This window comes from Staphylococcus pseudintermedius, from assembly GCF_034042775.1.
Taxonomy (GTDB): Bacteria; Bacillota; Bacilli; order Staphylococcales; family Staphylococcaceae; genus Staphylococcus; species Staphylococcus pseudintermedius.
Map to the genome: position 1 here is coordinate 1785050 of NZ_CP120150.1, position 230686 is coordinate 2015735.

Annotated in this window: 213 protein-coding genes, 3 tRNA genes, 1 other RNA gene, 3 pseudogenes and 1 riboswitch (2 of these 221 cut by a window edge); of the genes and pseudogenes, 66 read left to right on the forward strand and 154 right to left on the reverse strand. The window is 37.0% G+C overall.

The genetic code is table 11. The annotated features are described in order from the left end of the window. Window positions 1-151, forward strand: partial view of a GNAT family N-acetyltransferase gene (locus P3U61_RS08450; protein WP_037543413.1) — the 3' portion only. Its footprint begins 344 nt before the window's first position; the window shows 151 of its 495 coding nt (coding positions 345-495); its start codon lies off the left edge, out of view; the stop codon is at window positions 149-151. Here the strand turns inward: P3U61_RS08450 and P3U61_RS08455 are convergent. Both P3U61_RS08455 and P3U61_RS08460 read right to left on the reverse strand, forming a co-directional pair. Next, a complete protein-coding gene (locus P3U61_RS08455) occupies window positions 135-959 on the reverse strand; it encodes a serine/threonine-protein kinase (RefSeq protein ID WP_037543415.1) in 825 nt (274 codons plus the stop codon). The genes P3U61_RS08450 and P3U61_RS08455 overlap by 17 nt on opposite strands. Then, a complete protein-coding gene (locus P3U61_RS08460; RefSeq protein ID WP_014614295.1) occupies window positions 926-1294 on the reverse strand; it encodes a glycine-rich domain-containing protein in 369 nt (122 codons plus the stop codon). Before P3U61_RS08460 ends, P3U61_RS08455 begins: the two co-directional genes overlap by 34 nt. Before the next feature lie 455 nt (window positions 1295-1749). On the opposite strand from P3U61_RS08460, the gene P3U61_RS08465 reads away from it, so the two are divergent. Next, window positions 1750-2043, forward strand: coding sequence for an ATP-binding protein (locus P3U61_RS08465; RefSeq protein ID WP_014614296.1), 294 nt, complete (start codon window positions 1750-1752; stop codon window positions 2041-2043). A gap of 390 nt (window positions 2044-2433) precedes the next feature. On the opposite strand, the gene P3U61_RS08470 is transcribed toward P3U61_RS08465, so the two are convergent. The 11 genes from P3U61_RS08470 to P3U61_RS08520 form a co-directional block, all read right to left on the reverse strand. After that, window positions 2434-3069, reverse strand: coding sequence for a PepSY domain-containing protein (locus P3U61_RS08470; RefSeq protein WP_014614297.1), 636 nt, complete (start codon window positions 3067-3069; stop codon window positions 2434-2436). Between the two features lie 109 nt (window positions 3070-3178). Continuing rightward, window positions 3179-4510, reverse strand: coding sequence for a glycosyltransferase (locus P3U61_RS08475; RefSeq protein ID WP_096536161.1), 1332 nt, complete (start codon window positions 4508-4510; stop codon window positions 3179-3181). A 47-nt stretch (window positions 4511-4557) separates the two neighbouring features. Then, window positions 4558-5373: a hypothetical protein gene (locus tag P3U61_RS08480; protein WP_014614299.1), complete on the reverse strand. Its 816-nt coding sequence runs from the start codon at window positions 5371-5373 to the stop codon at window positions 4558-4560. A gap of 19 nt (window positions 5374-5392) precedes the next feature. Next, window positions 5393-6313: an ABC transporter ATP-binding protein gene (locus P3U61_RS08485; RefSeq protein ID WP_014614300.1), complete on the reverse strand. Its 921-nt coding sequence runs from the start codon at window positions 6311-6313 to the stop codon at window positions 5393-5395. Window positions 6314-6318: 5 nt separating this feature from the next. Next, window positions 6319-7509 carry a glycosyltransferase family 4 protein gene (locus P3U61_RS08490; protein ID WP_014614301.1) on the reverse strand — a complete coding sequence of 397 codons (1191 nt, stop codon included), beginning with the start codon at window positions 7507-7509 and terminating at the stop codon, window positions 6319-6321. 11 nt (window positions 7510-7520) lie between these two features. Next, the gene (locus P3U61_RS08495) at window positions 7521-8330 is read right to left on the reverse strand and encodes an ABC transporter permease (protein WP_014614302.1); all 810 of its coding nucleotides are present in this window, start codon (window positions 8328-8330) and stop codon (window positions 7521-7523) included. Further along, window positions 8327-10195 carry a hypothetical protein gene (locus tag P3U61_RS08500; protein ID WP_230314568.1) on the reverse strand — a complete coding sequence of 623 codons (1869 nt, stop codon included), beginning with the start codon at window positions 10193-10195 and terminating at the stop codon, window positions 8327-8329. Before P3U61_RS08500 ends, P3U61_RS08495 begins: the two co-directional genes overlap by 4 nt. Before the next feature lie 12 nt (window positions 10196-10207). Next, window positions 10208-12769, reverse strand: coding sequence for a glycosyltransferase (locus P3U61_RS08505; RefSeq protein WP_063278793.1), 2562 nt, complete (start codon window positions 12767-12769; stop codon window positions 10208-10210). A gap of 1 nt (window position 12770) precedes the next feature. Beyond that, complete coding sequence (locus P3U61_RS08510) at window positions 12771-13703, reverse strand: hypothetical protein (protein WP_014614305.1); 933 nt, start codon at window positions 13701-13703, stop codon at window positions 12771-12773. A gap of 130 nt (window positions 13704-13833) precedes the next feature. Then, window positions 13834-15108, reverse strand: a complete 1275-nt coding sequence (locus P3U61_RS08515) for a nucleotide sugar dehydrogenase (RefSeq protein ID WP_014614306.1) — start codon at window positions 15106-15108, stop codon at window positions 13834-13836. Window positions 15109-15767: 659 nt separating this feature from the next. After that, window positions 15768-17411: a phospho-sugar mutase gene (locus P3U61_RS08520; RefSeq protein WP_180291792.1), complete on the reverse strand. Its 1644-nt coding sequence runs from the start codon at window positions 17409-17411 to the stop codon at window positions 15768-15770. A gap of 231 nt (window positions 17412-17642) precedes the next feature. Between P3U61_RS08520 and P3U61_RS08525 the strand changes: the two genes are divergently transcribed. The 4 genes from P3U61_RS08525 to P3U61_RS08540 all read left to right on the forward strand — a co-directional run bounded on the left by P3U61_RS08525 (window position 17643) and on the right by P3U61_RS08540 (window position 24421). Next, the gene (locus P3U61_RS08525) at window positions 17643-18821 is read left to right on the forward strand and encodes an LCP family protein (protein WP_014614309.1); all 1179 of its coding nucleotides are present in this window, start codon (window positions 17643-17645) and stop codon (window positions 18819-18821) included. A 14-nt stretch (window positions 18822-18835) separates the two neighbouring features. Next, a complete protein-coding gene (locus P3U61_RS08530) occupies window positions 18836-19306 on the forward strand; it encodes a DUF2538 family protein (RefSeq protein WP_014614310.1) in 471 nt (156 codons plus the stop codon). A 194-nt stretch (window positions 19307-19500) separates the two neighbouring features. Beyond that, on the forward strand, window positions 19501-19929 hold the full coding sequence (locus P3U61_RS08535) for a GNAT family N-acetyltransferase (RefSeq protein WP_199613489.1): 429 nt from the start codon (window positions 19501-19503) through the stop codon (window positions 19927-19929). Window positions 19930-20254: 325 nt separating this feature from the next. Beyond that, a complete protein-coding gene (locus P3U61_RS08540) occupies window positions 20255-24421 on the forward strand; it encodes a GW dipeptide domain-containing protein (RefSeq protein WP_199613490.1) in 4167 nt (1388 codons plus the stop codon). 448 nt (window positions 24422-24869) lie between these two features. Here P3U61_RS08540 and P3U61_RS08545 read toward each other — a convergent pair whose 3' ends face one another. Beyond that, complete coding sequence (locus P3U61_RS08545) at window positions 24870-26675, reverse strand: acyltransferase family protein (RefSeq protein WP_114281569.1); 1806 nt, start codon at window positions 26673-26675, stop codon at window positions 24870-24872. Window positions 26676-27033: 358 nt separating this feature from the next. Between P3U61_RS08545 and P3U61_RS08550 the strand changes: the two genes are divergently transcribed. Beyond that, on the forward strand, window positions 27034-28044 hold the full coding sequence (locus P3U61_RS08550; protein WP_014614314.1) for an acyltransferase family protein: 1011 nt from the start codon (window positions 27034-27036) through the stop codon (window positions 28042-28044). Between the two features lie 114 nt (window positions 28045-28158). Then, window positions 28159-29319, forward strand: a complete 1161-nt coding sequence (locus tag P3U61_RS08555) for an aminotransferase class I/II-fold pyridoxal phosphate-dependent enzyme (RefSeq protein WP_063278799.1) — start codon at window positions 28159-28161, stop codon at window positions 29317-29319. A gap of 189 nt (window positions 29320-29508) precedes the next feature. On the opposite strand, the gene menB is transcribed toward P3U61_RS08555, so the two are convergent. From menB to P3U61_RS08575, 4 genes are read right to left on the reverse strand one after another with little or no spacing between them, the layout of a single operon-like run. Further along, window positions 29509-30327, reverse strand: a complete 819-nt coding sequence (gene menB / locus P3U61_RS08560) for a 1,4-dihydroxy-2-naphthoyl-CoA synthase (protein WP_014614316.1) — start codon at window positions 30325-30327, stop codon at window positions 29509-29511. Window positions 30328-30343: 16 nt separating this feature from the next. Beyond that, window positions 30344-31135 carry a 2-succinyl-6-hydroxy-2,4-cyclohexadiene-1-carboxylate synthase gene (menH, locus tag P3U61_RS08565; protein ID WP_063284629.1) on the reverse strand — a complete coding sequence of 264 codons (792 nt, stop codon included), beginning with the start codon at window positions 31133-31135 and terminating at the stop codon, window positions 30344-30346. Then, entirely contained in the window at window positions 31122-32792 is a 1671-nt protein-coding gene (gene menD, locus P3U61_RS08570) for a 2-succinyl-5-enolpyruvyl-6-hydroxy-3-cyclohexene-1-carboxylic-acid synthase (protein WP_014614318.1), read from the reverse strand. Before menD ends, menH begins: the two co-directional genes overlap by 14 nt. After that, window positions 32785-34143 carry an isochorismate synthase gene (locus tag P3U61_RS08575; protein ID WP_014614319.1) on the reverse strand — a complete coding sequence of 453 codons (1359 nt, stop codon included), beginning with the start codon at window positions 34141-34143 and terminating at the stop codon, window positions 32785-32787. Before P3U61_RS08575 ends, menD begins: the two co-directional genes overlap by 8 nt. Before the next feature lie 173 nt (window positions 34144-34316). On the opposite strand from P3U61_RS08575, the gene P3U61_RS08580 reads away from it, so the two are divergent. Then, window positions 34317-35255, forward strand: coding sequence for a 1,4-dihydroxy-2-naphthoate polyprenyltransferase (locus P3U61_RS08580; protein WP_014614320.1), 939 nt, complete (start codon window positions 34317-34319; stop codon window positions 35253-35255). A gap of 315 nt (window positions 35256-35570) precedes the next feature. On the opposite strand, the gene P3U61_RS08585 is transcribed toward P3U61_RS08580, so the two are convergent. Genes P3U61_RS08585 through P3U61_RS08595 form a run of 3 tightly spaced genes read right to left on the reverse strand, consistent with a single transcriptional unit; the run spans window position 35571 to window position 37550 of the window. After that, complete coding sequence (locus P3U61_RS08585) at window positions 35571-36335, reverse strand: ABC transporter permease (RefSeq protein ID WP_081248062.1); 765 nt, start codon at window positions 36333-36335, stop codon at window positions 35571-35573. Further along, complete coding sequence (locus P3U61_RS08590) at window positions 36332-36982, reverse strand: ABC transporter ATP-binding protein (RefSeq protein ID WP_014614322.1); 651 nt, start codon at window positions 36980-36982, stop codon at window positions 36332-36334. The genes P3U61_RS08585 and P3U61_RS08590 overlap by 4 nt, the downstream gene beginning before the upstream one ends. After that, on the reverse strand, window positions 36975-37550 hold the full coding sequence (locus tag P3U61_RS08595) for a GNAT family N-acetyltransferase (RefSeq protein WP_020220256.1): 576 nt from the start codon (window positions 37548-37550) through the stop codon (window positions 36975-36977). The genes P3U61_RS08590 and P3U61_RS08595 overlap by 8 nt, the downstream gene beginning before the upstream one ends. Before the next feature lie 138 nt (window positions 37551-37688). Between P3U61_RS08595 and P3U61_RS08600 the strand changes: the two genes are divergently transcribed. Beyond that, a complete protein-coding gene (locus P3U61_RS08600) occupies window positions 37689-38099 on the forward strand; it encodes a YolD-like family protein (protein WP_070407591.1) in 411 nt (136 codons plus the stop codon). A gap of 146 nt (window positions 38100-38245) precedes the next feature. On the opposite strand, the gene P3U61_RS08605 is transcribed toward P3U61_RS08600, so the two are convergent. Continuing rightward, window positions 38246-38848 (reverse strand): CPBP family glutamic-type intramembrane protease, encoded by a 603-nt coding sequence (locus P3U61_RS08605; protein ID WP_014614327.1) that lies wholly within the window; start codon window positions 38846-38848, stop codon window positions 38246-38248. A 6-nt stretch (window positions 38849-38854) separates the two neighbouring features. After that, a complete protein-coding gene (locus P3U61_RS08610) occupies window positions 38855-39040 on the reverse strand; it encodes a YkvS family protein (protein ID WP_014614328.1) in 186 nt (61 codons plus the stop codon). A gap of 187 nt (window positions 39041-39227) precedes the next feature. Here P3U61_RS08610 and P3U61_RS08615 point away from each other — a divergent pair, with 187 nt between their 5' ends. Further along, on the forward strand, window positions 39228-40220 hold the full coding sequence (locus P3U61_RS08615) for a lipoate--protein ligase (protein WP_063284628.1): 993 nt from the start codon (window positions 39228-39230) through the stop codon (window positions 40218-40220). 221 nt (window positions 40221-40441) lie between these two features. Here P3U61_RS08615 and P3U61_RS08620 read toward each other — a convergent pair whose 3' ends face one another. Beyond that, window positions 40442-40660 (reverse strand): IDEAL domain-containing protein, encoded by a 219-nt coding sequence (locus tag P3U61_RS08620; RefSeq protein WP_014614330.1) that lies wholly within the window; start codon window positions 40658-40660, stop codon window positions 40442-40444. 236 nt (window positions 40661-40896) lie between these two features. Here P3U61_RS08620 and P3U61_RS08625 point away from each other — a divergent pair, with 236 nt between their 5' ends. The 3 genes from P3U61_RS08625 (at window position 40897) to P3U61_RS08635 (ending at window position 41891) form a co-directional block, all read left to right on the forward strand. Further along, window positions 40897-41514, forward strand: coding sequence for a competence protein ComK (locus tag P3U61_RS08625; RefSeq protein WP_015728925.1), 618 nt, complete (start codon window positions 40897-40899; stop codon window positions 41512-41514). 212 nt (window positions 41515-41726) lie between these two features. Continuing rightward, window positions 41727-41801 (forward strand) — tRNA-Asn (locus P3U61_RS08630). A gap of 1 nt (window position 41802) precedes the next feature. After that, window positions 41803-41891, forward strand: a tRNA-Ser gene (locus P3U61_RS08635). A gap of 545 nt (window positions 41892-42436) precedes the next feature. Here P3U61_RS08635 and P3U61_RS12300 read toward each other — a convergent pair. Further along, window positions 42437-42544, reverse strand: a pseudogene (locus tag P3U61_RS12300) (hypothetical protein); the annotation flags it as partial. A gap of 748 nt (window positions 42545-43292) precedes the next feature. Here P3U61_RS12300 and P3U61_RS08640 point away from each other — a divergent pair. Further along, a complete protein-coding gene (locus P3U61_RS08640) occupies window positions 43293-47219 on the forward strand; it encodes an SdrD B-like domain-containing protein (RefSeq protein WP_323695687.1) in 3927 nt (1308 codons plus the stop codon). Window positions 47220-47314: 95 nt separating this feature from the next. On the opposite strand, the gene P3U61_RS08645 is transcribed toward P3U61_RS08640, so the two are convergent. Continuing rightward, window positions 47315-48829 (reverse strand): bifunctional metallophosphatase/5'-nucleotidase, encoded by a 1515-nt coding sequence (locus tag P3U61_RS08645; RefSeq protein WP_014614334.1) that lies wholly within the window; start codon window positions 48827-48829, stop codon window positions 47315-47317. Between the two features lie 413 nt (window positions 48830-49242). On the opposite strand from P3U61_RS08645, the gene dltX reads away from it, so the two are divergent. The 5 genes from dltX to dltD are packed head-to-tail and all read left to right on the forward strand — an operon-like array spanning window position 49243 to window position 53387. After that, a complete protein-coding gene (gene dltX, locus P3U61_RS12305; protein WP_394356362.1) occupies window positions 49243-49311 on the forward strand; it encodes a teichoic acid D-Ala incorporation-associated protein DltX in 69 nt (22 codons plus the stop codon). A 19-nt stretch (window positions 49312-49330) separates the two neighbouring features. After that, window positions 49331-50785 (forward strand): D-alanine--poly(phosphoribitol) ligase subunit DltA, encoded by a 1455-nt coding sequence (gene dltA / locus P3U61_RS08655; RefSeq protein ID WP_014614336.1) that lies wholly within the window; start codon window positions 49331-49333, stop codon window positions 50783-50785. Further along, entirely contained in the window at window positions 50782-51999 is a 1218-nt protein-coding gene (dltB, locus tag P3U61_RS08660; RefSeq protein ID WP_037543462.1) for a D-alanyl-lipoteichoic acid biosynthesis protein DltB, read from the forward strand. Before dltA ends, dltB begins: the two co-directional genes overlap by 4 nt. A gap of 12 nt (window positions 52000-52011) precedes the next feature. Continuing rightward, window positions 52012-52248, forward strand: a complete 237-nt coding sequence (gene dltC, locus P3U61_RS08665) for a D-alanine--poly(phosphoribitol) ligase subunit DltC (RefSeq protein ID WP_014614338.1) — start codon at window positions 52012-52014, stop codon at window positions 52246-52248. Further along, a complete protein-coding gene (gene dltD, locus P3U61_RS08670) occupies window positions 52245-53387 on the forward strand; it encodes a D-alanyl-lipoteichoic acid biosynthesis protein DltD (RefSeq protein WP_014614339.1) in 1143 nt (380 codons plus the stop codon). The genes dltC and dltD overlap by 4 nt, the downstream gene beginning before the upstream one ends. Window positions 53388-53959: 572 nt before the next feature. On the opposite strand, the gene P3U61_RS08675 is transcribed toward dltD, so the two are convergent. The 6 genes from P3U61_RS08675 to P3U61_RS08700 form a co-directional block, all read right to left on the reverse strand. Beyond that, window positions 53960-55318 (reverse strand): TrkH family potassium uptake protein, encoded by a 1359-nt coding sequence (locus tag P3U61_RS08675; RefSeq protein ID WP_037543467.1) that lies wholly within the window; start codon window positions 55316-55318, stop codon window positions 53960-53962. A 16-nt stretch (window positions 55319-55334) separates the two neighbouring features. Then, window positions 55335-56987 (reverse strand): S1C family serine protease, encoded by a 1653-nt coding sequence (locus tag P3U61_RS08680; protein ID WP_199613530.1) that lies wholly within the window; start codon window positions 56985-56987, stop codon window positions 55335-55337. Window positions 56988-57297: 310 nt separating this feature from the next. Beyond that, window positions 57298-58107, reverse strand: coding sequence for a TerC family protein (locus P3U61_RS08685; protein WP_172425808.1), 810 nt, complete (start codon window positions 58105-58107; stop codon window positions 57298-57300). Window positions 58108-58569: 462 nt separating this feature from the next. Beyond that, window positions 58570-60132, reverse strand: a complete 1563-nt coding sequence (locus tag P3U61_RS08690; protein ID WP_014614343.1) for a peptide chain release factor 3 — start codon at window positions 60130-60132, stop codon at window positions 58570-58572. A gap of 20 nt (window positions 60133-60152) precedes the next feature. Beyond that, window positions 60153-60392: a YueH family protein gene (locus P3U61_RS08695; protein ID WP_014614344.1), complete on the reverse strand. Its 240-nt coding sequence runs from the start codon at window positions 60390-60392 to the stop codon at window positions 60153-60155. After that, on the reverse strand, window positions 60382-61866 hold the full coding sequence (locus tag P3U61_RS08700) for a UDP-N-acetylmuramoyl-L-alanyl-D-glutamate--L-lysine ligase (RefSeq protein ID WP_100007300.1): 1485 nt from the start codon (window positions 61864-61866) through the stop codon (window positions 60382-60384). Before P3U61_RS08700 ends, P3U61_RS08695 begins: the two co-directional genes overlap by 11 nt. 669 nt (window positions 61867-62535) lie before the next feature. On the opposite strand from P3U61_RS08700, the gene P3U61_RS08705 reads away from it, so the two are divergent. From P3U61_RS08705 to P3U61_RS08725, 5 genes are all read left to right on the forward strand, one after another. Continuing rightward, window positions 62536-63711, forward strand: coding sequence for a diglucosyl diacylglycerol synthase (locus P3U61_RS08705; RefSeq protein ID WP_014614346.1), 1176 nt, complete (start codon window positions 62536-62538; stop codon window positions 63709-63711). Next, window positions 63689-64873: a lipoteichoic acid biosynthesis MFS flippase LtaA gene (gene ltaA, locus P3U61_RS08710; protein WP_180293572.1), complete on the forward strand. Its 1185-nt coding sequence runs from the start codon at window positions 63689-63691 to the stop codon at window positions 64871-64873. The genes P3U61_RS08705 and ltaA overlap by 23 nt, the downstream gene beginning before the upstream one ends. Before the next feature lie 405 nt (window positions 64874-65278). Further along, window positions 65279-66766, forward strand: a complete 1488-nt coding sequence (locus tag P3U61_RS08715) for an arylsulfatase (RefSeq protein WP_096536459.1) — start codon at window positions 65279-65281, stop codon at window positions 66764-66766. Window positions 66767-66870: 104 nt separating this feature from the next. Beyond that, window positions 66871-67767, forward strand: coding sequence for a PTS mannose/fructose/sorbose/N-acetylgalactosamine transporter subunit IIC (locus P3U61_RS08720; RefSeq protein ID WP_015728906.1), 897 nt, complete (start codon window positions 66871-66873; stop codon window positions 67765-67767). Beyond that, window positions 67754-68647: a PTS system mannose/fructose/sorbose family transporter subunit IID gene (locus tag P3U61_RS08725; protein WP_037543485.1), complete on the forward strand. Its 894-nt coding sequence runs from the start codon at window positions 67754-67756 to the stop codon at window positions 68645-68647. Before P3U61_RS08720 ends, P3U61_RS08725 begins: the two co-directional genes overlap by 14 nt. Window positions 68648-69218: 571 nt before the next feature. Here the strand turns inward: P3U61_RS08725 and P3U61_RS08730 are convergent. From P3U61_RS08730 to P3U61_RS08740, 3 genes are all read right to left on the reverse strand, one after another. Further along, entirely contained in the window at window positions 69219-69725 is a 507-nt protein-coding gene (locus P3U61_RS08730; RefSeq protein ID WP_014614351.1) for a 2'-5' RNA ligase family protein, read from the reverse strand. A gap of 53 nt (window positions 69726-69778) precedes the next feature. Beyond that, complete coding sequence (locus P3U61_RS08735) at window positions 69779-70513, reverse strand: esterase family protein (protein ID WP_014614352.1); 735 nt, start codon at window positions 70511-70513, stop codon at window positions 69779-69781. Window positions 70514-70615: 102 nt separating this feature from the next. Further along, window positions 70616-72187, reverse strand: a complete 1572-nt coding sequence (locus P3U61_RS08740; RefSeq protein WP_099986683.1) for an alanine/glycine:cation symporter family protein — start codon at window positions 72185-72187, stop codon at window positions 70616-70618. 218 nt (window positions 72188-72405) lie between these two features. On the opposite strand from P3U61_RS08740, the gene cozEa reads away from it, so the two are divergent. After that, window positions 72406-73503 (forward strand): lipoteichoic acid biosynthesis protein CozEa, encoded by a 1098-nt coding sequence (gene cozEa / locus P3U61_RS08745; protein WP_014614354.1) that lies wholly within the window; start codon window positions 72406-72408, stop codon window positions 73501-73503. Window positions 73504-73794: 291 nt separating this feature from the next. Here cozEa and fabI read toward each other — a convergent pair whose 3' ends face one another. From fabI to P3U61_RS08780, 7 genes are all read right to left on the reverse strand, one after another. Then, window positions 73795-74565 (reverse strand): enoyl-ACP reductase FabI, encoded by a 771-nt coding sequence (gene fabI / locus P3U61_RS08750; RefSeq protein WP_037543489.1) that lies wholly within the window; start codon window positions 74563-74565, stop codon window positions 73795-73797. 146 nt (window positions 74566-74711) lie between these two features. After that, window positions 74712-76547 (reverse strand): monovalent cation:proton antiporter family protein, encoded by a 1836-nt coding sequence (locus tag P3U61_RS08755; protein ID WP_014614359.1) that lies wholly within the window; start codon window positions 76545-76547, stop codon window positions 74712-74714. Between the two features lie 10 nt (window positions 76548-76557). Beyond that, on the reverse strand, window positions 76558-77901 hold the full coding sequence (mgtE, locus tag P3U61_RS08760; protein ID WP_233509812.1) for a magnesium transporter: 1344 nt from the start codon (window positions 77899-77901) through the stop codon (window positions 76558-76560). 70 nt (window positions 77902-77971) lie between these two features. Further along, on the reverse strand, window positions 77972-78826 hold the full coding sequence (locus P3U61_RS08765) for an RluA family pseudouridine synthase (RefSeq protein WP_063284621.1): 855 nt from the start codon (window positions 78824-78826) through the stop codon (window positions 77972-77974). Next, window positions 78823-79632: an NAD kinase gene (locus P3U61_RS08770; RefSeq protein ID WP_014614362.1), complete on the reverse strand. Its 810-nt coding sequence runs from the start codon at window positions 79630-79632 to the stop codon at window positions 78823-78825. Before P3U61_RS08770 ends, P3U61_RS08765 begins: the two co-directional genes overlap by 4 nt. 11 nt (window positions 79633-79643) lie before the next feature. Then, window positions 79644-80282, reverse strand: coding sequence for a GTP diphosphokinase (locus P3U61_RS08775; RefSeq protein ID WP_014614363.1), 639 nt, complete (start codon window positions 80280-80282; stop codon window positions 79644-79646). A 16-nt stretch (window positions 80283-80298) separates the two neighbouring features. Continuing rightward, window positions 80299-80646, reverse strand: coding sequence for a UPF0738 family protein (locus P3U61_RS08780; protein WP_014614364.1), 348 nt, complete (start codon window positions 80644-80646; stop codon window positions 80299-80301). A gap of 130 nt (window positions 80647-80776) precedes the next feature. Here P3U61_RS08780 and P3U61_RS08785 point away from each other — a divergent pair, with 130 nt between their 5' ends. The 3 genes from P3U61_RS08785 (at window position 80777) to yjbH (ending at window position 82882) form a co-directional block, all read left to right on the forward strand. After that, window positions 80777-81358 carry a CYTH domain-containing protein gene (locus P3U61_RS08785; protein WP_015728889.1) on the forward strand — a complete coding sequence of 194 codons (582 nt, stop codon included), beginning with the start codon at window positions 80777-80779 and terminating at the stop codon, window positions 81356-81358. 347 nt (window positions 81359-81705) lie between these two features. Then, complete coding sequence (locus P3U61_RS08790; protein WP_015728888.1) at window positions 81706-82077, forward strand: truncated hemoglobin YjbI; 372 nt, start codon at window positions 81706-81708, stop codon at window positions 82075-82077. Between the two features lie 16 nt (window positions 82078-82093). After that, window positions 82094-82882: a protease adaptor protein YjbH gene (yjbH, locus tag P3U61_RS08795; protein WP_014614367.1), complete on the forward strand. Its 789-nt coding sequence runs from the start codon at window positions 82094-82096 to the stop codon at window positions 82880-82882. A 247-nt stretch (window positions 82883-83129) separates the two neighbouring features. On the opposite strand, the gene P3U61_RS08800 is transcribed toward yjbH, so the two are convergent. The 7 genes from P3U61_RS08800 to spxA all read right to left on the reverse strand — a co-directional run bounded on the left by P3U61_RS08800 (window position 83130) and on the right by spxA (window position 91465). Then, entirely contained in the window at window positions 83130-83858 is a 729-nt protein-coding gene (locus tag P3U61_RS08800) for a M48 family metallopeptidase (protein ID WP_014614368.1), read from the reverse strand. Between the two features lie 696 nt (window positions 83859-84554). Continuing rightward, window positions 84555-86363 (reverse strand): oligoendopeptidase F, encoded by a 1809-nt coding sequence (pepF, locus tag P3U61_RS08805; protein WP_099986681.1) that lies wholly within the window; start codon window positions 86361-86363, stop codon window positions 84555-84557. Between the two features lie 73 nt (window positions 86364-86436). After that, the gene (locus P3U61_RS08810) at window positions 86437-87402 is read right to left on the reverse strand and encodes a competence protein CoiA (RefSeq protein ID WP_100040303.1); all 966 of its coding nucleotides are present in this window, start codon (window positions 87400-87402) and stop codon (window positions 86437-86439) included. A gap of 273 nt (window positions 87403-87675) precedes the next feature. Further along, window positions 87676-88335 carry an LPXTG-anchored surface protein SpsR gene (gene spsR, locus P3U61_RS08815; protein WP_014614371.1) on the reverse strand — a complete coding sequence of 220 codons (660 nt, stop codon included), beginning with the start codon at window positions 88333-88335 and terminating at the stop codon, window positions 87676-87678. Window positions 88336-88353: 18 nt separating this feature from the next. Next, window positions 88354-89340: a trypsin-like serine peptidase gene (locus tag P3U61_RS08820; RefSeq protein ID WP_140223664.1), complete on the reverse strand. Its 987-nt coding sequence runs from the start codon at window positions 89338-89340 to the stop codon at window positions 88354-88356. Window positions 89341-90037: 697 nt separating this feature from the next. After that, window positions 90038-90736, reverse strand: coding sequence for an adaptor protein MecA (gene mecA / locus P3U61_RS08825; protein WP_014614373.1), 699 nt, complete (start codon window positions 90734-90736; stop codon window positions 90038-90040). A 333-nt stretch (window positions 90737-91069) separates the two neighbouring features. Continuing rightward, window positions 91070-91465, reverse strand: coding sequence for a transcriptional regulator SpxA (gene spxA, locus P3U61_RS08830; protein ID WP_014614374.1), 396 nt, complete (start codon window positions 91463-91465; stop codon window positions 91070-91072). Window positions 91466-91776: 311 nt separating this feature from the next. Between spxA and trpS the strand changes: the two genes are divergently transcribed. Further along, window positions 91777-92766, forward strand: a complete 990-nt coding sequence (gene trpS / locus P3U61_RS08835; RefSeq protein WP_014614375.1) for a tryptophan--tRNA ligase — start codon at window positions 91777-91779, stop codon at window positions 92764-92766. Between the two features lie 612 nt (window positions 92767-93378). Here the strand turns inward: trpS and P3U61_RS08840 are convergent. From P3U61_RS08840 to opp3b, 5 genes are read right to left on the reverse strand one after another with little or no spacing between them, the layout of a single operon-like run. Next, the gene (locus tag P3U61_RS08840; protein WP_020220047.1) at window positions 93379-95043 is read right to left on the reverse strand and encodes a peptide ABC transporter substrate-binding protein; all 1665 of its coding nucleotides are present in this window, start codon (window positions 95041-95043) and stop codon (window positions 93379-93381) included. Between the two features lie 22 nt (window positions 95044-95065). Continuing rightward, window positions 95066-96007 (reverse strand): ABC transporter ATP-binding protein, encoded by a 942-nt coding sequence (locus P3U61_RS08845; protein WP_140223621.1) that lies wholly within the window; start codon window positions 96005-96007, stop codon window positions 95066-95068. Then, window positions 96000-97079 carry an ABC transporter ATP-binding protein gene (locus P3U61_RS08850; RefSeq protein ID WP_014614378.1) on the reverse strand — a complete coding sequence of 360 codons (1080 nt, stop codon included), beginning with the start codon at window positions 97077-97079 and terminating at the stop codon, window positions 96000-96002. Before P3U61_RS08850 ends, P3U61_RS08845 begins: the two co-directional genes overlap by 8 nt. 14 nt (window positions 97080-97093) lie before the next feature. Continuing rightward, window positions 97094-98155 carry an oligopeptide ABC transporter permease gene (gene opp3C, locus P3U61_RS08855; RefSeq protein WP_020220060.1) on the reverse strand — a complete coding sequence of 354 codons (1062 nt, stop codon included), beginning with the start codon at window positions 98153-98155 and terminating at the stop codon, window positions 97094-97096. Next, window positions 98155-99081, reverse strand: coding sequence for an oligopeptide ABC transporter permease (gene opp3b, locus P3U61_RS08860; RefSeq protein WP_014614380.1), 927 nt, complete (start codon window positions 99079-99081; stop codon window positions 98155-98157). Before opp3b ends, opp3C begins: the two co-directional genes overlap by 1 nt. A gap of 245 nt (window positions 99082-99326) precedes the next feature. Here opp3b and P3U61_RS08865 point away from each other — a divergent pair, with 245 nt between their 5' ends. Beyond that, the gene (locus P3U61_RS08865; protein WP_014614381.1) at window positions 99327-99704 is read left to right on the forward strand and encodes a DUF3899 domain-containing protein; all 378 of its coding nucleotides are present in this window, start codon (window positions 99327-99329) and stop codon (window positions 99702-99704) included. 478 nt (window positions 99705-100182) lie between these two features. On the opposite strand, the gene fabF is transcribed toward P3U61_RS08865, so the two are convergent. Together fabF and P3U61_RS08875 are read right to left on the reverse strand one after the other, a co-directional pair. Beyond that, window positions 100183-101427, reverse strand: coding sequence for a beta-ketoacyl-ACP synthase II (gene fabF, locus P3U61_RS08870; protein ID WP_014614382.1), 1245 nt, complete (start codon window positions 101425-101427; stop codon window positions 100183-100185). An 18-nt stretch (window positions 101428-101445) separates the two neighbouring features. Continuing rightward, entirely contained in the window at window positions 101446-102387 is a 942-nt protein-coding gene (locus tag P3U61_RS08875) for a beta-ketoacyl-ACP synthase III (protein WP_014614383.1), read from the reverse strand. A gap of 149 nt (window positions 102388-102536) precedes the next feature. Between P3U61_RS08875 and P3U61_RS08880 the strand changes: the two genes are divergently transcribed. Continuing rightward, on the forward strand, window positions 102537-102734 hold the full coding sequence (locus P3U61_RS08880; RefSeq protein ID WP_014614384.1) for a DUF2929 family protein: 198 nt from the start codon (window positions 102537-102539) through the stop codon (window positions 102732-102734). Window positions 102735-102884: 150 nt separating this feature from the next. Here P3U61_RS08880 and P3U61_RS08885 read toward each other — a convergent pair whose 3' ends face one another. Both P3U61_RS08885 and clpB read right to left on the reverse strand, forming a co-directional pair. After that, window positions 102885-103790, reverse strand: a complete 906-nt coding sequence (locus P3U61_RS08885; RefSeq protein WP_014614385.1) for a 5'-nucleotidase, lipoprotein e(P4) family — start codon at window positions 103788-103790, stop codon at window positions 102885-102887. Window positions 103791-104157: 367 nt separating this feature from the next. Further along, the gene (gene clpB / locus P3U61_RS08890) at window positions 104158-106779 is read right to left on the reverse strand and encodes an ATP-dependent chaperone ClpB (RefSeq protein WP_014614386.1); all 2622 of its coding nucleotides are present in this window, start codon (window positions 106777-106779) and stop codon (window positions 104158-104160) included. Between the two features lie 277 nt (window positions 106780-107056). Between clpB and P3U61_RS08895 the strand changes: the two are divergent. After that, a pseudogene (locus tag P3U61_RS08895) lies at window positions 107057-107203 on the forward strand (IS110 family transposase); the annotation flags it as partial. A 181-nt stretch (window positions 107204-107384) separates the two neighbouring features. Here P3U61_RS08895 and P3U61_RS08900 read toward each other — a convergent pair. Together P3U61_RS08900 and P3U61_RS08905 are read right to left on the reverse strand one after the other, a co-directional pair. Next, window positions 107385-109229 (reverse strand): acyltransferase family protein, encoded by a 1845-nt coding sequence (locus P3U61_RS08900; RefSeq protein WP_096533212.1) that lies wholly within the window; start codon window positions 109227-109229, stop codon window positions 107385-107387. 269 nt (window positions 109230-109498) lie between these two features. Then, a complete protein-coding gene (locus P3U61_RS08905) occupies window positions 109499-109807 on the reverse strand; it encodes a metal-sulfur cluster assembly factor (protein WP_014614389.1) in 309 nt (102 codons plus the stop codon). A gap of 113 nt (window positions 109808-109920) precedes the next feature. On the opposite strand from P3U61_RS08905, the gene P3U61_RS08910 reads away from it, so the two are divergent. Both P3U61_RS08910 and P3U61_RS08915 read left to right on the forward strand, forming a co-directional pair. Beyond that, complete coding sequence (locus tag P3U61_RS08910; protein ID WP_014614390.1) at window positions 109921-110745, forward strand: Cof-type HAD-IIB family hydrolase; 825 nt, start codon at window positions 109921-109923, stop codon at window positions 110743-110745. Between the two features lie 30 nt (window positions 110746-110775). Beyond that, complete coding sequence (locus P3U61_RS08915; protein ID WP_014614391.1) at window positions 110776-112101, forward strand: CoA-disulfide reductase; 1326 nt, start codon at window positions 110776-110778, stop codon at window positions 112099-112101. Between the two features lie 103 nt (window positions 112102-112204). Here P3U61_RS08915 and P3U61_RS08920 read toward each other — a convergent pair whose 3' ends face one another. The 7 genes from P3U61_RS08920 to P3U61_RS08950 form a co-directional block, all read right to left on the reverse strand. Beyond that, on the reverse strand, window positions 112205-112594 hold the full coding sequence (locus P3U61_RS08920; protein WP_014614393.1) for a YisL family protein: 390 nt from the start codon (window positions 112592-112594) through the stop codon (window positions 112205-112207). A gap of 335 nt (window positions 112595-112929) precedes the next feature. After that, window positions 112930-113835 carry a fumarylacetoacetate hydrolase family protein gene (locus P3U61_RS08925; RefSeq protein ID WP_014614394.1) on the reverse strand — a complete coding sequence of 302 codons (906 nt, stop codon included), beginning with the start codon at window positions 113833-113835 and terminating at the stop codon, window positions 112930-112932. Between the two features lie 82 nt (window positions 113836-113917). Then, a complete protein-coding gene (gene addA, locus P3U61_RS08930) occupies window positions 113918-117562 on the reverse strand; it encodes a helicase-exonuclease AddAB subunit AddA (RefSeq protein ID WP_323695688.1) in 3645 nt (1214 codons plus the stop codon). After that, window positions 117559-121023: a helicase-exonuclease AddAB subunit AddB gene (gene addB, locus P3U61_RS08935; RefSeq protein WP_323695689.1), complete on the reverse strand. Its 3465-nt coding sequence runs from the start codon at window positions 121021-121023 to the stop codon at window positions 117559-117561. The genes addA and addB overlap by 4 nt, the downstream gene beginning before the upstream one ends. A gap of 218 nt (window positions 121024-121241) precedes the next feature. Further along, the gene (gene lepB, locus P3U61_RS08940; protein WP_014614397.1) at window positions 121242-121820 is read right to left on the reverse strand and encodes a signal peptidase I; all 579 of its coding nucleotides are present in this window, start codon (window positions 121818-121820) and stop codon (window positions 121242-121244) included. 18 nt (window positions 121821-121838) lie between these two features. Continuing rightward, on the reverse strand, window positions 121839-122357 hold the full coding sequence (lepB, locus tag P3U61_RS08945; RefSeq protein ID WP_172425806.1) for a signal peptidase I: 519 nt from the start codon (window positions 122355-122357) through the stop codon (window positions 121839-121841). Between the two features lie 243 nt (window positions 122358-122600). Further along, window positions 122601-123932, reverse strand: coding sequence for a glucose-6-phosphate isomerase (locus P3U61_RS08950; RefSeq protein ID WP_014614399.1), 1332 nt, complete (start codon window positions 123930-123932; stop codon window positions 122601-122603). A 192-nt stretch (window positions 123933-124124) separates the two neighbouring features. On the opposite strand from P3U61_RS08950, the gene P3U61_RS08955 reads away from it, so the two are divergent. The 3 genes from P3U61_RS08955 to P3U61_RS08965 all read left to right on the forward strand — a co-directional run bounded on the left by P3U61_RS08955 (window position 124125) and on the right by P3U61_RS08965 (window position 127884). Further along, on the forward strand, window positions 124125-125327 hold the full coding sequence (locus tag P3U61_RS08955) for an argininosuccinate synthase (RefSeq protein WP_014614400.1): 1203 nt from the start codon (window positions 124125-124127) through the stop codon (window positions 125325-125327). Further along, window positions 125320-126711 (forward strand): argininosuccinate lyase, encoded by a 1392-nt coding sequence (gene argH, locus P3U61_RS08960; protein ID WP_096533209.1) that lies wholly within the window; start codon window positions 125320-125322, stop codon window positions 126709-126711. The genes P3U61_RS08955 and argH overlap by 8 nt, the downstream gene beginning before the upstream one ends. A 237-nt stretch (window positions 126712-126948) precedes the next feature. Then, complete coding sequence (locus P3U61_RS08965; protein ID WP_096533208.1) at window positions 126949-127884, forward strand: glycerophosphodiester phosphodiesterase; 936 nt, start codon at window positions 126949-126951, stop codon at window positions 127882-127884. Window positions 127885-128196: 312 nt separating this feature from the next. Here the strand turns inward: P3U61_RS08965 and P3U61_RS08970 are convergent, their stop codons facing one another. The 3 genes from P3U61_RS08970 to pruA all read right to left on the reverse strand — a co-directional run bounded on the left by P3U61_RS08970 (window position 128197) and on the right by pruA (window position 132468). Next, window positions 128197-129441, reverse strand: a complete 1245-nt coding sequence (locus tag P3U61_RS08970; protein ID WP_014614403.1) for a Glu/Leu/Phe/Val family dehydrogenase — start codon at window positions 129439-129441, stop codon at window positions 128197-128199. Between the two features lie 107 nt (window positions 129442-129548). After that, window positions 129549-130748, reverse strand: a complete 1200-nt coding sequence (locus P3U61_RS08975; RefSeq protein ID WP_096533207.1) for an ornithine--oxo-acid transaminase — start codon at window positions 130746-130748, stop codon at window positions 129549-129551. 175 nt (window positions 130749-130923) lie between these two features. Beyond that, a complete protein-coding gene (gene pruA, locus P3U61_RS08980) occupies window positions 130924-132468 on the reverse strand; it encodes an L-glutamate gamma-semialdehyde dehydrogenase (protein ID WP_014614405.1) in 1545 nt (514 codons plus the stop codon). A 409-nt stretch (window positions 132469-132877) separates the two neighbouring features. On the opposite strand from pruA, the gene ygs reads away from it, so the two are divergent. Beyond that, window positions 132878-133267, forward strand: coding sequence for a S1 domain-containing post-transcriptional regulator Ygs (ygs, locus tag P3U61_RS08985; protein ID WP_014614406.1), 390 nt, complete (start codon window positions 132878-132880; stop codon window positions 133265-133267). A gap of 432 nt (window positions 133268-133699) precedes the next feature. On the opposite strand, the gene P3U61_RS08990 is transcribed toward ygs, so the two are convergent. After that, window positions 133700-133945 carry a hypothetical protein gene (locus P3U61_RS08990; RefSeq protein ID WP_014614407.1) on the reverse strand — a complete coding sequence of 82 codons (246 nt, stop codon included), beginning with the start codon at window positions 133943-133945 and terminating at the stop codon, window positions 133700-133702. Between the two features lie 633 nt (window positions 133946-134578). Between P3U61_RS08990 and P3U61_RS08995 the strand changes: the two genes are divergently transcribed. Then, the gene (locus P3U61_RS08995) at window positions 134579-134779 is read left to right on the forward strand and encodes a cold-shock protein (protein WP_014614408.1); all 201 of its coding nucleotides are present in this window, start codon (window positions 134579-134581) and stop codon (window positions 134777-134779) included. A gap of 61 nt (window positions 134780-134840) precedes the next feature. Here P3U61_RS08995 and P3U61_RS09000 read toward each other — a convergent pair whose 3' ends face one another. The 4 genes from P3U61_RS09000 to P3U61_RS09015 form a co-directional block, all read right to left on the reverse strand. Continuing rightward, entirely contained in the window at window positions 134841-135107 is a 267-nt protein-coding gene (locus P3U61_RS09000) for an FmdB family zinc ribbon protein (protein ID WP_014614409.1), read from the reverse strand. After that, window positions 135107-136297 carry a formamidase gene (gene fmdA / locus P3U61_RS09005; protein ID WP_037543542.1) on the reverse strand — a complete coding sequence of 397 codons (1191 nt, stop codon included), beginning with the start codon at window positions 136295-136297 and terminating at the stop codon, window positions 135107-135109. Before fmdA ends, P3U61_RS09000 begins: the two co-directional genes overlap by 1 nt. Before the next feature lie 183 nt (window positions 136298-136480). Further along, window positions 136481-136741 (reverse strand): DUF1871 family protein, encoded by a 261-nt coding sequence (locus P3U61_RS09010; protein WP_014614411.1) that lies wholly within the window; start codon window positions 136739-136741, stop codon window positions 136481-136483. 21 nt (window positions 136742-136762) lie between these two features. Then, window positions 136763-137356 carry a peptidylprolyl isomerase gene (locus P3U61_RS09015; RefSeq protein WP_014614412.1) on the reverse strand — a complete coding sequence of 198 codons (594 nt, stop codon included), beginning with the start codon at window positions 137354-137356 and terminating at the stop codon, window positions 136763-136765. 73 nt (window positions 137357-137429) lie between these two features. Here P3U61_RS09015 and kapB point away from each other — a divergent pair, with 73 nt between their 5' ends. The 8 genes from kapB (at window position 137430) to P3U61_RS09055 (ending at window position 143707) form a co-directional block, all read left to right on the forward strand. Next, window positions 137430-137810, forward strand: coding sequence for a sporulation phosphorelay system protein KapB (gene kapB, locus P3U61_RS09020; RefSeq protein ID WP_014614413.1), 381 nt, complete (start codon window positions 137430-137432; stop codon window positions 137808-137810). 126 nt (window positions 137811-137936) lie between these two features. After that, window positions 137937-140354, forward strand: coding sequence for a Na+/H+ antiporter subunit A (locus P3U61_RS09025; RefSeq protein ID WP_014614414.1), 2418 nt, complete (start codon window positions 137937-137939; stop codon window positions 140352-140354). Beyond that, a complete protein-coding gene (locus tag P3U61_RS09030) occupies window positions 140317-140763 on the forward strand; it encodes a Na(+)/H(+) antiporter subunit B (RefSeq protein WP_014614415.1) in 447 nt (148 codons plus the stop codon). Before P3U61_RS09025 ends, P3U61_RS09030 begins: the two co-directional genes overlap by 38 nt. Further along, the gene (mnhC1, locus tag P3U61_RS09035) at window positions 140763-141110 is read left to right on the forward strand and encodes a Na+/H+ antiporter Mnh1 subunit C (protein WP_014614416.1); all 348 of its coding nucleotides are present in this window, start codon (window positions 140763-140765) and stop codon (window positions 141108-141110) included. Before P3U61_RS09030 ends, mnhC1 begins: the two co-directional genes overlap by 1 nt. After that, on the forward strand, window positions 141100-142599 hold the full coding sequence (locus tag P3U61_RS09040; RefSeq protein ID WP_014614417.1) for a Na+/H+ antiporter subunit D: 1500 nt from the start codon (window positions 141100-141102) through the stop codon (window positions 142597-142599). Before mnhC1 ends, P3U61_RS09040 begins: the two co-directional genes overlap by 11 nt. A gap of 1 nt (window position 142600) precedes the next feature. Beyond that, window positions 142601-143080, forward strand: coding sequence for a Na+/H+ antiporter subunit E (locus tag P3U61_RS09045; protein ID WP_014614418.1), 480 nt, complete (start codon window positions 142601-142603; stop codon window positions 143078-143080). Beyond that, a complete protein-coding gene (locus tag P3U61_RS09050; protein WP_014614419.1) occupies window positions 143080-143373 on the forward strand; it encodes a Na(+)/H(+) antiporter subunit F1 in 294 nt (97 codons plus the stop codon). Before P3U61_RS09045 ends, P3U61_RS09050 begins: the two co-directional genes overlap by 1 nt. Continuing rightward, entirely contained in the window at window positions 143351-143707 is a 357-nt protein-coding gene (locus P3U61_RS09055) for a Na+/H+ antiporter subunit G1 (protein WP_014614420.1), read from the forward strand. Before P3U61_RS09050 ends, P3U61_RS09055 begins: the two co-directional genes overlap by 23 nt. Window positions 143708-144643: 936 nt before the next feature. On the opposite strand, the gene P3U61_RS09060 is transcribed toward P3U61_RS09055, so the two are convergent. The 6 genes from P3U61_RS09060 to P3U61_RS09085 form a co-directional block, all read right to left on the reverse strand. Next, the gene (locus P3U61_RS09060; protein WP_037543544.1) at window positions 144644-145021 is read right to left on the reverse strand and encodes a PaaI family thioesterase; all 378 of its coding nucleotides are present in this window, start codon (window positions 145019-145021) and stop codon (window positions 144644-144646) included. Between the two features lie 23 nt (window positions 145022-145044). After that, window positions 145045-146361 (reverse strand): Na+/H+ antiporter family protein, encoded by a 1317-nt coding sequence (locus tag P3U61_RS09065; protein ID WP_063284811.1) that lies wholly within the window; start codon window positions 146359-146361, stop codon window positions 145045-145047. 134 nt (window positions 146362-146495) lie between these two features. Beyond that, on the reverse strand, window positions 146496-147983 hold the full coding sequence (locus tag P3U61_RS09070) for a leucyl aminopeptidase family protein (RefSeq protein WP_096538061.1): 1488 nt from the start codon (window positions 147981-147983) through the stop codon (window positions 146496-146498). A gap of 264 nt (window positions 147984-148247) precedes the next feature. Then, window positions 148248-149450, reverse strand: a complete 1203-nt coding sequence (locus P3U61_RS09075; RefSeq protein ID WP_014614424.1) for an NAD(P)/FAD-dependent oxidoreductase — start codon at window positions 149448-149450, stop codon at window positions 148248-148250. Window positions 149451-149870: 420 nt separating this feature from the next. After that, the gene (locus P3U61_RS09080) at window positions 149871-150230 is read right to left on the reverse strand and encodes a HesB/IscA family protein (RefSeq protein ID WP_014614425.1); all 360 of its coding nucleotides are present in this window, start codon (window positions 150228-150230) and stop codon (window positions 149871-149873) included. Between the two features lie 12 nt (window positions 150231-150242). Beyond that, window positions 150243-150479 (reverse strand): YuzB family protein, encoded by a 237-nt coding sequence (locus P3U61_RS09085; protein ID WP_014614426.1) that lies wholly within the window; start codon window positions 150477-150479, stop codon window positions 150243-150245. 290 nt (window positions 150480-150769) lie between these two features. On the opposite strand from P3U61_RS09085, the gene P3U61_RS09090 reads away from it, so the two are divergent. After that, window positions 150770-151834, forward strand: a complete 1065-nt coding sequence (locus P3U61_RS09090) for an NAD(P)/FAD-dependent oxidoreductase (RefSeq protein WP_014614427.1) — start codon at window positions 150770-150772, stop codon at window positions 151832-151834. Between the two features lie 359 nt (window positions 151835-152193). Here P3U61_RS09090 and P3U61_RS09095 read toward each other — a convergent pair whose 3' ends face one another. Next, window positions 152194-152523 carry a YuzD family protein gene (locus P3U61_RS09095; protein ID WP_101458262.1) on the reverse strand — a complete coding sequence of 110 codons (330 nt, stop codon included), beginning with the start codon at window positions 152521-152523 and terminating at the stop codon, window positions 152194-152196. Between the two features lie 104 nt (window positions 152524-152627). On the opposite strand from P3U61_RS09095, the gene P3U61_RS09100 reads away from it, so the two are divergent. Then, a complete protein-coding gene (locus P3U61_RS09100; RefSeq protein WP_014614429.1) occupies window positions 152628-152870 on the forward strand; it encodes a NifU family protein in 243 nt (80 codons plus the stop codon). Window positions 152871-153454: 584 nt separating this feature from the next. Here P3U61_RS09100 and P3U61_RS09105 read toward each other — a convergent pair. From P3U61_RS09105 to P3U61_RS09115, 3 genes are read right to left on the reverse strand one after another with little or no spacing between them, the layout of a single operon-like run. Next, the gene (locus P3U61_RS09105; protein ID WP_130921606.1) at window positions 153455-154420 is read right to left on the reverse strand and encodes a 2-hydroxyacid dehydrogenase; all 966 of its coding nucleotides are present in this window, start codon (window positions 154418-154420) and stop codon (window positions 153455-153457) included. A 6-nt stretch (window positions 154421-154426) separates the two neighbouring features. Beyond that, window positions 154427-155212 (reverse strand): TIGR01457 family HAD-type hydrolase, encoded by a 786-nt coding sequence (locus tag P3U61_RS09110; protein ID WP_014614431.1) that lies wholly within the window; start codon window positions 155210-155212, stop codon window positions 154427-154429. A gap of 3 nt (window positions 155213-155215) precedes the next feature. Continuing rightward, a complete protein-coding gene (locus tag P3U61_RS09115; RefSeq protein ID WP_031253621.1) occupies window positions 155216-155647 on the reverse strand; it encodes a DUF86 domain-containing protein in 432 nt (143 codons plus the stop codon). A gap of 100 nt (window positions 155648-155747) precedes the next feature. Here P3U61_RS09115 and P3U61_RS09120 point away from each other — a divergent pair, with 100 nt between their 5' ends. Further along, window positions 155748-156014 (forward strand): DUF3055 domain-containing protein, encoded by a 267-nt coding sequence (locus P3U61_RS09120; RefSeq protein ID WP_020219501.1) that lies wholly within the window; start codon window positions 155748-155750, stop codon window positions 156012-156014. A 627-nt stretch (window positions 156015-156641) separates the two neighbouring features. Here the strand turns inward: P3U61_RS09120 and P3U61_RS09125 are convergent. From P3U61_RS09125 to P3U61_RS09145, 5 genes are all read right to left on the reverse strand, one after another. Continuing rightward, on the reverse strand, window positions 156642-157007 hold the full coding sequence (locus P3U61_RS09125; protein WP_014614434.1) for a YutD family protein: 366 nt from the start codon (window positions 157005-157007) through the stop codon (window positions 156642-156644). Between the two features lie 18 nt (window positions 157008-157025). Further along, complete coding sequence (gene lipA, locus P3U61_RS09130) at window positions 157026-157943, reverse strand: lipoyl synthase (protein ID WP_014614435.1); 918 nt, start codon at window positions 157941-157943, stop codon at window positions 157026-157028. A gap of 85 nt (window positions 157944-158028) precedes the next feature. Further along, window positions 158029-159348 (reverse strand): bifunctional metallophosphatase/5'-nucleotidase, encoded by a 1320-nt coding sequence (locus P3U61_RS09135; RefSeq protein WP_130921608.1) that lies wholly within the window; start codon window positions 159346-159348, stop codon window positions 158029-158031. 16 nt (window positions 159349-159364) lie between these two features. Continuing rightward, entirely contained in the window at window positions 159365-160195 is an 831-nt protein-coding gene (locus P3U61_RS09140; RefSeq protein WP_041613273.1) for a sulfite exporter TauE/SafE family protein, read from the reverse strand. An 8-nt stretch (window positions 160196-160203) separates the two neighbouring features. Beyond that, window positions 160204-161052 (reverse strand): DUF72 domain-containing protein, encoded by an 849-nt coding sequence (locus tag P3U61_RS09145; protein WP_014614438.1) that lies wholly within the window; start codon window positions 161050-161052, stop codon window positions 160204-160206. Window positions 161053-161175: 123 nt separating this feature from the next. On the opposite strand from P3U61_RS09145, the gene P3U61_RS09150 reads away from it, so the two are divergent. Continuing rightward, entirely contained in the window at window positions 161176-161883 is a 708-nt protein-coding gene (locus tag P3U61_RS09150; RefSeq protein ID WP_110148606.1) for an alpha/beta hydrolase family protein, read from the forward strand. 32 nt (window positions 161884-161915) lie between these two features. Here the strand turns inward: P3U61_RS09150 and P3U61_RS09155 are convergent, their stop codons facing one another. The 9 genes from P3U61_RS09155 to sufC all read right to left on the reverse strand — a co-directional run bounded on the left by P3U61_RS09155 (window position 161916) and on the right by sufC (window position 169968). After that, window positions 161916-162038, reverse strand: coding sequence for a hypothetical protein (locus P3U61_RS09155; RefSeq protein WP_014614440.1), 123 nt, complete (start codon window positions 162036-162038; stop codon window positions 161916-161918). A 395-nt stretch (window positions 162039-162433) separates the two neighbouring features. Further along, the gene (locus P3U61_RS09160) at window positions 162434-162688 is read right to left on the reverse strand and encodes a hypothetical protein (protein ID WP_049770162.1); all 255 of its coding nucleotides are present in this window, start codon (window positions 162686-162688) and stop codon (window positions 162434-162436) included. A gap of 258 nt (window positions 162689-162946) precedes the next feature. Beyond that, the gene (locus P3U61_RS09165; protein ID WP_014614441.1) at window positions 162947-163945 is read right to left on the reverse strand and encodes a hemolysin family protein; all 999 of its coding nucleotides are present in this window, start codon (window positions 163943-163945) and stop codon (window positions 162947-162949) included. Between the two features lie 289 nt (window positions 163946-164234). Continuing rightward, on the reverse strand, window positions 164235-164519 hold the full coding sequence (locus P3U61_RS09170; RefSeq protein WP_070407539.1) for a type 1 glutamine amidotransferase family protein: 285 nt from the start codon (window positions 164517-164519) through the stop codon (window positions 164235-164237). Between the two features lie 145 nt (window positions 164520-164664). Then, window positions 164665-166062 carry a Fe-S cluster assembly protein SufB gene (gene sufB, locus P3U61_RS09175; protein ID WP_014614443.1) on the reverse strand — a complete coding sequence of 466 codons (1398 nt, stop codon included), beginning with the start codon at window positions 166060-166062 and terminating at the stop codon, window positions 164665-164667. Window positions 166063-166159: 97 nt separating this feature from the next. Beyond that, window positions 166160-166609 (reverse strand): Fe-S cluster assembly sulfur transfer protein SufU, encoded by a 450-nt coding sequence (gene sufU, locus P3U61_RS09180; RefSeq protein WP_014614444.1) that lies wholly within the window; start codon window positions 166607-166609, stop codon window positions 166160-166162. After that, a complete protein-coding gene (locus P3U61_RS09185) occupies window positions 166599-167840 on the reverse strand; it encodes a cysteine desulfurase (RefSeq protein ID WP_014614445.1) in 1242 nt (413 codons plus the stop codon). Before P3U61_RS09185 ends, sufU begins: the two co-directional genes overlap by 11 nt. A gap of 28 nt (window positions 167841-167868) precedes the next feature. Next, window positions 167869-169176: a Fe-S cluster assembly protein SufD gene (gene sufD / locus P3U61_RS09190; RefSeq protein ID WP_014614446.1), complete on the reverse strand. Its 1308-nt coding sequence runs from the start codon at window positions 169174-169176 to the stop codon at window positions 167869-167871. Window positions 169177-169197: 21 nt separating this feature from the next. Further along, window positions 169198-169968: a Fe-S cluster assembly ATPase SufC gene (sufC, locus tag P3U61_RS09195; RefSeq protein WP_014614447.1), complete on the reverse strand. Its 771-nt coding sequence runs from the start codon at window positions 169966-169968 to the stop codon at window positions 169198-169200. A 297-nt stretch (window positions 169969-170265) separates the two neighbouring features. Between sufC and P3U61_RS09200 the strand changes: the two genes are divergently transcribed. Beyond that, window positions 170266-171126 carry a polyprenyl-phosphate transporter PopT gene (locus P3U61_RS09200; RefSeq protein ID WP_063278559.1) on the forward strand — a complete coding sequence of 287 codons (861 nt, stop codon included), beginning with the start codon at window positions 170266-170268 and terminating at the stop codon, window positions 171124-171126. Window positions 171127-171422: 296 nt separating this feature from the next. On the opposite strand, the gene P3U61_RS09205 is transcribed toward P3U61_RS09200, so the two are convergent. The 8 genes from P3U61_RS09205 to P3U61_RS09240 form a co-directional block, all read right to left on the reverse strand. Beyond that, window positions 171423-172241, reverse strand: a complete 819-nt coding sequence (locus P3U61_RS09205; RefSeq protein WP_096533198.1) for a MetQ/NlpA family ABC transporter substrate-binding protein — start codon at window positions 172239-172241, stop codon at window positions 171423-171425. A 128-nt stretch (window positions 172242-172369) separates the two neighbouring features. Then, the gene (locus P3U61_RS09210; RefSeq protein WP_014614450.1) at window positions 172370-173191 is read right to left on the reverse strand and encodes a MetQ/NlpA family ABC transporter substrate-binding protein; all 822 of its coding nucleotides are present in this window, start codon (window positions 173189-173191) and stop codon (window positions 172370-172372) included. A gap of 19 nt (window positions 173192-173210) precedes the next feature. After that, complete coding sequence (locus P3U61_RS09215; protein ID WP_014614451.1) at window positions 173211-173906, reverse strand: methionine ABC transporter permease; 696 nt, start codon at window positions 173904-173906, stop codon at window positions 173211-173213. Continuing rightward, window positions 173899-174927 (reverse strand): methionine ABC transporter ATP-binding protein, encoded by a 1029-nt coding sequence (locus P3U61_RS09220; protein ID WP_014614452.1) that lies wholly within the window; start codon window positions 174925-174927, stop codon window positions 173899-173901. Before P3U61_RS09220 ends, P3U61_RS09215 begins: the two co-directional genes overlap by 8 nt. Window positions 174928-175022: 95 nt before the next feature. Continuing rightward, a riboswitch (SAM riboswitch) is annotated at window positions 175023-175132 on the reverse strand. A 37-nt stretch (window positions 175133-175169) separates the two neighbouring features. Then, the gene (locus P3U61_RS09225; protein ID WP_065354455.1) at window positions 175170-175487 is read right to left on the reverse strand and encodes a thioredoxin family protein; all 318 of its coding nucleotides are present in this window, start codon (window positions 175485-175487) and stop codon (window positions 175170-175172) included. Further along, entirely contained in the window at window positions 175453-175848 is a 396-nt protein-coding gene (locus tag P3U61_RS09230) for a toprim domain-containing protein (RefSeq protein ID WP_096533196.1), read from the reverse strand. Before P3U61_RS09230 ends, P3U61_RS09225 begins: the two co-directional genes overlap by 35 nt. Window positions 175849-175926: 78 nt before the next feature. Then, complete coding sequence (gcvH, locus tag P3U61_RS09235; RefSeq protein ID WP_014614456.1) at window positions 175927-176307, reverse strand: glycine cleavage system protein GcvH; 381 nt, start codon at window positions 176305-176307, stop codon at window positions 175927-175929. A gap of 73 nt (window positions 176308-176380) precedes the next feature. Further along, a complete protein-coding gene (locus P3U61_RS09240; RefSeq protein WP_031253623.1) occupies window positions 176381-176737 on the reverse strand; it encodes an arsenate reductase family protein in 357 nt (118 codons plus the stop codon). 283 nt (window positions 176738-177020) lie between these two features. Between P3U61_RS09240 and P3U61_RS09245 the strand changes: the two genes are divergently transcribed. Then, window positions 177021-177341, forward strand: a complete 321-nt coding sequence (locus P3U61_RS09245; protein WP_014614458.1) for a thioredoxin family protein — start codon at window positions 177021-177023, stop codon at window positions 177339-177341. A gap of 129 nt (window positions 177342-177470) precedes the next feature. Here the strand turns inward: P3U61_RS09245 and P3U61_RS09250 are convergent, their stop codons facing one another. From P3U61_RS09250 to P3U61_RS09260, 3 genes are read right to left on the reverse strand one after another with little or no spacing between them, the layout of a single operon-like run. After that, window positions 177471-178016, reverse strand: coding sequence for a nitroreductase family protein (locus P3U61_RS09250; protein WP_014614459.1), 546 nt, complete (start codon window positions 178014-178016; stop codon window positions 177471-177473). 54 nt (window positions 178017-178070) lie between these two features. Continuing rightward, window positions 178071-178796: a type I 3-dehydroquinate dehydratase gene (gene aroD / locus P3U61_RS09255; RefSeq protein WP_014614460.1), complete on the reverse strand. Its 726-nt coding sequence runs from the start codon at window positions 178794-178796 to the stop codon at window positions 178071-178073. Window positions 178797-178816: 20 nt separating this feature from the next. After that, the gene (locus P3U61_RS09260; RefSeq protein ID WP_065520636.1) at window positions 178817-179821 is read right to left on the reverse strand and encodes a D-2-hydroxyacid dehydrogenase; all 1005 of its coding nucleotides are present in this window, start codon (window positions 179819-179821) and stop codon (window positions 178817-178819) included. Between the two features lie 148 nt (window positions 179822-179969). Between P3U61_RS09260 and P3U61_RS09265 the strand changes: the two genes are divergently transcribed. The 3 genes from P3U61_RS09265 to P3U61_RS09275 all read left to right on the forward strand — a co-directional run bounded on the left by P3U61_RS09265 (window position 179970) and on the right by P3U61_RS09275 (window position 181682). Further along, window positions 179970-180389 carry an Ohr family peroxiredoxin gene (locus P3U61_RS09265; RefSeq protein ID WP_031253630.1) on the forward strand — a complete coding sequence of 140 codons (420 nt, stop codon included), beginning with the start codon at window positions 179970-179972 and terminating at the stop codon, window positions 180387-180389. 422 nt (window positions 180390-180811) lie between these two features. Continuing rightward, entirely contained in the window at window positions 180812-181300 is a 489-nt protein-coding gene (locus tag P3U61_RS09270; RefSeq protein ID WP_014614463.1) for a GNAT family N-acetyltransferase, read from the forward strand. Between the two features lie 10 nt (window positions 181301-181310). Continuing rightward, window positions 181311-181682: a DUF1722 domain-containing protein gene (locus P3U61_RS09275; RefSeq protein ID WP_096533195.1), complete on the forward strand. Its 372-nt coding sequence runs from the start codon at window positions 181311-181313 to the stop codon at window positions 181680-181682. A gap of 56 nt (window positions 181683-181738) precedes the next feature. On the opposite strand, the gene P3U61_RS09280 is transcribed toward P3U61_RS09275, so the two are convergent. Continuing rightward, on the reverse strand, window positions 181739-182962 hold the full coding sequence (locus P3U61_RS09280; protein ID WP_014614465.1) for a serine hydrolase domain-containing protein: 1224 nt from the start codon (window positions 182960-182962) through the stop codon (window positions 181739-181741). 577 nt (window positions 182963-183539) lie between these two features. Here P3U61_RS09280 and P3U61_RS12310 point away from each other — a divergent pair. Both P3U61_RS12310 and P3U61_RS09290 read left to right on the forward strand, forming a co-directional pair. Continuing rightward, a complete protein-coding gene (locus P3U61_RS12310) occupies window positions 183540-183980 on the forward strand; it encodes a DUF6978 family protein (protein ID WP_014614466.1) in 441 nt (146 codons plus the stop codon). A 31-nt stretch (window positions 183981-184011) separates the two neighbouring features. After that, on the forward strand, window positions 184012-184788 hold the full coding sequence (locus P3U61_RS09290) for a DUF1828 domain-containing protein (protein WP_014614467.1): 777 nt from the start codon (window positions 184012-184014) through the stop codon (window positions 184786-184788). Window positions 184789-184892: 104 nt separating this feature from the next. Here P3U61_RS09290 and P3U61_RS09295 read toward each other — a convergent pair whose 3' ends face one another. Together P3U61_RS09295 and fosB are read right to left on the reverse strand one after the other, a co-directional pair. Further along, window positions 184893-185198 carry a nuclear transport factor 2 family protein gene (locus tag P3U61_RS09295; protein WP_014614468.1) on the reverse strand — a complete coding sequence of 102 codons (306 nt, stop codon included), beginning with the start codon at window positions 185196-185198 and terminating at the stop codon, window positions 184893-184895. 91 nt (window positions 185199-185289) lie between these two features. Next, window positions 185290-185712, reverse strand: a complete 423-nt coding sequence (gene fosB, locus P3U61_RS09300; protein ID WP_014614469.1) for a FosB/FosD family fosfomycin resistance bacillithiol transferase — start codon at window positions 185710-185712, stop codon at window positions 185290-185292. A gap of 569 nt (window positions 185713-186281) precedes the next feature. On the opposite strand from fosB, the gene P3U61_RS09305 reads away from it, so the two are divergent. After that, window positions 186282-186749: a DUF6978 family protein gene (locus tag P3U61_RS09305; RefSeq protein ID WP_037543699.1), complete on the forward strand. Its 468-nt coding sequence runs from the start codon at window positions 186282-186284 to the stop codon at window positions 186747-186749. 12 nt (window positions 186750-186761) lie between these two features. After that, window positions 186762-187553, forward strand: coding sequence for a DUF1828 domain-containing protein (locus tag P3U61_RS09310; protein WP_014614471.1), 792 nt, complete (start codon window positions 186762-186764; stop codon window positions 187551-187553). A 193-nt stretch (window positions 187554-187746) separates the two neighbouring features. Here P3U61_RS09310 and P3U61_RS09315 read toward each other — a convergent pair whose 3' ends face one another. The 16 genes from P3U61_RS09315 to P3U61_RS09390 form a co-directional block, all read right to left on the reverse strand. After that, on the reverse strand, window positions 187747-188541 hold the full coding sequence (locus P3U61_RS09315) for an exotoxin OB-fold domain-containing protein (protein ID WP_014614473.1): 795 nt from the start codon (window positions 188539-188541) through the stop codon (window positions 187747-187749). A gap of 612 nt (window positions 188542-189153) precedes the next feature. Next, the gene (locus P3U61_RS09320) at window positions 189154-189522 is read right to left on the reverse strand and encodes a hypothetical protein (protein ID WP_015728782.1); all 369 of its coding nucleotides are present in this window, start codon (window positions 189520-189522) and stop codon (window positions 189154-189156) included. A 106-nt stretch (window positions 189523-189628) separates the two neighbouring features. Beyond that, complete coding sequence (locus P3U61_RS09325) at window positions 189629-189937, reverse strand: phage head closure protein (RefSeq protein WP_096636618.1); 309 nt, start codon at window positions 189935-189937, stop codon at window positions 189629-189631. A 156-nt stretch (window positions 189938-190093) separates the two neighbouring features. Continuing rightward, window positions 190094-191737, reverse strand: coding sequence for a terminase large subunit (locus P3U61_RS09330; protein WP_099987249.1), 1644 nt, complete (start codon window positions 191735-191737; stop codon window positions 190094-190096). Next, on the reverse strand, window positions 191730-192050 hold the full coding sequence (locus P3U61_RS09335; protein ID WP_015728780.1) for a hypothetical protein: 321 nt from the start codon (window positions 192048-192050) through the stop codon (window positions 191730-191732). The genes P3U61_RS09330 and P3U61_RS09335 overlap by 8 nt, the downstream gene beginning before the upstream one ends. 420 nt (window positions 192051-192470) lie before the next feature. Then, window positions 192471-192752: a head-tail connector protein gene (locus P3U61_RS09340; RefSeq protein WP_099987253.1), complete on the reverse strand. Its 282-nt coding sequence runs from the start codon at window positions 192750-192752 to the stop codon at window positions 192471-192473. Window positions 192753-192810: 58 nt separating this feature from the next. Next, window positions 192811-194040, reverse strand: a complete 1230-nt coding sequence (locus tag P3U61_RS09345) for a phage major capsid protein (protein ID WP_099987255.1) — start codon at window positions 194038-194040, stop codon at window positions 192811-192813. 1 nt (window position 194041) lies between these two features. Further along, window positions 194042-194608, reverse strand: coding sequence for an HK97 family phage prohead protease (locus tag P3U61_RS09350; protein ID WP_015728776.1), 567 nt, complete (start codon window positions 194606-194608; stop codon window positions 194042-194044). Continuing rightward, complete coding sequence (locus tag P3U61_RS09355) at window positions 194595-195794, reverse strand: phage portal protein (protein WP_234985115.1); 1200 nt, start codon at window positions 195792-195794, stop codon at window positions 194595-194597. The genes P3U61_RS09350 and P3U61_RS09355 overlap by 14 nt, the downstream gene beginning before the upstream one ends. Window positions 195795-195907: 113 nt before the next feature. Next, window positions 195908-196249 (reverse strand): pathogenicity island protein, encoded by a 342-nt coding sequence (locus P3U61_RS09360; protein WP_099987259.1) that lies wholly within the window; start codon window positions 196247-196249, stop codon window positions 195908-195910. Window positions 196250-196522: 273 nt separating this feature from the next. Then, window positions 196523-197983, reverse strand: a complete 1461-nt coding sequence (locus P3U61_RS09365) for a virulence-associated E family protein (RefSeq protein WP_099987261.1) — start codon at window positions 197981-197983, stop codon at window positions 196523-196525. A 15-nt stretch (window positions 197984-197998) separates the two neighbouring features. Then, a complete protein-coding gene (locus tag P3U61_RS09370) occupies window positions 197999-198886 on the reverse strand; it encodes a primase alpha helix C-terminal domain-containing protein (RefSeq protein WP_099987263.1) in 888 nt (295 codons plus the stop codon). A 29-nt stretch (window positions 198887-198915) separates the two neighbouring features. Then, window positions 198916-199218 carry a type II toxin-antitoxin system toxin TscT gene (gene tscT, locus P3U61_RS09375; RefSeq protein ID WP_099987265.1) on the reverse strand — a complete coding sequence of 101 codons (303 nt, stop codon included), beginning with the start codon at window positions 199216-199218 and terminating at the stop codon, window positions 198916-198918. Window positions 199219-199352: 134 nt separating this feature from the next. Continuing rightward, window positions 199353-199562 (reverse strand): type II toxin-antitoxin system antitoxin TscA, encoded by a 210-nt coding sequence (gene tscA / locus P3U61_RS09380; protein ID WP_099987267.1) that lies wholly within the window; start codon window positions 199560-199562, stop codon window positions 199353-199355. A gap of 1 nt (window position 199563) precedes the next feature. After that, entirely contained in the window at window positions 199564-199767 is a 204-nt protein-coding gene (locus P3U61_RS09385; RefSeq protein WP_085237787.1) for a pathogenicity island protein, read from the reverse strand. 12 nt (window positions 199768-199779) lie between these two features. Beyond that, the gene (locus P3U61_RS09390; RefSeq protein ID WP_100006792.1) at window positions 199780-199998 is read right to left on the reverse strand and encodes a helix-turn-helix transcriptional regulator; all 219 of its coding nucleotides are present in this window, start codon (window positions 199996-199998) and stop codon (window positions 199780-199782) included. A gap of 179 nt (window positions 199999-200177) precedes the next feature. Here P3U61_RS09390 and P3U61_RS09395 point away from each other — a divergent pair, with 179 nt between their 5' ends. Further along, window positions 200178-201011 carry a helix-turn-helix domain-containing protein gene (locus tag P3U61_RS09395; protein ID WP_099987271.1) on the forward strand — a complete coding sequence of 278 codons (834 nt, stop codon included), beginning with the start codon at window positions 200178-200180 and terminating at the stop codon, window positions 201009-201011. Continuing rightward, window positions 201001-202107 (forward strand): site-specific integrase, encoded by a 1107-nt coding sequence (locus P3U61_RS09400; protein ID WP_099987273.1) that lies wholly within the window; start codon window positions 201001-201003, stop codon window positions 202105-202107. Before P3U61_RS09395 ends, P3U61_RS09400 begins: the two co-directional genes overlap by 11 nt. 109 nt (window positions 202108-202216) lie before the next feature. Here P3U61_RS09400 and ssrA read toward each other — a convergent pair. The 12 genes from ssrA to P3U61_RS09460 all read right to left on the reverse strand — a co-directional run bounded on the left by ssrA (window position 202217) and on the right by P3U61_RS09460 (window position 214475). Next, window positions 202217-202576, reverse strand: a transfer-messenger RNA (tmRNA) gene (gene ssrA, locus P3U61_RS09405). 73 nt (window positions 202577-202649) lie between these two features. After that, complete coding sequence (gene smpB / locus P3U61_RS09410; protein WP_014614474.1) at window positions 202650-203114, reverse strand: SsrA-binding protein SmpB; 465 nt, start codon at window positions 203112-203114, stop codon at window positions 202650-202652. 15 nt (window positions 203115-203129) lie between these two features. After that, window positions 203130-205487, reverse strand: a complete 2358-nt coding sequence (gene rnr, locus P3U61_RS09415) for a ribonuclease R (RefSeq protein WP_063284482.1) — start codon at window positions 205485-205487, stop codon at window positions 203130-203132. Window positions 205488-205541: 54 nt separating this feature from the next. Continuing rightward, window positions 205542-206282 (reverse strand): alpha/beta hydrolase, encoded by a 741-nt coding sequence (locus P3U61_RS09420; protein ID WP_014614476.1) that lies wholly within the window; start codon window positions 206280-206282, stop codon window positions 205542-205544. Window positions 206283-206380: 98 nt separating this feature from the next. Beyond that, on the reverse strand, window positions 206381-206614 hold the full coding sequence (secG, locus tag P3U61_RS09425; RefSeq protein WP_014614477.1) for a preprotein translocase subunit SecG: 234 nt from the start codon (window positions 206612-206614) through the stop codon (window positions 206381-206383). Window positions 206615-206682: 68 nt separating this feature from the next. Then, window positions 206683-207150: a hypothetical protein gene (locus P3U61_RS09430; RefSeq protein ID WP_014614478.1), complete on the reverse strand. Its 468-nt coding sequence runs from the start codon at window positions 207148-207150 to the stop codon at window positions 206683-206685. A gap of 136 nt (window positions 207151-207286) precedes the next feature. Next, window positions 207287-208591: a surface-displayed alpha-enolase gene (eno, locus tag P3U61_RS09435; RefSeq protein WP_063284481.1), complete on the reverse strand. Its 1305-nt coding sequence runs from the start codon at window positions 208589-208591 to the stop codon at window positions 207287-207289. 127 nt (window positions 208592-208718) lie between these two features. Then, entirely contained in the window at window positions 208719-210236 is a 1518-nt protein-coding gene (gene gpmI, locus P3U61_RS09440; RefSeq protein WP_096636602.1) for a 2,3-bisphosphoglycerate-independent phosphoglycerate mutase, read from the reverse strand. A gap of 2 nt (window positions 210237-210238) precedes the next feature. After that, the gene (gene tpiA, locus P3U61_RS09445) at window positions 210239-211000 is read right to left on the reverse strand and encodes a triose-phosphate isomerase (protein WP_323695690.1); all 762 of its coding nucleotides are present in this window, start codon (window positions 210998-211000) and stop codon (window positions 210239-210241) included. A 45-nt stretch (window positions 211001-211045) separates the two neighbouring features. Then, window positions 211046-212236 carry a phosphoglycerate kinase gene (locus tag P3U61_RS09450; RefSeq protein WP_014614482.1) on the reverse strand — a complete coding sequence of 397 codons (1191 nt, stop codon included), beginning with the start codon at window positions 212234-212236 and terminating at the stop codon, window positions 211046-211048. A 131-nt stretch (window positions 212237-212367) separates the two neighbouring features. Next, entirely contained in the window at window positions 212368-213375 is a 1008-nt protein-coding gene (gene gap / locus P3U61_RS09455) for a type I glyceraldehyde-3-phosphate dehydrogenase (protein ID WP_014614483.1), read from the reverse strand. A gap of 62 nt (window positions 213376-213437) precedes the next feature. Then, window positions 213438-214475 carry a sugar-binding transcriptional regulator gene (locus P3U61_RS09460; protein WP_063284479.1) on the reverse strand — a complete coding sequence of 346 codons (1038 nt, stop codon included), beginning with the start codon at window positions 214473-214475 and terminating at the stop codon, window positions 213438-213440. Between the two features lie 301 nt (window positions 214476-214776). Between P3U61_RS09460 and P3U61_RS09465 the strand changes: the two genes are divergently transcribed. After that, a complete protein-coding gene (locus tag P3U61_RS09465; protein WP_081247719.1) occupies window positions 214777-215007 on the forward strand; it encodes a hypothetical protein in 231 nt (76 codons plus the stop codon). A gap of 98 nt (window positions 215008-215105) precedes the next feature. Here the strand turns inward: P3U61_RS09465 and P3U61_RS09470 are convergent, their stop codons facing one another. Beyond that, window positions 215106-215774 carry a DUF4887 domain-containing protein gene (locus tag P3U61_RS09470; protein WP_214528183.1) on the reverse strand — a complete coding sequence of 223 codons (669 nt, stop codon included), beginning with the start codon at window positions 215772-215774 and terminating at the stop codon, window positions 215106-215108. Between the two features lie 810 nt (window positions 215775-216584). Here P3U61_RS09470 and P3U61_RS09475 point away from each other — a divergent pair. Next, on the forward strand, window positions 216585-217487 hold the full coding sequence (locus P3U61_RS09475) for a TIGR01777 family oxidoreductase (RefSeq protein ID WP_096536134.1): 903 nt from the start codon (window positions 216585-216587) through the stop codon (window positions 217485-217487). Between the two features lie 603 nt (window positions 217488-218090). Here P3U61_RS09475 and P3U61_RS09480 read toward each other — a convergent pair. Both P3U61_RS09480 and clpP read right to left on the reverse strand, forming a co-directional pair. Then, window positions 218091-218588, reverse strand: coding sequence for a GNAT family N-acetyltransferase (locus P3U61_RS09480; protein WP_014614488.1), 498 nt, complete (start codon window positions 218586-218588; stop codon window positions 218091-218093). Window positions 218589-218684: 96 nt separating this feature from the next. Next, on the reverse strand, window positions 218685-219272 hold the full coding sequence (clpP, locus tag P3U61_RS09485) for an ATP-dependent Clp endopeptidase proteolytic subunit ClpP (protein ID WP_014614489.1): 588 nt from the start codon (window positions 219270-219272) through the stop codon (window positions 218685-218687). 151 nt (window positions 219273-219423) lie between these two features. Between clpP and P3U61_RS09490 the strand changes: the two genes are divergently transcribed. Next, a tRNA-Arg gene (locus P3U61_RS09490) sits at window positions 219424-219495 on the forward strand. A 908-nt stretch (window positions 219496-220403) separates the two neighbouring features. On the opposite strand, the gene whiA is transcribed toward P3U61_RS09490, so the two are convergent. From whiA to uvrA, 10 genes and pseudogenes are all read right to left on the reverse strand, one after another. Then, window positions 220404-221348 (reverse strand): DNA-binding protein WhiA, encoded by a 945-nt coding sequence (whiA, locus tag P3U61_RS09495; protein ID WP_014614491.1) that lies wholly within the window; start codon window positions 221346-221348, stop codon window positions 220404-220406. Between the two features lie 46 nt (window positions 221349-221394). Continuing rightward, the gene (locus P3U61_RS09500; protein WP_015728762.1) at window positions 221395-222390 is read right to left on the reverse strand and encodes a gluconeogenesis factor YvcK family protein; all 996 of its coding nucleotides are present in this window, start codon (window positions 222388-222390) and stop codon (window positions 221395-221397) included. Window position 222391: 1 nt separating this feature from the next. Then, window positions 222392-223300 carry an RNase adapter RapZ gene (gene rapZ / locus P3U61_RS09505; protein WP_014614493.1) on the reverse strand — a complete coding sequence of 303 codons (909 nt, stop codon included), beginning with the start codon at window positions 223298-223300 and terminating at the stop codon, window positions 222392-222394. Window positions 223301-223905: 605 nt separating this feature from the next. Continuing rightward, window positions 223906-224838: a thioredoxin-disulfide reductase gene (trxB, locus tag P3U61_RS09510; protein WP_014614494.1), complete on the reverse strand. Its 933-nt coding sequence runs from the start codon at window positions 224836-224838 to the stop codon at window positions 223906-223908. 62 nt (window positions 224839-224900) lie between these two features. Continuing rightward, the gene (locus P3U61_RS09515) at window positions 224901-226340 is read right to left on the reverse strand and encodes a tetratricopeptide repeat protein (protein WP_015728761.1); all 1440 of its coding nucleotides are present in this window, start codon (window positions 226338-226340) and stop codon (window positions 224901-224903) included. Window positions 226341-226374: 34 nt separating this feature from the next. Beyond that, window positions 226375-226497, reverse strand: a pseudogene (locus P3U61_RS12315) (acetyltransferase); the annotation flags it as partial. 349 nt (window positions 226498-226846) lie between these two features. Then, window positions 226847-227683, reverse strand: coding sequence for a prolipoprotein diacylglyceryl transferase (gene lgt, locus P3U61_RS09525; protein WP_014614497.1), 837 nt, complete (start codon window positions 227681-227683; stop codon window positions 226847-226849). After that, on the reverse strand, window positions 227683-228624 hold the full coding sequence (gene hprK, locus P3U61_RS09530) for an HPr(Ser) kinase/phosphatase (RefSeq protein ID WP_063278549.1): 942 nt from the start codon (window positions 228622-228624) through the stop codon (window positions 227683-227685). Before hprK ends, lgt begins: the two co-directional genes overlap by 1 nt. A gap of 509 nt (window positions 228625-229133) precedes the next feature. Then, window positions 229134-229484, reverse strand: a complete 351-nt coding sequence (locus P3U61_RS09535; RefSeq protein ID WP_014614499.1) for an SHOCT-like domain-containing protein — start codon at window positions 229482-229484, stop codon at window positions 229134-229136. 3 nt (window positions 229485-229487) lie between these two features. After that, window positions 229488-230686 carry the final stretch of an excinuclease ABC subunit UvrA gene (gene uvrA, locus P3U61_RS09540; protein WP_014614500.1) on the reverse strand. 1645 nt of this gene lie beyond the right edge of the window, so the window shows 1199 of its 2844 coding nt (coding positions 1646-2844); its start codon lies off the right edge, out of view; it ends in the stop codon at window positions 229488-229490.

Sequence of the window (230686 nt, forward strand, 5' to 3'; positions counted from 1 at the left end):
TAATGCTTTAGATGTTGAGAGGATAAAAATAGATAAAATCATTGCAAATACTTTTTCTTATAATTTAAAGTCTATGAAAACTCTTAAACGTCTAGGTTTTCATGTAATAAAGACGAAGGAAAATATAAACCAATTTATAAAATTAATTTAATTTTTTCTAAAATTTCAATACTCTCTTTGATACTCGGTCTCTTAACGCTATCACGTTCTAACATAGATATTATTAGATGTTTAAGTTGAATAGGTACTTTAGTTTTTATCACTGGTTTTATTTCTAATTGTTCTTTATTACCTTTGAAAGGTCTGTGTCCTTCAATCAGATAGTATAGTATGCAACCAACTCCCCAGATATCAGTTTTAATTGTAGATTCTTTCTTTAATAATTGTTCTGGCGAAGAAAATTGCTCGGCACCTAGTCTCGTTTCGTTAGAGTTTATATAAGTAGCTATCCCTAAGTCTATGATCTTTATTTTGTTGTCTTTAGAATAAATTATATTACTAGGGTTTAAATCATTGTGTATTATATGGTTTTTATGCAAATACTGAACACCTTCTAAAATTCTATGAACGATTTCGCATGATTTATTTATATTCACTCTGAATTTTTTTAAAATATATTCTAAAGTGTATCCCTCTAAATATTCTAATATTATATACGCACTATTATTGTCATTTATAAACAAACACTTCACTATTTTATCATTATCTAATTCTCTTAATAATTTTCCCTCCCTAATCAATTTTTTATCGTCATATTTTCTATAGTTACTATTTATAGCTCTTTTCAATATATATCCTTTGTCATATATATTAAATAGAAAAATTTCATTGTGCTTGCTTGTTTGAATTTTCTTTATAGAATATTGGTTTTTGAAACTTTTAAAGTCTCCAGGACAAGAACCAAAAAGTTCTTGTTCTGGATTATTTAATCTGTAGTTGCTATTGGTACACAATCCCATTCTAATTGTATATCCCCCTCTTCTATATACTTTCCATATAAATCTTTTAAAACTTTTCCACTAGAATCTGTAAACCATTCTTGAGTCATTTTTCCATATTCTTCTTCGTATTTTTCCATCCAAGGAAGAAATCCCTTACCTTTATTTTCCATATGTTCGATATAATTACCATTGTATTCCATACAGAACTCGTTATAGTTTTCGGCATCTTTTAATTTTTCGTGCCATACAGTGTCAACAATACATCTAGGCATAAAATAAGGCATTTCATTGTCAATTAGAGAAAAAAACTTTTTTAATTCTAACTCTGCAGCTTGCTTTTGAATATCATTCATAATAAACGCCTCCTTAAGTTAATTATAATCAGAAAACTCTTTATTTCAAGAATTTTCTATCAAATAATGATAAATTAATATTATGTAAATGACGATTATAAAATGTAGAAAAATGGCGAAGTGAAAATGCTGTTTTTTCTAGTTTCTTTCTAAATTATATAATCAGGTCTTAACTCAATTTTTGATTGGAGATTGTTTGATTGAGACATGATATATACGAATGAGTGTTATTTTAGATTATAACAGGAATAAAAACAAATTATGCTGAACTGGGTAGACAGTATCATTGCGACCTAAGGACAGTTAAAAATATTACGAAGCTGGGAAAGAAAATGAGTTAGAAAAATAAAGGTAAGAAAAATGAGGAAGAGAGTATCAAAATACATGACTATTAGCCGAAGTATTTAGAATCACTATCCAAGAATCAAAAATCTTTAATTGAGATTTTACTTAAGTTGAGGGAAAAGGAAGTAGAATATAAAGCTGAACAAATATTTAAACGTGCTATTAAGTTAGCAAGTTTCCCTAAGATTAAACATTTGATTGAGTTTGATTTCACGTTTCAACCAAGCATTAATAAACAAGAAGTACTCACATTAAAATCCATGTATTTTCTAGAGAAGCGTATCAATATATACTTCTTAGGTAATAATGGTGTCGGTAAGAGACATCAAGCAATATCGTTAGGTGTAGAAGCTTGCAAACAAAATATCAAAACTCGACTCTATACTTTTAAAGAATTAATGTAAACGCCTCATAAAAAGAGGTACTACATAAATTCGAACAAGAAGCTTTTGACTTTAATTCTGGCCAAAGTTTGACGGAGTAGCTATCTAGATGATGTCAATTAAGTCGATAGAATGGGAATGCCCTCTTTCCTTACGCCTGTTCATGCAAGATTGCCGGGCGGACGAGACTCCCGAGGGATCAGCTGAACCGGAAAATCCACCAACGCTTCAACAAATGTAACAGTATAATCAAAGCGTTGGTTAGTTGTAGGTTCAGCCCCTGGGAAACGCGAGTCCAAGACGGCAATCGTATGCAAGCGACATGTTCAAAAAGGAAAGACGGCAATCGCATACAAGTGACATGTTCTTAAAGGAAAGAGCGTAAGTTCAGCAAAATATTAAGACGTCACATTAATCATTTTCTTGTTGTAACACTTTACCAGATTTGGCATCGAGTACTAATTCTTGTTCACCATTATCTGTCATCAATTCAATGTTGTAAACAAATTGACCGTCATCGTTATCTAATGACCATTTTTTCAAGTCACCTTTTTGTTGTTCTTGTGCTTTTTTCACTGCTTCTTTAAAATCAATGGCATCTCCGTAATTAATCGTTTTGTCGTTATCGTTGTCCATTTCTTTTTCTTTGTTTGTATTTAGCACTTTATTATCTTTGTCAGATACTTTGACTTCTGCTTCTTCATTATTGCTTCTTAAATCAATGTCATAAACCCATTGACCATTTTCTTTTTTATATTCCACTTGTTTCACGTCACCATCAAATGAAGATTTTGCTGTTTTAATGGCATCTTCAGGTGTTGTTTTTACGTCTTTAACATCAATCGTCTGTGTTTTAGTGTGTTGATTTGTGTTTTGATCATCATTGTCATCACGATCATTGTCGTGGCTATTTTGATTGTTATCAGTAGTCTGTTCCGTTTTTGTGTCGTTATCTGCGTTGTTCGTATTTTTTTGATCATCATCGTTACCACAAGCTGCTAGGACGATTCCTGATGCTAATAATAAAGATATGATTTTAAACTTCATATTTAAAAACCTCCAATATTAGTATTTATAATTGATATACCCAATTGAATGGATTTTAAGACATATTCATATCACATAAATCTCAATATCGGATAAAAGTTTGAGCTGTTTATTTCATTTGAGGCTGTATTTTCCCTATAAATGAAACGTTATCATCAAGTGTATTGTACACATTTAATAATTTTTGTTTTTCATTTTGCCAATTATAAATCATTTTCGCACGTCTCGTATTCGCACGGTAACGGTCATACAATTCAGGATGTTGTAATAAATGATTCACAGCAGCCGCAATATTTTGACTACTATGCGTATCTGTAGCGATTCCAACTTCATTTTCTTCTACGACACTTTTGATTTCAGGGAAGTCACAAGCAATGACCGGAACATGTGCCATGATATATTCAAACAATTTATTAGAACTCGCAGAATAATGATTAAAGCACACATTTTGCAGAACTTGGAAACCAACAAATGCTTCTCTAGTAATTTGCGGTAGCTTTTCAAATGGTACTTTATCTAAAAAGAAAATTCGATCTCGCGCTTCAGACTGTTGGGCCTGTGCTTTAAGTGTTTCTGTTAATTTGCCACCGCCCACAAACACGAGAACCCCTTCTTGAATCATCGGCATGGCTTCAATAAGTTTCTCCAGACCACGACCTTGTTGTAAGCCACCTTGATAGAGCAATATTTTTTCATTTTGATTGAGACCCAATTTTTCGTGCAAGTTGTAATAAGGTTGTTGTTCAATATCGTATAAAACAGAATAATTATATAATGGTTGCGGATAAAAGCCATAAAGACACTCGTTATGTTGGGCGCGTGTATGATTTTCCACCATCATCGTATCAACAAATTGCAGTAAAAAACGTTCTATTTTCTTAATACGTTCAGGATTATACCCTGTCCGATCAGTTTGTACCTCGTGACTATCATACACTAATGGCTTAGGGTGGAGGCGCAATTTTGAACATACAATGCCTTGAGGTAAAGTGTTTAAATCATTCGAATGATAGATATCTGCTTTTTGCTGATACCCTTTAATAATCATACGTGCAATAATCGCACCATTCACGACCCATTTTCGTAATTTTTTTACTTTGAGTATCACCATTCCAGCAAGCAACATCGCTAAGTAACCGAGCATCAACTTTAAATTAATAAAAAATAATCCCGCTGCTATCGTAAATGAGACACCCCCGATTATAATTAAAAATCGCTTTCCATAATCAGCGTAGACTTGGATTAACATAGGATAGCGTTTGACACGATGCACTCGAAAATGAGGTTCTCGTTGTTCAAATGCTTCAATGTCGGTGTTTTTCGGATCATTGATAGCAATTAAATCTACATCATATCCATCTTCGGCCAATGCCGTACACTCTCGATTGACCCGCGCATCATTGGTGAAATGGTTCCACACGAACATCGCTACTTTTTTCACTTCAGTATCTCCTCTTTATTATGGTTTTCCAGTCAAAAATATACTTACTAATAAATATTCAATTGTCTTTTCATAAATAAATTGACTAATTCCAAAGTTTTATCTTTAGGTAATGGATTATGTCCGGATTTCTTGTCATTATATAAAAGAAAGTTAATTTTAGAACTATCCAGTTGATATTTATCTAACATTCGGATAAAAGGAATTACATGATTTTCCATATCTTCATCACTTAAACGGTTTTGAACATAGAGTATTTCAGGTACACGATTACATTTTTTCATAAGGCTTGTGGAAGAGACGCGATTTGCATACATTTTATTAACCGCTTCAAATTCCATATCTTCAAAAACAACTTGATATGCATCCACTACATTCTTTTTCCTATATCGATGTACATAGGTTTGTGGATTGTTTACTATAGCACGTGAATGATTGTGAAGCGTGGCTAACAAAATAGATACAAATCCACCGCCTGAGCTCCCATAATACGTCACTTGATTATCCTCGACATTTAAAAGTTGACTCACTTTTTGACTAATTCGTGCGTAATCATTAACGTAGTGCCGCTCTTTGGTTCCTAACCCCCATCCTAAATTGACTTCACTGTCATGTATTGTGCGATCATCAATAAACAGACAATTTGCATCAAAATCATCTCTCCAACTGTTTCTTAAAAATACAGGCGGTTGAGATTTTTTGATATTAATCGCACCATTTGTATGAACAAGAAGACGCTGATTATTCGGTTTTATATTTATGAAAATGTAAAAGTCTATTTCGTCTACGATGAGTTTAACTTTTTGATTATTTGCTTTTAACAAATCCTCTTTAGTCATTGTGTCAAAATCTAATTTAATCATTGAGAATACCTACCATTTTCTATCCAAATAATTGAAAATACATTGCTACGAACCAACCTATCAAAGTGACACCAATCAATCCATGTGTCATTAGCGATACATCATTTTTTTGAGAAATAGTCACTTCGTCAAGATGACCCACTTGCTGTTGCTGTAATTTCTTTTTCTTGTATTCGACTTGTTCTGACTTAGGCATATGTTTAATTTTTTGAACTAATGCATTATAACGTTTGATCACAACATTGACATCATCATATACGACCATTTGACCGTAATGAATCCAAAGCGCTTTATCACACATCTTTCTAATTTGACTTGCAGAATGAGAAACAAAAAAGATTGTTTTTCCTTGCTTTTGAAATGCTTTCATTCTATCAATACACTTATTCGAAAACGTTTCATCACCGACAGATAATGCCTCATCGACAATTAAAATATCAGGATCCGTATGAATTGCAATAGAAAAACCTAATCTCGACTTCATCCCACTTGAATATGATTTAAGCGGTTGGTAAATGAATTCATCCAGTTCACTAAATTTAACTATTTCATCAAATTTGTCATTGATTTCTTTAGTAGACATCCCATGCATCAGACATTTGTAGCGAATATTTTCTTCACCCGTAAAAGAGGGGTTGAGTCCCGCACCAATTGCAATTAATGACGGTTTTCCATCTGTGTTTACTTTTCCATATGTTGGCATCACCACTTGTCCTAATATATTTGAGAGTGTCGACTTCCCAGAACCATTTAATCCAATAATCCCAACTGACGTACCTCGTTCCACTTTGAAGCTCACATCTTTCAATGCATAATAAGGTTTAAATTGATATGATTTTCCAAAAGTGAATAAAGAGAGTAATTTGTCTTTACGACTACGATTCAGATCATAAATTTTAGTGACATTTTCACATATCACATTATATTGTACTTCTGGCATACTATTCACTCCTTAAGGAACCTGATTAATGCTTTAATATTCGTTTCCCAGTTTAAAAATTGATTACGATAGCGTCTGACATTAACTAACTGAGATTCAAAGTGTGAAGGGTTGTCTCGATAGGCTATAATTTTTTCTAATAATATTTGGGGTGTCGCTTTCTTTTCTGCAAAACCAATTCGGAAAGCATTAATATCTTCTGCCATTTTGCCACCTATGTTCGTGACAGGGAGCGTATTGACTCCTATCGCATCTACAATTTTTCCAGGTAAAACATTTAAAAACGTATCATTTTCATTTAAAATCGACAAAGCAACATGGTGTCTAGATATTTCTTGAAGACATCGTTCTCGACTCATCGCATGTTTAAGCGTAACAAATTCTAAATGTTGAACCGCTTCTCTGAACTTCGGTGCTTTCACACCATAAACAATAGCGGTAACGTTAATTTTATAATCATTAAGTAAACTGAACAATTCAATTAAATGATCAACATCTTGCGCATAACCGATATTACCAGTATATATCACCCGAAAGTCTTCATATTTCTCCTCTGTGAAACGTTCTTCTTGACTGACTGAGTTAGGTATAAATTCTATGGGAACCGCCTTATCCAACATTTGCTGGATATGCTCACGAAAGCCCTTATTATTTATGACAATTTTATCTGCACGGTTATACATAATCTTTTCTAATCGTTTGAGCAATGGCCAAGTTAATTTGAGATTAATCCCTTTTATACTATTCACACTATCTGGCCATAAATCTCTGACTTCCAGAATATAATCCGGTCTCTTTGCTTTTTTCATAAACAAAGTTGCCCACGCAATAAAAATATTAGGACTTGTTACATAAATATAGTCAAAATCATTTTTGTGCTTAAAAATAAAATATCTAACCCTCAAATATTGCTCTATATAATAAAATAGCCTTGCAATGAGATTTTTATTTTGCTTTTCACACAACATCTTCATGCGAATAATTCTCTTATTTTCATAACGATTAATGACGTCATCATCGAAATAACTGTCATCTTGAAACAATTCATGATTGGGATATGAAGGTTGCGTTGTTAATACATGTGTCATCACACTTTCTTTTGTGAAATGCTTAAATAACATTTTCATACGATTTGCTGCTGAACCTAATTCGGGATAAAAATTTTGTGTGATGATTAAGAGTTTTTTAGATTTCATATTTTAAACCCCTATATATAATCTAGAATTCTCTTTCTAAATTTCATGTGAATCACTGAGCCAATTATAATAAGTAATAGCGTTGTGACCCAAAAATAGATATGATCAGACCAAGTGCCATAAACGGCTGTTTGAGAGTGAACTAATGCTGTACGATACACACCAATAAGATATGCAAAAGGATTCAAACTTGCTAACTTTGCTAAAATACCATGTTGTTCCTCAAGCACCCAAAAAATAGGTGTGAGAAAGAAAAGCATTCGAATAATATTTTGCAATAAATTTTTAGTATCTCTTACAATAACAGTAAGCGTACTCATTATTAAAGAAATGCCAAAGATAATTGAAAAGGCTCCTATCATAAAATAAACGAACCAAAAATAATGCCACCATGGTACATAATGGTTAATCACAGAAATTACAAAAACGATGGTTGTTGTAATCAGTAAATTAATCATATTGTTCGTCAGTGCAATAGATATAAAAATAGAAGACGGGAATTTCATCTTAGCTAACAAACCAATATTTTTTTGAATCGCTGAAGCACCAGAATTGATACCTTGGGAAATGAAAAGCCAAGGAAATAGACCTGAAATCAAGTGAACAATAAATGGCACACCCATCACTAATCCGGAACTTCCTCTTAATCCAAGACCAAAAACAATATAGTAGATAATCACTTGGAGAACGGGTTGCAAAATATTCCAAAAGATACCTAAATAATGATTGGCATATTGACTTTTCATGTTATAGATAGCCAATTTAGAAATTTTAGGTAAATTGACAATTTGTTCTTTAAATATTTCTATGATTGCTCTCATTCTATGACCTTCTTATTTGCGTAAATTTCTTTGATTTCAAATTTAGCTGCTTCTATCCAAGACTTCTTATCGATATCCTTAGTCGACTGGATTGCAATGCACATTTTCGAACCCGGTGCTATTGATTTTTCAACGCTTTCATACGCTAAGTCAACGATATCGTATTTCATGTTATCAATAGTGATAAATATACGTGCTCTGCCTTTATTATTTTTATAAAAAGTACGCATCGAAATTTGAACTGACTCACCACTTTGATTCTCAATATTTAAATGATATCGTTCGCTCTCAACAAACTTTCTACGCTTCAATTTAAAATGCACCCTTTGCTGTTGAAATACACGATTAAAATCTTGTGTTTCATAACTGAGTTTCATGTTTTGTGCATTTATTTTATTTGTTTGACATTCTTCCAGCTGTTTTTCAATCATTTGATACTTTTCATATAAATTGACTTTTGTATTTACACCAAAAAAATGAAGTAACGGCCAGCGTTGTTCAATCACTGACTTGTGAAATGCAAGATTCTTTCTATCTTCGTAATTCATACATATCAATTGAAATAAAATAAACCTACAATTAATTAAGTTATACACATCCATGTAAGGATCACTTTCTTGAATAATGGCACTATGCCAACCATTCATTTTAGACTCTAGGTATAATACATCACATGGATGATACCCTTTATCCAAAAATGAGAAGAGTGCGTTTCTATTGATAAATTGGGTTAATGCTTGTTGAATCCACGCCTTCTCTTTGATAGGCGACCATTTTTTCAGCTCGTCTACAAAGTCATAGATGTCATGATGTTGCGCTTCAAGTTTCAAAGGTCTTATCCCTTTTGCAAGCTCAAAAATTGTCGACTTGACATGGGCTACACCTTGAAACTGAGCATCTTGGCTATAGTGATTAATCATATTTTTAGAATGACTCGATTCATAATGTGCGTATAATTCAGCGACTTCTTTTTTTCCTTGATTGTTATCAATATTAAAAAAGTGATGGTTTAAATTAAGTTGATCAACGAGAAATTGTACAGCTTTTTGATCAGTATCATAAATATTCTTTTGTGCACGAGTAATTTTTTGTTCATCAGTTCTTAAATAAGTGAAAAATAAAGTATGTGATAGCTTGTTTTTCAGCAATGCAAGTGACACCCGTGAATCATAACCGCCCGTAAGTGACATCACAACAGGACGGTCAAGACGATAAACAAACGCAACCATCTCTGTCATCAAAGGAATGACTTGCTCTACAACATGTGCTATTTCTTGTGTCTGATAATCATCAATAGGATATACCCTTTTCAATTCATGATGATTAAGTTCAAAACGCATATTAGAATTAAATTTATAAATGTTCTCAAATTTACTAAAATCTAAGAAGCCGCGCATTTTATCCTTAATAAGTCTCTCTTCTACACCAAAGATTTGTTGAATCAATTGATGTAACAATTTCGAATGAGAGGCATAAACCGGCTTTTCATTGTGGTAATACAGCGAAAGAAAAGAAGTTGCATCATTATAAAAATACAAGTTCTCTTCATGAGCGATAAATAATCCGTAACTACCATTGAAAAAAGACATCTCATTTAGAAAAGAATCAGAATCAATGGGGTATTGTAGCAAATCACTTACAATCGCATTAACCGGTTTCTTGCTGTCTCTCACATCTACGAGCTCCCCAAGAATAAATATATGATAATCTTGAAATGACAATGAATAATACCGAAAATCTTTAGTAAAATAAATTGTTTTGTGATTGATATTGAAACGATTGTACCCATCAAGATCATAGTTTTTTTCGTCTTGAAGAATAAAGTAACTTTTAGAAAAATTGATTAAATGTAAGTGATTGTGCATCATCTAACCCCCTTATAGATGTTTCACTTCTTTTTTTAACGTTTTAATATAATCATCTAATTCAACATCGTGCGGTCTCTCATACTTTTCATACAGATGATAAATATCTAAAAAACGTTTTACAGCTTCTTCTCGTTCCTCACTTTTCACTATATCTAGTCTTGGTTTATACCAGCCCTTCACATACAAATTAAAGCGCTGTTCCATATACGCATCCATGAGATGATGTTGTTCTAAAAAAGGAATACGTTCAAGCTCTAGTTTGTAATACTTATCAAACAATTTTTTTGAGATTGAATTCGTAACCGACCCACTTACCGCAGCATAATACATGTGTATAGGAACTTTGATGCCCAATACTTTTTTAGAATATAACATCAACTCTTGAAAGAATACGGTGTCTTGCCCTGCTGCACCTTCAACCATTTTAATGTTATTATTTTTGATGACATTCGCTTTGACCATTAAGGCCTGAATACTTTGAGCCCGTAACCCTGCATTTTTCAAAAACTTTTTCGTATTTGTGATTAATGCATTGTCGTTATTATACTTTTTTATCGTACCGTGATAATTAAAGACGGATCTTTTACGATTGTCCTCTTTAATAATATTACCTATGACCATATCAAGAGATGAATCTTCTTTTAATTTTTCATACAGTTGTGCGTATCCATCACCTATCGCTTCATTATCAGGATCTAAATACGTAATGTATGGTGTAGAGGCGAGTTCCACACCTTTATTTCTTGGTCTCGAAGCACTACCTGAGCCAGATTCAAATCGATAATAAACGATATTAGGATATTTTCGTCTTAATCTTTGAATAACATGACGCGTTTCTTCGTCAGTTGAACCATCATCGACAAAAATAATTTCAAATCTGTTGAACAAAGAAGATCGTCTCAAACTACGCATACACTTATCTTCTAAGTAGCGCCCATTATTATGAATTGGTACGATTACACTGACTAAATCATTTTTACTTAAAATTTGCTTTTCATTGTAAAATAATTCGGCATCATCTAATGTATAACCGATTTGATAGTCCCCTGATTGATAAGCTTGAGCATCAAATAAAGTTAAATATTTGTCATGATACGTATCGGTATAGTCATGCACTTGATAGTCGGTGGTTAACACCTTTTGAACAAAATCGACATCTGTGTAATAAAACGCACTGATTAAATCAGCTAAGTAATATTCTTCATAAATGTAGTTCTCATCAAAAAATGTAATAAAATCCAACTCATGTATACGATCATTCAGTTCTTGTTCGGTCAGCAATATTTTCTTCACATTCATTTGACGCTTAAACATTTCAATTAAAGCTTCTGTCCTTTCTTTCACTACAACACCGATTACGGGTTGCATAGAAGCGCTTGTTAAACCGATGAAGTTAGCAATTTCGTCAATTCGGTGATATGTCGTATTTTCCAACATCACATTGCGAATATTCTTTGCTTGAAACTCCCTTAATTCACTGTCCGAATGTCGGTTTAAAATAGGTCCTACATCAGATTTATCATTCACCATAAATATATTAGGAAATTGATTGTTCACACCTACTGAATAATTAGAAATAATCAAATTTCCGAATGCTTGTAATTCAAAGACACGATTCGCAAACATCGTCTCGGAATACTTCACAGAATTGACGTTCAGTGCCCATCTAAAAATCTTATGTACTTTCATTAGTTCATCATGACTCAATGGACCGGTAATATATGGAATGTATTTACTAGGAAATAAGTATCTTTCCCTTTCAAGATGTAAATTTCGATCAAAGATTGTTAAATCGTTACCACTTAAACTCAATCCATCAAAAATACGTGCTAAGTCTTTATTTCTTTGAGGATATTTTTTTGTCCAACTACCAGCGAATATCACTCCATCTTTATGTTTTATCGCTTCTTCAGTTCTTGTTCCAATTGGATTATGATAATGTGGGTTTACACCAAATTGTAAAACTTTAACTTTTGTATTATGGGTATATTCAATATAATCTTGAACCATTTCTTGTGCTGTAGTAAAAATATAATCACATTTACTCGCTATATCTTTAAACAAATGAAAATTAACAGGATCTTCTTTTGAATAGAATACTAATGGAATTTGACGTTCGATTAATTCATCTAATAACAGCATAAGATGTGCACGCATTCTACTTTTAGGGCTTGCTACACCTTGCCAAGTTTCATCAATCCCTCGCCATGTCGTTGCCACGATAACAAAATCAAAGCTCAGTTTTTCAATCTCTGCGTCACTCGAAATAAAAGTAATATCCGCTGTATCTTTAAATGAATTGAATAAGAACTCATCGGCAATGATTCCAATTTTATACTTGGCTTTTTTCAAAATTCGCGAACCGTTACTAGATTTTTCTTTTTCTAATTCATTTTTAAACTGATTGATAAAATTCAACTTGCCATTTTTTTCTAATGATTTTAAATACGTATAAACATCACTTGCATTGATTGTTTCTTCTAATCGACTTAAACCTTGTAAATAGTCAGTTTGCAGTAAACTGACCGCTTCAATCAGTTGGTCGTTCTTCGTTTGAGGTTTTTTTGACATGTTACTTCCCCCATTTTTTTCTCATATTCCAATATTTAATCTGCAGTTTACCTAGTTTTGAGTTTTTTAAATTTTGATATCGTGTATAGATATTACTTTTACCCTCAATTTGATCAGGGTTAGTGTTCGATTCATTATTAATCTTGTCATTGACTAATGCAGTTAATATATTTTTAGCCTTTTTTCTTTCCGCTAAAAAATTATGAATAATATCGTTTATCTCCACATTTTCTGTTGAACTATAATCTTGCAATGAATGAAATACACGTTCAAGTTGATGCTCTACTACATGATTTAATTCAATCCAATACACTTGATTTTTTCTCTCTACCTTACCAATTCCTCTTTCTGGAAACACTAATTTCAATGTAAAGTCATCTTTCTCGCTGATGTTTTCGGCTTTTGTTTTAAGACGACTTTCTAAATACAATTCTGCACCTTGTAATAAGTGCACATCCTCGTCCACATGATATCCTACATCTATGTCAGATGGTTTCATAAAGCCGATTAATTTATGTTTCTCAAATAAGAGCTCATAAAATTCCCCTTTATATTTTATAAAACCTTTAGACGTTAAGAATTTGTTCTGAACTTCCTTAGTAAAACCATCTACGAACTGATATGTAATATTTAACTCGTTTTGAATCCCTTCTTTATTCTTCACGAAAACGATTTCGTCTTGTTTATTAAAGACGTAATGAGAATTTTTTAACTTGGTCCATCCAATCTCTCTTTGCCCTTTTAAGTAGCCATAAAGTTCGCCCTCAATCATTCTCGTACTTAAAACCTTATAAACTTTATTATTAAACACTTCTATTGCGCCTATTTCCTCATTTAAATAATCATCTCTATACACAAATTGATGTTGTGGTTCATCTAAAAATACGCTAAAAAGAATTTGGTTTTCAATGATATACGCTTTTAAATCATGCATAAGCTAACCTCTTAAAAAATATTTTTAAAGAAAAATGAGCTTGTAGAAATCTAAAGTAATCGTACTTTCAACAATGATAAAGATGATATTTTATAAAGATTTCGCAATACAAACTCATTTTTTCTTCAAATTAAATTAATTGTTTTTGATTATCAAATTCATATAAATTGCCGTAATTGTAATATTGAACTGATTCAAATTGATTTCGAATCACATTTTTTGTGTCAAAAATCACTTTATCTTTCATATTTACAAAATCGCTGTCAGTCAGTTGTTTAAACTCTGAATGATCACTTAAAATTAAAACTAACGAAGCATCAGCCACTGCTTTTTGAATATCTTTCTCTACAAAATCTAATTCAACATGAGGGTCATATGTTACCACCTCAAGATTCGATTCTTGACGAAGTAATTCATAAATATCAAAAGCAGGTGATTCTCGGATATCATCCACATCTCCTTTGTACGTTAAACCAAAAACCACAATCTTATTGCCAGTTAATTCGCGCAACATATTTTTGGTTGTCTCAACGACATAAGCTGGCATGGAACGATTAATTCGACGCCCTGTTTGTATCAACGGAGAATTTTCAGGATCCTTCGCAATGATGAAATACGGATCAACAGCTAAACAATGTCCTCCTACGCCTGGTCCTGGCAAATGAATGTTCACACGTGGATGTTTATTTGCCATTTCGATGACATCTAATACATTAATATTTAAATGAATACTGATTTTAGCTAATTCATTCGCTAGAGCAATATTTAAATCACGGTAGGTATTTTCCATCAATTTACTCATTTCAGCAGTACGCGCGTTTGTTTCAATCATTTCGCCTTTGACAAATGTACTATAAACACGCTTCCCTGCTTCGATACACGCTGGTGTGATTCCACCAATAATTCGATTATTATGAATTAATTCTTCTAATATTTTCCCCGGTAGTACGCGTTCGGGACAATGAACAAGGTATAAATCTTCTCCAATTGTAAATCCGTGTTCTTCTAATAACGGTTTAACATGGTCATCCATCGTTCTCGGTGCTATTGTTGATTCAACAATCACAGTATTTCCTTTTTTCAAATAAGGAATGATGCTTTTTGTTGCACTCATGACAATTGAAATATCACAAGACTCATATTGGTCATCATTATTCGGTGTTGGCACTGCGATAATAAACGCGTCTGCCTCTTCTGGTGTTTGTGATGCTTTAAATTTCCCCGTAGCTAATACTTCTTCATAAGCTTCTTGTAAACCTGGTTCTTCGATGTGAATATGTCCATCATTTAAACTTTTAACAGCTTCTTCGTTAATATCTACACCAATCACATCTACACCATGTTTCGCAAACATAATTGATGTGGGTAAACCAATGTATCCTAATCCTACAGTTGTAAGTTTCACTTTCATACACCTTTCTTCCATAGAAATTGTTTTGAGTGTTTCATTTATCAACTTATTCACAATGACATCTCAGTCAATTGAACGTTATTTCTATTTTAATTTTTAAGTATATGAAGATTAATTTCAATTAAAAATACAAAATAATTCATTGTTTTACTATATTTTATAATTGAATAAACAATAAATAAACATTCTTTACCTAGTGTTTACATTGCGCTTAAAAAATATGAATTGTAATAGCTACTCTAAGGAACAACGAATGATTTTAAAATAAACTGTATAGAAATGACAAATTAAATGAAAAACACTCTTATTGCATTCAGCCGAATTACAAAAGAGTGCTTTTAGTAGTCAATGCTCATTTCAACTAAACCGTTTTTATAAAATGAGTCATTTCCCTATTCACAATGATTCAATTGTTAGAAATCTTTATCTGCCATGATGCATATGTTATTTAAAAGAAAACGCCAAATATTTCAGTGCCTGGTTTATAATTGTTTTGATCGTCACTATAAGCATTAAAAAAGAGCGATATGGAAGTCAATACACTTCTTTAGACTTCCGTATCGCTCTTTCAATAATTTAACGTTCCCAAAAACAATTAAAAATAGTTCATTCAACAGCATTCTATTGCGTCAAAGATACGTTCGATGCTCGAGTTATAAATATTTTTGTTTAAATTGTTCTACTACTTCGTTAAAATCAGGTACATTTAATGAGAAATACACTTTAATTTTCGGTTCAGTTCCAGAAGGTCTTAACGCAATAAAACCTTCTTCAAATGTATATCGGATGACATCAGCTTTCGGTAATGAGATGGCTGTAGTCTTACCTGTTTTTAAATTTGTTGTTTGTTGCGTGAGATAATCTTCTTTTGTTACTACATTTAAGCCGAGCAATTGATCACTCGTATCACCTCTAAATTGTGCCATGAGTGCTTCGATTTTTTGTCTTCCCGCATGACCTGCATAAGTTGGAGATAACGTGAGATTATCATATCGGCCAATTTGTTGGTATATGTCGTTCAACACTTCTTTAAACGTCAAACCATTTTGAGCCAACATTTGCTTATATTTCACTAATAATGGAATAAATTGAATGGCGTCTTTATCGCGTGACAAGTCTTTTGCTAAATAACCATGGCTTTCTTCAAATGCGAGTACCAACTGGGCATCATCTGTTTGACGTTGTTGTAATTGTTCGGAAATGTATTTGAAGCCGGTCAACACATTAACTACCTCAATATTTAACGCTTTGGCTAATGCTTCACTTAAAGCACCTGTCACAATTGATTTAATGATATAAAACGCATCACCAGTCGGTTGGAGTTCTTGATAGCGCAGTTTCATTAAAATTAAGCCGATTTCATTCCCATCAAAATAACGTGTCGTACCGTCTTGATATCTTTCTACAAAACCAAATCGATCTGCATCTGGATCAGTCGCAATGATTAATGATGCGTCTTCTTGTTCAGCAAGACGAATACCATATTCAAATGCCGCTTCCTCTTCTGGATTCGCACTTTTAACTGTCGGGAATCGTCCGTCTGGTTGTGATTGTATTGTTTCAATGACAAAATCTTCAAAGCCGAGCTCTGTTAATAATGTCGCACCTAATGGTAGGCTTGTGCCATGAAGACTTGTTAAAACGACTTTTTCGCCTTGTGATTCGATTGCCCCTACTAATGCTTTAACGCCCGCTTTATACGCTTCAGTGACTTCATCCGCTAATGGTAAAATCATGCCGGCATCACGTAAAGCTTCAAAATCATTCGCTTCAATTTCTAATGGTGATTCAATCGCATTAATATATTGGCTTAAATCTTCTGAAGCATCTGGCAACAATTGCCCCCCATCTGGACCATAAATTTTAATGCCATTGTAATTACTTGGGTTATGGCTCGCTGTAATCATCACACCTGCTGTCGCTTGTAAATGACGCACCGCAAAAGACAGCTCCGGTGTTGATTTATAACTGTCAGCCAGTACTACTTTAACACCTTTAGTCGCTAATACACGCGCAATTTCGTCGCCAAAGTCTTCCGATAAAAAGCGTGTATCAAAATGAATGACCACCGTCGCATCTGATTGTTTCGCGTTTAAATATTGTGCGAGACCGAGCGCAACTTTACGCACTGTAAATTTATTTAAACGTCCAGGTCCAATGCCAAAAGTGCTTCGAATTCCTGCAGTCCCAAACGTAAGTACATCTTCAAAGCCTGCTTGTCGTTCTTCTTCGGTTTGGCCTTCATAAAATTCGCGTACTAAACTTTCATCTAGTTTTGACATCCATTGTGCTTTCAAAACATCCACCATCCTCATATGATTCATTGATAAAAATTAACGGGACGCCAACGTGATTGATATCCCTCATTCATAATAATAACTTCATTATACATGAACGACACGCTTCCAACATAGAATTCGACTAACCAATACAAAATAGATGAAAATGTATGAAATGATTGAAAAGTCATCAACACTTCATTACAATATATAATCATATGTAAAAATACCTGTTAGGAGCAATTCACTATGAATAAAGGACTTAAATTTTTACTCTATTTATTAGCTTTAATGCTTATAATTGTTCCTACAATTTTCGCATTCACTCTTTTTAATTCATCAAAGAATGCTTTTGACGACTCGTTCTCACAATCGGATCAACGACAATCCCAATTAAGAGATTCAAAAGTCAATGCTGCCAAACAACCTATCTCTATTTTATTTCTAGGCATAGATGATAGCAGTACAAGAAGACAAAACGGACAAAGCGCTGAAAATGCACGTACCGATGCGATGATTTTATCAACGATGAATCCTGACAAACATCAAATTCGTTTGGTCAGTATTCCTCGTGACACGTTAAGTTACATTCCAGAGGTCGGTTACTACGATAAGATTACGCACGCGCATGCATACGGTGGACCAGAAGCTTCAATGCGTACCGTAGAAGCAAATTTAAATGTCCCTGTTGATTACTATGTTCGCATTAATATGGAAGCTTTTGCCAAAACTGTAGACGAACTTGGCGGTATTGAATATGATGTTCCATACGATCTGAACGAACCGAATACAATGGACAAAGGTCGTATCAAACTAAAAAAAGGAAAGCAACAACTTAATGGTGATGAAGTGCTTGCTGTGACACGTACGCGTAAGCAAGACTCTGATTTAAAACGCGGGCAACGACAAATGGAAGTATTAAAAATATTGTTCAAAAAAGCCCAAGACACTAAATCTTTACACAAATTAGATGATATCATTGAAATTGTAGGGAAAAATTCAAAACACAACTTAAGTTACTCAGAAATCAAAGCACTCGCGACAAATTACTTAGCAAATGATGTAGACATTCAATCACAACAACTTAAAGGTGAAAATGAATTACTGAATGGTATTTATTACATTAATCCTGACGTTGATAATTTAATTGAAACGTCTAACACTTTACGTAAAGACTTAGGTTTAGCACCTTTTAAAGACAGAAACCAATTTTTAGTGGAGCGAGTGAAAGCATACTATGGAGAAATTCCACCACTCACATATTTAGAAGAATCATTGTTACAGAACGTTAAAAAGCTCTTGCCAAAAGATGAGAACAATGATCAAAACAATAAAGGTGAATCAGCTGATAACACAAATGGCGCAATGCATAATCAGCAACAAGGAGTACCGTATCAAAACCAAAATCCTGATGGTTCATACTACTAATAGGAGGTTCACACATGGCACGTCATACACAAGAAAAAATTAGACATATCAATGGCATTTTTAATATGCTCGAGCAACAAATTATTCACAGTAAAGACATGGCGCATTTTCGTCAAGAATTGTTCTATGTAAATCATACACATCGTGAAAATTATGAAGCGCTATTGCTTTATTATCAGGAAAGTGAAACGAACCCTGTCATCAATGCCGCATGTTATATCGTCGCCCTTCCTGAAATTTTTGATGCGATTGATGTCTTTGAATCGCCATTACCGTTTTCTTGGGTTTATGATGAGAATGGTTTAACACCCGCAATGCAAAATTTAAGCGTGCCGATTCAATATCTTGTCGCTGCGGCATTAGAAGTGACAGATGTGAATATTTTCAAACCTTCTGGCTATACTATGGGTATGAACAACTGGAATCTCGTACAAATGCGTCTCTTCTGGCAATATACTGCCCTTGTACGCCAACAAGCGATGTAACACCGTCAAATACGAATTAATGATAAGTATCCGTCATTTTTACAATGAGGGTACTTTTTTATATCATTACAAATAGTCCTCAACGCGTATCATCTGTCGCGCTGTTATTTCAATTTTAAAAATACTTTTATTCTACAGCTCAATCGATTATGATAAACATTAAATTCACGCTCTTTATGAAAGGAATGTGGCCTATGATTAAAACAGTAGAAACGGAACAAGAATATCACGATGTCCTGGTCGTTCGTGAAACAGTATTTATCGACGAACAAGGTGTCTCTCGTGATGAAGAAATTGATGAACATGAACATACCGCACAATATATCATCGCCTATAACGACGACCAACAGCCTATCGCAACAGCGCGTTTTCGTCATGTGGAAGGCAGTGCTAAAGTTGAACGTGTCGCCGTGTTGAAAAGTGCTCGTGGCTTAGGTATTGGCAAACAACTCATGCAATATCTTGAGCAAGTCGCATATGAACAAGGCCACCGTCATTTTAAGTTAGGCGCCCAAACGCACGCGATCCCTTTTTATGAATCATTAGGCTATCATACATACGGCGAAGAATTTTTAGATGCAGGTATCCCTCACTATCATATGGAAAAGCACCTCACTTCTTAGACTTTTCCCACTTCATTCATAATTAATGATTCGAATTGAGATATGTCCTAACTTAGGCGATTTCAATTCGATCATTTAATATCATTATTAAATCAATTCATGTACACTTTAATACTCTTCTTTTTCTTTCCTCCAAAATATTCACTTTTAAATTATTAAATGTTAACTTTAACAATTTCTCCTAATTAAAAACAACGCAAAAATATAAATACGGAGAACGATTATTAAAATTAAATTACAATCCAGTTAAAATACACAAATCGTCTCCCAATAACTCTATAATGTGAATAATCAACTTTTTATTTTATCTAAAAGGAGCAATAAAATGGTCAAAAAATTTGGTTATAAAACACCTACAATCGTTGCACTTACTTTGGCTGGAACTGCATTTTCTGCACACCAAGCCAATGCCGCTGAACAAGTTGCACCTGAAAAAACACCTACGAATGTACTTGATGATCAATACGCATTAAAACAAGCTGATGATGCGAAACAAACGACACAAGGAACAACACTTGCAGGTTCAAAAGAATACAAGGATCCTTCACAAATTGATACGACTCAAGTCGATACAGCAGCACAAACTGAAACGCCCGTAGAAGGAGGGCAACAAGACGCACAACAACCTGCTACAACTGATGAAGCGACATCAACAGATCATACTGTATCAAAAGGTACAAACGAAAGTGCATCACCTGCAACAGCTTCTATAGATGAAGGAACATTAAACGCACAAGCCAATTCAGATGAAACGGTTACTAACCGTACACAAGACGCCACTGAAAATGTGACAAAATATCCTTATCATTCAAGTGAAATCGATACACATGAAGACGCAACTGTGTCACCAGATACATATCATGCACTGGACACGCATGCGCAACAACCTTCAGCAATGGATGTAAGCGATTCAACATCAGCACAAACTGAAGCGACGCAAGTAAATACGTCAACAAATGTAAATGACAAAGAGGCCGTTTCGACAACAGAAGATGCACCTACTACACAACATCAAGCAGCTGTACAATCTGAAGCCAACAAAGAAGCGAAGGCAACTACTGAAACAGCTCAAAATAAAACACCTCAAGTTGAAAAGAAAGCAACAGCAACTCAAAATACAGCACAGTTAGCAACGGGGCATCAGGATATTACTGACAAAGTCTCAAAACGCGTAGCAGTGACAAATGAAACGAAAGCGGATGCCACAACAGCGAAAACACAAGCACCTACTTCAGTGACACATCAAGCTGATACACAAGCAAAAACGATAACAGACAAGAAGGCAACAACTTACAGTGCACAAACCGCAACTGACCAAGACATAAATGCGAATCCGGACGGTCCAACACCTCCACGCGTTGGCGGTAAAGGGGGTCCCCCTGCTTCACTTTCACTCCAATCGACTGGTCAAACAGCATTCCGTTCAGCTGTCGCTAGTAAACCGAGTGCATATCAACCTAAAGTGAAATCGTCTATTAATGACTATATTCGTAAGCAAAACTACAAAGTGCCTGTATATGAAGAAGATTATTCAAGTTACTTCCCTAAATACGGTTATCGTAATGGTGTCGGTAAACCTGAGGGCATCATCGTGCATGATACAGCAAATGACAACTCTACAATTGATGGCGAAATCAGTTACATGAAAAGAAATTATCAAAATGCTTTCGTACATGGCTTTATTAATGGTCAACGTATTGTTGAAACGCAACCTACAGATTATTTAGCATGGGGTGCAGGTGCGATTGCGAATGAACGCTTTATTCATATCGAACTCGTTCATGTTCACAGTAAAGAAGATTTCGCACGTCAAATGAACAATATGGCAGATTATGCGGCGACGAACTTACAATATTATGGCCTTTCTCCAGATAGTGCGGAATATGATGGTCGTGGGACAGTTTGGACACATGATGCTGTTTCTAGATTTTTAGGTGGTACAGACCATACCGATCCGCACGGCTATTTAAAACAACATGGTTATTCCTTTGATGCGTTGTATGATTTAATCAATGAAAAATATCAAGTGAAAATGGGTTATGCCTCACCTGCTAACTCGTCTTCAAAACCATCAACAAATACTGGCTTAACAGTTAAAAACACAACAGGTTTCGGCCGTATTAACACAACAAATAGCGGTTTATATACGACCGTTTATGATCAAAAAGGTAAAGCGACGAATCAAACGAATCAAACGTTAAAAGTTACAAAAGAAGCGACGTTAAATGGCAACAAATTCTATTTAATGAGTGATGCAAAATCTAATCAAACACTCGGTTGGGTCAAATCAAACGACGCAACATATCAAGCTGCCCAAGCTGAGAAAAAAGTAACGAAAACGTATACTGTCAAACCAGGAACAACAGTATATCAAGTGCCTTGGGGTGCCTCATCTCAAACAGTAGGCAAAGCTCCAGGTACGTCAAACCAATCATTCAAATCAACGAAAGAACAAACTGTTGCGAAAACGAAATGGCTTTATGGGACAGTTGGCAAAGTGACAGGCTGGATTAATGCAAGTAGTGTTGTAGCAAATGACCAAAAACCATCGACGAATACCGCACTAAAAGTAACAACTGACACTGGTCTCGGTCGCATTAAAGACAAAAATAGTGGTTTATATGCAACGGTATATGATAAAACTGGTAAAAGCACTTCAGCCACTAACCAAACATTAAAAGTAACGAAAAAAGCAAGTGTCAATGGCCAATCATTCTATTTAGTATCAGATTATGCTAAAGGTACAAACGTTGGTTGGGTGAAACAGTCAGATGTCGAATATCAAACAAGTAAAGCCCCTTCTAAAGTGAATCAAAATTATACGATTAAATCGGGTGCGAAATTGTATCAAGTGCCTTGGGGTACAAGTAAACAAGTTGCCGGTACAGTGACAGGTGCTGCGACACAAACATTTAAGGCAACACAATCTCAAACTGTAGGTAAAGCAACATACTTGTATGGGACAGTTGGCAAATTATCTGGTTGGATTAATTCAACAGCATTAGCAGCTCAAAAAACAACAACGAATGTTACTAAAACAATTTCTCAAATCGGTCAACTGAACACGAAAAATAGCGGTGTCAAAGCTTCTATTTATGACAAAACAGCAAAAGATGCATCCAAATGGGCAGGTCAAACTTATAAAATTACTAAAACAGCTTCTGCCAATAACGAAGACTATGTATTACTGCAAAATAGTACAGGAGGCACGCCACTCGGTTGGTTCAATGTTAAAGACGTCACAACACGCAACTTAGGTGCTGAAACAGCTGTTAAAGGTCGGTACACTGTTAATAGTAAAACATCTGGCCTCTACGCTATGCCTTGGGGTACAACGAAGCAACGTGTCGATACATTAAAAAATGCCACAAGTCGTTTATTTACAGCTTCAAAATCAGTTAAAGTCGGTAATGATACATTCTTATTCGGTACAGTGAATCAAAAATTAGGCTGGATTAATCAAAAAGACTTAACAGCCGTAGCAGCAAAAGTTGCAAACATGAAAACTGCATCGAATAGCGCAGTCAAAGGTGCCGCAATCACAACTTTGAAAAAAGTAGAAGATTATGTGATTACGAATAAAAATGGTTATTATTACACTAAAGTTGGAGATTCAAAAACAGCTGGTGCTTTAAAAGGTTTTTATCAACAAATTTTTAAAGTCGAAAAAACATCTTTACTGAACGGCATTACTTGGTACTATGGCGCATTCCAAAACGGGACGAAAGGATGGATTAAAGCAGCTGACATACGTTCATCATTCATTCAACATACTGCGGTCAGTAGCACATTGAAAACAGCACTCGATAAACAAATGGCGCTGACTTACCCGCCTCAAGTTCAACGTGTAGCCGGTAAATGGGTCAATGCGAATCGTGCAGAAACTGAAAAAGCAATGAATACCGCAGCACTTGAAAAAGATCCGACTCTCATTTACCAATTTTTAAAACTTGATAAATACCAAGGTCTTGGCGTAGAAGAACTTAATAAATTGTTAAGAGGCAAAGGCATTTTAGAAGGTCAAGGTGCCGCATTTAAAGAAGCCGCACAAAAACACAATATTAATGAGGTTTACTTAATGTCTCACGCATTTTTAGAAACAGGTAACGGAACTTCTCAATTAGCCAATGGCGGTCACGTAGATAAAAATAATAAAGTCGTAACAAACGGTAAACCGAAGTATTACAACATGTTCGGTATCGGGGCAATTGATACAGACGCTTTACGCAATGGCTTTAAAACTGCTGAAAAATATGGTTGGAATACGGTCAGCAAAGCGATTATCGGTGGCGCACAATTCATCCGTGATCAGTACATCGGTTCAGGACAAAACACATTGTATCGTATGCGTTGGAATCCAGAACACCCTGCCACACATCAGTATGCGACTGATATTAATTGGGCAAATGTAAACGCACAACGCATGAAATATTTCTATGATCAAATCGGTGAAACAGGTAAATATTTCGACGTCGATGTATATAAGAAGTAGATACATTAGAAAGCAGCTCTAGTCATCTTTATGGTGATTAGAGCTTTTTTATTGATATCTTAAGGTAGTTTGCAATTGGCTTGATGTTAAAACATGTCACTAGGACTCACTACAGCGCACCTGATCACCCGCGCTTTACTGATGTGCCCAACTGATAACACTCATCCTTAAATGCCTATTTCACATCACATGATCACACCTCCCTACAAAATCAGAGTCACTCACAAAATAAAAACTTTACATAAAATTGCGTTGAGACAAGTCCCATGGGAACGCGAGTCCTTAACTATCAATCATCCAGACAAATAATACAAATAGAAATCATTTTATAATCTTGTTGTACAACTATACTTAAATCAAAGAAATGTTATATAAACATGCAAAAAGCGGTCAATAGCATTCACCATCAACCGCTTCTTCTCTATTTTGCTTCTGCTTTATTTTTAGACTAACTCTGATTCGCCTTCATCTCTTTATCCAACTCTGACACGAGCTTTTGAATTCCTGGATGTTCTAAATGTATGCCATCATACGCAAAATATTCCGTATGACCGACACCGACTTTATTCCAATCTACTAACGTCACATGCTTATATTTATCTGCCGCCTTTTTAAGCAATTGGTTCACGTGATCTTTATAGTCACGTGGCACTGTCGTATTGATTAAATAAACATCGGCTTTATCAAAATCTTTGATGAGTGTTTCTAATTGGTCTTGGTCAAAATCACCATTCGTACCAATTTGAATGACGACCGGCTGCCCTTTTTGATTAAATGACGTATAGTTTCTCGCAACCTGTATCGCTGCGCCCATTGAACGACCGACTTGTGCATCAATAGTAGGCTTTTGGTAATGCTCATCCAGATAATACCCCATCCCTACTGTTAAAGAGTCACCAATAAAGAGCGGTGATTGCTTTTTAGGATCGAACTTTTCTGCTTTTTGTTCCTTTTCAGCTGGATTTTCTATTGGTTTTTCATTGTCTTTACCATTATTTTTGTGATTCGTTTGATAACTGCTCGCCTTTTTCTCTTGTTTAGCAAGGTAATCAAATTGACCACTGAGCACTAATGCTGCTATGACGATAATAGCCACAACAACGGGTGTACGAATCACCGTTAACCAAACCTTATCTTTTGAATAGAATGTTTTGAAACCATAGCGTCTAAATGGCGTTTCAATGAATTGATATGATATTTCGGCCATTAAAAATGTTAACGCAATATCAATGATATAAATATAATATGGATATTGACCTGCCACAAAGTATTGATGTACAAAAGTCACAATGACGTAATGCCATAAATATAAACTGTATGACCTTTTACCGATATACAAAAATACAGGGTTACTCATCACTTTAGCTAATCGCCCATTCGGAAGTACAAGGCTTGCAATGAGTATCAATGTGAGTAATGAAATACAGTAAAATCCACCGCTATAAAGGATGATTTGCTGTTCGTTTACAAAAAAGAATAATGTAAGTAAAGCGAATAATGCGATAAGACCTAGACTATCGATGATGTTAGCCGCAAATTTAGGCGGATGTTCTTTCAATCGAAAAGCTGGCCATATAAATGCAAAAATGACACCTAATAATAATGTTTGTAAACGGGTGTCTGTCCCAAAATATGTACGTGCATGGTTCGTGTCGGGTGTTGTCATATAAAACATTAATACTGCCGACGCAATAGAAATAATGAAAAATGCGAGTACAATCCATCTTTTTCTTTTAAATATTTTAAAAAATAACGTTAAAACAATTGGGAAAAAGATATAGAATTGTTCCTCAACAGCCAATGACCATAAGTGTTTCAATGGCATCGGTTTGAACTGGTCAAAATAGTCTACATCTTGGAAAATGTACCACCAATTCGATACATATAACAACGCTGCAATCGCATCCCCTTTAATCGAAGGTAATATTTGAGGGGCAAATAAAGCGACGTACAAGACTGATACTAAAGTCACGAATAACATCGCTGGGATTAACCTTTTAAAACGCTTAATCCAAAAGTTTGCTAAATCGATTGTTTGGTAGTTTTCATATTCAAATAATAATAGTGATGTAATTAAATAACCAGAGATCACAAAAAATGTATCTACACCTAAAAATCCTCCAGCTAGCCACTGTGCATTAAGATGATAAATAATAATCGCGATCACTGAAATTGCACGCAACCCATCTAATCCCGGCAAATACCGTGGTGGATGTTGCAATCGTTTCATTCCAGTAAAATTATGATGTAACATAACAACATTCTCCTAATTGATGATTTAATAAGAAACGATTTGTGGATATATGCTATTCAATTTACCACAAAATTATCCCAAATTAAACAGATAATACATAACGTATCGTAAAAGTTTTATTGTATATCCTCATTATTTTTTCTTATGATGATGACGCGAAATATTATAAGAACGTTTGTGCTACTTTTAACGATGATTTTGAGTCCCCTCAATTATTATAAGCGAAATTTCATCTTTCTCAACACTATGCCTTTAATATTCTTGCAAATCATTGCGTTTAATATTCATTTTCGTTGCATTATGAAAAGGATTTATAATAATCTAATGTTGATATTTAAAAAAGGAGACACACCGTATTATGGCACAAACTAAAAAGAGAGATGCATTTTTTGATAATGCGCGTGCAATCTTAATATTTCTTGTTGTGTTTGGACATTTAATACAACCTTATACTGATGCACATCCCACAGTATATGCACTTTATTTACTCATTTATAGCTTTCACATGCCAGCTTTTCTATTTATTTCGGGTTACTTTGCTAAAAATGTCGGACGTGCGGGTTATATCGAAAAAGTCGGTAAAAAGTTGTTAGGCCCCTACTTAATCTTTTTCGCATTTTTCTCGATTTATTACTTTATTACTGGTAAAAATAGTTCACTAGACTTAGATCCATTTGACCCAGTATTTGCACTTTGGTTTTTATTAACACTCTTTTTCTTCAATGTCATTATTGTCATTGTGCGTCAATTCAAACCGATTTACGTGCTTCCGATTGCGATCTTAATTGCAGTATTGGCGGGTTATTCCACTGATGTCAACGGGTATCTGAGCTGGTCACGAACACTGGTCTTTTTCCCTATTTTCTACATCGGTTACATTATGGATGGTGGATTTAGCCGTTATATCCGATTAAGACGTTTTATGCCAGTATCGGTGATGGTGTTAGTGAGCTTCTTTATTTTTTATACGGTACACCCTATCGATTCGGACTGGTTACTCGCAAGCTCACCTTATAAAAATATTGAAGGCACTGAATTTTTATTTAGCCCATTAAAAAGATTGAGCTTGTACATCATTATTTTAGGGACGATGTGTGCCTTTCTTAATTTAGTACCTAGAACGCATCATGCATTTACGTATATTGGCTCACGCACAATGTATGTATACTTACTTCACGGTATTTTTATCGGCTTCATTCGTGGCCATCAAATCTATCCATTTATTGAACAGCCTTGGTTAGGATTGTTTTATAACTTCTTACTCGCATGTTTTATCGTTTGGATATGGTCGAGTAGCTTTGTGGCGAAATGGACGAATCCTGTCGTTCATTTACAACGACCTTCCGCATTTAAACCTTATGACCAATAAACAATGAAGTTAACATGAGAATACATCGCCTATAGTCATCACTTTACATTAGATTTTGGCTATACGGTCGTGTTATTCTAAATGTTAACTTCTCTTTTTTTAGGACGTGATAGGATGAAATTACAACTCAATACATACGCACAATTTTTAAAAGCACCTAGTATCCGCCAGTTTTCAAGTAAAATCAATGAAATGGACGATGTGATCAATCTGACAATTGGACAACCTGATTTTCAGATGCCTGATGTCGTTAAACAAGCGTATCAAGATGCAATTGCGAATGATTATACAACTTATTCTCACAACAAAGGTCGTCGTGACACACGTGAAGCTGTTGCACATTATTATCAATCTCGCTTCAATGTGCATTTTGATCCGGAAGAAATCATTATTACGAATGGTGCTTCTGAAGCATTGGACACGGCACTCCGTTGTATTATTAATCCAGGAGACGAAATTTTATTACCTGGACCTGTTTATGCGGGCTATATTCCATTAATTCAAACGTTAGGTGGCGTACCTGTATTTATTGATACACGGGAGACAGGTTTTAAAGTGACCCCTGAAGCGATTCAACAACATATGACACCGCGTTCACGTGCGATATTACTGAACTACCCTTCCAATCCAACTGGAGCGATATTGACGGCTGAAGAAGTGGCAGCTATTGTCGACGTATTAAAGACACATCCTCTATTTGTGATAAGCGATGAAATTTATGCCGAGAACACTTTCGGTCATACGCATACATCTTTCGCGCAATTTAATGAAATTCGTGATCAATTATTGTTAATCAATGGTTTAAGTAAATCTCATTCAGCTACAGGGATTCGTATTGGTTTTCTATCAGGTCCACAATACTTAATCGACAAGCTGACATTTATGCATGCGTACAACTGCATTTGTGCCAACGTACCCGCACAAATGGCAACCATAGCTGCATTACGTGAAGCCGTTGATGCACCTCAAGTGATGAATCAAGCTTATGTCGAACGTCGAGATTACCTCGTCAACGCATTACAATCGATGGGCTTTCGATTAGACGGCGTACCACAGGGGGCATTTTACATTTTTCCAAATATCGAAGCCTTTGCCGAAGATGACTTTGCGTTCTGTGTCGATGTATTAGAAAATGCAGGCGTTGCGATGGTACCGGGTTCCGCATTTACTGATTTCGGTAAAGGCTACGTCCGCATCTCCTACGCTTATGAAATGACGCAATTGCAAGAAGGTATGGCACGTTTACGACAGTATTTGGAAGCGCGTTATAATTAACTTAATACACGATAAGGGTAGCGGATGTTGTAAGATCACTCAACAACAATATCTGCTACTTTTTTAGTGATCATTTTTTAATATCAGTTTTTATGTTCAAAAAGATATTCAATGTCAAAACAAAAAAGCCCATTCTACTCACTCAATGAATAAAACGGACTTTTCATCTTACATCTTTAATTTAAAGACTTATGGGAATTTAGGGAACTGATCAAAGTCAGGTTCACGTTTTTCTTTAAACGCGTCACGGCCTTCTTTCGCTTCATCAGTTGTGTAGTATAACAATGTCGCATCGCCAGCGAATTGTTGTAAACCAGCTAAGCCATCTGTATCTGCGTTCATCGCTGCTTTTAAGAAACGTAACGCTGTTGGGGAATGACGCATGATTTCTTTACACCATTGTACTGTTTCATCTTCAATGTCAGCAAGTGGTACAACTGTGTTCGCCATACCCATATCCAACGCTTGTTGTGCATCGTATTGACGGCATAAATACCATATTTCACGTGCTTTTTTATGGCCGACAATGCGCGCTAAATAACCTGAACCGTAACCTGCATCAAATGAACCTACTTTAGGACCTGTCTGACCAAATTTGGCGTTATCAGCCGCAATTGTTAAGTCACATACGACTTGAAGGACGTTACCGCCACCAATCGCATACCCTTTTACCATTGCGATAACTGGTTTTGGAATAATACGAATTAAACGTTGTAAATCTAACACATTTAAACGTGGAATTTGGTCATCACCGACATAACCGCCATGGCCACGTACTTTTTGATCTCCACCAGAACAGAACGCTTTGTCGCCTTCACCCGTTAATACGATGACACCTACACGCTCGTCATCTCTTGCACGTGTAAATGCATCAATCATTTCTTGTACTGTATTCGGTGTGAACGCATTATGTACTTCGGGACGATTAATTGTTACTTTCGCAATCCCTTCAAAAAATTCATATTTGATTTCTTTATATTCTTTTAATGTTTCCCATTGTCTTTCCATGGTGGACCTCCTCAAGTTAACCTTTTATAAACTCTAATAGTATTGTATCAAATTTATCGCCATCTTCCACATTTACTGTATGGCCGACTTGCGATACGACTGTCAATTGTGCCTCTGAAAGCCCGTCAGACATACGTTCAGCAATATGCATAAACTTTTCATCCCATTCCCCTACGATGAGTTGCACAGGCAATTTCAAACTTGCTAATTGTGGCCATAAGTTCGGCATATGTCCTGTACCATAATCACGCAATGCTTTCGCTAATCGCTTCGGTTGTTGTGCAAGTCTCAGCTCGCGAATATGTTGGCGTGTTGTCTCCGTTAAAAAGCGTTGTGTCTGGAATAATGGCAATTTTTCCCAATCATTCACAAACACTTCAATGCTCGCAATTTCAAGGACGCGCGCCCGGGCTACATCCACTTGTTGACGTTCAAGACGTGCTTCATCATCTTCAATTCCAGGTGAGCCACTTTCTAACACGACACCTGCCAATGCATCTTGATATTGCAATGCATAAGCTAGCGCAACACGTGCCCCCATTGAATAGCCATGAAGGTATAGCGTGTAGCCTTTGAACTGTGCCAACACAGCATGTAATTGCGTACATATCCACTCAAAATCCCACACAACCTCCTCTGGTGATTGATCTTGACCGTGGCCAGGCAAATCCACACATAAGACATGCGCCGCTTGGGTCAATGGCTCAATATGAGATGAAAATGTGCGTTGATCACTGATAAAGCCGTGTAAGAGGACAATCATTTTGTTCGTTTCTGACTGTGCTGTATACCAGTTATAATGTAACATTCACAACTTCACTCAATTTCTGATATAAATTTTGATGTGCTTCGTAATTGGCTTCACGCTGCGTCACGACTTCAAATAATGTCGGTGTCATCGTCGTCAAATGACTATATTCGAACGATTGTAAGTCTTGGAAGCGTTTATAGTTAAAGTCATACAACAATGCTGCATGTTCGAAGTTCAAACCAGTCGGCGTACCAAATAACCGTTCAAAATGTTCCGGTGCCCCTTCTTTTTGTGGTAAATAAGAAAAAATACCCCCACCGTCATTGTTCAATAAGACGATGTTCATATGGATATCGTTCAGTTTCGACATTAATAGCCCGTTCATGTCATGATAAAATGCAATATCACCTATAAGTAATGTCACTTTTTGATGTACAGCCATACCGAGTGCTGTAGAAACAACACCATCAATGCCGTTCGCCCCTCTATTGGCATAAATGCGTGCTTGATGGTCAATATATAAATTATCGATATCACGAATCGGCATACTATTGCTGACAAACAACACGTCGTCAGCGCCTAATTTATCGAGTACACGACTGACATACGCCGCTTCATCATTCGCCGTTTTTTGATGTGCTTTAATCGTATGACGCGCTTGTTCTTCCATACTTTGCCATTGTCGCAGCCACATTTTTCGATAAGCAGCAGGGATATCTCCTAATGCTCTGAAAAAGTCATTGGCCGACATTTCAAAAAAGTAATCTGGATTTTTCGGGAACGCATCAATATCTGCATTGTTTTGAACTAAAATTTGTGTCGCATCTGTCGTTTTCAACCATTGATTTAACTTTTTAGAGACGACTGGTTTACCGACACGAATGACAAAATCAGCCGACAAGTTGAGTCCTGAGCGCAACAATAAATCATACGTCGTGACGACATTCGGATGTTGTGTCGCGCGAATACCATTGAGTGGGTCAGCCAATATCGGCAAGTCATATATCGTCGCGAAAGTTAAAATTTGTGAAATATCTTGATGCTGCATGTCCCCTACAACAATCAGTCCTTTAGATTGCTTCAACACTGGAAGAATCGCACTGAAGTCCATCGTTTTTTGATAGTGTGGACGTTCATAATGCAATGACGTCAACAAATCTTGACGTGACAAATCCGGTGTTAACGGTTCACGGAAAGGTAAATTGAAATGCACTGGACCTTGGTGAGGGCCATCGAAAAACTGACTCGCCTTTTGTAATTGGTATTTGTTCACAGCCAATGTATTCGGCGTGCCATCTGCAATCGGTAAATCAAATTGGAAACGCACATAGTTTTGAAACATATTGACTTGATTGATTGCTTGTGGCGCACCTACACCTCTTAATTCATGCGGTCGATCGCTTGTCAGTACAATAAGGGGCAAACGACTAATATGACTTTCAGCAATAGCAGGCACATAATTTGCAGCAGCTGTGCCAGATGTACAAAGAATTGCAACCGGACGTTGACTTCCTTTGATTAAACCTAACGCAAAAAAAGCCGCACTTCTTTCATCAGGATGGATCCACGTTTGAATATACGGATGACATTCAAACGCGAGTGCTAAAGGCGTGGAGCGTGACCCCGGACTGATCACGACTTCACGTAATCCATATGCATATAATTCTGATACAAAATGAAACACTTGCTCCGTCAAAAAACGTTGATTAGTCATGTTCACTCACCCCTAAAGCTACCATCATCGGTTTGAATTTTAATGCTGTTTCAGCGACTTCTTCTGCTGCATCCGAATCTTTTACAATGCCCGCACCTGCAAACAGTAACGCTTGCTGATGATTCATTAACATCGAGCGAATGGCCACGATAAATTCACAATCATCATACATATCGATCATACCGACTGGCGCACCATAAAGGCCACGTGCACCAAATTCATGCGCTTCAATATATTCTAATGCACGTGCTTTCGGATACCCGCCTAAAGCAGGTGTTGGATGTAAATCATCTATCAGCTCAATATATGATTTATGCGCTAATGGGCCTCCAATCTCAGTATATAAATGATATAAATGGTCATTTTTCAATACTTGTGGCTCACGATTGTAATCGGCATACTGAATAAACGGACGAATATCTTCAAGAATACTTTCAACAACGATACCATGTTCAATTAAGTTCTTTTCATTTTTTAACAACGCATTGATACGCGCCTGATCTTGGGCTTCGTTGTGTGTTCTTGGAATTGTTCCCGCAACAGCTTTCGTTGATAACATGCCATTTGTAACCTTAAATAATTGCTCGGGCGTTTGAGAAATAAAAATATCATCTTCTGACTCTAACACGAATAAATAACTATTTTTTTCATTTTTAAGTGCACGATATAACACGGCTCCGATTTCAATATCCGCATCAAATTGCACCATGCGACGACGAGAGAGCACAACCTTTTCATCATGCGCTAATTTTGCTGTCGTTTCCTCGACTAATGCTTCCCACTCATCTTTATATATATCTTCAATCCGCTTAATCTGTGGCGGTGTTGTATTTTGCACGACCACACGCGGTAAATGATTTAACTTTTCAACTAATTCATAAAATTGCTCAATCGAAAACGCTTCTTTTTGCACAGTATATGTTAAGAACGTTTCTTGATTGACTTGCGATATTAAGACTTCAGGTAAAATAAAATGATTCACACCAAAGCGACGCCATTCATCCCCCATCCGCTTAGTAGAAAATTGAAATCCACCGCAAATACGTAAATGATGGCGTTCAGAATCGGGATGGATTAATGCGATATCATCTTTAAATTTTTCCCATTCTTTAAAAATAGAACGTTTATTTGTAAAATCATTTTTTATTTTTGCTGCAACACGGTATCCAAAAAAAGAAGTTTCGTTATCATTTAACCGAAAATAAAAACGGTCCCCTGCATCTTCTTTCGACATATCGAACAACGTAATCGGATCTAATTGTTGTTCTAATTTGACTTCAACTGAGACCCATCGTTGTTTTGTTTGTTGTACCGCGTCGATGATTGCCTGTTCGCAGACATCAACACTCATCCCATACTCACTTCTTTCATCATAATCAAGTTTTATCCATTATTACATTTTAACATTTTTAAAGGCGATTGTGTGCACAAGTGTCTTTTCCATAATATTGTTATTGATTTCATTGACGAACTTTTTTATAATATCAATGTAATATAAATATTATAAAAAAGAGGTTGACTAACATGACGTCTCAATTTGAAAAACATTCAACGTTTCACAAATATTGGCAACTCATGCGTCCTCATACATTAACAGCATCTGTTGTTCCTGTTTTAGTCGGAACAGCGACTGCAAAACTTTTTTTATTAGGTAGCGAGGACCATCTCCATTTCGGTTTATTCTTAGCAATGTTGTTCGCTTGTTTGTTAATTCAAGCCGCAACGAATATGTTCAATGAATACTACGACTTCAAAAAAGGGTTAGATGACCATGAATCAGTAGGTATTGGTGGCGCCATCGTACGTAACGGGATGACACCCCAACATGTATTAAAACTTGCAATTATTTTTTATATCATTGCAGCAATACTTGGGCTTTACTTAGCGATTCAAAGTTCATTTTGGCTTATTCCTGTTGGTTTATTATGTATGGCTATTGGTTACCTCTATACAGGCGGTCCATTCCCAATCTCATGGACACCATTTGGCGAATTATTCTCAGGTGTTTTCATGGGTATGATTATTATCGTGATTGCTTTTTACATCCAAACAGGTCACCTTCAAAATTATGCATTTTGGATTAGTATTCCTATTGTGATTACAATTGGGCTCATCAACATGTCAAACAACATTCGTGACCGAGTTAAAGACAGTCAAAGTGGTAGACGTACTTTACCTATTTTATTAGGAAAACGTGGCTCACTTATCTTTTTAGCAACATTTTACGCGATTGCCTACCTTTTTGTCATTTACACTGCACTTTTCAAAGATGGTGGTTCACTGTTCTATTTACTTGTACTACTGAGTTTCCCATTACCAGTGAAAGTGTATCGTCGTTTCCAAAAGAATGATACACCGCAATCAATGATGCCGGCAATGGCTGCTTCAGGTAAAACGAATACATTATTCGGTCTACTATACGCATTAGGTATTTACATTAGTGCATTGCTTGGTGGCGTATAAGTTAAAACACTCGATAGAATCGAAGTCTTAGAATAACAAAGGCTTCGATTCTTTTTTATAGTTTTATATATATCGTACCACACTATTCGCTTACAAATGAAAATGTATTTACGAAATTTTAATATATCTCTACTTTACCATTTTTATCATTCATGTCATCCTCTATTTGCATACGTAAGATTAAAGAAACACCACGCTTTTGATATCTTCACGCACTTTGTAAAAATCGGAAAGCTCTTCTGAATGTCACGCATACTGTACCATAACAGTATGCATTTATCTCTTAAACGTCATGCCTCAAAAACGGTATATTAGCTAATTCTGAGACGCTTGTACTAATTGATGGCGCGCATTAAAAAATTGTCGATAGGTCAAATACGTCGCAACCAATGCTGAAATAATCGTCGCTGTAGTATGAATAAATACGACCATTAACTGAAACTTAATCGCTTGTATCGGTGGCACACCTGCAATAATCATGCCCGTCATCATACCTGGAATCGATACCAGGCCATACGTCTTCACAGAATCAATCGTCGGCACAATCGCGACTTTGACACTTTCTCTTATCGCTTCTTTTGCCGCCATAGCTGGACTTGCACCTAAAGAAAGTTTGGCTTCAATGATCGCTGTCTCTTTCGTAAAGATACGATTTAAATTTTGATAACTTAAATTGATCGCAATCATGCCATTACTACCGACCATCCCCGCAACAGGAATAATTTCATTCGGCTTAAAATCAATAGCACCCGTTAAAAGCACGCCACCTAAAGATAAAATTGAGCCTGTGAGTATCCCTGCTAAGGATATCCAAAACGCATGCTGCACCACTTCTGGTTTTCGCTTTTGTGTATTGGCAGCCGCGTTAACCATAATGACTAAAATGAGTAACAGTACAATCCATGTCGTTTCTAATTTAAAAACAAATTCTAGTAAATAACCAATAATCACTAATTGAATCACTGCACGTATCGCCGCAATGATTAAATCTTTAGCAATATGTAATCGCTCTTTAAACGAAACTAAAATGGGAATGAGTAGCAATAATGATGTCAATAATAGCGAAGTCGTACTCATCATGACAAACGCGCCTCCCTCGTTAACATACCATTACGAATTTCCATTTTGCGGTGAAATTGGCGTTGACTTTGTGCATCATTGTGCGTAATCCACAAAACGGACATGCCCTCTTGAACTAAATCAAACACCAATTCTTCAATTTGACGACTGCTCTTATCATCTAACGCACTCGTCGCTTCATCAAGCATCAGTATATCTGGCGTAAACATGAGCTGACGTGCAATCGTGATTCGTTGTTTTTCACCCCCGGACATATGTTGCACCTTGTCCGAAAGTTTGTATTTTTTTAAACCTACTTTTTCCAATAGCTTCTTTGCTTTAGACTTATTAAACGAAACTTGACGCACCTTTGCCGGAAAAGCTAAATTATCTTGAATCGTCTCACCAAACAATTCCACACTTTGCGGCAAATAACTAATATGCTGTCTTAATATTTCGGGTGAATAGTGTGCATAAGGTTGTCCTTTAAATTCAATATTTCCACTAGTTGGGCTCATTAAATCTGCAATCAACCTCAACAGCGTACTTTTACCACTTCCAGACGGCCCGACAATAGCCACCGCTTCACCTTTGTCGATATGACAACTGATATTGTATAAAATTTTGCGTTCACCGCTTTCGTAGCTGACATTTGTTAACTCAAGCATAAGCGTTACCCTCATTTTGGTAGATCATATAGCGGTATTCATGCCCATAAAGCACTTTTTTCATTTTTTCTTGAAATCCCAACTTACAATACAACTGATAGGCACGTTCATTTTGCTCATCACAGTTCAAGCCCCATGTCACTTCTGGATTCGATTGGAGCCGTGCTTGAATCAATTTTGTTGCAATACCTCGACCACGAAACTCAGGGAAAGTAGCAATCGTTTCAATATAAACATCTCCTCGCTCTGCCTCTAATACAGGTAATGGCGTGTCTGTTTCTAATTGAATCTTTTCGGCTAATGTTAAATTTTGCCAAGCCTGTTCGTATGCCGCTTCGTACTGGCCTGGATACGCAATCAAGATACCTGCCACTTGTCCTGCGACTTCATAAATATCTACGTGTTCAATATGATTGCGATAATGAACTTCTGTGGCGCTTTTAACAAGTGCTGCTATCACGGTTTCTTTCTCATAACGACGCACAATTTCAAGTTCCATATCTTGCCAAACGAGGTATGTTAACTCTGCAATCGCACGCGCATCTTTGGGTGTTGCTTTTCTAATCATATTTGAGTCACCTCACTCTTTACATTTTAGCCTATTTATCTGATGTTTAAAAATACCCCAACATTTCTACAAACAAATGTTCTAAAAATACTTCACAAATAAGAACGGGTGTTCTATAATCAGGTTGAGGTGATTTCCATGCATGATCATACGCTCCCTACAGCATACCAATCTGAAACAGACTATCGAAAAATTCCAAGACAATATCTTAACACTCGAATTCCTAGAGGGCGCGGCATTGTGAAATGGGCCCCTTTCGCAACATTGCCCGAACAGTTTGAAGCAATTAAACAATTCGAAGCCAATCAACTTAAAATTGACCGTCCTGACTTAAGCGAAGATCAAATCAATGAACTGAACCAAATGCTGCATTTAAAAATAGCGCACAATGCTTTTAGTAAAATTCACTATTGGCGCGCTAGACACATCCATACTATTCAAGGCTATATCGCGAGTATCGATACATTGACAAACGAATTAGTGCTCACTAATGAACGACGCACAGATCGATTAGTCATCGGATTAAACGAATTGTATGCGATTGAATAGTATCGCGTGATTGACTTTATTTTATCTTATACCCTGATTTGAAAAAAGATGTCATCATTTGATTCAAAAAGATGTATTGGCTATGCTTTTTATCACAAAAAAACACAGCAAACATTGCACGAATAACAACATTTACTGTGTAAGGTTTAACCATGAAAAATCAATAAAATGACGACCGCTACAATTTGAGCGACTGTTGTGGTGATAATTCGGCGTGTGTACATATAACTAAAACCGAGTAACAATTGGCAAACAAAAATGAATGTCACAATCCACCATTGATCTAAATAGATAAAAAATGAACCTGAAGCTAAAGCACCGATTATTATAGCGAGCCACGGTTTTGAAGTCATACGCACGATGCCTTTTTGTAAAATGGTACGCATATATAATTCATGACATGGCATTACAAATAATAGCGTCACTAAAATTTGCCATTTAAAATAAACACCTGTTCGTGATAATTGTTTAATTAACGAAGCATACGTCAGTTCTGAAGTGATCCATGAGAAAATGACTTGTATCAGTACAAGCGCAACACCAGTCGCTAACCCTATGGCAATGGATGTTAATAATCGTTTGGAGGCAAAATCTCTTTGATAAAAGACATAACTAATGCCTGCGATTAACATAATTCCTGTATAGAGTTGCCAATATACACCATGCTCACCCCACAACAACATTAAAATAATGTGGAAAGCAATAAAGCTCAGTATAAACCAAAGTAGCGGTTTGTTGATCTTTTTCATATACGTTTATCCTTTTTGTTCAATAATTTTATATCTCTTATGATTAATCACTGTTTTTTCAGGCAAATCTAACTCGCTGAAATTTTCCATGATCGTTAAATCAACAATGACAGAGTTATCATTGATTTTTTCAACTTTTCCTCGTATCCCATCATAGAATTCTACGATATCTCCTACTTCTGCAATTGTCATCTTTCTGTCCCCCTTAGAAATTTACTAGCATATATTGTACTAAAATTTACATTTTAAATAAACAATTTACGTCAATTGTCAGAAATTATTTACATTCAGGGTCTTTTTAAGATAAATGATTGGAAAAATCGAATTAAATCATGCATAACATAAGTAAGGGCATATTGGGGGAAAGGAGTGTTTATGAGTGAAGTTTATTAATAATCAAAACCATACTGATCCAACATTAAACTTAGCAATGGAAGAGTACGTATTAAAAACCGTACCTATGGATGACGACGATAGTTATTTTCTATTTTACATTAACAGACCGTCCATCATTGTGGGAAAAAACCAAAATACGATTGAAGAAGTACATCAACCTTACATCGAAACACATGTGATTGATGTCGTACGCCGTATTTCTGGGGGTGGCGCAGTGTATCATGATTTCGGTAATTTAAATTTCAGCTTTATTACTAAAGATGATGGCGATAGTTTTCATAACTTCAAAAAATTCACACAGCCGATTGTTGAAGTGCTCAACGATTTAGGTGTAAAGGCTGAACTCACAGGCCGCAATGACATTCAAGTTGGTCAAGCTAAAATCTCTGGTAATGCGATGGTCAAAGTCAAAGACCGTATGTTTAGTCATGGGACACTTATGTTGAACAGTGATTTAGATGAAGTGCAAAATGCATTGCGTGTCAATCCTGCAAAAATTCAATCAAAAGGCGTCAAATCTGTCCGCAAACGTGTCGCTAACATTCAAGAATTTATAGATGAGCCGCTTGATATTGAAACATTCAAAGCCATTATACTCAAAAAATTGTTCGGTGAAGCAGAAGTCGAATCTTATACTTTGACAGAGGAAGATTGGAAAAATATTGAAAAGTTAAGCAACGAAAAATATCGCACGTGGGACTGGAATTACGGTAAAAATCCAAAATATAACTTTGAACGCGAGCATAAATTTGAAAAGGGTTTTGTTCAAATTAAACTTGATGTCAAAAAAGGTCGTATTGCGCATGCTAAAATTTTCGGGGACTTTTTCGGTGAAGGTGATGTAGCTGAACTTGAAAATGCACTGACAGACATTTTACACCAAAGAGCAGCCATTCAAGAAGCGCTCAAAGATTACGATCTTTATCATTATTTTGGCGACATTCCTCGTGATGACCTCATTGACATGATGGTTTAATACATGTAGATCACACTGTTATTAATCATATTGTATATTAACTTCATCTGATTCCGAGTCAAATGTGGCATATTTCACTTCCGTTAAAAGTGTAAATATTCTCTTATTGGTTGATTTCTGGATATAAGATGGTTAAAAATTGAACATATCGACGTAAAAACAGGACTACCTCATACATGACGGATAGTCCTGTTTAATTTGAAGATGTGGATGCACTTTGACTACTCACCGTTGACTGCCTCCAACTCTAAATATTCATCAGTATACTTTAGAAATGCTTGTTCATTTTTATTAACCAATGCTTCATCAATTAAATGCTGCAATTTTTGCTTCCTTTGATTCTTCAATGCATGTGCAATCACAAGTTCAACGCCCAGCTGATTAATCGTACGTACCGGGTCAGCAACCATTTGTTTCTTTACATCAGTTTGATTTTTCATGTTGAGTCACTCCTTTGTGTTAAATGCATAGTATTAAGTTATTTAATAGTATAACGAAACATGTCGCAAAACGCAACGAATTTTCTGAATTTTTAAAGTAATTAAGTCAAATTTTTATCTGCTTTTTGTAATATTATCCATATATTTACAAAACGGCATTGACTTAGTTCAGAATATTCATATAATAAGAATTAGACAGAGAGACCCGACACCTTAAGAGATAGGAGGGTTCTATTATGGACCAAAAATCCAACATCATGTATGCAATTAGTAAGGGAGATATGTTTTTGAGACCAGTAGATGGTCCTGATGGTGCACTCACGAGTACGGAAATCTATAGATATGATGGTGATCATTTTATTATTCACGATCGTGCCCAACGTATTATTGAGCGCAGTTGTAGACATTACGGTGAATCGTACTCAGGAAGAAAAGCACAAGCTAAACGTATCGCCAATATCTCTAACAAGACACCCATATTGCTCACTCCAATTTATCAAACCTACTTTTTCCCCACTCACTCGGATAGGGTTCCTGAAAATAGTTGGCTGAACATGCATTACGTAGTCAAACTTAAACCATTAAAAGGCGCCCGTTGTAAAGTCACTTTTGCCAATGATTTAACTGTCACACTGCCTATTTCGCATCATAGTGTTAAACATCAATTTTTGAATTGTGTTTATTTTGCTTATTTAGTAGGAAGGTCTAATCAAGTACAAACACATAATCCTGAAAAACCTATTGATTATGACCAACAACCTTTTAATATTTTTGAAGCACTATCGCAATATGCTTTATTAGAAAATGCAAAAAGAGAATTAGAAGAAAAGAAGAAAAAAACGACTTACCTGTAGCTATGTTATTTTGAATTTTGTATTGAATAAATTATGATTGTATGACTTGCGAGAAAACGCAACATGTTTCATCTAGACTATTTATTCAACAAAGTGTAAAGTTAGCGGAATTTATATACGCATAGTGTAAATGTTCCGTTAACTTTTTTGTTATTAACCCTTGATTTCTCCAATGATGTTGATATAATAATATTTGTGATTGAAAAAGTTATTCCACAGTAGCTCAGTGGTAGAGCTATCGGCTGTTAACCGATCGGTCGTAGGTTCGAGTCCTACCTGTGGAGCCATGGAAACGTACTCAAGTTGGCTGAAGAGGCGCCCCTGCTAAGGGTGTAGGTCGCGAAAGCGGCGCGAGGGTTCGAATCCCTCCGTTTCCGCTAGATAGAGAACAATAGTTAATATTTGTTTTCTTAAAACTGACAAGAACGCTGTTACGACGGCGTTCTTTTTATTTTTGTTTAGCATTCACTAATATCTGTTTTAAAATAAGCGGTCAAGTTGTGGTCAAATAAATCACATTTTTACTTTTTAGCTCTTTCATTGACCAAATTTTGACCAAATCAACTTTCGAACAGTCAATAAACACCCCACCTATTGCAGGCGGAGTTAGTTTATTCGTTTTCTTTTTCTAGTTGTGGTACCTGATAAATTATTTTTTGAAAGTGTTTTTTCTCTTTTTCAAATCTACATACAAAGAAACTGATCCACAGAATAATACAGCTAAAGGCATTAAGCATAAGTAAATATCAAACCCCTTATACATAAAAACAAAGAAAAAAATTATGCTTGCTATAACTATAAAAACATTAAACATTATTGAAAAGAAATTTTTATTCAAAATTACATCCCCTTCACCTTTTTTTCGAATTAATTAAATTATCCATTTCTTTAGGATTACTTTTTTCTTTCTCAATAAGTAATCCTATGATATCCATATCGTAATACTTAGAAAGCTTAAACAAATTATCCAAATCAGACAAAGTTTTTTGTTTTCCCAATTGTTGATGCTTTGTATCGAAACTTCTAACTCTTTTGAAACCTTCTCTTGAGTTAAACCTTTATCTTTTAGATGTACATCTTAAAAGGTGGACTAAAATCCGACTTTTATTATATGTTTTTATTAGGTAAATATTATAGATTGGACGTTACGTTAAAAATCGTTCAAGCATATTTGAATAATAACTTAAGTTCTAAAATCTCCCCCAAAATATAGCGTATCGGATAGTTCAATAATTAATAAATGACACAAACAATATTTGAAGTTCGAGTCAACTAGATGAGATGAAAAATTACAAAAAGGGGAGATACTAGATGTTTTTATAAAGTATCTTTTTAAAATTTAGATAAGAATATCTATTGTCTAATCATGAAAAAACCAGTCATTTTAAAATTTCTATCTTTTTTAAATTTTCGTAGCTAAAAACAATCCATAAAATCTTCTCCAAATATCTCAATATTTTAAAGTCAACTATCATTGGAGCTCGAATGTTAGAAAGTACTATAATGCCATGTTTACTTCTGTAATATATCATTAATCAAAAACGGTTAAATTCCAAACAACCTCTATGCTATTCAATCTTATTGATAGAAGTATTATATAATTATTTCCACTTATAAAAATAGAAATTTTATATAAGTGGAAAATTTTAGTTTTAGAATTCCATTATTAATTAAAATTTTTAATTGCTTTTGTTGTTTTAAACAATTGGTTATGATAGAATTCAAACACAATCGATTATAATTTAAATCGACAAAAGTTAAATGGAGATGATATTTAAATGAAACACATGAACTCGAAAAGTAACCGAACGCTCTCTCGCTTTTCAATTCGAAAATGCTCTGTGGGGACAGCATCGTTTTTAATTGGAACTGTTGCGTTTTTCGGAATACATCACGAGGCTTTCGCAGCTGAAAACTCAACAACTCCCGTCACTGTAGCGCAATTACAAGACCAAGGCGATACCAATGAAGTGTCGACAGAAAAACAAGATGATACACAAGCAAAAGCGAATGCACTTTCTACAGATAATTCAACACCTACAACAGAACAATCAAAAAGTGATACCGAACCAACGCAAAATCAAGAAGTGAATGAAAAAGAAGCAACACAAGTTGAGCAAACTCCAGATAATGCATCATCAGAATTTAAAGACAGTGCAGCACAAGATGAAACAACATCGAAAGACGCTGACATTGCTCAAACAAAAGAAGCAAAAAATGAAGCATTGCAAAGTGACTCATCAGCAAACCTATCAAATCAAGAAGCAGAAAAAGAAAACACAACTAACAGTGAATCTCAAGTAAATGAACAACCTAAAGCAGATACAACTTCTGATTCACAAGTTTCAAATACACCTCAACAAGATCCTACATCGACAGTACCTTCACCAGAAACATCAGAAGACAATCGACCTTCAACAGAATTAAAAAATAGTGAAACAACTGCTTCTCAAACAACTTTAAACGAACAACCTACTGAATCAACATCCAATCAAACTAAAACGACAAAAGCACCAACAAATACAACAGTCGCAAACAAAAAAGCACCTACACAATTAAAAGACATTAAAGGTACAACTCAACTTCGCGCAGTCAGTGCAAGTCAACCTACTGCTGTTGCAGCTGGTGGGACAAACGTAAATGACAAAGTAACAGCATCAAATATGAAAATAACTGAATCTTATATCGAGCCAAACAACTCAGGAAACTTTTATTTAAAAAGTAACTTTAACGTAAACGGGACTGTTAAAGAAGGTGACTACTTTACTGTAAAAATGCCTGACACTGTCAATACTTTTGGTGACACGCGCCATTCACCTGACTTTAGAGAAAAAATTACAAATCAAAAAGGTGAAGTTGTGGCTTTAGGTGAATATGATGTTGCCAACCATACTATGACATACACGTTCACTAATGTCGTTAATAATTTAGAAAATGTGTCCGGTTCGTTTAACTTGACTCAATTTATGGATCGTAAAGTGGCAACAGATTCTCAAAAATATCCATTAAAATACGACATTGCAGGCGAACCTTTAGAAACATCAATCACTGTAAACTACGGTCAATATTACAGTGAAGGTGATTCTAACTTAAAATCAATGATTACTTCAGAAGATCCTAAAACTGGGGACTATGACCAATACATTTATGTTAACCCTTTACGAAAAACGGCGAACGGTACAGTTGTAAGAGTTCAAGGGTTCCAAGTTGATCCAACTAAGAGTAATGGGCAAGTGAAACCAGATACAACGCAGATCAAGATTTTAAAAGTTGCTGATGGTCAACCACTTAATAGTAGTTTCGGTGTGAATGACAGTGAATATGAAGATGTCACAAAACAATTTAATATTGTTTATCGTGATAATAATTTGGCAGATATTTACTTTGGCAACTTAAATGGGCAACGCTATATCGTTAAAGTGACGAGCAAAGAAAATTTGGATTCTAAAGAGGATTTAAACTTGCGTGCTATTATGGCCACTCAAAACCGATATGGTCAATATAACTATATTACTTGGGATAACGATATTGTGAAAAGCTCTTCTGGTGGTACAGCCGACGGAAATGAAGCATCATATCAATTAGGCGACAAAGTTTGGAATGATGTGAATAAAAATGGTATCCAAGATCAAGGTGAAACTGGTATTGCTGATGTAAAGGTTACTTTAAAAGATCTTGATGGCAACATTTTGGATACAACTTATACAAACACGAATGGTAAATATATCTTTGATAATTTAAAAAATGGTAATTATCAAGTGGATTTTGAAACACCGGAAGGCTATGCTGCAAGTCCATCCAACCAAGGTAATGACGCCCTTGACTCTGATGGTCCTACAAATGCACAAGCTGTCATTAGTGATGGGAACAACTTAACTGTCGACCAAGGTTTTTACCAAACTGAAACACCAACACACAACGTCGGCGACAAAGTTTGGGAAGACTTAAATAAAGATGGCATCCAAGACCAAAACGAACCAGGTATCGCTAACGTTAAGGTCACTTTAAAAGACGCGGATGGTAACGTTGTGGATACACGTACAACTGATGATAAAGGGAATTACTTATTCGAAAAAGTTAAAGAAGGCGAATATACAATTGAATTTGAAACGCCTGAAGGTTATACACCGACACAAACAGGCCAAGGCAGAGTCAGCACTGACTCTAATGGGACATCTTCCCTTATTTTAGTCGAAGGTAACGATGACTTAACAATCGATAGCGGTTTCTACAAAGAACCTGTTACACACAAAGTTGGCGACAAGGTTTGGGATGACTTAAATAAAGACGGTATCCAAGATGACAATGAACCAGGCATCTCTAACGTTAAAGTCACTTTAAAAGATGCGGATGGTAACGTCGTAGATACACGTACAACTGATGCTAACGGTAACTATTTATTTGAAAACGTGAAAGAAGGCGACTATACGATTGAATTTGAAACGCCTGAAGGTTACACACCGACTGTTACAGGTCAAGGTACAGCTGATAATGACTCTAACGGTACATCTACAAAAGTTACAGTTAAAGATGGCGATGACTTAACAATTGACAGTGGTTTCACTCAAGTTACACCTGAGCCACCGACACATAATGTTGGCGACAAGGTTTGGGATGACTTAAATAAAGACGGTATCCAAGATGACAATGAACCAGGCATCTCTAACGTTAAAGTCACTTTAAAAGATGCGGATGGTAACGTCGTAGATACACGTACAACTGATGCTAACGGTAACTATTTATTTGAAAACGTGAAAGAAGGCGACTATACGATTGAATTTGAAACGCCTGAAGGTTACACACCGACTGTTACAGGTCAAGGTACATCTGATAATGACTCTAACGGTACATCTACAAAAGTTACAGTTAAAGATGGCGATGACTTAACAATTGACAGTGGTTTCACTCAAGTTACACCTGAGCCACCGACACATAATGTTGGCGACAAAGTTTGGGATGACTTAAATAAAGACGGTATCCAAGATGACAATGAACCAGGCATCTCTGACGTTAAAGTCACTTTAAAAGATGCGGATGGTAACGTCGTAGATACACGTACAACTGATGCTAACGGTAACTATTTATTTGAAAACGTGAAAGAAGGCGACTATACGATTGAATTTGAAACGCCTGAAGGTTACACACCGACTGTTACAGGTCAAGGTACAGCTGATAATGACTCTAACGGTACATCTACAAAAGTTACAGTTAAAGATGGCGATGACTTAACAATTGACAGTGGTTTCACTCAAGTTACACCTGAGCCACCGACTGAACCTGAAAACCCTAGTCCAGAGCAACCTTCTGAACCGGGTCAACCTGAAAATCCTAGTCCAGAGCAACCTTCTGAACCAGGTCAACCTGAAAATCCTAGTCCAGAGCAACCTTCTGAACCAGGTCAACCTGAAAATCCTAGTCCAGAACAACCTTCTGAGCCGGGTCAACCTGAAAATCCTAGTCCAGAACAGCCAAATAATCCAAGTGTGCCAGGTGTTCAAAATCCTGAGAAACCAAGCTTAACTCCAGTCACACAACCGGTTCATTCAAACGGCAATAAAGCAAAACCATCTCAACAACAAAAAGCTTTACCTGAAACAGGTGAAACTGAATCACATCAAGGTACATTATTCGGTGGTATTTTAGCTGCTTTAGGCGCATTACTCTTTGCACGTAAAAAACGCCACGATAAAAAACAATCACACTAAGCTCAACTTATGATTTAAATGTGATGCACACAAAGACCCATGTCGCATTTCTTTATGAAATGCTAGACATGGGTCTTTTTTAATCTCATATTCGATTACAATGATAGTCCACTTACGATATGCATATTTTGCGGTACTAGTTGTCTCTCTTGTTCTGCTTGAATTTCTCGAACGAGCAACTCTGGCATTGTGCTTGGAAATGTTTGATGTACGACCGCTTCACTTAACAGATGACGATAATGGCGATAAATATAATCCGTCGTCACGACACGGTAACAATAATCTTCTCGCAATTCAAAATCCGTAACACGCGCATTTAAAGGCTTCGACATATCTACAGTATATGTAAAACCTGACCAGAATAAAAAGTGTGTCGGGTCTGTATCTTTCAACGTCCACTGCCCTTTTTCTAATTCAAGATGACTTACACTTTCTTCAATTAAACGTTTAATTTCACTCCCTTTTAATGTAAGATCAATCGGTTTGTCGGGATGCGGATACGAATTATAAACATCTTCATTTTTCAAACGCCCTTTTAAGCCTTTCGTATTCGGTAAAGGCAGATGTACACATGTTAATGGGATTTCCGTTTCATGGTTCAAACTTTGATGTAACAATTGAATGTATGGATGGGGTTGGATTAACAACTCATGAAACGTATCAAATTGCATATCGACTTCATGCGCGATAATATATTCGTTTTTCCAATTCCGTATCGCTTTTCGATCGTAATACGTTAAGTTCAATAAACGTTCATCTTCCTCATAATCCGTCAATGTGACAATCTTTGGCTGCATCTCTAACAATTCAAAAGAGTTACGTCGTTTTTTAAATTTCGCATTAACATGAATGACATTTTCAGCATTTTGACCTGCTTGAACATACAGTGTCATACCATCATTTTCGATAATCGTTTCGTGTTGATGCCCAGTAATCATGAGATCAATTATCCCAGCCTGCCTCATAATTTCTTCCGCTCGATTTTCAAATTGCGACTTAGCATCATGACTCAACTTCGACAAACCCCCATGATACAACACAATAAGAAAATCAGGTTCAATCGTTTCATAAATATAGCGAATCCAACGTTGTGCCGCATAGGTCGCACTTTCGACAATCACTTCCGGTTCCATTTCTACATTTTCATTTTTCATTAGCCCTTCTGAAGAAACCCCCATCACGACTAATTTTAACCCATCAATATCTTTCACTGTATAAGGCGTAGAAAAATACGGTTCATGGGTGACAGCATATTCTACATTCGCCGATAGCCATGGGAAACGTGATAACGCAACAGAACGATTAAAAAAGTCTAAACCATATTTGAATTCATTTTCGCTCATGCCACTCGCATCATAGTTCATCGCATTCATTAACTTAATCATCGGATGTCTTTTGTATGGTGCAATAATGGCGTAATAAAAAGCTGTCACACTGCCTGCTAAATTACCACCGTTGTCCACTAATACGACATGCTGATGTTGCTGTCTTACTTCATTAATATATGTCCCTGCTCGATATATATTAGAACGTTCAGTTTCATTGAGTATATGGCTATGCATATCAGAAGTCGCTATAATTTGTATATTTATTTCATCATGCTCACTCATTGCTTTCACCCCAAATCTCAATATTCATCTCGTATTCTACCATATCTCGACATCCACCCACTATTATTACTCCTTTGCACAGACATTAATGGATATGAATTCAATTTAAAAAAATTAAGCATAACTAAGAATCTTTTGTTTCAAACACTATCCAATAACAATATTTAATTAAAATATAACATTGTACTTTTATTACTGAATCATACAACTCTAGACCTATTTTCTTGTAATTTTAACCTTTTTTTCAAGAAATGGATTGACTTTCATAAAGTATTAAATTACATTAACTTTATCTGGGTTAAATGAGATAGTTTAACCTTCATGTCATATTATGCAGAAGGTGAAAATTTATTATGAAATTAAATCAATTGCCTCTTAAAACAGTCGCATTAACATTGCTTTATTTTGCTATCATGCTGACTTTGTATTTTATTTACGGTAATGGTGATACACAAAATACTTTTATCTACAACGATTTTTAATCATTAAAGGAGCCGACACATGAAAGATGTTTTAACAATGATTTCACAGCACAGTCAAACCCAGCCGGACCGAGTTGCCGTACAACATCAGAGTGAATCATTAACTTATCTAGAGTTAGAAAGTTATTCCTCACGCTTAGCATCACAACTGCTTACAAGCGACAACCCTGTTATAGTTTATGGCCACATGTCTCCATTTATGGTAGTGGGTATGATTGGTGCTCTTAAAGCCGGATGCGGTTATGTTCCAATTGATCAATCTATACCTACAAACCGTATCCAACATATTATAGAAAAAGTTTCACCACAATTTTTAATTAACACGACAGATACACCGCTTAATTATGAAGGTGTGACAGAGATTACTATTCAAGGTATTCAATCATTCGAGACTGTATCATCATTGCCTTTAATGCAAAATGATGGTATTGCTTACACGATTTTTACATCGGGCTCAACAGGTCTTCCTAAAGGTGTGAAAATTTATTACGAGAGCTTAGTAGAGTTCGCAAATTGGGTGGACTTATTGAACCAATATCACACGAAAGATGTTTGGTTAAACCAAGCGCCATTCTCATTTGATTTATCAGTTATGGCGATTTATCCGTGTCTCATTTCAGGCGGTACACTATTGTTAGTCAACAAAGAAATGATTGCAGCACCTAAAAAATTGTATGAGCTGTTCCAAAACGAAAAAATTAATGTTTGGGTGTCTACCCCATCATTTATGGAAATTTGCTTAATGTTACCAAATGTCAATGAAGCAGGTATGCCACATTTACGTACGTTCTTATTCTGTGGTGAAGTGTTAGGTCACCATACAGCGCAAACATTGTTAAACAAGTTTCCACAATCTTATTTATACAATACGTACGGCCCTACAGAAGCGACTGTTGCGATTACAAGTATTCGAGTGACGCAATCAGTACTTGATAGCCATAAGTACGTTCCTGTGGGCTTACCAAGAAAAGGGACGACATTAAATGTGACTGAAGAAGGAGAGCTCATTATTACTGGAAATTCAGTAAGTGCAGGTTATTTAAAAGACCCTGAAAAAACAGAGAAAGCCTTTTTCAAAGATGGTGAACAACGCGCATACTATTCAGGTGACAAAGCAGTATTTGAAGATGGCTTGTGGTTTATTAAAGGCCGCATTGATAACCAAATCAAATACAACGGCTATCGTATGGAACTTGAAGAAATTGAAGCTAAAATGAACGCATTGCCATTTGTGAATACATCATTGGTTGTACCAATTTATAAAAAAGACAAAATCGCCTACTTGAAAGGTGTCGTAAAGTTAAATTCAGAAGACATCGATCCGGCAGACGTACCAAAAGAAATGAAGCAACGTCTTAAAGCTGAGTTACCTGATTATATGATTCCTAAAAAAATCGAAATTGCTGAAGAGATGCCATTGACTAACAATGGTAAACTCGACCGCAAACGAATTAACGAGGTATATCAATCATGATCCCATACAGTAGCTTTCACTTTTTTGCGATTGCGCTCATTGTGTTGTTACCTGTGATCATACTGGGGTTGTTAGGCAAAAGATCTAAAGCTTACAACTTAATCAGTACATTGATTATGATTGTCGTCATATTTGCAGACGATCAACACAACTTTTTCGGTATCAAGTATTTAAGTTATCATTTATTGAGCCTTGTTTTATACATTATTTGGCAAGCGCTCATTATTAAGGGGTTCGAGCGTCTTAGAGCAAACAAGCGCTCCACACCGCTTTACATTACGACGATGATTCTGTCTATCCTGCCACTCTTTATGGTCAAACTCCTACAAAGTTCATGGCTAGGTTCGGGACAACTTCATTTGCACAGCTCAAAAATCGTGGAACTGTTCGGTTTCCTCGGTATTTCGTACATTATGTTCAAAAGCGTTCAATTAATCATGGAAATTCATGACGGCACATTAAAGCAAACTGTAGATTTGAAGAAGCTCGTACAATTCATTACGTTCTTCCCTACGATCTCTTCAGGTCCAATTGATCGCTATCGTCGTTTTGTAAAAGATTACGATAAAGAAATCGCTATGGACAAATATTCACAACTCCTTGGTAAAGCGATTCATTACATTATGATAGGTTTACTTTACAAATATATTATTGCGCATTTCGTCCAACAGTATTTTGTGACACCTTATACAGGTCACCTCGAGTCGTTTGGCGATTACGTGATATACATGTATGGCTATAGTTTCTACCTGTTCTTTGACTTTGCAGGTTACAGCTTATTCGCCATTGCATTGAGTTACTTGTATGGTATTGAAACACCGATCAACTTTAACCAACCATTTAGAGCAAAAAATATTAAAGATTTCTGGAACAGATGGCACATGAGTCTATCGTTCTGGTTCCGTGATTGTATTTACATGCGTTTTATTTTCTTTATGACTAAGAAAAAATACATTAAATCAAATTTCCATGTGTCTAACCTTGCCTTCTTACTTAACTTCGGTATTATGGGACTTTGGCACGGTTTTGAATGGTTTTATGTGGCGTATGGTTTATATCACGCATTGTTATTCTTTTTGTATAATCACTATGAAAAATGGCGTAAAAAGCGTTTCGGTAAGTGGGATCATCCAGTGATTAACGCACTGAGCATCGTTATCACTTTCCACTGTGTCGCTTTTGGCTTTTTAATCTTTTCAGGACAATTAATTTAAGGAGAGAGTTTTATGGAATTTAATGAAAAAGTTTTAGATATAATTGCAGAAGTTGCCGACGATGATATTGTGAAATCAAATCCAGATATTCATATTTTTGATGAAGGGATTATGGATTCAATGCAATCTGTACAATTATTAGTAGCGTTTCAAGACGAACTTGATATAGAAGTACCAATTATGGACTTTAATAGAGAAGATTGGGGTACGCCAAATCAAATCATTAACGAATTGGCAAAATTACGATGAAGCTAAAACAACCTTACATCATTGCTTTTTTGGCGAGTATTCTATTATTCGGTATTTTTATCATATTGCCGGCTAAATGGTTTGTGCCACCACATATCGCAAACCAACTTCCTAAGTATCAAGTGTCAACAGATAGTGATATGTTAAAAGGCCAGTATGTACAAGAAGCTATGATTAAGGACCCTCATTACTACCCAGTTTATGGTTCAAGTGAGCTGAATAAAGAAGATCCATTTCAACCTGCCATCTTGTTAAAGGGGCACACGAAAAATCTCTTTTATGTGGGCACTGGGGGTTCCACGGATTTAATTCAGTTGATGACGTTAGGTGCACAGTATGACCATTTAAAAAATAAAAAAATGACGGTCATCATATCACCACAATGGTTTACGAGACATGGCTTAACTGAAGAGAATTACCAAGGTCGTGCTTCTCAGTTACAAATTAATAGTATATTCAATAACCCAAATATTTCTAACGATATTAAAACACGCTTAGCCAAACGTTTATTGCATTTTAAAGACAATAAGCAGAACGACTTTTTAAAACATTTTGCAAAGTCACATGAAGCAGATGGGCATTTCTTAAACCCCCTTTATGCGAATCATCTTGCGAAAATGGAAGCATTAAAGAGCTATTTACCGTTCCATCATCAAGGTAAATTGCCGAGACTGTTCGATAAAAGTCAAAAGCAACCATTGAATTGGAAAGCATTAGACAAAGAAGCACATCAATATGGGGCGCATCACAGTCAGTCTAACCCTTACCAAATCAAGGATGCGTATTGGAAAAAATTAAAGCATAAAAAGTCTGTGAGCCGTGACCACGAGTTCCGCTTAAAATCTGTTGAGTATGATGATTTATCACTTTTAGTTGATACACTCAATGCAGCAGGTGCGGATGTGCAGTACGTGTTAATCCCAGTTAATGGCAAGTGGTACGACCACATTGATCTTCCGCGTGACAGACGTACAGCGGTCAATGAGAAAATCGTCAAAACGATTGAAGATCACCACGGTCATGTTGTAGATTTATCACATCACGACTATGAACCTTATTACATGAGTGATGCTGTCCACATTGGATGGCGCGGTTGGGTTGAAGTGACGCAACATATTAAACAACACATCGACCAATAAATTGAATAACACATTAAAGAAAGCCATAACCTGTCAATTCTCAAAACAGGTTATGGCTTTCTTTACTTGGTTGATACACTTCTCTTTTCAGTTTATTGACTGTTGCATTGAGCATTGTGTCTTCGTAACTTTATCTTACAAAAAATTGATGCTATTGATTTCTTGATTTCATCAACTTGCCCTCAGTTCCCTGTATTTGATATAAGATTGCCTATACGGCTGAGACTCCTGAGAGGAGGCGTGCATACTGCTAGCAGTCACTTCTTTACTTTAAAAGTGGCTACCGTTTAACGCAGTAGCTGTCTGACTTCTCAATGCACATGCTTTTGAGAAGTCTAGTCAGCCTTGCGGGGGCAGTACAACGAAATCTTTGTTACACGTGAGATTTCTGTACTGCTCCCAAAATCCAATGCGGCTTCCATCTCTTGTATGCTCCAATCAAGCCGAATTGAGTTGAAGAAAGCGAAGCCATGAAGGCAATCAAAACTACAATTCATATGGAGGGCAAGATTAACAAGAACATTGCATCAATCGCATCAAAAATTTTCTATATCTCATCGCCCTTCCTATTATTACCCAATTTGAATGCGCTCTTTCGGAAAATGATACTTCGCTGGCTCACGATTACCACTCATCATAATAATAAAGGAAATCAAGCCTACACGTCCGATAAACATTAAAATCATCAAGACGACTTTTGAAACACTGCCGAGCTCTGAAGTTATCCCCGTCGATAAACCACACGTTCCGAATGCGGACATAATTTCAAAATAAATCTTAATGAAATCAATATGATGCCCTTCGTTTAACATGATGATAAATGTGCCTACAAATGTCATCACAATCGCAATACAAAATACCGCAAAGGAACGTTGAATATCTTGGTTATGAATTTCACGATTAAATACTTTAATGGATGACTTTTCAGCGTTCGGTTTGTAGTTAATGACAAACAGGATAATAATCGCGAAAGTCGTCGTTCGTATACCGCCACCTACAGAACTTGGTGAGGAACCAATAAACATGAGGCCGCCCATCAGAAGGTTTGTCGCATCTGAAAACTGTGACACATCAAAAGTTTGTAATCCTGCACTTCGCGTCGACACCGATTGAAACATCGCATAAAATAATGTCTTGTGCCATGACTCATTTGCGAACACACCATGCGCTTCGATTAATAAAATCCCGAGCATACCAACAATTAAAATCAATAAATACGTTACCGTTGTCACTTTAGTAAACAGTGAAAATCGAAAGTTTGGAATCCTATTTTTAATGTACGCTTTAATTTCTAATAATACTGGAAAGCCAATTGAGCCCAAAACGATAAGAAACATCACAATCGTTTGTACAAAGTAATCGTTCGCGTATGGAATTAAGGAGTCCCCTGTGATGTCTAATCCCCCATTTGTCGTCGCAGAGATGGAAACGAAGACACCCTGTAATATCGCCTCTTTTAAATCATGAATATCTTGATAAAAATAAAATGCGAGCAGTGTTGCACCTACTAATTCAATCACTAAAATCGTTCTCACAATATCTAAAATCAGTTTGACTGTCCCACTCATCGCCTCTCTATTGTTATCTAACATAATGAGTTGACGTTCACGTATGCCAATGTGCTTGCCTAATACAACCCATAACAGCGTACCGATGGCCATAACACCAATGCCACCAATATTGAGGATGACCAACAAGACAATGTATCCAAATGCTGAATATGTTTCGGAAATATTGACTGGTGTTAATCCTGTTACACTGACACCTGATACCGCTACAAACAACGTATCAATCGGTGCGACTTTTACGCCTGGTTTGTGGACACCTGGCAGATTAAGTAGCAAAAACGCACCGACAATTGCGACAAGGTAATACAAGACAATCCCTTGTTGTGGGCTGGATTTTTTTAGTAGTAATTTGACTATGGACAAGTCATTCACCCCAAAGTTATTTCAATTTGAATGAGATTTCTTTCACCTCATTTTCACGTAAGACCTTTAACTTCACTGGCTTTTGTTGATCAATGTGTTGCGTTAACTTTTGTTTATAAGCCAAATTATCTTTGATAGGTTTACTATCTAATTCTACTATGACATCGCCTTTTTTCAAACCAGAATTTTTGGCCGGACTGTTGTCGTTCACTTTTTGAACGACAACACCTGTTGATACATCTTGAGGAATTTTATAGTCATCACGTGTCGCTTTATCAACATCCACCACGTTATGTATATCAATATCCGTCTTCGGTTGTTGAATGTCGCCTTCTTTTTCGATTTTTTGCGCAATGGCTAACGCTGAGTTAACCGGAATGGCAAATCCCATATTTTGAACACTTGGCATGTTAATTTTTAATGATGCGATACCAATTAAATGGCCTTCTTGATCGACTACCGCGCCACCTGAGTCGCCTGGATTAATCGGTGCATCAACTTGGAACGTACTGAGTAATGTATCATATTTATCGTCTTGATTGAGGTCTACTGGAACATCACGATTTAATCCTGATACAATACCTTCACCGACTGTATTTTGGAAGTCAAGACTTAACGGATTGCCCACAACTAAAACCGGTTCTCCTAATACAACTGCACTAGAATCTCCGTGTTTAAGTGGTTTTAATGTATCGCCTTTAGGGGCTTTCATCGTCATCACAGCAATATCAGCCATTTTATACTTACCAATCACTTTAGCCTTAGCGGTTTGCTTATTACCAAAAGTGAGTTCATGTTCTTTACGATCTCCAACGACATGCGCATTTGTCAGTATGTAAAGAGTGTCGCCTACTTTTTTGTAGACGACACCCGATCCACTTTCTTTTTCAACTTGTGCCTGAGCATCTGAATCTTGAACTGCATCCGGTGTAGGCTGACTATTATTTTCAATCGAAACGACAGATTTTACAGCTGTATTCGCATTTGCCATCGTTTGTGTGACTTTTTTATTCGTTCCCTTCTCTTTCTGTTGCGTTTCAAGTGCTTGTTTCATATTCGCATTGTCGCTTTTATTGACGTTATTAAAAATAGCAAACAATAACAACAATACTAAAATGGCTGCGAGCACGATTAAAATTTTTGCCCATTCTCTAGAGATGAATTGTGTGACTTTTTCAGTCCAGTCACGTTTAGTTGTATATTGATGTTTCGACGCTTCTGTTTGGTGATTGTCTTCAGTATGGCCTTGTTCATCTTCAGTCTTTGCGGTTGCCTCTGATGTCTCATGTGGCGACTTGTTTGACTGATGCGTTGTTTCGGCTACTGCACCTGTACGCGCCGGTTCCTTCGCTTCACTGCCATTGATAGTCACTGATGATGTCTCTTCAAGTGGTCGTGCACTTTCGGATTTTTGTTCGGCTGTTATTTCAGATGGTTGTTGATTTTTATCCCCATCGTCATGCGTTAATTTTTCAATACGTGCTTTACGTAGATTATCTTTGACACGTTCTTCATTATTTTTCGCTTGCTTTTTTTCCTTTTCAGCTTTGAGCGCGTTTTCTTTTTCTTCAGCTTTGAGTCTTTCCTCACGCTCTTCATTATGGAAATATTCGCGACGTTTGCGCTTATAATGTTGCCTTGGAATCACATGTTTTTGATCTCGTTCCATTGCACGCCCTCCTTATGTATCTCTTTTATCTATTATGACATATCGCTACTTAAATTTCTGTAATCTTTACTTATATATCACAAACTTTTTGAATGGTTTTAAGTTGTATTTTCTACGATACATCGCATGCTGACAATATTTATTTTTATCGAATCTTAAATACATGTTTCACTTTACACCATTCAACAACAAAGCAGCTATCCCCTGTTTAACCACTGATATTGCTTTTGCTTTAATACATTAAAACATAAAGAAAGGCCAGGATAACGTAATATCCCAGCCTAAGTCAAACGCCCTTATTCAGCTTTCATTAAGATGCATCATGTTTTTTATTACGCACCACTGATGTAAACCAACCGATCAGTACAAGTCCAATCATGACTGTCCAGAAAATGATTTGCCACAATGTAGAATGTGGAAAATCATGTGGGATCATACCGATATCTTCATGTGCTAAGACGAGTACGACAAGTTTGATTCCGACCCATCCAACAATCGCAAAGGCAGCACCTTCAAGACCAGGATACTTGTTCAGTAGCCCTACAAAGAATGTTGCAGCAAAACGCATTAAAATGACACCGATAAGACCACCGATAAACATCACCGCGAATTGACCTGCATCCATACCACCGAAATGCACACCGATCGTCGGTAATGTTACAGCAATCGCTAATGCTGCTAACATAGAGTCAATCGCAAAAGCAATATCTGCAACTTCAACTTTGAGGACAGTGCCCCAAAATTCTTTCGCACTCACTTTTTTCTCAACACCTGACTCGTCATAATGATGATCATCGTTGTCAGGTTGTTCGTGTTCTCCACCTTTATGTTTGAAAAAGTCATATAAGTTTTTCGCTGACATATATATGAGATATGCCGCACCGATCGCTTGAATCCACCAGAAATTCGCTAAAATACTAATTAAGAATAATGCGATAAACCGGAAAACAAATGCGCCTAACAAACCATAAAATAGTGCTTTTTTACGTTGCTCTGGTGGTAAATGTTTCACCATCACAGCCATAACAATTGCATTATCTGCAGCCAATAGTCCTTCTAAAAATACAAGTACTAATATGACCCATCCATAAGATAATAACAAACTCGGATCCATTAACAGATCACTCCTTCAATTTTTTATATGGGCGCATGTGCTCGCCCGGTATCATTTCATTGTTTCGCGTGAACACCCACGCTCAGTGAAAGACATAATTAAAGAGACCCATGCTAAATCAATAGCAAAGGTCTCACTTAGCAATTTTATCATGCCCGCTTCACCGGAAGAAATTCAGTTTCTTCGTAATGACGACAAAGCGTTATTAACGTTTGTTACGCTAATCAAGTTACTCCCCTCTGACAATAGTCAGTCACAGGTATTTAATTATGATGTTAACATTATACCCAATTTTTTATGAAAATAACAGCCTATTATCTTGAAATTAAAAAATATTCATAACCAACGCATCTCGTCTTTTATTGTTTACAGGACATCTTCAACAATGAACAAAGCAGACTGTGCCTCTATACAACACATCGTCTGCTTTGTTCATTGTTTATTCACTATCATGTGTATATCAATACATTATAACAAGCTATACAGTTTAATTTCTGGGAATTTTTCTTCAAACCAACGTGTCGCAAAATCATTTTCAAATAAAAAGACTTTATTATCATAGCGGTCATTTACTAAAATTGAACGACTCGTACTCATCTTATCTTGCACGTCTTCTTCATTTTCAATCCAACGCGCGATTTTTTTGCCGACAGGTTCCATCACAACATCGACATTATATTCATTGTTCATGCGATGTTCGAACACTTCAAATTGGAGTTGTCCTACTGCACCTAAAATGATTTGGTTCGTATGTGGTGATTTATAATATTGAATCGCCCCTTCTTGCACGAGCTGTTCAATCCCTTTATGGAAGTGTTTCTGTTTCATGACGTTTTTCGGCGATACTTTCATGAAAATTTCAGGTGTAAACTGAGGCAATGCCTTGAAATGGAACTTCTGGTTACCTGCAACAAGTGTATCCCCAATTTGGTAATTTCCTGTATCATATAAACCGATAATGTCACCCGCTACAGCATGATTCACTGTCGATTTGTCATCGGCCATAAAACTTGTTGAACGTGTGATTTTCTGTTTTTTACCTGTTCGTTGTAATGTCACGTCCATACCACGCTCGAACGCACCGCTGACAACACGCATAAAGGCAATACGGTCGCGGTGTTTCGGGTCCATGTTCGCTTGGATTTTAAAGATAAACCCTGAAAAATCTGTATCGAACGGGCTCACCTCAACCTCTTCATCTGTTTGACGTGCATGTGGCATCGGTGCGTGGTCAACATAAGCATTCAAGAAGTTTTGTACTCCGAAATTCGCTAATGCTGAGCCGAAAAAGACTGGTGTTAAATCTCCACGCATTAAGGCATCATTATCGAATGACTCACCTGCTTCATCTACAAGCATTAACTCTTCAATCGCTTGCGTAAAAATACTATCATTCGCAATGTCATGCGCCTCTTCTAATTCATACTCTTCATTAATATGCAAAGTGTTTTCTTCATCACGGAACGGCTCAATCGTACGTTCTTTTCGGTCAATAATCCCGAAAAAGTTTTGTCCCATACCAATTGGCCAGTTCATCGGATACGTTTCGATACCAAGTGTTGATTCAATTTCATCTAACAAATCGAACGGTTCTTTTCCAACACGGTCAAGTTTATTAATAAATGTAAAAATAGGAATCCCTCGCATTTTACATACTTTGAATAACTTTAATGTTTGTGGCTCAATCCCTTTTGCACAGTCAATAACCATGACCGCACTATCGACCGCCATTAACGTTCGGTACGTATCTTCAGAGAAATCTTCATGCCCTGGCGTATCTAAAATGTTAATTTTAAAATCATCGTAATCAAACTGCATGACAGAACTTGTAACTGAAATCCCACGTTCTTGTTCAACTTTCATCCAGTCACTTGTCGCAAATTTACCTGTTTTCTTCCCTTTGACTGTCCCTGCTTCACGAATCGCACCACTAAAGTACAGCAATTTTTCAGTTAATGTCGTTTTCCCCGCATCAGGGTGAGAAATAATCGCAAACGTCTTGCGTGATTCTACTTCTTTTTTAATACTCATTGTACGTCTCCTTTAATTCATCAAACTTCTTGTAACCATCTTGTGATACGTAATGCTAAAATTTGCGCTTCTTCCTCATTTATCACATTAAATAAATGCACAAATAAATGTTCTGTTAGTTCTTCACCATATAGTGTATCTTCTATTTGAATCGACCAGTATAAATCTGGAATCGATACGACAATATAATGTTCTTTTTGATTGTGATATAACCAAACCTTAGCTGAATAATTTTCACTATGACTTTCCCTAATTTTCATTTGGACCTCCACCGAATTTTTGATACGCCGCTTCTAACCCGATTAAATCATCACGATGAGGCACTTTGACGTGACCTGGCATAATTTGATACGGTTCACGTCCTTTAGATGCAAGTACAACAGTATCCCCTGGTTCTGCCACTTCTATCGCATGGCGAATACCTTCTGCACGGTCTGTAAACTCCACATAACGATCATGTGTCGCGCCTTTCGCAAGTTCAGCCGTTAACATTTTCGGATCATCATTTGCTGGATTATCTGGTGTGAAAATGACATAATCTGCACGTGAAGCGACACGTCCCATTTCAGGCGTTTTCGTTAAATCGCGTTCTCCAGCCATGCCAACTAGGAAAATAAGTTTTTGCTTAACGAACGGTTCAACTGCATCAATCAATTTCGCCATACCATCTGCTGTATGCGCATAATCAATAATTAAATCGATTGGCAATGATGGATCGAGTACTTCTAAACGCCCTTCTACTGGTTCTAAATCAGCGACGACTTTTGTGACCGTTTCTAGTGGTGCACCTTTCACCCATACACCTAACATTGCTGCCATTAAGTTCGCAATGTTGAAACGACCGATGTACGGCGAACGCACTGGATATGTACCAAAAGGTGTTACAAAATCAAACGTCACGCCTTGTAAAGATTCATGAATATTGGTTGCCATAAACTGCGCCTCTTGTTCAATGCCATATGTTAAGCTTTCGTATGGCGTAACTGATTTTAAATAAGTAGAAAATGGGTCATCTGCGTTAATAATGACGTATTTATCACGACTCAAATCTTGACCGAGTTGACTAAATAGCAACGATTTCGCATGACCGTACGCCTCCATTGTGCCATGAAAATCGAGATGATCTTGTGTTAAATTTGAAAATATCGCAACATCAAATTCAACGCCACTCAAGCGACCTAAACTAAGTCCATGCGAGGACACTTCTAATGTCATCGTTTCAGCCCCTGCTTCTACCGCTTCATGAATCTTCTTCGTTAAGACAACGGTTTCTGGTGTTGTGTTCACACCTTTTGTCACTGTTTCGTTAATTTGAAAGCCATTCGTACCTAAATACGCACTACCTTTGCCTAACTTTCGATAAATGTGATGAATCATCGTCGCAATCGATGTCTTACCATTTGTCCCTGTGACACCAATCGTCGTCAGCTGCTTGCTTGGAAACCCATACAAATGATGCACTAAGTGACTCGCGACACGTAATGTATCTGGTACTATCACTTGTGTGACGTCACCTTGTAATTCAAGCGCACGATTCACAACAACAATCTGACATCCTTGTTCTACGACGTCTTGCGCAAAACGATGACTATCGACGGTATAGCCTTTTGATGCGACAAAGATACTGCCAGTCTTTGCTTGACGCGAATCTGTCGTAATATCATTCACTTCAATATCTAAACGTCCTATGACCTGTTTAATTAAAATATGATCAAATAATTGTTGTGCATTCACAGACATCTCTCCTTTATATATACACTCATTTATTATACACTTTTTTGCTTGAAATCCTATTAGGAATGGAGATGGAACATAGAAAATTTTTGATGCCATTGATGCAAATATTTTTGTCAAACTTGCCTTTCCTATAGCTTTGTGGTTTTTGATTATCTTCATGGCTTCGCGTTTTTACAGGAAACACCATGATAGGAAGTTTTATGAAATCAAAAAACAATAGCATCAATTTTTCATCTCCTCTTCATCCTCATTTTCCTAAATATTTAAAATCATTCATACATCACAAATCTATTAATGGATTGAGGTTAAAATTTTTCTATATCCCAACTCCAACTGCTTTTTATCAGTCAAATACGATTGAAATTTTAATATACGGGTATATTGATTTAAATATTATTTTATTCTTTCTTACATCTTAAGACTGAAATATGTAAATCACTATTGTGCCTATCTATGGAGTATATTAAGATAATATAATGAATTTACCGTAAAATATGGGTAGCATATACACATTTTCTCATCTTTTACAACGAGGTGTACAGTTAAAATGATTTTAACATTGTTATCGTTTTGTAAGAAATGCCATTAACTTTTCACAAGACGTACAAATTGCGGTACACTAGCATAGAACCAGTTAAAGTCTCAATATCTCGGAGGGTGGCTTTCATGATCACTGAAAAGAAAAAAATATTGATTATCACCGGTTCATTCGGCAATGGCCATATTCAAGTGACGAACAGTATTGTTGAACAGTTGAATCAAATGAATCTTGACAATCTGACAGTCATACAACGTGATTTGTTTTTAGAAGCACATCCGATTATGACAACGATTACTAAAAAGTGGTACATCAATAGCTTTAAGTATTTCCGCCGTATGTATAAAGCATTTTATTATAGTCGCCCTGACCAATTAGATAAGTGCTTCTATAAATATTACGGTTTAAATAAATTACTCAACTTACTATTAAAAGAAAAGCCAGATTTGATTTTGGTAACTTTCCCGACACCAGTCATGTCTGTATTAACCGAGCAGTTTAATATGAACATTCCGATTGCGACGGTCATGACAGATTATCGTATGCACAAAAACTGGATTACACCGAATTCTGAGCGCTATTATTTAGCCACTCATGATTTGAAGCAAGAATTTGAAGCGGTGGGCATTCCAAGTGATCGTATTAAAGTAACAGGTATCCCTATTTCTGAAAAATTTGAAGAACCGATTGATCGTGTAGCTTGGTTACGTCAACATCACCTTGACCCCGAAGCGCAAACCATTTTAATGTCGGCAGGTGCGTTTGGTGTGTCTAAAGGATTTGACGAAATGATTCAACGTATCCTTGATGAAAGTCAGAATGCCCAAGTCGTCATGATATGCGGTCATAGCAAAGAACTGAAACGTCAATTGTCTGCTTCGTTTAAAGACAATCCTAACGTGCTTATTTTAGGTTATACGACCCATATGAATGAATGGATGGCGGCAAGTCATTTAATGATTACGAAACCGGGTGGCATTACCATTTCAGAAGCATTAATCCGAAAAATACCAATGATTTTCTTGAATCCCGCGCCAGGTCAAGAACTAGAAAACGCGCTCTATTTTGAACAAAAAGGCTTCGGGAAAATTGCGAACACACCGACAGAGGCGATTGATATTGTAACGCATTTAACACGTCACTCAAACGAAATTGACCAAATGATACACAATATGAGTGAAGCCCGTCAACCACATGCGACGAAACGTTTATGCCAAGACTTGTTAGACTTACTTTACAATGCTTCAACATTCGAAACTGTATATGGAAAGGTGCCTTTATATGCAAAACTACTCGTCAAATAAGATAGCTATGCGGAATTTCTATATCCTATTAGTCATTTTATTTCTGATGGAATTTGCAAGAGGAATGTATGTATTAAGTTATTTACCTTTATTACCAACCGCAACAACCATTGCTGTTAGTGTTACTTCAATTGCAATTTCCATACATTTTATCGCTGACTCAATAACAAACTTTTTCGTTGGCTTTGTGTTGAAACGTTTTGGCGCTAAAGTTGTACTCACTTCAGGCTTTTTTCTCGCTTTAGTGAGTCTCTTTTTAATTATTTGGATGCCGACCTCGCCGATGACGCTTATTTTAAGTGCTGTCATGCTCGGTGTTGCCGTCTGTCCAATATGGGTTATCATGCTCGCTAGTGTAGATGAAAGAATACGTGGTACTCAGATGGGTTACGTTTATTTTGCATGGCTTGCAGGGATGTTAGCCGGTATGATTGGAATGAACTTAATTTTCAAAGCTCATCCGACACATTTTAACTTTTTGATGGCCCTTTGTGTAGCGATTGCTTTTGTGCTTTATTATTTTGTTAAAGTGAAGTTAACAGATTATAATACGAAAAATGTGAAACAACAGCTCAAACAAATTGTGAGTGTATCACAGCGTCACCTTGTGCTCTTTCCAGGAATTTTACTGCAAGGGATTGCGATTAGCGCACTCATTCCTGTCTTGCCTCAATATGCCGTGGATATCGTTGGTGTAAGTACCGTTGAATATACGGTAGCGATTGTCATTGGCGGTATCGGTTGTACGATTTCGATGCTGTTTTTATCTAAAATGATCGATGCCTATTCTACACGTTTTATGTATAGTGTAATTTTCGTGGGTTTTATCATTTATGGCTTGGCAATTTTCGCATTAACATTGATTCAGCAAATTGTCATTGTTTGGATTATCGCATTATTTATCGGCTTACTGTACGGTTTACTTTTACCGACATGGAATACATTTATGGCACAATTCATTCATCCGAGTGAACAAGAAGAAACTTGGGGTGTGATCAATAGTATCCAAGGTTTTGGTGCCATGCTTGGACCATTATTCGGGGGACCAATATCTCAATTTATGGGCAGCCCTATTTTTACATTTTATTTTGCGGCACTCCTTATCTTTTTCTTAGCTCTGTTTTATGGCGTTTATTTCGTCAAACAACGACGGACATATTAAAAATATTAACAACGACTTTGAAGCAAACACAAAACTTGTTTCAAAGTCGTTGTTGTTTTGTGTTTGATAATTGCTCTTTTCAATACTTTCTTAACTTCCCAAATTTAAGTCCGCGCTAATCCACCTTTCTTTCGTCTACTACGCTGTGCAACTCAACAAAATCATTTAATAGCAATTGCGTTCAAACAGTTTACAAAATATATAAGAACTTAGAGAAATCAAGCAATATTGACAAAAATTTTCAAAACTTGTTATAACCACTCATGACAAGCTGAAATGCCCTAAAATTAAGTAAACGCTTACATCGATAGCCCTATAATTCACTTATTCTCCTTAAAATTGGTCATATTGTCAATACGTACCATTAGTGCTATTTTTAAATTAAATAGAGAAAGGAGAGATTGCATGGATACACAACAACCGAATATCATCCTCATTTGTGTGGATCAACTGCGCTTTGACACGTTAGGTCATCATCATCATCCTGTCGTTTCAACACCTCATTTGGATATGTTGGCATCTCAAGGTTATCATTTTAGTCAAATGTATACTGCCGTGCCAAGTTGTATCGCAAGTCGTGCAGCATTGATGACTGGTTTATCACAAGCCCATCACGGTCGAGTCGGTTATGAAGATAATGTCGATTGGGCCTATGATCAATTTATGGCTGACAGTTTTAGAAATGCAGGTTATCAAACAGAAGCAGTGGGCAAGTTGCACGTGACACCTGAACGAAAACGTATTGGCTTCGACCATGTCATGTTACATGATGGTTATCTTCATGAAGCACGTAAGTACACTGCACCATATGGTCAAAATTTTGAATATGCTGACGACTATTTAATGTGGTTGAAAGAGCAATTAGGTCATCACGCAGACTTAATGGATGATGGCATCGAACCAAATTCATGGGTTGCTCGTCCGTGGATGTATGGAGAACAGTTTCATCCTACAAACTGGGTTGTCCATGAAGGTATACGTTTTTTACAAAGAAGAGACCCCGAAAAACCTTTTTTCTTAAATCTTTCATTTACACGCCCTCACCCACCACTCAATCCGCCTCAATACTATTTTGATATGTATATGAATAAAATAGATGAATTTCCAGTGATTGAGATGGGTGCCTGGAAAGATATAGAGGAGCCGTTACCTTTTAGTATTACAGCTAAAAAAGGACATTATCATAAAGACGAATTGGATCGTATGCGTGCAGGTTATTACGGCAATATCACCCATATCGATCACCAAATCGGTCGTTTCCTTATCGCGCTAAATGAACAACGAATCGCGAAAAATACAATCATTTTATTTGTATCAGATCATGGCGATCAATTAGGCGAACACAATTTATTCAGAAAAGCATATCCGTACCAAGGGAGCATTCACATTCCGATGATGATTTATGATAAAGGCAACTTATTAAAAGGAAAGCATCGCGATTTACATCAAATTGGAGAATTAAGAGATATTTATCCAACTTTATTAGATTTGGCCAATATCGACATTCCCAAAAACATTGATGGTGTGAGCTTAAAACCTGCCCTTTATGATGATACTTTTGTGACACGTGAATATTTACATGGTGAACACAGTTTCGGTAAAGATTCGAACCAATTTATCATGAATGATGCTTGGAAGTACACTTGGTATCCAGTAAGAGGCATTGAACAATTGTTTCATTATCAAGGTGACCCACATGAAAAACATAACTTAATTCATGAAGCTGAATATCAAGCGATTAAAAATGAATTAAAACAACAATTGATTAAAGCATTGACGGATAGAGAAGAAGGCTTTGTGAAAAAGGGTGAGCTACAGATTTTGCCTGAAACAAAACCGACACTCGATCATTTACAAGCGCGAAACAAATCTGCACAGCGTCAACGTCAATAATTCAATCAAAATGACACTGTTTTGTTCTAAAGCTATATGTACTGCACATATAGCTTCAGTTTAAATAAAATATGTAAGCGTTAACATAAAGGGAGTTGAAAATTATGGATATGCTATGGTGGCAAATTTTGCTTTTAACAATCTATGCAGGTGTCCAAATCCTAGATAACTTATCATTTGGGTTTTTAGCACAACCTGTTATGGCCGGTCTTATCAGTGGTCTCGTTATGGGGGATGTCACTACAGGCCTTATCATCGGCGGCGGTATGCAGTTAACAATCCTCGGTGTTGGGACATTCGGTGGTGCGTCTCATATCGATGCCAACTCAGGTACAGTATTAGCGGTAGCCTTTTCAGTTGCGATTGGTATGAACCCAGAACAAGCGTTAGCAACTTTAGGGGTACCAGTAGCGAGTTTAATGATTCAAACAGATATTTTAGCACGTTTCACTAACACATTTTTTGCACATCGTATTGATAGCAAAATTGAAAAAATGGACTATCGCGGCATTGAGCGTAACTACTTATACGGTGCGATTCCGTGGTCATTATCACGCGCGGTTCCTGTGTTTTTAGCTTTGACTTTCGGTAGCAATATCGTTAAACCGGTCGTGAATTACTTGAACACAGACTTAAAATGGTTAGGTGATGGCTTAACATTAGCAGGTGCCCTTTTACCAGCTGTTGGTTTCGCAATCTTATTAAAATACTTACCATTAAAACGTCATTACCCATACTTTATTCTTGGTTTCATCATTACTGCATTATTCGTTACGATTTTTGGTGGTTTAACAACTTTAGGTACTTCAGTTGCTGGGTTAGACAAAAACTTCACAGCTGCAATGGGTCCCCTTCCAATGCTTGCAGTTGCTTTAATCGGTTTCAGTTTAGCAGCAATGGCTTACCAACGTAGCACGCAAACAGCACCAAGCTATGGGGGTCAACAACGTCAACAGTCAAATGTAGATGACGAGGGGGAAATAGAAGATGACGAACTCTAAAACGAAACATTCAAAAGAACCTTTAGCCTTAAACACTCCATTTGAAGATCCAACATTAACAGGAAGTCCCCCTAAAGAACCATATCAACTCACGAAGAAAGACTTTCGTCAAATCAACTTACGTAGCTTACTGTTCTTCCAATGGGGTTGGAACTACGAGCGTATGCAAGGCTCTGGTTACTTATTTACGATTTTACCGCAATTACGTAAAATTTATGGTGATAACTCACCTGAATTAAAAGAAATGATGCGTACACATGCGCAATTCTTCAATACAAGTAACTACTTTAATACTATTGTGACAGGTATCGATATCGCAATGGAAGAAAATGAAGGCCTTAAAGCAAAAGAGTCTGTAAAAGGGATTAAAGTTGGTTTAATGGGACCATTCGCGGCAGTTGGGGATGCCATTTTCGGTTCATTAATTCCAACGATTTTCGGTGCCATCGCAGCAAATATGGCAACAGACGGTAATCCATTCGGTATTTTACTTTGGTTCTTCGCAGTTTTATTCATCATTGGCTTCAGATGGAAACAATTGCCATTCGCTTATAAAGAAGGGATTTCACTCGTTACAACGATGCAACACCGTTTAGAATCATTAACAAATGCAGCAACATTAATGGGTGTCTTTATGGTCGGGGCCCTCGTGGCGACCATGATTCGTGTGAAATTTGCATTTGAGCCAACACTTGGTGATGTCACTATAAATTTCAGTGAAAATGCAGATATGATTTTACCGCGTCTTGTACCTTTAGCAGTCGTTTTCAGTGTTTATTGGTTATTAGGTCGTAAAAACATGAATTCAACGCGTGCGATTTTCATCGTTATTATCGTAGCTATTCTTTTCTCAAGCTTAGGCATTTTACAAAAGTTATAGGAATAATAAAATTCCCGCAACAACGGTCAATTTTAGCCGTTATTGTGGGAATTTTTTGGGTTATATATTTTTAACGGTTAGTGAGAGGTTCACTGACCGTTATTTTAATTATTGATATTAAAAAGTTCTCAATCGTTAGTGGTGTGTAATATAGAAAGATTCCTTTCGTCGTAACAGAAAAGCTCTGCGTTTTAACGATAGCAAGGATATTAGCAAAGACTGTCATAAAAAAGTATGTTGCTTTAATAAAACAGAGCTTAGCCTAATGATTATTGTGGTTATTCATATCATACTGTCTTACCTATATATTTTTAAACAAAATTTTGCACTACCACTTAACAAAATATATAGATGAAGTATGTTTTCTCAGAAATTGAAATAAACAGCCTAAAAACAACATCATTAACAGTTTTATTAATATCATTTTATTATATCATTAACTTTATGCACTCAATATTATATAGGTTTTCATATTTTGATAGACACAGATAATATGAATTTTCGAACTTAAAAAATGGACTGATATGCACGCCCCATGCCACATCAGCCCATTTTTTATTTTTCAATCATATTATAAAGAAAACGTAGCAATTTCTTCCCATTCTGCTACATCTTCTTTAAAATGCATCAATGATAATGTATCAATTATTTCTTTATGTTCAATGCCTGCTAAATGCACTTGACCATAGATATCTTCAAACTCTTGGCTTGTTAAACCTTGTGCAATCGTAAAGTGTGGTACGAATGCGTGTTCAGATTTACCATAAAAATCTTCGCCATCAAAGCGGTTGAATAAATCTTCTAGTGCTGCATTTTTCTCGACTTTAAAATAAATAACGTTTGTAATCGGTGCAAAGTTTGATGCTTTTGATACATAAACCTCTGCTTGTTGTGCCCCTTCTAAACGTTTTTCTATTTCAGCTTTAACTTGATCAAGATCTTTTTCATCAATTTCAAAATTACTTTTAATCGTAATATGAGGTTGAATCATTGTGTAGTGCTTATCATAACGTTTACGATAAGCGTTGACCTCGTTTTGGAAATCTTTTGACGGAATTAACGCTAATCCTAAAATCATTTGAATTCCTCCTTTGTATTCGCTTACTTTTATTATAGCAAATTTTCTTAAAACTAGTTACTTAAAAAGTAAGTTAACATTTTTGGCAATTCTTTCTGCCAAGTTTTCCAATTGTGCCCACCATCTAATTCTTCGTAGTAATATGTCATTTGTTGCGATTCAAATAAATCTTTTAATGTACGGTTAGGTGTTAAGAAGTCTGCTCGCTCACCACTTGTTGGCAATTTAAAATCAATCTCTTCTTTACCTACCGCATGCCAAATGTTTAATTCTGATTTAAACTGACAACGATTAAAAATGAGTTTCACAATATCATCATAATGCGGACTCAATAAACCGACTTGACTCATCACACGTGGGTACGAAAGTGCAGTTAACAATGCGATACTCCCTGCTAAACTATCACCTAATAAAATTCTCGCGTTCCCTACTTTATATGTTGCGAAATTCTCATCAATCCACGGTAAAATCTCATTTGCGACCGCTTGAACCGTTTGTGCAGCTTTTTCGCCTTCTGGATGGAATTCCATATGACGCATCTTCACATTTTGATAATGCAGTCCGACGATAATTGCACGCTCGACTTCCCCATTTTTTCTTAATTTCTCATATACACGATGAAGTTGACCATACCTTAGAAAGTCACGACCATCAAAACAAAAAATTACTTTCGATTTATATAAATCAGAATAATCTTTCGGCAAATAGACTGATAATGTAATTTCTCGCTCTAAGTAGTCGCTTTGTAGGTGTGTGACCGTTACTTCACCTGGATTAAATGTAGTCATAAAAAGCGCCTCCTCATACGAATTAATCTCATTGTATCAGGAGACGCATGCTGTGTTAATCTATAAAGCTTGATTTGACGCTATTTTGTCTAATTTGTGACGTTACGGTTGAATATCTTCTTCTTTCAAACGTTTCGGATAATCTTCTAACCAGAACGTAGCAGTTGGAATCTCTTTAGGATCTGGACGGTAAATCGCGGTTTTGCCTATCCCTTTTTCCTTCTTCTGACGTTCAAAGTCTTTTAATGCATGCATGGCTGGTCGATATAAAATCCAAATCGCAATGATGTTTAACCATGCCATCAATCCGACACCTAAGTCACCCATAGCCCATGCGATGTCAGCCGTTTTCACTGCACCGTATGCGGTCGCTGCGATTAAGACGAGACGTGTCACATTACGCCATAATTGGTTTTGATTTTTCGCAATACGATTCGTTAAGAAACTAACATTCGTTTCAGCGATGTAGTAATACGCTAAAATCGTTGTAAAGGCAAAGAAGAATAACGCAATCGCGATAAAGTACGAACCAAATCCTGAGAAATTCGGATCAAAGTGGTAACTCGAACCTTGTAACGCTTTATCAATCCCTGCTTGTGCATACATCGCAGTACCAGAGTAATCTTTCGTACCATCCGCGTTTTGCACAAAAATTTCACTATTTTTTAATAAACCAGGCATACCATCAGCCGCAACTGTTCCATCTGTTGTATTATATGTACCAGAAATTAAAATAATTAACGCTGTTGCTGTACAAACGAATAATGTATCCACGTAAACAGAAAATGCTTGAACGAGACCTTGCTTCGCTGGATGAGACACTTCTGCTGCTGCCGCTGCGTGAGGTCCTGTACCTTGACCTGCTTCATTTGAATACAGTCCACGTTTCACACCAATCTCAATCATTGCACCGATAATACCACCAAAAGCGGCTTCCATACCGAATGCTGATTTAAAGATAAGCGCAAACAATGCAGGTACTTCTTGAATATTAAGTATGATAATGACAATCGCCATTAAAATATAAATAATCGCCATAAATGGAACAACTGCCGTCGCTACTTTCGCAATCCATTTTACGCCACCAAAAATAATGAGTGCTAAAACGACTACAAGTACGACTGCAATCACCCACGCAGGAATACCGAACGCATTATGCATTGAACTTGCAATCGCATTTGACTGAACACCTGGCAACAATAGACCAACTGAAATAATCGTCACAATCGCGAAGACTAAACCGTAAACCTTCCCAAATTTACCTTTAATCCCTTTTTCAATATAATATGCCGGACCCCCGCGGTATTCGCCATCTTCTTCTTGTTTATAAATTTGACCTAGCGCTGACTCGATAAAGGCTGTTCCTGCGCCTAAAAATGCAGTAGCCCACATCCAAAAGACTGCACCAGGACCCCCGATGAAAATCGCAGTAGAAACACCAACGATATTCCCTGTCCCCACACGACCTGCTAATGATAACGCAATAGCCTGAAAACTAGAAATCCCCGTTGGTGACTTTTCACCTTGAAACATGAGACGAATCATTTCTTTAAAGTGACGGACTTGTAAAAAACGACTCATCAAACTAAATGCAACCCCTGTAAGTAAAAGACCATAAACTAATGGCTTACTCCAAACAACTTCATTAAGCCATCCCACAATCGTTTCTAACATAAACATTCCCCCTTTTTCTTCTGCACCCTTTTTTATAATTTTCTGATAAATATGATATCAGTATACACAGTTAAAAAATTCCGTGCAACTCTTTTTTTAGAACAACACACCATGCAAAAAATGCAAATGATTCAAGTATTGGTTAAATTTTTTCTTTTAACGTGATTCTGATTGGGATATACTGTAATCAGTGTTCTTATAGAAGGAGGAAACAATGTATGACAAATAAAGTGTGGTTCCGAACAGGTGTAGCACTACTACTTTTATTTTTAATCATCAAATTATTTTTAGATGTTAACCACATATTTATGCCAATCATTATTATCATTCAATCTATTATATTACCTTTATTGCTGAGTGGTTTTTTATTTTACATCTGTTTGCCATTCCAAAAAATGCTCGAGAAGCGTCATTTACCGAGATGGGCAAGTATTACGATTATCTTACTCGCATTAACAGCAATGATGGCGGCAGTGATTGGTGTGATTGGACCGGTTATTGCTACACAAATCGAGAATTTAATCCATCAAATTCCATTTATTCAACGTGAAGCTGAACGTTTAATTAATTTTGCACTCGACCAACGCGATCGCTTACCTGATCAAGTGACAGAAAAAATTAATGACATCGTGTCTTATTTTAGTCAGATGGCTTCGGATTTGTTGTCTAACTCGCTTAACATTATTTCAAGTATTGTGTCGACATTGTTCTTGTTGATTTTAGTACCATTCTTCTTGATTTATATGTTAAAAGACCACGAACGCTTTATTCCAGCCGTCGCAAATATTTTTAATGGCGAACGTAAAATTTTCATCGTAAACTTATTAAAAGATTTAAACCAAACGCTGATGTCTTACATTCAAGGTCAAGTGACAGTGAGTTTAATTCTAGGGGCTATTTTATATATTGGTTATTCGATTATCGGTTTAGAGTACACAATGCTCTTAGTAATGTTTGCGATTGTAGCAAATATGATTCCGTTTTTAGGTCCTTGGATGGCGTTCTTACCAGCTGGTATTTTAGGTTTAATTCAAAGTCCAACCACGTTCATTTGGGTCTGTGTTATTACTTTGATTGCACAACAGCTCGAAGGTAACGTCATTACACCTAACGTCATGGGTAAATCATTAAACATTCATCCACTTACGATTATCATCGTGATTTTAGCTTCAGGTAGTTTAGGTGGCTTTACACTGATTTTAGTCGCAGTACCACTTTATGCAGTACTTAAAACTATCGTACGTAACGTGTTCAAGTACCGTCATCAAATTATGCATAAAGCCCACAGTGACGTCGATGATAAAGGAATGCTTTAATTAATAAAGAGACATGCTAACTTCAACAATACGGTTAGCATGTTTTTTATTTAAAGTGATGGCATTTCAGCATCAACTCATCATCCAAAATTTTTTATTATTTTAAGGTTTGAAGCTTGTCTATCTTAGGTCTCACTCTTATTTGACGAAAAAAGTTGTAAAAAATACATTAGACAAAAGTTAGAGATGGATATTTTTTGAATGTTTGTAGTGACTAGGATCAATAGGTCTACTAGCCTAAGGATCAAAAAAGACACCGCTTTCCAAATAGGCGGGTGTCTTTTTTCCATTTTATCGAATCGCGTGGTAACCTGCGTCAACATGAATATTTTCCCCTGTAACGCCAGAAGAGAAATCACTTAATAAGTACGCTGCTGTTTTACCTACTTCTTCTTGATCGACATTACGTCTTAATGGCGCGCGTTCTTCAATTTCTTTTAAGATGCTCGTGAAGCCCCCAACGCCTCGTGCACTTAATGTACGGATGGGTCCTGCAGAAATCGAATTCACACGAATGTTATCTTGACCTAAGTCTGCTGCTAAATATTTCACAGATGCTTCAAGACTTGCTTTTGCTACACCCATCACATTGTAGTTCGGTACTGCAAATTCGCCACCAATGTATGATGATGTCACGATACTCCCCGCTTCATTCATAATTTTACGAGCTTCACGTGCAACAATCGTTAATGAATACGCACTGATGTCTTGCGCAAGTAAAAAACCGTCACGTGATGTATCTGAGAAACGACCTCTTAGTTCTTCAACACGTGCAAATGCAATAGAATGGAATACACCATCAATTTTGCCAACTGCTTGACCAATTTTTTCGAAGCCATTGACAACCTCTTCATCACTTTGTACATCGATTTGATATACATGCTTTTCAGATTGATTAAGTTGATCGATAAGCTTATCTAATTCATTAAAACTTCTTTCTTTTCTGTATGTAAACACTAATTTTGCGCCTAATTGGTCTAATACTTTTGCTACACCGAAACCAATACTACGCTTGTTTGCAATACCCATAATTACAAAAGTTTTACCTTCAAGATTCATCACTGTAGATTACTCCTTTACGTTTAATGACATGATTATATTAATATTAACATCTGGTACTAAATTTTGAAAAGTATTTCCCTTTTGAAGAAAGCAACACAGCCTTGAAATAGTTAACATCCATATTTCAAAACTGTGTCTGAGTTCAGTTAAAACATTTCTAATTCTATTTTCAATTGATCGACGTATTCTTTCGTTCCTGTCACAATCAAACGGTCACCATATTGGAGTTGTGTATCCCCGTGAGGCACGATTGATTCATTGTTTCGAATAATACGGACAAAGATAATATCGCCGCCAAATGGGAAATGACGGAGCTGCATATGGTCGAAAGCGTAATTGTACATCCCAATTTCGTACAATGATGTTTCGACGTTGCTTAATAAGTTCAGCATGTTTGGTGTCTCAATCATCCCTTTTAATAAAATTTGGTTACTTTGGAAATTACTGAACAATTCGATACCTTGGCTGCTCAGTTCCTGAGATTCGTCATTCGTTTCGAGACGGCAAATCACGCGTTCTACACCGTGTGCTTTAGCCATTAATGCAACACGACGATTAATTTCATCATCGTTAGTTGAACATACGACAATGTCACTATCATACAAACCTAACCGCTTCAATATATCTGAATGGTAGTCTGTAATTTCAATCATCGTAATATCATCTGACAGTACGCGATGATCTGATAAGTCCTTTCGATAGTACAATGAAATCTCGTATAACTGCGAACGCAATCCCTGTGCAATCGGAATCGACAATTGGTTTTTTCCAATCATAGCTACTTTAATGGAACGTTGCATTTCATCAGGAATCGGAATTAATTTCTTAAAGACAATCGGCACAAAGACACATGTAATGACCGCACTCAAAATTAAAATACCTGAGATTTCTTCACTGATCGTGCCAAGTTTTTCAGCGATTTTGGCCGCTGCAATGACCAGTGATAGTGTCGATGTTAATAAAAATGCAGACGCAATCGTTGTCTTCATATCAAACCATTTTTTCAGCAGCATGACAGGGATTAATTTAGAAATAATAAACGCAATGATGAGCACTGGAATAATGAGTAATACTTTAGGGTCGCTAATTAACGATGGAATGTCCAAATCTACACCGACCATAATAAAGAATATCGGGATGAAGAAGCCATATCCAAATGAGTCGAGTTTTTCAACTAAATCTTGCGTTGGTCCGAGTAATGACACGACCACACCGGCTAAAAAGGCACCTAAAATATGTTCCGCACCGACACCTTCAGCTAACGCAACAAGTAAAATAATAAGTGCGAATACAGCCCGAATCCCAATTTGTGTCGTTCCAGCCATTAACTTTTCTAAAAATGGTGCTTTTTTGAATAAGCCACCTAAGAAATAGAACACAATTGTAAAGACAACTAAAATACCGATCAGCCAAATCGTGCCACCCCCTGATGCATGTATCGCACCATAGACAGTGAGTAACAGCATCGTTGCAAGGTCGGCTAATACCGCGACTAACAAAATTAATTGGCCAATCGTCGTACTCATTAAGTTCATTTCTTTCAATGTCGGCACAACTACACCTAATGAAATCGTTGAAATGATAATCACCATTAACAGCACATCATCAATTAAGCCCATCCATTGAAATGCGTATGCAAGTATAATAGACAAAATCATAATCAGCATAAACACACTCAATGCGAGTTTAAAATGACTTGGACTTTGTTGTTCCTCATCTTTTTTCTCTTTACCTTTATCCTTTTTAAATGCTGAAAAGTCAATTTCCAAGCCACTTAAAAACATTAAAAAGATAAAGCCTAACGTCGACAGAATATTTAACATTTCGTCACGATGTACGAGGTTTAAAAACGAATTTCCGATGATGATCCCCATTAAAATTTCGGCGACCACAACAGGTAAAAACGATATTTTCAACCTATGAATCAAAATCGGCGTAATCATAGCAGCTACTATGACGACGACTAGCGATACAAATTCCATGGGTACCCCCTCAAGTTAAATATGACATAAAAGTCGTAGCTAATCCGAAATAAATCAACATACTGACAATATCATTAATCGTTGTAATAAACGGACCACTCGCAACAGCAGGGTCAATACCTAAACGATTAATCACAAGTGGAATCACAGAACCAATCGTTGTCCCTACTGTCATTGCGATGGTCAGACTTGTCCCTACAATCAATGCAAGGTAAGGCTGGCCGTACAACAACATAATAATCAAACTCAAACTTACCGCACATGTAATCCCTGTCAAAAAGCCACTGCCTGATTCACGTAATGCAAGTTTAATCTTACTTTTTTCTTTAATATCACCTGTTGAAATGTTGCGGACAGACACGGCAAGCGACTGGGTGCCTGAATTTCCGGACATCCCACTAATAATTGGAATAAATGCAGCTAATAGCGCCACTTTTTCTAACGTTTCTTCAAATGAGCCTAAAATGGATGCCGTAATCATACCTAATACAGTCAAAATGAGTAACCACGGCAAACGTTTTAAAGCGGTTTGAAATATCGTATCATCAGTTGAATCGATATCCGATACCCCGGCTAAACGTGAGTAGTCTTCGCTCGCCTCTTCATCCATAACGTCAACGATATCGTCAATCGTAATAATCCCTAACAGATGATTTTGGTAATCTACAACCGGCATCGCGATAAAGTCATAGTCTCTCATTGTTTGCGCAACATCTTCTTGGTCATCAGCGACATTGGCACTAATGACACGTTCACTCATAATATCTTCAATGTACGCATCATTTTCGGCAATAATTAAATCCCTTAATGAGATAACCCCAACTAGTTTTTTATCTTCATCCACGACGAAAATCACATAAATCGTTTCGGCGTCTGGCGCTTGATCTTTCACACGCATTAACGCTTCATGTACTGGTGTATTAATCGTGAGTGAAATATACTCCGTCGTCATGATACCGCCGGCTGTATCTTCGTCATAGTGGAGTAATGCTTTAATTTCTTTTGCTTCTTCGCGGTTCATCAACATTAATAAACTCGCGATTTTCTTTTTGGAAAGCTGGTTTAAAATATCGACCGCATTATCGTAAGACATCTGCTCGAGCACTTGACTCGCATAAGTCGCATTCATCGTTTCAAATAATGCTTCGTAATCTTCCTCATCAATCTCTAAATTCTCAAAGAACTCCGAAACTTCTTCTGGAGATAAAAATCGATACATTTTTTGACGGACATCATCGTCACTTATTTCGAAATATTCACTTTGTTCATATGAGTGCAATGCTAAAAACTCTTCACGAAAGCCGTCAATATCCCCTTTCGCGATGAAATCATCTAACAAAGCTTTGTTGAACATTTCTTCGCCATCTAACAATATTTGTTCATTGTCGTTCACCACGTTTGCCACCTCCATCGTTCCCGTAAATCTACAAAGTGGTTAATAATTGTTCGAAGTGAGGCTGTTCGCTCTTGATTGTCAGTTGTTCCTGAGTCAATGGATGGACAAACCTGACCTCCGCACATTTTAATAATTGGGTTTGATACGTATGATGTGCCTGTCCATATAATGTATCGCCCACTAATGGCGCCCCTAACCATTGAAAGTGCACACGAATCTGATGTGTTCTACCCGTTTCAAGTTTAACACGGCACCATGTATAAGTCTTGAAATTTTTAAGTGGCCAATAAATGGTTCGCGCTCGTTTCCCCTGTTCCGAGACAATTCGATTAATAATACTATCTGACGCTCTTGCAATCGGTTGATCAATCTCGCCTTTTGCTGTCAAAACGCGTTCACAAATACATTCATAATACTTCTCTATGTCGCATTGATTCATGAGATGATGCATATGACGTGATTTTGCGATAATGACGATGCCCATCGTATTGCGATCCAGCCGTGTGACAATATGCGGAATCCCGCGTTCACCACGCTTTTGCATATGAGCTAGTGCTTGCTCCACCAAACTTTCATGTGGATGCTCACGTGAAGGTGCTGTGTTTTGATGGCTCGGCTTGGCCACAATCAACAACCACGTATCCTCATATAAAATATTTAAAGGCGCATCGTAAGGTTCAAGATACGAACTCGGTAGTTCTGTCGGCAAATGGACTTCCAATATATCACCGACTTGCAAAGAATAGCGTACAGTACGTGCCGTGCCATTAACAAGGAGAGCGCCATCTTGTTTAATGGCGCTCAACGTCTTTTTTGAAAATTGTTGTTCATATAAAAATGTTTTTAACGTTGTCGATTCCGTCACATGATATTTAAAAATCACAATGATTCACCACTAGAAATGAACGAATCATGCACACGTTTCCAAAATGGGAAAGGTCTAAAACGTGCAAATCGTACTTTTTCATTGGCGACGCGGTATTGGACAGCGTTCACATTTTTATGTTTGACGCTAATATGATCGACAGTTGACAAAATCGTACCGTGATCAACCGGTTTGACATGACATGTATGGTGTTTAGGCAATACGAGTGGTGATCCGACTGTACGGAATACTCTATTATTAATCGACGCAATCTCAGTCAACTGAATCGCTTCTAATGACGGATGAATGAGCGCCCCACCTAACGCTTTGTTATAGGCCGTCGAACCTGATGGCGTAGAAACACACAACCCGTCGCCTCTAAAACGTTCAAAATGTTGACCACGAATATCAATATCTACGACTAGCGTACTGCCATTTTCAGTTTTCATAGTTGCTTCATTTAATGCAAGATAACGTGTTTCATACCCTTCATCATTATAACGGACAATCACCTCTAACAAAGGGTATTCAATCACTTGAAACTCAGCTTTATTAATCGCGATGACCAACTTTTCAACTTCATGAGGGAGCCAATCTGCATAAAAACCGAGATGCCCTGTATGTATCCCGACAAATGCGCAACGTGACAACATATGGCTATAATGGTGGAACGCTTGAAGTAAAGTGCCATCACCACCGACAGAAATAACAATTTCAGGGTTTTCAGCATCCTCTATCATATTAAAGTCTTGCATGTGACACATCATTTTATGCTTCAATGCTTCTGATTTAGGATCTCCCTTAGATAAAATAACGTAACGCATTTATACACACCTCAATCATCATGATCATGCTTGCTGGCACGCTTTTTAGAATAGTACTTTTGTGCCTCTTGAATTTCTTCTTTGATTTCAGACATTTCTTCATCTAAAAGAAAAGCGGCTTCAGCGGCACGTTCGAGTCTCGTTTGAATTTCTGGTGGATAGTCTCCATCATATTTATAACGCAATGTATGTTCAATCGTCGCCCAAAAGTTCATTGCGAGTGTCCGAATTTGAATTTCCGCGAGTATCGATTTCGTTCCATCTAATGTTTCAATAGGATAATCGATAATCACATGGTATGAACGGTAACCACTTTGTTTCGTATTGCTAATGTAGTCGCGCTCTTCAATCACTTTGAAATCTTTTCGTTGACGCAATAGCTCGACGACAATATCAATATCATCCACAAATTGACACATCATTCGAAGTCCCGCAATATCATACATCTCTTCACGCAGACAATCGAATGCAATACCCCTTTTATTCGCCTTATCAACAATACTCGAAATCGGTTTGACGCGACCCGTGACAAATTCAATCGGTGAATTATGTTCATTCACTTGATATTGTTTGCGCAAACCTTTTAATTTCACTTTTAATTCATCTATAGCTTGTTGATAGGGTGCTAGAAAAATTTCCCATTGGTTCATCTTACCTCACTCCGCTTCATTCGAGTTCAAATGTTTCTTCAACAGCAGACACAAATGCTTTCCCATAGTTTGAATTACCTTTAATATTATCGAGCAGGTAATCTAATTCCTCAGAAAACTTTGTGAGCGTTAAGGAATCATTAATGACTATCTCTTTATCTCGATGTTCGTGAAGCATTGACCAAGTTTCTTCTACAAACAATAAGTATGAGAATGAAGAGCCATCGTCTAATAAATAAACAAAAGCATGACGGTCACTATCGGCGAGCATTTGCCCGACTTCTGTTAGACCTTCTGTAGGTTGATCCGTATAGCATAAAATACGGTTATCTTGAATTTTTACTTCGTTGACATAAATACGCATATACTTTCCTCCTCATCACCTAACATTTTAACACAATTCACGCGCACTCTCATTGGTGAACTCTACCCTATTCTAAATACTTTTCAATCAAGTTTCAATTCGGCATAATATGGCATAAGGAGTGATTTCATTGGCAATCGAACGTGAAATAGAATTTAAACAATTATTGGACGCAGACAGTTATGTATCTATCAAAACACAACATTTCAAAGGTCAGACCCCTTTTAAACAAGTCAATTACTATATCGATACGGTTGATTTTCAAATACAATCTCAAAAAATGGCATTGCGTATTCGTGAAAAGGCTGACGGTACTTTTGAACTGACATTAAAAGTCCCTGACACAGTTGGTCTGTTAGAATATAATGCGCAATTCCACATGCAACCAGCAGAAAATATGACACTTAAACCTTCTGATATCGATGACGACATACGTGAAGTTCTTGAACAGCGCCACGTTCAATTAGATGCACTAAAAATTTTAGGTGCTTTAACGACGTATCGATTAGAAACACAGACAGACGAAGGGTTACTCGTACTTGACCATAGTCTTTACTTAGGCACTGAAGATTATGAACTTGAGTTTGAAGTACGTGATTTCGAAGCCGGTCAACAAGCTTTTAACAATTTATTGGCGCAGCTGAAATTATCACCCGTTGTCCCGAAAAATAAAGTGCAACGTTTTTTCGAATATCAACGCAAACTTCAATAAAAAACTTAAAAGCTTTATAGCAAATTATGCGTTTTTCTTTATCTCTTATTTCATAAACTGTAAAATAATAAAAATAACATTTGAAAGTGAACGATGAGGATAAAGTGATGTACGATGTTAAGCAATATGACTTAGCTTAATTTCAATCTATTGAATGACGTTGAGTTCAAAGTAGGTGGTAATTTTTGTACGTTTAAAAATTGTCATCTTGTACCTTCAATTTGTCCAAAAATCCTATTCAGTACAGCTACAAACACGAAACATCTTGTATGTAAGTGTTTTTGCTTTGAAATGTAAAAATTCATGTTATGATTTATATATAATAAGTCATATGAGCGGTGATATAAATGACACAAACGCCTTATGAAGTGATTGGACAAGAAAGGCTCTATCAGCTGATTGATCACTTCTATAGCCTTGTAGAACAGGATAATCGTATTAATCATTTGTTTCCAGGTGATTTTGCAGAAACAGCACGTAAACAAAAACAGTTTTTAACGCAATTTTTAGGGGGACCTGACTTATATACCCAAGAGCATGGCCACCCGATGTTAAGAATGCGCCATTTGCCTTTTCCTATCGATGACAAAGCGAAAGAGGCTTGGCTTGAAAATATGCATACTGCCATCACGCACGCCCAACTTCCTCATGGTGCGGGCGATTATTTGTACGAAAGATTACGTTTAACAGCAAATCACATGGTCAATATAGAAAATTAATTGTAGGTGAAATTACATGACGAAAGAATTGAGAGCTATTGTAAATACTTGTCGTGAAGATTCAAATCTTTCACCTGTCAGTAAGATCGAAATCTATTCTTTTTTTGATCCATTTGACAAAGACAGTTTTAAGCTATCGGCCGTTTTGTCAAAGTTAAGAATTGAATATCATCAATATATCCGTATTCGTCATATTTTAAACCCATCATTGCGGGTACTCACGAAATGTCAGGCACAAAGTACATCAGATCGAGACAATATTGCACTCGCCTTTAAAGCAGCAGAGCTCCAAGGTCGTGCACGTGCGCATCGTTTTATGCATCTCATTCAAAATGAAATTATACCGAAACGCGATATTGTAACAGAAGACATGATTGCAAAATGTATTATTAATGCTGGGCTGGATTATGATGTTTACCTTGACGATTTAAAAAATGGACAATTGCGTGAGAGTTTGAAAGTCGACCTCCATATCGCACGAGAAATGGAAGTCGAACAAGCCCCTTCTTTAGTTTTTTTTAATGAGGATATTCAAGCTGAAGGGCTAAAAGTGGAAGGGCTTTATCCGTACCATATTTATACGTATATCATTAACGAAATGATGGGATCACCTATAGAAAAAAGCTTACCACCAAAATTATGCGAGTATATTCAACAAAAGCAACTGGTGACTGAGGAAGAGTTACTCACTATTTATGAATGGCCGGAAAAAACGTTGCAAAAAGAGTTAAAGAAATTAATGTTGCAACAGAAAGTAAGAAAATTGAATTATCCAGACGGTGAATTCTGGAAGTCGATAATGTAAAGAGGTGTCTCGTTTGTGGGGAGCCTCTTTTTACTTTAGTGTCAATTAAAAATTATGAGCACTATGTTTTATTTTAAGCGCCCTCTCTTTTATATTTTCCGTATGTCATTCATTTTAAAATTATCCTTGGAACCACCTACAAGACAACATCAATAAAGCCTCGAATCTATGAAATGATAGTTGCTACACAGATCCGAGGCGTTTTTACATTTTATGAGCTATTGTTTTTTTGATTTCAATTCGTATTTCAGCTATTTTTAAGATTTTGTATTCTCTTATCTAAATTGGGGTGGCTCGCAAACAAAACTAATTTTGTATCCTTTAAAATCCCTAATCTTTTTAATGTCATCAATGCACGAATACCGGTTGCACTGCTTGTATGGATGCTTGCATAGCTGTCACACTTTAATTCTCTACGTCTGATGCGAAGAAAATATAAGAGCATACCACTCAAATAGATGATGACTGCCAATACAATATAAGCGATAAAGAGATTCATAGATTTAAATTCTATGAACCCAGAAATGAAAACAAGTAAAAAAGGTAAAACACCATAACTCAATGCACGAAATAATTGGTTTTTAGTGATGTCATTATTTTTAATATGGCACACCTCATGATATATAAGAAATCTCAATTCATCAATATCGACTTTTTCAATTAATTCAGGATTTAGCACAATACTACTTTTAGAACGGTCACCTTTAACATATACACTTTTAAGAAGTAGTGATGCTTTCGTATACATTTTCGTTCCTTGAGGTAATTCTACAGACGCTTCCAGTTCCTTATAGTCTAAAGGTATTAGGTTTTTAGTATTCTTATTAAAAAGCGGCCTAATAATAAACGTCGGCACTAACAACGTCATGAATATGAAAATAAGACTTTTTGTATTCTCATCTAGATAGGGCGTATTTACGATGTTCAACCTTATGAGTACCACTAAAAGATATATTAAAATTGCCAAAATCCGCATACCAACGACCTCCTCAAAGCAAAAGTGACGTTATGTCTGTTGCTATCATCGATGCTTTAATGACAAGCATTGTTCTAATGGTTTGATACAGTCTCTATAAATTCTCTATTAAAAAAACGGTTCTCCGTTAATTCATTAGTCAACTCTATTGTACAGTTTTATAGTAGGAATATGTACGTTTCACTAAATATTCTAGTTATTATTTGGATATATTTGTATGATGGGTAAATCAAAGTGAAGCTAAATCGTCTCTAATAAAAGGTTCACATATTTTTTATCGCTAACCAAAGAAGGATTAATAAATAACACTATATTGGACCTAACTTGATACTGTCTTTAAATGTCTCAATATCTCCCTCTCCCTTTTTATATAGCACACTACTCATAAGTTAGATAGATACAGCTATAAACGGAATATTTTGTTGTTTAAGTGGAATAACAATGATTTTGAACGTCGCATATATGGGAATTATTGTAAATAAACAGGAAATGAAAGCATTAAAAAACGCCGTGTTTTGACACGGCGCTAAACAAAGGGGATGGGAGAAATTTTTCACTTCAAACAAAGGGGTATGTTTGTAATGTGATTAATTTCATGTTCATAATATATCACGTGTGTGATGTTGTTTCAACCCATTTAAACCCAGAAATTAAAACTTTCACAAATCTGACATATTGTAAACGGATTCAGCATCCTCAAGCTTTCATTAATTTTTCAAAAGCGTCTAATTTTTGTTCAAACACTTTACATGCATCCTCAATTGGACCTGGTGTTGTCATATCGACACCGGCATTTTTCAAAATTTCGATTGGGTAATTTGAGCTTCCTTTTTTCAAGAATTCATTGATATAACGTTCAACAGCAGGTGCACCTTCAGTCAAAATTTGATGACTTAAACTTTGTGCTGCACTGTAACCTGTCGCATATTGATAGACGTAATAGTTCATATAGAAATGCGGAATACGCGACCATTCTTTACTAATATACTCATCTGTTTCAACAGTATCACCGAAATATTGACGGTTTAATGCAGCATATTCTTCGTTCATACGTGTTGCTGTTAATGGTTCCCCTGCTTCTTCAATTTGATGGATTTTATGTTCAAATTCTGCAAACATTGTTTGACGGAATAACGTTGCACGGAAACGTTCTAATTCTTGGTTGAGCAACAGTAAACGACGCTTGTCATCTAAATTTTGCTCCATGTAGTGGCTTAATAACGCTTCATTACATGTAGATGCCACTTCCGCTACAAAAATAGAATAACCGCTCATATTGGATGGTTGGTTTTTACGGCTGAAATAGCTGTGCGCTGAATGACCGAATTCATGTACTAACGTATATAAGTCAGAGACCGTGTCAGACCAGTTTAATAAAATGAATGGATTGGTTTTGTGTGAACCTGATGAATAGGCACCTGAACGTTTACCTTTGTTTTCATAAACGTCGACCCATCGGTTATTCAAACCTTCTTTAATGACATTTAAGTATTCTTCGCCCATCGGTTCAAGGCCTTTTAACATCCACTCAACCGCTTCGTCATAAGGCATTTCAAACTTGATGTCTTTCACCATTGGCGTATACATATCGTACATTTTCAAATCATCGACACCGAGTAATTCTTTTCTTAATTTTGTGTAACGATGTAAGAGTGGTAAGTATTCATGAACTGTTTTCACGAGATTGTCGTATACTGCTTCAGGAATATGATTGTTCCCCAATGCTTGTGCTCTTGCACTCTTATAGTTGTGAGAACGTGCATTAAACACATGTTTCTTTACTTCACCTGCTAATGTTGCCGCTAATGTATTGTTATAGCTACCATAGGCTTTATACATGTTTTCATAAGCTGATTGACGTAACAGACGATCATCTGACTCTAAATATTTAATGAATGAACCTTGCGTCAATGCATGCTTTTCACCGTCTTTGTCTGTTACATCATCAAAAGTTAAGTCGGCATTATCAAACATACTGAACACATTGCTCGGCGTAGACAACGCATCTTGTGCTTCAGTCAATAATTTTTCTTTTTCTGCATCTAAGACGTGCGGACGTTTTTGGTTAATTAAGTTCAAATCAAATTCGAAACGTTTTAATCCTTCATGTTCAGCAACGTAAGATTCGATTGTTTTTTCATCGATTTGAAGTAATTCCGGTACTAAGAAACTCCAAGCCGAACTTAATTTAATCGCTAATTGATGTGCACGCGCTTCAAAACCTGTGTAATTGTCATTCGCTGTATCTTGGTCTTGTTTTAAATGTGCATAAACATAAACTGATTCAAGTTCTGTTTCAATTTCATCTTCTAACGAAAGAGCTTGATACAGTGTTTCGGCGTCATCACCTAAATGACCTTTGAATTGCTCTTCTTTGCCAAGATAGCTTTCAACTGTTTTAAACGCTGCTTCCCAAGACTCATCACTTTCGAAAATCGTCGTGAGGTCCCATGAATATTTTGGATACTTTTGTTCTTGTTGTTCTCTTGTCAATTGTTGGCTCATTATAAATTCCTCCTCGTGATGTGTGTAACACTCCTATTTTCTCACTTTTCTCATAATAATGCACTCTATATACCTACAAATTGAGAAGTTTTAAATAGCGCTGTACGATCCGGTTGATAATCTGTTGACGGTCGCACTCCTCTACCGCAAAATGACGAAACTTCAACTGCTTTAACAACAGTGAATGACTCGGTATACCTGCTTGAAGACATTTCAATATGTACAGTTGCCATAGCACTGGATGCGTATGGATGTATATTTGTTCTGGAAATAAAAAGCCTGTAACTTTCACAACTTGTTCGTCTAACATGCGCATTTGGTACATCAATGACAGCGTAGGCTCTAGTACATTGTTTTGACGCCGACATTGTTGAATGTATTTCAAAATTTGAGATGTCGACAACTTTCTGATAATCACGTCATACTGAGGGTCCTGTTGTAACGCTTGGCTGAATGCTTGAATAGAAAGTGGTGTTAACTCTCCATGAAAGGTTTTTGCGGTAATCGGTATCATGTGAGATAATCTGAACAGCTCACATGAAGTCGTATCTATACAATACAACGTTTTTGTAGAAGGGATGATACATTGTTGTTGCAGTTGCGATAACACATAAAGCCCCTTTTTCATTTGAGGTTTTTTCGCTAACCATAAAACACGATACCCCTCACTTAGCAATCCTTCTGTCCGCTCTCTCATCGTGTTTATCGCAATGGAACTCAGTTGAACCTCAATAGCCCATGCTCTGAAAATCATATCTGGAATTTGTGTGATTTTTTTAATGTAAGGTTCCAATTGTGTTGCCGGATCAATCTTACAAAGTTGTTCATACAAAGCAGCTTTACATCGTGCGTGCTGAACAGATTCTCCTTTTAAATGTACATGCCCCATTGAATGCCGATAATGCGCAAAATGAGCACCTTTTCGCACCCCTTGCCTTAAAATCAATACCTCTTTACAAATTGGACAATGATACACTTCTTCCTTACGTGCGTGTGTTGCTAAAATTTGTTGTGATTGTACATTATAAGCTGTTAACATCTCTTTTCACCTCATCCTATTACACGTTTAAATTTGTAGAATTACTTTGGAATAAGGTGAATTTTTTTCGCAAATAAAAAAGACCAAGCGATACACACCACTTGACCTCATTTTTATCTATATGTTTTCCAGTTAACCTCGACTTACGCAGCAATATGCATAACATGATAATCTGACACGTCCAACCATGCCATATGAACAGTTAAAATAAGAAGAGAAAACCCTACGCAAACAGGGTCATCCCTTTCTTTCATGTAGACATCTATCTTTTATTTATTTTCTCAATTTTAATAAAACTAAAATCCCCACAGATAACAATGATAATACGATTGGTAATTGTGTTGTTTTATCAGATTCACCTGTGTTTGGCAATGCTTTTACAGTAGCGTTTGAAGTGACTGCTTTATCATGTTGTACAGCTGGCGTGACTGCTTTTGGATGACCCGGCTGATCATTATGCTTTTTGTCACTGTAATTTGCACGCTGCTTATCCTTGTTGTTTTTACTCTGTTGGTCATGATGATTTTGTTTGTCAGCATACATAAATTTAAACTCTGGTAAAGGCCCTTCATTTTCGACATAATCTTTGTGTGGATATACATTCGGTTCAACCAACGTGCCATCCGCTTTTCGAATATAATGATCTAACGGTGCTTGATTTGGATCAGATGAATCTTTCTTAGAGTCAACTTGAAATTTAAACTCTGGTAAAGGTCCTTCATTCTCTACATAATCTTTATGTGGGTACACGTTCGGTTCAACCAGTGTGCCATCTGCTTTTCTAATATAATGATCTAACGGCGTCTGATCTGAATTTTGATTCGTTTCACTTGATGACGTATTGTTTTGAATCGTTTCTGCGGCATATGATTCGTTACTTACAAAAAATGTTGCTAATAGCCCTAGACCAAGTACTGAAATTGTTTTCTTCATTAAAAAGACCTCCATTTTCTATTTTGTAGCATCAACATTAACATAGCCTAACCATTTATCACTTTTAATTGAGTATAAAGAATAATATTGTCTACCGTTTCCTAATGTGTAAATATATTTAGCAATAACCGGTTTGTTAACATATGCATCACTTTTCCCTTTTTTTGAATTGAAATAAAAATTATTCCATAAATCATATTTCTTCTTAGTAATTACTACTTTTTTGTTATAAGTATGAGCCACAGGTGTCCCAATCCAATATTTTATATAATCTAGATATTGTGGAGTAATCCTTGTTCCAAAATTAAATGTTTTACCTCCGTTTGTATGAATTGCCACAAGCTTGTTGCTTTTAACATCCCATACATCACTACCACTTTGTCCTCCAGATGTATCGGCATCATAATAAACTCTATATTTATCCAAATTCATTATTTTACCAGTAGATCGCCACATATAATATTTTAAATCACTACTGTTTGTTCGATCGGTCTTATCATCAGGATAACCTGCTGTTGCAATTTTATCCCCTAAAGCAATAGTAGATGTTATCCCCAACGAGCCTGTTAAACTACCTAAATTTGTATCTAGTTTTATAGCCGCTAAATCATATTTACTATCTAGTGTACTGGTATAACCTTTAAGTACATACGTTTTTATACCTTTTGCAGAACCTCGAATGATATTTCCATATAACCCACTGTATACAGTTATTCTTTCTGCAATCTTTTTTCTTCCCTCATCATATACAACATGAGCTGCAGTTAGCACAGTATCTTTACTAACCTTTACACCAGATGCAACATATCCTTCGTAATTTCCCTCTGAATTCTTCCATTCAACTTTTATAGCGACATTCTCTTTAATAGGAGACGAAGTAAATGAAGTGACTTTCTTCCTTTCGTCAGTACCGATAACACTTTCGACATGAGGAAAAAAATCTCCGTAGTTATCGGTATTATTAAAATTAACTTTACTTTGTGTTGATTCTTCTGTACTAGGCATTGGTAATATATCTCCTGGCATAGCAGAAATATCCGTAGCTTGTGACTCAATAATTCCATCATCAGCTATGAATTCTTCTGCATTTACATATGACGGAGTATACATACTAAGAAATAATACAATAAAAACAAGTTTTGTTACCTTTTTTATCTTATCTTCCTCACCCCTCCTTTATATAAATATATACATAAACTCAATAGCAACCAATAGTAATTTTGATGTTATTAAATTTTCTTGTATATTATAATGTCTTTTCTAGAAAACACTACAAAAGATATACACAATAGTATCTCAAAACAGCTATTTATCCTTCACTTACACGAAACCTATATCCCGATTGAGTCGACAAGAAAATTTAGACTTTGGCATATTTCACAAAGAAAATAAACAGGAATAATTTCACTACTTAATAGAAAAATAAAGATGATAAACATGAATAACAAAATAGGTGAATTATTTTATACTTGGGATAGATGACAACTTACCAAATAATATAATTAAATATCATTTGGTACCACGTCATTAATCGTGAACTAAGGCAAAGCAAGATAATTTCTGACTTCATTCTTATGTCATTGTAGAGAAACTGCCCCACCGCTCTCTTCTAATATGTATAAAAAGCATTGCGAAAGAACACATTAAAAAAGACCAAGCGCTAATGACACTTGATCTCTTTTGGATTTATTTGATATTCAATTTATTCTGCTTCAGGGAAATAACGCTTCACTTGTTCTACCACGTTATGACTCATCACAATTTTACCATAATCATTCAAATAAAATTCTGTTTTATCACTTGGTGCAGTAAACTCTAAAATTTGTCCATAATAGTCATGAATGTGCGTTTCTGCAACAGTCTCGTCAAAATGAACAACATAATAATACGTGTCATCTAGCATATAAAGCAAGTCTTCAAATTCTGTGAGACGTTGATCATTTCGATGTGCATAAGCAATCACATCTTCTAAATCTTCAAACTTAAAGATGGCAGTACGTGTCGTTGTACGGTTTTTGCTAGGACGTTTACGATATGACTGTTCTGAATCTTTATGGTTATCTGTTTCTTCATCTTTCAACGACTGCGACAACAATTCATTAAGTTGACTATCAAATTCATCAAAAGCGCTATCTTCTTCAGACATTTGCATTAAATCATCATTTTTAGATTTTGAAATGGTTACTTCGACACCTTTTTCGAAGGCATGTACTTGAATCCATAATGGCCCTTCAACTACAAAATCCTCTTCTTCGTTGACTTCTTCCATTACTGACCAGAAAAATTCTTCTCCGCGTTTACGATTCGTCCAAAGATCTTCACGTTTGAATCCACGTGCTTCTATATCTGTATACGTAATAAAAAGTTTTACTGTCATGTCATCAATTCGTTCTATTCTCATATCATCTCACTCCTTACAGTCGATGAATAGTAATCCTATTGTATTAAACAACTTCCAAAAACTCAATCTATTTGTCTGTCTCATACAATCTTTCACGAATGTCCTATATTAAGTATAACACAATCTATTTATCGCACCACTTTTGTAGCTTTCTCTAGGCTATGTCTATTTTATGCCTAGACTGCACAGTGACGATATTGATGGAACAGGTCGTTTTAATTATAAGTAGGATGGGGTGATTGTTACATGGATAAAAACAGAAAAAGGACTGGAACGTCAATAGTTCTAGTCCTTTGCTATATAACTCACCATTACAATGGGAAGTCAATATGCTTAATCTACCATACGTTGCGCTTCTTGTAATTGGAACGTACGTACTTTACGTGGTAAGAAACGACGAATTTCATCTTCGTTATAGCCCACTTGTAATCGTTTATCATCTAAAATAATAGGTCGACGTAAAATACCAGGATTATCTTGAATAATCGCATATAAATCTTGAAGAGGCAATGCGTCGATGTCCACGTTTAATTTTTGGTAAGTTTTAGAACGTGTTGAGATAATTTCGTCCGTTCCATCTTCAGTCATTTTTAAAATTTGTTTAATTTCATCTAAAGTTAAATGTTCAGAAAAAATATTTCGCTCCGTATACGGAATGTCATGTTCTTGTAACCATGCTTTCGCTTTACGGCAAGATGTGCAACTTGGTGAAGTAAATAATGTTACCATACATCTCACTCTCCTAATTTAATGAAAATGAATTCATTGTAATTTAACGTTTCAAGATTGACTGCTCAAAGTGTGTTAAAACAATTCTAATCTTTACGTTTTCACTTCTAACGCTATGATTCTATTATACACCTTAAACATTAAAATTAAATGAGAAAAATGCAAAATAATCCAATGATTTCAATAATCAGACTTTAGTAGTAGTTTCGTCAATCTAATCATTACGTTCATCATATCATAACTTACAAACGATGAAAATACTGTTACAATAAGAGTATCGATTAAACACGAAAGAAAGTAGGCTATCCATTATGCAAACGTTATTTTCAGGAATTCAACCGAGTGGTATCCCCACAATCGGAAATTACATCGGTGCATTAAAGCAGTTCGTCGATATTCAAGATGAGTACGATTGTTATTTTTGTATCGTGGACCAACATGCGATTACAGTACCTCAAGATCGTTTAAAGCTTAGAAAACAAATTCGCCAGCTGGCAGCAATTTATCTTGCGACAGGGCTGAACCCAGAAAAAATCACTTTATTTATCCAATCAGAAGTGCCAGCGCATGCTCAAGCAGGATGGATGTTAACAACAATCTCTTCTATCGGTGAGCTTGAGCGTATGACACAATTTAAAGACAAATCTCAAAAACAAAGTGAAGGCATTCCAGCTGGATTACTCACTTACCCCCCATTAATGGCAGCGGATATCGTCTTGTATAACACTGACATCGTACCTGTTGGTGATGATCAAAAACAACATATCGAATTGACACGTAATTTAGTAGACCGCTTCAACAGTCGCTATAATGACGTTTTAACAAAGCCAGAGATTAAAATGCCAGAAGTCGGCGGTCGTGTGATGAGTTTACAAGACCCTACTAAGAAAATGAGCAAAAGTGATGACAATCCTAAAAACTTCATTTCTTTATTAGATGAGCCTAAAGTTGCTGCGAAAAAGATTAAAAGTGCCGTGACAGATTCGGATGGGATTATCAAATTCGATAAAGAGAACAAGCCAGGCATTACGAATTTATTGACGATTTATTCTAGCTTAACGGGTGAATCTATTGCGTCATTGGAAGACCGTTATGCAAATGAAGGTTACGGTAAGTTCAAAGCAGATTTAGCAGAAGTGGTTGAAAACTTCTTGACGGATTTCCAAGAGAAGTTCAATAGTTTTTATGAATCAGAGGAATTAGATAAGATTTTAGATGAAGGCCGCGACAAAGCACATCGCGCATCATTTAAAACATTGAAAAAAATGGAGAAAGCAATGGGGTTAGGACGTAAGCGATAAAGTGCATCTCTTGAATCCATATTAGTATTCCCCTCTTTCTTAAAAAGTAAAGTTGCAAGTCTATAGATTACTTCCTAGGTCTCGCGTTCCCAAGGGACTTGCCTCAACTAAATTTGGGAGCAGTACAGAAATCGCATGTGTCGCAAAGATTTCGTCGTACTGCCCCCGCAAGGCTGACTAGACTTCTCAAAAGTATATGCATTGAGAAGTCAGACAGCTACTGCGTTAAACAGTAGCCACTATCAAAGTTAAATGACGTTATTTTGTTTTCAACTTCATCCCTCGGGAGCCTCGACCTAGTCGCTATCAGACTTACAACTGCTTTAATTTCAACATCTCTTTTTATTTCACATGCCTATTCCTTTGTTACTCTGCTTATTATCATAATGCCTTCACTTTTTTCTATCTTTAACAATTCATTTGATGTGCAGATAACTTTTTTAATTTATCTCAAGTTTATTGCTTTATCCTATGATTCATACTCGTTTATTCTCAAAGTTTTGTTCCTCTGTTTTTATAATTCTGACCATTTGCAACTTATTCCCACAAAAAAGCGTGTTACTGCATAGGATAAACCTAAACAATAACACACTTTTTAACTCATTCTTTCAATTACTTTTCTTTCTTCTTACCTGTTTCTCTGTCAATACTCTTATCGATATAAGCGTATTTTAACGAAGTATCTCCACCAATATTATGATATTGTAAGTTTTTCACTTGTGGGTTCGTTAAATGTGCTTCACCTTTTTGATAAATTGGTGCGATAGGTGCTTCAGCTAATAAAAGTTCCTCAGCCTCCACTAAAGTTTGGTTACGCTTTTTAACGTCACTTAACAACGGTCCATTCGCGTCTTTAATTTTTTGATCATATTCTTTATTACTCCAACCTGTGTTGTTTGATGAATTACCTGTAGTCATAATGTTGAGGAAAGTCATCGCATCTGGATAATCTGGCCCCCAACCTGAGATAGAAATTTCATATTTTCCACTTTGTTCACGAGCTATGCGTTGTTTAAATGGCAACTGTTGAATTTTGATTGTCACACCCGGTAAATTTTTCTCAATTTGCGCTTTAATAAACTCTGCTGAGATTTTGTTTGCTGGTGTATCATCTGTATTCATTTTAAACGTGAATTCACTTTGACCTAAAGCTTTCTTCGCTTTTTCATAGTTGGCTCTTGCTTCATCTGGATTGTACTTTAATGGTGACTTGATTTGTTCTGCATAATCTTTACCATCAGGAGCTTTTGCCGTTTCTTTTGATGTAAACCCATCGCTCGGTGCAGAACCATTGTTTAACACTGCATCAACATACGCTTGTTTATCAACCGCTTTTGCCAATGCCAGACGCATATCTTTATTTTTCAATGCAGGCACAGCATCTTGATTTAATTTCAAATAGAATGTCGCCGCAAGTAAACGTTTTTGTAATGCTGGTGTTCCTTTATATTTATCCACTTGTTCTGATGAAATTATCGTATCATCGACGGATTCTGTATCATAAAGTGACGCACCTGCTTGACCGTCTTTTAACACTTTATAGTTAATTTTGTCAAGTTTGACAACATCTTTATCCCAATATTTGTCGTTTTTAACTAATAAAATTTTATCTTCTACGGCCCATTGTTTCACTTTAAATGGTCCATTATACACGGCTTTTTCAGCAGTTGTACCGTAACGATCGCCGAATTTTTTCACGACTTTTTCATTTTGTGGTAAAAACGTACCGAACGCTAACATTTCTTTATAATATGGAATCGGTTTTTCCAATTCAAATTGTAAAGTGTAATCGTCTAGAGCCTTCACACCAAGTTCTGAAGGTTTCTTTTTACCCGTATTGATTTGTTCAGCATTTTTCAAATCATACATAATATATGCATATTCTGAAGCTGTATCTGGGTCTAATACACGACGCCATGCGAAGACGAAATCGTGTGCCGTTACAGGATCGCCGTTCGACCATTTCGCATTTTTACGGAGTTCGATTGTCCATGTTTTGCCATCATCAGAAATTTTTGGTTGGCCTTTCGCAACACCCGGCTGTGCATTATCGTGACCATCCAATGTATATAAACCTTCATATACTTGGTTAAATTTGTCAAAACTAACAGAATCGGTCACTTTGGCTGTATCGAGTGAGGACATATCTTGCGCAATCACTTTACGAAATACTTGTCCTTCATCACTATAAATCCCACCGTTGTTACCACAAGCTGCTAATATAAGTACTGATAAAATAGATGTAATCAATAATTTAAATCTATGCTGCTTTTTCAATTGTGATTCCCCCTTCCCGTCTTTATACACCGACTGATTGGTGTTCCGTTTGATATTGTTTCAATTCTTCATCTGTCGCAAACACATAATGATCTTTCGCACACGCCACTAATCGACGTTGATCATTTTTCGTTTGATCCTCTTCGTAAGCGACACGTGTTCTTGTACGCTCACTGTCTGGATCAGGTTGTGGGACGGCAGACAATAAAGACTTCGTATAAGGGTGAATCGGATTATGATAGATTTCATCAGCAGGTCCGAGTTCTACAATTCGTCCAAGATGCATCACGGCAATTCTGTCCGAGATGTACTTCACCATTGATAAATCATGTGCAATAAACAAAAATGTGATATTGCGTTCACGTTGTAATTTTTGCATTAAGTTGACGACTTGTGCTTGAATCGATACGTCTAATGCTGAAATTGGTTCGTCTGCAATAATGAATTCTGGTTCCACCGCTAATGCACGGGCAATCCCGATACGTTGACGTTGACCTCCTGAGAATTCGTGCGGATAACGATTGGCATGACTTTTTCTTAATCCTACAGTTTCCAACAAATCATAGACACGCTTTTTACGATCTTTACTGTCTTTCGCTAAACCGTGAATATCAATTCCTTCCGCAACAATATCCATAACTTTTAAACGTGGATTCAGTGATGCGTATGGATCTTGGAAAATCATTTGAATCTTTTTGTTAAACTTCAATAAATCTTTACGTTTTTTAATTTCTTGAATGTTAACCCCTTCGTAAAGCACCTGTCCATCTGTCACATCGTTCAACTTGATGATTGCTTTACCTGTTGTCGATTTACCAGAACCTGATTCGCCTACAAGTCCGAAAGTTTCCCCTTTAAAAATTTTAAAAGAAATATCTTCAATCGCACGAACTTCATTGCGTTTGCCTTGATTGAAATATTGCTTCAAATTTTTCACTTCAACTAATACTTCTTCTTCATTCATTAAACGACACCCTTTCTACGCGTTCTGGTTTGGCAAAGTTGTTCGGCATTGGACGCTGCTTACGCTTTACCATTTCTGGCGGTTCAACTTCAGGTGCACGCTCATCTAACAACCATGAACGAACAAAATGTGTTGGCGACACTTTAAACCATGGCGGTGCCTCTTTGAAATCAATTGCCAATGCATACTCACTACGCGCCGCAAAGGCATCTCCTTTAGGTGGACGTGTTAAGTCTGGTGGTGATCCCGGAATCGCCATTAACGCCGTATCATCTGCCATTCCTAAATCTGGCATAGATGAAAGCAAGCCCCATGTGTAAGGGTGTTTTGGATCATAGAAAATTTCATTGACATCCCCAGTTTCAATCATTTGCCCACCGTACATCACTGCAACGCGATCTGCCACGTTCGCCACGACACCTAAATCATGTGTAATAAAAATAATAGACGTATCAATTTTTTGTTGAAGTTCTTTCATCAAGTCTAAAATTTGTGCTTGCATCGTAACATCAAGTGCCGTTGTTGGTTCATCGGCAATTAAGATTTTCGGTTCACATGCCAATGCCAGCGCAATCACGATACGTTGACGTTGACCACCTGAAAATTGATGTGGATATGCATTAAAACGCTCTTCCACATGCTTTAAGCCAACCAATTTTAATAACTCTATGGCACGTTTTTTCGCTTCAGCTTTACTTAATCCAATATGACGCACAATCGGTTCCATCACTTGTTTCCCAATTTTCATCGTTGGGTTGAGTGACGTCATCGGATCTTGGAAAATCATTGAAATTTCTTTCCCACGTAATTTCATGAGTTCCTTTTCCGATTTTTGTGTTAAATCTTCTCCGTTAAAAATAATACTACCGTTTTTAATGCGACCTGTTTGTCCTTGGAATAATTTCGTTATCGCTTTCGTTGTAACAGATTTCCCTGAACCTGACTCTCCAACGATGGCCAACGTTTCACCTTTATCCAAGTACAAATCAACGCCTCTCACCGCTTGCACTTCCCCTGCTTCAATATCAAAGGAGACATGCAAGTCATTGATTTCTAATACACGTTCAGACATTGTACATTCCTCCTTTACTTACGCATCTTAGGGTCAAATGCATCGCGTAGCCCATCACTAAAGAGATAGAAAAATAGAATTAATAAACTCAGTACCACCGCTGGAATGAATAGCTCATGCGGATGGATTAATAGCATTGCACGTCCTTCATTTACAAGTGAACCCAATGACGTTCTTGGTGCAGGTACCCCGATTCCAATAAAACTTAAAAATGCTTCAAAGAAAATTGCGTTCGGTACAGTAAACATCGAAGTTACAATAATTGCACCTAGCGTATTCGGTAAAATATGTTTAAAAATCAGTTTTAAATTCGATGAGCCTAATGTACGAGATGCTAAAACGAACTCTTGATTTTTTAATTTTAAGAATTCTCCACGTACAACACGGCTCATCCCAATCCAACCTGTAATGGTCATCGCTAAAATAATTGTCCAAATCGATGGTTCAAAAATTAAGACGAATAAAATCACGACAATTAACGTTGGAATTGAAGAAATAATTTCGATGATACGTTGCATGACATCGTCAACACGACCTCCAAAATAGCCAGAAATCGCACCGTAAATGACACCAATAAAGATATCTAATAACGCGGCCACAAGACCGATGAAGAGTGATACTTGTGTCCCTTGCCATGTACGCGTCCATAAATCACGTCCGAGTTGGTCTGTACCAAACCAGAAGTTTTCTGTCACGTGTGCTTTTTCATAGGCATTACCTTCGACACCTTGTCCATCAAACGGTAGAAATGGTACTTTATCTAATACTGCAATTTTCGCAGGTAAGTTTCGACGTTGTACATCTTGTTCTGCAAAATCATGGTCGTTGAGTAATGGTCCAATCAAAGCAAATAAAATGATAATCACAAGACCTATCATCCCAACGACAGCAAGTTTATTTCGCTTCAATTGTGCCCAAGCATCTTGCCAAAATGTGCGACCTTCACGTTGGAATTCTTGTTCTCCACTATCCGGTGTCCCTGTACGAATAAAATCTTCGTGCATAATTCCAGAGGTTTGCGCAACTGTCGCGCCTGAATGATCATCTTGTGGTAAATGACGTTCTTGATTTGACATTATTTTTTACCTCCTTGCAAGCGAATTCGTGGGTCAATTAAGCCATAAAGGACGTCCACAATGAAAATTGAAGCAATGAACAATGTACTGAACAACAATGTAATCGCCATAATCACTGAGAAGTCATTCGTCGTAATTGAACGCACAAACTGGTCACCAAGTCCTGGTACACCGAAGATATTTTCAATCGTTAATGTCCCAGTTAAAATACTCGCTAACATCGGTACAAGGATTGTGACAACTGGAATCAGTGCATTTCGTAGCGCGTGCCCAAATAATACTCTTGCCGTCGAATTCCCTTTTGCTCGAGCAAGTAATATATAATCAGAACTCAACACTTCAATCATTTCCGCTCGAATATATCGTGCTACTGTTGCCAAAACAACAGCTGATAATGCGAGAGATGGTAGGATTGCTGTAGATAACCCTTCCCACCCAGCTACCGGGAACCATTGTAAACGTACCGCGAACACGTATTGTAATAATACGGCTAATACGAATGACGGTACCGAAATGGCAATAACCGATATAAAGGTGGCGAGATAATCTACCCATGTGTTTTGTCGGGTCGCTGCAATCACCCCGAGTATCACTCCTAAAATGACACCAATCACCATCGCAAATAAGCCCATTTGAAACGACGGAACTAATCTCGGTTTAATAAGATCCCAAACAGGTTGGTTATCATATTGGAATGAGTTTCCAAAATCTCCTTTTACAACATTTTTCATATAGTTGCCATACTGAACAGGCAGTGGATCATTTAATCCATATTTCTCATTCAAAATTGTTTTTTGTTGTTCACTTAACTTTTCATCGTTAAATGGCGAACCTGGCATTAATTTCATCAAGAAAAATGTAATGGTAACAATGATGAATAGAGAAATAACCATATACAGTAAACGCTTTAACGTATATCTAAGCATTGATTTTTACCCCCTACATGCTAATTAACATTCCCTTCTAAATTTTCAGAAATATTAATGCCATTATAGACTTTTCATAAAATTTAATCAATAACATTTTGATTTAACTCAACAAAGTTTTAGAAATTTTAGCTTTATACCTACTCTTTAGACAGGATATCAATTTTTAATGAACTAAGAATAAGATGTCAAATAGGACTATTTCCGTTACAATATGGGAGTAAATACAAAAAAGGACTGAAACGATGAAATATTTAAACAACAATGCGTTAATCTATATCTTATTCACACCTGTCGCAAGCCTTATCATTTGGCTCTTTTCGACACACACTTTTACACAATTAGTGAACATCTTTTTTACTATATCTATTTTAGTGGGCATTTTATTGTTCACACTATTGGTCGTGCAAGAAGGGATACTCGATGTAACAAGCTATGGTTTCAGAAAGTTCCGCTACCAAATGATGCGTAAAAAAAATCGCTCACGTTTAGAAGATGATGAATTTTTTAATCCAAAAGCACCTAAAAAAGCACATCATTTTGTATCACCGTGGATTAAACCTGCTTTAATCATGCAGCTCGTTTACTTTTTATTAGCGATAATCATTGCATATTTAATTTAAAAATGTGTATGTGTTATACAAAAATGTTTCTTTAGCATGTATATGAAGTCTGATAATTCTGAAATGTCACTGTGGCGCTTTACCACTGTGTCGTTATCCTTATCATACAAGTTCAAAGTATTTATTTAGTCAATAGAAATCTAGCGACACATACTGTTTTGAGAGGTTTTCACCAGTACAACTACAACGTCGTGATTATTGATAGGCGGAATGTTTGTGATGACTTTCTACTATTATATAGTGATTTATTACTATTTCATTTTCAAAGTAGGCCCTCATGTAACCATCCAAATGTACTTCTAATGCAAACATTGCTGTATAACTATTCAAAGAAATAAAAATAACTTTAATCATGGTATAGCCCAAAAAGACGAGGCAATTTTGAAATGACCTCGTCTTTTTTGAAAAGTTATATACATGAATAAAGCGATGACACCTTCTATCATCATAGAGAGTATCATCGCTAAGTTCCATCAATCTATTCACTAAATTTCTTGAAAATGAGTACTGCATTGTGTCCACCAAAACCTAAACTGTTGCTCATCGCATATTCGATGTCGTGATCTACCGCAACATTTGGTGTAATATCTAAGTCAATTTCTGGATCTGGTGAATTTGCATGGATAGTCGGTGCGATTTTACTATCACGGATAGATAAAATAGAGAAAATCGCTTCGACACCGCCTGTTGCACCTAATAAGTGACCCGTCATTGATTTTGTAGAACTAATTTTGAGGTTATACGCTGCTTCACCAAACGTGTTTTTAACCGCTTGAATTTCAGATAAGTCGCCTACTGGTGTACTTGTACCGTGAGCATTGAGGTACTGGATGTCGCTCGGTTGGATACCTGCATCTTTAATCGCAGCTTCCATTGCACGAGAACCCCCTTCACCTTCTGGACCTGGCGCAGTAATATGATACGCATCACCTGTTGCACCGTAGCCGACAAGCTCAGCATAAATTTTCGCGCCACGTGCTTGTGCAGATGCTAATGATTCTAAAATTAAAATCCCTGCACCTTCACCCATCACAAAGCCGTCACGACCTTCTTGGAATGGACGACATGCTGTTTCGATATCACCGTTTGTTGTTAATGCACGGCTCGCACTGAATCCTGCAATAGACATATGTGTGATTGGGGCTTCTGTTCCCCCTGCAATCATCACGTCTGCATCGCCACGTTCGATAATTTTAAATGCTTCACCAATAGAGTTCGTTGCGGTCGCACATGCTGTAACTGTTGCACCGTTTGGCCCTTTCGCACCTGTATCGATTGACACTTGTCCTGATGCCATGTCTGGAATTAACATCGGTACGAAGAAAGGACTAACGCGACGTGGTCCTTTCGCTTTCAATTGATCATATGCTTGTTCAAATGTTTCCATACCCCCGATGCCTGAACCGATCCAAACACCGACACGATTCGCATTCGTTTCGTCAATGGTAAGTCCTGAATCTGTTAATGCTTCACGTGATGCTACAACGGCATATTGTGTAAAACGCGCCATTTTACGTGCTTCTTTTTTAGGAATAAAGTCTTCTACATTAAAATCTTTCAGTTCTCCACCAATGTGCACTTGATAAGGTTCTGTATCGATTCTTGTAATTTTATCGATACCATTCACACCATTTAATGCATTTTCCCACATTGTCGGGACATCATTTCCGATTGGTGATAAGCCACCAAGACCTGTCACTACAACACGCTGTTTTTTTGTCATATTCATTTCCTCCTCTATTTATTTACCCCATCTGATGACGATTGAGCCCCAAGTCAGTCCTCCACCGAAGCCTACAAATACAACAACATCATCGTCTTTGATGCTTCCATTTTCCAATTCTTGTTTGACACTGAGCGGGATAGAAGCCGCTGATGTGTTACCATATTTATCTACTGAGACGCTCATTTTTTCTTTTGGTAAATTTAATCGTTGACGTGCTGACTCCATAATACGAATATTTGCTTGATGTGGAATAAACATATTAATATCATCTGGACCTAAATTCGCTTTTTCAACTGCACGTTGTGACGATTCACCCATCACACGTACCGCAAATTTGAAAACTTCGCGGCCATTCATACGAATAAAGTTTGTTTCTTGATCTTGGTAAAGGTATTTGCCACCCACACCATCTGAACCTAACTCATAGCTCAGAATACCACGATTTTCAGATACTTCGCCAATAATCACTGCACCGGCACCGTCTCCAAACAAAATAGCAGTTGAACGGTCATTTAAATCTGTAATTTTTGAAAGTTTATCTGCACCCACTACGAGCACATTTTGATATTCACCTGATAATACAAATGAACGCGCTGTAATGATACCATACATAAATCCAGAACATGCGGCTAATTGATCCATAGATGCAACTTTACCAAGTCCTAGTCGCTGTTGTAACATATTTGCCACTGTTGGAAAACGATGATCTCCAGTAGATGTTGCAACAATAACCATGTCTATGTCTTGTGCATCGATACCTGCATCTTCAATCGCACGAATACTTGCCTCATACGCTAAATCAGATGTATCTTGGTTCTCATCTGCCCATCTACGTTCTTTAATCCCAGTCATTTGTGAAATCCATTCGTCAGATGTATCTAGGTATGATTCAAAATATGCATTATCGATAACACGATCTGGGGCATATGCGCCAAATCCTTTAATACCTACATTCATGGTTTGAACACCTTCTTTTAAGTTTTTTAATACCAGGTATTAATTTAACATATTGTCACAAAAAAAGACAAGTGACATGCTAGGGATGGTATACAAAACATCTGAAGCATACTATAATAGAATTATCAATTAAATGGAGGCAATATACAATGAAATACTTCATCACATTGATTTGGGCTATTTTACTTGTAGAAATGATTAATTTCGTTTTAAATAGCTTGAGTGGTGGCGGTCCACTCAATGTTGTGACACCACTGTTTGTCGCTGTCATTATGGTAATTGCACTTGCATTGTTAGATGTTGCAACGACACCACCCAAACAATCACAAGAAACGAATGAGATTTGACATAGTATGCAATGTTGAAAAGGTTGGATGTTGAACAGAAGTTTTGTTCAATTTCTAGCCTTTTTACGTATTTCAAAGTGCTTGCCCCTATGTAAAAAAACTGACGAGACTTCAATCATGCCTCATCAGTTTTTTAGATTTTAGTAAAATTTACTTCATTTCATATGATTTTACTTTATTGGTTTTCGCATCAAAGTAACGTAATGACTGTTCACGACTTTGAATTTTTTTATTGTTTTCTAAACCGTAGTTATTGTCGTATAATGTCGCTTCCCAGCTGCCATACATTGGGTTAGGGAAAATGATGTACTTGCTACCGAAATCATCTTCATGTTGCTTAACTAAAGCTTCACGTGATTTCGCTGTCGGTTGTTTAGGCTCATCAAAGTCAAGTAAGTTGTCGCCAAATAACATCACTAAATTGTAATCTGTACGTACTTTATCACGGCGTTCAGCTTTCCCTTTTTCTCCTTCTTTTTTCAATAACACATGCTTCTTGTCAGCTTGTGGTAACTTTTCATTTCTTAAATTTTTAATTGTCGCGTCTAAGTCCTTTTCATGCGAACGGTCTGAAACATAAAAAATTTCAACATCGTGGCGGTCTGCATATTGTAAAAACGACTTAGCCCCATAAACAGGTTTAGCTTGTGCAGATTGAACCCATTCATGCCAACCTTCTGGAAAAGCTTTACCTTTTAATGCACTCATGGCTTGATATGGAGAATTATCAAGAACGGTCTCATCAATATCAAGAACGATTGCTAACTTTTTACCACCATGATGGTTTTTAATTTTCTTACTTAATGTTTCTTTTGCTGTGTTATAGCCTTGTGCATATAATGCTTTTGCTTCTGCTGAGTTTTGATACCAAGCAACACTCATGATGTTTTGTTGGCCTAACATTTGAGCTGTTTGATCTTTTACTGCTGTCTTACTTTTCTCTGCTTGCTCAGTTTTAACTGCTTCATCGCCTGACGCATATGTCACAGTAGATACACTAGAAGAAACAATACCGAGTGCTAAAAGTGCTGCTGTTGTTTTTGACCACTTATTCAAATGATTCACCTTTTCTATGTATAATTTGCGAATTAGACTAATACGTTATTCACACATCTATATTAAAACTTTTTTTAATAAACCTCAATATTTCTATTAAGTTTTTTATATTTATTGCGATAAGAAGAAGTTATTACGCTTCAAAATTTTGGTTATATGGATAATAATATTTCTAGATCAAAAAATAAAGGTTTATTTTCAAATAAGATACGACGACTTTGAAACGACACAGTACATGACGAATTTTTAGAATAACATCACAGTATTTGGCTTTGATATCAAAAATTCCCACCCTTAAATTCATTTTAAATGAGAATTGGGGCGGGAATACAAATCAAATATTACAATCCATTTTCATTTTATTACATTAGTTTTCATGCTGTGTACGCTGAGGCTTTTCAACTTCAAAATGAATGTCGCCATCTTTCAAATCACCACGTACGATTGTGCCTTCTGGTAAGTTTTCTTTAATCATCATACGTGCAAGTGGTGTTTCGACATGTCGCTGCACGAAACGTTTAAGTGGACGTGCACCAAATTGGGGTTCGTAAGCTGTTTCACCCATCCATTTTGCCGCTTCATCCGAAATTTCTAACGTAATACGTTGATCCATTAAGCGGATATTCAAATTAATTAAGATTTTGTCAACAATCATTTGCATATCGTCAACAGTTAATGGTTTGAATAATACGATATCGTCCATACGGTTTAAAATTTCAGGTTTGAAGTATGCATTCAAACTGTTCATGACTGCTTTTTCTGTTGCGTCATCAATCTTGCCACTATCTTTCACATTTTCAAGTAAAATTTGTGAACCAATATTACTTGTCATGATGATAATTGTGTTTTTGAAATCAACGCTACGCCCTTTTGAATCTGTTAAGCGACCTTCGTCTAAAATTTGCAGTAATACGTTAAAGACATCTGTATGTGCTTTTTCTACTTCGTCTAACAAAATGACTGAATAAGGATTGCGTCTCACTGCTTCTGTTAATTGACCACCTTCATCGTGACCCACATAACCTGGAGGCGCTCCTATTAGACGAGAGACTGCGTGTTTTTCCATATATTCACTCATATCTATGCGAATCATATGTTTTTCAGAATCAAACAATGATGACGCTAATGATTTGGCTAATTCTGTTTTACCGACCCCTGTTGGCCCTAAAAATAGGAATGAACCAATAGGACGGTTCGGGTCTTTAATTCCTGCTCTCGCCCGTACAACCGCATCTGCTACTAAATCTACCGCACGATCTTGGCCTACAACACGCTCATGTAAAATATCGGATAAGTGTAATAATTTTTCACGTTCAGTTTCGACCAATTTTGACACAGGAATACCTGTCCACTGACTGACGATTTCACCGATTTCTTCGTCTGTCACAACTTCACGAATAATGCGGTCTGAGTCTGTACCTTTTTCTTCTTGGAATGCCGCTTCTAACGCTTTTAGTTCTTTTTCTAATTCTGGAATTTTACCGTGTTGAAGAATTGCTGCTTTTTCAAGGTCATAGTTGTTTTCTGCGTCTTCTAATGCTTTACGACTTTCATCAAGTTCTGCACGTTTTTCTTGCACTTTTGCAATTTTTTCTTTTTCATTTTCCACACGTGCTTGCAATGCTGCTTGTTTTTCTTTTTCTTCAGCTAATTCTTCTTGCAATTCTTTCAAACGAATACGGCTTGCTTTATCGGACTCTTTTTTCAATGCATTTTCTTCAATTTCTAACTGCATCACACGACGATTCGCTTGGTCGAGTTCAGTTGGATTTGAACCCATTTCTGTTCGAATCGTTGCTGAAGCTTGGTCCACTAAATCAATCGCTTTATCCGGTAAGAACCGATCTGTAATATAGCGATCTGACAATTCCGCTGCCGCAACGAGTGCGCGGTCTTGAATACGCACGCCATGATGGACTTCATAACGTTCTTTCAAACCTCTTAAAATAGAAATCGTATCTTCAACAGTCGGTTCTGCAACCGCAACTTTTTGAAAACGACGCTCTAACGCAGAATCTTTTTCGATGTATTCACGATACTCATTTAATGTTGTCGCACCAATACAGTGAAGTTCACCTCTAGCTAACATCGGTTTCAGCATATTGCCGGCATCCATCGCACCGTCCGTTTTACCTGCACCGACCAACATATGAATTTCATCTATGAAGAGTAAAATACGGCCTTCTGATTCTTTCACTTCTTTTAATACCGCTTTGAGTCGTTCTTCAAATTCACCACGGTATTTCGCACCTGCAACGAGCGCACTCAAGTCTAATTCAAACACGGTCTTATCAAGCAATGAATCCGGCACATCTCTTTTCACGATACGTTGTGCCAATCCTTCAACAATCGCCGTTTTACCAACACCGGGTTCACCAATAAGTACAGGGTTGTTTTTCGTTTTTCGACTTAAAATACGAATCGTATTACGTATTTCTTCATCACGACCAATGACAGGGTCCATGTTACCTTTACGCACTTCTTCAACGAGGTCACGACCATATTTTGCTAATGCTTCGTAGTTTACTTCAGGGTTTTGTGTAGTCACATGATTCCCTCCTCTTATCTTTTTAATGATTTCAATGATGACCTCTTTTTTACCGTCAACATATCGTTTCGTCGTTTCATCAACATCGATGGCCGCACGTAAAACATGTTCCATCGAAATATATTGATCATCATATTCTTGCATGTAATTTTCAGCTTTAACGAATAAATTGTTCATTTGAGGCGACATATATTGCCCGTATTGGACGTTGTCACCTTTCACTGTTGGATAATTTTTTAGCTTGTCCTCATAGGCTTGATTTAAAGCATGCGTATCAATGTTTGCACGTTCTAAAATACTTTGAAATAAGCTTTCTGGTGCTTCAAGAACTGCTTTTAATACAGCCTCTACTTCTACATTTGTTAATTTGTACGTTTTCGCATGTTCAATTGCTTTTTGAAGTGCATTTTGAATCGCATGTGTCATTTGATTAATGTCCAAAATGTCTCACTCCTTTATTGGAATAGGTCGAATTGACTTTGACTTTCTTTGACCTTAATTCTATTATAAGTCCACATTCACTAAAAATCAATCGATAGCTTTGACTTTTTTTGACTATTTTTAAATACTCCCCCATATATTTAACCCCATACAGCTTTTTCAATCATTAAAAATAAGGACATCAAAGTTTTGGATGCTATTGATGAAATATTTTTGTTGAACTTGCCTTCCTTATGATTAGTAGTTTTAGACTGCCATCATGGCCTCGCAATCTTATGGTAGAGATCATTATCAAAGTCATATTGTGGGTGATTATTCTAAATTAAAAGAGCAGCCTAATGAGAAAGCCCACAAGACTGCCGTAATAGCAAATATCCATTGCTTATTAAAAATCATTCACTATTTATTAGTCAATGATAAATGATATGATTATTAGAAAGCATCACACTGACGAAACCATATAATCGAATACATCCTAACACTTGATTCAAAAAAGTAAACATTGGACGATTGAGTTTAGTGATGTCAATTTTAATTCACACACCTTTGACAAATCATAGGAAAGGGACTGGGTAATCTTAATGACTTATTCCCCAATTATTTTCTTACTTATTCTTTTTCTTCGTACCGTGATTTTTTTCAATCGCTTGAATAATGCTGTTCGTTAATGCGTGTACACCTGGTGGCTGCAAATGAATACCATCCGGCGCAAAATATTCTGTATGGTTTTCAGAACGGCTATACCAATCAACTAACGTCACATTCGCTCGTTTTTTCGCGGCTTTCGCTAACACTTGATTCACATGTGACTCATAAGAACGTGGAACGCGCGTATTGACAAGATAAATATCGGCCTCGCCAAATTGTTCGAGCAAACTGTTCAACTGTTCTTCTGTAAAATCACCATTTGTCCCTAATTCAAGGACGACAATGTCATTTTTATCACGATAGCTTTGATATTGTCGTTTAGCAAGAGAAGTAGCTTCGACCAATTGACGTCCCACTTTACCGTTAATGTCTGCTTTAGGTACAAATGATCTAAAGTCATCGCCAATGTCTACCATCACGGAATCACCAATTAATAACGGCTTCCATGATGCATATTTTTGCTTATTCCCTTTCACGACAAAGCCATCAATTTCAAGTTGCGGTAACGGCAGTGGCTGGGTAATCAATTTATCAATTTCTTCGGTATTTACTTCTGTCACTCGCGTACTATTTTTTTGGGCGAAACGGTTAAAGCTCCCCACCATCACGAGTAACGTTGGAATGAGTAAAATAATCACTAACCATGTCCGTAAAACTTTTTGTGAACGCCAATTTTTCAAATGATTAAAGGCAAAAATGTTAAAGACTTCTTTTCTAAATGGCTGTTCGATAAATTTATAAGAAAATTCCGCCATGAGCACCATTAATAAAATTTCAACGACATAAACTAAAGGTGGAATTTGGCCTTGCACGAACTGATGGTGAATTAACACAATAATCGGATAATGCCATAAATACAAACTATATGAACGACTACCAATAAAAGTAAAAACTTTGTTACCTAAAAACTTCGCAAAATACCCTGAAGGATGCACACTGCTCGCGATAACTAATAATGTGACCGTTGAAATGAGAAAAAATCCACCGTAATACAGGATACTATTCGTCTCAGATACGAACTTGAAACAAATGAACAAAATCGCCAAGCCGACGACACCCGCAGTATCGATCATCGTGCGCATTTGACGGTTCACTTTTGCTTTTAATTGAAATGGTGGCCAAACCAGTGCAAGCAATACCCCCATCAATAATGTTTGTATCCGTGTATCAGTACCAAAATAAACACGTGCAACATTTTCGTTCGGTACATATAACACCATCATCGCGATCATGGAGATGACGAGTAAAATTAAAAATATGATGCGTATTGATTTCAGACGACGTATAAAGCTTAACAAACTGAGTAACACAATCGGAAACACGAGATAAAATTGCTCTTCTATTGCTAATGACCATAAATGTTTTAATGGTTGTACTGCAAATTGTTCAAAGTAATCGACATTTTGCATGATGTACCACCAATTCGACACATAAAATATTGCCGCAATACTATCCGCACGTACTTTTTGAATTTCCGTAGGCATGAAAATTAAGCTCAGCACAATGACACCCATGACTAAAAAGAGCACTGCAGGAATCAGTCGTTTCACACGTCTTAGCCAAAATGACATCAATTTAATTTTTCCTGTATTATGATACTCTGTTAATAACAAACTCGTAATTAAATAACCAGAAATTACAAAAAATGTATCTACCCCTAGAAAGCCACCCGACAACCATTGGGGATTGAGATGATAGATAATGATTGCGATAACTGCAACCGCTCTAACACCGTCTAACCCAGGCATGTATCGCGGGTTGATAGGTTTTCTGTCTCGTTGATTAAAATTCCACACAAACATCATTCTTTCCAAATTTAATGTATTGATTATATATTGTATACTTTTGTTTTCATTCGTGCAATTATATTCGCAAAATTCATGTAAGCGTTTTATTACGTGTCTAAAATTTTTTAACATCGTTATCGCTACACTTCCAATGATGCTATTAAGCTGTCACTTCAAGGTGTCATGGGAGAGTGCAGTAAGTTGGTATGCTCCCCATAGGTAAATAAAAAGACCTTCAAAATTGCATTCACAATTGAGAAAGCCCCTTTAACAACTTCAAAATATTAGCTGATACCTAACGCAATTTTAGCATAACGTGACATCATGTCTTTATTCCATGGTGGATTCCAAACGATGTTCACTTCGGTATCTTGAATCTCTGGAAGTTCTGCTAATACTGTTTTAACTTGGTCAACAATCTGCGGCCCTAATGGACAACCGATTGAAGTGAGTGTCATTTCTACAGTACATAAACCATCATCATCTAAATCAACTTTATATACAAGACCTAAATTGACAATATCAATCCCTAATTCAGGGTCAATGACATTTTCAAGCGCGCCTAAAATACTATCTTTAAGTGCCTCTTCCATCCGTATCACCTCATTTTCAATTTCACTAGTAACAATATAACAAAATCCCCACTTTTCCACAATAAAATGCTATGATATGAATACACTGAAACTTGGTATTAAGGAGAGTATGAATGAAACAACATTTAATTTGTTTGGATTTAGATGGAACACTTTTAAATGATGAAAAAGAAATTCCAGAATATACATTTCGTGTGTTAAAAGCACTACAACAACAAGGGCATGCCATCATCATTGCAACAGGCCGCCCTTATCGTGCAAGTCAACGTTACTACAACGAGCTTGGATTGGATACGCCTATCGTTAACTTTAATGGCGCATTTGTTCATCACCCTTATGATGAGACATTCCCAGTTCAACACCATCGTTTAGATGAAGGACTTGCAACGAGCATTATTGAAACTTTGAAAAATATGAAAGTCAAAAATATGATTGCTGAAGTGAAAGATTGTGTCTTTTTAGACCAACCTGACCCTCGTCTTTTTGAAGGCTTTACCATGGGCAATCCTGTAACAAAAGTGGGCGATCTTCGCGAAAACTTAAATGAAGATCCGACTTCACTATTAATTGAAGCAGAAGAAGCCATGATTCCACGTGTGAAACAAGTGTTGACACGCTTCTATGCTGAAAATATTGAACATCGTCGTTGGGGCGCCCCTTTCCCTGTCATTGAAATTGTCAAAAAGGGCATCAGTAAAGCAGTCGGAATTGATATCGTGAAAGACTGTCTCCAAATCGAGCATGACCATATTATTGCATTTGGTGATGAAGATAATGATTTAGAAATGATTAAGTATGCGACTCATGGTATTGCAATGGGAAATGCCATCGATGAACTGAAACATGTCGCAAAAGAAACAACATTATCTAATAATGAAGACGGTATCGGGATTTATTTGAATCGTTTCTTTAATTTAAATATGCCTAAAGATAAATAAAAATAAGAGATAGAAAAAGGAGATATTAACATGAAGAAGCATATTATTGTCGTCGGTGCAGTAGCTGGTGGCGCAACAAGTGCAAGCCAAATTCGACGTTTAGACAAAGACAGCCGTATTACAGTATATGAAAAAGATAGTTTTATGAGCTTTGCGAACTGTGGTTTACCTTATTACCTTGGAAATGTCATCGAAGAAAGAGACGATATTTTATCGACAAATCCAGAAAAGTTTAAAGCTTATAAAGACATTGACGTAAAAGTAAAACATGAAGTGCTCAAAATCGATGATAAAAAACAGACAGTGACAGTCAAAAACCATTTTACAGGTGAAACATTTGAAGACGCTTATGATGCTTTAGTATTGAGTCCTGGTGCACGTGCAAGTCAACTTAATTTCGATGTCCCACATCTTTTCACGTTACGAAATATGGATGATACTGACCAGATTGATACATATATCCGTCAGTACAATGTGAAAACTGTTTTAATTGTCGGTGCTGGGTACGTCAGCTTGGAAATGGTAGAAAATATGCATCATCGCGGTCTGCATCCAACACTCATTCACCGTTCTGAAGCAGTGAATAAACTGATGGATCAAGACATGAACAGTGTCATTTTTGATGCGTTGAACCAGTACAATATTCCATACCGTTTAAACGAAGAAATCAAGTCTATTGATGGGCATACAGTGACATTTACCTCAGGTGCTGTTGAAGACTATGATTTAATCATTGCTGGCGTGGGTGTTCGCCCTAACTCAGAGTTCATTCAAAATTCTGGTATTCAACTTGATGCAAAGGGCTATATTCCAGTCAATGACAAATTTGAAACGAATATTCCAAACATTTATGCGGTTGGTGATATTGTCACAAGCTTTTATCGTCACGTTGACCTCCCTGCACACGTACCACTCGCTTGGGGTGCACATCGCGGTGCAAGTATCATCGCTGAACAAATAGCAGGTCATCCAGAAGTGACATTTAAAGGTTACGTCGGTGCCAATATTGTTAAATTTTTCGATTACACCTTAGCAAGTACAGGAATCTCACCTCAAGAATTAAAAAACTTTGATTATCAAATGGTGGAAGTCAACCTTTATACACACGCTGGTTATTACCCTGGCAACAGTAAAGTCCATTTAAGAGCATACTTTGACAAAGAGACACGCCGCATTTTAAGAGCAGCCGCAGTGGGACAAAAAGATGTTGATAAGCGTATTGACGTCTTGACTATGGCATTAATGCATCAAGCAACAATTGACGAATTGACAGAATTTGAAGTTGCTTATGCGCCTCCATTTGCACACCCTAAAGATTTAATTAATATGTTAGGTTATAAAGCGCGCAATCTATAAGATGAAAAAAAGCGAGGGGTCATGGTGACATATCCCTCGCTTTTCACATCTTGTATGACTAACTATACGCTCATGAATGACTCCCAATTTAAACTTGCGTTCCCTAATGAAATAAGCCTGTAATCGGGCCCCACGGTAAAATAGCGCCTAAAATAATGGTCACAATAGCCACAATAAAAGTAGCAATGAATAGACCTCGACTTGGCGCTTTTTTCTTCTTACGCGTTAAAGTCACTTCAATTAAACTAATAACAGCTATACCTCCAACCATTTTCAAAGTCATCAACATATGACTCACACCCGGAGCTGAAAATGCTTTGATTGCTAGCCAAAAGCCTGTAATTAAAACGAGAAGCATAAATAATCGTGTCGCCATGTGGAGTGACTTAAATAATAGCGTCGGGCCTTGCTTATTTGAATAATTTTCATACGACGCATAAAATAAAATCAAAAGAACAATCCAACTGACAATATGCACGTTGATTAAAAACATGTTCGGTCACCTCCTTATGTTGCGTATCTTTTCAATCATAACATAATATAGCCTTCTACACATTTTAATTACCTAATTATTGTTATTCCAAACACTTATAAAAATAATCAAAGCAAACAGCAACATTTTTATAACATGCACTGAAGAGGATGAGACACAAAAATTTTCGATGCTTTTGATGTCATATTTGTGTTAAACTTGCCCCCTATGTTTTGTGGTTCTTAATTGCCATCATAGCTTCGCTGTCCAAGGGGTGTGTTCGGCAATTTAAAAACACTATCTTCGCCATCAATAAAAAAGCACCAAGCGCAAAATCACTTGATGCTTATTTCATATTAATCTTTCGCAATAAAGTTTGTTAACGTTCCAATATTATCAATCGTGACTTTCACTTCATCACCAGGTTGTAGAAACTTCGGCGGATTCATACCCGCACCGACGCCTGCTGGAGTACCTGTCGCAATAATGTCTCCTGGGTGTAACGCCACATATTTTGAAATTTCTTCAATTAACTCATCAATTTTCAAAATCATTTGTGACGTATTCCCATCTTGACGAATTTCATTGTTTACTTTTGTCACGATATTTACGTTTTCAGGTGTAGGAAGTTCATCTTTTGTCACGATGTATGGCCCCATTGGGCAACCCCCTGTTAAACTTTTAGACAAGAATGCTTGGTCATGTGCTTTTTGTGCATTACGGTCTGTGATGTCATTAATGATGGTATAACCATATACATAATCCAACGCTAAACCTTTTGGAATTTTTTCGCCTGATTTACCGATTACGACACCCAGCTCGCCTTCATAATCTAAAGCGTCTGTAATGTCTTGATGGTTCGGAATCGTACTTTCATCACCTGTTAATGACGAAGCTGCTTTCGTAAATACATATAAACGATCCACTTCATGCTTTAACTCTTCAGCATGTGCTTGATAGTTACGGCCAAATGCAATGACGTTATTCGTAGGTGTTACTGGTGGTAAAAATTCGATATCCTCAAATTTCACTTTATACGCATCGCCGTTACCACTGTTTTCTGCAGCAACAACTGCTTTACGTACTTGCTCTTGAAAGTCTAAAGTTTGGTTTTGTTGTAATCCTTCGAGCAATGTTTTGGGATGGAAATCACCTTCTCCAAAGTTTGCAAAGACTTGTTTTAAATCCCAAGCCGCTTCTTCTCTTTTTACCTTCACTCCATATGAAGTTTCACCTTTATATTTGAATGATAGGAATTTCATTCATAATCAGCTCCTAACGTATATCTTAGTCATATTATAACGAATATTTTGGACAAATCACAAATTTTTAAAGTAAAGCCGCTTAAATCTCGAGTTCGCCATATTTAAAGAAGTATAAATAGCCGTTTACTGGGCATTTTAAAATGGTTTCTAATGCACGTTGATAATATTGCATTTGAACACGATATTTCTCCTTCAATTGTCTTTCCAACGCTTCATCGGACATCCCTTTACGACGAATGAGTGCATCGGTTTTATAGTCCAAGAAGTAATAATGGCCATTTTCTTTAAAGACCAAGTCAATCATCCCTTGAATAATAGAGGCATCTGTCGTATCTGGTGTATGTTCGACTTGATGTTGATTCACGACAAATGGCAATTCTGTATACACTTCGTCACTTCTCGCAATACGGTCATACAAATCACTTTGAATGAAACGTTTAATTTCTTCAATCACAATCACATTGACATCATGTGCGCGAATGATTGAACGTTCGACCAATGATTCAATGTAGTCATTTAATGCTTGATCTGTTAATCCGGCTTCTTTAAATGGCAGATGTTGCATAACCGTATGCATCAATGTTCCTACTTCTGCTGCAGTATGTTGTTGTTCTTGTAAAAACTGCGGCCGCTCATACGTGGCCACGCCTAAACGATATTGTCGGACACGCTCATAGTTCGTATCGGCTTGTTCTGTATCGAGTTGACGTTTAAGCTCTGAAACAGATTGCTTTGAAACTTGTTGTACAGCTTGTTGATACGGATAAACATACAACAATTGTTGTATCACACGTTGCGCAAGTTCATCATCTAACGGGGTCGCTGCAAGTCTCGCCTCTAACGCTTCGATCACGTGACCTTGATATGTCGCCAAATCTTGTTCTGTTGGTAACACGTCACCTGCATCAATATGTTGTAACTGAAGTCGCGGCTTGACAGCTGCATCCAAAGTCTCAACATCCACTTCAAAACGTTGATGGCGCTGAATATTCGTATTCTGATGTTTACTCAAAATACTGTATATCAGCTGAAACGGGTTTTTCGCATTAAATCGGTCAATGGCTGCTAATTTTTCATCAGTGATTGTAGCGGCTGCCATCATCTCGAGTGCATCTGCTTTTTTGGACGTCCCAATTAAGTAGAGTTGTTCTTTCGCACGTGTTAAGGCAACATACATCAAGCGCATTTCTTCAGAGATTAACTCTTTTTGATTGATCAGATCGATACTCATAGAAATAAGCGATGGATAAAACAATCCTCGTGCTTCATCGTAATATTGTAAACCGAGACCTGCATGTTGATTCAATACAACAGGTTTTCCTAAATCATTTTTATTAAAGTCGCGCGTTAACCCTGAATAAATGACAAATGGAAATTCAAGACCTTTACTACTATGAATCGTCATCATACGTACGACATTATCATTTGGACCAATAACATTTTCTTCACCAAAATCTTTGCCTCGTTCAATCATTTGGTCGATAAAACGAATGAATTGAAATAAACCGCGAAAACTAGAATTTTCAAAATCGACAGCTTTATTAAACAACCCATGTAAATTCGCACGACGGCCACGCCCACCTACAAGTGCACTAAAATATTGAATGATGTAATGATCATTAAACAGTTTATCGATGAGTTGGTATACTGGATGACGTTGGCTGTAGTCTTGGTAGCGTGCTAAATCATTTAAAAACGGCTTTAACTTTGCCACAATTGCAGGATCCGCCGCTTCATCATCCATGTAATGTTGAATGGATTGATAAAAATAGTTATCTTGCGGTGATACAATACGAATCTTAGCCAGTTCATCTTCTGTAAATTGATAAATGACCGAACGCATTAAACCGACTAAATAAATATCTTGTAGCGGATTATCAATCGTACGTAAAAACGACAACATTAAGCGGATTTCTGTTTGTTCAAAATAACCTTGCTTACTATTCACAAATAGCGGAATATCCTGATCTTTAAACGCTTGTTGAATAAGTCTTACATTGCTGTAACTTCTTTCAAGGATGACGATATCTTTATATTGTGCTGGACGATACGCACCTGTTTTCGGATCATACACTTTTTGGGTTTCTAAAATCGTCTGTACTTGTTGCGCAATAAAATACGCCTCTTGCTCACTCGCGGTCATCTCTCGGTCTTTATCGACCATGAGGACATTAAACTGCACAGGGATATCGACCTCATCATACGGCGCACCATAATAAAGTTTTGCAGCTGCATCGTAGTCAATTTCGCCCACTTCAGCATCCATCATATGATCAAACAAATAGTTCGTCGTTGAGAGCACTTCTTTACGAGAACGGAAATTTTGCGATAAATCAATGCGCCAACCACTTGACTGGTCTGGTTGGTTAAAACGTTGATATTTTTCGATAAACAGACTCGGGTCCGCTTGTCTAAATTTATAAATAGACTGTTTCACGTCGCCCACCATAAATAAATTACCGTTCGATTCGTCCCCTCGTTTAATGCTGCCAATAATACTTTCTTGTACACGGTTCGTATCTTGATATTCGTCGACTAATATTTCTTCAAAACGTTCACGATATAACGCCGCAATTTCGGACGGCTCGCCTTGTTCATCTCTTAAAATTTGTAGCGCAAAATGTTCATAATCTGAAAAGTCCAAAATGTTGCGTGCTCGTTTCGCACGACTGAATGTATGAATGACATCTTCAGTTAAAGTGGCCAAATATTTCACACGCGGCGCTAAGTGTTGCAATTCCTCAAGCAGTGTCTCATCATCACGTCCAACGAATGTAGATTTTACTGCATTAAGATTGTTTTTAAATTGCTCATAATACGCTTTAAAGTTTGCATAAGCCGCATCAAGCATCGGATCTTCTTTTACAGCTTTCGGTTTAGGTGGGATGCGGCCAAGTTGATAAGTCGCCAATGCTGTTTTGTCGATAAACTGTTCACTTAATAGTCGGCGCAAAAATTGGCGGTGACCCTCAATAAAATCAATGTGCTTAGGAAAATCCCCTACTAATTCGAATTGATGATACGCTTCTTCTATTGCATTTTGTGCTGCTTGTAAATACAACTGGACATACTTGTTTAAAATATCTAAATAATGCTGCTGCAAATGACGCTCCAAATAAGGTTGATCTAACGCATGTAACCAACCAATTGGATCCGGGTTTGCGATACTGAAATCATATAAATTTTTAACCATTAAACGTAATGCGGCATCATCTCTATCCGTCGAAATGTGCTCAGTCAACGTCACAAATGTTGGATCCAAACGGTCGTAATGCTTTTCAAACACGTCATCAATCACTTCTTCAAGCAATAGGACATTTTCAACTTCACTCGCAGTTCTAAAATTAGGATCAATGTCCAACACGTCGTAATGCTGCTGAATGAGACGTAAACAAAAGCTATGCAACGTTGAAATTTGTGCTTGATGAATTTTTGTACGTTGATTTTTTAAATGTTGATTGGAAGGATCTTCAATAGCGGCTTGTTGGATACGCGCTTCGACACGATGTTTCATTTCGCGTGCACTCAAGTTTGTAAACGTCACAACGAGTAAACGGTCAACATCAATGCCATCACGTAAAATGCGCTGAATAATACGTTCAACGAGGACTGCTGTTTTACCAGAACCCGCCGCTGCTGCTACAAGTACATCTTGACCTTTTGCGTATATACTTTCCCACTGTGCATCGGTCCACTGTACATGTTCCGGTTTTGTTGGAATCATACTTCATCCTCCTCTTCTTCTACCGCAAGTATTTCAAGGGGATTGATTTTTTCATCCACTCGACGATATTTCGGACTATCAATCATACTATCTACGTGACAAACGGCTTGATATTGACAATATTGGCATGGTAAATGATTGCGGTATTGCATTGGCGCGACTTCGTTATGCCCATCCATAATACGACTTGCGATATCCACAAAGTTTTGCTTATTATGTTGGATCAGTTTATAAATGGTTGCTTCATCCGCCACTTTACTCGTCGCATTCAAACTGCCATCTTTTTTCATACCGAGTGGCACGATGTCGGATTTGAAGCCCGCTGTCAATCGTTCATCATACGCTTCTAATACATCTACATCATTGTTAAGCAATCCTTGTAATTGATACGACTTCAAGAAGGCTTCATCTAACTTGGCCGCTTCGATATCATTCCACGCACGCTTTTCGTCTCTAAACTGGTGCACGTACATGTATAAAAAGCCACCTGGTTTTACTTCTTCCACTAAACCTAAACGTTCTTTGTTTTGAAGCGCGATATCCATATAGGTCATCATTTGCATTTGCAAGCCGTAATACACTTTCACTAAATCGAGTGATGCGCTTGAAGAGGATGATTTGTAATCAATAATATTGACGAAACTTTTATTCTCCTTTTGATACGTATCGATTCGGTCAATTTGGCCACGAATATAAATCGGCATGCCTTGTGATGTATACAACGTTTCTGCTTTTAGTTCTGATGCATCTTTCGGTGATTTACGGAACGACTTTTCAAATGCGATAGGCTTAAATTGTGAATGCGACGTTTGGTATTTCATCGCATATAAAGTGGCTTGAACTATTGCACCGATGCGCTGTGATAAATAACGATAATACGACGTCGAGTTTAACAAATTAAATTGTACATGTGGTAACAATGTTTCTAATGCGTCGTTCGTCAATTGCGCAATTTGAAGCTCTGTGAGTTGATTAAAACGTCCTTCAACCTTTTCGGCGATATATTTTAAAACATCATGAAAAATTGTCCCTAAGTCAAAGTTTTGAAGTTGATATTTCGTCCGTTCATTGAGCCTCAAACCGTGTGACGTATAATGTTTAAATGGACAATTTTGGTACCCTTCAAAACGGGACACACTCGCATGAATCGCCTTACCATAAAGCTGTGTCGTCAACTCTCCATCCAATTGTACGGTATCGTTATTGTATGTGAGCGCTGATTTCAAATGTGTCAGCCCGTCATTGAGTTGTGGGTACTGTGCCATCACTGCATAAGTCGTAAACCAAGTATCCGAAATCAATCCTTCATCTAACCATGTTTTAAATGCTTCAAATAGATGCACTTTCGTTTGGTGTGGGTGTTCTATAAGTGATAACGTGTCACGTGCGTGTTGGTGTGTCAATTGGATGATATCTAAGTTGCGGAACATTTGACGGACATCATTTAAAAACGGACTTTTTTCTCGTTCTGCACCGCTCGCATCCATCAAACTGTATGAGAACGTCACTGTTTCTGTCGCACGTGTCATCGCAAAATAACAGACGAATGCTTCATCCATTTGTAAAATATCTGAGGTCGGGCTCAACTGCACACCGGCAAAGGTTTCAAACGCTTTCTTTTCATTATCTGAAATCAAACCAGAGCCGTTAATTGCTTGGGGCATCACGCCGTCGTTCATCCCGATCATATAAACGTGCTTTTTATTATCCACTTTCGCTAAATCCATTGTCCCAATTGTCACTTGATCTAACGTTTGTGGAATCATTGAAAATTCGAGTTCGTTCAAACCGACATCTAACACTTCTAAAAAGCGCGTTAACGTCATATCACGGTCACCAAACACGGTAACGACATCATCCAACACGCGAATCAACCCGTTCCATATTTGGTCAATTTCTTCCGCTGCTTCATGTTGACCTTGCTCATCTAACATATCCCGTTGCGTCATTAACTGATTGGGCAGTTCAAAACCTTCCATCGCTTCATAAAAATACGTCGCAAAAGCTTTGGCATTTGAACCTTGTGCTAATTTTTCTTCAAAATTCAACAATTGATTAAAGACTTTCGTTTTTAAATCGATCACACGTTCAAATGTAGCAGCCTCTTCTTCCGTCAGCGGATCATTCGGTCGGATACCCATTTTACGGAATTGATTCAGTTCAAAATATTGTGGATCGAGCCAGCGTTTGCCATAAATCCCTCGTTCTATCGCAAAATTTTCTAATAAATGGACTAAATACGCACTGTCAGGCATCATTTGGGTTAAGACATTCGTTTTCAACAAGCGCATCAACGGTTCAAACTGCCATTCTGTTTGTAACACTTCGATTAGTGCACGCAACATTTCCATAATCGGATGATGCGTCATCGACTTTTTGACATCAATATTGTACGGAATATCATATTGTGGCAAAATCGCATCTAACAAATAGACATACGACGGATCACGATACAATATTGCAATATCTTGATAACGGTACTGTTTTTCACGCACATCTCTTAAAATCGTACGTGCCACTTCATTAACTTCTTCACGTGTCGTCGGTGCTTCTAATATGCGAATACCTTCGTCTGCTGTGTGATGACTTTCAGGTTGTAATGCGTCAAACTGCTGTTCTAACACGGTTAATGATGGTGCTTTGAATCGGTGCTGCGTATGAAAATACAAGCGTTCGAGTGGCTGACCGACACGGTGAGCCATCTCTTCAAAATGACGCAACGACTCAGATGGCTTACGGAACATGCTTAATGCATCTTGATCGCCGTTTGTCGTTAATGCTAACGTCACAGATTTCACATGCTTCACTAAAGCTTCGATCAGTTGATATTCTTGAGTAGAAAAGTTATGAAACCCATCTATGTATATTTCTGCTTGTTTGAGCCACTTCGACTGTGGAATAAGCGTGACAAGTCGATCCATCATCGCTTCCGCTGTAATATATTCCGAAGACATACGTGCTTGCAGTTTTTCATAAATCAACCCAATGTCATGTAGCTTATGTCGGGTGCGCGGTTCAAGGTGCGCATCGGTAGCCATGTCCGAAACCATCTCAGGCGTCACAGCATACTTTTCAAAGTCTTGAATTTGTTCACGCACTTTTGTACTAAATCCCATATAACCTACTTGTGAGCGATACAACTTCAACTCTGTTTGTGCTTCTTGTAAAATATCGTAAATCATCATTTCGATGGCAACCGACGACAAACGTTTTTCATGCACCCCACCTACTTCTTGAAAAATACGATGACCTAGTCGTTCAAAGTGCAACACTTCAGTACGTACACTCCCTAACAATTCGGTGTCTTTGACGAATACTTGTTCATACAAATACGTCCCTTGCATCGGTGTGATGATAATGATGGGATGCCCTATCGGTTGTGCTTTCATTTTGTCTTTAATTTCTGCTAACACCTGTGTGCTCTTGCCCGTTCCAGCACGACCTAAAAATGTTCGAAACATCGAATCCCCCCTATCTTTCTTCAATACGAATCGGCATTCATTATTTAAAGTTTATTATAGCATTAACCCCAGTTGATACTCTATGAAAGTCGGTCGCTTGTTGGATCTTTTTGACATAGAAAAAGCCGGGAAAACGTCATCGTCTCCCAGCCTCTGGTTAGTTTTTTGATTATCGAATCACTCCATGATGTCTGTTCATCATGCGCGATCATTGATGATTACTCTTGTGTATCTGTATGATCTGGATTGAAGTTGATTTTAAATTCACTCAATGGCCAGAATCTAAATGCAACTTTCCCTACGATTTGATCTTTATCGATAAGACCAAAAGCACGGCTATCTTTACTCACTTCGCGGTTGTCACCTAACACGAGATATTTATCTTTCGGAATTTGTTTCTGACCGTTGCTACCTGGCAAGTCTTTAGAATCAAATGAACCCGTAATTTGTTCATATGTTTTATGTTTAAGGTTATAATCTAAATATGGTTCATCTACTTTTTTACCATTTAAGTACAGTTGGTCATTTTTATAAACGACATGATCACCCGGTTTACCGATAATACGTTTTACATAGTCATTCGTTTCATCTGCATGAAAGACGATGACATTACCATTATCTAAATGACCTAAAGTTTTCCCTATTTTGTTAACGATAACTCTTTCTCCATCTTTTAATGTAGGGTCCATAGAATCACCTTTAATGTTATAGGGTTTAATGACAAATGCATACAATAGACCTACAATCAATAAGGCTAATCCTATAGACAGCAACCATTCCATTGTCTCTTTTTTCACAGTTTTACACCTCTTATTTTAAAAATGAGTCGTTATTCTATCAAAAGGATAATAACGTATCCATAACTTACCTTCAATAGTTGATTTCCTAATGAGACCAAAATTTCGAGAATCGACGTCATCATCACGACGATCGTTTAATATTAAATACGAGTTTGGCGGTATGATATCACTTTCTGAATTCGGCAGTGATTTCAGTGACCATGACTGCTGATCTTGTTGATTCACATACGATTCAGTCACAGGGGTATGGTCCAAATACAATTGGCCTTTTTGAAATTCAACTGATTGACCTGGTTCTCCAATCACGCGTCCAACACGATATTGACCTTCCGCATAGTAGACAACGATATCTTGATGATGAATCCCATTGTAGCGTGGTGCGATTTTATTCACTAACAGCCGATCATGGGGTTGCAGTGTTGTATCCATATTTTGATGTTTTACTTCATATGGGATTACAACAAACAAAACGAGGACGGCTAAAACGACCAATGCGCTGATTAGAGCGAATGTCATCTTTATCAGAAACTTCAATTTTGCACTCCCAATCCTATCAATTTCATCATAACAAATTTTATCTTATCATAATTTCTCTTAAAACGTTAACTTTTACATTTGAATCATAAATCTCTGCACGCATTGAAACAAAATAATTTTGATGTCTCAATCCCTGAACAAAAAGCAATAGGGCACTGAGTCAACGTACGCAATAAAAAAGACTGACAAGACGTATGCTCATCAGCCCTTTTTTATATTCTATTCAACAGCCCTATTGGATTATAAGCGTGCTTCTAAATCTTTTTTCTTATCTTCAAATCCAGGTTTACCTAATAATGCAAACATGTTTTGTTTATAAGCTTCTACACCTGGTTGGTTGAATGGGTTCACACCTAATTGGTAACCACTCATTGCGACTGCTAATTCAAAGAAGTAGACAACATAACCATAAGTTTCGGCGTCTAAACGAGGTAATTTAACAACCATGTTAGGCACACCACCGTCAGTATGTGCAAGTAAAGTTCCTTCGAATGCTTTAGTGTTGACTTCATCTACTGTTTTACCTGCTAAGTAGTTTAAGCCATCTAAGTCATCCGCATCTTCTTCAATTGTAATATCGTGTTCAGGATTTTCTACTTTTAATACTGTTTCAATTAAGAAACGACGGCCTTCTTGTACATATTGACCTAATGAGTGTAAGTCAGTTGTAAAGTTAGCGCTTGAAGGGTAAATCCCTTTTAAGTCTTTACCTTCTGATTCACCGAATAATTGTTTCCACCATTCATTGAAGTATTGTAATGATGGTTCGTAGTTGATTAACATTTCTGTAGTGTAACCTTTGTTGTAAAGGATATTACGGATTGATGCGTATTGGTATGCAATATTTGAAGATAAATCGTCCGAAGATAATTCTTCACGTGCTTTTGCTGCACCGCCCATCATTGCATCGATATCAATACCAGCTACAGCGATTGGTAATAAACCTACTGCTGTTAATACTGAGAAACGGCCACCGACATCATCAGGTACGACGAACGTTTCGTAGCCTTCATTTGTCGCAAGTTGTTTCAAGGCACCTTTCGCTTGGTCAGTTGTTGCAAAAATACGTTTAACTGCTTCTTCTTTACCATATTTCTCTTCTAATAATTTTTTGAAAATACGGAACGCAACTGCAGGTTCAGTCGTTGTACCAGATTTTGAAATCACGTTAACTGAATAATCTTTATCGGCTAAATAGTCGATGAGTGATTGTAAATATGATGATGATAAATGATTACCTGCAAAAATAATTTCAGGATATTCGCTATCTTTTTTGAATGCTGGTGTTAACATTTCGATTGCTGAACGTGCACCAAGGTACGAACCACCAATACCGATTACGACAAGTACATCTGAATGTGATTGTACTTGTTTAGCTGCTTCTTTAATACGTGAAAATTCTTCTTTATCATAATTAACTGGTAGGTCAACCCATCCTAAGAAGTCGCTTCCTGCACCTGTACCTTCGTGAATTGTACGGTGAATTGCTTTAACAGCATCTTGTTGCTGATCTAATTCGTGTTGACCAAAAAATTTTAAAGCTTTTTGATAATCTAATTGGATATGTGTCATACACTTTTGCCTCCTAATTTAACTTAACGTATCTTCATTTTACTAAGTTGTTTCAACAAATTCAATTGACTTACCCAAGCATATCCATTGGCGTGCATTTTATATGAATATTTATTTGGGTATTTGCATATAAATTCATTTATGTTATAGTACAGTTAATCAAATATTAATTCTTTAACAGAGGTGACTAGGATGAAAGATAAAGTGGTTTTAGCATATTCAGGCGGTTTAGATACAAGTGTGGCCGTTAAATGGTTGATTGAACAAGGATACGACGTCATTGCATGTTGTTTGGATGTAGGTGAAGGAAAAGATTTAGACCTTGTTTATCAAAAGGCGCTTAATATGGGTGCAATTGAGTCTCACGTGATTAATGCAACAAAAGAATTTGCGGAAGATTATGTCGGTTATACAATCAAAGGTAATCTGATGTATGAACAAACGTATCCGCTCGTTTCTGCATTGTCTCGCCCACTTATTTCTAAAAAGTTAGTGGAAATTGCACACGAAACAAATGCCGTTGCTATTGCGCATGGCTGTACAGGAAAAGGCAATGACCAAGTGCGTTTTGAAGTGGCGATTAAAGCATTAGATCCAAACCTCAAAGTGATTGCACCTGTGCGTGAATGGGGTTGGAGCCGTGAAGAAGAAATCGATTATGCAAAAAAACACAATATCCCTGTCCCTATTGGCAAAGCATCTCCGTATTCCATCGACCAAAACTTATGGGGCCGTAGTAATGAATGTGGTGTATTAGAAGATCCATATGTTGCTCCACCACAAGATGCTTATGATTTAACAAGTGAATTAGAGGATACACCCGATACAGCTGATGAAATTTTAATCACATTCGATCAAGGGATTCCAACACATATTAACGGTGAGTATTATGCATTAGATGATCTCATCTTGTATTTAAATGAACGCGCTGGAAAACATGGCATCGGTAGAATCGACCATATTGAAAATCGCCTCGTCGGTATTAAATCAAGAGAAGTGTATGAAACACCCGGTGCTGAAGTGATTATTAAAGCACACCAGGCATTAGAAACGATCACTTTAACGAAAGATGTGGCGCATTTTAAACCCATTATTGAAAAGCAATTTGCAGAACAAGTGTATAACGGCTTATGGTTCTCACCTTTAACTGATGCCCTTAAAACATTTGTAGACCATACGCAAAAATATGTAACTGGTGAAGTACGTGTCAAACTATTCAAAGGTCATGCCATCGTCAATGGTAGAAAATCACCGTACACGCTTTACAATGAAAAATTAGCGACTTATACGAAAGAGGATGCGTTCAACCAACAATCTGCAGTGGGCTTTATCGATATTTATGGCTTACCAACACAAGTCAACGCGATGTTACATGGAGGCTATGCGAATGAGTAAAAAAGCTTGGGGCGGTAGATTTGAAGAGAGACCAGAAGCATGGGTCGATGCTTTTAATGCGTCGATTCACTTTGACCAAAAGCTCATTGACGAAGATATTCAAGGTAGTATTGCACACGCAACGATGCTCGCACATCAAGATATTTTAACTGAAGCAGAAAGTGAATTGATTATCCAAACTTTAAAAGACATTCGACACGACTTTCACGAAGGCCAAATTGAATTTCAAACAGCATTAGAAGATATTCATTTGAATGTTGAACATGAATTGATTAAACGTATCGGTCCTGTTGGCGGTAAACTGCATACCGGACGTAGCCGTAATGACCAAGTTGCAACGGATATGCATTTATATACGAAAAAAGAAGTGCATACGATTATTGATTACATTCATGCTTTTCAACAAACGTTATTGCAGCTTGCAGAACAACATGTAGAAACAATTATGCCTGGCTATACGCACCTTCAACGTGCACAACCGATTTCATTTGCGCATCATATCATGACGTATTTTTGGATGCTCGAACGTGACCAGACGCGTTTCAAAGAGTCATTGGCACGTATCGATGTCTCCCCTTTAGGTGCTGCAGCATTGAGTGGGACAACGTATCCAATAGACCGTCATGAAACACAAAAATCACTCGGTTTTAATGCATTATACGAAAACAGTATCGATGCCGTGAGTGATCGTGACTACATTGTTGAAACGTTGAATAATATTAACTTAACGATGATTCACCTGTCTCGTTTTGCTGAAGAAATCATTTTCTGGTCATCGGAAGAAGCGAAATTCATCACATTATCTGACGGTTTTTCAACAGGGTCATCTATTATGCCACAAAAGAAAAACCCTGATATGGCTGAACTTATCCGCGGTAAAGTGGGCCGTACGACTGGACATCTCGTGAGTCTATTGATGACATTAAAAGGCTTACCCCTTGCTTATAATAAGGATATGCAAGAGGATAAAGAAGGTCTGTTTGATGCAATCGAAACCATCAAAGGGTCACTCCGCATCTTTGACGGTATGGTCGCCACAATGACTGTGAACACGGATCGTCTACAAGCAACAGTGCGTCAAGACTTTTCAAATGCGACAGAGTTAGCAGACTATCTCGTAACAAAAAGTATCCCGTTTAGAGAGGCTCACGAAATCGTCGGCAAGCTCGTACTGTGGGCTATTCAACATGAGATGTATTTACTCGACATCCCGTTAGAGGTGTATCAAGATCATCACACCCAAATCGAAGTAGATATTTATCAATATTTACAACCTGATGAAGCCGTCAAGCGTCGTCAAACTTACGGTGCTACAGGTCAAGATGCAGTGCGTCACCAAATCGACGTCGCAAAGAGTCATTTCGCGCAATATCATTCAAAGTAATACCATCCAAAAAAGAGACTCGGACAACTGAACGTCCGGGCCTCTTTTTGTGTCTACTATGGTATGTGATATCGTTTAATGCACTCATTTAACACCATTCACATCCTGCCATTTTAATTGAATATGTCGCAATCATTTCAAACATAAAGATAAAGTAATTTCTTAATTAAGAGTGTTGCCATTTTTTTGAATTTTGTATATGCTGAAATTAATCTATCATACTAAGGAGGCGTCAAAATGAAAGCTGCATCACACCTTTTCGCATCAACTGTTTTAATTGGAACACTGCTTGCTGGTTCAAGCGCACTTGTTGATAGCGCAAATGCCAATTCACCTCAAAATCATGCCCATCATCAAGCGACACCCCTCTCTCCAAGCCAACATAATGTCTTGAACAAACCTTATGTGAATATCGGACATCGTGGCGCAAGTGGTTATGCACCGGAACATACTTTTGCGTCTTACGATAAAAGCCTTTATGAAATGCATGCCGATTATTTAGAACTTGATTTACAAATGACTAAAGACGGTCATTTAGTCGCCATGCATGATGATAAAGTAAACCGTACTACAAATGGAACCGGCCGTGTCGATCACTATACACTTGCTGAATTAAAACAGTTAGATGCCGGTTCATGGTTCAACCAAAAATATCCAAAGTACCAAAACCCACAATATGTCGGTCAACAAGTTCCAACACTTGATGAAATCTTCAGCCGTTATGGCACAAGTGTCAATTATTACATCGAAACGAAATCACCCGATGTTTATCCAAGCATGGAGGAACAACTGCTCCGCCAATTACATCAATATGGGCTCGACTGTAAAAAGAATTTGCGTAACGGTAAAGTAGTTATTCAATCATTTTCAAGAGACAGCCTCAAAAAGGTTCATCACGAAAACCCGCGTATTCCACTTGTACAATTGTTAGAAAGAGGCGAACTTCCACGACAGTCTAATGCTGACTTGAAAAAAATTCAAAGTTACGCGGTGGGTGTAGGCCCAGATTATCATGATCTAACTGCTCAAAATACCCGCACATTACGTCAACAAGGCTTTTACATCCATCCATATACCGTTAACGATCAAAAAACAATGGCGCGTTTAAATCAATATGGGGTCACTGGCGTTTTCACGAACTATCCCGACCTATATCACGCGTTAATTCAATAATAAAGGATGTTTCATTGCTAAACATACAGAATAGGCGACGAGACATAAAAACTTTTGATGCAATTGATGCCTTTAATGACGTAAATCACGGCGATCAAGATGAACAATGCTGCAATCAATCATTCGTGATCCATCGCAAAAGCAATGCCCACTACTGAAAAAATAGTTGCAATAATAAGTGTGAACGTACTTCTATCCATTGTTGTGCACTCCTCGATATTTTACCTAAATGCTAGTTTTCAATGTATTTCAATGTAATTAAAAAAGCAGAAACGCACACATAGCGTCTCTGCTTATTCATCTCTTTTTCTCTTATGCCCATCCGCGGTAACGTGCCGCTTCTGCTGTACGTTTAATGCCGACAATGTAGGCTGCTAAACGCATGTCAATTTTGCGATTTTCAGATAAAGTATAAATCGTGTCGAACGCATTCACTAATTTTTCGCGTAACTTTTCATTGACTTCATCTTCTGTCCAATAATAACCTGTATTATTTTGTACCCATTCAAAGTATGAAACTGTTACACCACCAGCACTTGCAAGCACGTCTGGCACTAATAAAATACCACGTTCAGTTAAAATTTTTGTTGCTTCAGGCGTTGTTGGTCCGTTAGCTGCTTCTACAACAATTTCAGCTTTAATGTCTGCTGCGTTGTCTGCAGTAATTTGGTTCGCAATGGCTGCTGGGACTAAAATATCACAATCTAATTCAAATAGCTCTTTGTTTGAAATCGTATCTTCAAATAAGTTTGTCACCGTACCAAAACTGTCACGGCGATCTAATAAGTAGTCGATATCCAATCCTTCTGGGTCATGAAGTGCACCGTAAGCATCTGAAATACCTACAATTTTCGCACCTTTATCGTACAAAAATTTCGCTAAGAAGCTACCTGCATTACCGAAACCTTGAATGACAATACGTGAACCTTCAATGGATTTACCACGACGTTTTGCAGCTTCTTCAATGGCGATAACGACACCTAATGCTGTTGAGCGGTCACGTCCTTGTGAACCTCCTAATACGATAGGTTTACCTGTAATAAAGCCTGGAGAGTTAAATTCGTCCATTTGGCTATATTCATCCATCATCCATGCCATAATTTGAGAGTTTGTAAATACGTCTGGCGCTGGAATGTCTTTTGTCGGTCCAACAATTTGTGAAATCGCACGCACATAACCACGAGATAAACGCTCAACCTCATGAATACTCATTTGACGTGGGTCACAAACGATCCCCCCTTTACCACCACCGTATGGTAAGTCGACAATACCGCATTTTAATGTCATCCACATTGACAATGCTTTTACTTCTTCCTCATCAACATCTGGGTGGAAACGTACCCCACCTTTAGTTGGTCCCACTGCATCGTTATGTTGTGCACGGTAACCTGTAAATGTTTTTACTGTACCATCGTCCATTTTTACTGGAATACGTACTGTCAAAAATCTTAAAGGTTCTTTGATAAGTTCATACATGCCATCATCAAAGCCTAATTTATGCATTGCTTCCTTAATGATGCCTTGCGTTGACGTCACTAAATTATTTTTTTCAGCCATGATCCATTTCGCCTCTTTTTCCTACTATTGTTTTCGCTTACATTCGTATTGTAACATAAGCATTTTTATTTTAAAGTGCTTTCCGCTCAAATTAAACGTTTAACTTTTTACCCCTGTGCGAACACCTTTTTCACTTTTTCAATCGCAAAATCTAACTCTTCTTTTGTGATGACTAATGGGGGTGCAAATCGAATGACTGTATCGTGTGTTTCTTTACATAAAAGTCCTTCATCTTTAAGTCGTTCACAATAAGGACGTGCATCTTCATGCAATTCCACACCGATAAAGAGACCACGACCACGTACTTCTTTAATCGCCGGGTGATCAATTTCAAGTAATGCATTTTTGAAATATTCACCGAGTTCAAGTGAGCGCCCTGGTAAGTCTTCATCAACAATCACCTCGAGTGCAGCTAGTGAAGCGGCACATGCTAACGGATTCCCTCCGAAAGTCGAACCATGTGAACCTGGTGTAAAGACATCCAGTACTTCTTTATCCGCAAGTACAACTGAGATAGGTAATACACCGCCTCCGAGTGCTTTACCTAAAATATAAACATCTGGTTTCACACCATCCCAGTCTGTCGCGAATAACTTACCAGTACGACCTAAACCAGCTTGAATTTCGTCTGCAATGAATAATACGTTATGTTCGTCACACAGTTCACGCACTGCTTTTAAATAGCCTTCTGGTGGAATGTTAATCCCTGCTTCACCTTGAATCGGCTCAATCAGCACAGCAGCAGTATTTTCATTAATGGCGGCTTTTAAACTATCAATGTTACCAAACTCAACATTTTGAAAACCTTCTAGCAGTGGACCATAACCACGTTGATATTCTTTTTCTGATGAAAGTGATACTGGTGCCATTGTTCGTCCGTGGAAGTTACCGACCATCGCAATAATTTCAGCTTCGTTTGGTTTTATACCTTTTACTTCATACGCCCAACGACGCGCAGCTTTTAATGCTGTTTCTACCGCTTCTGCACCTGTATTCATCGGTAAGGCTTTCTCTTTACCTGATAATTTGCAGATTTTTTCATACCATTCGCCTAAATTGTCACTATGGAAAGCACGTGAAACAAGTGTCACGCGATCCGCTTGTTCTTTAACAGCTTGAATGATTTTAGGGTGACGATGCCCTTGATTGACTGCTGAATATGCAGCCAACATGTCCATGTAACGATTGCCTTCTGGGTCTTTCACCCATACCCCTTCAGCTTCGGCAATCACGATTGGAAGCGGTAAGTAGTTGTGCGCTCCATAATGATTCGTTTTTTCAATGATTTCTTCAGATTTTGTTACCATGCAATCTCCTCCTTAAATACAATACGTACATCTCTTCACATGAAAGTGTAGGGCAAATCGATTATTCGCATCACTCAACACCTGTCATTCAAGTAGTGAACGATACTTACAAATGATTTACCCTACATCAGTACAATACATTATGTCCTGTACATTTGTGTTATTTAATTCATCATTATAGATGTTCTGATACTGAACGACCTTGCATGTGTAATACTAAGTAGTCTGGTCCGCCTGCTTTTGAGTCTGTACCTGACATTTTGAAGCCACCAAATGGTTGGTAACCGACAACTGCACCTGTACAGCCACGGTTAAAGTAAAGGTTGCCGACCATAAAGTCACGACGCGCTTGTTCTAACTTCATACGGTTGTTTGAAATCACGGCACCTGTTAAACCGTATTCTGTATCATTTGCGACATCAATTGCTTCATCAAAGTCTTTAACTTTAGTGAAACCGACAACTGGTCCGAAAATTTCTTCTTGCATCACGCGTGAATTTGGATCTAAATCAGCAAAGATAGTTGGATAGACAAAGTTACCGACTGCTTCATCTGTATTACCACCTGTTACAAGACGGCCTTCACCTTTACCAATTTCGATGTAGTTTTTAATTTTGTCTAAAGATTTTTGGTCAATGACTGGTCCGACATACGTATCTGGCTCTGCAGCATTACCTACTTTAATTTTTTCAGTTGCTTCTTTAACGCGCTCTAACAATTCATCATAAATGTCTTGATGCGCGATAACACGTGAACATGCTGAACATTTTTGGCCAGAGAAACCGAACGCTGAGTAGACAATAGCATCTGTCGCAACTTGTAAATCCGCTTCGTTGTCGACGATAATCGCATCCTTACCACCCATTTCAGCAATGACACGTTTAATATGATTTTGACCTTCTTGAATGACAGATGCTTTTTGGATAATTTCTTTACCGACTTTTTTAGAACCTGTAAATGAAATGAGGCCCACATCTTTGTTTTCAATTAAGAAGTCACCAATTTCACTTGAAGAACCAGGAATCCAGTTCACAACCCCTTTTGGTAAACCAGCTTCTTCTAAAACTTCCATAAATTTATAAGAAATAATTGGTGTATTAGAAGATGGTTTTAATAATACTGTGTTTCCTGTTACAAGTGGTGCTGACGTTGTACCCGCCATAATCGCATAGGCAAAGTTCCATGGAGAAATAACAACACTGACACCTACAGGTAAGTAGTCAAACTGATTGTATTCACCAGGACGACTGTTTACATGTTTACCGTCTTTAAGTTCAAGCATTTGACGACCATAATATTCCATAAAGTCAATCGCTTCTGCTGTATCTGCATCTGCCTCTTTCCAAGGTTTACCACCTTCTTTTGAAAGTAATGCAGAGAATTCATGCTTACGTTTACGTGTAATTTCAGCAGCTCTGAATAAAATATTTGCGCGTACTTTTGGATCTACTTTTCTCCAAGATTTAAACGCTTCTTTCGCTGCATCTAACGCTTGTTGTGCATGTTCTTTCGTTGCTTTTGAAACATACCCGATTGTTTCTTCGCGATTTGAAGGATTGTAAACACGTGTTTTATCTTCAGTGAATACGCGCTCTCCACCAATAATGAGTGGATAATCTTTCCCGAGTTCACCTTCAACTTTTTCTAATGCACGAAAATAAGCCTCGCGATTTTCCTCTTTCGTAAAATCTGTAAATGGTTCGTGTTGATATGGAATCATTTAAAAATCCTCCTTTGTTTATAATAAGAAAACCCTTACATCTATCATGACATATTTATGACATATTTGTAAAAGAAAACACTATTTGTATCAACCTAAAAACCGTTCGTGTCACATGCCATGAGGTACTCACATGCTCGAATCATTTTGAGTCAATCGATATTGATTAAGCGCTTTCATTTATAAGCCATTATAGCCTTTTTAACCTTGTTTTTGCAATAGTCTTTCTCTAGCAAACTAATCACTTTTCACGATACTTTTATAACATAAATCCGTAACAATCCAGTGCCCTTCATATACAATTCTTCGTGAGCGTTAAAAAATCAATTTCGAATTACGAATGGTTAGGAGTTTCTTCAAAGATGTGCTATGATAAAAATGTTAAAAACTAATCGATAAGGGGTTATGAATGTTGAAAAGACAGTATCGTGTTGGGCAACATGTCAAAGTACGCGTGACTGGTATTCAACCCTACGGCGCTTTCGTCGAGACCCCTGACAGTACTGAAGGACTCATTCATATATCCGAAATCATGGATGATTATGTACATAATTTAAAGAAGCTTTTGTCACCAGGTCAAACTGTAAAAGCTAAAATCATCTCGATTGATCACAACGGAAAATTAAATTTATCTCTGAAGGATAATGATTATTTTAAAAATTATGAGCGTAAGAAAGGTAAATATTCAGTATTGGATGAAATTCAGGAAACTGAGAAATATGGGTTTCGAACATTAGAGGAACGTTTGCCATATTGGGTGAAACAGTCCAAAAAGAAGATGAAATATGAGTCTAAATAACGCTTGAGGTCAATGTACAGTTTGTGCATTGGCTTTTTTATTTGGCTTTTTTTGGGAGTTGTGCGGTTTGAGTTCTTTGGGGTTACATATACAGCGCGGTGACAGTAGCAAGATAGCTAGAGCTGAGTCCTTATTATTAATAGTAAAAATTGACATGGATGGATATTTTCCTCGATTCATTAATAGACCACTCAGTCGGTTGTTACTTTTTAGTTGTCCATCTCGTTTTATCTCAACACGAGAGCAATTCTCTGCTATCTCTAAAAAAACAGTGGAAAACATTGTGATGACGAATGAGTAGCACATTTTGTTTTAATTTCATCACTCTATTATGTGATTTACCCCCCATTTTACCGAAAGATCAACTATAAAAAAAGGTACTCAAAATTCATGTTTTGTGAACTTTAAGTCCCTTTACTGATTTTTATAAAGTTACTGTACTTTAATATTTTTTCTATTTTTCGAATGAATCACCAAACCAACGACAATGAAATCAATGAGGGCTAAAACTAAGTACAATACAACCATACTCGATATCGTCGGATGATATAGGATAGCAATGATGAAATACAATAGACTCATAGCTATGAACGATTTTCCCGTTATTTGATTCACATCATTTCTATTTTTAAAAATGAGTAACAGTGGATTATTCCAAAACGTGCTGTTAAATTTCATAAAGAGAACACCTGTGACAAAAATAAATAGTGATAATAAGATTCCCATTAAAATGTTCATTTGTTTCATTCCCTTACAATTAATGTAAAATGATTTTTAAATGCATGATCCCCTGCGCATTCGAATCAACTCAATCAGTAAGTCTGTAAAATTCAAAGTACCCGCTTTGGCTAGCCACCTTATGCGATACTCAAATAAATTTAAAAATATTCCGACATTTATTAAGGAACGCATCCCTCACAAAAATCTCTCTCTATCTTTATTTTAAATATACTGCGCAAAAACTCCATTGTCCATATCGTTATTGTGCACTTGCTCTTTTTATCATTCTGTTTTATTTTCACGACCAGCCACAATCAAAAACATGAAAATCCGCTGACAAAAGTTCTTAATTCCATCTTTTTTTAAATTTTTTCGTGCTTACGTGCGCCCGACTTCAAAGGTGTTTTATGTTGCTATTTTCAAGAAATGAAAAATAATAATGCTTTACTTTATGCAAACAAAAGCGTATAGTTAGGTTATCGTAATAAAAGAACTTGAATTTAAATGTAGTGTATTTGTTTAGAATATCCTCTTTTTTAATCAATGAATTTATTGCAAATATTTGTGCAAAAGCACGTGGAGGTATTCTATATGAATAACGGTACAGTAAAATGGTTTAACGCAGAAAAAGGTTTTGGATTTATTGAAAGAGAAAACGGCGACGATGTATTTGTACATTTCTCAGCAATCGTTGGAGATGGCTACAAATCTTTAGAAGAAGGTCAAAATGTTGACTTTGATATCGTTGAAGGCGAACGTGGTGCACAAGCAGCAAACGTTGTTAAAATGTAATCTAAATCATTTAATATAGAAGAGACGAGGCGTGATGCCCCGTCTCTTTTTTTACGTTCTTTTAATGACCTGCCATCCATGGTCGTGTCACTTGTGGTGCTCGCGGTGGCTTTTTAGGCAAGGCTTCTCTTTTAACAAGACGTGGCTGCTGGCCTTTTTCGATACGTTGTTTAACACGATGATCCATTTTGTACGTTTGAAATGGGAGAAATTCACGTTTAGCGATTTGATGACACGATGGACACGGTACAGTTTCATGTTGCTCTGAAATGTTTTGCCGAATTGTAAATGTACCACAGTTCCTACACGTATAAGAGTAATTTGGCATTAGAACGCATCCTTCTCTGGTATTACGCCTGGTTTAAAGATTTCTCGTGGTATGGCGATTGTACAACATGCGTTCGGAACGTCAACAATGCCTGCAACAGTCCCTTGCACAGGTGCTGATCCGAGTAACATGTAGGCTTGCTCACCAGTAAAGCCCCGTGTTTTTAAAAATTCGATTGCATTTAAACATGCATTGCGATAGGCTGTATTAGCATCTAAATAGGTTTGCTTCCCCGAAAATTCATTGACCGAAATGCCTTCAAACACAATATAGTCTGAGTAGTTTGGCAATACTGGACTTGGGTTAAACGCTGGATTTTTCTTAATTTGATACTTTTCCATGCCTTCCTTAATCACGTTCACTCTCAAATCAATCCATCCAGGCATTTCGATACCGCCACAAAAAGTAATTTCACCGTCTCCTTGTGAAAAATGTAAGTCACCTACTGATAATTTTGCACCTTCAACATATACTGGAAAATAAATTCGCGAACCTTTGGATAAGTTTTTAATATCACAATTCCCACCATTTTCGCGTGGAGGTACGGTACGCGCACCTTCTTTAGCGACACGATCAAAGTTCTTTCCTTTTAAAGTGCCAAGTACGACCGCATCTTCAGTCGGTAAGTTCGCGAGCGGTGGCACATGATTCGGATCAGTATCTACAAGTGCGCGTTCTCTTCTATTCCACTCTACTAACATGTCCTGAGACGGTGCAACACCAATTAAACCCGGATGAATAACACCTACAAACTCAACACCGGGTACGTGTCGACTTGATGCAAAAATACCATGAAAGTCCCAAATCGATTTCTGTGCATTCGGATAATGATCGACTAAAAAACTTCCCCCATTTGTCTTGTCAAAAATACCGTTAAAGCCCCATTCATGTTCTGGAAAGGCACCGACATCTAAAATATCAACGACTAATAAATCGCCGGGTTCGACACCATTCACATACACTGGACCACTTAACACATGAACACGATTGAGATTCACATATTTAATGTCACTCGGATCATCATTGTTTGAAATTTGCCCGTCTGTCCAGTCCAAACATTCCATACGAAACGTTTCTCCTGGCTCGACTGAAAATGCTGCTGGAATATCTGGATGCCAACGATTGTGTCCTGGATGTGCTTGTTCGTCCATTTTCTTATTTAAATCAATACTAAATAACTTTTTCGACATGACAATTCCCCCTATTGTTTGGATATGACAGAATCTTCCATCACTTAAGATTCTTTTACCCACAAAACGAAAAAGTACACTATTTTTACAATTAAATTCCAATAAAATAGACTGTAGCACTTGATAGACTAAAAGAAAAAGCCGATAAAAATCACTCTCGATCTTTACCGACTTCACTATTCATTAAGAAATATTGCATTCCGTTTGCATGTTGACCGCTTCTGTCGCTTTCACCAAACAAACATCATACGATAACGTTTCGTCAAAGGAAAATTGATAAATCTGTTGAAACGCTTGTGCAACGGCTTCTGCCTCGCCTATTTGATGTACTGCATCCATCATTTCGTAAACTTCTGCGTCTCCCATTGTTGGGTCATCAAATTGCATAGGATTCCAATCCGCTAAATATTGATACAATCGAATATTCAAATCATTATTTGCCACGTGATGACCTCCATTCATTGATTATTCTTCAATGTCAATCGATTCAATGACAACATCGTACATTGGTTTGTCTTGTGCACCGACTTTAACACTTGCGATATCTTCTAAAGTATCTTCACCTTCAATCAATTGACCGAATACTGTGTGTTTTTGATCTAACCAAGGTGTACCGCCCTTTTCTTTGTATGCTTCGGCGATTTCTTTTGGCCAGCCGCCATCAACAAGTTGGTCTACCATTTGTGCAGGCACTTCTTTCATTTGAACGATGAAAAATTGTGAACCATTCGTACCTGGACCTGCATTGGCCATTGATAACGCACCGTATAAGTTAAACGCGTTCATTGAAAATTCATCTTCAAATGGGCCACCGTAAATACTTTCGCCACCCATACCAGTACCAGTCGGGTCGCCACCTTGAATCATAAAGTCATTGATGACACGGTGGAACGTGATCCCATCGTAGTAACCTTTTTTAGAAAGCTCAACAAAGTTTTGAACTGTTTTAGGTGCAATCTCAGGGAATAACTTTAATGTCATGTCCCCTTTATTCGTATGCATGATGACTTTAATTTCATTTTCTTGAATTTCTTTCGTTAATTGTGGATAGTTAGTCATTTTTTAATACTCCATTCGTGATAAACTGTTGTATATAACTATTTTAACATATTTGAGAGAGGATGGTATTGACATGCTTTATCGATTTGCACATAAAACTGGTGTCTATGCTGTAGAGGTCGTAGAAGAAAACGGGGATCAGGTATTAGTCAAAGTGCTACAAGTGATTAAACACCCGAAACAAGGCGACCTCCACAATCCAAATGAAGTTGAAGGAGTCTTTTTCCATGAACGAAAAGCGTTAAGTCTCTATGAAAAAAGATTTACGTCTCCAAGTCGCTTAAAACCTTTTGAAGGTGACATTGAAGAGTATACAGTGACTCTGCAACGTGCGATTACTACACTCGAACATCAATTACAAGAAATGGATACCCCTTTTGCGCATGCATCCTTAAATTGTTTGGCGCAACTTAAAGAAGATTATGCACGCCAATATAAAACAAATTTTTCATAATATTGACGTGTTTCTTCTTATTTAAAAGTGATTGAAATCTAGACGCATCTATGTATAACCATGTTTTTCAGACGTTTCACAATCATGTATAATAGATTTATCGTAGTTTTTAAAGGAGGGCAATTTATGAGTTGGTTACATATGGCGGTACTGTTGCCGTTAATATTCGCAATACTCATTCCGATATTGTATCGCTACTACAAACGCATCCATCTCGGTTGGTTTGTTTTACCGATACCGGTCGTATTGTTTGCTTATTTTTTATCTTATATTAAACCAACAATGTCCGGGCAATTTACAGAACAGTCTGCTGCTTGGATGCCACAAATTGGGATGAACTTTGACGTTTATGTCGATGGTCTAGGCTTACTTTTTAGTTTACTGATTACTGGCATTGGGAGTCTTGTTGTACTATATTCAATTAGTTATTTAAGCCAATCAGAACAACTCGGCCATTTTTATTGTTACTTGTTAATGTTTATGAGTGCGATGCTCGGCGTCGTCCTCTCTGATAATTTACTCGTCCTTTATTTCTTCTGGGAGTTAACATCATTTTCAAGTTTCTTATTGATTTCTTTTTGGCGACACAAAGACAAGTCACTGTATGGTGCGATGAAGTCGATGATGATTACCGTTTTTGGTGGTTTATCACTACTCGGTGGTTTCATTTTACTTTACCTCGCTTCAGGCACATGGCGTATTCGTGACATTATCGATAACGTTGATCAGATTCAAACGTCACCGATTTTTCTACTCGCCATGATTTTTGTGATTATTGGTGCAATGACAAAATCTGCACAATTTCCATTTTACATTTGGTTACCCGATGCGATGGAAGCACCGACACCAGTCAGTGCATATCTTCATTCTGCAACAATGGTTAAAGCAGGTATCTATCTTATTGCCCGTTTAACACCGATTTTTGCAGTGTCACAAGGATGGATTTGGGCTGTAACCGCATTTGGTCTCGTGACACTTTTCTGGGGATCGCTTAATGCGACGAAACAACAAGATCTTAAAGGGATTTTAGCATTTTCAACTGTCTCTCAACTCGGGATGATTATGTCGATGCTCGGTATTGGTGCAGTGAGCTATCATTTCCAAGGCGATGAAAGTCAATTATACCTAGCCGCATACAGTGCAGCGATTTTCCATCTTATCAACCACGCAACATTTAAAGGGGCACTGTTTATGATTACAGGTGCCGTGGACCATGCGACGGGAACGCGTGATACTCGTAAACTCGGTGGCTTAATGACGATCATGCCGATTTCATTCACTTTATCTATCATTACGTCATTAAGTATGGCGGGGGTGCCCCCATTTAACGGTTTCTTATCTAAGGAAGCCTTTATCGAATCTATGATAGAAGTAACACACGCCTCTGTTTTTAGTTTAAACACAGTCGGCTTGTTAATCCCTATCGTCGCGATTGTCGGAAGTATTTTCACATTTGTATATTCGTTTAAATTTATTGTGGAAATTTTCTTAGGTGATCACAAACCTGATGTACTTCCGAACAAAGCACATGAAGCTTCAATACTGATGAATATTTCACCAGCGATTTTAGCCGGTTTAGTCATTTTGATCGGATTATTCCCTAGTATTGTCTCTGCACCACTCGTTGAACCTGCAGTTAAATCCATTGCGAACACCAATGAAGTGAGTGCGTCATTCCATTTATGGCACGGCTTCACACCAGCACTTATCGCAACTTTAGTCATTTATGTTGTCGGTGCTGTACTCATATTGACGGCCAAACGTTGGGTACCAATACTAAGAGGTATTCCAAACGCATTGACCTTAAATCATTGGTATAACCAAACAGGACGTTACACGCCGTACTACGCGACACAAATTACGCGTACTTATATGACAGGTTTCAATCGCAACAATTTAGTCATTATCTTTTTCATGATGATTGTCCTTACTTTTGTGACACTGATTTTCGTACCTTTCACAGTTGACTTTATGAAAGTTTCGCCTATCAGACTTTATGAATTTGTATCAGTAATTACGATTACGATTGCGGCGATTATGATTATTTTTGCGCGTTCACGATTGTTCAGCATTATCATGTTAAGTGCTGTCGGATACTCTATGGCGATTTTCTTTATTTTCTTTAATGCGCCTGACCTTGCCTTAACTCAATTCGTCGTAGAAACGATTTCAACGGCATTGTTCTTACTTTGTTTCTATCACTTGCCTAATATGAGTCGTTACAACGAATCTGTACGCTATCGTGTCGTTAATATGATCATTTCTATTGGGGTCGGTGCAGTGGTGATTGTGTTAGGTTTAATCGCATACGGCAACCGCCACTTCGAATCTATTAGTGAATTCTACAAAGCACATGTGTATGACTTAGCTGAAGGTAAAAACATGGTGAACGTGATACTTGTCGACTTCCGTGGTACCGATACATTGTTCGAATCATCTGTACTCGGTATTGCAGGTATGGGCATTTACACATTAATTAAATTACGTGCGAAACATAAAAACGGTTATGAAAGGGTTGAGAAAGTTGAACAGACAGAAAAATGATTTAATTGCGCAGTATTCATCATTAATTATCTTTTTCTTAATTATGATGTTCGGCTTCTCACTTTTCTTAGCTGGACATTATACACCAGGGGGCGGCTTTATCGGTGGTTTACTCGTCTCAAGTGCACTCGTCATAATTGCAGTGGCATTTGACGTTAAAACATTGCGTAAAGTTTTCCCGTGGGATTTCAAAAAGTTAATTGCTGTAGGCTTAACGTTTTGTGTCGGTGCACCTATGCTTAGTTGGACATATGGTAAAAACTTCTTCACACATACGTCTGTGGATATTCCGTTGCCATTGTTACAACCGATGCATGTGCATACAGCTGTGATTTTCGATACCGGCGTCCTTTTTGTCGTTATCGGCACAGTGCTTACAATTATTCTAACGATTGGAGAGAATGAGTAATGGAAATTGTTTTAATCGTCGTTTGCGGCTTGTTAACTTCCATCAGTGTGTACCTCATTCTTTCTAAAAGTTTGATCAGAATTATTATCGGTACAACATTATTATCACACGCTGCAAACTTATTTATTTTAACAATGGGTGGACTTAAAAACGGGAACGTCCCTATTTATGAAAAAGGCGTTTCTGATTATGTAGATCCGATCCCACAAGCATTAATTTTAACAGCGATTGTTATTTCATTTGCGGTTACTGCCTTTTTCTTAGTACTCGCTTTCAGAAGTTATAAAGAATTAGGAACAGACAACGTAGAAAGAATGAAAGGAGTGCCACAAGAAGATGATGAATGAAAACTTAATCATTATGGTGTTAGTTGTCCCAATTATGACAGCGATTCTGTTAATTGTCAGTGGACTCCGACCTTTTATTAAACGTTACATCGCATTAACTGGAACGCTTGTCACGTTAGCATTTTCGATATGGAATTTAGTGAACGTATGGCAAAGCGGTCATCCGATTGTTTTAAGATTGGGGTCATGGGAGGCACCCTATAGTATCGTTTTCGTACTCGATTTATTTAGTGCCCTTCTCGTGACAACTAGCATTATTATTACGTTACTGATTATTTTATTTTCGTACCAGTCGATTGGGTTACATCGTGAAACATATTATTACTATTTCACAGTCATGATGATGCTCACAGGGATTAACGGTGCATTTATTACAGGCGATATCTTTAACTTATTCGTCTTTTTCGAAGTATTTTTAATGTCATCTTATAGCTTAATGGTGATTGGTGGCACTAAAATTCAACTTCAAGAAAGTGTTAAATACTTGTTAGTGAACGTCGTCTCTTCTGCCTTTTTCGTCATGGCGGTCGGTATTTTATACTCTATCGTCGGTACATTGAACTTGGCGGACATTAGTCTAAAATTAAATACCCTTTCTGAAGATCATCCAGGTTTACTCAGTGTCGCATTTATTTTATTCATCTTTGTATTTGCGACAAAAGCTGGGGTCTTCCCAATGTATGTCTGGTTACCAGGGGCTTACTATGCGCCACCATTTGCCATTATTGCGTTTTTCGGTGCCCTACTTACAAAAGTCGGCGTTTATGCGATTGCACGTGTCATGAGTTTATTCTTCCATGATACATTGACTTTCTCACACTACACGATTTTAGCACTCGCATTGTTAACCATTATTTTTGGTTCAGTCGGTGCAGTCGGTTTCCGTGATACGAAGCGTATTATTTTATACAACATTATGATTGCAATTGGCGTCATTTTAGTTGGTGTGGGCTTAATGAACGAATCAGGTATGGTCGGTGCTATTTACTACACCCTTCACGATATGTTAATTAAAGCCGCGCTATTTTTCCTGATTGGGATTATGTTTAAAATTACGAAAACAACGGACTTACGTAAATTTGGTGGTCTGATTCATCATTATCCATTATTAGGTTGGACATTTTTCATTGCGGCATTAAGTTTAGCTGGGATTCCGCCATTAAGTGGTTTTTATGGCAAACTTTACATCGTGCAAGCTGCATTTGAAGAAGGATTCTATGCGACAGGTATAATCGTACTGCTTTCAAGCCTAGTTGTACTTTATTCAGTTATCAACATCTTTTTACGTGGTTTCTTTGGTAAAAGTTACGGCTATGTGTACAACCCACGCTTACATCACCGCGGTTTATTAGCCGTGAGTGTTTTAGCAGTCGTTATTTCGGTGGTCTTTGGTCTGACAGCAGGACAACTGTATCCAATCGTTGCAGAAGCTGCGAAGTCATTCTATCAACCAGACACGTATATTCATAGCGTATTGGGGGTGCAGTAATATGGCAATACAAATCGTCATCAATTTATTTTTAGCGATATTTTGGCTGTTCGTCTCTGACAGTTATACGATGAACGCTTTCGTCTTAGGATATCTTTTCGCTTTATTACTTGTATTTTTAATGCGTAAACTATTACCTGGACGCTTTTACGTGATTACGCTATACAAAGTCATTAAACTCGTATTTGTCTTTTTACTCGAACTCATCAAAGCGAATATTGATGTATTGCGTATTATCCTTCAACCACGCATTAAAAATGAATCTGCTTTTTTCGTTTATGAAACAGACTTAGAGCACCCTTGGCAAGTCGCGTTATTATCAAATTTAATCACATTAACACCTGGTACTGTCGTCATCGGGGTTAATGATGATATGAAACGTTTATATATTCACTGTTTAAACTTCTCGACAAAAGAAGAAGAAGTTGCTGGAATTAAAGGCTCTCTTGAAAAAGCAGTGAGAGAGGTGGGCGAATCGTAATGAACTATGATATTTTCATCATTATTGCTTTAGTCATCGTCGTTTTATCGATTTTAGCAATGCTTGTCCGTGTGATTCTTGGTCCTACATTGCCAGATCGTGTCGTGGCATTAGATGCGATTGGCATTCAGTTAATGGCGGTCATCGGATTGTTCTCAATTATTTTAGGTACACATTATATGATTGTAGCGATTCTTTTAATTGGGATTTTAGCCTTTTTAGGTACAGCCGTGTTCGCCAAATTTATGGATAAAGGTCAGGTGATTGAACATGACAGAAACGATCACGATTAGTATCGGTTTGATTCTTGTTATCGTCGGTGCGTTATTTAGTGCCCTCGCAGCCATTGGAATGATACGTCTCGATGATGTCTACTCTCGTGCGCATGCTGCGGGTAAAGCTTCAACACTTGGCGCAATGTTGTTATTAACCGGGACATTTATTTATTTCATCGGTAAAGAAGGCTACGTCAACTTTCAATTAATTATCGGGATTGTCTTTGTATTTATTACAGGTCCTTTAGCAAGTCATCTCGTATTGAAAGCAGCGTATAACCTCAAAACACCCGCTTCTAAACGATTGAAGCTGGATGAAATTAAAGAAGACATGAAAGGTACAAAATTATAGAGATAGCGCATCTTGTCTAATCAATATAAAGAAACGGCTAGGAGTATTTGTGTCCTAGCCGTTTCTTTATATTGATTTTATATTTTGGAATGTTCTTTTGATTATTAAATCTTTATGATTACATAAATACAAATTTCGTTATAATATCATAGTAACATTTTCATATGAGGGGATAGAATACTCAAGCTTATTTTCACTTATTTGATTTTGAGGTTATTGCTCTTTTTAGTTTGCGTCTTCTTGCAATGATTCAGTACAACCGCAGTACAAGTTCCTATTGACTTTTTAGTTTTACTACTCTTACGTAATGTTGTGGTATCTTTGTTCAAAAAGAGAAAACGTGAGAAGGATGAGGCATAAAAACTTTGATTATTATTATTTTCTTTTATCATAGGAAAAGGGGATGGCGCATTAAGGTTTCCCAGTTTCTACCCTTTCATGAACTTTTATCAATTAATGATGATTCAACCGTTAATAATAGGGATGAATCGGACTTAAAAAATGGGATGCTATGAATTGTTTTCATTTCATAAACATGCCCTCAAAATGTTTACTATAAGGTTGTTCAGAAGGCTGAGACGCCTGTGGGAAGGCATGCATACTGCTTACAGTGACCTCTACACTTTAATAGTGGCTACTGTTTATCGCATTAGCGGTCTGACTTCTCAATGTATACACTTTTGAGAAGTCCAGCACGCCTTGCGGAAGCAGTACGACGAAATCTTTGTGACACATGAGGGTTCTGTACTGCTCCCAAAATCCACTAACGCCTCAACAAATGTAGCAGTTTAATCCAACATTAGTGAGTTGAAGGACTAGCCCCTCGGAATGCGAAGCCATGATGGCAATCAAAAACCACAAATCAAATGGAGGGCAAGTTAAACAAAATACTACATCAATAGCTTCAAAATTTTCTATGTCTGCCCTTCTCTCAAATTACTGCTTCAATGGTTTAATCGCAATCGTACCGCGCATAGCTGAAATCAACTGCCCTGCTTGATTTTTAATATGAATGTCCCACACATGCGTTGTACTACCTTGATGCAAAATGCGTGCTTCTGCATAAACGACACCTTCACGGACTGAACTGATATGGTTCGCATTCATTTCTAACCCTAGAGGAATATGCGTCGAAGTGTCTATTAAATGGGCCGAGCCTAGCGAACATGCTGTTTCCCCTAATGCGAGTGATGCTCCGCCATGTAAATAACCAAATGGCTGTTTGACTTTATCCGTCACAGGCATCGACATTTTCAAATAGCCGTCCTCCTGTGCTTCGACTTTCATTTCTAATAACTCGATTAAGTTTGTCATGAGGGTCACTCCTTTTTCTATTATTATAATACGAGTGCCGCAATCGTTCCCATAATAATGAGTGGTATATTATAAAAGACAAAGTTCGGAATACACGTATCACGAATATGATCGTGCTGACCGTCTACATTGAGTCCTGCTGTTGGTCCTAATGTCGAATCGCTCGCTGGAGAACCTGAATCCCCAAGTGCACTCGCTGTACCGATTAATGCGATTAATGCCATCGTACTCATTCCCATTGCTTCACCAAACGGTATAAAGAGCGCGGCTAAAATTGGGATCGTCGCAAATGAAGAACCAATTCCTAAAGTCACGACTAAACCGATGAGATACATGAGTACAATACTTACCAATAAATTATCTCCTGAAATCGTAGTTAAGCCGGTCACTAACTTTTCAATATCACCTGTCGCATTCATCACACCTGCAAAACCATTCGCAGTTAAAATCACGACGCCGATGTAAGCCATAATTTTAATGCCATCCACAAATTGGTCGTCGAGTTTGCGCCAAGAATAAATACCAGAAATGAAAAAGACAAGCACCCCTGCCAATGCACCGAAAATCATTGAATCTGAGAACATTTGAACGAGAAATGTAGCTAAAATCGCAACAACCGTAACGATAATGACAGATGGTTTTAAATCCACAGCCACCTCTTCCTCTTGCGCTGCCGTTTCCCGATACGTTCTCGGTTTACGATAATAAAACATGGCGATAATAAGTCCGATAATATAACCTGATGCTGGTATGAGCATTGCTTTCCAGATCATATTAAATTCAATCGGATGGTGTGCCTTTTCAAATCCTTTTTGAATGATCTCATGGAAAATGTGACCGAAGCCAAATGGTAATAAGACATACGGAAAACATAGACCAAAACCAATAATCATCGCAATTAAGCGGCGATCGATTTTCAATTCATTAAATAAGCTTAATAAAGGGGGAATCACAATTGGAATAAAAGCAATATGGACTGGAATCACGTTTTGACTCATGATACTCAGTAATAGTAAGCTCACGATAATGAGTACTTTCACTTTAATTCTCGAAACTTTTGTCTCTTCTGCACGAATAGATAAAATCACTTTACGTACGAGATAATCTGTAATCCCACTGTATGAAATGAGTGCAGCAAAGCCACCGAGTAAAGCATAACTGAGCGCTACTTCTGCCCCATCCACAATATTTTCTGTAAAAGTTGTAATCGTTTTATCAAATGGCAGACCTGCAATCCATCCGCCGATGAGTGCACTAATAAATAAACTAATGACGACGTTGAGCCGACATAAACAGAGCACTATCATGATGACGACCGCTATTAACACAGCATTCATTATTCTATCTCCTTTAATTCATTATCGAGCTAAAGCGTATGGGTATAATTGTAACAGTTGTCACGTCATTCGTCAATGCTTACTACATCAAAATTAAAGCGGGAGTGGCACAAATTCATGGCACACTCCCCCTTTCTTTACTGATTCATACCGTATTGATTTTTCAACCATGTGACAATTGTAGGAATCATAAAACCTGTTGGACCTTTTGGACCTTTATGTGTCGCTTTATTGATTGTTGCTGGTCCCGCAATATCAAAATGAAGATGTGGTGTTTGACCACTGAAATGCATAATAAATGCTGCCGCAAATAAAGCTTTACCGTGCGCATTGACATGGTTCGTTAAATCTGCCACATCTGATGCTTTAATATTTTTACGTTCTGTCTCAGTAATCGGCAACTCAAACACAGGTTCTTCATAAATTTGAGAAGCTTGAAAAATTTGATTCAACACTTCTGGTTGGACACGATGTTGGAACACGGCTGCTTTATCTTCACCTAATGCAACAACTGCCGCTCCTGTCAATGTTGCGAAGTCCATAATCATCTCGGGCTTGTATTGGTTCGCATAAAACGTCGCGTCAGCCAACACTAAACGCCCTTCCGCATCGGTATTCGGCACTTCGACGGTTTCACCACTGACCGCTGTAAATACATCATCCGGCTTCATCGCATTATTCGCAATCATATTTTCTGCTGCCGCAATAACGGCTACAATATTCACTTTGAGTTTCAATGCTCGGATTGCTTCAACCATACCAATGACGTTAGCCGCACCACTCATATCAAATTTCATTGACGGCATGCCATTTTTAGATTTGATGGAATAACCACCTGAATCGTACGTAATCCCTTTACCGACTAAAGCGATCACTCGATCTTCATGGTCCGGATCTCCTTGATATTCTAATGTAATCATACGCGGAGGATGTACAGACCCTTTGCCGACAGCTTGGACTAATCCGAATCCTTCTTGTACAATCGCGTGTTCATCTTTAATGTGGACTTTAACTGCTGTATCTTTAAAATACTGTTCAACCGTTTCAGCTAAATAAGCAGGCGTCATAATATTTGGTGGTGTATTACTCAAATCACGCGCGCGGTTAACGGCACGACCTAACTTTTGTCCCACTTCAATTGGATCTGTATAGTCTGACACTTGGTCACAATCCAATACCATTTTAAGATGGAACGGTGCTTTTTTATCAGATTTATAATCATCAAATTGATAAATCGCCTGTTCACTTTGAAGACCCATTAATTTAAATATCGTTTCTGATTCTAGTGATTTGGCTAAAAATGTATTCACTTTTAAATTGATTTTAGCAATCGCACCTTGTTGTAAATATTGGAATAATTTGCCCCATATTTTCAAATAATCTTGTGCTTTCAATTGGTTCAAATTACCGAGACCTACCGTAATTAAACGATACATTTGATTTTCTATTGTGACTCCAGTTGACGCAATTTCACCTACTTTTGAACTGATGAGATGATGTGCTTTTAATTCCGTCAATGCTTCGAAAAATGCCGTATCCTGTTTCACGACATCGAAATATTGGTTTAAATGTTCTGGAACACCTGCAATGATCGCAGCTGCTGTTTCTGTTTGCTGTGAAGGCATCACTTTCACTCCTTTTTAATATGTAAAAAAGGAGTAGAAGAGCAACCTAAATATGACATTTAGATCCCTTTTCCACTCCCTGCAGTTATCATATACATTTTGTTACACTGTATATGTATACCGTATGCTTAAAATCTTTTTCTCTAATCAAGCATTGGACTGATAAAAGTCATACCGTTTCATCATCAATGCGTTATTTCAAAACCTTACTCAGTGAGACTCCTGATTTTAATATCGTCGAATCAAAGCAGGGTTGATTAATGCTTAAAATTTACCTTTTTTGTAAGCTAAACCTAAACCACCAATTTTAAAGATGGCACGTGTATCAATGACACGTTTCATGAATGCTGCTTTTTTACCAGTAATTTCGCGGCCATAAACGATACCCACACCGTCATGACGACCTAATGAACATACTGTACCACGATCGCTATATTTGAAGTCTTCTGTTGGTGCACCTTTTAAGATATTCACAATGTTAGAAGCTGTTTTTTCACCTTGTTGCATTGCGATTTGAGCTGTTGTTGGTAATGGACGATCGCCACCTTCAGGGATGAATGCAGAGACGTCACCAATGACGAAGATGTCATCGTAACCCTCGATAGTTAAATCTTGTTTCGTTACAATACGTCCACGTTTAACGCCTTCGAATGATTTTTCCATTAATTGGCTACCACGAACACCTGCAGCCCAAATGACAGTGTTCGCTTCTAATTGTTGCTCTTCATCATTAATTTTAACAACGAAACCTTTGTCATTTGCTGCAACAATAGGTGTACCGACTTTGAACTCTACACCGCGTTGTTCTAAATAGCTCACTGCATGACTAACAAGCTCATCAGAAAACATTGGTAACATTTTTGGCGCAGCTTCTACACAAGTAACTTTTACTTTACTTTGTTCTACACCGTATTTGTTAGCAAGTTCAGGAATACGGTCTGTTAATTCACCTAAAAATTCAATTCCAGTGAATCCTGCTCCGCCGACAAGAATCGCTAAGTCTTTGTCGTCTTTTGTTTTTGATGCAGCATAATTTGCAAATTTATCTTCAAGATGGCGAGAGATTTGACGCGCAGTATTGACATTTTCGATTTGGAAAGCGTGTTCTTTCATACCTTCAATGCCAAATGTTTCTGATTCAAAACCTAAAGCAACAACTAAAATATCATATTCGAAAATACCGCGTGTTGTTTCAACTTTTTTCGCATTGCGGTCGATTTTTGTTACTTCCGCACGAACGAAATCAACATGTTTTTTCAACACGTTTTCGATTGGATATAAGACGTCCTCATAATTTAATGTACCTGCTGAAGCTTCATGTAACCAAGTTGCTTCATAGTGATAGTCGTTTTTGTTGATTAAAGTAATCTGTGCGTCTTGTTCTGATAATTTTTTTTGAAGTTTTGTAACAGTTTGTAAGCCCGCATAACCAGCACCTAAAACAAGTACTTTTTTACGTTCTGCCATTTGCATTCACCTATTCTTTCGTAAATATAATCAAATTCCAATAATACTGTATACCCTCTCAATTTTTACAGTACACAAAATTGTAAAATATTGTCATTCATTAGTGTATAGTTTTTTATTATTGAATTCAAGTTAATACCCTATAAGTTTTCAACAGATTTTCATTATTTTTGTCGCTCATCTTAAAAAAATATTGTGACGCGTCAAATCATTGTAAGTACGCTTAGCCTATGCTATGCCACCTACTCGATCTCATTTTGAATGCATCCGTGTCATACGAAGAAAACCGAGACAATTCGATATGGCGAAGAGTCTCGGATATTCAATATCACTCTGTAGTTGCTTTCATATGTTACATTTCAGTCTTTTTAAGCATGACATAAATCGCATTAAAAAGGATGTTGTCCACCATTCACTCGATTAACAACTTTCTGGTGAACCTGCCGCCTGCGCTGTTCTAAATGAGCTACCACAACCACATGATGCAATCGCGTTCGGATTATCGATTTGAAAACCGCCACCCATTAAAGATTGTTTAAAGTCAATAGTTGTGCCATTTAAAATCGGCGCATCTTCTTTATCTACAAGTACTTTTAAACCGAAAAATTCAAGTACTTCATCATTTTCACCTGGTTCAGCTTCAGCAGTCATGCCGTACGTTAAACCTGTACAACCCCCACCGTTTACTTTCACTTTTAAATAACCATCTGCCATATCATTTTGCTTCAACATATCTTTCACTTCATATGCTGCTGCTTCTGTCAAATTGACTACTGCCATGTTTTAGCCTCCTTAAAAAGTCCACGTTTCTTCTATATGCTTATAAATATTTTGCAATAAATCGTCTGGCGTATCACCTTCAACTATATCACCATTCACAAGTGCGTAGAGTCCCGACGAACAAATCCCACAGTTTTGAAGGCAACCATAATCTAGAACATCCACTCCCGGATCATTTTCTAAAGTTTGGTAAACAACTTCTGAACCTCTCGCCATATTAGAAATACAAAACTCGACAATCGGATTCATTTTACACCCTCTTCTATGTTTTAATGTTATCAGTATAACAAATTTTAGAACGGACATCTATGAGACGGCTCATGTTAACGCTTCATCATACACATCGATTGGATTGACAAAATTGGTTTGTGAAAAATTTTGAAAGCACGTGTTTTCCTTTGTTTGTGTGGCTTTCGAAAAAGGGATATAATTAAATTTAGAGCTATGATCAATAACTTGAACGGTGCCTATTTCGTTTTGTGTGGAGTCCATTGCTGAAATAGATATCGGAATATACATCACTAAAGAGGGGTATCAAAATGAAGAATTTAGTATTGCTAGGCGGCGGTTATGGTAACATGCGCATTATGTCTAAAATTTTACCAGACGCGCTTCCAAATGATTATAATATGACGTTAATCGACCGGATGCCTTACCATGGGCTTAAAACAGAATTTTATGCATTAGCTGCTGGCTCTAAATCTGATAAAGAGGTACGTGTTAATTTCCCACAACATGACAGAACCCACACAGTATACGGAGAAATTACAGATATCGATTTAGACAATCAAATCATTTCTGTAGGTCAAACAAAAGTCGATTACGATGAACTAGTGATCGGTCTAGGCTGCGAAGATAAATACCACAATGTCCCAGGTGCTAAAGAATATACGTACAGCATCCAAACTTTACATGACGCTCGTAAAACTTACCACGACATTTCTGATCTTCCTACCAATGCAACTGTCGGTATTGTCGGTGCTGGTTTAAGTGGTATCGAACTCGCGAGTGCATTACGCGAAAGTCGTAGCGATTTGAAAATCTACTTATACGATCGCGGTGAGCGTATTTTAAATCAATTCCCTGAAAAATTAAGTAATTATGTTAAAAAATGGTTCGATCAACACGATGTCACAGTCGTGCCTAATTCGGATATCGTCAAAGTTGAACCAGGTATACTTTATAATAAAGAAACGAAAAATGAACACGACCTCATCGTCTGGACTGCAGGAATTCAACCTGTCGAAATCGTGCGAAATCTGCCTGTTGACTTAAGTCGTAGTAATCGCGTGATGGTGAACCAATATCACCAAATCCCAACGTATCCTAATGTATATGTTGTTGGAGACTGTGCGAACTTGCCACATGCCCCGAGCGCACAACTCGCTGAAGAACAAGCTGACCAAATCGCGATGGTGTTAACGACATTGTGGAAAGGGAAAAATTTACCTGAAAAAATGCCTGAAATTAAGATTCAAGGTTTTCTAGGTTCTTTAGGTGAAAAGAAAGGTTTTGCTTATTTGATGGATACAACGGTAACTGGACGTTTAGCTTCCATCTTGAAATCAGGCGTACTTTGGTTGTATAAACATCATAACGGATAGAAATTGAGCTTTTACTGTTCATTTAAACGCTAATTTTATAAATGCCAAAACGAGCTTACGTTCCTATAGGCTCATCCTCGGAATGCGTGCCCATTTTGGCATTTTTATATTAGAGGTGCTACAATCACGCCCTAATGTTACGGAAATCAACTCAAAAGTGCATCAAATAAAATCTGATATCAAATAAAGTGAAACTGAGAACAAGTTTATGAAATCAAAAAACAATAGCATCAATTTTTTCTATCCCATTTACCCTCATTTTCCGATTGCTTTAAAATCATTAATGAATCATGAAACTTACGAAAGAATTAAGGATAAAAACCTTCTATTCCTAACCCCGCTATTATTCTCTACTTCTCCTATTCTGCGGATACTTCAAAGTTGCGTTCAATAAAACGTTTAATTGGTTTCAATTGAATATAACCATCTGCCACATATTCATCGTTCATCGTCACTAATGGGTAAAACAATTCATCTTCTTGAATTTGTTCAATAAACTGTATATCATGATCTGACAAATTATCTTGTGCCCCCATAATATCAATATATGTGTATTCAAAATCGATGTTTGGATATTTTCGTGGTAATAATGTTTTCAACCAATCATACGTGTTTTCCGAACTCGGTGCATTCACGCAACTTGCACAAACGACTTCTGCACCATACACAACGACACTTACTTTTTCCATAGCCATCCCCCCTAATTGATTCGATAGATTTTTTGTACTGATTCTATTATAATAAAAAGATAAGGATAAAATGAACCATTTAAATTTGAAAGGAGGCATTACGCATGCCAACTGAAAATGCTACAATGTACGATCAAGTTGCAGAAGTCATTGAGAAATTACGCCCGTTCTTATTACGTGACGGTGGCGACTGTGAACTTGTCGACGTGGAAGATGGTATTGTAAAACTTCAATTACTCGGTGCTTGTGGCACATGCCCAAGTAGTACAATTACTTTAAAAGCTGGGATTGAACGTGCATTAGTAGAAGAAGTACCAGGTGTTGTCGAGGTCGAACAAGTATTCTAACAACATGTTTAATTCAATGTCGTATTTCATATGAGAAAAAAAGAAGATGAGACACAAAAAAATTTTTGATGCTATTGATGCAGTATTCTGGTTTAACTCGCCCTCATATCCTACCATTTGTGTTTATGATTGCACTCATGGCTACGCGTTCCCAGGGACTGAACCTTCAACTCAATTCGACTTGATTATAATGTAAACAAGATAGATACCGAATTGGATTTTGAGAGCAGTACAAAAAGCGTTTGTGTCACAAAGATGTCGTCGTATTGCCCCGCAAGGCTGACTAGACTTCTCAAAAGCATGCGCATTGAGAAGTCAGACAGCTACTGCGTTAAACGGTAACCACTTTTAATGTAAAAAAGTGACAGTTAGCAGTATGTAGTCAATTCCTCACGAGTTTCAGCTTTCTAGGCAATCTTACATTAAATAAAGTAAAACTAAGAGCAAGTTTATAAAATCCAGAAAAACAATAGCATCAATTTTTCATCCAATTCATCCTCTTTTTTCTGCTGTTTTATAATCTTTAATGAATAGATAAAGGCTGGGAAAAGACAATAATCCCAGCTCTTTTTTATGTTGAAATGCTAACCCATTTTAACTTGATTGCGCGGTTTTTGACCTTCTAAAACGTCCTTAATATTTAATAAACACGTTTGGATCATTTGGTCACGTGTGAGTACAGTCGCACTACCGATATGTGGTGTTACAATGACGTTCGGATACTGCAGTAACGGATGATCTGTACGAATTGGTTCATCGCGCACGACATCTAAACCACAGCCGGCAATTTCTCCTGTTTCAATCGCTTCAACGAGATCTTCTTCAACAACTAAATCCCCACGACCGATATTAATGAAAATCGCATCCTTACGCATATTCTTGAATACTTCTTTATTAAATTTATTTTGCGTGTCAGGTGTAGACGGTGCCGTACAAATGACAAAATCACTTTCTTTAATCAATTTATCAAATGATGTGTAAAACGCACCTAATTCTTGTTCGGCTTGAATATTTCGCGAACGGTTGTGATACAAAATGTCAGCGTGGAATCCTTTTAAACGACGCGCAAAGGCACGACCGATCTCACCCATTCCATAAATACCAACTTTAGATTGATAAATATCTTTACCGGCTAACAAATAAGGGCCCCAGCTTTCCCATTTGCCATCTTGAACATATTTTTCTGCTTCTACGATACGTCGGGACGTTGCCATCATAAGCGCAAAGCCTAATTCAGCTGTTGTCTCAGTTAGCACATGTGGTGTGTTTGAAATCTCGACTTCATGTTGCGCTGCTGCTTGTAAATCAATATTGTCAAAACCTACAGCCATATTTGCGACAATTTTCAAATTCGGCGCCGCTTCAAATAAAGTGACATCGATTTTTTCACTTAACGTGACAAGTATCGCTGTTTTATCTTGGACTGCTGCTATAAATTTCTCACGTGGCATAGGTGTCAATTCATGATCCCACATTTCAACTTCACCTAAAGTTTCAAGTCGTTCTACAAATTTCTGTGGAATACGTCGCGTTACTAAAATTTTTTCCATCTCTCATCACTCGCCTTTGATTAATTGTTCACGTAACTCATTCAAATCTTTCACACTATAAGTCGGCGGTACGTCACGTTGCATGACTTCTTCTTTCGACGTTACACCTGTTTGAACATGAATCGTATCGATGCCGAAGTTAATTCCTGCCATAATATCCGTGTCGTATAAATCACCAATCATCGCCACTTCATCTTTGTTCAGTTGTAGCACTTCTAACGATTTTTCCATGATAGGTGTTTCAGGTTTACCAATAAAAATCGGCTGTTGTTTAGATGATACCGTTACAACGCTTGTCAAAGAACCGTTGCCTGGTAAAAAGCCTTGTTCTTTAGGAATCGATGGGTCCGGATTGGTAGAAATAAATGTCGCACCGTTTTGAACGGCTAACGTTGCTGTCGTTAGTTTTTCATAAGTAATCGCTTCGTCCAAACCTACAACGACGTAATCGACATCGATGCCATTTTCAAGTTGTAAGCCCGCCTCTTCTAATGCTGTCGCTAATCCAGAGCCCCCAATCATAAAAACTGTGGCACCTGGTTTTTCACCATGGATATAATCTGCTGTTGCCATTGCTGACGTAATGACTTCTTGTGGCTTTGCGTCAATGGCCATCGTCGTTAGTTTTTCCACTACATCGACTGGTGCTTTCGTTGAGTTATTCGTCACATATAAATGTGGAATTTGATTTTCATTTAAGTAATCAATAAATTCAGATGCACCTTCAATTTTTTGATTACCTTTATACATCGTTCCATCCAAGTCGATTAAATAGCCTTTGTATGCTTTCATTGCTTATTGCGCTCCTTTTCCAAATGCTGTTACAGGGACATTTTCATTTTCTAAAAACTGTAAAACTTCTTCAATAAACTGCTCATAAAATGGGACTGTTTGATCAAATAATGGGATTAACTGCGCTATATCTAATGTATCGTAATAGTGCACGAACTGACGGCGCACATCTATCGTTTCGTGTAAAGCGTGTTGGGTCTCTTTAGAAATGGCGCCCTCAAGCTCTAAAATATCAATGACGTCTTTATAATTGCCTGGGTCTCTCAAAATGAAGGCATCGATAATCATGTTGCCGATATCGACTGAGGACTCAATCAACATTTGTGCGACACGTTCAAATGCGTAATGATTTGATTTTACCGTCTCATAATCTTCAGTGAGTTGTTTTAAATATTTTAATTTCGTTTCTAATTGTGTTTTATCAACAAAATACACTTTATGGTCACCCCTATTCCCCTCTATCATATCATAATTTTGCATGCAACTTCATTTATCGCTATACTTGCCTTAACATGATTTTAAAGGAGTTACACACATGATAGATATGTTTTTATATGATGATATAGAACCTTCTCAAATTCGTTTTGTTGGCTTTGTTGGTGAGCATAGCCGTTATGATTTGGTGTTGATTCAAACGGATCGTCATTATGGTAAGACGTTAGTGTTGAATACGCAGACGAATAAGTTTGGGATTATTGGGACGGATGATTTAGAGGAAGAAGGTTATATTGCTTATATTTTGGGCGTGAGTGAAGAAGAGGGCGATGAGATTAGGGCTTATTTGCATGAAGTGATTCAGTAGTGGTAATTTTAAATCTTTGTTGTACATAGGTTATTTTTTGTTCGTTCGATTGCCGAACAGTGCTACGCTTTCCTAGGCGCTATCCCTTCAACGCAATTCAACTTGATTAAAGTGTATATTGGGATGTAGCCGAAATGGATTTTGGGAGCAGGACATAAATTTCATGTACAACAAAGATTTCGTCATACTGCCCCCGCAAGCTTGGCTAGGCTTCTCAAAAGTGCAAACCTTGAGCAATCAGACATCTACTGCGTTGAACACTAGCCACATTTAAAGTTAAATGACGTTATTGTTTTTTTACATCTTCCCTCGGGAGTCTTCCTCGGTTTTTAACTATTATGGCGCAGGACATCTAATGCTACAAGGTTCTACAATTACTTTTCTTCTTCATGCCATTTTTCACCAATATTCCCACTTCATCATCTCAATCATTTTCTGTAGAGAGACTGGAGCAAGATTTCCGCGTCATCAAACGTCTTGCAATGCTTATTTTTTCAGCGCTTTCCTCTCTTTTCTGCTTAACTGATCACAGTCAATACTTAATATCCCAAATAAAAAACAGCACGCACACGATGAAGTTCACTATACTTCACTATGCACATGCTGCTCATATATCATTCGAATGATTTAATCTTGTATTGTCGGTTGTATTTTGACATCCTTCAATTTATCTGTTGCATCAATAGGCGCATCATGTCCTAATTGTTGTTCGACTTCTGCTTTTGAAAGTCGACGTACGACAAAGTAGGCACATCCAAAATTACAATATTCATAGAGATAATCTTGTATCGTTGAAAAGCGTTTGTTAAAATCTGCTTTTTTATAGGAATCATGATAGAAGCCCTTTAATCTCAATTGATCGTAACCATAGTCCCCAACGACAAAGTCATATTTATCTAGAATTTCAGAATATCTCGCAATAAAATCATCTTCATTGAACCCATCTTTATATGACGTTAATAATTCAAAATAATGGTTTCCTACTTTAATCATACGTTCATCACCTGGTTCTTATAATTTAAGTTGTTCTTCACCAAGTCGATGTTTCGCTTTAGCTGCTTCATTTACTTGTTCATCTGCATGGTAAGAACTACGCACTAATGGACCCGCTTGACAATGTTTGAAGCCTTTTTCCATCGCAACTTTACGCAATTTACCAAATTCTAATGGTGTGTAGTATTTTTGTACTTTTAAATGTTTACGAGAAGGTTGTAAATATTGACCGATTGTTAAAATGTCTACACCGTTCGCACGTAAATCATCCATCGTTTCGTGAAGTTCTTCAATTGTTTCACCTAATCCCACCATAATACTTGATTTTGTTGGGATGTCTGGTTGCAACTCTTTAGAACGACGTAAAAATTCTAATGTACGATCGTAAGTGGCACGCGCACGCACTCTTGGTGTCAAACGACGTACTGTTTCGATATTGTGGTTTAAAATGTCCGGACGTGCAGCCATTAATGTTTCTAATGCTTCATAGTCGCCACCCATGTCAGAAGGTAAAATTTCAATTGTTGTGAATGGGTTAAGCTCGCGAACTTTGCGTACTGTTTCAGCGTATACATTTGAACCGGCATCTTTCAAGTCGTCACGCGCTACTGCAGTGATAACGACGTGTTTCAAGTTCATTTGTTTCACTGAATCAGCGACACGTTCTGGCTCACCTAAGTCCAACTCATTCGGTAAACCTGTTTTAACTGCACAGAAACGACATGCACGTGTACAAACATCACCCAAGATCATAAATGTAGCCGTACGACGCTCACCCCAGCACTCATGGATGTTTGGACATTTTGCTTCCTCACATACAGTATGTAGTCCTTTTTCGCGCATCATTTTCTTTAAGCCTGTGTAGTTCTCGTTTGTGTTTAACTTTATTTTAAGCCAATCTGGTTTGCGTAAAATTTCTTCATTTTTTGTAGCCATAACAGCGGAAAACCTCCCATAATTTATAGGTCTTACTCTATTATAACGAACTTTACAAGAAATTAAAATCTCCTGTTCATGCAAATTAAACCGTTAACAACTTTTCTTTAAATATGTCTCTCAAAAACTCAGGCATTAAGTATTGGATGTGACCGCCTTTTAAAGTTGGAAAATAGCGTCCAAACGTGTACATATCTACCGTCCCTAAAATATAAGTCGCCTCATCATCAATCTCTTTGCCATTCACAAAGTAGCGTTCACTCGATTCAATGTAGCCCGCTTCAAATAAAATATAACCGCCAAAGATATCCCCACGAAAGCCTAGACCTTGGGCGTAATCGTACATATATTCTTGAGCACGGGCTTTCAATAGCACTTCTTTCAATTCAGCCCCTGTTAAACGAATACGTACGACATTGATTGGATGGGGCAACATTTGATGGATATCATATTCGGTTAATCGTTGTGCCGTGTAGCCTTTGACAATCAAACCCGCATTAATAATTGTACAGTCTGCTTCGGTAAATTCGTGCACGCTTTCAGCTAACAAATAACTCGCTTTTGTAATATGATTCATCGCACGTTGCAAAGTGATCGGTGTATCCACGACTGGTGCGTTGAGGAGTGCTTTCCCTTCCGCTTCAAAGTTCGTCTCAACTTCAGGCAATTGCTCAAGTGGATGTAACATCGCAGTCTTCTCAATGACTTTACCGTTTTCTATCTCTAGCGTCACTTCCCCTAAATATTGACCGTACTTTCCTGCTGCCGCCATTAATACACCATTTTGAATTTCACCGTCTTCAAAGTAATGATGGGTATGGGCACCAAAGATAACATCAATTTCTGGTAGTGTTTCGCAAAGTTTCTCATCAAAAAAGATACCAACATGACTCAATACAATTAAAACGTCATATTCACCCTTATGCGCGGCGATTTCTTGTTGTATCGCATCAAGAGGATCAGTCACCACCCAATCTAGTGCGCGATAAAATGGGGTGAATGGCGCTGTTGCTGCGACATACATCACACGCACGCCTTCAATTTGTTCAATATAAGATGTCAAAAAGTTGTGTGGTAATTGACCTGATTCATCTAATACATTCGTACACGTCAATTTAAACTGTGCCTCATCGTACAATGCATTCAACGCTTCATGTGAAATCGTCATACCTTCATTGTTTCCGATTGTCGCTACATCACATCCCGCTTCATTCAGGAGTTCTATATTGCGTTTCCCTAACGTGCCTTCTGTTACAGGTAAGGATAAATCGACATGATCGCCGATATCGACATAACGAGAAGGATGCGTTAATTGTGCACGTGCCTTTGTTAAATATGCTGTGATACGTGAATAAGCATGTAAATGACTGTGAATATCATTCGTATGATAAATCGTTAAACGCATAATCTCGCCTCACTTTTTAGTTAAAGAATGATTGTAAAATGAGATAAATCCCTAATCCTAGCATGACTAATCGTAAAATTAAAACTACGGTATCGGATTTGACCGTTTTATTCAATCTCACACCTAATTGTGCGCCGACCCAACTTGAAATGATCAAAATCAAACTGTACCCCCATAACACATGACCTAACATAATATGACCGATGGAACCAGTCACACTTGAGAAGAAAATCATCATCATACTTGTCCCTACTGCAATATGGGGTGGGAAACGGAATACAAGCAACATTAATGGTGTCATCAATGCACCACCGCCAATGCCAAATAAGCCTGCTGTTAAACCAATAATAAATGACGCAATAATCGCAATAGTTGGAACAACACCATAACGATAATGTTCACCGTGTGCATCTGTAAATGACTTCATATAGCGTTCTTGTTGGAAGGCTTTAATCGGTGGTATACGATGACGGACCATTAATAATACAGAGATGAGAATTAGAAACATCCCAAAGTATAAATTAAATGAATGTAGCGTTAAATATTGGCTTAAATAAGCACCAATCAACGCCCCTGGAATGATACCAATCGTGAATATGATGCCATTTTTTACATCCACTTGCTTTTGTTTTAAATAACCTACCGTTGAGGACAACCCTGTCGCAATTAAAATAATGGATGATGTACCAATTGCAGTTTGCGGTGTAATGCCCCCTAAAATATTTAACGTGACACCAAAATAAATTAATGTCGGTACAATGATAATGCCACCACCAATTCCAACTAAAGAACCGATAATAGCGGATAAAAATCCTACGAGAATAAGAATGATAATACTCAACGTCACGCCCTCCTCTAAAACAATTTAAGTTGTTGTGGTGCTAAACCTTCATAATCAATGCCTAAAAGTTTTTGAAAATACTTGGCATTTGCTGCAGCATGACCGCCTGAGTTGTTGTTAAACACGACATATACATGTTGCGCTTTTTGATTTAATAATGTCACTTTATCTGCTAATTGTTGTAATTCTTCAGCGTTATAATTATAAAGATACCGCACATCCCGCCATTCTTGGTCCGTCATATCCTTTTTCGTCCAACCATACTTGTTTCGTCCATGAAGTCGAACGAGTGCCGTTTGATGTGTAATGCGGTTCACTAATGGGACACTGCCTTCTCCTACTTGAGGTTCATCACATACCGAATGAATAAGTTGATTGTCTGTTAAAAATTGTAGCGTATGCTCTTTCATTTCGCCTTGGAACCAAGATTGATGACGAAATTCGATACATACCGGTACTTGTTCGAGTTGTGCGCGGACGTAGCGAATATATTTAATATTTTTAGCATTACAATCAAACCAAGGCGGAAACTGAACGAGGACCATCGCTAAACGATCTGCTTCAACTAAAGGTTGCAACATCCGTCGAAAATCATGAAATAAACTTTCAATCGTGTCTGCATAGTCGTGGTAATCTGCATGTAACGTCAGTGCTTGATGAATTTTGACGACGAATTTAAAGCGTTGTGGCGTTTCACTAATCCATTTCACAATATTACGTTCAGGTTGGATGGCATAATATGACGCATCTAATTCAACGACTGGAAAATGACTTGCATAAGTTTGTAATTTATCTGCTTTGCGCTGTAAATCTTCATACAAGGTGTCATGATCGCCCCACCCTGTTAGACCAATTTCTATCATTTTTATCACCGCCTTCATTTTATCATATCCACCACGATGATGTACGTGATGGTGCCCCTCGTTTGTTGGAAAGCAGCATAGGGTATAATGGGATTAAAGACGTGCAAAAAGGAGTTTTTAATAATGGTAAAACAAATCAGTTACGGGGCACATGAAGACCAACATTATGACGTTTATGACAATGAACAGAAAACGTCACAAGCATGGATTGTTCTCATTCATGGCGGCTATTGGAGACAAAAATATAGTAAAGCGATGATGGATTTAATGATTGACACATTGATTGAAGCTGGCTATGCAGTAGTCAATGTGGAATATCGTCGCGGTACAGCACATCCATGGCCGATACCGAGCGACGATGTGGCAGCAGCAATTCAACATTTTAAAACTTCTACCTATCAACCACGACAACTGGTTGGCATCGGACATTCTGTAGGTGGACAACTCGTTTTATTAAACGCAGAGTTATTCGATCAAATCGTCGCACTCGCACCTGTGACAGATGTCCTTTACACGTTGCATCAACATTTAGGACAAGACGCTGCAGCAGAATATTTTGACTCTAGCTCAACCCATACGATGCGTGCAGCCTCACCTTTAATGCAAGCACCTATTGATGTCGATACACTCATTGTACACGGGTTTAACGACACTTCCGTACATATGGATACCACGCTCTCCTATGTCCAAGAAAACTACAAGCATGGTCAATATTTAACACTCTATGCCTTACCTTATTTAGACCATTTGGATTGTATTAATCCTGGCGCGACACATCTCAATATGTTATTGGAATGGCTCGCACACCGTACTGCAGGCGATACGGTATAGCGGACACATATGATGCACAGTTACATGTTGAATTATTCAGCTTGTGACTGTGCATTTTGAATCAATTGGTTGAAAAAATTAGCCACATCGTGATTTTGCGCGAGACGGCCACCTTGACCACTCCACATATGCATCCAGTTTGCATCGCCTACCATACCTGCCGCAGCTCAAATATGTTACGTTTAATCATTTTGTATTGGCTAAGGTAAAATGACCGTACCTTTTTCGCGAAAATGCTGAATCCATGCATTGTGAAGCGCTCTTGCAGGTTTTCTAATAATTTCATGTGTCAGAATCGCATCTGTTGCCACACTGTTAAAATCACTTGTTTATACACTGATTTTGCGGTGCTTTCATGTATTGTTAAAAAGGTTGTCGCCACTTAAGGGGCGCATACCATTGTCCCAATTAATGGCGTTGTCTCTTGATGATCATCAAATGTTGTACGGTGACCGCCTGCTTCACTTCCTTGTGCCACAACTAGCTGCTTCTACTGCTTTGACTTCTTCACCGGTTGTCACACTACCAATTAATACGATATCGGCTGCTTTCAAACGGTTGATTGTTTTTTCATCAGGAATTCCAAAAGTGAACTGCAAATCGAAACGTGTTGTTGAATGACAATGTCAATCAATATGTCACATATGGAAGGGTCGGTATCGCCAATTGTTGGTTGTTCAAGATTTAATGCTGGGCGATATGGTGTTAAAAAGTCGTTCATCGCCGCCACAGCTTCATCTTTATATGAAAATGACTCTGGCACATATAAATTTACTGAAAAAGACTTGGATGTGCGTGCTTTCACTTTTAAAATTTCTTATTCGAGTACTGCCGAGGTCATATAACATGTACCAATCGTCGCAAGTCCACCTAATTCACTGACCGCGTTGCGACGAGTTCTGGTGTCATTCTCTCAGCCATTCCTACATGTATAATTGGATAGTCAATTTGACATTGTTCTGTCACCTTTGTTTTACACCACATCGTCAAGTCACCTTAAATTTTAAAAAAAGCTGGGTCACAATGAAATGTTCCCAGCCATTTTCTATATTTTTATGTCACTTTAACGGATTTGTTTCAATTTATCGCTTTCTTCGCGATCCATCTCATCTTCAATCTCCATACCTAACATCTCTTCAATCAAATCTTCATGTGTCACAATCGCATCTGTACCACCATATTCATCAAGTACAATAGCCATATGTTTACGTGTGACCGTCATCTTTCTCAATACCCATTCAGCACGGTTATGTTCATAAACAAACAACGGCTCTGAACAGAAATCTGTCACTGCTTTATCGGGTGTTTTACTCCAAGCTAACAAATATTTAGAATGAAACACACCTACCACATTATCGATATCGCCTTCATATACTGGATAACGCGTGTATGGATGGTTCATCACAATGTCATACACTTCATCATACGTATCCTCTACAGATAGTGATGTCACATTCACACGCGGAGTATTGCTGACATCATTCAACTTCAAACGATCAAAATCCATAACCCCTTGAATACGATTCCGTTCCATTTCGTTAAATGCGCCTTCCGTACCTGCAATCGACACCATCGTACGCACTTCTTCTTTGGACATACCTTGATTTTCTTGTCCACGTGACAATATACGATTAATGCCATCTGTTAAAGCATTCAACACGACCGTTATCGGTTTAAATACGATGACACAAAGGCGTATCACTGGAAATACAAAACGTGCAATTGGATCTGGAAATGTTGCGGCTACGGATTTCGGAATCACTTCAGCAAATACGATAATGACGACCGTTAACACCGCGGACGCAATACCGACACTTAGGCCTATATCTACTGCTAAAATCGTGACTAATGTCGGTAACAAAATATTCGCAATGTTATTACCAATTAAAATAGTGGTAATGAATTCACTCGGTTTTTCTAATAACTTCAATAATTTCGCGGATCTTTGGTGATTCTGGTCCGCTTCTGATTTTAATTTGACCTTGTTTGCTGCGGTAAGTGCCGTTTCACTCCCCGAAAAGAAACAAGAGACAATGATGAGTAAAATGATCGCAATGATCATTAAGCAGTTCCCCCTCTTAATCTCTAGCATAAGAAAATAGTCAATATGTTAAACCCATTTTCATTTTTCAACTGTTTTATAATTAACAATGCGCAATAAAAACATGAGAAAGAAGATGATGAGAAAGCTTAATGTCTCACCCTATCTCCTACTATATCATGCACATCATTTCTACTTCCCTATCATCTCAAACCTTATACACCGAAAATACATACCGGCAATCATAGTATTATTGTGTCTGAACGATAGCTAAATTGCAAATGAATCACACATAATACCTGCATGATTTTCATACATTTTTGGATTTGCGTGAGTAATAGGTTGCGCATTTTTTTAATAACGCCATAAAATGTGCACCTTCATAATATGTTTTAGTGGCACGATCTAACATCAATTTGTTTAAACTGACTGAATCGATAGGCGTGTCACTCCCATTAATATATATGTCCATGGTGTAACCTTCACGATTGAAAGCGTCATAAAAATGAACAAGTTCGCCTAACACTAACCCAGTCGGCTTCTCGTCATACCCAAACTGATGGTGACTTGTGTTGATCATCATAAGCTTTTTCATATAGTCTATCCTTTCTGAATTAAGGTAGCGACATAAAAAAACTTGTGTAAAATAAATACCTCTTTATTTTGAACATAATCAAAATAAAGAGGTATCAAAAAGGTAGTTTTCGACAATCAAAATCGCTCAACCATACCTACTCAGCTTATCCGATACTACCTTCCATCTCGAACTTGATGAGACGGTTCATTTCAACAGCATATTCCATTGGCAATTCTTTTGTAAATGGTTCAATGAAGCCCATTACGATCATCTCAGTCGCTTCTTCTTCAGAAATACCACGAGACATGAGGTAGAACAATTGCTCTTCAGATACTTTAGAAACTTTCGCTTCGTGTTCTAATGAAATGTGGTCATTGAAAATTTCGTTGTAAGGAATTGTATCGGATGTCGATTGGTTATCTAAAATTAGCGTATCACATTCGATGTTTGAACGTGCGCCCTTCGCTTTACGTCCAAAGTGTACAATACCGCGGTATACTACTTTACCGCCGTCTTTAGAAATAGATTTTGAAACGATTGTTGAAGATGTGTTTGGTGCTTTATGAATCATTTTAGCACCTGCATCTTGAACTTGGCCTTTACCCGCAAAAGCGATAGATAATGTGCTACCTTTTGCACCTTCACCAAGTAACACACATGCTGGATATTTCATTGTTAATTTCGAACCTAAGTTACCGTCAACCCATTCCATGTTTCCATTTTCATGAACGAATGTACGCTTTGTCACAAGGTTATACACGTTGTTTGCCCAGTTTTGAATCGTTGTATAACGAACGTGCGCATCTTTGTGTACAATGATTTCAACAACTGCCGAGTGCAATGAGTTCGTTGTGTACACTGGTGCTGTACAACCTTCAACATAGTTTACAGATGCACCTTCGTCAGCAATGATTAATGTACGTTCGAATTGACCCATGTTTTCTGAGTTAATACGGAAATACGCTTGTAATGGTGTGTCCAATTTCACATTTTTCGGTACGTAAATGAATGAACCACCTGACCATACTGCTGAGTTCAATGCTGCGAACTTGTTGTCAGCTGCTGGAATGACAGATGCAAAATATTCTTTGAAAAGTTCTTCGTTTTCTTTTAATGCTGTATCTGTGTCTTTGAAGATAATACCTTTTTCTTCAAGTTCTTTTTCCATGTTATGGTAAACCACTTCTGATTCATATTGTGCAGATACACCTGCTAAATATTTTTGCTCAGCTTCTGGAATACCTAATTTATCGAAAGTACGTTTAATTTCTTCAGGCACTTCATCCCAAGAACGCTCTGAACGCTCTGACGGTTTAACATAATACGTAATATCGTCAAAGTCTAATTCAGATAAGTCGCCGCCCCATTGTGGCATTGGCATTTTATAAAACTGTTTTAACGATTTTAAACGAAAGTCCAACATCCATTCAGGTTCGCTTTTCATTCTTGAAATTTCACGTACAATATTTTCTGTTAAGCCACGTTCTGATCTAAAAATCGATACGTCTTCATCATGGAAGCCATATTTATAATCGCCTACATCAGGTGCTTTTTTAGCCATCAATCATCACTCCTATTTCTAATTCATTCATGAGTGCCTTATGACAACTCATTTTCAACTCTATCGTAATCGTTGTGTAAAAAGTTCTCACAAACGACTATTCTTCACTTTTGCCTTCTTTTTCTACAGTACCCTTTTCAAGTGCTTTCCATGCAAGTGTGGCACATTTAATACGGGCTGGGAATTGAGAAACACCTTGTAATGCTTCAATATCTCCCATTTCCTCAGTGATTTCATAATCTTCACCGAGCATCATTTTCGTAAATTCTTGGCTCATTTGCATGGCTTCTTTTAAACTATGCCCTTTAATCGCTTCAGTCATCATCGACGCGCTCGACATCGAAATCGAACAACCTTCACCTTCAAATTTCGCATCACGAATGACACCCTCTGCAATATCAAATGTTAAGCGGATACGGTCACCACAAGTGGGATTGTTCATATCGACAGTCATCGTCCCGTCTTCAATGACACCTTTGTTGCGAGGGTTTTTATAATGATCCATAATCACCGAACGATATAATTGGTCTAGATTATTAAAATTCATATGAGAAAAACTCCTTCGTTTGTTTCAATCCTTCGACAAGTTGATCGATATCTTCTTTTGTATTATAGATATAAAAACTTGCACGCGCTGTTGAAGAAACGTTTAACCATTTCATTAATGGTTGTGCACAATGGTGACCTGCACGCACTGCAACACCTTCAGTATCCAAAGCAGTCGCAACGTCATGTGGATGTACATCTTTAAGATTAAACGTAATAATACCTGCACGTTTGTCTTTAGACGGCCCGTAAATGTCGATGCCTTCAATTTGTGACATTTGTTCATAGGCATACGTTGTTAAAGCTTGTTCATGTTCATGAATCGCATCAAAGCCAATGGACTCAATGTATTCAATAGCTGCTTGTAAGCCAATAGCTTGAGCTATTAAAGGTGTGCCTGCTTCAAACTTAGTCGGTAAGTCTGTCCAAGTACTGTCATACAAGTCCACAAAATCAATCATATCGCCACCGAACTCAGTAGGCTCCATTTGATTCAAGTGTTCTCGTTTTCCATAAAGGACACCTATTCCTGTTGGTCCAAGCATTTTATGGCCACTAAAACTATAAAAATCAACATTCAAATCTTGAACATCTACTTTCATATGTGGAACAGACTGTGCACCATCAACTGAAATAATCGCACCATGTTCATGCGCAATTTCTGCAATAGCTTTAATATCATTAATTGTTCCTAATACGTTAGAAACATGCGCGATTGCTACAATTTTCGTACGTTCTGAAACTGTCTCACGCACAGCTTCTAACGTAATCGTACCATCTTCTGCCATTGGGATAAATTTTAATGTCGCACCTTGACGTTTCGCAAGTTGTTGCCAAGGGACGAGGTTCGCATGGTGCTCCATTTGTGTGACAACAATTTCGTCACCTTCACCGACATTGGCATCTCCATAACTATGCGCAATCATATTAATTGCTGCTGTTGTACCACGAGTAAAAATAATCTCTTCAAAATATTTCGCATGGATAAAACGACGGACTGTTTCGCGCGCCCCTTCGTAACCATCTGTCGCAAGCGAACCGAGTGTATGCACACCACGATGTACGTTCGAATTGTAACGCTCGTAGTAATCTGACAAGGCGTCAATCACTTGCTTTGGTTTTTGACTTGTTGCTGTTGAATCCAAATATGCAAGACGTTTTCCATTGACTTGTTGTTCCAAAATGGGAAAGTCTTTAATAATTGCTTCTACATTTAGTTTTGTATCGGCCACTACAATCACAGACCTTTCTTGAATTGTATTATTTGCCTACTTTCAGCTCAATCACTTCACGTAATTGACGTTGAACATCTTCAATTGGTAATTCACGTACAACTGGATCTAAGAAACCGTGAATAACAAGACGTTCTGATTCTGATTGCGAAATACCACGACTCATAAGGTAATAAAGTTGTTCTGGATCTACACGACCTACTGATGCTGCGTGTCCTGCTTCTACATCGTCTTCATCGATTAATAGAATTGGGTTCGCATCACCACGTGCATTTTCAGAAAGCATGAGCACACGTGATTCTTGGTTAGCTGATGAACCTGAACCGCCGTGCTTAATATGACCAATACCATTAAAGATTGAAGAAGCATTCTCTTTCATCACACCATGCTTCAAGATATAGCCGTCTGTTTCTTTACCATATTGCACAATTCGAGATGTTAAGTTAATTGTTTGTTTACCACGTCCAACCACAACTGATTTAAGCTCAGAAGATGAACGGTCACCAATTAGGTTCGTTGTGTTATCGATAATTTGGTCGCCTTCATTCATTAAACCTAATGACCAACGAATAGAGGCATCTGCTGCAGTCACACCACGACGAATGATATGACCTGTAAAACCTTGATCTAAAAAGTCAACAGAACCATATGAAATGTTAGAGTTCGCGCCAGCAACCACTTCCGAAATAATATTCAATTGGTTTCCTTCGCCACTCGCTGTTGATAAATAGTTTTCTACGTATGTCACTTCAGCACTTTCTTCAGTCACTAATAAAACATGGTTGAAGAAACTTGCATTGTCATCGTCATGAAGCACAACATATTGAATCGGATGTTCAACAACAACATTTTTCGGCACATAGACGAAAATACCTCCGTTCATTAATGCCGTGTGTAACGCTGTCAAACGATGCTCATCAACAGTCACTGCATCTTTCATGAAGTATTTTTCTACCAAATCACTATGGTTCACTAACGCTTCTTGAATGTGTTCAATAATCACACCGTCTTGTTGCGCTTTTTCATTGACTTTTGTATATGCTAGCGTGTTATTGTGTTGAATCACTAAGTTTTCAGTGTTTTCGACGTTAATAATACGATCGATTTCTTTCGGTAATTCTTTTAAATCGTAATATACAGCACCTTCTGTTTCATGCTGTTTAAATGAGTCAAAATCCCATTTCGTTAATTTTGTTTTATCTGGTTTAGGCATTTCTAAAGATTCGACTTGTTGAAGTGCTTTTTTTCTTAATTCAGTCATCCACGAAGGTTCGTTATGGGCTTGTGAATAATCAACAAGTTGCGCTTCAGAAATATTTAATGTTTCAGTCGTCATAATTATTTCCTCCTGTGATGATTATTGGTTTGCCACTACTGATTCGTATTCTTCTTTAACCCATTCATAACCTTCTTCTTCAAGGCGTTTTGCTAATTCAGCACCACCTGATTTCACTACGATGCCGTTATACATTACGTGCACGTGGTCTGGTGTAATATAGTTTAATAAACGTTGATAGTGCGTGATAATTAATGAACCAAATTCCTCTCCGCGCATTTCATTGATTCCTTTTGATACAACTTTTAATGCGTCGATATCAAGACCAGAGTCAATTTCATCTAAAATAGCGAATTTAGGTTGTAACATCATTAATTGTAAAATTTCGTTACGTTTTTTCTCACCACCAGAGAAGCCTTCATTTAAGTAACGTTGCGCCATGTCTTTATCCATGTCTAAGAAATCCATTTGTTTGTCTAACTTTTTAATGAACTGCATTAAGTTAATCTCATTACCTTCTTCACGTTGCGCATTAATTGCTGAACGCATAAAGTCCGCATTTGTCACACCCGTAATTTCTGATGGGTATTGCATAGCTAAGAAAAGACCTGCTTTGGCACGTTCATCAACTTCTAATTCTAAAACATTTACTCCATCTAATAACACTTCACCTTGTGTCACTTCATAAGATGGATGGCCCATAATTGCTGAAGATAATGTTGATTTACCTGTACCATTTGGCCCCATGATGGCATGAATTTCCCCTGTGTTGATTGTCAAGTTAACACCTTTTAAAATCTCTTTATCGTCAATAGACACATGTAAGTCTTTAATTTCTAATGTTGATGGCATTAATATTCCCTCCAAAATAATGTTAGATTCCATAGTTTAGTTTATAATAATTTTAATGTAACGTCAAAAGGTTTTCAAATCTATCTAGTTGCTTATTATAACTGAAATAAAGGGATTGATAAACCGTTTAGCGTTATATATTCAGTTTGTAGAAGAATCATTCTTACAAACTTTTTTAGAAACGTTATTGATAATTAAAAGCACTCTGTTCTCATTCAAATCAAGATGATATTATCACTAATAGAAAATGGGTATAATATGTTATGATGTATGGACAAAAAAGAAAGGATTATAATTATGTCGAAATTTAAACTTTCTAATATTCCTCGTGGTTTCGCAATGGGTGTCAGTGATTTAATCCCAGGTGTAAGTGGCGGTACAATTGCGTTATTACTCGGAATATATGATGATTTTATTCAATCTGTAAGTGGTGTTTTCTCAAAAAATTTTAAAAAGAGTATTTTATTTTTATTACCGATAGTGATTGGTATGGGCTTAGCAATCGGTATTTTAAGTAGTGTTATTAATTACTTATTAGCGAAGCATCCTGTCCCGACTATGTTCTTTTTCTTTGGACTGATACTAGGGATTATTCCATTTTTATTGCGCATCTCAAGATATAGACAGACATATCAGATTCAGCATTGGCTCGTTATGCTTGTCTGCGTCATTATTTTAGCATCAATGGCATTTTTCAAAGGCGATAGTAATCATGCTGTACCTTCACACATCGATGTATCAGGACCGATGTTGATAAAATATTTAATAGCTGGGATTTGTGCATCAAGTGCGATGCTACTGCCCGGTATTTCAGGCTCGTTCGTTTTATTATTATTCGGCGTCTACAGTACAGTGACATTTTCTATTTCAGAAGCTGTTCGTTTTAACTTTGAAGGGCTTCCTGTCATTTTATTAGTCGGCGTCGGTGTCGTCATCGGTTTTGTTATTGCAAGTAAGATCATTACATTTTTACTTGAACATTATACGTATTTAACATATGCTGCGATATTAGGGCTTGTCATCGGCTCACTTTTCTCAGTGTTCCCAGGCCTACCGACATCAGGACTCTCATGGTTGGTTTCTATCGTAACACTCATTATCGGTTTTGTTATCAGTTACGTCTTAGGTCTATTTACTTCCGAAGTTGAAACAAAATAAATTAAAAGCACACGTGAACCATTATGATCATGTGTGCTTTTTGATGTTATTAGTAGGAAGAAAAACGGAATAGTTCTTTTGGAAGTCTAGCCAGTCTTTCGGGGACAGTACGACGAAATCTTTGTGACATATAAGATTTCTGTACTGCCCCCGAAAAGCCCATCTGTCTTCTATAAAAATAATAACGATATATTGACAAATCGCGTTGAGACTTCAGCTGATCCCGGAAGTGTCACCCGTTTTAAATAGTCATCCTATTTCTCCAACTCATTGTATATAATATGCGAACCAAAACATTACTTCGCAGGAATGACAGCACCATCAAACTCTTTGTTAATATAATCGCGCACTTCATCTGACTGTAATGCTTTTAAGAACTCTTGATACTTCTCATCGTTTTTGTGTCCTTTTTGAACAGCTAAAATATTGGCAAACGGCGATGATTCATCTTCTACTGCAATCGAATCTTTCAACGGCTTCAATCCATTATCGATTGCATAGTTTGAGTTCATAATCACCGCATCACCTTCACCATTATTATAAGTTTTTGGTAAAAATTCTGCGCCTTGTTGGTTATCAAACTCTAAATGCTTTTTGTTTTCTACAATATCATCTAATTTTGCGTCTTCGATTTTAACCCCATCTTTAATTTTGATTAGGCCTGCTTTCACAAAGAATGATAAGAAACGCCCCTCTTCAGCTGGATTGTTTGAAATATAGATTTTAGCACCGTCTGGTAAGTCTTTTAAGCTTTTATGCTTTTTACTGTATACAGCCATTGGTGTTGTTAACACTTTACCTACTTCTTCAATTTGGTAACCGTGTGACTTTTGTTCAGCTTTTAGATAAGGTACGTGTTGAAAAAGGTTGGCATCTACATCGCCTTTATCCAATAACTTGTTCGGAATTTTATAATCATTGACTTCGCGAATTTCAACTTCATAGCCCTTTTTCTTCATGATTTCTCCAGCTTTTTTAGCGACTTGTCCATGGGGTGTCGGTGTTGCTGCAACAACGATTTTTTTATCATCACTTTCATTATTTCCTTTACCACAGGCTGCTAAAACAACTACGAATGCAGCAATTGCCATGAATAATACAGATAATTTTTTCATATACATTCCTCTCCCATCTGACCTATTTTAAATGATTAGGGTGTGAAAGTTTAGCCCATTTGAATGACTTTCCCCATCACACCACATGTTGTTTTTTTATTTCATATTAAATATTTGTGCATCTCACCTTACTCTGCTGGCAATACAGCACCATCATACTTTTTCTTAATGAAATCTTTAATGTCTTTAGAATGTAACACTTCCATTAAAGCTTTGATTTTTTCATCGTCTTTATGGCCCTCTTTAACAGCGATTAAGTTTGCATAAGGATTGTCTTCACCTTTTTCAACAGCAATTGAATCTTTTTGAGGGTTTAATTTTTGTTCGATTGCAAAGTTAGAGTTGATGATTACCGCATCGCCTTCATCATTTTGGAACGTTTTTGGTAAAAATTCTGCAGCTTGTTTACTATTAAACTTGATGTCTTTTTTATTTTCTACAATGTCGTCAAATGTTGCATTTTGAATTTTAACACCGTCTTTAATTTTAATTAAACCTGCATCAACAAAGAATTTTAAGAAACGTCCTTGTTCTGCTGGATTGTTAGAAACGAAAATTTCAGCACCGTTTGGCAAATCTTTTAAACGCTTATACTTGTGAGAATATACAGCCATTGGTTCGATGTGAACGTCACCTGCTGATTCAATTTTATAACCTTTTTCTTTTTTCTCAGTATCTAAATAAGGTGTATGTTGGAAAAAGTTTGCATCTAATTCTCCAGCATCTAGTAATTTGTTTGGCGTTGTGTAATCGTTAATTGTTTTAATTTCTAAGTCATAACCTTTGTCTTTTAATAATGGTTTCGCTTGTTCTAGTATTTCAGCATGTGGCGCTGGCGAAGCACCAACAACGATTTTTTTGTCATCCTTTTTTTCTGCTGACTTATTTCCACATGCAGCAAGTCCAATGGCTAAAGCTAAAATAACAATAATTGATAAAATCCTTTTCATTCCACATTCTCCTTAATCATTAACGTTTATCAATTCTATTTGTAATCCAATCCCCAAGAAATTGAATTAAAAATACTAAAATTAAAATTAAAATAGTTGATACTAAGATGACATCATTTTGGTTACGCGTGAACCCTGTAAGGTAAGCAAGGTTACCTAATCCTCCAGCACCAATCACTCCGGCTACCGCTGTTGAACCGACTAATGCAATTGCTGTTACAGTAATACCTGAAATAAGCGCGGGTAATGATTCAGGAATCAGCACTTTAAGTACGATATTCCAAGTTGTTGCCCCCATTGAACGTGCTGCTTCGATAACACCTTTATCAATTTCTTTTAATGCAATTTCCACTAAACGGCCATAGAATGGTGAAGCACCGATGATCAATGCAGGTAATGCCCCTGTTGGACCACTAATCGTACCAAGCACCAAACTTGTAAATGGAATTAAGAGCAAAATTAAAATAATGAACGGTATCGCCCTGAATAAATTCACCACGAACGATACAATGTTGTAAAAGACGCGTCCGATTTTCGTTTCACTCTTGGATGTTAAAAATAAAATCACACCTAAGATTAAACCTAAAACAAATGAAAACGCTGTTGAAATAACGGTCATATACAATGTTTCGTACGTCGCTTCCCATACATCCGGCCAACGTACATTTGGCATTGTAATCATTTCTTGCAAGATTTCGCTAAAACTTTTACCCATGGCTAACCACCTCTATCTCAACGTTTTGCGCCCTTAACTCTGCTTGAATTTGATCAAAGTTGATACTCGAAAATTGTTCAATGTGTAACAATAGATAACCTAATGTACCCGTTTTAGAATGCTTGATATTACCCTCTAAAATATTCACTGAAATGCCGTGTTTTTGGGTTAAATGTGATACAACTGGGTGTGTTGCGTTTTCACCAGAAAAAATCAGTTTAGCCAAGACTTCATCTTTATCTAATTTAAAAGTTTTTGCTAAATCCTCGCTATCATCACTCGGTTTCAAATCCTCTTGAACGAATCGGCGTGTCACTTGATGTTGTGGGTGCTCGAAAATGTGTGACACTTTTCCCTCTTCAATTACACGGCCATTTTCCATAACTGCCACTTCATCACAAATACGACGAATGACATGCATTTCATGTGTAATCATTATAATTGTTAAATTTTTCTCAGTTTTGAGCTGTAATAATAAATCTAAAATTTCATCGGTCGTTTGAGGATCCAATGCACTTGTTGCCTCATCACATAACAATACTTCTGGATCATTAGCCAATGCGCGCGCGATACCGACACGTTGCTTTTGGCCTCCTGACAATTCTGATGGATAGGCATGTTCCCTACCTTGTAAGCCCACACGTGAAATTAATTCTTGTGCACGTCTTTTCGCTTCATTTTTCGGCATGCCAGCAATTTCAAGTGGAAAAATAATGTTCTCTAGTACAGTTCTTGACCACAATAAATTGAAATGTTGGAAAATCATACTTACCTTTTGACGCTTTCGTCGTAATTCATCTGGACTTAATTGTCCGATATTGTCACCACCAATAATCACTTCCCCTGAGGTTGGTTTTTCTAAATGATTAAATAAACGGACTAAAGTACTTTTACCTGCACCCGAAAATCCAATAATGCCGTAAATCTTACCTTTTTCAATTTCAAGATTGACACCATCAACAGCAGTAACAGATTTCGTCTTGCTTTCGTACTTTTTCACTATATTTTTAAGTGTGATCATACTGTTCCTCCCTGTGTTGCTACTTTAAAAAATTTGGAATAAAAAATGCTTTCCCTTTTAAAGAAAAAAGAGAAAGCATCAATATAAACGCTTTTCTCTCATCTTCAAAAGCAAATCGTTGCTTTATGTGAATTGGCACCATTTCTATAATATAGACGGTTGCCGGGCTTCATAGGGCACATCCCTCCGCCACTCTGGATAAGAGTTTTCTGACTATTCGATTGATTATTATATTATCATCGTCATTCACTGTCGTCAATGACTTTTTTAAATTTTTCTAGCAAGTACGGCACAGAATGGAATGCATAGAGCCTCTCTACTTCTTGATCGTAGCGCATGATGATTAAAATAGGGACCGATTGAATTTCTTTTTCTTGGCTCCACTCAGGGTGATAATTCAGGTCTAACTTTACAATCGGCAACTGGGTGATTTCATTCGAGATATCCAACATGCGTTCTGCTATTTTACATGTGCCACACATCGGTGTGTAACCAAAAATCAGATGTACACTTTGATCAAAATGTTTAGATATATTGTTCAATTGCTTTGAAACACTCATGATATGAATACTTCCCTTTTACATAAAAGTCTTGCTTCACCTTAAAGTCAAAATGCTGCAATACATTTGAGAGGTAATCGCGTGGACAACGGGCAACTTCACTATATTTTGTATCTATGAAAATACCAGTACTTTCACTCAAATATGTCGTAAACCATTTGCGAATGCGACGACCTTCTGCATCTGCATCGACTAAAATGTAGACTTGTTTATCATACAAATATTCAATCATATTGTCTAACTTTTCGATTCCCATCGTGCCATGAGTACAAATAATTTCGACAGGCTCTAACAACACTTCTTGAACACGTTTTTTATCAGATTTCCCTTCAACAACAATAACCTTATGGATCATCGTCATGGTCTTCACCTTCTAAAAAATATTTGAGTATAAAAAACTCCTTGATAACTAAATTACCCAGGAGTTCTCATTTTGATATTATTCGCCAATCATTTTTTCGTAACCAGCTGCATCTAATAATGCGTCTAGTTCACTTTCGTCTTTCAATTCAACTTTAACCATCCAAGCTTCCTCGTATGGTGATTCGTTAACTGCTTCTGGTGCATCTTCTAAGTTTTCATTCACTGCAACGACTTTACCAGATACTGGAGAATATAACTCAGATACTGTTTTAACAGATTCTACACTACCAAAAGTTTCGCCTTCTGTTAATTCGTCTTCTACTTCTGGAAGCTCAACGAAAACGATATCCCCAAGTTCGCTTTGTGCAAAGTCAGTAATACCAATGATTGCAGTATTTCCTTCAACTTTTACCCATTCATGTTCTTTTGAATATTTTAATCCACTTGGCACTGCCACTTGAATCCCCTCCTATTTAATGATTACGGTTACAAGTTAATCATGACACATTGCAACGGTTCAATCAACTATTTTATGACACCCAAATGTCACGATAGTCGGCTTCTTTAAAACCAACTGTGACCGTATCACCAGAAACCGCAAGTGGCCTTTTCACTAACATACCATCAGATGCGAGTAATTCTAATTTTTCTTCATCACTCATCTCACCTAATCGGTCTTTTAAATTCAATTCCTTATATTTTGCACCGTGCGTGTTGAAGAATTTTTTTATTTCTAAATCTGATTTTTGAATGATTTGACGAAACTCTTCTTTTGTCGGTGTATGTTGTGTAATATCAATAGGTTCAAAGCTCACGCCATTATCTGATAAAAACTTGGCCGCTTTTTTACAAGTTGTACAGTTTGGATATTGATAAAATTTAATCATCATTAAACCTCCTCGTTCAAATTAATTTAAATATAACAAATTATTATTTAAAATGCTTGTATTTTTAGCATGCAAACTTCAACATATACAACTTTTGCGCTATAACAAATAAATAGCAATAAATTGATTACCGTCACTACGATTACTTTTTGAGTTAACTTCAGAACGATTTTTGGAGTGTGCGCTGTACGTCCCAAAATCTGTTCACCAATTTGTACGGGTGACTTCTCTTATAAAATTCGTTATAATATCGTTACTTATCAGTTAAAAGGAGAGGTCTAACATGCAAAGTATTACAACTATGGATGCATTCAATCAAGTGATTCAAAGTAACGAACCTGTCATCATTAAATTCGAAGCCGGTTGGTGCCCTGACTGTAGGGCGATGGATATGTGGATTGACCCAATCGTTGAAAAATATAACCAATACGAATGGTATGCAGTTAATCGTGATGAATTAGAAGACGCAGCAACGCAATATGAAGTGATGGGTATTCCGAGTCTTTTAATCTTCCAAAATGGCGAAAAGCTGCACCACTTACATTCTGCAAATGCTAAGTCACCTGAACAAGTCGAAAGCTATTTGGCTGAAAGTTTAGGCTAGTTTTCAAATATCGTAGAAAGAGGCTAGGAGTACTTTCAATTGTGCCCTAGCCTCTTCCTATTTTAATATACAAATCCTTCACATTGATTGAAGATGCAGTCTCAACAATGTAAAACAATACAGTCCCCTTTAAAACTCTGTAATCATCGCTTTGTTTTTACGCGGTACTTTACGAAATTTGTCTTCCTCTTTTAAATCTGTTAAATACAGAAAACCAATCAACTTTTCATCTGGACCTACACCAAACGCCGCACGCACTTTAGGTTTAAAAATATATTCTGGTGTTTTCCAACATGTCCCGATACCTTTTTCATACAGTAATAGAAGCAGGTTTTGCGCAAAAGCACCGACTGCAAGATAGTTTTCATTCTCTTCTCGTTGTCTTGCGTCACATTTCATCACAATCGCAAGAAAGCCACCCAAGTTCGTTACCGCATCATAATGACTTTGTTGCTTTTCGTGATCTCTTGGAAAGGCATAACGTGACACTTCACGACTCATCTCGCCCAGTTTATGTTTTGGTACATACACGACACGCCAAGGCTCTCGCATACCATGATTAGGTGCATCTGCCGCTTCATAAATTGCTTTTTTTAAAGCTGACTCATCGATATACATATCTCTTTCGAACTTCTTTATACTTCTTCTTGATTTAATCGCTTCTTGAAGTTCCATTCCTATCTACCCCTCAATTATTGATAATCATTATCAATTATAAACGACAGTATTTTAACTTTCAAATAAACTGTATAGCGGCAATACTTGTGCTAACGTTTGTACATGAAGCTGTCCTGGTGCGACACTGTCAGACAATGCACCATAAGACAACGCACCACCGAACGTGTTTTGTGCCGTTCTAGAAATCAGTCCGAGTTGCCCCATCGAAATCCCTGTCACCCATTGTTGTAACGCTTCGTTTGCCTCACTCAATGCTTGTAACAATGTTAATACATCTTGTCGTGTCTTGGGCATCACTGCAACCTTTAAATGATTCGCTCCTAGTTTTGACATATGATAATACGTCTTCTTAAGCACCTCTATCGTAGGGGTCATTTCAAAATTATGATAAGACGCAATCGACACTTTTCCACCTTGATGAATCGCTTCAACCACTTGACGACGTGCATCTTGATCAGGTTCCCATTCAATATCAATAAAGTCAATTTTGTCTAACGAGGCTAACCGACGCAATAACTGTAAATACCCATCTGTTGATAATATGCCCTTACCCCCTTGTTGAGACGTTCGATACGTCACTAGCAACTCAAATGTAACGGGAAGCGCGACAATTTGTTGAACCATCTTTTCAACCACCGCTATTTCACAATTAGGAATCCCGTCAATGCGCAACTCAAGAATATCGAAATCATTCGCGTAACGTTCGATATCATGCAATTCCTCAGGGGTCAATGTAGGGCTTAAAGGCATTAAGCTCGCAACAATTTGTGTTTTCAATTCTGTTTCACCTTTTCTCTTTATGGATTAACAATATTTTCTGCTTGTCGAGTACGAATAAATGATAAAACATCATTTAATGGAATGTCGACTAAGTTTTTCACAGCCTCATCAGTATAAAATGCGACATGTGGTGAGAGCAATACTTTTTCATGATTCAATAGCGCCTTTAAAGTCTCATCCTCTAATTCGCGGCCGCCCCAGTCATGTCTGAAGTATGCCCCTTCATTTTCATACGTATCAATGGCTACTCCTGCGACATGCCCCGCTTCTATACTGCGGATTAACGCTGTCGTGTCCACTACACTGCCACGTGCGGCATTAATGAGTAACAATCCAGGTTTCGCTTGTTTTAAAACATCTTCATTAATCAAATAATGATTTTCTTTAGAACCAGGAATATGAAGTGTTAACACATCGACTTGTGAAATGAGTTTTTCGAGACTGTCTACATATGTCACAACATCGTTTAGTGCTTCATCCGGTGCAATATCATAGGCCAAAACTTCTGAACCGAATCCTTTAAATATTTTAGCTGCACGACTTCCAATACGCCCTGTGCCTAACACACCAATTTTCAAGGATTCCACCGTACGACCCTGTAAATTTAGATTCCACGTAAAATCATTTTGAGCCATATTACGGTCAATTTGTGCCGTATGTCGCACTAACTCTAACGTACGTGTCACAGCGAATTCAGCAATCGATTGTGGCGAATAACTAGGTACATTACTAATTTTAATATTTTCAAGATTTGCGGCCTCTAAATCAAATTGATCGTAGCCGGCCGAACGTTGCGCAATATGAAAAATCCCATTTTCTGCTAACACTTTATAAAATTGGCTATCAAATTGCGTCGTTTGCGAAATTGAAATACCATCCACGTCCGCTAATTTTACCAAATGTGACGCATCCAATTGTGCTTCAATCAATTCCACCTCAACATCATCTTGATGCGCTGCTTTCCATTGTTCTAATGCTGGTAACTCGTCTTCCCTTACATCAAACACTAAAATTTTTGTCATTGTTCATTCCTCCCACTACAAATGTCAGTTAATTCTGAATAAAATAACTATAGCCTATTCTTTTTATCTTGAAAAGGTGTGATGATTAAAAAACTATTTCATCGGGTAAATCATAGGATGAAGCATTAAAAATAAGGAGGTATTCATGATGGGTATTATTTATCAAACAACTGCAACAAACACTGGCGGACGTAAAGGGCACGTCCAAACAGATGACAATAAATTAGAATTTAGATTAGCACCACCAGATAACGCGAAAGAGGACGAAACAAATCCTGAGCAATTATTTGCGACAGGTTATGCGTCATGCTTCAATGGTGCATTTGATTTAATTTTAAAACGTAACGGTTTCCGTAAAGCTGAACCGGTCGTAGATTTAACAGTGAAATTAATGGATGACCCTAATTCAGAAAGCCCAATGTTAGGTGTAGACATTCAAGCAAAAGTTAAAAACATGTCACAAGAAGATGCCGAAAAATGCTTAGAGGAAGCACATGCATTCTGTCCATATTCAAAAGCAACAAATGGTAATATCGAGTTCAGCATGAATGTGACAGTTGAAGATTAAGTCATTTTCTTAAAATATTAATAAAGTTTGCTATGTCAAATCTCAATTTCCGAGTCATTGGAGACTCATCAATCGAGACGCTTTCAGCAACCTCCAAGAGCAATGCTACTTTCATAGTGGGATTGCTCTTTTCATTAGGAAAATGCTGAACCACATCACTCACATGTGCCACCATTATTGATATGATACCGAATTTTGTTCACTCACTGCTATCATACCTTTAACTTGTCTTGCTTATTCACACTGTCTTTAAACACGACACGATATGGATTGAAAGGTAAATTTTAATAAAGATAAACAGCATTATTTGTATAAATATGTTTTTTGAATTCAGAAAATTCTTAAATAACGTTGAATTTACAATTTTATTTGTTTATGATTAATAGTGAGATATCGGATTGAAGTAAACTGGAGGTGGCGCAATGATAAAAATATTGACGCACAACGATTTGAATCAATTTAAACAACTCATCAACGACGCGCAACTGATTGAAACAAATCCCAATCATTATGAAGTTGAACTCACACCTGAAGACATCGCTGCTTTATTTCACCCAGATAATCAGGCACGCACAGTACTATTAGGTGCATTTGACGCTGATGCATTAGTCGGTTTCATTCAGCTTAACTACAATTCACAGCTTACGAAACGTCATAAAGCAGTCATTGAACATTTATATGTTGTACCTCAATATCGAAGTGAAGGGGTTGCCCAACAATTATTAGAAGTCCTCATCCCTCACGCCAAAGAGAATGGCATTGAAAACATCTTCATCTCTGTCGCATCAAACAACATTGCCGCAAAAATTTTTTATGATAACTTTGGGTTCGAATTTCTAGCTTTAGAAGAAAATGCACGTAAGATTAATGGGCATTACATTGAGGATCATTGGCTCATTTATTATACATAAGAGGTGTAAAATGAAAGAAACGACGAAAATTCAACATACTTGGCGCTATCAAAAATACAACGTCATGATGCGTAACTATAAGGACTATCAAAGAATTCAAGCACTAATCAAACAAGGCGCCTCTTTTAAAGTGGTAGACGCAACCATTCAAGAGATTTTAATAAAACCAATTGAACATCCCGCGTTTATGAATACATTCCAACATTTATGGGGTTATTTCAAAAAAATCGCGACACCCTCAGAAAAAGAAAGGTATACCACTTTACTCAAACAACTTGACATGCAAGCAGTAGCATATGACAAATGTATTCAATTTATCCAGTACCTCACGCTAAAATATGAACAACCTTATTTACTTCAAAGTGCTATCATGAAACTATAATAAGAAACGCAACGAACCTTTGATGATGAGATTCATTGCGTTTTTATTGTGTCGATTTATGACGATTTCGGCACTGGCACTGTGATACCAGGCTGATTGATAATCGCATGCTGATTTAAAATGTCAAAATAAATATGCTTAATACGTGCTTCGTTGTTGTTCGGTTTAGGTTGATCATAGTTCGTACCTAACACAATAATGTATTTATCGTTGTAATACGTCGTAAATATTTGTCCGAAGAAAATACCATTGATGCGGTTGAAATTATTATATACATAAAAACCGTAACGATATTTTTCAGGATAACGTGGCGTCATGAATTCGTGAATATATGGTAAGGTAATCTTTTCAGGAAATATACGATTCGTCTGTAACTTTCTCACCAACACACCCATATCGTGTGCTGACATATATAAGTTCCCCGCACCATAATATTGATTTAAATAATGCGGCTCTCGAAAGACAACATTGTGTGTCTTTTTATCTAATCGATATCCTTTCGCCATATCCTCTTTATACCGTTCATCATCAAAGAAGCTCGTATGCATTAATCTAAATGGATTCCCAATATAACGATAATAATTTTGAACATAAGATTGTCCTGTTACATTTTCGATCACTTTAGCCAACACAAGATAATTGGCATCGTTATAAAAATGTTTGTGATAAAATTTAGGGTCGATACCACGTGCTTCAATGGCTTTAATCGCCCCATCTAAATCTGAAATATCATCTGAACCTTGATATTTATAAAAACCGCTTTGATGCATTAGTAAGTCTTTAATCGTTACATCTTGTGGTAATTGAAAGTCAGGTATATAGGTTGACACTGAATCTTCAACATGGATTTTATTTTCAAGTTCTAACTTTTTAACGATGATACCCGTTAAAAACTTTTGAGCTGAACCAATTAAATAAACCGTATTGGGACTATTTTTCTTTTGTTTTTCAAAATCTTGATAACCATACCCCTTATCCATTTTTAAATGACCATTTTCAAACACCGCTATAGTTCCATTGAATTGGACACTTTCTAAATACCGATCAATCATATTAAATACAGGATTTTGTTGATCAACGATTGTTTCAAGTGGTTTGATTTCTTGTGATTTTTCAGCTGTATGCGCTTGTCGCTGTTGTTTCCTATCTTGAATCGTCAACGGATCCTCTTCATTCAAATGTTTAAACTGATAGTATAAATAACAACCACTTACGAATATGGCAATAATTGAAACACTCATGATGAAATAAGTGAATCGAGATGTTTTTCTTTTGTTCACATTTGTTCTACTCCTCTATCATTCTCCACTTTTACCTATTCATTAACTGAAGCGTTAACTACTAAAGGTATCATCAAATTAGGAGAATTGAAGTGTTGGTGTAATACTTCGCTGTTTAATGATATGTCCCTCTATTGAAACATTTGAGCAATTGTATTGTATAAAGTGTACCATGAAATATATCGAATTTAAAAATGATTTTATGTTTTTATCGTGTAACGCTATTGTGAAATGATAAACTTGCGATGACTTCGGATATATCCTCCATCTTTCATGCAAAAAAGGTCGTTATTTAGTCCTATTACGCCTTGGATTTTGGCTGACTTAAATCATTCCAAGCGCAATTCAATCCTTCAAATTGAGACTTGCAAATATAAGAAGCACAATATAATATTGATGTAAATATTCCAGTTGCCTCAACCTCCGTTCAATCCACCTACCTTTAACTCAAGTTTTTGATTGACTACATTTTAAATTCATTGTATCCACACGATATGACAATTTTCAGCTACTATTTTCAATCTAATCCGTCCCACATCAGCAAATCACAATGAAACATTAATAAAGGAGAATGCCTATGGAAAAAGAAATATACGAACAATTAATGTGTAAAATAAAGGTCTTCGAAAAAAATATTGTCAACTTACCGAGAGTTGGAGAGCAAATTCAGCACCATTTGATTCATATTATCGATGACGCTGAAAGATTTAAATTAATCATTAATAAACGAGGTCATAAAAATCCCGATAACCTTACAATAATGCTATACAGTATGAATCAAAATAGCACTATGATACGATTTGACGTAAATGGAAGTGATCATGCCAATCCTCCAAACTTTGACCGAATACCTACGCCACACCTCCATATCATGACTGATGAATATAAAAACGGGACTATTGCTATACCATTATACGACATACAAAATATTGAACTGATTAACGAGATGATAGATGCTCTAGATTTTTTTATGGATTATACTAAAATAAAAAAAGACAATATCATCATCAAGCCATAATCACTTTAAAGCAGAAAGGAGTGAATTGCATATGGAGAGCATTGAACAAAAAATGAATGAATATTTTAAATGGATGAAACAAAACTATAAATACAAAAAATTAGAAGATTCAACAGAAATAACTACACCGTTTATCAACCCTTTAAATGATTATATTAGAATATATCTTGATGTATTACCCAATAACGACATTCGATTATCTGACGATAGTTTAACAATGAATGAACTTGAGCTCGCAGGTATTGATATTCATACAAAAGCCAGAAGTATACTCATTCAAAATGTGTTAAACCAATTTAACCTCGTTTTAGATGGAGAAGAAATTGTCACTAATGTCAAAAATAATAGTTTCGCTCAGTCAAAACATAACTTGATACAAGGGATTTTAAAAATATATGATTTAACATTAACGACAAAGTCAAATGTGTCACGACTCTTTTATGAAGAAGTATTCGATTTTTTATACAACGAAGAAATTCTAGGTTCGGCAAAGGTTTCAGTTTCAGGAGAATCAGGAATCAAATATTTTATTGATTTCATTTTACCGGAAACAAAATCAAAACCTGAAAAACTTATCAATTTTGCAAACCATCTAGATTTTAATAAAGTGACGACTGATGCTTTTATGTACAGAGATGTTAAACATAATAGACCTAGTAGAAGCGGATTAGCCCCTCAAATGCTCATCGTCGCAAATGACGTTGAGCATCCAATTACAGCTAAAGCCCGTCAAGCAGCAGAGCATGAACATCTTTCAATATTACATTGGTCAGATAAAGATAGGATAAAAGCCATTTTGACACAGTAAAGTAATAACAGAAGATTCAAAGTTGAAATAACTCCAATTCAATATTTCCAGCTAAGAATAAAACTGCACCTAGACTTTCTCAAAGTCTTAGGTGCTTTTCCATGTTAATATGGATCTTGTTTCACTGTTCCTTGATGAAACAATAACTTCCAATCACCCTCATGCATTTTCCAGATTGATGTTCTATTTGTCTTAATGTGCCGCGTATGATCTATCAAAGTATATGTACATAATCTACAATCTTCTGCTAAATGATCAACTTGAAAATCACTTATTTCATACTCAGCTACATGTAATTCAATACATTCAAAGTCACTCCTATCATACACTTTTCCCGACATACCAAACTCTTTAAAATCTGGATGCAAAACCTCAATAAATTGCCCACTTTCCCGATTTTCAGGCTTCAAATGTTTCCATTCGTATTCAATTATTTAATGCCTCCTTCAAGTAATTGTGTATTAACAGCACCATCACTTCCTTAATAAAAGTGATTCGTGTTTAATGCTTAAAAAATTTCATATGTGTTTTTTCTTGTTGATAATAGTCTAAACGCTCTTGTAAAGTACCGGTATGTAACTCTATTTTATGACCATCATGATCTGTAAAATAAATCGATTGCTTGTCTTTTATATTTCTTTCTCTCCCCTTTAATATATTCACTTGATTACACTTTAGCCAATAGTACCAACTGTCAAAGTCACTTTCACTTATAGAAAATGCAATATGTGTGTATGATTGTTTTATCTCATTTCTAGATATGTTCTTTTCCTCGTTTAGTGCTAACCAAACACCTCCTAGTGTAAAATAAGCTGTATGCTTCCCTTCAACTAATAATGTCGCTTTTAAGATATCTTTATAGAACTTAATAGAATTCCTTAAATCCGAAACAGAATATGTGATATGATTGATAGCTTTAATCATGAAATCCTCATTTAATACATCACGACTTCTTTTATCTCAACGATATTTTAAACTATATTTTGTGTTAATAAAATAATAGTTAGAAAGCCCACTGTTTAATACATGTGATTTATCGCATATGCCACTAAAAACATGTGATAAAAAAGTGTACCATGAAATATATCGAATTTAAAAATGATTTTACATTTTTATCGTGCAACGCTATTATGAAATAATATACTTGCGATGACCTCGGATATATCCTCCATCTTTCATGCAAAAAAGGTCGTTATTTAGTCCTATTACGCCTTGGATTTTAGCTGACTTAAATCATTTCAAGCGCAATTCAATCCCTCAAATTGAGAATTGCAAATATAAGAAGCACAATATAATATTGATGTAAATATTCCAGTTGCCTCAACCTCCGTTCAATCCACCTACCTTTAACTCAAGTTTTTGATTGACTACATTTTAAATTCATTGTATCCACACGATATGACAATTTTCAGCGAGAATCGTTAAAGAAAAAATATTTAAAACAACTCAACACCAGTTCTGAAGTTTAAAAAAATTTAAAAAGGAGATTTACAATGGATATAAAATTAACTGATAATGATGTTCAAAAATTATTAGTTTTGTGTAAAGAGATTTTAACGCAATATAATATTCAATTGGAGGAAAAATGTAAGGGAACGATAAATATTACAGCCATCAATTCAGAAAAATCCTTTGTATTAAGCTATTTCGTTAGGCCGGGAAAAGTCTCATTAAATTTTAGAGAGACAGAATTCAATATTTGTCTCATAAGAATAAACTTAAATAATGGATTTCATAAAAATTCAAATAACGAAATAATCAGAGGAAACAGAATCAATATCTATTCTGAGGAAGAATATTTAAGAAAAAATGACGGTTCTACTTACATGAGAGCTTATGCGCTTCCTTATAAAACTTTTGAAGATAATTCAGATTTTGTTAACCAGTTGTTTGCACTACTAGAATATACAAAAAAACGACACAATGATAATATTAACGTTGAAACGAATCTATTTTTTTAAGGTGGTGATACAATGTTTGAAAATGAAATTAAATCTATTAGTGAAGAATATTTCAACTATTTAAAAAACGAATCTAAGTTTCTACCATTAGAAAATGAGTCAATCGAATTTTATTCCCCTGTTGTTGATTTTTTTGGAGATTCTATTTCTGTAAACATATCATTTACTGGAAGCCACTATAAATTAACAGACCATGGTGAAACATTGTGGAATATGGAGGAATTCGGTATAGATTTAATGCGTCATAAACAACAAAAAAAGTATCAACTCCTAAAAAATATTATGGACAGTCACGGTTTATTTTTAGAAAACGATACATTATCGCTGTATACAAATAGAAAAAACTTACCTCAAGCGATACACGATTATGTTTTAACTTTATCCGAAATCAGCCACCTCGCTATTTTGAAAAAAGAAAATATAAGATCCATGTTTAAAGATGAAGTTATACATTATTTTTTAAAAAATCGCAATCTTTATCCCAATATTTTTCCGGAGTTTAAAATAGAAGGCAAATCTAAATTGACTCATCATTTTGACGCTGTATTTCCTGGCCAAACCACTGAATATGTTAAAGCGATAAAAAATATTAATATCAATACTGCTAAAAACGCACTTTTTGATTGGGACGATGTCGAAGCGTATAGAAATCAAACGTTTGATGCTAATGCTAGACTCAACATCATTACTGATAACGAAGATGATATCAGTGACGCTGTGGCAACCATGCTATCTCAATATAATGTGAGTGTCTTGTCATTCCATCATAAAGAACGTTTAGTACAAAGGTTCAGTAATGTATAAAGGGTATATGTACATCATCGTACCCTTTTTGTTTTTTGCGATTTTGAATACATCAGTGTTTCATGATACCGACATTGTCAGATTGAGCAAAATGAAAAGCAAGCACTGTAATGCCTGCTTTTAGAACTTAACTATTGTATCCCTTATGGTGATGGCCTGCTCCAAATCCATTAGCCATATTATTGTGTTTATATCATTTCTTTGTTAAATGAACTTCAATTTTTATGTCTTTAGATTCAACGGTCTTATTATCACTATACATTGTTAAATACTTAGATTGATTAAAATTATTACCCGGTGGCGGCATCAAGTCATACCAGAACGATTTGTCGTCATTTTCAATAAACTTGATATACCCTGTTTCGTATGGCGATCCTTTAAATTCATAAAGATTGAGTTTATCAATTAAAAATTTTCTCGCCTTTGCATCCAGTTCTTGTGCTGTAACCAGTTTTTTGTCGGCTTGTATTTCAAATGTAATGATATGCTTGCTATTTTCAAAAACTTTTACATAGATCGTTTGTGATTTGTGATTATCTAAGTGATTTCCTTCATAGTTTGTTACGCCACCATACATACAGGTTTTACCATTATCTTCTTCATTCCCCTTTTCTTTTCCAGAGAAATAACAATCAACATAATAATTTGCACCAAAAATATCGACTTGTTTATTTCTATACTTTTGTGCTAATTCTTTACTCGCAAATTCTGTTTTTACTAATCCATATTCTTTTATTTCAGACTCTCTTATACAGAAAATTAAATCGTGTGCCAATAAACTATCGATAGATTTAACATTACTCTCAGATATAAAATTTCGGTCATATAAATATTTCACATTCCCCATCAAACCTTTAAATTCACTTGATTTGTGTAATTGGTCTGGTGTTGGGTCTAGCGTATGATCTGCTAAAGCCGTAGAACTTGAAATAACGAATAAGATTGTAATGCTAAACAATAAACTGATGACAAATCGTTTCTTGTTCATACTTTTCTCCTCCATCCAAAAGTCCAAGAATATCTATATATAATTATAATATAATAATTAAATTATATAAACAATTGCCTACTTAAGCTGAGATTATATAAAAACAGACATATAAACGTTTCTCACTCGTCCTGTTTGACACCTGCTACATTGACATGACTGTTAGGTTTGTCCATCATTGGTCATGTTCACAAAATGATAGCTTTCATTCAACACAAAAAAAGCAAGGTTGCAATGCTAGAGTACTATACACTTGACACTTTATTGACACTTGCTTTTAAAAACGTTGTTATATCAATATATTAAATATAATTTGTATGGAGAGGGTCAACATTTTTGGTCAACGTATATTTTTTGACCATAAAATGACCCAAATATCAAAATAATGAAAAACACCTTACAAACTTTATACATCAATGTTTGTAAGGTGTTTTTTAAATCCGAATATTAACAATTAGGTTATATGTAGTGGAGACGGCGGGAGTAGATTTATCCATTTATATAATGGTGTGCTATATGTCTTAAAAGCCGTCATACCAATGTTTTCATTGTATTCTTATATCGGTGTAAAATGTTAAAATTGATAAAACAACTAAAATTTGTGCACTCATATTATTCCCAAACTTTATCTGGTAACTCTAATGTTTCAATTGTCATATCAAACGACTTCTTGTACTCTTCATATTCATCATAAATCCATGATGTATTTCTATCATTATCACGAACCATTCTGCTCATAATATGATAAATCTTCTTAGCTTCTTTAACATACTCTTCATTAAAACGTTCAAAATCTTCGTGAGTAAAGCAAAATAATTCAATACTTTCTAATGTTGAATACACTTCATTTAAAATAATAATTTCATCTTTACCATAATTTTTTATTTCCGGATCAATTATCTTTTCATACAAGCTCTTAATTCTAAAATCTACATACTCAATCTTTCTTTTTACGAAATCTCTATGACTTAAATTAATCATATTTTCACCCCATCTTTCTACTCTATTATAGCATGTTGTGTTACATCTAACGTGCCGTTATCCACAAATCAAAATTATATTGCAACACAATGCGTTTCTCAGCGTCTTATTTATACGCTTTTCCATAAATAGTAAGTGTTCTATTCAATCCATTATCATTTTGTACAGATTCGATATTAAAATCTAAATCTTTCCACTTGATACGCTGTTTTGGTGTTATACCGTCCCTGTATCTTATAATAAACCTCACGGGAATTTCTGATGCTGTAAGTCCAGAACCCAAATACTCATTACCACGTATTGTTTTTATGTCTGCCCAAGGTTCTGCAATTACTTTTTCTTTATAATTGTTAGGCATTGGTCCACTACTAACCCTTTCAACTATCTTGATTTTATTATTAAAATGATATGCCATTGTTAACCTCCTCTGCATACAGACAATTTTGTCCGTTTGCTATTCGTCAATTTAGGATAATAGTACGTGCTCTTTTTTTGACTAACCAATTTGGGATTGTCTGCCGTCGCGCTTCACGACGTCCTTACCCTAACAGAACAATCCGTTTTCCAGCTATCACATAGCCCTCAAAAACTGCTCATAATTATCAAACAAACCTACATACGCATCTAATAATGAAGCCGTGCCGTCGATGCGACGTTTGGGTGATTGATTCTTAACAGGAACGATATTACCGTTTCGGTCAGTTTCTACACCCGTATTAGTTAAGCACCATTTCAATATGGGATTGTTGTTATAATTGATTTTATGCTTCTCTAAATCAGCACCCATATTCTGCATTGGTAAACTTAATGTTCTAGCACCTTGTGGCGTACGTACCATCTTAAAGCCGTTAGCCTCCATTTCATCAACCCAGTAACGCGCAGAATAATTGTCGTAGTATATCCATAGTGGCGTGATGTCATATTCATTCAACATCTCTAAAAACCATTCTGTGATGTCGCTGTAATCAATTGTATTGCCACGACATAAGCGAAGTAATCCTTGCTCATACCATTTGTCATAAGGTATCTTATCCTCGTCTACACGCTTTCTGAGGTTATCCTCAGGCAACCAATACATCTGATGTACAAAGCGCATTTCAGTTTCAGGTTCTACAAATAACAACGTGGCACAACTAAGGTCGGTCGTGATGGAAAGGTCAGCACCACCTATCGCATAACTACCTGAGAAGTCACGTATATTAAAGGTATCCTCATTGTTTATCGCCTCAAATGTGAGCCATGCGCTATGTGTGACTTCACGTATATTAAAATCTTTAGTTAGGATTCCCGTTAAGTCATTTACATTGTTTTTAGCACGTGCAACTTTGCGTTCTAAGTCCTCAACCTTTTTTGATACACCTAAGGCAGGATTTGCCTTTTGCCAGCACTCGGGCATCTTATATTCAGCTTTATGATCTAGTTCATACATAATCGGTAAAAAGTTATCATCGTTAAATTTACCATCTACCACATTACAAGCATACTCATATAAGTCATCAAATATCGTACCTCTATGTGTTCCAGCCGTTGTAATCATAATCAATAACGGTTGTGTACGTGCTGATTGGGATTGTTTCATTACTTCATATAAATTGCGGTCTTGAATAGAATGTAATTCATCAATCACAACAAGATGCGCATTCAATCCATCTAATGAATTTGAGTTTTTAGCTAAAGACTGCATCTTACTAAAGTTATGCGCAAAGTATAAATCACTTTTACGCTTACGGATATTTTTGTTTAAATCAGGGCTCTGTACAATCATCTCATGCGCTTGGTCGAATAAGATATTAGCTTGGTCACGTTTCGATGCAACTGAATACACTTCTGAACCACTTTCCCCGTCTGCAATCATCATATATAATGCAATAGCGCTTAACATAGTTGTTTTACCGTTCTTACGCCCAACAAAGAAAAAGGACTCGGTATAACGTCGGTAGCCTGTATCTTTATCGACAAAGCCAAATAGCGCCGAAATATAGGCTTTTTGAAACAAATCTAACTTTAAGGGCTTACCTGCCAACTCACCTTTAGAATGACGGCAGAAACGCTCTATAAAAGCGATAGGGCGTTCTGCTTTAGATTCATCATAAATGTATTTGTCGTGATGCTCCATGTCATCTAAGAGCTTCTTATATTGTTTACGTACACGTTTTGAAGCTACAATATCGCCACTTTCAATTTTTTGATAATATTGTTTAATGTAGTTAGCCATTCGTCACAAAGTCCATAAACGCATCTGATTTTTCTACTCGTTGAGGTAGGAGCGACAATAGTTGCTTATAAGTGGCGTTATACTTTGTTACAGTTGTATTGTATGACTTCATAGCTGGGTTCTCTTTAAGGTATGATTGTTCACCTTGAGTAAAAACATAAGTTGCACCATGCTCACGTACAGTACGTTTTAATTCGTCTAGTGTCTCTTTCATAAATGTTAGCTCTTCTAACAAATCGTACGCTATATGTTTGTTTTCTATATCATTTTTATCAATGTATGTTTTAAGTTTTTCCAAATTGATATATTTCATTTTTATATTCTCCAATCTTAATTTTTAGGCACCCCTAAATATTGAAAGTATCGGGTGGAGGAAAAGAAAACTCCCTGCACCGTTTCCCAGAAGTGTAATTATACATTCACACATAGGGGGTACTTAATTAATTTAATTTATACTTTTACTATATTTCCATCTTTATCGAATTGTAATCCTTCCCCAATTGCTGGTGTCCCGAAATGTTCCTGATTATGGCACGTCTGACATAATGCTTCTAAATGGTCGTGGTTCAATGATACATATGGATTCTTATAATTCTCAGCATTTAAATATATTTTGTGATGACAAATAGATGCTAAACCACCACATCTTTCACAAATATAATTCTGTTTAGACATATAGCTGTTTTTACACTTAGTCCATTTGCTACTTCTATAAAATGATGCTGGAATACTCCTACTCATTATAATCACGACCTAATGCTGTTAAAGATACTAACAAACTATCAATCGTACGCTTTAAACGCTCACTGTCTTGTGTTTGAGGGTCAAACCACAATTGAAGTATAAACTTTGCTGTTGTCTGTGCTAATGGTTGCACTGGTTCATCCAACCAATCACGCCCCGTAGTAATGTACAAGTAGTTAGGTATCGCCTCGATAAGTGGTTTGATAATCTCATCATTGTAATCACCATCTATCCGTAAAGCATTACGCGCTTCTTCAATTGTTATGATCATATAGTTCACTTCCTTATGAAAAAGGACACCAGCTATTAACTGATGCCCTAGTTATTTATTACGCTCCTACATCAGATGAAGCACTTGTTAACTTAACGAAAGCATCATCAACTAAAACGCGTGTATCTGCGACCGCCATTGCTCGATAGTCAATCAAGCCTGAACGGAATGAAGACTCACGAGAAGATTCAAGCATGATGCCTTGCGGTAAGTTGTAACCGATATAGTTAAAGTCTCCTAATAGAATTGTGCCGTCTTCGATATTGTCGTCAATAATGACTGGCTTACCGAAGATATATCCTACATTCTCACGTTGCGCATCTTGTACAAAGATAGGACGTTTATTACCATCTTGAACGCCGTACACTGTGTTGTATAATGTTGCGTTACTCATAGCGAATTTTGCATTTTGTGCATAGCCTCGCTTTAACATTCCTAACGCTTTTGTGAAGTCAGTATATTTGCCTGTAAGCTCTAAGCTGTTTTCATCATTCCATGTAATACCTGTTAAGATACCTTGACCTTGATTGTTACCCGTACCATTAATCAATGCGTATTCGATCGCTTCTACAACGCAGTTAGTCAATTCTTCAACAAGATATGATTCAAATGCTGAGATGCTCATCGTTTTAGCTTTCACTGAGATACTAAAGATTTTAATAATCTCATTCGCCTCAAAAGATACCGCTGTTGTAACTACTTTGTCTGCTTCTACTTTAGCACCCTCAGTATGCCATTCAGCGCGTTCTTGTGGTGTGCTAATTGGGATACGGATTTTTGTAGGCATATTGAATGAACGTACATTTGCTAGTAAGCCACCTTGTGTACGCGCACGACGAATGACTTCGTTTAATGTTTGCTCTGGGATGACTGCTGATGCATTTGAAGATGAAGTAAATTCATCTGCACGATGTTCTGATTTTTGAATATCCATTGCATGATTGAATGAACGTTGTTCCACATCTGATAATTCTTGTCCTAACATTTTCTTAAAGAATGCTGATCTATATTCTTCTGTACCGAATACATTGTTATTTTGAATTTCATTATTTTGTTTAAACTGCTGTCCTGTAATAGGATTGTATGAACGATTTTCCACTTGTTCTTGCTCCTTTTCTTTAATATTTTCTTTAGCTTGATTTAAGCCTTCAATTTCAATATTTAACTTTGTCACATCTGCTTCTGGGTCATTTTCGATTGTGCCTCTAATTTCACCAGCGCGTGTTTCAATATCTTCAAGAGATGCATTGCGATAATGATTAAATGCTTCTTGTACTGTATTAAACATTTTATTTAATCTCCTTTGATTGTAATTTATTTAAACCGATTAAGGCTTGTTGTCTTGCTTGATATTTAAGTTCTGCTTCTTGAATTTGTTGTCGTGCCTCTACACTCGCCTCAGCATATGCGGGATAATTCACAACACTAAACTCAAGGACTTTGTCTATTTTGGTAATAGTTCGTGTGCGTGTATTCACATCATATTGACTACCGTCTGATACTGTGAAACCGAAACTCATGCCTGAAAGGTCGCCCCGTTTTACTGCCGTATAAACAGAGCGGGCTTCTTCCGTGTCTGGTAAGGTAGCCCTAAAATGCATACCAACATCATCAGTCCATATATCCATTGTCTTAGGCGATTTGGCTAGTGGTATACGATTCATATCATGAGACACTAACAAACGTGTATCGTTGAGTTTCAAACCATCTAGCGCATTTCGTTTAATGATTTCGGTATATGAACCTGTTGGCGTATTAATTTGAGTGGGTTTATTAAAAACAATTGCTGTCCCCTCAAGCACCATCTCCCCACTTTGGGAATCTGTTTGTATTTCTGCACTTCTAATTTCCTTCATCAGTTTTAACCTCCTTATCTGCCATTTGATAATTCTTCGCTAGTGTTTTTTCAATGTAGTTTAGGCTTTGGATTCTCTCGTCTCCATCTTCTACATGTGGCAAATTCATTAAGTCTCGCGCCTCATTAATGGTCAGCAGTCCGAGTGGTAACAATTCTTTGATAATGGTTGATTTCGATTGATTACTTGCATACTGTAATTTTGAAGATTCAAAAATGATGCGATTACTAAATGATTGCTCTCGTTCTGTAAAAATCTTTTCAGTCAGTTCTGATGACAATTGAATAGCGAAAGGTTCTATTACAGATTCAAAAAATGCTTGCCATGTGTTCTCATCGTAACTACCTGTCACAATAGCTTCATTGATTCCTAAATACTCATATATCTTTTGTTTAATCACTTTTATTTGGGACGTATCCACCTGAACATCTGATATATTCAGTTGCTGATAATCCATTGACGTGTCTAACGGAACAACACCACCGTTATTTGCCATTGACAGATAGTTATTCGTAAATTCTTCTTTTGCTTCTTTTAACTTACTAGGACTCAATGCCTGATTGTATTTCAGAATACCTCTGATTTGAGCAGAATTCTTAATAGCCTCAGTCATACCCTCATTTTGTGTGTGCGCAAGTTGTAATGTATTCATGATCGCGTCGTTGTTATCACCTAGCAATTCATTAGAATTAAAGTGACGACGCAACACGGCTATTTCTGACAAATGAAAATGGATAACCTCACCATCGTTGAACAAAAATTTTAGGTACATTTCACCTGCACCGTCCACCACATATTCAACACTGCTCGGTGTTAACGGGTATAAATTTCTCAAGTTACCTTTATTGTCCTTTTGCACAAGAATAAATGCGTTATTGAATAAGTAGTATTGTGTCGCTACTTTATACAAAAAGTCATAAGCACTCATATATGGATTAGGTCTATTTTGTAAGATTCTGTTAATTTTATAGTTATTAAAATTTTTCGTATTGTTTACATGCTTACCTGATAACTTCGCAATATGTCTTGCGATTGTATCAACTGCACTACGATATATGTCGTTTGAATATGCATCACCTGAAAATTGAGATAATGACTTAAAGCCACCCGTAAGCATTTCAAATTGTTGTGCAGTGTTGCGCTCAATTGTTTCAAGTCCTAGCATCTTGTTTAACCACTTCGGCACTTTCTCACCCACTTTATAGAATATTTGTTCGCTTTTAGTACATACGTTCGATTTATTTGTCTAAATTATACCACACTAGGGTATATAAAGCTAGTTGTGGCAAAGGTTTGAGGTTATACAGCTGTAAACGCTACGGGCAACCAGTGATCTGTTTTTATATTTTTACTTTTAACAATCGGAAGATTTAAAGACTTACCATCAATAAGATAGTACATAGGTGGGCAAATATTCATTTCTATATATCCATCTCTTTTTAAGCCTGCAACAATATCGAAAGCTCTTTCGTTCCAGCCAACCCAAAATATAACGTTATCGTTCTCGCCACTTGTATATGCGCCATTACCTTTATAATCAAACTTATTTTCTTCAAATATCCGTTCAATTTCTACAAAAGATGTTTCTTTATGATTTTTGATATAATTTAATATTTCTTTTTTCAGTTTATGTTTGTTCATTGTTTTCCTCCGTAATTTTATTAAGTGTCTTACTGTCTTATGCCATGCTATAACTATGAGACACCCTTCAACCTAACAGCCACAAGTGATATGACCTTGCTGTCTTGTTGTCTTATGCTTTTCACCCCAACACTTTGAGAAAATTAAAATAATTTTTTTCAAAGTTTAGAGCAAAGTTTATAAGACACCGAGACAGTTATAGCATGGCACATACTCCCACAAGAGATTAATGGTGTCTTATAGCTGTCTCATATACGTCTTACTGTCTTATTATTAAGACATTTTATTAACCAATTCGGAATAGTATGGGGACATATCAACATCGAACCCGTACTGTTTTCCTATTCCCTCACCGTAACGAGTTTGTTTTTTACTCAACCCGCAATAGCGTGTATTTCTAAGCGCTTCATCAATTTTACGTAAATGATGTGGTTGTGGTTGACTGTCATTTTTCATCATGACTTTCCAAATTTCCATACTACAAACTTTGTCACGCCATACATATTGCCCAGGTTTATTTGATTTAAATTGAATCAATTCGCCGTTTTCAAACAGATTTTTAATATCATTGGAATTGTAATCATACATCACCAATGATCGTTTATTTTCAACACCTTCAGACCAATAATGATTAGGTATTGGACGCTCTAGAAAGTCCTCAATTTCACCCACAAGCGTATCCTTTTCAGCGTGTTCCTCTTGCATTTGTAAGGCAGTTTCTGAAGCTTCTTTGTCCAATAACAACGCTTTATCAGTTGGGTTTTCTTCAAAATAAACTTTAGCCTCTGCGAACATCTGTTGTACAATATCTGATGTTAAATCATCAAATGGACTTTTAGTTGCTTTGTCCTTATTCGTAGTGACTGGCAAAAAACGACGATTACCTGTCTTATCCTTTAAAAACTCGTAATTGTTCGTTGTCCCAATAAATACACATTGTCTAGGGTGGCGTTCAGTACGCTTGCCATATGAAGCTCTATAAATATCAACAATGGCACTGATAAAACTTTTAATGTCTTCAATAGTAGATTTCTGAAATGCGGATAATTCTTCAATTTCACATATCCAAGAGCCTTGAAGTTTTTTGTAAGCTTCATCACCTTTAAATGATTTTATGCTTTGGTTGTACCATTTACCGCCCAACTTACTTATTGTGGTAGATTTACCAGCACCTTGACCGCCGTATAAAATAACCATGATGTCGAACTTTATACCAGGTTTATAAACTCTAGCAACTGAACCCATTAATAGTTTTTTTGCAACTTCACGGTTATAATGCGTGTCTTCAGCACCAAGGTAATCAATAAATAATGTCTCAATCCTCTTTGTACCGTCCCACTCTTTAGATTCAATCAATGATTTTATAGGATGAAATTGATTGTGATACGCTTCTTTTTCAATAACACTGTCCATAATGTCACGACTGAAATGTATATTGTGAACTCTGTCTATATGAGAAATGACATGTGTTGTATCAATATCAGCCCAATAATAATTAGTGTCATCTTTTGAACGCCAATATGGTAGACGTTTAAGTTTAGTTACTTTTTCAAAAACATCATATTGAACTAAATCTTTTAAATCTTCATCATTGTGCAATATAATTTCTGCGTTAGTCGGTATCTTTTTTAATGCTTGAGTAGTAGGCGATCTTCTTAATTTAGATTTCCAACCTTGTTGTACGGATTGAGTAGTATCTATAATTTCAAAAATATCTTCTTTACTAACTTCCAAATTAACGCCTCCTTCCTAAAGGTTATTAGTATGCTTTTTGTAAATGGAATTGAATGTTTTATTCACTTCATTCTGTTCAATAGGCGGTGTGCAAGTCATTGCCCATGCGCTTGCTAATCCATATACTAAATGTGCATCTACATATCTTCGCAATAAGTAACCTATCAAAGACGCTAGAGCCTCATTCCGTTCACCCTCTGCAACTCCGAATGCAATATCACGCCAATGTGACGAATCTCGTTTGTTATATACAACTTTGATGTGCTGAGATTCGCCCTCAGTTGCATCGAGAGGATATTTAGCAAAGCAATTATCCAATTGTGAGCGTGTGATGAATGGTGCATCATTGATATACCAGTGGAATGGTGCGTCTTTACCACTTATAACGGGCAATGCGGATAATTGAATAGGTTTAAAGCACGACTCGTCTATTATTTCTCCGATATACCTCGATAATGCCCCAGCGTATTTCGTATACTCTTCTGGCTCTAAAATATCATCTATAGGCACGAGTAATCGAAATCTAGGACGCAATGCCTCATCATTCTCATCATGTGTATCACGGTGTCTATACGTGCTATATATGAAGTATGCAAAGTGCTTCATCTTCTTTTTAACGTTATCGAGAAATCTATTCATATCATCGATGTCGTCATAGTCCAATGAAAACACTTGTCTATACATCACATTTTCTTTCAAACGACGGTGTGATATACCTTCACCATCAGCAACATCACCGTATATCGCTAGCTTATTAGCGTATTTATCATAGCTGACAACTGGACGAGTTAAAAACTCGCACCAGTCAGACCACTGAATATTTTTTACGTTTTCTGTTCCTTTAGATGTTAAATTTTGATATAATAGAACATGAATTTCATCATCGTACTTTAAATCAAACATAGAGAGGTTCTCCTTTCTTATATAATTTGCTATGCGTTATCAGTTCTGTCGCCAAACTTCGCTGATGACGCTTTTTCTATTTCTTTAAACTCTTGAATTTGCTTATCGAGTCGCTCAATATATATGTGCATCAATTCACATAACTGCTCAATTTGAATACGGTGTTCATGGTATTTATAGCCATGTAGTTTCACTTCGTTCATACTCAACACGTGACTAGGTTCATGTATAAAATATTCATCTTCAAACCACCCAAAAGAAGTAACTGCATCATTGATTTTCTCTTTAACTATTTCAATTTCACTAAATAGATTTCTAATTTCCAGATTCATTATTCGTTCTCTCCTTTGTCATTTAGTAATACATAGAGTTCGTCCAAGTGTATTGTTGTGTTTTTCTCTTCAATTTCCAGATCGTCCCTAATCATCATTTGGAAATTCTCAAATGCTTCGATAACATTCTCATCTTAAATTTCCTCCACAATTTCAAAGTTATTTTCAATTTGCTGTATCGCCCACCGCATAATTGCTTCTAAATGTTTCTCACGGCTCACAGTTTCATACCATTCATTTCCCCCTTCTTCAAACTTATGTTTGTATTCGGTTGCTACATCATCGCTTACTGCAATCAATGTATTATAAATATCACCAAGCACCTGTATTTGTTGTTCGTTCATCTTAACTACCTACCTTTTTCTTATTTTTGATTTCTGTAATTCTTGATAGATCCATTTCTAACACTGCAATTTGAACATCATTATTGATTTCAGGAAAATACTGTTCAAATACTTGTGGCGATACATTCAAAAGCAAATTGTGTTTAGTGTCTTTGATGTTGTACCAGCCGACAATTGTCTTTGTAATAATGACTTGTTGTTTCATCGTTATTCCTCCTTATTGTGATACTGGAAATTCAGTTGAGAATAGTTGTTCAATTGGAATGCCATACATTTCGCTGAGTGTGCGTGCCTCCGGGAGTGTGAAATATGCCTTACCAATTTCTTTCAACGAATACCGCTGTGGAGATAAATTTAATTTTCTGGCCACATAGTTCTGAGTATGTCCGTGTTCCTTTCGTGTGATGTATAAAACTGGGTATTGAATTTTTGTCATGTTTATTCCTCCTTTGAACTTTTTAGAACATAAAAACAAAAAATAAAACCTATTAAATAGAACTTTTTAGAACTTATAAATTGATAATATCACGATAGAAAAGTTTAGTCAAGAAAATAATTGAACTTTTTTGAACAGTAAACTACAATATAGGTATATAAAATGAAAGGGGCTTAAACATGTATGACAAACAGGAAATAGGCGCACGTATTAAAAAAATTAGGATAAATTCAGGAAAAACACAAGAAAAGTTTGGAGAATTGTTTTCTGCAAGTAAAGGTAATGTAGCTATGTGGGAAAAAGGGGCATCATTGCCCAACAAAAAAAGATTGTTACAAATTTCTAATATGGCTAACATTTCTTTAGATAAACTTTTATATGGGGAATTACTGCCATATATACGTGAAAATTTGTCATTTAGTGATGTGGAAAATTACTTTGATGAAATGGATCTATTTGTAAAGGATCGTTTAACGGATATGATTTATAACGTCAATGAATACCAATATTCTGATGTGTTTGAACGTGGAATATATCAAGAAATATTAAATCTCTGTCAAAATACACTTAAAACCGAGGTGGATTTTTTTATCACAGAAGGTATAAAGACATTTAAAAGTTTTGAAGATAAAAGTGAAAAAATCCTACGTTTAAATGTCGGTTACCCTTTAGTGAATAAGTTTTTAAATGGAATACCTCCAAAAAATATCGATTATATTAGCGCATTTAGATTTATAGTAGGCTACAAATTTCAAGAATATAGATTTGATGAAGAAATTATAAATTATGATGAGCCGTTAATGGAGATTTATGAAATATTGGTTGGTTATTTCAAGAAAAATGTAGATTACGACGAGTTGATAACAAAAGCCTCTACACTTTCCATTGTTCTCAAAGATAAAGGGTATTCAGAAGATGAATTGGGAAGAGCATTGATTAACTTTATTGATGGTCAATTACAAGATATTTTGTTTGAGAAATCAAACATAACAGGTGATACACATGACACGTGACCTAAGATTAGCACACAACATTTATAAAGACAGTAAACGTGGTACATATTACTTCCGCATCACATACTATGACAAGACGAATAAGCGCCAGTATATTACACGTAAAGGATTCAAACAACGTAAAGAAGCTGTGAAAAAGTGTAATGAAATCATGGACGAATTAGAGGGCATAGGACAACTTAACAGATTGCCTTTTGATAAACTTGTTGAGGAATATATAGAGTGGTATTCAGCACGTCGTAAGTCATCTAGTGTAAAAGCATTAAAGACACATACAAACAACCACCTGTTACCTTATTTCAAGTCTATGGACGTTTTTAAAATTACTACACAAGATGTGATGAAGTTTCAAAACAAAAAGTTAAAAGAAGGGCATTCTGGAGATTACTTAAAGAAGATGCATGTATACCTAGTATCATTACTGAACCATGCAATGAAGTTTTATGATCTAAAGCAAAATGTAGCTTCCCTTGTAGGTAATTTTGAAATAGAATCTCAGAAACGTTTAAACTATTGGACACTAGAACAATTCAATGAATTTTATGAGGCACTGGCTACACAGCAACAAAAATTATTCTTTAAATTATTGTTCTACTCTGGAGCACGCAAGGGTGAGATTAGAGCCCTCACATGGCGTGATGTTAACTTTGATGATGAATTTATCCATATAAACAAAACGGACTATCACGGTGAAGTGACAGCCCCTAAAACGAAATCAGCCATACGTGATATTTACTTGCCTGCTCACATGATGAATGACATCAAGAATTATTTAAATTGGTATAAAGAGAATAACATATATAAAGATGATTATGTATTATTTGGTACATTCTTTAAAGCATATAGTGAGTCTACTATTGATCGTTGGTTTACCACTGCATTAAAGGTACTAGATAACCAACTTCCAGACGGTCAAACATTCCCTAGAATCGTTATACACGAATTAAGACATAGCCACGCATCAATGCTAGTTAATCATGGTGCTAGTATTATGGTAATAGCTCAGCGTTTAGGTCATGCCGATAGTAATGAAGTATATAACCGATATGGCCACTTATACCCTAGTACACAAAAAGAAATAGTAAAATTTTTATGAAACACTGCCTACTTTTTTGGTGGTGTTTTTTTATGTGCTGTGCATTTTCTGTGCACTATTTGTGCACCCGAAAATAAAAAGCCTACAACCGCAATGGTTATAGGCTACATAGTGGAGACGGCGGGATTTGAACCCGCGTCCAAAGGTCCTGATACAAATGTTTCTACGTGTGTAGTCTATCGTTCAATTTCACATCATGCAAGGCGATAGACAGCCAACATGATGCTAGTTTGATTCATCTCTTCTCGCCAGACTTCAAACGGCAGTGACGAGCGTATCCTACTAAAGTTGAATCACGTTAACAGCACATAGGCGATGCTGTTAGGTGATGCAGAGTGCAATTAGGCAGCTACTGCGAAATTATTGTTAGTTTTGCCAGTTATTATAAACTGATGTGTTGGTAACGAAGACAACCCTCCGACACGCTTCATGAGCTCGGGGGACCCCTGTCGAATCCATAAACGTCCCCGTAGTATTCAATGTGCTTCCGTTATATGAAAGCACATTATATCATATCAAAAATTGACATACTTCGCAAATTCTTAATATTTTTGTTTCATCGCACGGTCCATATCACGTTTAACCGCTTTTTCTTTTAATGATTGACGCTTATCATATTTTTTCTTACCACGTGCAACGCCTAATAATACTTTACAATTGCCGTGTTTCAAATACAATTTAAGCGGAATAATCGAATAACCAATCTCACGCGTACGTTCGCCTAATTTCAAAATCTCACGTTTGTGTAATAACAGTTTACGTACACGTAGCGGATCATGATTAAAACGGTTCCCCTCTTCATAAGGCGCAATGTGCATATTATGCAAGAAGATTTCACCATGTTTCACTTGTGCGTAACTATCTTTTAAATTGGCACTCCCACGACGAATCGATTTAATTTCCGTCCCTTGTAACGCAATGCCCGCTTCAATCGTGTCCTCGATGTTATAGTCATGGCGCGCTTTACGATTTTCTGCTAATGTGCCTTTTCCTGATTTTTTTGGCATTGGTTTCACCTCAAATTATTTTTTCTTTTTTCGTGCCTTTTTCTTTACTTTTTTACCTTTATAAAACGGCTTGTGTTGTGTATTACCTGATTTGTCACGTTGTCTCGCATTTTTACCTTTACGTGATTTACGCTTTTTCTTTTTATCAGTTTTCTCAAATTGAGTGCCTTTTGTTTTCGCTTGAATCGTTTTACCACGTGGGTCTCTTTCACGTTTCGAGCTTACATCAATTGGCATACCTACAATTTGGAAATCGATTTGACGTTCATCCACATCAACATGAATGACTTTAACCTTTACGACATCACCAATGCGGTAAACTTTCGCTTTTCGTTCACCAATCAATGCCATTTGGCGCTCATCAAAATGGTAATAGTCATCAGACATATTTTGCATGTTGACCATACCTTCAATCGTGTTGGGCAACTCTACAAACATACCAAAATTCGCGACAGAACTGATGACACCTTCAAATTCATCACCAATATGTTGAATCATAAACTCCGCTTTTTTCAGTTCATCCGTATCACGTTCTGCGTCAATGGCACGACGTTCACGATTTGATGTATGCTCAGCAATTTGTGGGAGCTTTTCTTCCCATTCATGCATTGCACGACCATCCATCGACTTTTCGATTAAATATTTACGCACTAAACGATGAACAATCAAGTCTGGATAGCGACGAATTGGTGACGTAAAATGCGTATAATAATCTGCCGCTAAACCGAAATGGCCTAAGTTATCAGCATCATAACGTGCTTGTTGCATTGAACGTAACATCATGGTTGAAATGACCATATCTTCAGGTCGTCCAGCAATCTCTTCGTGAATGTTTTGCAACGTACTTGGATGAATATCTTCGCCTGTTCCTTTGACCATAATGCCAAAGTTCGTAATAAAATCAAAAAACTGACGGAGACGTTCTGACTTCGGCTGTTCGTGAATACGGTAAATGAATGGCACTTCCATTTGATTGAAATGTTCTGCCACTGTTTCGTTTGCAATCAACATAAATGATTCGATTAAACGTTCACCTTCACCGCGCTCACGTGTCACGACTTCTTTCGGAATCCCTTCCTCGTTTACGATAACTTTCGCTTCTTTAATATCAAAGTCGATTTCGCCACGTTTTTTACGCATCGCAATCAATTGTTGTGATAACGTCTGGGCTAAATCTAACATAGGCACAATTTCTGGATATTGTGCTCTTGTCACTGCATCTTTATCTGTAATGATCCGATTTACCGCGTCATAAGTCATACGTGCGTTAGAATGAATCACACTTTCAAAAATCTCGTGTTTGACCACTTGACCTTGTGCATCAATTTCCATTCGACAACTCATGGCTAAACGGTCGACCTCAGGATTTAACGAACAAATCCCATTACTCAATCGGTGCGGAATCATCGGAATGACACGGTCGACTAAATAGACACTTGTCGCACGATCATACGCTTCTCGGTCTAACGCTGAACCTTCTGTGACATAATAGCTCACGTCCGCAATACTGACTGTCAATTCCGTGTTGCCATTGTCCAACTTTTTCACAGCAATGGCGTCATCTAAATCTTTCGCATCTGCACCATCGATTGTAATCGTCAGTTCATCTCTTAAATCACGACGGCCTTTAAGTTCATCGGGTTGTATTGTTTCAGGTACGTTTTCCGCTTCTTTCAATACATCATCAGGAAACTCAATTTCAATGCCATGTTGGTAAATGATCGATAAAATATCAACACCCGGATCATTTTTATGGCCTAAAATCGCTGAAATCTGCCCCTCTGGACTGTTCGTACCATCTGAGTATTGGGTAATTTGCACTAACACTTTATGGCCTTCTACTGCACCAAGTTCTTGACCTTTTGGCACGAAAATATCTTGCATAATGCGTTTATCATCAGGTACAACGAAACCGAAATGACGCGCTTCAGAAAATGTACCGACAACTTGTTTAATCGAATGGGATTCAATCGCCTTCACTTCACCTTCGAACTTGCCTTTGCGAAAATCACCGCGCGACTTCTTCACTTCGACTAATACGACGTCTCCATCCATTGCACGGTTGATTTTTGTCGGCGGAATAAAGATGTCTTCCATTTCTTGATCATCTGGACGTAAAAAGGCAAATCCCTTTTTATTTTGGCTTAATGTTCCTCTCACTAAACCTGAATTTGTCTTCTGTTGTTGTTTTTGATAACGGTCTTGTTTCGTACGCGTCACCATTCCTGTTTGTTCTAACTCTACCAAAATCTTTATAAGGTCACGAAATGAATCCGCACTACTCAATCCTAATGCATCTTGGAAGTCAGATACAGACATGGGTTCATAATCTGCACTTTTAATGATTCCGATAATCTCTTCTTTTAAATTCATTTTGCTCCTCCTTTCTTTTTAGAAAATAGTTAAAATTGATGTGTTATCGGCTATTTATTCAGACCAATCTAATGACTCTAAAAATTGATAAACATCTTCAAATACTGCTTCTTTTTCTTTATCAATAGTAATGACGTGACCAGATTCTTTGTACCAAGAAATTCGTTTTTCATCCGACATCACTTCATCATAAATGACATTAGCAGAATCTGGATTAATCATCTCATCTTGTTCAGCCTGTATCACTAAAATAGGATCAATTACTTCATCCACACTGTCGCGCACTTCTTGAATCGTCCCTTGTAACTCTCTCAACGTGTCAGTCGGATGAAACGCTGCCATTTCGCGCTCAATCGTTTCGTCATCTTTACCTTCATATTTTTTAAATTGACGGGCATAGTCTAGTACACCTTCATACATGGCCCCTTCCGTTTTAATGTACATCGGTGAGCACATCGTTACAATACCCTTTACAGTACGATTTAAGCTTAGTTTTAATGCAAAAACGCCACCTAATGATAAACCAGCGACAGCGATTTCGTCATAACCGTGTTCCACTAAAAATTCATAACCATCGAGCACATCTTTATACCATACATGAGGACTCGATTGCAAAATTTCTTCAGGTGGGGCCGCATGTCCTTCATAATGAGGTGCATAAGAGGTGTACCCTTTTTTCTGTAAAAAGCGTCCTAATTGTCTCACATCTGAACTGTTGCCAGTAAAACCGTGTAATAATAATACTGCACGTTTTCCTTCCTCAAAAAAGAAAGGTTTCGGTAATTGAATCTTCATCGGTAAACTCTCGTCCTTTCAATAACTCATACACTCTATTCTATCGGTTTGATACGGCGTACACAAACAAAAAAGTCCGACTTTTCAACGGCCGGACTCTACATATTGAAGTAACTGATACCTAACATTAATACAAAGAAAATAATCGAAAGTACAATTGTCAATCTATGCAAAAATAAATCTACACCACGTTGTTTTTGTTTACCAAATAATTGTTCAGCACCACCACTAATGGCACCTGATAAGCCATTGCTTTTACCTTCTTGCAATAAAACAACAGTGATGAGCGCGATACAGTCAATAATGAGTAATACTACGAAAAAACTATGCATCAGACTGTCCTCCATTCATCATATACGAAAGCTATTTTATCATATATTTAAACGATTCACAACAAGCTTTATCGATTAAACGTCGACTTGCGTTTGACACTCACCCTAATCATCATCACTGCCAGTACGAGCGATCCAACGATTACTAACGCATACGGGATTAAACCGAAGAAACCTTTCACATGAAAAATCGCTGTGTAAAGGATTGGTGGATTGAGTAACGCGTTGAAAATTTGTGAAATGAAAACCGCTAACATAAACCACCATAAATAAGGGTGTTGATTTTTTAATGCGACCACACCTGCTGCATTCGCGAGTATGTATAGAATGCCGATGTAACGTAAACTGTTATTAATCGCATTAATACTATTTTCAGTCGCTTTATTTCCCGAATGTTCAAGCATATACGTCACCACTTGACCATCCACAATCATGACTTGATGAATCACTAAACAAACGGCGAATAAAAACGACAGATAAGCAAGTAACTTTCCTGTATGTTGGGCACGTAGCTCCGTGTCTTGTAATTGTGGCATTTCTTTGCTCCTTCTATATCATATAAGCCTATTATAACAGTTTAAAACGATGAAAGAAAATCAATGTTGGACATTTAAAAAAGAGGTTAGAACGCGATGTCCTAACCTCTCATTATAACATTATAATCTCATCTACTTATTTGCTTAAGTTGTAGAATGATTTTAAGCCTTCATATTTAGCTGTTTCGTAAAGGTCATCTTCAATACGTAACAATTGGTTGTATTTCGCAATACGGTCTGTACGTGATAATGAACCTGTTTTGATTTGTCCAGCATTTGTTGCAACAGCGATGTCAGCAATTGTTGTATCTTCTGTTTCTCCTGAACGGTGTGATACAACCGCAGTGTAACCTGCTTTTTGTGCCATTTCGATTGCTTCAAATGTTTCAGTTAAAGTACCGATTTGGTTAACTTTGATTAAGATTGAGTTACCGATACCTTGCTCAATACCTTTAGATAAGATTTCAGTATTTGTTACGAATAAGTCGTCACCTACTAATTGAACACGATCACCAATACGTTCAGTTAATAACTTCCAACCTTCCCAGTCGTTTTCATCCATACCATCTTCAATCGTAATGATTGGGTATTTATTAACAAGTTGCTCTAAGTAGTCTACTTGTTCTTCAGCAGTAAGTTTCGCTGCATTTTCACCTTCGAATTTAGTGTAGTCATATACACCGTTTTCATAGAACTCAGATGATGCACAGTCAAAACCTAAGAATACGTCTTTACCTGGCTCTAAACCAGCTGCTTTGATTGCTTCAAGAATTGTTTCTACGCCATCTTCAGTACCTTTGAATTTAGGCGCGAATCCACCTTCATCACCTACTGCAGTAACTAAGCCGCGTTTTTTCAAGATTTTAGCTAATGCGTGGAATACTTCAGCACCCCAACGTAAAGCTTCTTTGAATGACTCAGCACCCACTGGTAAAATCATGAACTCTTGGAATGCAATTGGTGCGTCTGAGTGAGAACCACCGTTAACAATGTTCATCATAGGTGTTGGTAATACTGTTGCATTGAATCCACCTAAATATTTGTATAAAGGTTGACCTAAGAAGTCTGCTGCTGCACGCGCAACTGCAATAGAAACACCTAAAATCGCATTGGCACCTAATTTACCTTTGTTTGCAGTACCATCTAATTGAATCATCATTTTATCGATTGAAACTTGTTCTAATACTGAGAACTCGCCTTCGATTAATTCAGGTGCAATAATTTCGTTTACGTTTTCAACTGCTTTTTCTACACCTTTACCTAAGTAACGATCCGCATCGCCGTCACGTAATTCTACTGCTTCGTGTTCACCAGTTGATGCACCTGATGGCACTAATGCGCGACCGAACGCACCACTTTCTGTTAATACTTCTACCTCAACTGTAGGGTTACCACGTGAGTCTAATACTTCGCGAGCGTATACATCAGTAATAATTGGCATAATGTTAAATCTCCTTTTTCAATCAATTTATAAATATATATTCAATATGGTTTGAACATACTTTATTCCGTTTTATATTTGACTACTTAATGCTATTATAGCGATTCATCTGTGTTTCTCAAATGATTTAATGTTGAATTAATGATTCACCCGTCATATCTTCAGGTTGTTCGATATTTAATAAATCAAGTAACGTTGGTGCTAAATCGCCAAGTCGGCCTGTTTCACGTAATGTGATGCCTTCTTTTGTTACAATGACAGGTACTGGGTTTGTAGTATGTGTTGTCATCGGTTGATCGTCATCTGTTAATACTTCATCGGAGTTACCATGGTCCGCTGTAATGATAGCTTGTCCGTCCATGTCTAAAATTTTATCAACGACGTCACCTAAACATTCATCTACTGCCTCAATTGCTTTAATTGTTGGCGCTAACATCCCACTGTGCCCTACCATGTCAGGGTTGGCAAAGTTAAGAATAATCAAGTCTAACTCACCTTTATCCAACTCTTTAAGTAATGCATCACGCACTTCGTAAGCACTCATTTCAGGCTTTAAGTCATACGTTGCGACTTTAGGTGAATTGATTAAAATACGACGTTCACCTTCAAACTCTTCATTCTGTCCACCGTTCATAAAGTATGTCACGTGTGGATATTTTTCAGTTTCAGCAATACGTAATTGGACTAAACCATTGTCTTGTGCCACTTCACCAATTGTATTTTTCAAGTCTACTTTTTCAAATACAACTGCTGAATCTACTTGATCATTGTATTTTGTAAATGTCGCATAGAATAAATCATTTACGCGCTCAACTTCAAAACCGTCGAATGCTTTGCTTGTGAAAATTTCAGACATTTGGCCTGCGCGGTCTGGTCTGAAGTTGTAGAAAATCACAGCATCGCCATCGTTCACACCATCGTTTTGGTTTTCAACTACAAACGGTTCAACAAATTCGTCAGTTAAATTGTTGTCGTAGTTTGCTTGAACACCTTCACGTGCTGATGCGTACTTTACATCACTGAATCCGCGAATTGCATCGTATGCTTTTTGTTCACGATCCCAACGTTTATCACGGTCCATTGCATAGTAACGTCCTGATACAGATGCAAATTGACCTACACCTAATGCTTTAAATTTCTCTTCTGTTTCGTCGATATATTTTAAAGCTGATTTTTGATCAACGTCACGACCATCTAAAAATGCGTGGACATAAACTTTTGTTAAGTTTTTACGTTTCGCTAATTCTAACAGCGCGAATAAATGTTTGTAATGACTGTGTACGCCACCATCAGAAAGCAAACCGAAGATGTGTAATGCGCTATGATTGTTTAATGCATGGTCCATTGCTTTGTTTAAGACGTCATTATCGAAAAAGTCACCATCTTCAATAGACTTATTGATACGTGTTAAGCTTTGGTACACAATACGTCCGGCACCAATGTTCATATGGCCCACTTCTGAATTCCCCATTTGTCCTTCAGGAAGTCCCACATCTAAACCACTTGCTTCAATTTGAGTCGTAGGATACTTCTCATAGTAGCGATCAAAGTTTGGTTTATGCGCTTGTTTAACAGCATTACCGTGTACCTCTTCTCGATTCGCAAACCCATCAAGAATAATAAGCGCTGTAGGTTTTTTTGCCATAATTATTTTGCACCTTCTAACAATTGAGTATAATCTTCTACTTTAAGTGATGCACCACCAACTAATGCGCCATCAATATCAGTTTCAGCCATATATTCTTTAATATTGCCTGGCTTTACACTACCACCGTATTGAATACGTGTTGCTTGTGCTACTTCATCACTTGTTAACTTCGAGATTTTTTGACGGACCGCTGCACACATTTCGTTCGCATCTTTCGCTGTTGAAGATTTACCTGTACCAATCGCCCAAATTGGTTCATAGGCGATAACAACTTTTTTAATTTGTTCATCTGATAAACCTTTTAACGCTTTTTCAACTTGGGCTTCAACGATTTCGTTTGCTTTACCACTTTCACGTTCTTCATCTGATTCACCGACACAAATGATTGGTGTCATGTTGTGGTTAAACACTGCATGCGCTTTTTTGTTAATATCTTCATCAGTTTCGTGGAATAAGTCACGACGTTCAGAGTGACCGATGACAACGTAGCTCACACCTAATGCTTCTAATGCGACTGGAGATGTTTCCCCTGTAAACGCACCACTCTCTTCAAAATAAGTGTTTTGCGCACCGATTTTAAGACCTGGCGCAACATTTTCTTTTGTTAATGAAATCAGTGCATCAAGTTGAATTGTAGGTGCACAAATCACTGCCTCAACTTCATTTGTATCTGGTAATGCTGGTAACGTTTGTACAAAATCTTTCGCTTCTTGTACAGTTTTGTTCATTTTCCAGTTACCTGCGATGATTGGTTTTCTCACTATTAAACACTCCCTCTATTGTTCAATCAAATTTCATCTATAGAGTTATAGATTTGCGATTGCTTTAATGCCCGGTAATTCTTTACCTTCTAAGTATTCTAATGACGCGCCGCCACCTGTAGAAATGTGCGTGAAGTCATCTTCAAAGCCAAGTTGCATTGCCGCTGCTGCTGAATCGCCACCACCGATAATTGTTGTCGCATCTTGCAGCTCAGCAATCGCCTCACACACACCAATTGTACCTTGCGCAAAATTACTGAATTCAAACACACCCATTGGACCATTCCATACCACTGTATGTGCACCTTTTAATTGTTCTTTGAAAAGTGCAACTGTTTCAGGACCGATATCCATTGCTTCTTGATCTTCAGGAATGTCGTCGATAGAAACTGTTGTAATTTGTGCATCGTTTGAGAATTCTTTCGCAACTTTTGCATCAACTGGTAATACGATTTGATCACTTGCGCGTTCTAATAAATCTTTCGCGAAGTCAATTTTATCTGCTTCAAGTAATGAAAGACCAATTTCTTTACCTTGTGCTTTTAAGAATGTGTACGCCATGCCGCCACCAATCAGCACTTTGTCAGCAATATTTAATAAGTTTTCAATGACACCAATTTTATCAGAAACTTTTGCACCACCAAGGATGGCAACAACAGGTTTGTTTGGATTTTCAACAACGCCACCGATAAATTTAATTTCTTTTTCCATTAAAAATCCAGCAACTGTTTCTAGATGTGTTGAAATACCAACGTTTGATGCATGTTCACGGTGAGCTGTACCGAATGCATCATTAACAAAAATATCGCCAAGTGATGCCCAGTAACGACCTAATTCACTATCATTTTTAGATTCTTTCTTACCATCAACATCTTCAAAACGTGTATTTTCAAACATCAACACATCGCCTGAATTTAATGCTTGGATTGCAGACTCTAATTTTTCGCCACGTGTTTCAGGAATAAATTGGACGTCTTGACCTAATTTTTCTGATAAACGTTTTGCAACAGGTGCTAATGAAAGTTTCTCTTTATCACTTTCTTCTTTCACTTTACCTAAGTGTGAGAATACGACTACTTTCCCACCTTGCTCAATGATGTACTTTAAAGTTGGCAATGCTTGAACGATACGGTTGTCGTTCGTGATTTCGCCGTCTTTCATAGGAACATTGAAATCCGCGCGTACAAGAACAACCTTATCCTTTAATTCAACATTTGTGACATCCTTTTTTGCCATAAAGCATCCTCCTCGTTATCGCTCTCAATTTTAAAATAAGCGGAGAAGCGTTTGTGCTCCCCCGCCTACTATCAGCTACAAAATAGTTAGAAGCACATATTTAAGTACTTACAAACCTATTTTAATCTATATTATTTAGATTGGCTTGCTAAATATTCTAAAGTACGAACTAATTGAGCAGTGTATGACATTTCATTGTCGTACCAAGATGCAACTTTAACTAATTGACGGTCGCCAACAGTCATTACACGTGTTTGTGTAGCATCGAATAGCGCACCGAATGTCATACCGATAACGTCAGAAGATACGATTTCGTCTTCAATGTAACCGAATGATTCGTTAGTTGCTTCTCTCATGACTTTGTTAACTTCTTCAACTGAAACTTCTTTTTCTAATACAACTGTTAATTCAGTTAATGAACCAGTTGCTACAGGAACACGTTGTGCACCACCGTCTAATTTACCATCGATTTCAGGAATAACTAAACCGATTGCTTTCGCAGCACCAGTTGAGTTAGGGATAATGTTTTCAGCAGCTGCACGCGCACGACGTTTGTCACCTTTTCTGTGAGGTGCGTCTAATGTGTTTTGGTCACCAGTGTAAGCGTGAATTGTTGTCATTAAACCTTCAACGATACCAAAGTTGTCTTGTAAAGTTTTGGCAACAGGTGCTAATGAGTTTGTTGTACATGAAGCACCAGAAACAACTGTTTCAGTACCATCTAAAATTTCGTGGTTAACGTTATATACAACTGTTTTAAGGTCACCTTTAGCTGGTGCAGAAATTAATACTTTTTTCGCGCCTGCTTCGATGTGTGCTTCAGCTTTTTCTTTATCAGTGAAGAAACCAGTACATTCTAATACCACGTCGATGTCTAACTCGCCCCATGGTAAGTTTTTAGGTTCTGGTTCAGAGAATGATTTCACTTCTTTACCATTTACACGGAAACCACCGTCAATTACTTCTACTTCTTCAGTAAAACGACCTTGTGTTGAGTCATATTTTAATAAGTGTGCAAGCATATCGTCGTCTGTTAAATCATTTACTGCTACAACGTCGATATTTTCCACATCTTGAATTCTTCTAAATGCTAAACGACCAATTCTACCAAATCCGTTAATTGCTACTTTTACTGCCATGTTAATGGCCTCCTTTAAATGATATTTAAAAAGTGGATCAATTCAATACTTAAACAATTCACTCACTTTTTATTTTCAACAAATCTTTCCCTTGTGATTACCTTTGCCGCAGCTTCATCTGTAATCAACACCGTATTAGGTGTCGCCATCTTAAGATAAGCTTTAATCGCAAGCCCTTTGGATTCTCCGCCAGCCACAGCAAAAATATGTGCTTTTGATTGCGCTTCTTCTAGTTGAATACCAATCGTTTTAACTCTGTGAATAATTTGCCCTTGTTGATCAAAATAATAACCAAACGCTTCACCCACAGCAAAATGATGTTGAAGTTTTTCAATGACTTCTGGTGACGATTGTCTTCTCTTCGCCATTTTCAGCGCATCACCAATACCGTGTATTGTAAACTGTGATTCACGTATTTTATCGAGCGTTTGAATCACTGAAGGTTCGTTCATTAAATTTTGATAGGTCAATTCACTCACTTGTTCAGGCACATATAACGTTGTATAACTGCCACCAGTCCTTTGAGCCATACGAGAACAAATTGTGTTCGCTTGAAAGATGACATTTTGACCAAGACCGCCACGTGCCGGCACAAAGAGTACTTGGAAAGGCAAATGCGACATTGCGTCACTTACCGATGCCATAGTAGAGCCACCTGTTACTGACACAATAGCATGATCATACAATTGCTTTTCAAGAAGCTGTCCAGCGATGCGACCTAATTCTACTTTAACGTTTGAATCTTTATCACTATCACCAGGAATCACATGAACTTCATCAAGTTGATATGTCGATTTGATAGATTGTGCAAGGCGATGATAGTCCGTATACTGATCGAAATATGCATTCAGCTGTGAGACCACATCTAAACCTTGTGAAGTCAATGTCATACCTGTCGATTTTACCGATATTAATTCTTGTTGTTTCAATAAATCTGTCTCTGAACGTAGCACACGCTCAGTGAGATTAAGCAACTCACTTAAAGTCCGCCGCCCAACCGGTTGATACTTTTGAATCGTTGTTAGAATAGAAAAACGTCGACGCATTTTGTCTATCAAGTCAGGCACAATTTTTTGTTGAACATGAATCATACGTTCCATGATAAAGGCCTCCTTAATAGTAACAAGATGGCCATATTCAAGCCATGCCGTGACATTTTTAGTCCCAAATACAATAAATACTTATCATGTTTACAAATTCATCATACTATTTGTGCACAACAAATGCAAGTCAAAAAGCATCCCGATTTTTATAAACGTTGGACAAATAACGACCACCAATACACAACATGATAACTGATGTGATGTTATTATTCACATTTTCCACTAAAACTAAACATCGATACCCCATTCATTGCAATCATTGACAAGATAATTTACATTGAAAGAAAGAGGTGAAACTATGTCTAAACAATCTGACCAACCCGAAGTCATTGACCCATCCGACCCACGCTATCGACATCCTGATGAGATTAACCACAGTCAAGATAATACATTCCAAAACGATACAGGACCATTTCGGCGGACACATGTGCGCACAATAGGTTGTACCCCAGTGGGATGTTTGCCTGGCTGTCTTTTCTCAATTATTTTATCGATACTCTTAACATTGCTTCTTAACCTTATATTCTAAAACGATACGTATCATTAATAAAAAAGGGCTGCTGAGATGACTTACATATCTCAACGACCCTTTTTTGCCCTATTCATTTTGCCTATGATTACGATATATTATGACTCGTCACTATTCCGCGCTTTTGAGGATGGCTCTGAGCGCTGTTGTGGCGCAGTATTCCTTTCAGCTGTTGGACGTTCGTTTGACTCCGATTGACCTGTCTGTGTTCCTTGAGATGTACGTTGCTCGGCTGAAGGTTTGGATTGTGTCGTTTTCAGTTCTTCTGTCGTTGCCTCTTCCGTTGTACGTTCCTTTTCCGTTGCTTTATTATCGCTGTCGTCCTTCTCTTCTTCCGTTTTCGACTTCGATTTTCGAGCTTCTGCTTCTTTTTCTCTTTGTTGTTGTTGCTGCTGTTGTTGACGTTGCCATTCGAGTTGCGCTTGTCGTTCGGCTTCTATTTCTGCTTGGCGTGCCGCTTCAATTGACCGTTCTTGTTCAGCTTGAGCCGCTTCAATGCTTCGTTCTTTTTCTCGTGCTTCGCGTTCTTTTCGCGCTTTCTCTTTTTTAATCTCTGCGTCACGCTTTTCCTTTTGTTCTTCAATTGACTTCTCTTTTAAACGTTCATTCCCTCTATGCGATTGATCGACAAATGAAAAAATGGCAAAGACGAGTCCCCCGAGCAATAACAGTATGACAATGACACTTAAAAAGCCAAGTAAATGTCTCTTTTTTTTATCAGGTTTCACATTGCGGCTGCCTTGCTCATTTGGTTTTGGTGCTGACATTGCATTCCCTCTCTTTATAAATTGATGACAATATATTTTATTCAATCATATTTCATTATGAATTCAAAACTTAACGCACGCATTTTACCGAAATTAATAAAATGAGTTAGCTTTTAGTATACTGGAATTTCAATTAATGTAAATGACACAATCATCTAATTATCACATGGATACCCTCTCTTTCTGTCTATTATGTCGGACATAGCTATGGCATATAACCATTTAACTTTGTACTATTCATCTTATTATTTACCCGTTTATATCTCTTGAAATCATTCATACAGAAACCATTTTAAAATACGTGTTTCTAGTTCTAGTTAAGTCTGACACGTTCTTAAGTTTAATTTGTAAAAATAAAGGAATGTATGTACTAAGACAAATGTAAAGGAGAGTCAAAATGAAAAGAATTGTTAATATGCTCATTCGTTTCATTGTTTATCGTGTAATTGGCAAGTTCATCACTCAAAAAATGAATGACCGTCAACGTAAAAATAAATAACTTTTTACACGAGTCATTTTTATAAGTCACTTTGAAGCCACTAACGAAGACAATGTTGATTCCCTAACATAAATAAAGAGATCTGAATGCTGCATCATCCAGATCTCTACTAAAGGGAGTCAAAAATACCTTCGTCGTATATATTTAAGGGGTATACTGAATTTAATTAAGAGATGTATTAATTATCGAAGGTATCTCTATTATAACGTACTTTGTGAAAAAATAAACAGATTCAAGTCATCGTAAGTGAAGAATTGATGACCATTTATTGACAATACTATGAACTCATATAAAGTAAAGGAGCGAAGCCTATGAAACGCTATTTAATTACAGGTGGCACTGGTATGGTGGGACGTGCTTTAGTTGAACAACTTACACGTTCTAATGAAGTGATAATTTATATCCTGACAAGAAGTGATCAAACTTCACAACAACAACATGTACATTATATTAATTGGAGCAAGGACGGTTGGGAGGAAGAAGTCCCTCACATTGACATAGTTATTAATTTGGCAGGTGCTACATTGAACAAACGTTGGACAACGCAACATCAACAAATTATGATGACAAGTCGTATTCAAGCGACACGTGCGCTATTTGACTTATTTAAACTACGTGAACAAACACCTGATGTCCTATTTAACGCCAGTGCTATGGGGTATTACCCGCCATCAAAAACGGCTGTGTATACTGAATCATATCAAACGACACCTCATGATTTATTATCAGAAATCGTGTATCAGTGGGAAAGACAAGCGACACTGTTTGAACAACTTGGCACACGAGTCATTTGCGGACGTTTTGGACTGATTCTCTCTCGTGACGGCGGCGCACTTCCAATGATGGCACTGCCTTATCGTTTCTTTGTAGGTGGCCGTGTGGGTAATGGCCGTCAATGGTATTCATGGATTCATTTAGCAGATTTAGTACGTGCCATTCAATTTCTCATTCAGTCTCCCAAAGCTTCTGGCCCCTATAATTTATCAGCACCAGTACCCGAAACTCAACATCAATTCGGCAAAGTTTTAGGAAGCGTCATGCATCGACCACATTACACTTGGGTACCTGCATTGATATTACGTCTTGTGCTTGGCAAAATGTCAACGCTCATACTCGATACACAATACATGGTACCACAAAAAATATCAGACTTAGGATTTCAATTTGACTATCCGACCTTACCGTTAGCCTTAAAAGATTTATATTCGAAATAAAAACCACTATAGATGACTCGAAATGTTGTTGATTTTACAACCATTCGAGTCATCTTTTTAGTGGCCTATAGGGGGACATAGAAAATTTTTAGCCATAATCCATTCATAGATTGATATTTCATTAACGGCTATAAAGCAGTCAGAAAATAAGGGTGAATGGGATAATTGATACTATTGTTTTTTGATTTCATAATTTTACCCTTAGTTTTACTGTATTTGATATAAGCTTGCCCAGAAGGCTGAGACGCCTGAGGGATACAGTTGAAAACAAAATGATGTCTTTTAATTTTGAGTGTGGCCGCTGTTCAACGCAGTAGCTGTCTGACTTCTCAATGCGCATACTTTTAAGAAGTCGAGTTAGTCATGCGGGGGGCAATACGACAAAATCTTTGTGACACATGAGCTTTCTGTATTGCTCCAAAAATCTAATTCTGCATCGATCAAGTGTTTATTTCAATCAAGTCAAGTTGAAGGGCCAGTCCCTAGAACGCGAAGCCATGAGGGCAATCAAAAGCCACAAATCATAGGGCGGGCAAGTTTAACAAAAATATTGCATCAATAACATCAAAAATTTTTATGTCGCATGCCCGTACAATTTTCATCTTATTTTAACTGCTTTTGATAGAATACGAGATTGAGCCAGCGTTCAAATTTATAGCCGACCTTTTTCAATGTTCCCATATAGTTGAAGCCCATTTTTTCATGCAATTTCAAACTTCCTTCATTGCTATCATCGATGCCAGCCACAATCGTTTGATAACCATTCGCTGTTGCATCTTCAATCACTACTGTTAATAACTGAGACGCCACACCTTGTCTTCTTGCATCGGGGCTAACATAGATGGAATGTTCAATGGTATATTGATAGGCAGGCCAATTCCTAAAAGGGCCATAAGTCGCAAAACCTAGCACTGTCCCTTCATTTTCATAAACAAAAACCGGATAACCGTCACGTTGCTTTTCTGCTAGCCATTGACGTCGTTCTTCAATATGCGTGGGTTCATATGTATAAACTGTTGCAGTATGCAAAATGGCGTGATTATAGATTGCCATAATTGCTTCTAAATCATTCAGTGTCGCTCGTCTAACATGTTGCTTCATCGTCAATCCTCCATTAATACGCACTTTCAAACCCTTCCGATATAGCAAAAAAGGGATGAAACTGTTGTCTCACCCCACATTTATCGCATCACTTTATTAAGCTTTTTCAGGCTCCATTACTTCGTCGATTAAACCGTATTCTTTTGCTTCTTGAGCAGTTAAGAAATTGTCACGGTCTGTATCTTTTTCAATTTTTTCAATAGGTTGACCTGTACGTTCTGACAAAATTTTATTTAATCTTTCACGTGTTCTTAAAATGTGTTTCGCTGCGATTTCGATTTCAGTCGCTTGACCTTGTGCACCGCCAAGTGGTTGGTGAATCATCACTTCTGCGTTTGGTAATGCGAAACGTTTACCTTTTGCACCTGCAGCTAATAAGAATGAGCCCATAGATGCTGCCATACCGATACAAATTGTTTGTACATCTGGTTTAATATGTTGAATTGTATCGTAAATCGCAAAACCAGCTGTTACACTACCACCAGGTGAATTAATATATAAATAAATATCTTTCTCCGCGTCTTGTGCTTGTAAGAATAATAATTGTGATACGATTGAGTTTGCTACGTTATCATCAATCGCTGAACCTAACATGATGATACGGTCTTTCAATAAACGTGAGTAAATATCGTATGCACGCTCACCGCGGTTTGTCGTTTCAATAACTGTAGGAATTAAATTCATTTGATGATTCCTCCTAAATTTATTAATTTGTTTCTATTCTAACCCAAAAGTCAAAAATGGTCAAAAACAACGCACTCATAGACAAATTTTTGCTAGGAGTTGACCCTCGCATGCCCGAAAGGTACAATGGTGAATAGACTTAAGCAATTAACCCCTCGTAGTGTAATGGATAACACATAAGATTCCGGTTCTTACAATAGAGGTTCGATTCCTCTCGAGGGGGTTCATACCATTCAATAACACACTTTTTAAAATTAAGAATCCCATAACGGCGGGGTTCTTTTTGTTTTAATAGTCAATAGCGCGCTAGATGACGAACATTTCAAGGACTTTCATTCATCTATTCCCGATTCAGTCGTCACTGTAACCTTTACGTTGTTGATAATGGTTACGGCGATCTAGCCTTAAAATTAACATTCACTCAACCGCACTAACATCAATACGGTCATGAGAATTAGTACTACAAAAGTCGCTCAAAAGCATTGTAAATTTATGTCCTTACTATGATAACACGATAAATCATTATCGTATAACTCGTTTACATTAATACGGATATTCCCTCTACTGGCAAGTTCATGAGCGATTTTCCTTACTGAGATACTATAGCTAGGAAGCTTATTCTATTTGCCGGTGCGTACGCTTACAATGGTCTTTAAATACCGTTTTTTGTCTTTGCATCTGAAGGATTAACTTCAACACCCATTTCTTTAGCAACTTTTTAATTTTATTGATATCAAACATAGAAAATCCCTCTTACTCAACAATTCTTGCTTTATTATACACTATGCAACTTGTGTCATATACACAGATTTGCTTCTCTGTTCTTACATCCCCTATATTCATAAACACATCTTTAAATTTTTGATTTGTTGATAGCAGTGTTGCGATGATAACTTAAGCTTCAACGTATAGCATATACATATTCATGATTTGACATCTACGTTTTATTTTATACTTATCAAAAACAAAGATGACTTCTTTCTCCATCACTCTAACGAATCCCCCTAATTCATCTTCTTCTGATGGTCTATCTAAATTCACTCATTCAACAATACATCAATTTCTGCATTAAAATAAGCATCTTTAAACCTTTTTAGAGGTCTAAGATGCTTGTTATCAACAGGATTATATTTACACTTCAAATGGTTCTCCACTTCTAATTTTATCAGCCATTTCATTCAGTTTTCTCAAACGATGATTAATGCCTGATTTAGAAATGGTACCAGTGCTCACCATTTCACCTAATTCTTTTAGCGAGACATCTTGGTGCTCAATACGCAATCTCGCAACTTCTCTTAATCGATCTGGCAAGTTATCAATGCCGATTTCTTGATCAATCAATTGAATACTTTCCACTTGTTTCATAGCCGCACTGACTGTCTTATTTAAATTTGCCGTCTCACAATTAACGAGACGATTAACTGAATTCCGCATATCTCGGACAATTCTCACATCTTCAAACTTTAGTAACGCTTGATAGCCACCAATCAAACTTAAAAATTCAGCAATTCGCTCAGCTTCTTTGAGATATGTAATCCATCCCTTTTTACGTTCTAAACTTTTTGCATTTAATTCATACGTATTCATCAATTGTGTCAAACCAGTTGAATGACCTTCATAGAGCGAGAAAATTTCTAAATGATATGAAGACGTTTCTGGATTGTTCACGGAGCCACCTGCTAAAAATGCGCCACGTAAATAACTCCGTCTCATTTCGTCATCTTTTACCATTTCAGGATCGATATCATGGCTGAACATGCCGTTTTTCAAAATCCCAAGTTCATCTAAAATTTCCTTCGTCTTCATTTTTATTCGACAAATATAAATATTGTTTTTCTTCAACTTCATTTTTTTGCGTACTAATATTTCAACTTCAACTTTAAACACAAATTTAATCAGTGAATAAATACGTCGCGCCGTCGTTGCATTTTCCGTTTGGATATTAATCACAAATTGTTGGTTAGACAGACTCAAAGCCCCGTTCATTCGAATCAGTGCGCTTAGTTCTGCCTTAGCGTTCGCATGGTCAACTTCAATTCGTGTCAGTTCATTTTTCATTTCAGATGCAAAGCTCATAATGAATCTTTCCCTTTCTATTTACTATGGTTCAAAATGGCTACAATTAGGATTTGAATTGATCTGGGTCAAACTGAATCGTACTAATTTCTTGTAAGGCAATTTCATAAATCATTTCTGCCAAAACTTCTGTACGATGGCGCACATAATCATGTTCTGAAACTTCTACAAGATGCTGTCCTGTCACGAGCTGTACACCGAGTTGATTCAATTCATCCTTATCATAATACACAGGCTTTGCGCCCTTTGATTCATATTTTTCAATAATCTGAGGTGAAAATTCTAGTTGATTCGCAATCACAAAATCAAGCACATGATTACCGAGTTGTTGATGAATGGCATCGATATGATCCATGACTGTGTAATGATCTGTTTCACCCGGTTGCGTCATAATGTTAGAAACATATAATTTTTTCGCGTCACTTTCGACTATCGCATTAGCAATGCCTTTGACGCACAAGTTTGAAATCACACTCGTATACAAAGAACCCGGACCTAACACAATCAAATCCGCTTCACGCAATGCTTCAATTGCTTCGTCCATTGGTTGGACATCTGCAGGCTCTAGAAACACACGCTTAATCTTCTTTTGTTTTCTTGGAATATTAGACTCCCCTGTGACAATTTCACCATCTTCCATCTCCGCGTTCAAAGAGACACTCGAAATCGTCGACGGTATAACGCGGCCTTTAATATTTAAAATTTTACTTAATTCTTTCACAGCATGACCGAAATCATGAGTAATATTCGTTAAAGCCGCAATCAGCAAGTTCCCCAATGAGTGACCGCTAATTTGATCTTCTTTAAATCGATATTGAAACAGTTGCTCAAGTGTCGGTTCTACATCACTTAAAGCAGCCAATACGTTACGTACATCTCCTGGCGCCGGAATATCCATCTCATCTCTGATTTTCCCCGTGCTGCCACCGTCATCTGCTACTGTCACAATTGCTGTAATATCTATCGGAAAAGTTTTTAATCCTCTTGCCAAAACGGATAAACCAGTACCTCCACCAATCAGTACTAATTTAAGTTGTTTCATTTTACTCGCCACTTTCTATATGCGCATCACGATGATGAACATACACATTATAATCATAAATTTGCTTTAGTTCTTCAGCTAAACGTTGTGCTAGTGCGACTGAGCGATGCTGACCACCCGTACACCCAATTGCGATAACGAGTTGCGATTTGCCTTCTTTTTTATAACCGGGAATCATAAATAACAATAAATCTAATAGTTTTTCATAAAATGTATTCGTTTCTTTCCACTTCATCACATATTTATAAACATCTTCATCCATACCTGTGAGTGGTCGCAATTCAGGCACATAGTATGGGTTCGGTAAAAAGCGGACATCAAATACTAAATCTGCATCGATTTGAATGCCATGCTTGAAACCAAAACTAGAAACATTGATTGTAAATGTTGATTTATTTTCTTTGTTAAAATATTCATAAACACGTTTTCTCAAGGCTTTAGGTGATAACGTTGTTGTATCTAAAGTGTAATTCGCCAAACTTCTGATTTCTGCTAGTAATTTACGTTCTTCATTGATGGCTTTGACGAGCGGTAACTCGGTATGTTCTTGTAGAGGATGTTTACGACGTGTTTCTTTATAGCGTGAAATGAGCTTTTCAGTATCTGCATCAACGAATAGCACATCGACAATAACATCTTTGCGACTTTGTACTGCATCGATTTCACGTACTAAATATTGGAAAAATTCGCGTCCTCTCAAGTCAATCCCTACCGCAACTTTTTGCATCGACGGATTACCTTGTTCCATTAACTCTACAAATTTCGGAAGTAAAATCGGCGGTAAGTTGTCGACACAGAAATAGCCTAAGTCTTCTAAACTTTGAATGACTAATGATTTCCCTGCACCAGATAGGCCTGTGACAACAAGGAGTTCACTTTTTACGATTTCATTATTTTCTTCATGTTGCATTATTAACCACCATCCAATCATATTCTCTATTAGTTTACATGAAAACAGTCTAAAGTTATAGAGGGATGGATATAGGACATCAAAATTTTGATGCTACTGATGGATAAAGCATTTGTTTAACTTGCCCTCCTCCTTTGGTTTGGGTTTGTGGTTTTTGAGTGCCATCGTGACTTCTCTTTTCCTAGAGGCTCGCTCTACAACTCAACTCGGCTTGCTTTCAACTTTATCCCTTAGGCATCTTAGCCTTCTAGGCAATCTTACATCAAATATAGAAAAACTGAGAGCAAGATTATGAAATCAAAAAACAATAGCGTCATTTTTTTGTCCAATTTAACCTCTACTTAGAAACAATTCATATATTCATGATTATTAGAAGAGAGAGGAAGTGAATCTCGTAACGCCTATGTTTTTGAAATCATTGCGTTATCACATGAACATTGACCACTTATCCTATTTCTAATTGTGGTTCATGCATACGCGATGAAATTCAATCAATAAAATTTTCAAGAATAATTCAATATCACAGACATTCCTTTAAATGCTATAAAAAAAGAACTGGAAACGGGGTCCCAGCTCCTGTTGATTCAATGTCAAGTGTTTAAAAATTAGTCATGTAAGCTTTCGATATATTCTTGTGCACTTTGAGCGGCAATACTACCGTCACTTGTTGCTGTCACAATTTGACGTAAGCCTTTTTCACGAACGTCTCCTGCTACGAAAATACCTTTAATGGCAGTACTCATATCATCGTTTGCCACAATATAACCTGCTTCGTTTGTGATACCTAAGTTTTCAAATGGTTGTGTAAGAGGCTTCATACCTACATATACAAATAATCCATCTGCTTCTACTGTTTGTTCAGTGCCATCCACCGTTGAAACAAGTGTTAATGAACCGACCTTACCGTCTTTTTCATTGACAGATTTAAGTGTGTGATTCCAAATAAAATCAATTTTATCGTTTTTAAAAGCACGGTCTTGGAGAATTTTTTGTGCTCTTAATTGGTCACGACGGTGTACGATTGTTACTTTGCTAGCGAATTTAGTTAAGAACGTACCTTCTTCTACTGCTGAATCGCCACCACCGATGACATAGATATTTTTGTTTTTAAAGAAAGCACCATCACATACAGCACAGTAGCTGACACCGCGACCTCCGAGCTGTTCTTCTCCGGGTACGCCCACTTTTTTGTATTCCGCACCTGTCGCAATAATCACAGCTGTCGCCTCAAGTGTACTAGAACCAAAATCAATGACTTTGTAATCGCCTTTATCTTCGATGCCTTTAATATCGCCATATTTGTACTCAGCGCCGAATTTTTTAGCATGATCAAACATCTTACTTGAAAGATCAGGTCCTGAAATCATTTCGAAACCTGGAAAGTTTTCTACTTCTTCAGTGTTTGCCATTTGTCCACCTGGCATACCACGTTCAATCATTACTGTATTTAAATTCGCACGTGAAGCATAAACAGCAGCTGTCATGCCTGCTGGTCCTGCACCAATAATCGCAACATCATATCTTACTTGTTCTGACATGATCTGTTCCTCCTTTAATTTCATCATACGCATTTTACAACATTTAATTCATGGACTCAAATTTAAATGCTCAACAGATGCTGAAGTGCTTGTTCAAAAGCATCGGTTGCCACATCAAAATGTTCAATAATTTGTGGTCGCGTCATATCATGGTCTTCTTTTTGATTGAAAAAGAGATAAGCGACCGCAGCCACATACGCTTCCACTTGTTCCTGGTCGACTTGCTCGACTAATAGACTTTCTGCATAACTAATCCAACTTAAAAAGAGAGAGGCATAAGGTTGTGTTTCTGGGAGGCGATAAAGTATCTCCATACCTTGATGAATAAAGTGTAGTTTTCTCAGTTGCAGATTTTGAATGAGATAAGAGAGATACAATTTTTCATAATCTCCCATTGATTCTAAAATCGTCCAAACTTCTTTCGTCATCAAAATTTCTTTACCGTTGAGTTGATTTAACAAAAAGAGACCGTACAAACGTTCATGTTGATCATCACTTAGCAACAAAGGCTCCACATGTTGATTAAAATAATGGGCACTTTCCTCAATGACCCATGGTGGAAAACCACGATTCGCTTTCGAAAATTGAGTTAACACTTGCCAAAAGTGATGGCTTTGCTCGATATTTCCTAGGTAATAATAATTGAATGAAAGCGCATGAAACAGTTGAAAGGTCTGAAACTTGCCTTTGCGGTGAAGTGGCACTAACAACTGTTGAGAGGCTGGATACTGCTTTAAATAACTGAGCACAATCCCAAGCTTAAAAGACTCTTCATCATTCATCGGTCGGATTTTGTTTAATATTTTCACATAATTTTGGAAGCGTGTTTGTTGATTCATGTTGTAGAGTAACAAAGTGTAATGACATAACGCATGCACATCGGAAGGGTCCTCTTTCAACAAACGCTCAAACATCTCTTGAGCGATTTTGTTTTCATTTAAATAAAGATAACACATCGCGAGCAAATTACGGATGATTCGATTATCTTGAATTTCTTCGTCCTGTCTCAACAAATACTCACGCGCTTCTACCAAACGGCCTTGACCGAATAAATATTGAAAAATGACTTGTACGACAAACAACTGACTTTCTTCTTCAAGCGGATGTTCGCCGTTGAATGCCACTTCAAATAAGTCTTCCAACTCTTCTCGATAGGCTTCGTCATCAGCTAAAAAAGCATAACTTAAACCGAATAAATACGCTTTGTTTGGCTCATTTAAATCAATATTCAACTGACTTAATTCATAGTAAGAAGCTTCCAATTCATTCCCCTTACTAATTTCTTCATAATAAATTGCTTCAGCACGTCCTGGCGCATTCAACTTGATAAAACATGTCGCAAGTTGCTGTTTCGCCTCAAAACAATCTGGTGACAACGCTAACACTTTTTCTAAATAGCGTTGTGCTTTTACATAATCTTGTTGTTGTATTTTTTGTTTTGCTAGACGTTCATAAAGTGCCACATCATCGCTGAACTGTATAATATTTCGTTTTTGTGTCATCCATTGTCACCTCTCTTTTCTAATGTTTTGAGTGCAGTTGTATCGGATTGCCATACGCCACAGTATAATCAGGAATATCTTTAGAAACGACACTCCCCGCACCAATTTGAACGTGGCTGCCGATTTTCACACCTGGTAATACGGTCACATTCGCACCAATCATCGTATGGTCCCCGATTTCAACTTCACCGACTCTTAACGATTCAGTTAAAAATTCATGGGTTAATAAAGTCGTATTATAACCAATGATGACGTTATGACCAATTTTTATTTTTTCTGGATATAATAAATCAGGCACCGCTTTAAAAGCAAATGCAGTTTTTTCACCTATCGTCATTTTTAATAAACGGCAGTACATCCATCGTTTCACACCTACATGAGGGACATATCTGGCTATTTCAATAATGAGCGTATTTTTAAGAAGTCGCATAAAGCGGATATAACGATACAGATCATGTAATGCATTATGACAGCCCGCAGGATAAACTTTAAGTCGTCTCTTCAACTTAACGTTTTCCTTTCTTGTCGAACGGCCAATTGAGCACGTTCACTTCGCGATAGAGCGGGACATCTTTTTTAAGTCGACGCCATACAATAAAGATAACACCGATGATAATGCATACAATTGAGACCGCTTGTGCAATTCGAATCGTCTCCGTTAACATCAAACTGTCTGTACGTAAGCCTTCTATGTAAAAACGACCGACCGAATACCAAATGATATAGATGAAAAATGTTTCGCCGATTTTCAAATGACGACGGATAGTGATTAAAATAATAAAACCGATAACATCCCAAATCGATTCATATAAAAATGTCGGTTGGTAATAAATGCCGTTGATTTGCATATTTTCAATAATAAATTGTGGTAAGTGTAACGATTCTAAAAATGAACGGCTCACTGGACCGCCGTGCGCTTCGTGGTTCATAAAGTTACCCCAACGTCCAATACCTTGCGCTAAAATAATGCTTGGTGCCACCACATCACCTAATTGAAACGGATGCCAGTTTTTGCGATAACAATAGTAAGTACCCATCGCAAACGCACCGATGAGACCACCGTGTATTGCAATACCGCCATGCCATATCATCGGAATTTCTATCGGATTTTGAATATAATAATCCAGTTGGAAAAGCACGAAATATAAACGCGCACTAATAATCGCAACAAATACACAAACTAATAAAATATTGACAAGATCATCTTCGTGGAAACCGACTGACTGTGCACTTTTTTGTGCAATCCAATACCCAATTAAAATCGCGCTCGCTATGATAATACCGTACCATTTCACTTCTAAGCCGCCCAAGGAAAAAGCGACTGGATCAATGTATCCTATCATTATTCTATGTCTCCTTTATCTTGTTGACTGTTTTTTAAGATTTCAGCATTTAAACGTTCATTAAACTCTTCTGCTGTATTAATTCCCATAATATTCAAGCGGTAATTCATGGCCGCCACTTCAATGATGACAGCTACATTTCGCCCTGGACGAACAGGAATCGTTTTTTTCGTAATTTCGGTATCTAAAATCTTAAGTGTTTCATGATTTAAACCGACACGGTCATACAATTTATCTTGATGCCAAGTTTCCAGATTGATGTTTAAGCGAATGCGTTTTTGCGTTAAAATCGAACCCGCACCAAACAATGTCATCACGTTAATAATGCCCAATCCTCTAATTTCTAGCAAATGTTCAATGATTTTAGGCGCCTTACCAATGAGTTGATCTTTCGTAATCTCTTTGATTTCTACGTTATCATCCGCAACAAGACGATGACCGCGTTTCACAAGTTCCAAAGCTGTTTCACTTTTACCTATACCGGAATCACCTGTAATTAATACACCGACACCATACACATCGACGAGGACACCATGTAACGATGTAGAATTTGCAAGTTCATGTTCGAGATACGTCGTCAAACGCCCCATGACACGTGTCGTTGCTTCTTCGACATAAATCAACGGCGTATCTAACTCCTCTGCCGCCTCTAACAACTCATCCGGCGCATCATGCCCTCGTGTAATAATAATGGCTGGTGTTTCAGGACGGCAAAGTTTACGCATACGTCCTTTACGTTCAGCATCTGGTAATAAATTGTAGAAAGATAGTTCCGTTGTACCCAAAAGTTGAATACGATTGGAAGCGTAGTGAGAAAAATACCCTGCCATTTCCAAACCGGGCCTTGAAATATCTGTATTACGTATTGGACGATTTAACCCCGCTTCACCAGCGACCACATTCAAATTAAATCGCTTAACTAAATCTTGCGTCGTTAACATCTAATCACCTCAGTTTTACTGTTTACTTTAAATCAAACTTTATTTTTAATCACTTTTGACTACGCATTACTTGTTTCATTATACATGAATCTCCACAATTGAAACACATTTCAACACGTATGCAAAATCACGAAAAACGTGCTAGCTTTGTTGTGCATTTCCATTATCAAAAGTTCAGTGTATCCGTATGAGCATCGCTATATCTTAACACATATCCCATCTTTTTTGCAGTACCCTTTAGAATTCAAAGTATACCATTAAAAACGCATGAGAGATACGCAACTTTAGTTTGAAAAAATGGATTACTTTGAGGCAGCGAATCTAAAATGTTATTCACGTTTTCAGGTTGAATCAATGCGATGTAGTATTAACCACACAGCTTTCATTGTGAAACCGTAAGAACGTGCAGCACGGTGTGACAATCTATGTATGATGACAACCTAGTCTATGTGAAACATATGTGGCAAAACAAAAGGAAGCATACCATTCACAGTACACTTCCTCACCTATTAATCTTTCTTCATTTTCTCTCTCACTTCATTCAACGTCTCCTCCACTTTTTTCAAAGCCGCTTGACGTTCACTTTCACTCATTTCTTTCACTTTATCACGATTCACATTAATAAGCTTTTGACCATGCTTTAACAAACTCGCTACACTATCCAATGTGTTATTCACAAAACCCTCTACCGTCTCTTCAAAATCACGCGTCGTCTTTTCAGTACGATCACTTTTATTTGTCGTTGTAGCATGTGTTACTTTTTCTTCCGTTGTCATCGCGTCCAATAATGTCGTTGCTTCTTCTACAGAAATTTTGCCATCTTTCAGTAATTCCAATACTTTGACTTTAGCTTCTTCCATGGCTTAGCCCTCCATTCGTTCCTTATCACGCGCTAATACAGTTTTAAGATAACGACCCGTATAAGATTCTGGGATAGCGGCAATTTCTTCAGGTGTCCCTGTCGCAAGAATCGTACCGCCACCGTCACCACCTTCAGGGCCTAAATCAATTAAGTTATCTGCTGTTTTAATGACATCTAAATTATGTTCGATGATTACAACGGTATCACCATTTTCAACAAGTCGATTGAGCACTTTTAACAATCGACTAATATCATCGACATGTAAGCCTGTTGTCGGTTCATCGAGAATATAGATTGAGCGTCCTGTTGCTCGTTTGTGTAATTCTGAGGCAAGTTTAACACGTTGCGCTTCTCCACCTGAAAGTGTCGTTGCAGGTTGCCCAAGCGTAATATAACCTAATCCAACATCGACTAAAGTTTGTAATTTGCGTTTGATTTTAGGAATGTTTTCAAAAAATTGAGTTGCGTCTTCTACAGTCATCTCTAACACGTCAGCAATATTTTTTCCTTTATAAGTGACTTCCAACGTCTCACGATTGTAACGTTTGCCATGACATACTTCACAAGGTACATACACATCAGGCAGAAAATGCATCTCTATTTTTATAATACCATCACCTTTACATGCTTCACAACGGCCACCTTTAACGTTAAAACTAAAACGCCCTTTTTGATAACCACGTACTTTTGCTTCGTTCGTTGAGGCAAAGACGTCTCGAATATCATCAAATACGCCTGTATATGTGGCTGGATTAGAACGCGGTGTTCTTCCAATAGGCGACTGATCGATATCAATAATTTTATCGATTTGATCCATACCTGTAATTTCGTCATGTTCACCAGGTTTGATTTTTGATTTATTAATCGCTTTAGCCAATGATTTGTACAACACTTCATTCACGAGCGAACTTTTTCCTGAACCTGATACACCTGTCACAACATTCATGACAGAGAGCGGAAAATCAACGTCGACATTTTTGAGGTTATTACTGCGCGCACCTTTGACTGAAATTTTACGGTCAGTCACTGGACGACGATGTTCCGGAACGGGAATGAACTTTTTACCACTTAAATATTGACCAGTGAGTGATTTGGCGTTACGCATCACTTGTTTCGGCGTACCGCTCGCAACGACTTCACCGCCGTGCTCACCTGCACCTGGGCCAATATCAACAAGGTAGTCTGCCGCAATCATCGTGT

What these genes read in the sequence shown, in the direction of transcription:
- P3U61_RS08455 (WP_037543415.1), bottom strand. Translation starts at nt 959, where the DNA reads ATGGGATTGTGTACCAATAGCAACTACAGATTAAATAATCCAGAACAA.
- P3U61_RS08460 (WP_014614295.1), bottom strand. Translation starts at nt 1,294, where the DNA reads ATGAATGATATTCAAAAGCAAGCTGCAGAGTTAGAATTAAAAAAGTTT.
- P3U61_RS08470 (WP_014614297.1), bottom strand. Translation starts at nt 3,069, where the DNA reads ATGAAGTTTAAAATCATATCTTTATTATTAGCATCAGGAATCGTCCTA.
- P3U61_RS08480 (WP_014614299.1), bottom strand. Translation starts at nt 5,373, where the DNA reads ATGATTAAATTAGATTTTGACACAATGACTAAAGAGGATTTGTTAAAA.
- P3U61_RS08485 (WP_014614300.1), bottom strand. Translation starts at nt 6,313, where the DNA reads ATGCCAGAAGTACAATATAATGTGATATGTGAAAATGTCACTAAAATT.
- P3U61_RS08490 (WP_014614301.1), bottom strand. Translation starts at nt 7,509, where the DNA reads ATGAAATCTAAAAAACTCTTAATCATCACACAAAATTTTTATCCCGAA.
- P3U61_RS08495 (WP_014614302.1), bottom strand. Translation starts at nt 8,330, where the DNA reads ATGAGAGCAATCATAGAAATATTTAAAGAACAAATTGTCAATTTACCT.
- P3U61_RS08500 (WP_230314568.1), bottom strand. Translation starts at nt 10,195, where the DNA reads ATGCACAATCACTTACATTTAATCAATTTTTCTAAAAGTTACTTTATT.
- P3U61_RS08505 (WP_063278793.1), bottom strand. Translation starts at nt 12,769, where the DNA reads ATGTCAAAAAAACCTCAAACGAAGAACGACCAACTGATTGAAGCGGTC.
- P3U61_RS08510 (WP_014614305.1), bottom strand. Translation starts at nt 13,703, where the DNA reads ATGCATGATTTAAAAGCGTATATCATTGAAAACCAAATTCTTTTTAGC.
- P3U61_RS08525 (WP_014614309.1), top strand. Translation starts at nt 17,643, where the DNA reads ATGAATAAAGGACTTAAATTTTTACTCTATTTATTAGCTTTAATGCTT.
- P3U61_RS08530 (WP_014614310.1), top strand. Translation starts at nt 18,836, where the DNA reads ATGGCACGTCATACACAAGAAAAAATTAGACATATCAATGGCATTTTT.
- P3U61_RS08535 (WP_199613489.1), top strand. Translation starts at nt 19,501, where the DNA reads ATGATTAAAACAGTAGAAACGGAACAAGAATATCACGATGTCCTGGTC.
- P3U61_RS08540 (WP_199613490.1), top strand. Translation starts at nt 20,255, where the DNA reads ATGGTCAAAAAATTTGGTTATAAAACACCTACAATCGTTGCACTTACT.
- P3U61_RS08545 (WP_114281569.1), bottom strand. Translation starts at nt 26,675, where the DNA reads ATGTTACATCATAATTTTACTGGAATGAAACGATTGCAACATCCACCA.
- P3U61_RS08550 (WP_014614314.1), top strand. Translation starts at nt 27,034, where the DNA reads ATGGCACAAACTAAAAAGAGAGATGCATTTTTTGATAATGCGCGTGCA.
- P3U61_RS08555 (WP_063278799.1), top strand. Translation starts at nt 28,159, where the DNA reads ATGAAATTACAACTCAATACATACGCACAATTTTTAAAAGCACCTAGT.
- menB (WP_014614316.1), bottom strand. Translation starts at nt 30,327, where the DNA reads ATGGAAAGACAATGGGAAACATTAAAAGAATATAAAGAAATCAAATAT.
- menH (WP_063284629.1), bottom strand. Translation starts at nt 31,135, where the DNA reads ATGTTACATTATAACTGGTATACAGCACAGTCAGAAACGAACAAAATG.
- menD (WP_014614318.1), bottom strand. Translation starts at nt 32,792, where the DNA reads ATGACTAATCAACGTTTTTTGACGGAGCAAGTGTTTCATTTTGTATCA.
- P3U61_RS08575 (WP_014614319.1), bottom strand. Translation starts at nt 34,143, where the DNA reads ATGAGTGTTGATGTCTGCGAACAGGCAATCATCGACGCGGTACAACAA.
- P3U61_RS08580 (WP_014614320.1), top strand. Translation starts at nt 34,317, where the DNA reads ATGACGTCTCAATTTGAAAAACATTCAACGTTTCACAAATATTGGCAA.
- P3U61_RS08585 (WP_081248062.1), bottom strand. Translation starts at nt 36,335, where the DNA reads ATGATGAGTACGACTTCGCTATTATTGACATCATTATTGCTACTCATT.
- P3U61_RS08590 (WP_014614322.1), bottom strand. Translation starts at nt 36,982, where the DNA reads ATGCTTGAGTTAACAAATGTCAGCTACGAAAGCGGTGAACGCAAAATT.
- P3U61_RS08595 (WP_020220256.1), bottom strand. Translation starts at nt 37,550, where the DNA reads ATGATTAGAAAAGCAACACCCAAAGATGCGCGTGCGATTGCAGAGTTA.
- P3U61_RS08600 (WP_070407591.1), top strand. Translation starts at nt 37,689, where the DNA reads ATGCATGATCATACGCTCCCTACAGCATACCAATCTGAAACAGACTAT.
- P3U61_RS08605 (WP_014614327.1), bottom strand. Translation starts at nt 38,848, where the DNA reads ATGAAAAAGATCAACAAACCGCTACTTTGGTTTATACTGAGCTTTATT.
- P3U61_RS08610 (WP_014614328.1), bottom strand. Translation starts at nt 39,040, where the DNA reads ATGACAATTGCAGAAGTAGGAGATATCGTAGAATTCTATGATGGGATA.
- P3U61_RS08620 (WP_014614330.1), bottom strand. Translation starts at nt 40,660, where the DNA reads ATGAAAAATCAAACTGATGTAAAGAAACAAATGGTTGCTGACCCGGTA.
- P3U61_RS08625 (WP_015728925.1), top strand. Translation starts at nt 40,897, where the DNA reads ATGGACCAAAAATCCAACATCATGTATGCAATTAGTAAGGGAGATATG.
- P3U61_RS08640 (WP_323695687.1), top strand. Translation starts at nt 43,293, where the DNA reads ATGAAACACATGAACTCGAAAAGTAACCGAACGCTCTCTCGCTTTTCA.
- P3U61_RS08645 (WP_014614334.1), bottom strand. Translation starts at nt 48,829, where the DNA reads ATGAGTGAGCATGATGAAATAAATATACAAATTATAGCGACTTCTGAT.
- dltA (WP_014614336.1), top strand. Translation starts at nt 49,331, where the DNA reads ATGAAAGATGTTTTAACAATGATTTCACAGCACAGTCAAACCCAGCCG.
- dltB (WP_037543462.1), top strand. Translation starts at nt 50,782, where the DNA reads ATGATCCCATACAGTAGCTTTCACTTTTTTGCGATTGCGCTCATTGTG.
- dltC (WP_014614338.1), top strand. Translation starts at nt 52,012, where the DNA reads ATGGAATTTAATGAAAAAGTTTTAGATATAATTGCAGAAGTTGCCGAC.
- dltD (WP_014614339.1), top strand. Translation starts at nt 52,245, where the DNA reads ATGAAGCTAAAACAACCTTACATCATTGCTTTTTTGGCGAGTATTCTA.
- P3U61_RS08680 (WP_199613530.1), bottom strand. Translation starts at nt 56,987, where the DNA reads ATGGAACGAGATCAAAAACATGTGATTCCAAGGCAACATTATAAGCGC.
- P3U61_RS08690 (WP_014614343.1), bottom strand. Translation starts at nt 60,132, where the DNA reads ATGAGTATTAAAAAAGAAGTAGAATCACGCAAGACGTTTGCGATTATT.
- P3U61_RS08695 (WP_014614344.1), bottom strand. Translation starts at nt 60,392, where the DNA reads ATGAAAATTAGGGAAAGTCATAGTGAAAATTATTCAGCTAAGGTTTGG.
- P3U61_RS08705 (WP_014614346.1), top strand. Translation starts at nt 62,536, where the DNA reads ATGATCACTGAAAAGAAAAAAATATTGATTATCACCGGTTCATTCGGC.
- ltaA (WP_180293572.1), top strand. Translation starts at nt 63,689, where the DNA reads ATGCAAAACTACTCGTCAAATAAGATAGCTATGCGGAATTTCTATATC.
- P3U61_RS08715 (WP_096536459.1), top strand. Translation starts at nt 65,279, where the DNA reads ATGGATACACAACAACCGAATATCATCCTCATTTGTGTGGATCAACTG.
- P3U61_RS08720 (WP_015728906.1), top strand. Translation starts at nt 66,871, where the DNA reads ATGGATATGCTATGGTGGCAAATTTTGCTTTTAACAATCTATGCAGGT.
- P3U61_RS08725 (WP_037543485.1), top strand. Translation starts at nt 67,754, where the DNA reads ATGACGAACTCTAAAACGAAACATTCAAAAGAACCTTTAGCCTTAAAC.
- P3U61_RS08730 (WP_014614351.1), bottom strand. Translation starts at nt 69,725, where the DNA reads ATGATTTTAGGATTAGCGTTAATTCCGTCAAAAGATTTCCAAAACGAG.
- P3U61_RS08735 (WP_014614352.1), bottom strand. Translation starts at nt 70,513, where the DNA reads ATGACTACATTTAATCCAGGTGAAGTAACGGTCACACACCTACAAAGC.
- P3U61_RS08740 (WP_099986683.1), bottom strand. Translation starts at nt 72,187, where the DNA reads ATGTTAGAAACGATTGTGGGATGGCTTAATGAAGTTGTTTGGAGTAAG.
- cozEa (WP_014614354.1), top strand. Translation starts at nt 72,406, where the DNA reads ATGACAAATAAAGTGTGGTTCCGAACAGGTGTAGCACTACTACTTTTA.
- P3U61_RS08755 (WP_014614359.1), bottom strand. Translation starts at nt 76,547, where the DNA reads ATGGAATTTGTATCGCTAGTCGTCGTCATAGTAGCTGCTATGATTACG.
- mgtE (WP_233509812.1), bottom strand. Translation starts at nt 77,901, where the DNA reads ATGTTCAACAAAGCTTTGTTAGATGATTTCATCGCGAAAGGGGATATT.
- P3U61_RS08770 (WP_014614362.1), bottom strand. Translation starts at nt 79,632, where the DNA reads ATGCGTTACGTTATTTTATCTAAGGGAGATCCTAAATCAGAAGCATTG.
- P3U61_RS08775 (WP_014614363.1), bottom strand. Translation starts at nt 80,282, where the DNA reads ATGAACCAATGGGAAATTTTTCTAGCACCCTATCAACAAGCTATAGAT.
- P3U61_RS08780 (WP_014614364.1), bottom strand. Translation starts at nt 80,646, where the DNA reads ATGCGTATTTATGTCAACGAAGTAAAAATTCAAGATAACCGTATTTTA.
- P3U61_RS08790 (WP_015728888.1), top strand. Translation starts at nt 81,706, where the DNA reads ATGACACAAACGCCTTATGAAGTGATTGGACAAGAAAGGCTCTATCAG.
- yjbH (WP_014614367.1), top strand. Translation starts at nt 82,094, where the DNA reads ATGACGAAAGAATTGAGAGCTATTGTAAATACTTGTCGTGAAGATTCA.
- P3U61_RS08800 (WP_014614368.1), bottom strand. Translation starts at nt 83,858, where the DNA reads ATGCGGATTTTGGCAATTTTAATATATCTTTTAGTGGTACTCATAAGG.
- pepF (WP_099986681.1), bottom strand. Translation starts at nt 86,363, where the DNA reads ATGAGCCAACAATTGACAAGAGAACAACAAGAACAAAAGTATCCAAAA.
- P3U61_RS08810 (WP_100040303.1), bottom strand. Translation starts at nt 87,402, where the DNA reads ATGTTAACAGCTTATAATGTACAATCACAACAAATTTTAGCAACACAC.
- spsR (WP_014614371.1), bottom strand. Translation starts at nt 88,335, where the DNA reads ATGAAGAAAACAATTTCAGTACTTGGTCTAGGGCTATTAGCAACATTT.
- P3U61_RS08820 (WP_140223664.1), bottom strand. Translation starts at nt 89,340, where the DNA reads ATGCCTAGTACAGAAGAATCAACACAAAGTAAAGTTAATTTTAATAAT.
- mecA (WP_014614373.1), bottom strand. Translation starts at nt 90,736, where the DNA reads ATGAGAATAGAACGAATTGATGACATGACAGTAAAACTTTTTATTACG.
- spxA (WP_014614374.1), bottom strand. Translation starts at nt 91,465, where the DNA reads ATGGTAACATTATTTACTTCACCAAGTTGCACATCTTGCCGTAAAGCG.
- trpS (WP_014614375.1), top strand. Translation starts at nt 91,777, where the DNA reads ATGCAAACGTTATTTTCAGGAATTCAACCGAGTGGTATCCCCACAATC.
- P3U61_RS08845 (WP_140223621.1), bottom strand. Translation starts at nt 96,007, where the DNA reads ATGAATGAAGAAGAAGTATTAGTTGAAGTGAAAAATTTGAAGCAATAT.
- P3U61_RS08850 (WP_014614378.1), bottom strand. Translation starts at nt 97,079, where the DNA reads ATGTCTGAACGTGTATTAGAAATCAATGACTTGCATGTCTCCTTTGAT.
- opp3C (WP_020220060.1), bottom strand. Translation starts at nt 98,155, where the DNA reads ATGTCAAATCAAGAACGTCATTTACCACAAGATGATCATTCAGGCGCG.
- opp3b (WP_014614380.1), bottom strand. Translation starts at nt 99,081, where the DNA reads ATGCTTAGATATACGTTAAAGCGTTTACTGTATATGGTTATTTCTCTA.
- P3U61_RS08865 (WP_014614381.1), top strand. Translation starts at nt 99,327, where the DNA reads ATGAAATATTTAAACAACAATGCGTTAATCTATATCTTATTCACACCT.
- fabF (WP_014614382.1), bottom strand. Translation starts at nt 101,427, where the DNA reads ATGACAAAAAAACAGCGTGTTGTAGTGACAGGTCTTGGTGGCTTATCA.
- P3U61_RS08875 (WP_014614383.1), bottom strand. Translation starts at nt 102,387, where the DNA reads ATGAATGTAGGTATTAAAGGATTTGGCGCATATGCCCCAGATCGTGTT.
- P3U61_RS08880 (WP_014614384.1), top strand. Translation starts at nt 102,537, where the DNA reads ATGAAATACTTCATCACATTGATTTGGGCTATTTTACTTGTAGAAATG.
- P3U61_RS08900 (WP_096533212.1), bottom strand. Translation starts at nt 109,229, where the DNA reads ATGTTTGTGTGGAATTTTAATCAACGAGACAGAAAACCTATCAACCCG.
- P3U61_RS08905 (WP_014614389.1), bottom strand. Translation starts at nt 109,807, where the DNA reads ATGGAAGAGGCACTTAAAGATAGTATTTTAGGCGCGCTTGAAAATGTC.
- P3U61_RS08910 (WP_014614390.1), top strand. Translation starts at nt 109,921, where the DNA reads ATGAAACAACATTTAATTTGTTTGGATTTAGATGGAACACTTTTAAAT.
- P3U61_RS08915 (WP_014614391.1), top strand. Translation starts at nt 110,776, where the DNA reads ATGAAGAAGCATATTATTGTCGTCGGTGCAGTAGCTGGTGGCGCAACA.
- P3U61_RS08920 (WP_014614393.1), bottom strand. Translation starts at nt 112,594, where the DNA reads ATGTTTTTAATCAACGTGCATATTGTCAGTTGGATTGTTCTTTTGATT.
- P3U61_RS08925 (WP_014614394.1), bottom strand. Translation starts at nt 113,835, where the DNA reads ATGAAATTCCTATCATTCAAATATAAAGGTGAAACTTCATATGGAGTG.
- addA (WP_323695688.1), bottom strand. Translation starts at nt 117,562, where the DNA reads ATGATTCCAACAAAACCGGAACATGTACAGTGGACCGATGCACAGTGG.
- addB (WP_323695689.1), bottom strand. Translation starts at nt 121,023, where the DNA reads ATGTTTCGAACATTTTTAGGTCGTGCTGGAACGGGCAAGAGCACACAG.
- P3U61_RS08950 (WP_014614399.1), bottom strand. Translation starts at nt 123,932, where the DNA reads ATGACACATATCCAATTAGATTATCAAAAAGCTTTAAAATTTTTTGGT.
- P3U61_RS08955 (WP_014614400.1), top strand. Translation starts at nt 124,125, where the DNA reads ATGAAAGATAAAGTGGTTTTAGCATATTCAGGCGGTTTAGATACAAGT.
- argH (WP_096533209.1), top strand. Translation starts at nt 125,320, where the DNA reads ATGAGTAAAAAAGCTTGGGGCGGTAGATTTGAAGAGAGACCAGAAGCA.
- P3U61_RS08965 (WP_096533208.1), top strand. Translation starts at nt 126,949, where the DNA reads ATGAAAGCTGCATCACACCTTTTCGCATCAACTGTTTTAATTGGAACA.
- P3U61_RS08970 (WP_014614403.1), bottom strand. Translation starts at nt 129,441, where the DNA reads ATGGCTGAAAAAAATAATTTAGTGACGTCAACGCAAGGCATCATTAAG.
- P3U61_RS08975 (WP_096533207.1), bottom strand. Translation starts at nt 130,748, where the DNA reads ATGGTAACAAAATCTGAAGAAATCATTGAAAAAACGAATCATTATGGA.
- pruA (WP_014614405.1), bottom strand. Translation starts at nt 132,468, where the DNA reads ATGATTCCATATCAACACGAACCATTTACAGATTTTACGAAAGAGGAA.
- ygs (WP_014614406.1), top strand. Translation starts at nt 132,878, where the DNA reads ATGTTGAAAAGACAGTATCGTGTTGGGCAACATGTCAAAGTACGCGTG.
- P3U61_RS08990 (WP_014614407.1), bottom strand. Translation starts at nt 133,945, where the DNA reads ATGAAATTTAACAGCACGTTTTGGAATAATCCACTGTTACTCATTTTT.
- P3U61_RS08995 (WP_014614408.1), top strand. Translation starts at nt 134,579, where the DNA reads ATGAATAACGGTACAGTAAAATGGTTTAACGCAGAAAAAGGTTTTGGA.
- P3U61_RS09000 (WP_014614409.1), bottom strand. Translation starts at nt 135,107, where the DNA reads ATGCCAAATTACTCTTATACGTGTAGGAACTGTGGTACATTTACAATT.
- fmdA (WP_037543542.1), bottom strand. Translation starts at nt 136,297, where the DNA reads ATGTCGAAAAAGTTATTTAGTATTGATTTAAATAAGAAAATGGACGAA.
- P3U61_RS09015 (WP_014614412.1), bottom strand. Translation starts at nt 137,356, where the DNA reads ATGACTAACTATCCACAATTAACGAAAGAAATTCAAGAAAATGAAATT.
- kapB (WP_014614413.1), top strand. Translation starts at nt 137,430, where the DNA reads ATGCTTTATCGATTTGCACATAAAACTGGTGTCTATGCTGTAGAGGTC.
- P3U61_RS09025 (WP_014614414.1), top strand. Translation starts at nt 137,937, where the DNA reads ATGAGTTGGTTACATATGGCGGTACTGTTGCCGTTAATATTCGCAATA.
- P3U61_RS09030 (WP_014614415.1), top strand. Translation starts at nt 140,317, where the DNA reads ATGAAAGGGTTGAGAAAGTTGAACAGACAGAAAAATGATTTAATTGCG.
- mnhC1 (WP_014614416.1), top strand. Translation starts at nt 140,763, where the DNA reads ATGGAAATTGTTTTAATCGTCGTTTGCGGCTTGTTAACTTCCATCAGT.
- P3U61_RS09040 (WP_014614417.1), top strand. Translation starts at nt 141,100, where the DNA reads ATGATGAATGAAAACTTAATCATTATGGTGTTAGTTGTCCCAATTATG.
- P3U61_RS09045 (WP_014614418.1), top strand. Translation starts at nt 142,601, where the DNA reads ATGGCAATACAAATCGTCATCAATTTATTTTTAGCGATATTTTGGCTG.
- P3U61_RS09050 (WP_014614419.1), top strand. Translation starts at nt 143,080, where the DNA reads ATGAACTATGATATTTTCATCATTATTGCTTTAGTCATCGTCGTTTTA.
- P3U61_RS09055 (WP_014614420.1), top strand. Translation starts at nt 143,351, where the DNA reads ATGACAGAAACGATCACGATTAGTATCGGTTTGATTCTTGTTATCGTC.
- P3U61_RS09060 (WP_037543544.1), bottom strand. Translation starts at nt 145,021, where the DNA reads ATGACAAACTTAATCGAGTTATTAGAAATGAAAGTCGAAGCACAGGAG.
- P3U61_RS09070 (WP_096538061.1), bottom strand. Translation starts at nt 147,983, where the DNA reads ATGCCTTCACAGCAAACAGAAACAGCAGCTGCGATCATTGCAGGTGTT.
- P3U61_RS09075 (WP_014614424.1), bottom strand. Translation starts at nt 149,450, where the DNA reads ATGGCAGAACGTAAAAAAGTACTTGTTTTAGGTGCTGGTTATGCGGGC.
- P3U61_RS09080 (WP_014614425.1), bottom strand. Translation starts at nt 150,230, where the DNA reads ATGGCAGTAGTCAATTTGACAGAAGCAGCAGCATATGAAGTGAAAGAT.
- P3U61_RS09085 (WP_014614426.1), bottom strand. Translation starts at nt 150,479, where the DNA reads ATGAATCCGATTGTCGAGTTTTGTATTTCTAATATGGCGAGAGGTTCA.
- P3U61_RS09090 (WP_014614427.1), top strand. Translation starts at nt 150,770, where the DNA reads ATGAAGAATTTAGTATTGCTAGGCGGCGGTTATGGTAACATGCGCATT.
- P3U61_RS09095 (WP_101458262.1), bottom strand. Translation starts at nt 152,523, where the DNA reads ATGGAAAAAGTAAGTGTCGTTGTGTATGGTGCAGAAGTCGTTTGTGCA.
- P3U61_RS09100 (WP_014614429.1), top strand. Translation starts at nt 152,628, where the DNA reads ATGCCAACTGAAAATGCTACAATGTACGATCAAGTTGCAGAAGTCATT.
- P3U61_RS09105 (WP_130921606.1), bottom strand. Translation starts at nt 154,420, where the DNA reads ATGGAAAAAATTTTAGTAACGCGACGTATTCCACAGAAATTTGTAGAA.
- P3U61_RS09110 (WP_014614431.1), bottom strand. Translation starts at nt 155,212, where the DNA reads ATGAAAGCATACAAAGGCTATTTAATCGACTTGGATGGAACGATGTAT.
- P3U61_RS09120 (WP_020219501.1), top strand. Translation starts at nt 155,748, where the DNA reads ATGATAGATATGTTTTTATATGATGATATAGAACCTTCTCAAATTCGT.
- P3U61_RS09125 (WP_014614434.1), bottom strand. Translation starts at nt 157,007, where the DNA reads ATGATTAAAGTAGGAAACCATTATTTTGAATTATTAACGTCATATAAA.
- lipA (WP_014614435.1), bottom strand. Translation starts at nt 157,943, where the DNA reads ATGGCTACAAAAAATGAAGAAATTTTACGCAAACCAGATTGGCTTAAA.
- P3U61_RS09135 (WP_130921608.1), bottom strand. Translation starts at nt 159,348, where the DNA reads ATGCGTTTAACGATTTATCATACGAATGATATTCACAGTCATTTACAT.
- P3U61_RS09145 (WP_014614438.1), bottom strand. Translation starts at nt 161,052, where the DNA reads ATGATAGAAATTGGTCTAACAGGGTGGGGCGATCATGACACCTTGTAT.
- P3U61_RS09150 (WP_110148606.1), top strand. Translation starts at nt 161,176, where the DNA reads ATGGTAAAACAAATCAGTTACGGGGCACATGAAGACCAACATTATGAC.
- P3U61_RS09155 (WP_014614440.1), bottom strand. Translation starts at nt 162,038, where the DNA reads ATGGTAGGCGATGCAAACTGGATGCATATGTGGAGTGGTCAAGGTGGC.
- P3U61_RS09165 (WP_014614441.1), bottom strand. Translation starts at nt 163,945, where the DNA reads ATGATCATTGCGATCATTTTACTCATCATTGTCTCTTGTTTCTTTTCG.
- P3U61_RS09170 (WP_070407539.1), bottom strand. Translation starts at nt 164,519, where the DNA reads ATGAAAAAGCTTATGATGATCAACACAAGTCACCATCAGTTTGGGTAT.
- sufB (WP_014614443.1), bottom strand. Translation starts at nt 166,062, where the DNA reads ATGGCTAAAAAAGCACCTGATGTAGGCGATTATAAATATGGCTTCCAT.
- sufU (WP_014614444.1), bottom strand. Translation starts at nt 166,609, where the DNA reads ATGAATTTTAATAATCTAGACCAATTATATCGTTCGGTGATTATGGAT.
- sufD (WP_014614446.1), bottom strand. Translation starts at nt 169,176, where the DNA reads ATGACGACTGAAACATTAAATATTTCTGAAGCGCAACTTGTTGATTAT.
- sufC (WP_014614447.1), bottom strand. Translation starts at nt 169,968, where the DNA reads ATGCCATCAACATTAGAAATTAAAGACTTACATGTGTCTATTGACGAT.
- P3U61_RS09200 (WP_063278559.1), top strand. Translation starts at nt 170,266, where the DNA reads ATGTCGAAATTTAAACTTTCTAATATTCCTCGTGGTTTCGCAATGGGT.
- P3U61_RS09205 (WP_096533198.1), bottom strand. Translation starts at nt 172,241, where the DNA reads ATGAAAAAATTATCTGTATTATTCATGGCAATTGCTGCATTCGTAGTT.
- P3U61_RS09210 (WP_014614450.1), bottom strand. Translation starts at nt 173,191, where the DNA reads ATGAAAAGGATTTTATCAATTATTGTTATTTTAGCTTTAGCCATTGGA.
- P3U61_RS09215 (WP_014614451.1), bottom strand. Translation starts at nt 173,906, where the DNA reads ATGGGTAAAAGTTTTAGCGAAATCTTGCAAGAAATGATTACAATGCCA.
- P3U61_RS09220 (WP_014614452.1), bottom strand. Translation starts at nt 174,927, where the DNA reads ATGATCACACTTAAAAATATAGTGAAAAAGTACGAAAGCAAGACGAAA.
- P3U61_RS09225 (WP_065354455.1), bottom strand. Translation starts at nt 175,487, where the DNA reads ATGAGTGTTTCAAAGCAATTGAACAATATATCTAAACATTTTGATCAA.
- P3U61_RS09230 (WP_096533196.1), bottom strand. Translation starts at nt 175,848, where the DNA reads ATGACGATGATCCATAAGGTTATTGTTGTTGAAGGGAAATCTGATAAA.
- P3U61_RS09240 (WP_031253623.1), bottom strand. Translation starts at nt 176,737, where the DNA reads ATGATTAAATTTTATCAATATCCAAACTGTACAACTTGTAAAAAAGCG.
- P3U61_RS09245 (WP_014614458.1), top strand. Translation starts at nt 177,021, where the DNA reads ATGCAAAGTATTACAACTATGGATGCATTCAATCAAGTGATTCAAAGT.
- P3U61_RS09250 (WP_014614459.1), bottom strand. Translation starts at nt 178,016, where the DNA reads ATGGAACTTCAAGAAGCGATTAAATCAAGAAGAAGTATAAAGAAGTTC.
- P3U61_RS09260 (WP_065520636.1), bottom strand. Translation starts at nt 179,821, where the DNA reads ATGACAAAAATTTTAGTGTTTGATGTAAGGGAAGACGAGTTACCAGCA.
- P3U61_RS09265 (WP_031253630.1), top strand. Translation starts at nt 179,970, where the DNA reads ATGGGTATTATTTATCAAACAACTGCAACAAACACTGGCGGACGTAAA.
- P3U61_RS09270 (WP_014614463.1), top strand. Translation starts at nt 180,812, where the DNA reads ATGATAAAAATATTGACGCACAACGATTTGAATCAATTTAAACAACTC.
- P3U61_RS09275 (WP_096533195.1), top strand. Translation starts at nt 181,311, where the DNA reads ATGAAAGAAACGACGAAAATTCAACATACTTGGCGCTATCAAAAATAC.
- P3U61_RS12310 (WP_014614466.1), top strand. Translation starts at nt 183,540, where the DNA reads ATGGAAAAAGAAATATACGAACAATTAATGTGTAAAATAAAGGTCTTC.
- P3U61_RS09290 (WP_014614467.1), top strand. Translation starts at nt 184,012, where the DNA reads ATGGAGAGCATTGAACAAAAAATGAATGAATATTTTAAATGGATGAAA.
- fosB (WP_014614469.1), bottom strand. Translation starts at nt 185,712, where the DNA reads ATGATTAAAGCTATCAATCATATCACATATTCTGTTTCGGATTTAAGG.
- P3U61_RS09305 (WP_037543699.1), top strand. Translation starts at nt 186,282, where the DNA reads ATGGATATAAAATTAACTGATAATGATGTTCAAAAATTATTAGTTTTG.
- P3U61_RS09310 (WP_014614471.1), top strand. Translation starts at nt 186,762, where the DNA reads ATGTTTGAAAATGAAATTAAATCTATTAGTGAAGAATATTTCAACTAT.
- P3U61_RS09315 (WP_014614473.1), bottom strand. Translation starts at nt 188,541, where the DNA reads ATGAACAAGAAACGATTTGTCATCAGTTTATTGTTTAGCATTACAATC.
- P3U61_RS09320 (WP_015728782.1), bottom strand. Translation starts at nt 189,522, where the DNA reads ATGATTAATTTAAGTCATAGAGATTTCGTAAAAAGAAAGATTGAGTAT.
- P3U61_RS09325 (WP_096636618.1), bottom strand. Translation starts at nt 189,937, where the DNA reads ATGGCATATCATTTTAATAATAAAATCAAGATAGTTGAAAGGGTTAGT.
- P3U61_RS09330 (WP_099987249.1), bottom strand. Translation starts at nt 191,737, where the DNA reads ATGGCTAACTACATTAAACAATATTATCAAAAAATTGAAAGTGGCGAT.
- P3U61_RS09335 (WP_015728780.1), bottom strand. Translation starts at nt 192,050, where the DNA reads ATGAAATATATCAATTTGGAAAAACTTAAAACATACATTGATAAAAAT.
- P3U61_RS09340 (WP_099987253.1), bottom strand. Translation starts at nt 192,752, where the DNA reads ATGATCATAACAATTGAAGAAGCGCGTAATGCTTTACGGATAGATGGT.
- P3U61_RS09345 (WP_099987255.1), bottom strand. Translation starts at nt 194,040, where the DNA reads ATGTTTAATACAGTACAAGAAGCATTTAATCATTATCGCAATGCATCT.
- P3U61_RS09350 (WP_015728776.1), bottom strand. Translation starts at nt 194,608, where the DNA reads ATGAAGGAAATTAGAAGTGCAGAAATACAAACAGATTCCCAAAGTGGG.
- P3U61_RS09360 (WP_099987259.1), bottom strand. Translation starts at nt 196,249, where the DNA reads ATGAACAAACATAAACTGAAAAAAGAAATATTAAATTATATCAAAAAT.
- P3U61_RS09370 (WP_099987263.1), bottom strand. Translation starts at nt 198,886, where the DNA reads ATGTTTGATTTAAAGTACGATGATGAAATTCATGTTCTATTATATCAA.
- tscT (WP_099987265.1), bottom strand. Translation starts at nt 199,218, where the DNA reads ATGAATCTGGAAATTAGAAATCTATTTAGTGAAATTGAAATAGTTAAA.
- tscA (WP_099987267.1), bottom strand. Translation starts at nt 199,562, where the DNA reads ATGAACGAACAACAAATACAGGTGCTTGGTGATATTTATAATACATTG.
- P3U61_RS09385 (WP_085237787.1), bottom strand. Translation starts at nt 199,767, where the DNA reads ATGAAACAACAAGTCATTATTACAAAGACAATTGTCGGCTGGTACAAC.
- P3U61_RS09390 (WP_100006792.1), bottom strand. Translation starts at nt 199,998, where the DNA reads ATGACAAAAATTCAATACCCAGTTTTATACATCACACGAAAGGAACAC.
- P3U61_RS09395 (WP_099987271.1), top strand. Translation starts at nt 200,178, where the DNA reads ATGTATGACAAACAGGAAATAGGCGCACGTATTAAAAAAATTAGGATA.
- P3U61_RS09400 (WP_099987273.1), top strand. Translation starts at nt 201,001, where the DNA reads ATGACACGTGACCTAAGATTAGCACACAACATTTATAAAGACAGTAAA.
- smpB (WP_014614474.1), bottom strand. Translation starts at nt 203,114, where the DNA reads ATGCCAAAAAAATCAGGAAAAGGCACATTAGCAGAAAATCGTAAAGCG.
- rnr (WP_063284482.1), bottom strand. Translation starts at nt 205,487, where the DNA reads ATGAATTTAAAAGAAGAGATTATCGGAATCATTAAAAGTGCAGATTAT.
- P3U61_RS09420 (WP_014614476.1), bottom strand. Translation starts at nt 206,282, where the DNA reads ATGAAGATTCAATTACCGAAACCTTTCTTTTTTGAGGAAGGAAAACGT.
- secG (WP_014614477.1), bottom strand. Translation starts at nt 206,614, where the DNA reads ATGCATAGTTTTTTCGTAGTATTACTCATTATTGACTGTATCGCGCTC.
- P3U61_RS09430 (WP_014614478.1), bottom strand. Translation starts at nt 207,150, where the DNA reads ATGCCACAATTACAAGACACGGAGCTACGTGCCCAACATACAGGAAAG.
- eno (WP_063284481.1), bottom strand. Translation starts at nt 208,591, where the DNA reads ATGCCAATTATTACTGATGTATACGCTCGCGAAGTATTAGACTCACGT.
- gpmI (WP_096636602.1), bottom strand. Translation starts at nt 210,236, where the DNA reads ATGGCAAAAAAACCTACAGCGCTTATTATTCTTGATGGGTTTGCGAAT.
- P3U61_RS09450 (WP_014614482.1), bottom strand. Translation starts at nt 212,236, where the DNA reads ATGGCAAAAAAGGATGTCACAAATGTTGAATTAAAGGATAAGGTTGTT.
- gap (WP_014614483.1), bottom strand. Translation starts at nt 213,375, where the DNA reads ATGGCAGTAAAAGTAGCAATTAACGGATTTGGTAGAATTGGTCGTTTA.
- P3U61_RS09460 (WP_063284479.1), bottom strand. Translation starts at nt 214,475, where the DNA reads ATGGAACGTATGATTCATGTTCAACAAAAAATTGTGCCTGACTTGATA.
- P3U61_RS09465 (WP_081247719.1), top strand. Translation starts at nt 214,777, where the DNA reads ATGTCTAAACAATCTGACCAACCCGAAGTCATTGACCCATCCGACCCA.
- P3U61_RS09470 (WP_214528183.1), bottom strand. Translation starts at nt 215,774, where the DNA reads ATGTCAGCACCAAAACCAAATGAGCAAGGCAGCCGCAATGTGAAACCT.
- P3U61_RS09475 (WP_096536134.1), top strand. Translation starts at nt 216,585, where the DNA reads ATGAAACGCTATTTAATTACAGGTGGCACTGGTATGGTGGGACGTGCT.
- P3U61_RS09480 (WP_014614488.1), bottom strand. Translation starts at nt 218,588, where the DNA reads ATGAAGCAACATGTTAGACGAGCGACACTGAATGATTTAGAAGCAATT.
- clpP (WP_014614489.1), bottom strand. Translation starts at nt 219,272, where the DNA reads ATGAATTTAATTCCTACAGTTATTGAAACGACAAACCGCGGTGAGCGT.
- whiA (WP_014614491.1), bottom strand. Translation starts at nt 221,348, where the DNA reads ATGAGCTTTGCATCTGAAATGAAAAATGAACTGACACGAATTGAAGTT.
- P3U61_RS09500 (WP_015728762.1), bottom strand. Translation starts at nt 222,390, where the DNA reads ATGAAACAACTTAAATTAGTACTGATTGGTGGAGGTACTGGTTTATCC.
- rapZ (WP_014614493.1), bottom strand. Translation starts at nt 223,300, where the DNA reads ATGCAACATGAAGAAAATAATGAAATCGTAAAAAGTGAACTCCTTGTT.
- trxB (WP_014614494.1), bottom strand. Translation starts at nt 224,838, where the DNA reads ATGTCAGAACAAGTAAGATATGATGTTGCGATTATTGGTGCAGGACCA.
- P3U61_RS09515 (WP_015728761.1), bottom strand. Translation starts at nt 226,340, where the DNA reads ATGACACAAAAACGAAATATTATACAGTTCAGCGATGATGTGGCACTT.
- lgt (WP_014614497.1), bottom strand. Translation starts at nt 227,683, where the DNA reads ATGATAGGATACATTGATCCAGTCGCTTTTTCCTTGGGCGGCTTAGAA.
- hprK (WP_063278549.1), bottom strand. Translation starts at nt 228,624, where the DNA reads ATGTTAACGACGCAAGATTTAGTTAAGCGATTTAATTTGAATGTGGTC.
- P3U61_RS09535 (WP_014614499.1), bottom strand. Translation starts at nt 229,484, where the DNA reads ATGGAAGAAGCTAAAGTCAAAGTATTGGAATTACTGAAAGATGGCAAA.